Here is a 220,390-nt window from a genome sequence, read left to right as displayed (position 1 = left end):
ATCGAGACTGGCCTTTTTCTTTGAGTAGAATATTGCCCGGCGGGTCATTCCATCATTTTGCGCACCAGACGAGTGAACTGTTCGCGTTCTTCCTCGCTAAGTCTGCCCAGAAACTCATCATCCACGCGATCTCCCTGCGGGGTTGCGCTGACCAATAATGCTTCTCCTTGCGCAGTCAAATAAACAAACCGTCGACGCTTATCCGCGGGGTCGTGTTCCCTTCTGACCAGTCCACGCTTTTCCATCCGGCTCAGCATTTCTGCAAGCGTTGCTTTGGTACAGACCGCCGCCTCGGTCAGGGCGACCTGTTCAATACCGGGCTGTTCGGCAATAGCACGCATTACCGCGTACTGCGGTTTGGTTAGCTCTGGTAACTCATGTTGCCAGCGAGCCGTATGCTGCTGAAAAAGCTGACGTAAAAGGTGAAACGCTTTATTTCGTAACGGCATGAGAGCTCCGGGATTGCTGTCAGTCTCTATCATAACGGGTTACGCCTCCTTTTTTAATCATTGCTGTTTTAGCGATCCGTGCGCGGTGGCCTTGCCCACAATGAATTGTGGGAGTATTTTAATCAAAACGTTCGTACACGAACAAATTGAGGGGTTGAATGAGACTGATCGTAGGAATGACGGGGGCTACCGGCGCGCCGCTCGGTGTGTCGCTACTGCAGGCGCTGCGGGAAATGCCGGGGGTGGAAACCCATCTGGTGCTGTCAAAGTGGGCCAAAACGACCATTGAGCTGGAAACGCCGTACAGCGTCCGCGATGTATCCGCACTGGCAGACTATTGCCACAACCCGGCGGACCAGGCCGCGACCATCTCCTCCGGATCGTTTCGTACTGACGGCATGATCATTATCCCCTGCAGCATGAAAACGCTGGCCGGTATTCGCGCAGGTTACGCGGAAGGGCTGGTGGGGCGCGCCGCTGATGTAGTGCTGAAAGAAGGGCGCAAACTGGTGCTGGTTCCGCGTGAAATGCCGCTCAGCACTATTCATCTGGAAAACATGCTCGCGCTTTCTCGCATGGGCGTGACGATGGTCCCGCCAATGCCCGCGTTTTACAACCATCCGCAAACCGTTGATGACATCACGCAGCACATTGTCGCGCGCGTGCTCGACCAGTTTGGGCTTGAACACCCTAACGCCCGTCGTTGGCAGGGATTACGACAGGCGCAGAATTTTGCACAGGAGAACGAATAATGGCATTTGATGATTTGCGCAGCTTTTTGCAGGCGCTGGACGACCAGGGACAATTGCTGAAAATCAGTGAGGAAGTTAACGCCGAGCCGGATCTGGCGGCGGCGGCCAACGCGACCGGGCGTATTGGTGATGGCGCGCCTGCGCTGTGGTTTGACAATATTCGCGGTTTTACTGATGCCCGCGTGGCGATGAACACCATCGGTTCATGGCAGAATCACGCCATCTCTTTAGGTCTGCCGCCAAATACCCCGGTGAAAAAACAGATTGATGAGTTTATCCGTCGCTGGGATAAATTTCCGGTTGCCCCTGAACGCCGTGCGAACCCGGCATGGGCTGAAAATACCGTCGACGGCGAAGACATTAATCTTTTCGACATTCTGCCGCTGTTTCGCCTGAACGATGGCGACGGCGGTTTCTACCTGGATAAAGCCTGCGTGGTGTCGCGCGATCCGCTGGATCGGGACAACTTCGGCAAGCAGAACGTCGGCATCTACCGTATGGAAGTGAAGGGCAAACGCAAGCTTGGCCTGCAACCGGTGCCGATGCATGATATCGCGTTGCACCTGCATAAAGCGGAAGAGCGCGGTGAAGATCTGCCGATTGCCATCACGTTGGGTAATGATCCCATCATCACTTTGATGGGGGCCACGCCGCTGAAATACGATCAGTCTGAATACGAGATGGCGGGGGCGCTGCGTGAAAGTCCGTATCCGATCGCTACCGCGCCGCTGACCGGTTTTGACGTGCCGTGGGGCTCTGAAGTGATCCTCGAAGGGGTCATTGAAAGCCGTAAACGCGAAATCGAAGGTCCGTTCGGCGAGTTCACCGGCCACTATTCCGGTGGACGCAATATGACCGTGGTGCGTATCGATAAAGTCTCTTATCGCAGCAAACCGATTTTTGAATCACTCTATCTCGGTATGCCGTGGACCGAAATCGACTACCTGATGGGCCCGGCGACCTGCGTACCGCTTTATCAACAGCTGAAAGCCGAATTCCCGGAAGTGCAGGCGGTGAATGCCATGTACACCCACGGATTGCTGGCGATTATCTCCACCAAAAAACGCTACGGTGGTTTTGCCCGCGCGGTGGGTCTGCGTGCGATGACCACGCCGCACGGCCTGGGTTACGTGAAGATGGTGATCATGGTTGATGAAGACGTTGACCCGTTCAACCTGCCGCAGGTGATGTGGGCGCTCTCTTCGAAGGTCAATCCGGCGGGCGATCTGGTGCAACTGCCGAATATGTCGGTGCTGGAACTTGATCCGGGTTCCAGTCCGGCGGGGATTACTGACAAGCTCATCATCGATGCCACGACACCGGTTGCACCGGATAATCGAGGTCATTACAGCCAACCGGTATGCGATTTACCGGAAACAAAAGCCTGGGCTGAAAAGCTGACCGCCATGCTGGCCAACCGTAAATAAGGAGTAGCAGATGATTTGTCCACGTTGTGCCGATGAACATATTGAAGTGATGGCGAACTCGCCGGTCAAAGGTGTCTGGACCGTATATCAGTGTCAGCACTGTCTGTACACCTGGCGCAATACCGAGCCGTTGCGCCGTACCAGCCGCGAGCATTACCCGCAAGCGTTTCGCATGACGCAGAAAGATATCGACGACGCGCCAATGGTGCCGAGTATCCCGCCGCTGCTGGCGGAAGATAAGCGCTAATCAAAAATGCCGGGTACGGCTTCGCCTTACCCGGCCTATAATTGCTTAAATTCTTTTTTGCAACATGACAGCAAGGACATCATCAAAAATATGTCATTCTACCGGCGGGTCGTTTTATTATTTTTGCTGGGAATAAGTTCTGGCGCGCAAAGCGCATCACATGAACAAATTATGCAAATCTATAATAGCGAGTCCGTCGGCTCCGTTATTAAATGTCAGGCCCACATGGACGTTAAGAGTGGCGATGGCACAATTCCGATCCAGATTATGTCTGTAATGACGGTAACTGGTCGGAAATTTAATCATCTCTATTATAATAGCGAGATAACCTATTTACTCGTTAATGCAGCAAAACCCTATATGTATGTGTCTGTTTCGGTAGAAGGAAACATTCAAGAAGAGCAGCGAAAAATACGTACTGAGCTCGATCTTTCAACCCTGCGGGTCGATTTTCCTGGAAATCCTGAAATGGCAAATACTGTGCGTGAACTTTTCCGGGAACAACGCGTTACGTACGCTGATTATACAGATATTACCGTCAATGAACCGCCAAGCTATGCGGTAAGGCAATATAGCAAAGATTCTATTTCTGGCGTCATTCTCCAGAGTTGTACGCCGATGGCGCAACGCTGAGGAGGTGAACCTGACAGTATTCAGATATCTTTCCCAGCGGAAGTTTCCGGTGAGATTGTTCAGAATTATTACTTACTGACGAAATAGTATATGTTTCCCCAATAGCATCATGCTATCAGGGGGATATCAATTGTTTTTTTTAGCAAGAATATCGTCGATTTCCTTTTCAGTTATGGCATTTGCATCTTTTGCTTTATTTAACCAGAACATCGCTTTTTCTTTATCAATACCCTTTTCATCGAATCCCCAGGCATAGAACCTACCTAATGAAATCTGGGCTTCCGGAAGATTTTGCTGAGCTGCTTTTTCAAGCCAAATTTTTGCCTGAGGGAGATCTTTTTTGAAGCGATCATCTGATAAGAAAAGCGTACCATAATTATATTGACCTATACGGTAACCTTTCTCAGCGGCAAACTTAAGATGATATGCCGCCAGTTTAAAATTCTTATTATCGGCAGCAATAATTCCCAGGTTAGCATGGGCGATGGGATCGTTTTGTTCTGCTGCTTTTGTTAGCCAGAACGTTGCTTTATCAATATTGCGAAACGCTTCGGGGCCAAACTGATAGATGTTAGCGCAGTTAACCTGAGCCTGAAGTTGGCCTTGATTTGCGGCCTTTTCATACCAACTTATGGCTTTGCCATAATCCGGTGGTGTTTCATTGTCGCCATTATGGTATAACGTGCCCAAATAAAATTGTGCATCACTGTTGTTCTGTTCGGCGGCCAGATTAAACCAATAAAATGCTTTGTCGCGATTAATAATTCCGTTGATACCCTCTTTGTATGCAATACCTAGCATAAGCTGCGATTTGGTATCACCACTTTGTGCTTTTTCGATAATATTTTTTAGGTTTTCCTGTTTGGTTTGGGAATAGCGCTCTTCCGCTTGAATAAGATCATCAAGCGAAGGAGACGATTTTGCATAGCAGGTAATTGAAAGTTGAAAAATTAATGTTATAAATAAAAATATCCTTTTCATAAATACCTTGAATAATTACGGTGGTGGACTGAATTTATTATACTCTCCTGTATTAAATAAAAAATAGGATGCGATATCCCAGCAGGCAAAAATTGCCTACTGGGATATAATTTTTACACCAGACTCTTCAACCGGTAGATCCACTCCAGCGCCTGGCGAGGCGTGAGTGAATCCGGATCGAGGTTTTCCAGCGCTTCAACGGCGGGTGACGTTTCTTCCGCAACCGACAGCAGCGACATCTGCGTTCCATCGACCTGGGTTGCGGCAACATTCGGCGCGATGCTTTCAAGTTCACGCAGTTTTTGCCGCGCGCGTTTGATCACCTCTTTCGGCACACCAGCCAGGGCTGCTACCGCCAGGCCATAGCTTTTGCTCGCCGCACCATCCTGTACGCTGTGCATAAAGGCGATGGTATCGCCATGCTCTAACGCGTCCAGATGTACATTCGCGACGCCTTCCATCTTCTCCGGTAACTGAGTCAGTTCGAAGTAGTGGGTCGCGAACAATGTTAATGCTTTGATTTTATTAGCCAGGTTTTCTGCACACGCCCATGCCAGCGACAGGCCGTCGTAGGTTGAAGTGCCGCGTCCAATCTCATCCATCAGCACCAGGCTGTTCTCGGTAGCATTATGCAGAATATTGGCGGTTTCGGTCATCTCAACCATGAAGGTGGAACGACCGGATGCCAGATCATCCGCCGCACCTACGCGAGTAAAGATACGGTCGATAGGCCCTATCTCGACTTTTTGTGCCGGAACATAGCTGCCGATATAAGCCAGTAGCGCAATCAACGCGGTCTGGCGCATATAGGTACTTTTACCCCCCATGTTCGGCCCGGTAATGATCAGCATCCGGCGCTGTGGGGATAGGTTGAGCGGGTTGGCGATAAACGGCTCTGTCAGTACCTGCTCCACCACCGGATGACGCCCCTCGGTAATACGAATACCAGGTTTATCGGTAAAGGTCGGACAGGTGTAATTCAACGTATAAGCACGTTCTGCCAGGTTGACCAGGACGTCCAGTTCCGCCAGCGCGCTGGCGCTCTGTTGTAAATCAGCCAGATGCGGCAGCAGCATATCGAACAGCTCGTCGTATAGCTGTTTTTCCAGTGCCAGCGCCTTACCTTTGGAAGTCAGAACTTTATCTTCATACTCTTTCAGCTCTGGAATGATGTAGCGTTCTGCGTTTTTCAATGTCTGGCGACGCACGTAATTAATGGGCGCCAGATGGCTCTGTCCACGACTGATCTGAATGTAGTATCCGTGAACGGCGTTGAATCCGACTTTCAGCGTATCGAGACCCGTGCGTTCGCGTTCGCGGATCTCCAGTCTGTCGAGGTAGTCGGTTGCGCCATCAGCCAGCGCTCGCCACTCGTCCAGCTCTTCGTTATAGCCAGGCGCGATGACGCCGCCGTCGCGTACCAGCACCGGTGGAGCTTCCACCACGGCGCGTTCCAGCAGTTCACGCAGCTCCGCAAATTCACCCATTTTCTCACGCAGCATCTGCACCGGGGCGCTGTCTACGTTTTCCAGTTGCGCACGTAGTTCAGGGAGTTGCTGGAAAGCGTGACGCATGCGGGCCAGATCGCGCGGGCGCGCGGTACGCAGCGCGAGACGAGCCAGAATGCGTTCCAGATCGCCCACCTGACGCAGCACAGGTTGCAATTCGCTGGTGGTGTCCTGTAGCGCGCCGATGGTCTGTTGGCGCTCGGTGAGGATTTTGGTGTCGCGGACCGGCATATGCAGCCAGCGCTTGAGCATACGGCTGCCCATCGGTGTTACGGTGCAGTCGAGTACCGAAGCCAATGTGTTTTCAACGCCGCCCGCCAGGTTCTGGGTGATCTCCAGATTGCGGCGCGTGGCGGCATCCATAATGATGCTGTCCTGTTGACGCTCCATAGTGATGGAACGAATATGCGGCAGCGAGGTGCGCTGGGTATCTTTCACATATTGCAGCAGACAGCCGGCAGCGCATAACCCGCGTGGGGCGTTCTCAACGCCAAAGCCAATCAGGTCTCGTGTGCCAAACTGCAGGTTTAATTGCTGACGGGCAGTATCAATTTCAAATTCCCACAGCGGACGACGGCGCAGGCCGCGACGTCCTTCAATCAGTGAGGTTTCTGCGAAATCTTCGGCATACAGCAGTTCAGCCGGGTTAGTACGCTGCAGTTCGGCGGCCATGGTCTCGCGGTCGGCAGGCTCGCTAACGCGAAAACGCCCGGAGCTGATGTCCAGCGTGGCATAACCGTAGCCTTTACTGTCTTGCCAGACGGCAGCCAGCAGGTTGTCCTGGCGCTCCTGTAACAGCGCCTCATCACTGATGGTGCCAGGCGTGACAATACGTACCACTTTACGCTCAACTGGACCTTTGCTGGTGGCTGGATCGCCAATCTGTTCGCAAATAGCGACGGATTCCCCCTGATTGACCAGCTTGGCGAGGTAGTTTTCTACCGCATGGTGGGGAATACCCGCCATTGGAATGGGCTCGCCTGCGGATGCGCCGCGCTTAGTCAGGGAGATATCAAGCAGCTGAGACGCGCGTTTCGCATCGTCATAAAACAGTTCGTAAAAGTCGCCCATGCGGTAAAACAGCAGTATTTCCGGGTGCTGAGCCTTCAGCTTGAGATACTGCTGCATCATGGGGGTGTGGGCGTCGAGATTATCGATTGTACTCATGGAGTTGTGTCCAGTTCCCTGATTTTCAATGGATTGCGATATTCTTGTTTTCGTTGTTATCACATAAGAGACACATGATAACGGAGATATGCTTTTCAGGGAAAGCGGGGAAGGATGACTTCTCGATCCAGGTTCCGCTCCGGGGCGAATCAGACGATGACAATGTATTCTGGGGAGGGGGGAACGATAAATTCATCCACGGACATTCCCCCGTAGGTTTGGCCGCCAGAACGCTTACTTATTATTCATTTTGCGGCAACGCATAATTCTGGCAGTACAGGTAAGGGATCCCTTCTTTGGTAATCAGATACGTCTTGCTATTTAGCGCAAAATAATCGACGTTGGATACGCTGGTATTGGTCAGGAAAAAGTCGGGGAGCAGTTCCTGAATAAGGCTGGCGGGGGCCGTTTCGCGATTGGATATTTGTATTTTCTGTGAAATCCAGACCGGACTTGAGCCGTAGCTGGATTGTGTAAACAGGACCATGCGTTGCACGGTTTGCTCATTATTTCTGGCATCTTTGATGATGCCATCAACATTCACAATGCCTTTACTCCCGCCGATTTTAATATCAATAATCCCACGAAATGAGCTTGTATTACGTACTATTTCGATGGCTGAACGACAGGTCAGATTATGAAGTTCACCTGTGTTTTTATTGAACCGATAGACGGCAGTAACCATGAGCGCAGCAAAACAGATCAGCAGGATAACACCTGTCTGGATGCGGGATGTTCGGGGATATAAATTCATTAGCTATCATACCGGGGGTAATAAACCGACTGACAGGCGTTTTCTTGCCTGGCTTTCATCGGTGAGTGACATACAAGCACTGACAATTTCTTTGACTCAGGGTAGGTCGTAATATAGATGAATTTATTGCTCTGACACAGCCCTGGATTTTTGTCGACAAACGCCGTATGCCGGGAGAAATTACTGGCATCGTTATTAAAATAATACTGACAGTCAGTTGGCGTTTTGCTGGCCTTGATATAGTCGGAAAAATAATCATCGCTGGCCTGCCAGGGGTATAATATCAGCGCGCAAATTATAAGCGTCAGCGTCGCCATGATTATTTCTGCGGTGGTGAACAAAGATTGACGCGGTGTCCCAGGCAGCAGTTCCTCTGTAACGGTATCCGGGGCTACGGACTCTTCACCTGAAGAAGAGATACTCTCTGGCGTCTCAATCGCCTGAATGTCAAACGACTCCTGAATAATCAGCCCCTTACGAGGGATTGTTGTGATCAGTGGTTGTTCCAGATCCAGCTGCTGCAAACTTTTACGTAGGGAGAGAATGCTTTGATAAAAGGCATTGAAACTAACCTGACGATGATTTTTACCCCAGCCGAACTCCAGTAGTTCATTTTGTGAAACCACCTGACCGCGATGCTGAATAAGTAATAAAAGACATAATGAGGCTGAGTGTTTGAGTTTTATCTGCTGATTGGGTTGAGCTACTCGCGCCAGAGATTGTGTGTCTGGCGTAAATATGATTCTATTTTCAATCAGATAACTGACATTGCCAGTCTCAGACATAGTTTCTCTACTCTTAATGGTGCGCCAGGCGGTTGGTAAGTCATGATACCACTTAGCCCATAATAGCTACCAGCATGGACCCGATCCTACAACGAAGATCGCGAAGTGTTTCAAATTAGTATCATAATATACTAACAATGATAACTTTTTAATTGAAATAAAGTGAATATAAATCAATTGGTTGTGTCTTTTTGGCTATGCTGCAAAGAAGAGAAAGATGAAAGAGTGACCGCAAAGATGATTGCCATTAATTCTTTATGGACAGCGCAATATACTGCCTGACGCCACCACGCGAAAACATCATGTCTCTGAACGCGTCACGGCACCAGGGAATGCCGGTGGTAGATGTAGAGAAAGGATAAATGTCAGCCTGCTTGAAGGCTGACATTTATTTTGATGCTAAGTGAATTTTGATAAAACCATAATTTGCGGTAGAGAGTCCCATGTTCCAGAAAGAAATTGAAAATGCTGTAGTACTTGTGGGTGATGAAATGAAGAAGTCAGAGAATGCCTGGCTGTCGTTACGCAAAAAACGCCAGCGTATTGATCTGAAGGTTGATGGAAATATCTTGTTTCTGGAGAAAGGGACCGTCTCTGTTTATCGTGTGGAAAATGACTTAGTCACCGTGAGTATTTCTGCTCCGGCCATACTCGGTTTGCCGCAAATGCGTACTGAAGTCGCCGGGCACTATTTACGTTGCGATACCGATTGCGAAATGTGGGCGATGAGCGTGCAGAATGCAGATCATATGTTTACCGCTAAAAACTTATGGAAGCAGGCGTTTGATATCTTAACGCATCACCTGCAACGCTATTTTCAGCGTGAAGCGTTGCAGTCCCATCGCACCATTCGTGAGCAGATTATTGAACACGTAAAATATATTTGGTCGATGGAACCTGAGGTGCGTGAGAAAACGTCCGTATACACCTTTATTTTGACCCGTAATCATATCTCTCGCAGCGCCATCCACAAGGTTTTACAGGAACTGGTTAATGACGGGAAAATCACATTAAACCGGGGAAAACTTTCCTTCTGTACTCCGTTATAAATTTATGCGCTCCCTGACATGATGAAAGGGAGCGCAGGCGATTAACGTTCTCTGAGCGCCTCCGCGCGAGCGCGAATAATCGGTTTTAACAGATAGCTGAGAATCGTTTTCTTGCCAGTGAGAATATCGACGCTAGCTATCATGCCGGGGATTACCAGCATCGGATGTTCTTTCGTTCCCAGGTAGTTTTTGTCCGTTTGCAGGCGAACAATATAAAAGCTTCGCCCCTGTTTATCGGTGACGGTGTCCGGACTTATCTGCACCACTTCGCCTTGCAGACCGCCATAGATGGTGTAATCGTAGGCCGTAAATTTCACCATTGCATGCTGGCCCGGATGAAGAAAGGCAATATCGCGCGGCTGTATTTTGGCTTCGATTAACAGCTTGTCATCCAGCGGAACGATTTCTACCAGATCGCTGCCAGGCTGTATGACGCCGCCGATAGTATTCACCATCACCTGCTGAACGATACCCCGCACCGGTGAGGTGACCATCGTCCGGTTCACCCGGTCTTCCAGCGCTTTAACGCTGGCCTGTGCCTTGCTCAGGTTCGTGCGCGCCTCGTTGAGTTGCGCCAGCGCATCGCTCTGGAAACGGCCACGGCTTTCACCGATTTTATTCTCAATTTCGTTAATTTCTGATGCGGCCTTGGGCAGCGACAGGCTAATAGAATTGAGCTGCCCGGCGGTTTCCACTTCGGTACGACGCAGACGCAGTAGTTCAACTTTTGAAATGGCGCCCGAGGCGAGCAGCGGCTCGGACATTTTGATTTCCTGACGTATTAGCCCAAGGCTGTGCTTGAACTGATCTTGCTTAGATTCAAAATCGCGCAGCTCCTGTTTTTTCTGCACCAGTTGTTCTTCCAGCCCGGATATTTCGTTATGAAACTGCTCCCGGCGGCTGTTGTACAGTTCGGTTTCTCCCCGTGCGACATCCGGCGCTTTGCTGGCAATCTCTGGCGAAATAACAAAGTCCTGGTTTTCAACCTCCGCCGTCAGACGTTCAACCTTTGCACGCAAGCCGAGTTTATCCGCTTCTGTTTCGCCGACGTTAGAGGCAAAGCGCGTGTCATCCAGGTGCAGTAACGGTGTTCCGGCGTTAACGATTTGCCCTTCATGCACATACAGCTCGGTGACGATCCCCCCTTCCAGGTTCTGGATTTTTTGCAGTTTGGATGAAGGGATCGCTTTACCTTCCCCGCGGGTGACTTCATCGATTTTCGCAAAGCCAGCCCACACGAAAGACAACACCACCAGCGCGAGGATCGTCCACAGCGTCAGTCGAATCACTCTCGGGGAGTCATCAATAATGGCCTGGCTGACTTCATTGATACTGTCAGTTTGATTTTCATCACGGCCATGAAAGTAGTGCTGCATAGCACGGCTGGCACGAGCCAGGAAATCAGCGAGATGCATTAATCTGCCCCTTTTTCAACGCATCCATCACCACCGCTTTCGGGCCATCCGCGATGATGCGTCCTTTATCGACAATAATCAGGCGGTCAACCAGCGATAGCATGGAAGCGCGGTGCGTAACCAGTAATAACGTTTTGCCTGCGATGCAGGGGAGCAGCGCGTGTTTGATCTTCTCCTCGCTGGTGTTGTCCATCGAGCTGGTGGGTTCATCCAGTAACAGAAGAGGCGGATCCAGCAAAAGCGCGCGTGCAAGCGCCACCGCCTGCCGCTGCCCGCCGGAAAGTCGGGAGCCGCGCTCGCCAACCTGCAGGTTGTAGCCGTCTGGATGCAAGCGCGCAAAATCGTTGACGCCCGCCAGTTCTGCCGCCCGCAGCATGGTTTCGTCATCGATATAACGCGCCCCGCACAGCAAATTGTCGCGTAGCGTGCCATTGAACAACTGGATATCCTGCGGCACGTAGCCGATGCTGTGGCGCAGATCGTTCACATCCAACTGACGAGAATCGATACCGTCGATCAGAATATTACCGGCGCTGGGTTGGTACAGATTGACCAGCAGTTTGCTGAGCGAACTTTTACCGGAACCACTGCGTCCGATGATGCCGATTCGTTCCCCTGGCTGAATGGTCAGATTGATTTTTTGCAGCGACAGGTTCTGTTGTTCCGGGTAGCTGAAATCGACATCGCGAAATTCTATGCTGCCCTGTAGCTGCTCACGTTTGAGCGGATTTTCATCCGCGCGACGCTCCTGCGCCAGCGACATCATTTTCTCGGTATTTTTGATGGTGAGCTTCGCCTGTTGATAGCGGGCGATAAGGCCGGTTAACTGACCCAGCGGCATTAATGCCCGGCCGTTGAGCATGTAGCAGGCGATAAGTCCCCCCATACTCAGTTTGCCGCCGATAATCATGTACACCCCGACGATAATCATCACCACCCCGGAGATTTGCTGGAACCAGCCGGTCAGGTTGCTCGCCAGGCTGGACAACGTTTTCACCCGTAACTCCAGGCGACTCAGGCTGCCCAGCGTTTGTTCCCACTGATACTGGCGCTCGCTCTGGGCATTATTCACTTTGATGGCATCCAGACTGCTCAGGGTTTCAATCAGCAATGCCTGGCGTTCGCTGGCGAGACTCATGGTTTTAGTGACTGCCGCGTTGACCGGTTTTTGTAACGCCCAACTGCACAACAAAGCAATCGGCAGCGTCAGGACCGGGATCCAGGCCAGCGCTCCGCCAATAATCCCGATGACGATCAGCAGCAGCAGGGTGAAGGGCAGATCGATAATCGTCGTCAGCGTAAGTGATGAGAGGAAATCGCGCAGTGACTGAAACTCGTGAATATTCTGCGCAAAGCTGCCCACCCGCGCCGGACGTTCTTTCATCTCCATGCCGATAATGCGCTCAAACAGGGTCGAGGAGATGATGAGATCGCTTTTTTTACCCGCAATATCAAGGCAGATACCGCGCAGCATTTTCAATATCAGATCAAAAACAAAAGCCAGGCAGATACCGACCGCCAACACCCACAGCGTGACCGTTGCCTGGTTAGGTACGACCCGGTCATAGACGTTCATGGTGAAGAGCGGCGTGCCGAGAGCAATCAGGTTGATCAGCAGGCTAGCCAGCACCGCATCCATATACAGGAAACGTGACAGCTTCAGCGTGTCTTTAAACCAGGATTTGGTACGTGGCAGAAAAGCTTCCGCCTGCAAATCGAATTCGTGACGAGGGTGGGCGAAAATGACCTTCCCGGCATAATTCTGCTCAAGCGTGACGCTGTCGAGCCGAATTTCCCCACCTTCGCTTTCGCTGGGCATAAAGCGGGCGCTGCCGTCATCGTTCCATGCCAGTAATACTCCGGTTCCGCCAGAACGCAGTAACAGGACCGCAGGCAGAGACATGACCGGAATTTTATCGAGTGCGCGCGTGACAACCCGCGCCTTTAAACCGGCCCTTGCCGCCGCGCGTGGAAATATATTCAGCGTGAGCCGATCGTTTTCTAATGGCAACCCACTGCTTAATGTTGAACGACTCGCCGGTTTACCGTGTAATGCACACAGAATGAGTAAGCTATCTAATAGCGGATCGTCATTATAACTGCGGGGATCGTGATGTTGAGAATTAGGGCAGGCATAATTCCCGGATACTTCATTTAATAATTCAGCTTGTGCACTCATTTTCGCAACCATTTCTGACCGTGCACGTTGAAATAATAGCAAGCTAATTATCAGCGTGCAGGTCAGAGATTTATTTTGGATTAATAATTATTAATGCAGATCCGGTAAGCTATTTTCTTCTTGTGAATCCACCGGTTGTCCTGATGGCGGCGGTGTGATTTTTAGAATATTCATTAATTCACCCGTGCGTTCGCTAATACGGTAGCCGCTGGTCATCGCCAGATAACGCAGTTCAACAAGGCGACGTTTAGAAGAAAAAACTTCATTTTCACTGTCGAGCAAATCCAGCAGCGTACGTTCGCCAAGACTGAATTGATCCTGATAAGCGGTGCGCACTTTGACGCTACGGTCGGCATATTCTTCCGCTGAAGGAAGCTGAGCGCGTGCGTTTTGTAACGCCGTCCAGGCCAGGCTCAGCTCCTGATTTAGCTGGCGTAGCGTGTTATTGCGTACGTCCTGCGCCTGTTTATGCAGATACGCGCGGGAGTTCATATTGGCTTTGTCGCTGCCGCCCTGGTACAGGTTGTAATGCAGTTTTACCATCGCTTCCCACTCTTCAGTATGGGCGCGGGTGGTGTCGGTGTTATTACTAATCCCGCGGGAAAGCTCAACGTCCACGCGCGGATAGAAGGTAGATTTCGAAGCCTCATACTGCTGATGCGCGGCTTCGATATCCGCATTGGCGGATTTCAGTAATGGGCTGTTTTTTTCCATCCGACTTTTGGCGTCTTCCAGCGAGGTGGGTAACTGAGAGTCAATACTCTCGGGCAGGCTTAAACCTTGCGGATCCATGCCTGTCACGCTGACAAAGGTGGTTTTCGCGTCTTCAAGATTCGTCTGCTCGGTCAGCAAGTTATTACGCGCCTGCGCCAGACGCGCTTCGGCTTGCATAAAGTCCCCGGAGCGCCCAACACCCTGATCGGTACGCAGTTTTATCTGGTCGTAAATGCGTTCGTGGTTCGCCAGATCCTCCTCAGCAAGGCGAACAAACTCTTCGCGTTGTAGCACGTCGAAATAGGCCTGAATGACCGCATAAGCGGTGCTTTCGCTGGTGTTCATCACGCTCCAGGCGCGCGAGTCAACGGTCGCTTTTTGCCGTGCAACTTCGCTGGAGGTGGCAAAGCCATTAAACACATTTTGCTCAAGACTCAGCGTCGCTTCGTTAGGTGACTGGGTCAGACCGTTATTACGTCCTGCCGCGCGAGTCGTTGCATCATCAACATTTTTACGCCCAGCTTCAGCATTTAAATTGAGTGAGGGTAAATAGCCACCTTGAGCGGCCCGCAGTTCTTGCTCTGAAGAATAACGGCTATTTATTGCGGCATTAACTTCAGGATGATTAGCTAAAGCGTTTTTAACGGTATTTTGTAAGTCTTCTGCATTTACTGAGGATATTGAAAAGCATGAAAGCAGAAAAACTAAAAACTTCTTCATGACATGAATGCCTTATATGACACGGTTATGACATCCTGCTGTCGTCGCTATCATCCATTTTTACAAACACGTTATATTAATTAACAAAGGTAAATTGTCTTAATTGAAGCTTGTGGTCAGCTATTCTCAGACATGTTTTGTCACATCGTGTTTTATTTTTGGTTATTTTTTATTATATTCATTTGCCAGTCAAGTCTCATGTAATTGCATTCTTTAAAATGTGTTTTTTTCTACATTGAGATATTAATGTTTACATTAAATGAATGTGATATTTGTTCGTTAATATATTAACGATTTTATAAAAATAATGATGGTAATTAAGTGAGGTTACGGTGAGCAAATTACTCGGTGTGATCAAAGCAATCATTGGGCAGGTATACGTTGTTGATGCTAATGGCACACAACGACTTGTTCATGAAGGCGACAGGGTATATAGCGGTGAGGAAATTGTGACCGGCGCCAGCGGCGCGGTGAGTCTCTCTTTACCAGACGGGAAGACGCTGGATATTGGCCGTAACAGCCATTGGGGTGAGCACGGGCTACAGGTCAACCATAATCCGGAGCATGATGCCCAGGATATTGCCGCCGTACAAAAAGCCATTGCCGACGGCGCTGACCCGACGCAGGTGTTGGAAGCCACCGCGGCGGGTAATGACGCGCCGGTACAGCTTGAGGGCGGTGGCGGTGGTCACACCCTGGTTCAGCTTGAATTAACCGGACAGGTGGTTGATCCTACGGCGGGTTTTAATACAAAAGGTCTCGGCAGCCCGAACTGGGATATCAACTTGCCAGTTGGGGGAGCAGGCTCGGCGAGCGTTTTCCCGCCTGAAGTACAAATTACCGAGTTTGCCGGCAATGACGGTTTTATTAACAAAAGTGAATTCCACCAGACACATTTAAGCGGCACCAGTAATCAAAATCACGTCACGCTTACCTTCACCGATAGCCAAAAAAACACATTCACCGTTGAGGTTCCGGTGAATAACGGTCACTGGAATATTAATACCGATCTGGGCGGATTAGTGCCAGGAAATGTCACCGTAGTGGCAATAGCGACCGATGTCACAGGACGAACGGCAGAAAGTGTCGATCATGCGCTGATTGATATTACCGGACCAGACATCAACATTAGCGTTGAAAGCGTCACGCCGGATAACCTCATTAACTACGCCGAGTCCCGCCAGCCGCAGACGATGATCCATGGATCTGTTGGTGGTGATGCCCGACCAGGCGATCTCGTTACCTTATTGGTTGATGGTAAAGAATATACCGGCGTCGTTACTGACCCGGGCAATGGCGCTCTGATTTATACCATTCCGGTACAGACTCAGGGGTTGCTGAACGACCCGAATATTCACGCCACGCTGACCTCTTTCGACGATGCCGGAAATCGCACGACGGTTTCTACCGATCATCATGTTGATACTGATTTATCCGCGCAAAACGCCGTGACTATTGAAGTGGTGGCGAATGATGATGTCGTCAATGCCAATGAGTTTCGTATGCCGACCGTCATTTCTGGCGTCGCCAGCGGCGATGCGCAAGCGGGCGACCCGGTCACGCTGACCCTTCAGGGCAAAGAATATCATGGCACGGTTTTCGAAGATCATGGGCAGCTACGCTATGAGATCGTGGTGCCTTCAGCCACCCTGAAAGAGGGCGCGAATGAGGTGCAGGTGACGCTGGTTAGCCATGACGATGTGGGTAATGAAGCCATTGCCGTGACGCACCGTACCGTGGTACTGGACACCCAGGCGCACAACGCCCTGACGATTGATGACGTCACCGACGATAACACCCTGAACCGCGCTGAACTGTTTGCGCGCAACCAGCTTATCTCCGGAACCGTTAGCGGCGAAGACGCGAAGGTGGGTGACCCGGTACAACTGGAGCTTAACGGTCACCAGTACAGCGGTCAGGTGATCGCTCTTGGCAACAATACGCTGGGCTACCGTATTGCGGTTAACGCTTCCGACTTTGCCAATAACAGCATTCCGGTTGATGGGAACGTGGAAGTGAAGGTCACGGTTACCTCCCACGATGCGGCGGGAAACCTGGCGATCGCCACCGGCACCCACAGCGTGCACATTGATAATCTTGCGACCAATCAGGTCAACATTGACGCGGTGGCAACGGATGATGTGGTCAACGCGATTGAACACCGCATGACCACGCTGATTAGCGGTGTGGCAGGCGGTGATGCCAGAGCGGGCGATGCGGTCACCGTCAGCGTACAGGGGCAAAACTATGCCGGAACGGTGGTCAATGATAACGGTCAGTTGCGCTATGAAGTGGCATTACCGAAAGGAACGCTGCTGGAAGGTAAAAACGATGTGGTGGTCACGCTGGTCAGCCACGATGCGGCGGGTAACGAAGTCACCGCGCTCGCGCACCGTACCGTCACGCTCGACACTCAGGCGCATAACTCGCTGACAATCAATGATGTAGATCGTGATAACACCCTGAATCGTAGCGAGCTTTACACACGTAACCAGGTGATCTCCGGCACCATTGGCAGCAATGACGATGCTAAACCTGGCGATCCGGTACAACTGGAGATCAACGGTCACCAGTACCGCGGGGAGGTTATAGATTTAGGCCACAATGCGCTGGGCTACCGTATCACGGTAAACACCGCAGACTTTGCTGACAACAGCGTGCCGGTCGACGGTAACGTGGACGTGAAGGTCACGGTCACCTCTCATGATGCGGCGGGTAACCTGGCGATCGCCACCGACACACACAGCGTCCACATTGATAACGTTGCCACCAATCAGGTCAGCATCGATGCTGTGGCGACGGACGATGTGGTCAACGCCATTGAAAACCGTATGGTAACGCTAATTAGCGGGGAAGCCGGTGGTGATGCTAAAGCGGGCGATGCGGTCACCGTCAGCGTCCATGGGCAAAACTATGCCGGAACAATCGTTGATGATAACGGGCAGCTGCGCTACGAAATCGCGTTGCCGAAGACGGCCTTGCAGGAAGGTAAAAACGACGTAGTGGTGACGTTGGTCAGTCATGACTCGGTGGGAAATGAAGCCACCGCGCTGGCACATCGCACCATCACGTTAGACACGCAGGCGCATAATACTATCCGCATACATGACCTCACTGCAGACAATGCGCTGAATTACCAGGAACTGCTTGCGGCTAAACAGACGATTACCGGTTTTGTTGGCGGTGAGGATGCGAAGGTCAACGATCCGGTCTTACTGGAGATAAATGGTCATCAGTACAGCGGTAAGGTGGTTGATTTCGGCCGCGGTAAGCTGGGTTATCGCATCGATGTGGACTCTTCTGCATTTGCCGATAACAACGGCCATGTTCTGACGAATGTGAATATTACCGCGATGGTTACCTCTCATGATGCGGCGGGAAACCTGGCCATCGCCACCGATACGCATAAAGTTCATATCGATAACTATGCGGAAAACACGCTCAAAATTGATGCGGTAGCGACGGACAATGTGGTGAATGCCAACGAAAATCGCATGCCCACCATTGTGAGTATCGTGGCGGGGGGCGATGCCAGAGTTGGCGATGGGGTGACCATCAGCGTACGAGGACAGGACTTTAGCGGCAAGGTGATCAACGATAATGGTCAGTTGCGCTACGCAGTGGTTTTGCCGCATGGAACTCTGCATGAAGGTAAGAATGCGGTGGTCGCAACACTGCTCAGCCATGACGCGCTGGGCAACGCAGTGACCAGTGAATCGCACCGTATTATCACCCTCGATACGGATGCGCATAACGCTATCTCATTGGATAACATTGCCACGGACAATGTCATCAATTACCAGGAACTGTCTGCGGCGACACAGCGCATTACGGGCATTGTCGAGGGGGAAGATGCGAAGGTCGGCGACCCGATCCAACTGGTGGTTAATGGTCATCAGTACGAGAGTCAGGTCATTGACCTTGGTCAGGGGAAGCTGGGTTACCGCATTGATGTGGACTCATCAGCGTTTGCAAACAACAGCGTTCATGTGCTGACGGATGTCGACGTGCACGTCACGGTTACCTCGCATGATGCGGCGGGTAACCTTGCCATCGCGACTGACAGTCATAAAGTGCATATCGATAACTTTGCTAAAAACGTGGTGACGACCGCAGTGGTGGCGTCCGATGACGTGGTAAACGCCATTGAAAACCGCATGCCGACGCTGATTAGCGGTATCGCGAAAGGTCTGGATGCCAAAGCGGGTGACGCGGTGACTGTTCACGTGCAGGGGCAAAATCAGGACTTTAGCGGCACGGTGGTTAACGATCACGGCGTTCTGCGCTACGAAGTGTTTGTTCCAACGGGTGTGCTGCAGGAAGGCAGCAACGACGTAATGGTCACGCTGGTCAGCCACGACGCTGCGGGCAATCAGGCGGTTGCGGTGGAGCATAGAACCGTCACGCTGGATACTCAGGCGCACAGCACCGTGGCTATTGATAAGGTTACTGACGACAACAACCTTAACCACCAGGAGCTGGATACGCCGATGCAGCTCATCAGCGGCAAGGTGGGAGGAGACGCGCAGCCTGGCGATGCGGTGATCGTTGAGATCAATCACCAGACGTTTAACGGCAAGGTCATCGACCTTGGCGGCGGACATCTGGGCTATCAAGTCCCCGTTGATTCAACGGCGTTCAGTGATAATAAGGGGCCCCAGGATAAGAATGTGTCCGTTAAGGTCACGGTTACCTCTCACGATGCGGTGGAAAATGAGGTGATTACCACCGCAACCCGTGTGGTGCATATTGATAATCATGCCGGGGCGGGAATCACCGTTGATACGGTAGCGGGCGATGACAAGCTCAACGGCGCGGAAGCAGCAAAACATCTCACTGAGGTGATGGGCACGGTGTCCGGCGATGTACACGCGGGCGCTAAAGTTCAGGTCATCGTCAACGGTCATACCTACGAAACAACCGCGCAGGCACTCCCGGAACATAACAATGCGCTGGGATATAAGCTGGACGTTCTGAGCCGCGATCTGGTCAAAGACCCGCATATCGTGGCCCGCGTAGTCGGCGAAGATAATGTGCATAATTTCCAGCAAGCGGAGATAACGCACGACCTGCTGGTTGATTTACATGCCAAAGCCATGCTGACGATTGATCCCGTCACTGGTGACAATATGATTAATGGCGATGAATCAAAACAACCATTCACGTATGTGACCGGGAAAGTGGCTGGGGATGTTCATGTAAATGACGTCGTTTATCTCACCGTGAATGGCCACGTCCTGACGGGGAAAGTGGGTGATACTGGAGGTGGAGTTCTCGGCTATAGCATTAAAGTCAGTACCGCCGATCTTATCTCCGATCCGCATCTGACCGCGACGGTCAGCACCACCGATGGCGCGGGCAACCCGGCGACGGCCAATGCAGAAACCACAGTGATTATCGATACCCGTGTCGATGCGCAGATAACCATTGATGCCGTGACGCCGGATAATACTCTGAACCTTGCTGAGCAGATGCATGGCTATACGATGGTGAGCGGGACGGTGAGCGGGGAAGTTCACCCCGGCGATCCGCTGGTTATGACCATCAACGGCCATACCTATTCCGGTGTGGTGGAGGATCGCGGTAATCAACAAATGGGATTCCACGTTCCCGTTGCGACGGCCGATCTGGTTGCCGATCCGCATATCAGCGTCATCATGGATATCACGGACGATGCCCTGAACCATGCGCAAATTACAGCGCATCATACGGTTACGCTGGACGCGCAAGCGCTGGCCTCAATCACCATCGATCCGGTAACGGGCGACGATGTATTGAATAAGATCGAATTGGGGCAAACCACGACGATCGTCAGCGGTACGGTGGGCGGTGATGCCAGGGTTAATGATGTGGTGCACCTGAATATCGGCGGCCATATGGTTGATGCGACGGTGACGAACCTGCCAAATCTGGGAATCCTGGGGTATTCCACTGATGTTGATACCCAGTGGCTGCAAAACGATCCGCATATCACCGCAACCATCACTACCACTGATGCGGCAGGAAATAACGCCACGGCAGATGCGCACAGCACCGTGATTATCGACGACCAGATTGACGCGATTGTTCATATCGATCCGATCGTCACTGGCAGTGGTGATGCGGTGATTAACCACGACGAAGCCCTTAAGCCGCAAACGACGGTTACGGGTACGGTGGGAGGCGATGTCAAAATCGGTGATACGGTTGAACTCACCATCAACCATCAGATCTACTATGCGCAGGTGGAAGATCACGGCGGCCAGCGGGCTTTCAGCACTAAGGTGTCGACTCTGGATCTACTAATGGATCCGCATATTCATGCCGAAGTGACGGCCAAAGATGACGCCGGCAATATTGCACACGGGCACGATGACATGCCGGTGCTGGTTGATACCGTTGCCGATGCCGGGATCACGATTGATAAGGCTTCCACTGGTTTACCGCCAGGTCAGACGGTCGCGAATAATCTGCTTCCTGGCTCCAGACCTGACTTTATCTCTGTATCCGGACATGTAGACCCCGATGCTATTTCGGGGGACACGATAACCATTACTGTCGGTCACGGAGTTGTCTATACCACCCATGTTGTGACTCTGGCTGATGGCACACTCGGTTACCAGGCAAACATTGGTACCGGTGATCTTGACGATAATGGCAATATTTTGGTTGCCATCACTACTCATGATAATCATGGCAATACAGCCACGGCGACGGAGCATAAATTTATCGATCTGCCCTGGTTACACCATACGGCAGTAATCGGCAATACCCCGTACGGATTCACTACGCCACCTGCGATCACTGTCCCCACCACGGGGACGGGAACCACGCAACCTCACCAACCGACCGTGCATCTTACCGTTGATAAGGTGGCGGGCGATGACGTTCTCAACCACGATGAAGCGCAGAAAGCAACGACGGCAATCCGTGGTCTGGTCAGCGGCGACGTTCAGTCCGGGGACGAAGTGATTGTCACCATCAATCATGTGCAGTACACCGGGCATGTTATGAGCATTCCGACGATGCCGGGACAGCTGGCATACGAAGTGGATGTGCCAACGAATGAACTGCAGGCGCACCCGATGTTTGATGTCTCTATCACGGCTGGGGCAGCGACAGATACGGTGCAGAAAACCATCACCGTCGATACGGATAACCTGCTGCAGATAACGATGGATAAGATCGCCGGTGATGATGTTATCAATGCTGCTGAGGCGCAAAGCGGGAAAACGACCGTCAGCGGCACGGTCAGCGGCGAAGGGATCCACGATGGCAGCGTGGTGAGTCTGCAGGTCAATGGCAATACGCTAACTGCAGTCGTGCATGATGATAAACATGGTCACCTGGTCTGGTCGACGAAGGTCAGTATCAACGATCTGCACAATAACCCGGATATTATCGCGACGGTCATGGCGACGGATGATAATGGCAATCAGGGGAGCGCCTCTGCCAGCAGCCATGTCGTGGTCGATCTGAGCGCTAATGCTGGCGTGACGATAGATAACATTGCCGGTGACAATGTGCTGAACGCGCGGGAATCGCTGCAACCTAAGATGACAGTAACGGGGTCGGTATCCGGAGATGTGCACCCCGGCGATAAGGTGACGCTGACGGTTAACGGAAACCCTTATGCGGCGACTGTCGATAATAACCATCACTACTGCGTCGATATTTACACCAAAGACCTGCTGGCCGATCGCACGATTGTCGCGACAGTCTCAGGATATGACGATCACGGCAACGTGCAGCCTGCCAGCTTCACGCAGGGCTATGCGATTGATAAGTCGGCAAGCGGCAGCGTGACCATCAACACCGTCGGCGGCGACGATATTATCAATGCTGATGAAGTGAAAGCCGGAAGCGTAGAGGTGAGTGGTACGGTGGATGGCGACGTGCATCTCGGTGATAAAGTCGCCATTCTCGTCGATGGCGTCACAGTACATACGCGTGTCATTGAGCTGCCGCATATGAACGGGCAACTGGGCTATAAAGCGATGGTGAGTACGGTCGGGCTGCAAAATGACCCGAATATTCACGTCAGCGTAGAAGGGCAGGATTCGGCGTTGAACCCAATGCATGCCGTAAACGACAAAACGGTCACTATCGATACGCAGGTTGATGCCAGCATCGTGCTGGATAAGGTGTCAGTCGATGATGTGCTGAATAACGAGGAAACTCAGCATGCGAAAACCACCATCAGCGGTTATGTGACCGGGGATGTGGATGTTGGCGATCGGGTGACCATCACGGTTAACGGTAAAGATCTGGTGGCTGATGTGAAAAACAGCGGCGGACAGAAGGTATTTAGCGTAGATGCCAGTACGGTTGACCTGATTCACGATCAAAAGATAACCGCTCACGTCACCGCCCATGATGATGCAGGTAACCGTGATGAGATCCAGACCGATAAGACCATCACTATCGACAGGACCGCTGCAGGAACGATGGATATTGATAGCGTCACCCAGGATAACGTCCTGAATCATCAGGAACTCCAGGGAACGATGGTGAGAGTAACCGGGCATCTTGGCGGCGATGTGGATGTATGGGATTCGATCAAATTAAAGATTGGTGGTCATGAATATACAGGTTCGGTAGATACGTTGGGGAATGGTGAGCGGGTTTATCATGTCGATGTAGACAGCGATGTGATGAAAGCGAACACCGCGTTCTCGGTTGAGGTCAACGGTCATGATGCGCCAGGTAACCCGTACTCAAAGACAACGTCCCACACCTATGCAGTGGATCAACAGGCAGACGCCACGCTTATCGTGGATAAACTCACCGGTGATAACCACATCTCACGTGCGGAAGCACAGGGGGCTATCACCCATATCACCGGCAGCGTGAGCGGTGATGTGCATGATGGGGAGCATATTAAAGCGCTGGTAAATGGGCATCAGTACGATGCGATTCTTCATCAGGGCAATAATGGGCTGACCTATGACATTGAGGCCGAGACCTCAGCGTTCCGGGCAGGCCATAACCGCGTAAGCGTATTGGTTGAGGCGCATGATGACCACGGCAATATTACGCCGTATACGCAAACGCTGAATGTGACGATGGACGATCCGGCACCACACAAAGGGCATACGGCGGATAAAGGAAATCATGCCGTGATGCAGCATGCGCTGCACAACCTGTTCGACGACAACGCATTATCTCTGTCTTATGCGCCAGCCGCGACCGGACACGGGCAGGCAACTGCCGTGTTGAGCGCTGACGATAAGGCGAAGGCCGTGCTCGATAAAGTCGATCTCAGCGATCTGGCGCGTGAACTGCACGAAGGCGTGGATATTGCGAAGTACATTCAAAGCGGCGGCGATCATCATCAGATCGCCAGTCCGGCGAAGGTCGCGCATGGCATTGATACTGCGCTGTCTACTCATGCAAGCGGCGATCTGCATTCTGCGACCTACTCGTTGGATCACCTGATAGCCAAACCCGATCACAACCCGACTCACTAACCGTTGCTTGCTGCCCTGTGCGAACAGGGCAGCGGCATCAGGGTATACGAAATGAAAGACACTGATATGAATTCTGGACCACACGCGCAGGCAGCAGGCGCTGGTAAAAATGCTGAAAATGACACCCAACAGACGTTAGAGATGCTGCAAAAAAGCGACCTGGAGATGGTCCGCGTGCTCGACGATCTGATTTACCTGCTGATCCGTAAAGGCGTGATTGCCATTACCGATCTTCCGCCGATGGCGCAGGTTAAATTAATGAATCGCGCGAACGCGCGTCAGGAACTCGGTGGACTGGAACAACTGCTTGGTAGTGATGACCGTATTTTTTAGCTGATGCAGGCAGCCGGCTTGTAGGCCGGATAAGCGAAGCGCCGTCCGGCGATATACTGGCTGCCTGCTGTTATCACAACGGCGCGGGTTCACCTAATAATTGACCCATTGCGCCATCAATCCCTAACTCCTGCAGTACCTTAAGCTCGCCTTGTGTTTCAACACGTTCGGCAATCAGCGGCAAATCAATACTGCGCGTGGCGCTGCACAACACTTCAATAAACAAACGTTTATCGTTCTCTTCATCAATATTACGGATATAGCTGCTGTCGATTTTCAGATAAGCAAGCCCCCACTGCGACAGATGACCGATCATGTTGAAGCGACTGCCGAAGTGTTGCAGACCGAGCGCGCAGCGATGCTGGCCTACGGCTTTGACAAATGCCGCCATCTGATGTGGCCCAGGAAGCTGATTTTCATCCAGCTCCAGAATCAACTGATGGGCTAATTTTGGTGAATAGCGCAGCGGATTGAGCAGGTCAGCAATGGCGTTCGCGCTGGCGACAGAACTGCCTGAAATACTCAGCGCTAATTTCCCCGGCGCAGTTTTTAGTTGGTTCAGCGTCAGTTTCAGCATCACTTTATCGAGGCGATGGCTCCAGCCAAAGCGGTGGATCCACGGCAGGAAACGACCGGCGGTAATGGTATTGCCCTGTTCGTCAATAATGCGCGACAGCACTTTGTAATGCAGGATTTTGTCGGGCGAGCGGCAATCCACAACGGGTTGATAAACCAACTGAAATTGCTGATTTTCCAGCGCATGCTCGAGGCGAACAAACCACAAATGCTGATCTTCGGTAGCCGCTGGCACCTCGGTGGTGGGTACCACCTGATGGTCGGTATGTGTTTCTGCTTCCACCAGCAGGCGATCGGCCTGGATCAGCAATGACTGCGCGTTATCTCCGGCGCTGAATGGCACCATGCTGGTATAGGCGACCGGCTGTTGGTCTGACATACCGGTGGCATAAAAGGCCGTCAGTTTCTGACACAGCGAATTGCCCATGTCCAGCATTTCACCGTGCGTAACCCCCGGACATAGCAGGGCGAACTCGCCGCCGCGAATGCGGGCGAGGGTGCTGTCGAGAGAGGCATATTTTTCTTTATGCGCGTCCAGCAGGTTAGCGATGTTGAGCAACAGCTTATCGGTATGCGGTCCGCCAAAACGCTGATTCAGACCGCCTAAATCCTGAACGCGAACCAGCATCAGATACCCTGGCGCCGTATCGGCATCACTTAGCCGCGCCTGAAACTGCATATCGAACGCGCGGCGGTTAGCAATTCCGGTCTGGCTGTCGAGATAAGCTTCATTGTGCAGACGTTCGCTATAGACAGCTTGCTCTTCAAATAACGACTTGAGCTTTGCTGCCATCAAATTCATGGCGTTAACGACACGGCGTAATTCCGGCGTTTTTGGCAGTTCCTGTAGCGTCAGAAACTCGCGGCGGGCAATGGCTTCTGATTGTTTTGCCAGATAATTGAGCGGGCGCAGCAGTTTGCGCAGCAGCAGAATGCCAGCGATTAAACAGGCGAGACTACAGGACAGCATCCACAACAGATTGCCTAAGGTGTTGTCCCACAGACGCTGTACGGCAAAGATCGGATCGCTGGTCACTTCTACGCGAGCGGCCTGCTGCCAGCCGCGCATAATGGTCGCCTCGCCGGTTTGCGGAGTTACATCCACCAGATTAACAAACCAGCCGGGAACATCGGGAATCGACGCCGCCGCGCGGCGCTCAAGCATCGTTTTACCGTTTTGCAGATCGACAATACGGATTTTTTTGTAGTAACCGCTGTCGAAAATGGAGCTCACCATTAGCTCGATCATCGCCGGATCGTTGACGTTGGGCGTCAGCGAAACGCCCAGCGCAGTTGCTGCATCCTGGGCATGTGAAAGGAGTTGGTTATTGGACTGATCGCGAGAGCTTTCTAACGTCACGATAAAATTGCCGCTAAACACAACCATCATAAAGAGAGAGATTGTCAGGAGTAACTGTTTAAAAAGAGACACAGGTGATTCCTATTTATCCATCGGGAAGCCCTCTTCCCGCATTTTGATGAAAACTTGCTGCCAGCGAGAAAGTCTCTTGCTGTCCCCAACGCGCTTATTGTTCTGATTGCCCGGAAGCCAAAGACCAGTGTTGTTAAAGGAGTACACGGGTAATAAATCCATACGCTGCGTAGCTGGTGAAATGGTATTGGTCAGGCTGTCGAGTACCAGAGGAATTGCTTCAGGCGTGAGGTACCAGGCCAGTACCATATGCGCCCGGTTATAACGCAGGGCCTTAACATAAGTGATGCGTAGTTTGTCTTCGGAGATGCCCAACTGGCGGAGAGTGAAATATTTAGCGATCGCGTAGTCTTCGCAATCCGCTTCGCCTTTGCGCAGTGATTCAATGGGGGTTGCCCAGTAATCGACGTCATGCCAGGCGTCAATATCTTCGGTATAACGGAGCTTATCGTTAAAAAATTGGTTTACGGCGTGTAATTGTGTTTGTTCGTCTGCATAACGCAACTGGAGCAACAACTGCTGCCAGGCCTTGATCCGCCGTTGCGCTTGCGGACTCGCGGGACCGTAAAGCGCGTCGGATTTCTGCTGGATGCTGGCAAAATCCCAGGCGGCGCGCAGCGAATGGACCGTCAATAGCAACAGCAGCACCCCAGGGATTTTCCACAGGCGCAGCAAGCGGTGGTGTAACGAGCGGCTGATAGTGTTCAATTATTATGCTGACAGCTGGCTGGCGACAGGATTTTCATCTTTTCGCAGGACCAGGGAGACAGCCACTTTTTGCGTAACTGCGCGTTGATCGGTGAGGCGAAGAAATCTTTCAGCGTGCTGTTTACAAACGTCACGAACTGCGGATCGTTTTTCCTCATCATAATGGCATAGTGCATATCATTGCCGATGCTCTGTGCCGACACGCTGAACAGTTCCGGTTGCTCGCTATCCTTAATTAACGGCCAGGCCAGCACATCATCAAGGAACAAGGCGGCGGCTTCATTATGCGCCATCTTGTCAAACGCACCGTTTATCGTGGTGGTAGTAATTGTCGAAATATTAAGATGCTGCTCTCTGTTGGTTTTATTAAACTCCAGCAAATCTTTTGAGCTTCCTGGCAGGCTCACCGTGCGGCCTTTAAGGTCGTCAATCGAGTGGATATTATTTTTACGTAACGCAATGATGCGCATTTTTGCGATGTAATAGTTGAGAGAAAATGAGACGCTGGACATCCGCTCCGGCGCATTGGTATTTACGCTACAGTCCATATCAATTTTGCGCGTGTTTAATGCGGTAAAGCGTTCCCCAAAGCTCACGGGAATATAATGAATAGTTAAGCTGTTGAGCTTAAGATACTGGCGCAACTTATCGGCAATTATGTTACATACCGCAATGGTATAACCCGTTACCTTGCCATTGTGGTCGGTAAATGAAAACGGCGGCAACTGGCGATAGCCCACGTTTAGCACGCTGCTGTTTTGAATATGGTCGAGCGTCGCGGCGTTTTGCTGCGCCATCAGCGCAGGAGAGATGACGATACCTGCCAGTAGGAGCAGCCATTGCACCTTACGTTTCACCCTTGCCATCTCACGATTAATTATATTTTTCATAATCAAAACTGATCTTCTTTTTAGCAGCTGTTAGTGCTTTCAGGTTATCTGACATGGGAATGTTTAAATTAATGGCTTTTGGCGGAATCGGTGACTGAAACCATTTATTGTACAGCGCAGTAAATTCGTTGCTGGTCATCAGAGAGGAGAGTGCATCATCAACAAACTCTTTAAATTCTTTATCATGTAACGGGAGCAACAGTCCTGCCGGAAGGGGGGCGCTGAGCGCGATATCGGAAAGCGCATAATCTTCAGGGTTTGGCGTTTGTGCAATCATCCCTTTAAGTAATACCGTGCTGGAGATCAGTGCTGAATACTCACCGTTCTTCAGTTCGTTGAAGGCCGTAATATTATTGGTGTCGAGTTGAATATTAATATCCAGATCATTCGCAGCATTCACTTTTTGCAGTTGCTCAACGTAAATCGTACCGCTTTTTACCAGTACGCTATGTCCGGAAAGTTCAGCCAGGTTGTCGTTGCTTTCGGTTTTTCGCATCACAAAGCGGGTGCTCGAAAAGTAAAACGGCAGGGAGAACTCGCTCATGCTGTGCCGGCTTTGTGAATAAAAGGCAGGTATACACATGATGTCTGCCATGTGGTTTTTAATCAGCACAAACTGCGATGCTGAATTGGCTTTTACCCACTCTATTTTTAGGTTTTTTAGCTGAAGCTTTGTCTTGAGCGCGCTGACGATACTGTTGCAGATATCAATGGAGTAGCCCGCAGGGGTATTTCCATTTTGCCAGGAGAAGGGAAACGCATCATCCTGATAGCCAAGGGTAATGGTTTTCTTGCTGGCGATTTGTTCAAGCGTATGCAGTTGCTTATCTGCCATGCATGGCGTGGCCACTGCCAGCAGTACAACCATCATGAGCAGGCGTTTTGTCAGGCGAAAGATGTCAGGCATTGCTCAGACCTTCTTCAATAGCCTCTTCGGCAAACGCGGAAAGCACCTCACGTTCGCGAAGCGGGTAGCTAAAGAAATAGCCCTGAACATTCTGACACTCTATGTCGCGCAGGATGTCGCGCTGTTGCGCGGTCTCTACCCCTTCCGCGGTGACCGACATATTGTACTTATGGGCAAACTGAATCAGCATCACAATCAAATACTGGCTGGCATTATCCTGCTGCAGTTTATCGACCAACGTGCGGGCGATCTTGATGCGGGTGAAAGGATAGATCAGCAGGTAATCCAGCGCCGCATACCCGGTACCCAGATCGTCCATGGCAATTTCGATACCCATAGCGCGGATCTCTTGCAGTACAGGTAAGGCGATTGATCTATCCAGTTTCTCGGATTCGGTAATTTCTATTTCAAGGCGTTCTGCCGCGAGTTGGCTGATGCGTAAGGCGTCTTTGATCACATCAACCAGCCCCGGACTGTGCAACTGGTAGGCCGATATATTGATGGCAATTCTGGTGCGCTCCGGCCATTTAGCCGCCGCTTCACAGGACTGACGAATAATCCATTCACCTAAACGCACAATCAGGCCGGAACTTTCGGCTATGTTGATAAAATAATCTGGATAAATTAGTCCCTTGGTGGGGTGATTCCAGCGGATCAGCGATTCATAGCCATACACGCTTTCATCTGCCAGGTTTATGATTGGCTGGTAGTGAAGTTCGAACTCCTTGTTATCAATACCATCAATGATTTCCTGATTAATAAACAGGCTATGGGTCTGCTTCATCACCATGCCGTCTTCAAAGAAATGGAAGCAGCCGCGGCCATGATGCTTAGAGGCATACATAGCAAGATCGGCATTGATCATCAGTGTCGAGGTATTGTTGCCCTGATATGGCGCGGTGGTGATACCGATGCTACAGCTGATGGAAAAAGTATGCGTGCTCCAGGTGAATGGTGTACTCAGCGCACGAATAATGCGTTTTGCCAGACGATTCGCCTCTCTGATGGCATTGTCGCTGACATGTTGCAGGATGGCGAACTCATCACCGCCCAGACGCGCCGCGATGTCGTTGGGTCCCAGCAATAACTGCAGACGCTGGGCAACGCTGATTAACAACTCATCTCCGGCTTTATGGCCGAAGGTATCGTTGACTGGCTTGAAATTATCGAGGTCAATCAACAGCAGGTTGAACGGTTTTTCATCCAGATGAATTTCACTGACGCGCTTATCTAACGCCTGACCAAATGAAACGCGGTTGGGTAGGCCGGTCAGCGAATCATGATGGGCCATATGCTCCATCTTTTGCGACATTTCATGCATGCGTTGTAGATAACCGCGCTCTTTCATCGCGACGCGCAATTTTTCAATCGCTCCTGCAAGATGCCCAATCTCATCGTCCTGATCAAGATAGGGGGTAATGCAGTCGGTCTCCTCATGGGCAATGCGGGTGAGGGAGTTGATCAGCAGTGGAACCGGACGGAATAAACGACGCATAAACATCGTAACTAATGCCAACGTCACCAGCATAATCAGGATGAAAATGATGCAGCTCTTTTTCAGCATTGCATCGTAGGTGGCGTATAAATCGCTTTTTTTACCGATGCTACTTATCAGGCTCCCGAGGATCTCACCGGAAGGCGTCAAAATTGGCACGGCGCTGATAAAACACTCTTCGCCATTAATCTGGGCGAAACCAACATAGTAATTGACCAGCACATCGCGCGGCAGACGACCAGAGAAGGAAATAATTCCCTCGCCATTTTCAGACTTGTTGTTAATCCCAACATACCCTTTTTCCGGCGTATAGAGAAACAGCCAGGTGGGGCTGTGCGTCTGCACGGATGCCAACGCCAGGACGTCTACCGGGTTATAACCGGTTTGCAGAATGGAGTCGGTGTCGCCAAGTTGTCTGTCGGAGACGATGCGGGAGATCTGCCCGGCATCGCTGGTTTCAACCGAAACGGTAGTGTACACGCTGCGAATGATATAGGTCATAATCTGTGCATTCGCCTCAGCGCGCTGCACCCACTGCTGATAAGAAAAGTTGTCTATCAGGCTCCAGTTGGTAAAGGCGCCTGCGCTAAAAGCAATAACGATACCCACCAGCAAAAATTGCGTTATTTTGCCAGTGATGGAATGTTGCCACCCTTTTATTGCTTTAAGGGAAAACAGAGACTTTGCCACGGATTATGTTAATTCCTGAATTGATTAGGCGATGCTAAATTTATTTCTGTTATTTCTTAATGGGATATTATTGTTGCAAATAAGTAGATGAAAGATGTGAAACGCAATGACGTAACAAATAACTAACATTGAACCAGCGTGAGTAATGGCAACAATAACGGTATGCGAATATAGATAACGCTGTGCTTTTCGTCAACAGGTAAAAATGTTCATAAAAATACATTTTTCATTATGCCTCTTCCAGGATATTAATGTTGACATTAAAACGACAAGGAGTGTTTTTTGTTTGTACTGGTTGGAGGTGTGGTGAAGTTGTCAGTAATGTGTGGTTTTTATATTTATCATCAATGAATTAGCTATGCTACTAAGTGTGTGTATTGTAGTTTCATCCCGCCGGGATGTCCATTTTTGTCTATTAATGAGTATTTATTTCCTGATCTGATATGAATAAGATGCTCGCTTCAATATAGAGCCTAACTTTATTTTCTCAGTGCGCGGTCAATGTTGACAATTTTGCTATGGTTCAGCGACTGACCCAAAAGGATTTGTTTGTGACATTCGAGTCTGGATTAAAGTCCTATTGGTATAGTGCATAGCGGATAAATTGATTTGGACGCGATAATAAATACTAACACAGCAAAAAGCATTCAAAAATGGTGCCTGCCACTTGCTTTGCCTGGCCTGTTATATCCACTGGCACAATATCTTAACGGTTATTGTCTTCTCAATAATAATATTTTAACAGTTTACGATCTCAAACTCGCCGTATTTTCCGCCGCATTGGTTCTGTTTGGTTTTCGGGTATTGCCGGGATTTATTCTGTTTCTCGCGTTGATGTTCGTAGTGGGGCCACAAAGCGAGCGGGTGGATGCGCTGTGCCTGGTTATGGCCTCAACCTTTAGCTACGCCGCATACCGCAACGTTACGGGCAGACGCAGCTGCGCCAGTTTTGGCCGTATAAAAATCAGCCTGAGCCGCCTGATTTGGCTATGCGGCTTCAACATCCTGCTCTATCTGTTATTCAGCAGGATTTTTGCCGTGTTCGTCACCCATGGCCATCGCCCGGATGTGGACAATATTCCAGTTATGAGCCTGGAGATGCTGGTACGTATTCAGGGGATCATCAACGGTTGCCTGACGGGCATCCCCTTTTTCTACAAAATTTATCGCATCATTCGTCGACCGACTTATCTGTTGACCTTTATCAGAGCGATTGTCTTTCAGTGTAAAGGGAATATCACCGCCTTTGGCGTCAGTATCTGGTGTATTTTGCTGATTTCACTGATGTTCTGTTTGACGTCACCACACAGTCCGAACATCTTTTTTTCTTTCTATAGCCTGATCCTGTTATTTCCATTGATGCTGTGGGGGGCGATTAAGATTGGTCACTCGTTCACCATGCTGGTGTGGACAGTCGTACTGATTATTTTAGGCAAACATAACGACAGCTATATCGCCAGCGACATCAATTTCATGCTGCATCAGGCGCTGGTTTCCACCCTTATTTTTGTCTTTTCACTCACCATTGTGATCATGGGAGCGCTGGCAAAATTTACCCGCCAGCGGTTTAACCAGGTCCTGCTGTTGGGTCTGACTGACCCGATGACGGGTATGGCGAACCTGCGTGCTCTGAAGACGGAGTTGTTTACCACTGAGGGGGCGACGGTATGCCTGATACAGATCCCCGAGCTGGAGCTCTTTTCGCGCCGCTATGGTTTTCATTTTCGCGCCCGCTACCAAAAGATCCTTGCTGAGCATCTCAGAAGTCATCTGATCAAAAGCGAGAAGGTCTATTATCACGCGGGTTATGATCTGCTTATCCGCCTGGAGAATGGGTCCTGGGAGCGGTTATGCGACCTGTACCAGGCAGCTAATAGTTTTCGCCTCTTCTACAACAACCGCCGGCTGGGTTTTCGCAGTGGTTTGGGCTATTGCCTGATTAACGAGCATAGCGATGACATCTACCAGCTGGTGGGTAAGCTCGGCATGGTAGCTGGTTTATCTCTGACCAACGGCAGGCCGGAAAATCTCGAAGCGCAGCATAGTCGGGTCCTTGGCAACCACATCGTTGATAAAACAGAAATCCGCACCGCATTGCAAAATGCGCTGGATAATAATGCCTTCGTTCTGATGGCCCAGCCGATAGTCAGTACCCGTGGCGAAGCGCCATATCATGAAATATTGATCCGTATGCTCAACGAACGGGGGGAATTTATTCCACCAAACAGCTTTCTGCCGGTTGCCCATGATGCGGGACTGGCGCCGGATATCGATCTGTGGGTTATCGAAAACACCCTAAAGTTCATGCGCACCCATCCGCAGCGCTGTTTTGCCATTAACCTGGCACCAGTAACGGTGTGTCGTTCAAATATTGTCACCAGAATTACTCAGCTTCTGCACGATTACGCTGTGGAGCCGCAGCGGATTATTTTTGAGATAACCGAAGCGGATACGTTATCAGATAAAGAACAAACCGTGGAAACCCTGAGCTTAATACGTCAGCTGGGATGCCGCGTGGCGATTGATGATTTTGGTACCGGATTTGCCAGTCATGCGCGCTTGATGAATATCGAAGCAGACATCCTGAAAATAGATGGATCTTTTATTCGCCGGATCACCGAAAGCGAGATCAGCTACTACATCGTCGAGTCATTCTGCCGTGTCGCTGAAATGAAAAATATGCAGGTGGTCGCTGAATTTGTCGAAAACGCCAATATTCAGGCATGTCTGGAAAAAATGAATGTTGGGTGGTTACAGGGATATCACATTGGCAAACCTACGCCATTGCTCACGTTGGAATAGCAGGGCGCTAACGCCTTATGGCCAAAAAAAGTAATTTCTTCTCAGGCAGAGAATAAAAATCATGAGTGACATTAGTAAAGTGAAGAATCGAACGGCGGGCGCTGCCGGTATGGGACCGCGCGCCCGACTGCTCTCATGGCTGCACAATATCCATCCCGGTGTGGCCATGAAGCTCGGTATGATTCTGGTTTTTTGTATTGCAACGCTGCTGATTGGTGCCTCTTTTATATTATCTTCTTACCTTTCCCGGGAATTGCAGGCTAATGCCCTGGAGATGATTAAAACCAACACGCGTATTTTCCACAATAGTATTTCTAATGAATTCCAGCGCGTCACCCGCGATGCAGAGCATTACAGTAATGTTTATATTAATAATTACCAAAACGTTGCCGATAAACCGCTGCGTTATATGGACGCAACTGAATTAAAAGCGGTATTGAGCAATCCTAATACGAACGCGCATTTCACCGAATTAACCAGCGTATTTGCCAGCACATTTATTCTGCAAGGCGAGCAGTTTGTGCGCGTTAGCAGTACGTTATTGGCAAGCTCTGGCAATACGGCTACCGCAACGGCATTGGGGCACGATAACCCAGCATTGCCGCTACTGCTGAAAAACAAACCGTTTTCGGGTGTGGTCACGCTGTTTGGAAAGCAGTTTATTAGCCACTATGAGCCGATAGCCGATAAATATGGTCAGGTCGTTGGCGCGGTTGCGGTGGGATTCGATGTTAAACAAAGTCTGCAACCGATCATTCAGCGTTTGCTGAATGTGCATATTGGTAAAGAGGGTTACGCCTACGTGCTGGATGCCGGATTCGAACCGGGTCGTATGTTGGTCCATCCATCGTTGAGCAATCAACAGGCGATTAATATCACCGATGCCAATGGCTATAAGCTGTTTGCCGATATCCTCGAACATAAAAATGGCATTACTTACTACAACTGGGTAAGTCGCTACGGTACACCGCCAAGAACCAAGGTTGCCGTCTATGAATATATCGACGGGATCGACTGGATTATTGCCACCACCAGCTACGTTGATGATGTATCCAGAAGCAGTAACCTGGTACGCAATGGCCTGTTGCTGTTCACGGCTTTTCTGTTACCGGTCATTTTAGTGTTGATTGCCGTTGCCAGTCGTTTTCTGATTTCACGCCGTTTAAACCGCGTACTCGGGATTGCGCAGACCATCGCAAAAGGAGATTTAACGGTTGATGTTGAGATCGATCATCACGATGAAATAGGTGAACTGCTGAGCGCGGTAGAGATGATGCGTCAGCGTCTGCACTCGCTGGTCGGCGATATGGTTTCTCACGCGGATTCGGTACACCAGGCTTCACTGCATATTACCGAAGCGGTAGATGGTCAGGCGTCAACCAGCGTGGAAACGTCATCCTCGGTGGCCGAGATTACCTCCACGATGGAAGAGTTATCGGCTTCATCGACACAGATTGCTGAGCACTCGCGGGCGGTAGTGGATATTGCCAACCAGACGCTTGAGGATTGCAATAAAGGTTCAGAGTCGATGTCACAATTGCTGATGCGGATGACGGATATTGATACCGATAATCAGCAAAACATGCGTGAAATTATGATGCTCGGCAATAAGTCGACGGAAATCAGTCGCGTGATGGTGATCATCAATAGCGTTGCCGATCAAACGAAACTTATCGCCTTTAACGCCGCGCTGGAGGCCGCCAGCGCAGGAGAAGCCGGTAAGCGTTTCTCGGTGGTCGCGGCTGAAATTCGTCGTCTGGCCGACTCCGTGACGGAATCGACGGTTGAGATCGAGAATAAGATCAGCGAGATCCAAAACGCGATCAATCGTCTGGTGCTGAACGCGGAGAAAGGTGGCGAGAGCATTAAAGCGGGAGCCAGAGCTTGTAAAGTCAGCGCTGAACATCTGAACGACATCGTCGTTACCGCCGAGCAAACCTCTACGGCGGCGCTACAAATTTCACTATCGACCCAGCAGCAGAAAACGGCGAGCAATCAGGTGGTCATGGCGCTGCGTGAGATCGTGGTGGCCAGTAACTATACCTCGCAATCGATCAAAGACATTTTGGTTGTCAGTCAGGATATGACGCAACTGTCGAAAGCACTGAAAGAAGCGTCGACGTCATTCACCTTGACGGAAACGGATGCATGAACAGCGGCAATATACGGGTGCTGATCCTTGACCTGGACAGCGCATCGCGTAATGAACTGGTCAGGCAACTGGAAGATCATCCGCACATTAAAGTGGTGGGGCAAGCCGCCCATCGCAGACAAGCGATGAGATTATTACAACAGCTGATGCCCGATCTGCTGATTCTGACGCTGGATACCTCAAGCCCCGATAACGTCGAGGTTGTGGAAACGATCATGGCGACCAGCGCTATTCCCATCCTTGTGATGCGGTTTTGCCCAGAGAAACAATGGGATGATGATTATATTTCCCGTGGGGCGCTGGCGGTGCTGCACCATAGCAGCGATTTCCCGCTCTCGACCGATGCGCTGCATCGCAAAGTGGAATTGTTGGTCGGTGTGAAAGTGATTCGTCATATCAAGGGATTACGCCACCCAACCGAACCGGTCATGCCCGCCGCGCGCCCGACGATGGACACAGTAAAGACACCGCAGGACTGGCCTTTTGTGCTGGCGATTGCCTGCTCGACGGGGGGGCCGCAGGCGCTGAGTAAGCTATTGCAGGAACTCCCCGGTACATTCCCGTGTCCGGTGCTTATCGCCCAGCATATTGCCGATGGCTTCGCAAAAAATATGGTGCACTGGCTGGACAGCGTGACCGAACTGAAGGTGCGGCTGGCGCAGGAAGACGATCGGGTCGAAGCAGGGTACGTCTATATTTTACCGCCGGAGCAGCATCTGATCGTCAAAAGCAATCAACGGCTGGCGGCAATCCCCAGACAGGAAAGCGATGTCTATCATCCCAGTTGCAATCTGTTGCTGGAGTCGGTGGCTGAGGTGTTTCGCGAAAAGGCCGTCGGGCTGATTATGACGGGTATGGGTAGCGATGGTTGTCGCGGCATTGAGCTTATTTTCCGCCGGGGAGGAAGAACGCTGGCGCAGGATGAAGAAAGCTCGGTGGTGTTCGGTATGAATAAGAACGCGATCGACAGGCAACTGATACACCGCACGATCCCTCTGGACGGTCTCGCGAAGGTGCTGCTATCGATGGCCTTTCACGGGCATTTTGAGAGTAAATTGCCATGATCCCCAATCTTCCTGATTACGCCCGCCTGATCAAAGACCGGGTGGGTTTGCACTTTGATAACGCAATGGAAGCGTTGCTGAAATCGGCGCTGAAACGGCGTATGAGCGAACGAAACATCAGTAATTACTATGAATATTATGAACAACTGCGTATTTCGCAGGACGAGTTTGATCGCTTCATTACGCTGATAACCATTAACGAAACCTATTTCTTCCGCGAAAACGAGACGCTGGATTTGATCTGCGATAAGTGGGTCCCGCGTCTGCTGCAACAGCGCAGCGGCCCGGTGCGTATTCTCAGCGCCGGCTGCTCTTCCGGAGAAGAAGCCTATTCGCTGGCGATTAAACTGCATGAGAAATACCAGGGCGAAATGGCTCAGCGGATTGAAATTTACGGTTGTGATATTGACCCGGTAATCCTGGCAAAAGCCAGAAACGCCAGCTATTCAAGCTACTCGTTTCGCGGTGTCGACCCAGGCATTCAGCAGCGCTATTTTACCCGCTCAGGAAACCTCTACCGACTGCATGATGCGATCCGTGAGAAAGTCTCGTTTCACCGCACCAACATTATAAAAGAGCAGCTGTTGCCGGAAGTGGACATCATTTTGCTGCGTAACGTGTCTATCTATTTCGACACACCAACGCGTCGTGAACTGCACGGTAATTTGTCGAAAATGCTCCAGCCTCAGGGGGCCTTATTTTTTGGCAACGCGGAAACGTTGGCCAACAATTTCGACATTCTGAAGCTGGAGCAGGAAGAGGGCATTTTTTATTTTTGCCACCATCGTGAACCGCCAACAATCGTACCGGTACCCAGGGTAGCGGTACGCGCTCCGCAGCCGAGAGCGGTAGTGGAGTATGAACCTTCCATGCCCATGGCTCAGCAAAATGATGACTGGCTAAAAAAGGCTCGTGCCTGTCTCGATGAAAAATGTTTTTCAGAGGCTGAAACGTGCATCGCCCACGTACTACGCGACGATCCCCGTAACCCGGATGCGTTGCTGATTCAGGGCGTCATTGCCCTTGAGCAGCGTGAATTTTCTCAGACAGCCGGAAATGCGCAGAAGATCCTCGCTCAGGATGAGTGGTCGGCAGAGGCCAAAATGCTGCTCGGCCTGGCGATGATGTGGCAGCGTCAGACGCAGCAGGCTATCGCCTGGTTTAAACAGGTGGTTTATCAGGAGCCTGGTTACTGGCCGGCGCACTATTATCTGGCCGAAATGTACCGTCAAAGCGAGTTAAGTCAGCCTGCGCAGCGTACGTATCGCGTGGTGATGCAACTGCTGAACGACGAAATGAACAACCCATCTGCGGTTTGTCGTCTGCGTTTGCCGATGGTGTTTCCTGGCAATACGTTTCGTTTTCTTTGTGAACATCAACTGGCGCAATTTGCCCACCGAAGTGGCTAATAAGAGCGATTATGGCTATCGATCTGAAAAAATTCGTTCTGCGCTTTATTGATGAAGGGAGAGGTCATTTGCAGACGATCAGCGAAGGGGCGTTCCTCCTCTCCGCTGATGAACATACTGAAGCCTGGATAGGTGAGATGTTTCGCGCCGCGCATACCCTGAAAGGGGGCGCGCGGATGCTGAAACTGCAAAGTATCGCTGATGTCACTCATCATCTTGAAGATGTATTAAGTGAGCTACGCGATAACAAACTGACGCCGGACAGGGCGCTGGGTAATCTGATTCATGAGTCCGTGGAATATCTTTCGGGCCAGTTGACCCAGCTTTTTGTCAGCGAGGGCGATAATCAGTTGCCACCGGCAGATGCCGGGCTATGCGAACGCTTGGCATCCGCCAGCCGGGGAGAAACCGTTACTGTGGCGCAGGAGTCGCCAGCGGCTACGGACAAACCTGGTGTTTCGGCTTCTGCCGCAGCCCCCTCCCTGGACTCCGGTATCAAGCAGGCCGATTTCGTACGAGTTAAGCTGAACAAGCTGGACGGCCTGATCGACATCCTCGGGGAAGTGCTCGCCGGACATGATCGCCTTGAACAGCAGATCCAAAACCTGAGTCAGTTGGTCCCCCGATTGCCGGGCCTGAGCGCCGAGCAGCTTCGCCAGCAGATCCATGATTTCAGCGCTCAACTAAAAGAAAGCGTTCAGCTCCAGCATTTGCAGATGTTTGAACTGTACGACGTGGCGGCGCGGATCCGCATGCTTCCGCTATCGACGCTGTTTGAGCCGATCTCCTTACAGGTCAGTGAACTGGCTTCCACGCTGAACAAACAGGTGGTGTGCCGCTTCGTCGGCGGTGAAGTGGAAATCGACCGCCAGCTCATTGACCGGCTATCGGAATCGCTGACGCATTTGCTGCGTAACGCGGTCGATCACGGCATTGGCGAGATCGACGAACGCCTGGCGCTGGGTAAATCGACCCGTGGCACCATTACCATCACCACTCAACAGGACGGCAGCGGAATATTACTGCGCATTGAAGATGACGGTCGCGGTCTCAACTATGAGGCCATCAGCGCGAAGGCGGTCAGCAAAGGCCTGGTTCCCGCATCGATGGCCGGACAACTCTCCGAGCAGGAGTGTAATGAGCTGATTTTTCATCCCGGCTTTTCCACCAGCAAGATAGTCTCTGAGCTGTCGGGGCGCGGTGTGGGTCTTGATGTGGTGCGCAAAACGGTGGTGACCGACCTGCAAGGTGATTTGCAGGTATACAGTCGCCCGGGCGTCGGAACCAGCTTTAGCCTGCGCCTGCCTGTCTCGCTGACGATGATGCGAATTATGCAATTTGAAGAGCAGGGACACCTGTTTGGACTGGCGGCGCAGTATGTGGTTGAGGTGGTGGAGTGTACTGCGCAGGGGATTAGCGAAATCGCCGGGCGACCGGCCATTATTTTGCATAACGAGTTTATTCCCGTGGTTTGCGCAGGCGCTCTGCTGGGCATTCACGATCGCCAGGGCAATCTTTCATCGGCGGGACAACGTTTAATCGTCGTGCAGAACCAGTACAGCAAAATGGCGCTGCGGGTAGATAAGCTGCTCGATGAACGCAAGATGATGATCAAACCGTTACCAAAGCATATGCAGCAGCAGTCGCTGGTCTCCGGGATGGTACAGACGCCGGATAACCAACTGGTCAGCATTCTGCAAGTGCCTGCGCTGATGGCGATGGCGCAACAGTCACGGCGAACCAGCGCCCCGGCGCCAGCGACGAGCGTGGCGCAAGATGCCTGGCACGTGCTGGTGGTTGATGATTCCCTCAATACCCGCGAGATAGAAAAAAATGTGCTGGAGGCGCATGGCTATCAGGTCACGTTGGCTGAAGATGGGCTGTCAGGGCTGCAAAAAGCGAAACTGACCCAATTCGATGCCGTACTGACGGATGTCGAAATGCCGTTTATGGATGGTTTTACCTTCACCAAATCGTTGCGTGCAGAGAAAAATTACCAGCACACGCCAATCATTATCGTGACCTCCCGCGCGAAGGAAGAAGACCGACGACGGGGCATTCAGGTAGGGGCGGACGCCTACATCGCCAAAGGCGATTTCGAGCAGGACAGTTTAATAAAAACATTAAAAATGCTTTTGTGCTGATGGCGCAAAATCGAGAGAGAAGATGCGAATTTTATTAGTGGATGATGATCTTTTTGCGGCTGAGCTGGCCTCTATTTTTTTACAGATGGATGGCTACGACGTGGTGATTGTGGAAGGCGCTATTTCTGCCCTGGCGTGCCTGGATTCGGATAAAAACATCGACCTGGTGATTAGCGATCTGCATATGCCTGAGATCAGTGGTCTGGATTTGTTGGCGCTGTTACGCGCTCAGGCCTGGTCTAAGCCCTTTATATTACTCAGTGCAAACGAAGTGACGGCCAGCGATCTCCTGTATGACCGGTGGGTAAAAAAAGATGAAAACCTGGCGGAAAATCTGGGGGCGGCAGTGAATGCGCTCCTGCTACCGTCCGTGGTCACTGAATAAGCTTGGGCGTTTGATGAAACCAGAAAATAAGCACATAGCCATAGCGGCGGCGCAGGAAAAAATAGCGCGTCTGCGTCAGGGATTTTTACGTCGCATCCCCGATATGCTGGCACAGGCAGAAAGACTGCTCGTTCAATTGGTCGCTGAACCCAGCGAAGCTTGTCGTAAGCAATTGCATATTCTGCTGCACAGTATTCACGGTTCGGCGGGGTCCTTTGGTTTTAGCCCGCTGGCGAATGCCTCAGCAGAAGGTGAGCGTTTACTAACAGAATCGGAATCAGAGCAAAGCATACTGCATTATGATGAGCTGCGGCGAATTATCCGCTGGTTGTATACCCTCACCCAGGAGCAGCTCAATCTTGAACATCGTATTAGCGATACGGAGTTCACCTTGCCTGTCTCCTCCCAGCGCCCGGCAGAGGGATATGTCCGGCGGGCCAGCAAGCCTATCTACCTGTGTGATGATGATGTCGACCAGGTTGAGTTGCTTGCCACCCAGTTGCGCTGTTTCGGCTTTACCTGTCATGTATTCGCCAATACTGAGGATTTTACGCAAGCCGTACTGGCACAACCGCCAGCCGTGGTGATTATGGATGTCAGCTTCCCGGACAACGCCTACGGTGGGCCGTTGACGATGGCGGATCTAAAGCAGAAAGTGGGTAAACCTTTCCCGGTTCTATTTCTCTCCTGCCACAGCGATTTTAACGCCCGTATCAACGCCATTAAATCCGGCTGTGATGGCTACTACGTGAAACCGGCTTCTATCACTGATTTGGTACAGGAACTACACCGCCTGACGCAGCCTTCGCTGAAAAAACCGTATCAGGTGCTGTTGATCGATGATGAGCCCGCGGTGGCGGAATACAACGCTGAAAGGCTGCGCATGGCGGGAATGGAGGTACATGTGCTGGAGAAACCTCACTATTTACTACATGTGCTGAACGCGCAACCTATCGATCTGGTGCTGATGGACTACCATATGCCGGAATTTAGCGGTGAGGAGTTAACGAAACTTATTCGTCAGATACCACAGCATATTGGTTTGCCGATCGCCTATCTCTCCAGCGAGACCAACAAGCATGCGCAGCTTGGGGCAATGAGCATCGGTGCGGAGGATTTTATTCTCAAACAAGCCGACCCCGAGGAGCTCATCCGTGCCGTGACTATCCGTGCCGAAAGAATGCGCGCTCTGCGTGCGCGTATGTCGCAGGACAGTCTGAGTGGATTATATAACCACTCAACGACAACCCATTTTCTGAAAAGCGCGATTGCCGAGTCGAATTACAGCGGTAATCCGTTCTGCATGGTGATGGTGGATCTGGATCATTTCAAAAGCATTAACGACACCTACGGTCACGCGGTTGGCGACCAGGTGATTGTTGGCATTTCGCAGCTGTTTTCCCATCGCTTACGCAGCACCGATATCGTGGGGCGTTACGGGGGCGAAGAGTTTGTCATCATTATGCCCAACACCAGTAGCGAAAAGGCGGCACGGGTGGTCGAACGATTGCGCAGGGACTATGAACAGGTCACCTTCGCCGTCAATGACGCCAGTTTTCACAGTACCTTTAGCGCAGGCATCGCACAGTGGCAGTTTGGCGATCGTGTTGAAACGCTGCGCGAACGCGCCGATCAGGCGCTTTATGCCGCGAAGCAAAATGGCCGTAACACCTTCTGCATTGCTGAGTAAAAAGGAGAAATCATGAGCCAACAGCTGGAGCAAATTCTCGCCCTAAATCACGGTGAAAAGACGGAGTGTGAAAATGTGGATGAGCCGCAGCGAACGCTGGTGCTATTTCAACTGGCGGGTAAAAATTTTGCTTTCTATGGGGCGCAGATAAAAGAGATCCTCGCGGAGCGTCCTATATCCTGGGTTCCCTGCTGTGCGCCGATGCTGGAAGGCGTCATCAACTACCGTGGACGTGTAGAGTCGGTGATGAGGCTGGACAGCCTGATCGATAAACCTGTCGTTAACCCGGCAGGTAAACGCACTATCCTGATTGGCTGCGCCGAGAAAATGCAAAGCGGGATCCTGATCGACAAACTGATTGATGTGTTGGAAGTCGCCGAAAGCCAAATCCACTTGCCGGGAGACTCGCTGCCTCCGGCACTGCAAACTATCGCAGTGGGGGTGGTTAATGTGGTGGAAACCTGGTTCACGCTGCTCGATCTGAATCTGGTTTTTGCGCGTTATCAGGAGACCAGTGGTTATGACGGCTCCCATTAATCTGGCTGCGGTGCGTATTACCCTCGGAACGCTCAATTTTTATATTCCGGCAAACCAGGTCGGGCGCTGTTCGCTGGTGACGCGGGTTGCGCCGGAAATCCCGCGTTTAAGCCAGTGGCTGGGCATTGCCGATGAGCCGCAACAGGGCAGACATTTGCATCTGTTTGTCCCGGATAGCGGCGTTGAAACCGGCTGGTATCTGTGGGGACAACTGGAGAATGTCATCTTACCTGGCGATACCATTTTTGCCGTACCACCGCTTCTGGCGCGCAACTGCCATCTGCCTGCGCTACGTGCGTTGGTGGGCAGCGAAGCCTTCAGCCCGTTGTTAAGCTGGCGATAGGCTAATGGTGTTATAAATCTATTTTACCGCGGCATGAAATAGTTTAGCTGTAAATATTTTTGTTTATCTTTTTTAATGCCGCTCACCTTCCTGTTGTGATATTTACGCTTCATTACATAAGTAATGATTAATTTAAATGTCAGCATGATGACTTTAATTAAATAGCAAGCGCAGGTCCGTCACATTTTTAAATATTTCTATTTGGTTCGCGTCGTGGAAATGATTTAAATCACTTTATTTATTCTTTGTTTATTCAAAATGTTCGGGTGATTCTCCACGATAACAAGGAAATGGATATGAGTTTACCCTCCCAGGATAATAAGGTAGGACCCGGGGCTTATTTTGCTCTGGCATTCGCCGCAGTATTTTTCTCTGGATTACTCGGCGGAAAAGAATGGTACGGTGTATTTGATTTCACCACTCTGAATGGCGCATTTGGCAGGGTTGTCAGTAAAGTGAGTCTTGAAGGCGATACCCTGACGACCGCAACCAGCGCATTTCGTGGTACCGGTGGTCATGGTGCTATGGATGGCTTTCTTTTCGCGCTGGGATTAATCCCCGCAGTAATGTTTGCCTTGGGCATGATTAATGTGCTGGAACACTACGGCGCGCTGCGTGCGGCGCGGCGCCTGTTGACCCCATTATTGCGTCCGCTGATGGGGATCCCTGGAAATACCGGTCTGGCGTTGATTGGCAGCTTGCAGAGTACGGACGTTGGCGCATCGCTTACCCGTAACCTGGCCGATGAAGGTGAAATTACAGAAAACGAAAAGGACATTTTTGCTATGTTCCAGTTTTCTGCCGGGGCCATGATCACTAACTTTTTCTCTTCCGGCGCAATCCTGTTCACCCTGATGGCAGTGGATGGTACCCCGGCGGTACCCGCGTCCATTGGCGCGTGTGTGGCCGTGATGTTCATCATGAAAATTGTTGGCGCCAACATGATGCGCCTGATCCTGACTTTCACCAATAAAAAAGCCCAATCAACTGTTCCGGGAGAAGCATCATGAGTGCGCCAACCTCTAATCCTGTTATTACCGATGTATTTGTCGAAGGTGCGCGTAAAGGCTGGAACATCGCCACCACCAGCACACTGCCAAACGTGGTGATGGCCTTTGTCATCATCAAAGCGCTGGAGATTACCGGGGCGCTGAAAGGGCTTGGCATGATATTCGCTCCGCTGATGGGACTTTTTGGTCTGCCAGGTGAAGCCGCAGCGGTACTGATTGGCGGCTGGATGTCGATGGGCGGAGGTATTGGCGTTGCGATTGGTCTGTTTGATAAAGGCATTCTGACCGGTGAACACCTGGCTATCCTGGCGCCGGCAATTTATTTGATGGGCTCCCAGGTGCAATACCTGGGACGCATTCTGGGGGTTATTGGCACCAGCGCTAAACGTATTCCCCTGATGATTGTTATCTCCGTTTTGAACGCTTTTTTAGCGATGCTGCTGATGCGCATTATTCTCTGATAAGGAAATACCATGGATTTGGAAAAATACATTGATGAACTGCAAACGCTGGTCAACGTAGACTGTGGAACACAAACGGTCGCGGGGGTAGCCCAGGTTGCCGCGGTGGTGCGTGAACTCTGGCAGCAGGAAGAAGGCTGGCAAACGGAGCTGGTAGATTTAGGCAGTGCGGTGGGCCCGGCCTTGCTGGTGACCAATAAGCCCCAGGCGACGCAGTATGATGTACTGCTGGTAGGTCATCTGGATACCGTTTTCCCGGTGGGAACCGTAGCTGAACGTCCAATGAGCCGCGATGAAAACCGTCTTTACGGGCCGGGCGTTTCCGATATGAAAAGCGGTTTACTGAATATCCTCTGGGCGATGCGCACACTGCCGGCGGAGCATCTGCAACGTTTATCTATCGCGGTGGCGATGAATCCGGATGAAGAGACCGGCAGCGTTCACTCCAGTATGTGGATTAGCGAACTGGCGAAGCGGTCGCGTTGCGTGCTGGTCTGTGAAGCTGCCCGGGCTGACGGTTCGCTGGTGAAAGCGCGAAAAGGGGTCGGCGGCTATCAATTGACGTTTGACGGCGTGGCGGCGCATGCCGGGAATGAACCAGGAAAAGGGCGTTCTGCCATTACCGCTTTTGCCAACAGTGTGCTGGCCATTAACGCATTGACCGATATGACCCGCGGAACCACGCTAAACGTCGGTGTGGTGCAGGGGGGAAGCGCGGCGAACGTCGTGGCGGCAAAGCTACACGCGGAACTGGATGTGCGTTTTTGGGAAAATGAAGAGTATGAGCGCGTGCACAAGTCGCTACAGTCGCTGTGTCAGCAAGGTTTTCTTGATGGCGTGACCACCACGCTGACCCGCGTAAGTCATAAACCCGCGATGGCGGCGAGTGAAGAGACACAACGCCTGATGGCGCTGGTTGAACGGGCCGGGAAAGAAGAGGGAATTTCAGTTACCTGGCAGGCCGTGGGTGGCGGTAGCGATGCCAACCTGACGGCGGCGTTAGGTATTCCAACACTGGACGGGCTGGGGCCTGTCGGTGCAGGTTTTCACAGTGCCGATGAGTGGCTTGATATTGCCTCAATTGAACCGCGGATCCGTTTATTAAATCGTATTATCACGATGTTGTAGTTTACGGAGAATATAGCCTCCCGCGGGAGGCTATATTCATGGCTGGGGTGCCTGTCGATGTCATAATATTAGCGAGCATACTATTAAGCGTTATTTATATATCATGCCGCAGCAGCTGTTTCTCTAAACGGCGATCGCGCAGCGTTGAATAAATAAAGGTAATCACAAACAGTAGCGAAAATAATACGACGATGGTGGGAGCCGGCGCGCTGTCGATGAAAAATGACAGATACACGCCCAGAAATGAGGTTATGACCGACATGACCACCGCCAACAATAAGGCATGGGAAAATTTCCGTGTCATTAATATCGCAATGGCGCCTGGTGCAATTAGCAAGGAAATCGACAAAATAATGCCTACCGATTTCAGCGTGGCGACGATCGTCAGGGCAATCATACACAACAGACCATAATGCAGCAGCGTCGTGTTAAGACCGCTGGCCTTTGCCTGATGCGGATCGAAGGCGTGCAGTAGAAGATCTTTCCACTTCAGCCCGATGATAAGCGCAATCCCCAGCGTAATAACCGAGGTTTGCACAATATCGCTAAACGATACGCCCAGCATATCGCCGAACAGAATATGATCGAGATGGACCTCCGACTGGATCGAAACGTATAGCACCAGGCCCGCGCCAAACATACCGGAAAAGACGATCCCCATCAGGGTGTCACGCTTAATTCGGCTATTGTCGTCGAGATAGCCCGTTGCCACCGCACAAAACAGCCCGGCGATAAACGCGCCAATCGCCAGTGGGATACCCGCTATCCACGCCAGCACAATGCCGGGAAAAACCGCGTGGCTCATGGCATCGCCCATCAGCGCCCAGCCTTTAAGCACCAAAAACACCGACAACAGCGCACAGGGGATGGCGACAATGGTGGAGATGACCAGCGCATTGACCATAAAGCTAAACTGAAAGGGTTCCAGCAGTGTTGTGAAGATCATACGGACTCCTTCTTCACCCGGCGGGCGCGGCGGCGATTCGCCAGCAGACCGTGTTTTGGCGCAAAGACAAACGCCAGCAGGAACAGCAGCGTTTGTAGAACCACAATAATTCCGCCGGTTGCGCCATCCAGCCAGTAGCTCAGCCAGGCGCCAAAAAAGCTGGTCAGGCTGCCGATAGCCACGGCGATAATGAGTAGACGCGGAAAACGATCGGTCAGCAGCCAGGCGGTGGCACCGGGTGTGACCACCAGACAAATCACCAGAAATGCGCCGACGGTTTGCAGAGCGGCAACCGTGGAAACGGAGAGCAGCGTAAAAAATAACAGCTTTAACCGGCCAGGATTCAGACCGATGGAGCGCGCATGGTTTTCATCAAAAAAAACCACCATCAGATCTTTCCACTTCAGCAACAGAATAGTCAGCGAGATGACGCCGATGATGGCCAGTTGCAGAATATCTTCCGGTGCAATCGCCAGCACGTTTCCCAGAATAATGGTCTGGATGTTGACCGACATCGGATTGAGCGACACCATAAACAGCCCGATACCGAAAAAAGAGGAAAAAATCAGTCCGATAATCGCATCTTCCTTCAGGCGCGAACGCTGATTGAGAAACAGCATGCTGCCCGCTGCCAGTCCACCGGAAAGAAATGCGCCAAGGGCGAAGGGAAGCCCTAACATATAAGCGCCGGCAACGCCCGGAACGATAGAGTGCGACAGCGCATCGCCAATCAGCGACCAACCTTTGAGCATCAGATAGCAGGAGAGAAACGCACACAGGCCGCCGACCATTGCCGAGACCCACATCGCGTTGAGCATGTACTGGTAACCAAACGGTTCTGTCAGCCAGTTCATGATTATTCCCCCTCGTTGGCCGCGCGTCGCGAAATAAACGGGCGTTCATCATCGGTAATCACATGTTGCTCACCGCCGCTCAGCGCCACATGGCGCAGAACGCCGCTGAATGCCTGCTCAAGATTCTCAGTCGTAAAGGTGGTTTCGGTCGGGCCACTTGCCAGCACCGTACCTTTAATCATTACCGTGTAATCACAAAATTCGGTAACGGATCCCAGATTATGGGTAGAGACCAGCATGGTCCGCCCCTCACCGCGCAGTTCGCGTAGCAGGTCGATGATGCGCGCCTCGGTTTTCACATCCACGCCGGTGAAGGGTTCATCCAGCAAAATCACCTGTCCATCCTGAGCGATGGCTCTTGCCAGAAAAACGCGTTTTTTCTGCCCGCCGGACAGTTCACCTATCTGGCGATGGCGATAGTCCAGCATATCGACCCGTGCCAGCGCTGCATCAACACAGGCGTGGTCGATCTGTTTTGGCCGACGCAGCCAGCCCATATGGCCAAAGCGACCCATCATCACCACATCTTCCACCAGTACCGGAAACGACCAGTCCACCTCTTCCGACTGAGGGACATAGGCAATCAGATTCTGTTTCAGTGCCTGATTAACCGGCTGTTGCAGAATAGATATTTCCCCCTGCGCCAGGCGAACAAACCCCATCAGCGCTTTAAAAAGCGTTGATTTTCCTGAACCGTTTACGCCGACCAGGGCGGCAATCGAACCGCCCGGAACCTGAAAAGTGGCGTCCCGCAATGCGGTGTGACCGTTGCGATACGTCACCGTAACCTGATTTACGGTAATCGCAGAGTGACTCATGGTTGGCTCTCCAGACCTTCGTTGATGCCGTTAACAATGGTTTGTGTGGTGACGCGCAGTAAATCCAGATAGGTCGGTACCGGGCCATCGGCCGCGCTGAGCGAATCGACATACAGTACGCCGCCGTAATGTGCGCCAGACTCACGGGCCACCTGACGCGCAGGTTTATCGGACACGGTGCTTTCGCTAAATACCGTTGGGATATGATGCGCTCTGATCGCATCGATCACTTTGCGTACCTGTTTGGGGGTACCCTGCTGATCGGCATTGATCGGCCACAGATACAACTCTTTCAGGCCGTTATCACGTGCCAGATAAGAAAACGCGCCTTCACTGGTGACCAGCCAGCGTTTATCGGCAGGGAGCTTCGCCAGTTCTGCATGTAATGGCGCCAGCGTCTGCTGGATTTTGGCTTTATAATTCTGCGCATTTTTCTGATAGGTTGCGGCATTCTGCGGATCGTATTTCATCAGCGCATCGCGAATATTATCCACGTAGATCAGCGCGTTTTCTGCCGACATCCAGGCGTGCGGATTGGGTTTGCCATTATACGGCCCTTCGCTGATACCCATTGGCTGCACACCGTTGGAGACCATTACCTCCGGCACGCCGGATAAATGCTGGTAGAAACGGGCAAACCACAGCTCGAGGTTAAGCCCGTTCGAGAGAATAAGCTGTGCGCCTTGCGCCCGCTTGATATCGCCCGGCGTGGGTTGATATTCATGAATTTCTGCCCCAGGTTTGGTGATGGAACTGACGTCCGCGGCGTCACCTGCCACGTTACTTGCCATATCCGCAATCACCGTAAAGGTGGTTATCACTTTGAACTTTTCTTGCGCCCAGGCAGGTGACAACGTCAGCGCCGTTAACGCGCCAGCAAGGAGAAATGACTTCAGATGGGGCAGCTGCGGCATAGTATCCCTCACAACAAAGTGGTTAATTTATCAACGAATATAGCCTTTGCTATGTTATATAGCACACGGCATAAGCAAATGAAAATAATTCTTATTTGCGTAGGGTGCTAAGGAATTGGCGGGGGATAATGTATTTCACGCCGACAGAATTGCCGGCGTGTCGGTGATGAATAACCTGATGATTATGACTTCTGGAACTCAGTGACGGTTTCCCATGCAACCTGTTGTAACGCTTTGGCGGTGGCAGGGGTCATGTCCGTATCGACCGGAAGTGCGCCGCCGACCGGAGACTGGTTATACAAGGTAGCGAAAAATACGCAGGCTGCGAGATACGTTCCAGAAATCGAAGGGTGTACACCATCATGATAATACAGGTTTATTTCCGGATGGGTTTTGCGCGCTTTCTCGAAAGCCAGACCTACCGGAGCGACATACCCCCCTGTTTTTTGCGCAATAGAGATATAAGCATCCGCCAGTTTTTGGCTATCTTCGGGTTTAGCTTTCTTCGCCCAGGTCATGAAATAGACGACTTTTGCACCGGCTTTATGCGCCATTTCGGCCATTTGGGTTGCCGAGTCAACGAAGTTTTGTCGGGTACTTTCTTTCTTTGAGATCGTTTCTGTGGAGTTCCCCTGCAATACCACCACATCCCATTTCTGTAGCGTGTTCTGGTAGCGCATATTCTCAATTTGCCAGCCTAAATGACCGCTGGAAATCGTTATCCCCCGATACTTATAGCCTTTGGCATGGTCCGGCAGTAAAGACTGCGTCAAATCCCGTAATCGGGTGTTGATATTATTGTTATAGAACGTGAATGAGTTACCATAAAGCGCGACGATTTTATTTTCGCCATCCATTTTGGCATGAGCGGAAGGCGCTAATAACGTATCCGCATGAGCGCAGACACTGCTCAGTGCAAGGGCCATTGCAGCGGTAAGCAAAGTTATCTTTTTCATTGGTTATCTCTTAGAAATCATAACGGAGTCCAACGATGAGCGCATCATCATTGGTTTTTTTGTTCTTACTGGCGAATTCTTTATCGTAAGTAAATGATAACCACGTATCCTCAGCCAATGTTAATTGCGCTTCAGCACGCCAGTCTTCTTTTTCAGCGATATCTTTACCATCTTCATTTAAAAAACTGTATCCAGTGAGAACCTTGACGGTACCAAAGTTGTAGGAAATAAGTGAGTCCATTCCTTTATAATTATTATCACTTTTGTTATCGCGGGAAATAGATGTACGTAACGCGGTTATCGCAACTTCATAGGCTTTATAGTTGAGTTGTAACCCTCCCATAATTTGATCGTTTTGATTACGTCCATCGGTGGTCACGACACCATCCTGTCGCTTATAACGACTGGCCGCAATCGCCGGTGTAATTCTAAAATCGCCAAATTTAAAAGACTTACGATAGCTGGCCATCGCGCCATAATCGAGGGCTTCGTTATCGCTGTTGCCATTACCGGAGACCCATGCCAGCTGAATTTCGTTACCAGCAAATTTGGCGTTCCACTGTACGGTGCCGTCCTGGCGGTTGAACTGGTACGAATCATCAATGGTTGTAATGCCATAGCTGTAGATATTGGGCGTAAAGTTTTTGTATTTATCGGTCATTTTCATAACCTGGTACAACGGGTTTTTGGTTCTCCCGGTGATCAATTCACCCCATGTTTTATTCGACAGACCGACATAGGAATAGCGGGCTTCCATATCGCTTTCACCGGTATTGTTATCATTTTTTTCGGTACGCACCTGCCATTCCAGGCGACCCACGATTTTGGTATCTGGCAGCAGATCCAGATCTCGGGTGAGATAAATACCTACACGTCCACCCAAATCGCTTCGGCTTTCACTGCCGGCAAATGAATTCTGACCACTCGCAATTTTACCCTCAACACGTCCATAGATATCCAGAGTATTTCCATCTTTATTATAGACGTTTAAGGCGAACGCCGAGGAACTCATACCCATTAGTAATATTAGTGAATAATTTTTTAGTTTCATGTCATCCCTCAAAACAGCATTAATTTCCTGACCATAAAAAGAAAGTTCACAGCGGGATAATTGTTTGTGAAAAAGGAAGGGCAACGGTATGGGAAACATTTTTTCTCGTAATGAAATGTGATTATTCACGCATAAATATATCTGATTGCGCTATTGCATTAATGGTTCTTATATTTAATGAACGTTTTTATTGAAATATTGCGACTGTTTAAACTGTAATGCAGGAATTACTGTGAAGTACATCCCATTTCTAACGGGAGGAAAAACTGAAAATGGGAATAGTGCATTCTCATAGCCGGTTTTGGGGTGGGAATACTATTTTCCCCTGTAATTTGCAGGTCAGATCCCGCAAAATTGATTAATCACATTTTCGATTATAACGCATTCATTGGCCGGAGAGGCGCTGTATGTTCGGTAAGCAAACAACGGTATTTGATTCTGATCTTTATTCATCATTGTTCACCCACGAGCGGATGCGGGAAATATGGTCTGACGACAATCTGCTGCGTTGTTGGCTGCGATTTGAGGTCACTGTTGCACGCATTCAAAGTGAGTTAGGGATTATCCCCGAGCAGGCGGCAACTGAAATTGCGCAAGCCTGCCAGGAAATACAGATAGACTGGCCTACTCTGGCAAAGGAAACACAAACGGTTGGTATGGCAATAAAACCGCTAATCGATCAGATCTCCGCCTTCGGTACGCCGTTGGTAGGCCAGTTTCTGCATTGGGGATGCACCACCCAGGACCTGCTGGATTCAGGTATGGCGATGAGATTGCAGCAAACGCTGCAATTGCTGCGCGAGCAATTGCTTGATGTAGGTGAAGTTATAGCAGCAATGGCAATACGACACACCCGCACGGTAATGGTTGCGCGCACCAATTCGGTGGATGCCTCTGCGACAACCTGGGGGCTCCATGTGTGCAGTTATCTGACAGAGATTAACCGCCACCTGGCAAGACTCCAGCAGTTGTATCCACGCGCGGTGACCGGACTGTTTGGTGGTGCGGTAGGCAACCTGGCTTCCGTGGGCGAGCAGGGTATGGAAACACGTGAACGACTGATGCTGGCGCTGGGTCTTAACGTGCCCTGCGGTATTAATAATGCCAGTCAGGATGCGGTCGTTGAAGTTGTGCAGTTTTTTGCGCTTGTCCATGGCACGCTGTGTCGACTGGCTAACGATGTCGAAACCATGGGGCGCACGGCGATCGCTGAAGTGTTTGAAGGCGAAGGCGGTGGAGGATCAAGCACAATGCCGCACAAAGTCAATCCGCGCGCCAGTAACATGATACAAACGCTGGCCAGAATGGGCTGGATGTATGCTTCCGGCGCGCCGTCCATGTTGGATCAACAGGATGTGCGAGCCGCTTCTAAGAGGGTTCTGAACTGGACGATCCTTCCGGAGGCATCGAATGCCTTATCGACCAGCCTGACACGTGCAAAAAATCTGCTTTCGCATCTCGTCATTAATGAAGAGAAGATGCGTGCTAATTTTGACTGCTCGAAACACTTTATTATGTCGGAATCGCTGACGATGAAACTTGCCGCCAAAATTGGCAGAGAGTCAGCCTATAACTTATTGAAAAAACTTCTGAAGAATGCAACTGGTGAGCAGAACTTCATGGAGGTTGTGCTGGCCAGCCCGGAAATCCGAGCGTCACTGTCTGTGGCGGAAATTACCGCCGCCTGCGAGCCGCTATCATATATCGGGGCTAATGATGCGCTAATTGCTGAAACGATAGCTGAATTCGAACGCGTAAAAACGGTAGAGATTGCCTGATTTGCCATGCTGCCGGGAGGAGGCACTCTCCTGGCGGCGCTAAGTGTTGTGGGCTGATGCCGAAAAAGTTTCAAAAAAGACGAATAATTCCTCCAGTTGGGCAAAATTCCCCTCGTTATCGCCTTTCTCATAAGCCAGATGCAAAATGAGTTCGATAAAAAAGAAGCCGAGTATACGGCTTTGAAAAATGGACTGTACGTCGCTGGGAAGAACAAACTGCAGATCGCAGAATTTACCGTAAGGGTTCGCTTCTGAGTTGGTAACCAGTACCACGACGGCATTCTTTTTTCTGAACCACTTTGCAATATTGAGGGCAACCCGATTGAATCGATAGTAGGAGAAGACAATCAGGACGTCTTCCTCTTCAATATTAATAAGACATTTAGGAAGTTCGCTGATGTCTGTCGGTAAGAGTGTGATGTTGCTACGAAAGTATTTTAGCAGAGTACAAAAATGTGTCGCCATGGCATGAGAAGATGAAGGGCCGACAACATAAATATGACGTTGATTGTTCAGTACCAGATCGATAAAAGTATTCAGGTTTGTAATATCGATATTATTTTTAAATTGATTAAATAATTCTGATACTTTGCATGTGAAATCAGTAACGATACTTTCTGTGGTAATGCTGGGGCTGTTACGTAGTTTGGTGTTTTTCTCAAAAGGCGCAGAAATTTTATTTTTTGACAACGTAATGTCTAATGCTTTGCGGAAAGCTGCATAACCTGTAAAGCCAATTTTATTTAAGAACCGGCCAATGGTCGCTTTGCTTACCATCGCATTTTGTGAAAGATCCACAATGCCATGATAGGGGAGTTCATTAAAGTGTTTATTAATGTACTCATTAAGTCGGCACTCAGATTCAGTTAGATCACCCATATTAAGAGTGAGTGAGTTATACTCATCCAGACTTAATGTGTTTTTCTTGTGCATGGATAACACCCGATGGCTGTTGTATATCAACGTTGTTATAGGATAATACGCTTTCGACGTCAATCATAGAATGAATATGTTGGACACCCACATCCAGTCTTTTCTTGGGAAGGCGGACGCATTCAGATGAGTTGCGATCTTACTCACAAAAAGGGGTGGGAAAACACCTTTCCCGTATTTTACAACCACACAACCCATTACAATTAAAACTCAATGTTTGAGTATGTAATACGATAATTTTATGTACATATTATAGCTGCTTATATATAGGGGTGATTCTTTACTATCCTACATAAGTTATGATGATGTGACAGGTAACCCTACCCGATTTATATGGCATAGGAATTGTTATTATGACGGCGTTTATTATAGCAATAGTGATAACAGTTATTGCTGCATGGTTAATTGTGAAAAATTATCAGCCGCAAACTGTTTTATTACTCGCTGGACTGGCATTATTGACTATTACCGTACTGTTTTATCCAGAAAACAGTATTCTGTATGATAAAGCAAAATCCACGGGGTCAACCTGGCTGGATATCTTTAGCTTTGCAAAAGAATCGCTTACCACACAAATTGCAGGTATTGGTCTTATCATTATGGCTGCGGGTGGATTTGCCAGCTATATGGATCATATTAAAGCGTCGAATGCGATGGTCAATATGTGTATTCGGCCGCTGCAGGTGATTAAAGCGCCTTACTTAATCCTTGCGTTGGGGTATATCTGTGCGCAGCTTCTGCATGTGGCAATTTCAAGTGCGGCAGGCTTGGCGATGCTGCTGCTGGTGACATTCTTCCCGGTCCTGGTTCGCCTTGGGGTGAGTAAAGCCTCCGCGGCCGCGATGATTGGTTTGTGCGCGTTTATGGACTTAGGACCCGCGGTAGGTACGGCCAATCTGGCGGCGAAGCATGCCGGTATGGAAAGTGCTATCTACTTTGCCCATTATCAGATGCCGGTGGCGGTAGTGGTGATGCTGGCTGTGGCGGTGGTGATTTACTTCACCGCGAAGTATTTCGACAAAAAAGATGGCTTCGTACCCGGCGCGCAAAGCGTGGTTGAGGCTGAAGAAGAAGGGCGTAAAGTTCCTGCTATTTACGCGCTGTTGCCGGTTCTGCCGGTGGTACTGGTGTTGGTCTTTAGCCCGCTGGTGATCAAATCTATCAAAATTGATGTGGTGACTGCGATGATTCTTGGCGCAGTTGTTGCCTTTTTCTTCGAACTGGCGACCACGCGTGATTTCAAAAGCTGCTGTAAAGGGATACAGGTCTTTTTCAAAGGCATGGGCAGTATGTTTACCAGCATCGTTTCTTTGCTGGTATGTGCGGATATTTATGCTCAGGGACTGCAGAAAATTGGTGCTGTAGATTATCTGTTGCAGTCCGTACAAAACGCCGGTCTGGGCTTTACCAGTATGACGCTTGTGATGACCGCCCTGGTCGGGATCACCGCTGTGCTGACCGGATCCGGCGTTGCGGCCTTTTTCTCTTTCTCCGGACTGGCTCCTTCAATTGCGGCAAAATTTGGTGAAAGCGCCGTCAATATGATCCTCCCTATGCAGCTGATGGCGGGTATGGGGCGCTCGATGTCTCCAGTGGCTGGCATCATTATTGCGGTGAGTAAAGCGGGTGAATGTTCACCATTTATGATTGTCAGAAGAACCCTGCTTCCTGCGCTGGCAGGTATCGCAGCGATGCTGATAGCCAACTATGTCCTGATTTGAATACCGAGAGCCTGGTAACACAGGCTCTTATTTTTTATCTGGTTGCAATTTATGGATGACAACGTGACAAACGATGTTTTATACGTCCCGTTTACGGGAAAGTTACTGCTTGAGTCTCCGTTATTAAACAAGGGCAGCAGCTTCACGCAGCAAGAAAGGCATGACTTTAACCTTGGCGGTTTACTGCCATGCGCCATTGAAAATATTGATGAACAAGCCGAGCGAGCTTATCAACAGTATATCGAAGCAGAATCCCATAACGCACGGCATATTTATCTGCGTAATATTCAGGATACCAACGAAACGTTATTTTATTACCTGCTGAAAAAGTATCTGCCAGAGATGCTGCCAATCGTTTATACCCCAGTGGTTGGGGCCGCCTGTGAAAAATTCTCCTGGATATATCGTCGTGCGCGTGGCGTCTTTATTTCCTGGCCCGATCGCGAACGTATTGACGATATATTGCATGATATTCCACGTCACGATATCAAGGTCATCGTCGTCACCGATGGCGAGCGTATTCTGGGATTGGGCGACCAGGGGGTTGGCGGTATGGGAATTCCTATCGGAAAACTTTCGCTCTATACCGTTTGTGGCGGGGTTAATCCGGCCAATACGTTACCCATTCTACTGGATGTCGGCACGAACAATACGCGACTGCTGGACGATCCGCGCTATATCGGCTGGCGTCATCCGCGCGTAACCGGTGAAGATTACTTCGCGTTTATTGGAATGTTTATTGCTGCCGTAAAACGGCGCTGGCCCAATGTTCTACTGCAGTTTGAAGATTTCGCCCAGCATACGGCCGTGCCTTTGCTTGAACGTTATCGCGATGAACTGTGCTGTTTTAATGATGATATCCAGGGCACGGCATCGGTGGCTCTGGCAACCATACTCGCAGCCTGCCGTGGCAGCGGCCGGGACTTTCATCAGCAATCCATCGTGATTGTTGGGGCGGGGGCTGCGGGATGTGGGATCGCCCGGCATATTGTTGCTTGTCGTATGTCAGAAGGCATGGGGCAGGCCGAAGCCCGACGGACCATTTTTATGGTCGACCGCGACGGTCTGGTAATGACCAGCAATAATGCCTTAGCTGATTTCCAGCAACCGTTGGCGCAGTCACCCGAGGAAATTTCTGACTGGCAGTATGAGGGGCTGGCGCCGTCACTTCTGGAAGTGATCCGTAATGCCAAACCCGCGGTAATGTTGGGAGTTTCGGGTCAGGCTGGATTGTTCTCGCAGGAGGTGATCAGTACGATGTACCAATACTGCGATCGTCCTGTCGTGATGCCATTGTCGAATCCCACCTCAAAAATGGAAGCACGGCCAGAAGATATTCTTCACTGGACCGAGGGACAGGCCATTATCGCAACCGGTAGCCCATGCGAGCCGGTAGAGATGTATGGACGTGTCATTCCTGTTTCACAGTGTAATAACGTGTATGTTTTCCCGGCGATCGGTCTGGGGGCTATCGCCAGCGGCGCGACGCGGATAACAGAGGCAATGTTGATGGCGGCAAGCCGTGCGCTGGCGGAAGCTTCTCCGCTGGTGCGTGACGGTGAAGGCGCGCTGTTACCAGAGATTGGAACAATATGCGATGTGACTCGCAACATTGCGTTTGAGGTCGGCAAGGCGGCGCAGCAGTCAGGTGTGGCGGAAAAAATGAGCGACGATGCGCTGTTGCGAAGCATTAAAGATAACTTTTGGCTACCGCACTACCGTCCTTATAAACGCAGGGCAATTTAACTATTCTCTCAGGGAATTGTTCGCAGGTCATGGTTGCCTTCACTATTAAGGTGTATTATTTATGCAACTTAATTGGGGAGGCACCATGTCCGGCAAACGTATTGCACGAGAAAAAATGACGATCCAGAGAATGATCTCGCTGTACGAGAGCCAGTGTCCGCAGGCTGTAGACGAGCCGGGGCATTACGATGCATTGTTTGCCTATGCGCAAAAGCGCCTCGATAAATGCGTATTTGGTGAGGAAAAACCGGCCTGCAAACAGTGCCCGGTACACTGTTATCAACCCGCCAAACGTGAAGAGATGAAGCAGATTATGCGTTGGGCTGGGCCAAGAATGCTCTGGCGTCATCCGATCCTGACCGTACGTCATCTGATTGATGACAAACGTCCCGTCCCGGAATTGCCCGAGAAGTACCAGCGGAAGAAGTAAGTAATAATTCTATGCCGGATGGCGGCTTTGCTTATCCGGCCTACAAATACACCTGTGGGTAGACCCGATAAGCAAAGCGCCATCGGGTGAACCGTTAAACCAGCGCATCCTTATCAATACCCAGGCGCTTCATGCGTGACAGTAACGTCGTGCGCTTCAGCCCCAGTCGTTGCGCCGCGCCTTTGGGACCGGCAACCACGCCGTTAGTCTCTTTCAGCACGCGCATGATCAGCTGGTATTCATCTTCGCCATCTTGTGCGACTTCGGTCGCCACTGGCGGCGTGGAAGGCGTCAAAGCGACAACATCCGGCAGAGACAGTTGCAGTACATTGCCCCTTGTGAGCAGCACCGCGCGTTCTACCACATTTTCCAGTTCACGCACGTTACCCGGCCATTCCATACTGCTCAGCGTACGCAGCGCTTCGGCGGGAATACTGTCGATATTGCGCCCCATTCGGCGGGCAATTTTAAAGGTGAAAGCTTTTACCAATAGCGGAATATCTTCCGGGCGTTCGCGCAGCGGCGGCAGATGGATCGGGAAGACGTTCAGCCGATAGTAAAGATCGTTGCGAAACTCGCGATCGGCGACCATCTTTTTCAGATCGCGGTTGGTGGCGGCGATCAAACGGACATCGGTCTGGATCAGCTTATTGCTGCCCAGACGCTCAAACTCCTGTTCCTGTAAAACGCGCAATAGCTTCGGCTGAAGCTCAAGCGGCATATCGCCCACTTCATCAAGGAACAGCGAGCTTTTGTCCGCCAGTTCGAAACGCCCAATACGTTGCGTGCTGGCCCCGGTAAACGCGCCGCGCTCATGACCAAACAGATCGCTCTCCAGCAATCCGGCAGGCATTGCCGCGCAGTTCATTTTTACCATCCGGCGGGCGTTACGGCCGCTCAGGTTATGAATCGCTCTGGCGATCAGCTCTTTGCCTGTCCCGGTCTCGCCGAGAATCAATACGGTGCTGTCGCTTTGCGCCACCATCTCGACCTGTTTGAGCACACTGTACATTGCTTCGCTGCGGCCAATGATTTCGCCGAACTCGCTGTCAACGTTGTTGAGCTGCTCGGTCAGCGCCAGGTTTTCATCGACCAGACGTTCTTTCAGACGATGAATTTCCTGGTAGGCGAGGGCGTTATCCACGGCAATCGCCACGCGTTCGGCAATCTGGCGCAACAGTTTGAGGTTGGCGGTGGTGAAGACTTTCTCTTCGCACTGCGCCAGCTTTAGTACGCCAAGCATGTTATTACCGGACATTAACGGCAGCAGGCACAGAGTTTGTAGCTGGTTGCCCCAGGTCTCGAACAGCATCCGTTCATAAGGAGCAAGGGCGTCGCGTTCGCTCAGGTTAATCAGCAGCATCTCTTTGCTTTTGAAGACCCGCTCAGAGAGCGTGCCTGCTTCGTCCACTTCGCTCTGTTCATGCGCCGGGTGATGTTCATCCAGATAGTGGGTGGAGTAGATGCTCAGCTTATTTTTGTGACTGCTGCGTAACACGATGCTGATAGCATCGATGTCGAAATAATGGTGGATCTCTTTAGCGACTTCGCTGACCAGTTCGTCTATGTCCAGTCGGGAAAGCACCGCATTGGTGATGGCGACCAGAATGCGAAAGTTGTCACGCTCACGGCACAGCAGATCGTAATCGACGTTATTGCTGACTCTGCTTTGAATTTGTTCAGCCACGACACCGACAATCTGGGTGAAGGTCTGCAGCCGATTGTACTCTTTTTCGCTCCATGGCCGGTCTTCATTGCGAATGAATTCGCAACCGCCAAAGATGCGCCCATCCGCCGCCAGCGGCAGCAGACAGTAGTGACCAAATTCAGAATATAATCCGCCGGATGCCAGCTGCGGCCAGGTTTCCGTGAACTCATGATAGTTGCAGTGCAGCGCGTCGGGGCGCGACAGAATACGGCGTACCGGCCCATGCGCCAGCACCGTTTCGTCTTCATAATCGATAGGTTTACTATTTTCGCGCGTCGCAAAATAACGCGCACGTTGCGTTTGTGCCTGCCATAAGACAATAGCCGCGCAGTCGGCCAGTCCGGAACGCTTGGCCAGCTGTGTAAGCGCCTCGCTGAGAGACTGAAGATCGGGCTGCTGTAATAATGTACGAGTAATATCGAACAGTCCTTGCTGTCCGAGGTCACTCATCGGTGTATACGACATATTGCTTTTCCAGGGAAAGCACCGCAAAACGGTGCGAAAACGGTAAATGAATTATAGGTATAAGTCGTAAATTATTGCCGGATGGCTGACCGCAAACTCGCTGGTCACGCAATCCGTAGGCCTGATAAGCAAAGCGCCATCAGGCGATAATGCAGCGTTAATGCCGGATAGTGACGCAAATGCGTCTTATCCGGCCTACAGTCTGCTGCCAACTGGCTGCTAGCATATACGAGGTAATGGTTCAGCGTGTGGTAAATCGAGGGTTCGTTTCACGCCATACAGTCCGGCAAGACGTACGCCTTTACGTTCAACCACTTCACCAATCATTGCCGCATCGCGTCCTAACGGATGCGCGTGCAGCGCGGCAAGCACGCTTTCAGCAGCCTGACGCTCAACGGCAATCACCAGTTTGCCTTCGTTGGCAAAGTTGAGCGCATCGAGGCCCAGCAGCTCGCAAACGCCACGCACCGCAGGCTTCACAGGCAGGGCCGCTTCAGACAGCTCAATACCAAATCCACATGATGCGGCAAACTCATGCGTCACCGCATTCACGCCGCCACGCGTGGCGTCACGCAGCGCCTTCACGCCGGGTATATCACGTATCGTCTGGATAAGCGGCGTTAACACCGCACAGTCACTGACCAGTTCGCCATCAAGACCCAATTGCTCGCGCAGATTAAGAATGGTTGCACCATGGTCGCCGAGCGTACCGCTAACCAGCAATACATCGCCAGGGCCGAGAGTTTGCGCGCCCCAGTGAATGTTGGCGGGGATCGCCCCCATACCGGCGGTGTTGATGAACAACTTATCCGCGGCGCCACGCTGCACGACTTTGGTATCACCGGTCACGATGGCGATGCCCGCTTCGCGTGCGGTTGCCGCCATACTGTTGACGACGGTTTTCAGCGTCTCCATCGGCAGACCTTCTTCAAGGATAAACCCGCAGGAGAGATAACGCGGAATCGCGCCGCTGACGGCGACATCGTTCGCCGTACCGCAGATAGCCAGCTTGCCGATATTGCCACCGGGGAAGAACAGCGGGTCAATAACGTAGCTGTCGGTAGAGAACGCCAGACGATCGCCCTCTGCAACCAGTTGCGCCAGTTCCAGACGCGCCTGATCTTCCTGTTCCGCCAGCCACGGATTAGCAAAAGCCTCCATAAACAGACTGTTGATCAACTGCTGCATAGCCTGACCGCCGCTACCGTGGGCGAGTTGTACGCTGTTCATGCTTCACACTCCTGCTGACGATACTGATACCAGGCGGCACATGCGCCTTCTGAGGAGACCATCAGTGCGCCAAACGCGGTCTCCGGATTACAGGTTTTGCCAAATAACGGGCACTGATGTGGTTTACATCTGCCGGTCAACACCTCTCCACAACGCGCGCGTGGATCGTCATATACCTGCTGTGGCGCTGGCTGAAAATGCGCTTCGGCATCAAAACGTTGATAGTCCGGCGTCAGGTGAACGCCAGACGATTCGATCACGCCCAGACCACGCCATTCGCTGTCGCCGTTGACGCAAAATACCTCAGCGATGGCCTGTTGCGCTAAGGCGTTACCGGCATCCGGTACTACGCGGCGGTACTGGTTTTCGACCTGGCTATGGGCGGCGATTTTCTGTTCAACCAGCATTACCACGCCTTGCAGCAGGTCGAGCGGCTCAAAGCCGGCGACCACTAACGGACGATGGAAATCTGAGGCAATGAAATTATAGGCGTCGGTGCCAATCACCATGCTGACATGCCCCGGTGCTAAAAAGGCATCGATGCCGTTGTCCGGCTGTTCCAGCAGGCTGCGCAGCGTGGGGATAAGCGTAATGTGCTGACAGAAAAAGTAAAAGTTCTGCACATCGCGTTGTTTGGCCTGCTGCAGGGTAATGGCGGTGGTCGGCATGGTGGTTTCAAAACCCAGACCAAAGAACACAACCTTACGCGTCGGGTTTTCCTGCGCCAGCTTCAGCGCATCCATCGGCGAATAGACGATGCGGATATCCGCGCCGCGCGCTTTGGCCTGTAGTAGTGAGCCTTGTTTTCCCGGCACGCGCATGGCGTCGCCAAAGGTGCAGAAAATCACTTCCGGATGGCTGGCGATTTCAACACAGCTGTCGATCCTGCCCATCGGCAGAACGCAAACCGGGCAGCCAGGGCCGTGAATGAACTCCACGTTTTCGGGCAGCAACTGGTCGAGCCCGAATTTGAAAATAGCGTGGGTATGACCACCACAAACTTCCATGATGCGCAGCGGTCGTTCGGCGGTGTAGGGGAGGAGAGCGGCACGTTCACGCAGGTGCTCTATCAACTGCATCACCTGTTCTGGTGCGCGGTATTCGTCAACAAAACGCATTTATTTTTCCTCGCCGTACAGCAACGCGCCGACATCCGGCTCAACGTCAAACATGTTTTGCAGTGCGTCGAGCGTGTCGCGCGCTTCTGCTTCATTAATGATGCTCATCGCAAAGCCGACGTGGACCAGTACCCACTGACCCAGACGCGGCTGACCATTTTCATCACAGCTACCGACCAGCGTCAGGTCGACGTCGCGCTGAATACCGCAAACGTCGACTTTGGCCTGGTTGCCATCAATGGTGCGGATTTGACCCGGAACACCTATGCACATCGCTGTGTCTCCAGCCAGGAGAGTCATTGGTCCATCCCTTCGCCGCTGGTGGCGGAAATCAGGATGATCTCAATGTCCGGGTTCACTTCCCGGGCGCTGGCGATGCACTTTTCAACATCAAAATTGAGGTACGGCAGCAGATCCACTTTATTGAGCAGCATCAGCGATGCGGCGGCAAACATATGCGGATATTTCAGCGGCTTATCTTCGCCTTCGGTGACGGACAGCACCGCCACTTTATGACGTTCGCCGAGGTCGAAGCTGGCTGGGCAGACCAGGTTACCGACGTTTTCAATAAACAGAATGCCGTTGTCATCAAGCGGCAAACGCGGCGCGGCGTCAGCAATCATTTGCGCGTCAAGGTGGCAACCTTTACCAGTGTTGACCTGGATGGCTGGGGTGCCGGTGGCGCGAATACGGGCGGCATCGTTGACCGTCTGTTGGTCGCCTTCAATCACGGCGCACGGTATGCTGTCTTTCAGCTTCATCAGCGTTTCGGTCAGCAGCGTCGTTTTACCAGAGCCCGGGCTTGATACGAGGTTTAATACCAGATGCTGACGAGCGGCAAAACGGGCGCGGTTACGTTCGGCCAGACGGTTATTTTTGTCCAGCACGTCAATTTCGACTTCCAGCATACGGCGCTGGCTCATGCCTGGCGCATGGGTACCCGCCTCGCCATGACCGTAGTGAAGGTCGCCTTCTGCGGTCTGGCTCGGTGCGAAATTAGAGGTTTTCACACCGGTAATATTCAGCGCCGGGCGAGCCGCCGGGGCAAATGGCGCGCTGCGAAACGCCGAGTGGGGATTATGCTCATCACCCTCTATATAAAGGTTGCCTTCAGCGCAACCACATGTCGTACACATCGCTCACTCCTGATCTCTTTCTTGTTACAGGCTTTTTGCCGGATGGCGACGCAAGCGTCTTCTCCGGCCTGGCAGGTGCCACCGGAATTAGTCTTCGGCGTCGCCTATTTCAATTCGTCGAATCTGTAGACCGTCATCGGCCACAATTCTCAGCGTATCGCTGTTGCATTGCGGACATCTGCGCACGCGTTGCGTCAGTAACGTGACATATTGCTGACAAGATTCGCACCAACATTCCGCTTCTTGTTCTTCGAGGTGGAGTTTACAACCTTCTGCAAGGGTCCCACGGCATACCAGATCAAAACAAAAGGCGAGAGCGCTGGTTTCTACGCAAGAAAATGCGCCAATTTTGAGCCAGACCCCAGTTACTCGCTTTGCTCCGTGTTGCGTGGCCTGTTGTTCAATCAATTCCAGTGCCCGTTGGCAGAGGGTTATTTCGTGCATACCGCCTCCTATGAAGTTGTCGTATTAAAAGCAATAAACATGCCAGGTTGAATTTTTTCATTCGTGACAATGACGACGATGACGAAATGACACATCGTCACCCGCCTTTGATTTCTTATGTTTATGAAAATAAAGAAAATTAATTTTGGCATGAAATGTGCTTAAGGCTGTTCATCTCTGCTAAACGGGTAACCTGACATGACTATTTGGGAAATAAGCGAAAAAGCCGATTACATCGCTGAACGGCATCGTCGCCTACAGGACCAGTGGCGTATTTACTGCAACTCGCTGGTTCAGGGGATCACCCTGTCGAAAGCGCGTTTGCATCATGCGATGAGCTGTGCGCCGGACAAAGATCTGTGCTTTGTCCTTTTTGAACACTTCGTTATCTACGTCACGCTGGCGGATGGCTTTAACAGTCACACCATCGAGTATTACGTCGAAACGAAAGAGGGTGATGATAAACAACTGATTGCACAGGCACAGTTGACCATCGACGGTAAAGTTGATGAGCGTATCAGCAACCGCGATCGCGATCAGGTGCTGGAGCACTATCTCGAAAAAATCGCCAGCGTCTATGACAGCTTGTATACGGCGGTTGAAAACAATATGCCGGTGAATTTAAGCCAGCTGGTTGAGGGACATAGCCCGGCTTAAGCCTCGGGTGCTGCCCACGTTTGTCATGATGCGGCTTTAATACTGCGTCACGACAGTTTAGGGAATGGGCATGTCGAAAAATGTCGAAATGACATTTGCCTGACATGTTTTCGTCAAAAATGACTATCACCTGAGGAATGCCTGGTGAATCGTTTTGTAATTGCTGACTCCACTCTTTGTATCGGCTGCCACACCTGTGAAGCCGCCTGCTCAGAGACACATCGCCAGCATGGCCTGCAGTCAATGCCGCGCCTGAAAGTGATGTTAAATGAAAAAGAATCCGCGCCGCAGCTTTGCCACCAGTGTGAAGATGCGCCATGCGCTACCGTTTGTCCGGTTAATGCGATTAATCGCGTTGATGGCGCCGTACAGCTGAATGAAAGCCTGTGCGTAAGCTGCAAACTGTGCGGGATCGCCTGTCCGTTCGGTGCTATTGAGTTTTCCGGTAGCCGTCCGCTGCATATCCCGGCAAACGCCAATACATCAAAAGCGCCTCCGGCTCCGCCAGCTCCAGCTCGCGTAAGCACGCTGCTGGACTGGGTTCCGGGCGTTCGTGCCATCGCGGTGAAATGCGATCTGTGTAGTTTTGACGAGCAAGGTCCGGCCTGCGTACGCATGTGTCCGACCAAAGCCCTGCATCTGGTGAGCAACATGGATATCGCCCGCGCCAGCAAACGTAAACGTGAGCTGACTTTCAATACCGACTTCGGCGATCTCACCTTGTTTCAGCAGGCTCAAAGTGGAGATGCAAAATGAGCGCAATTTCACTGATTAACAGCGGCGTGGCCTGGTTTACAGCGGCTGCGGTTCTGGCATTTCTGTTTTCATTTCATAAACCGCTGAGCGGCTGGATTGCAGGGGTTGGCGGCGCGGTTGGCAGTTTGTGTACGGCGGCTGCGGGGTTTCTTGTACTGACCCGCGCCGTTGCGATTAGCGGCGTGATGCCGTTTATTGGTCACAGCCTGCAAATTACCCCGTTGAACGCTATCTGGCTGATTACCCTGGGCCTGTGTGGTCTGTTTGTCAGCCTGTACAACATTGACTGGCATCGCCATCCACAGGTGAAAGCCAACGGCCTGCTGGTGAATCTGCTGATGGCCGCAGCGGTATGTGCGGTGGTTGCCAGCAACCTCGGCACGCTGGTGGTGATGGCGGAAATCATGGCGCTGTGCGCGGTGTTCCTGACCGGTTGCAGTAAAGAGGGCAAACTGTGGTTTGCGCTGGGGCGTATCGGCACGTTGCTGCTGGCGATTGCTTGCTACCTGGTGTGGCAACGTTACGGCACGCTGGAGCTGCGCCTGCTTGACCTGCGCACCCAGGAGCTGCCGTTTGGGTCTGACATCTGGCTGCTGGGCGTGGCGGGTTTTGGCCTGCTGGCCGGGATTATCCCCCTGCACGGTTGGGTGCCGCAGGCACACGCCAACGCCAGCGCGCCGGCTGCGGCACTGTTTTCTACCGTGGTCATGAAGGTCGGTCTGCTGGGTATTCTTTCCTTGTCTCTGCTGGGCGGTAACGCGCCGCTGTGGTGGGGCATTACGCTGTTGGTGCTGGGCATGATCACCGCATTTGTCGGCGGTCTGTATGCGTTAATGGAACATAACATCCAGCGTTTGCTGGCGTACCACACGCTGGAAAATATCGGCATTATTCTGCTGGGTCTGGGCGCTGGCGTAACCGGGATTTCCCTGAATCAACCGGCGCTGATTGCGTTGGGTTTGACCGGTGGTCTGTATCATCTGGTCAACCACAGCCTGTTCAAAAGCGTTCTGTTCCTCGGTGCTGGCAGCATCTGGTTCCGTACCGGTCATCGTGATATCGAGAAGTTGGGTGGTATCGGTAAACGTATGCCGGTTATCTCTCTGGCGATGCTGGTTGGCCTGATGGCGATGGCCGCACTGCCGCCGCTGAACGGTTTTGCCGGTGAGTGGGTCATCTATCAGTCCTTCTTTAAACTGGGTAACAGCGGCGCGTTTGTCGGTCGTCTGTTAGGGCCGTTGCTGGCGGTAGGACTGGCGATTACTGGCGCGCTGGCGGTGATGTGTATGGCGAAAGTGTATGGCGTTACGTTCCTTGGCGCGCCGCGCACGAAGGAAGCTGAAAATGCCTGCTGCGCGCCAATCCTGATGGGCGTGAGCGTGGTTGCGCTGGCTATCTGCTGCGTGATTGGCGGCGTTGCAGCGCCGTGGCTGCTGCCGATGATTTCCTCTGCTGTTCCACTGCCGCTGGAAACGGCGAACACCACCGTTTCTCAGCCAATGATCACGCTGCTGCTGATCGCGTGTCCGCTGCTGCCGTTCATCATCATGGCAATTTTCAAAGGCAACCGTCTGCCGTCGCGTTCACGCGGTGCGGCATGGGTGTGTGGTTACGATCACGAGCAGTCAATGGTTATTACCGCACACGGTTTTGCCATGCCGGTGAAAGAAGCCTTTGCCCCGGTACTCAAACTGCGTAAATGGCTGAACCCGGTATCACTGGTTCCGGGCTGGCAGAATGCGGCCGCCCCGGTACTGTTTCGTCGCCTGGCGTTGATTGAGCTGGCGGTGCTGGTGGTGATTGTGGTTTCACGAGGAGCCTGAAAATGAGTGTTTTATATCCGTTAATTCAGGCGCTGGTGCTGTTTGCCGTTGCGCCGCTGCTGTCCGGTGTGACCCGCGTGGCGCGTGCGCGTTTGCACAATCGCCGCGGTCCGGGCGTTTTGCAGGAATACCGCGACATTATCAAACTGCTGGGCCGTCAGAGCATTGCGCCTGCGGATTCCAGCTGGGTTTTCCGCCTGACGCCGTTTGTGATGGTGGGCGTGATGCTGACTATTGCCACCGCGTTACCGGTCGTGACCGTTGGCTCGCCGCTGCCGCAATTGGGCGATCTGATCACCTTAATTTACCTGTTCGCCATCGCCCGTTTCTTTTTCTCTATCGCGGGTCTGGATACCGGTAGTCCGTTTACCGCTATTGGCGCCAGCCGTGAAGCGATGCTCGGCGTGCTGGTTGAACCTATCCTGCTGCTGGGGCTGTGGGTAGCGGCGCAGGTTGCGGGTTCAACGCATATCAGCAATATCGCCGATACCGTTTATCACTGGCCTGCTGCGCGCAGCATCCCGCTGATTCTGGCGCTGTGCGCCTGTGCTTTCGCCACCTTTATCGAAATGGGCAAACTGCCGTTCGATCTGGCGGAAGCAGAGCAGGAGCTGCAGGAAGGTCCATTGACCGAATACAGCGGCAGCGGTTTTGCGGTGCTGAAGTGGGGCATTAGCCTCAAGCAATTGGTCGTTCTGCAAATGTTCGTCGGCGTGTTCCTGCCGTGGGGACAGATGGAAACCTTCACCGCGGGTGGGTTGCTGCTGGCGCTGGTGATTGCCGTCGTCAAGCTGGTCCTCGGCGTGCTGGTCATCGCCTTGTTCGAAAACAGCATGGCGCGTCTGCGTTTTTGCGCCACTTCACGCGTGACCTGGGCCGGTTTTGGGTTTGCGTTTTTAGCGTTCGTCTCCTTGCTGGTGGCGTGATTTAAGAGAGTTTGAGCATGTCTGAAGAAAAATTAGGTCAACACTATCTCGCCGCTCTGCACCAGGCCTTTCCGGGTGTGGTGCTGGATGAAGCCTGGCAGACTAAAGATCAGCTGACTATCACCGTCAAGGTGAACTACCTGCCGGAAGTGGTTGAGTTCCTGTACTACAAACAGGGCGGCTGGTTGTCTGTGCTGTTTGGTAACGACGAACGTCAGCTGTGCGGCCATTACGCCGTTTATTACGTGATGTCGATGGAGCAGGGCACCAAGTGCTGGATCACCGTCCGCGTTGAAGTGGATGCCAATAAGCTGGAATTCCCATCCGTGACGCCACGCGTTCCGGCTGCCGTCTGGGGCGAGCGTGAAGTGCGCGACATGTACGGTTTGATCCCGGTCGGTTTGCCGGATGAACGTCGTCTGGTGCTGCCGGATGATTGGCCGGACGAGCTGTATCCGCTGCGTAAAGACAGTATGGATTATCGTCAGCGCCCGGCGCCGACTACCGATGCTGAAACCTACGAGTTCATCAACGAACTGGGCGACAAGAAAAATAACGTGGTGCCGATTGGCCCGCTGCACGTGACCTCCGATGAGCCTGGTCACTTCCGTCTGTTTGTTGACGGCGAGAACATCATCGACGCCGACTACCGTCTGTTCTATGTCCACCGCGGCATGGAAAAACTGGCGGAAACCCGTATGGGTTACAACGAAGTGACGTTCCTGTCGGACCGCGTGTGCGGCATCTGCGGTTTTGCCCACAGCACCGCCTATACCACCTCCGTAGAGAATGCGATGGGTATCGTAGTGCCGGAACGCGCACAGATGATCCGCGCCATTCTGCTGGAAGTGGAACGCTTGCACTCGCATCTGCTGAATCTCGGCCTGGCCTGTCACTTCACCGGTTTTGACTCCGGCTTTATGCAGTTCTTCCGCGTGCGTGAAACGTCGATGAAGATGGCGGAGATCCTCACCGGGGCGCGTAAAACTTACGGTATGAACCTGATCGGCGGTATCCGTCGTGACCTGCTGAAAGACGATATGATCCAGACCCGTCAACTGGCGCAGCAGATGCGTCGTGAGGTGCAGGAACTGGTCGATATGCTGCTCAGCACGCCGAACATGGAACAGCGTACCGTGGGTATTGGTCGTTTGGATCCAGAAATCGCTCGCGACTTTAGTAACGTCGGTCCGATGGTTCGCGCCAGCGGTCATGCGCGTGATACCCGTGCCGATCACCCGTTTGTGGGCTATGGCTTGCTGCCGATGGAAGTGCACAGCGAGCAGGGTTGCGATGTTATTTCTCGTCTTAAAGTCCGTATCAATGAAGTCTATACCGCACTGAACATGATCGACTTTGGTCTGGACAACCTGCCGGGCGGCCCGCTGGCGGTGGAAGGCTTTACCTATATTCCTCACCGCTTCGCGCTGGGCTTTGCCGAAGCGCCGCGCGGGGATGACATCCACTGGAGCATGACAGGCGATAACCAGAAACTGTATCGCTGGCGCTGCCGTGCGGCAACCTACGCCAACTGGCCAACGCTACGTTACATGCTGCGTGGCAACACTGTTTCCGATGCTCCGCTGATTATCGGTAGCCTCGATCCTTGCTACTCCTGTACCGACCGTATGACCGTGGTCGATGTGCGTAAGAAGAAGAGCAAAGTCGTGCCGTACAAAGAACTTGAGCGCTACAGCATCGAGCGTAAAAACTCGCCGCTGAAATAAGGAATCGCCATGTTTACCTTTATCAAAAAAGTCATCAAAACCGGGGCGCCGACGTCGTCGTATCCGCTGGAGCCGATTGCGGTCGATAAAAACTTCCGCGGCAAACCAGAGCACAATCCGCAGCAGTGCATTGGCTGCGCGGCCTGCGTTAATGCGTGTCCGTCTAACGCGCTGACGGTCGAAACCGATCTGGCTACCAATGAGCTGGCGTGGCAGTTCAACCTCGGTCGCTGCATCTTCTGCGCCCGCTGCGAAGAAGTTTGCCCGACGGCGGCGATCAAGCTGTCGCAGGAATATGAGCTGGCGGTATGGAAGAAAGAAGATTTCCTGCAGCAGTCTCGCTTTTCTCTGTGTAACTGCCGCGTCTGTAACCGCCCGTTCGCGGTACAAAAAGAGATTGATTACGCCATTGCGCTGCTCAAGCACAACGGTGACAGCCGCGCGGAAAACCACCGCGATAGCTTTGAGACCTGCCCGGATTGTAAGCGCCAGAAATGTCTGGTGCCGTCTGACCGTATTGAACTGACTCGCCATATGAAAGAGGCCAGCTGATGAGCAATTTATTAGGCCCACGTGACGCCAACGGTATTCCGGTACCGATGACGGTGGATGAATCCATTGCCAGCATGAAAGCATCGCTGCTGAAAAGCATCAAGCGTTCAGCATATGTTTATCGTGTGGACTGCGGCGGCTGCAACGGCTGCGAAATCGAAATTTTCGCCACGCTCTCTCCGCTGTTTGATGCCGAACGCTTTGGTATCAAAGTGGTACCGTCGCCGCGCCATGCGGATATCCTGCTGTTTACCGGCGCGGTAACTCGCGCGATGCGTTCTCCGGCGCTGCGCGCCTGGCAGTCTGCGCCGGATCCGAAAATTTGTATCTCTTACGGCGCCTGTGGCAACAGCGGCGGTATCTTCCACGACTTATACTGCGTATGGGGCGGCACGGATAAAATCGTACCGGTGGACGTGTATATTCCTGGCTGTCCGCCGACGCCTGCGGCAACGCTGTACGGTTTTGCGATGGCGCTGGGTCTGCTGGAACAGAAAATTCATGCGCGTGCGCCAGGTGAACTGGACGAACAGCCCGCTGAAATTCTGCATCCGGACATGGTTCAACCGCTGCGTGTGAAGGTGGACCGCGAAGCTCGCCGTCTGGCGGGATACCGCTACGGCCGTCAGATTGCTGATGACTATATGACGCAGTTAGGGCAGGGTGAACATCAGGTGGCGCGCTGGCTGGAAGCGGAAAACGATCCGCGTCTGACCGAAATCGTCACGCATCTTAACCATGTAGTCGAAGAGGCGCGTATCCGATGAGTGAAACGGTGGTGTTCAGTCAACTGAGCCGTAAGTTTATTGATGAGAACGATGCGACGCCCGCAGAGGCGCAGCAGGTTGTCTATTACAGCCTGGCGATTGGTCACCACCTTGGGATCATCGATTGCCTGGAAGCGGCGTTAACCTGTCCGTGGGATGAATATCTGGCATGGATTGCCACGCTTGCCGAAGGAAGCGAAGCCCGCCGGAAAATGGAAGGCGTGCCGAAGTATGGCGAGATCGTCATCGATTTCAACCATGTGCAAATGCTGGCTCGCGCGTTTGATGATGCGCGCGCCGTGCAGACTCCTCAGCAGCAGGAGTGGAGCAAGCTGATGCTCAGCATGCTGCATGATATTCACCAGGAAAGCGCCATCTATCTGATGGTGAGGAGACACCGTGACTGACGTTTTACTCTGTGTCGGCAACAGCATGATGGGCGATGATGGCGCGGGTCCGCTACTGGCGGAAATGTGCGCTGCCAATCCTCAGGGCAACTGGGTTGTCATCGACGGCGGCAGCGCGCCGGAAAACGATATCGTCGCGATCCGTGAATTGCGCCCGCAGCGTCTGTTGATTGTGGATGCCACCGACATGGGGTTAAACCCTGGTGAAATCCGCATTATCGACCCGGATGATATTGCCGAAATGTTCATGATGACCACCCACAACATGCCGCTGAACTATCTGGTTGATCAGCTAAAAGAGGATGTTGGCGAGGTGATCTTCCTCGGCATTCAGCCGGATATTGTCGGTTTTTATTACCCGATGACGCAGCCAATCAAAGATGCGGTCGAGACAGTCTATCAACGATTAGCCGGGTGGGAAGGCCACGGTGGATTTTCCGAGTTAGAAGCGCCAGAAGACTAACCTTACCAGCGCCGGATGCATCCGGCCTGTTTTGAGCCTCACACTCTCTGTTCTTCCGTTGCCTGCTCAATAATTAATTTCCCCTGCATCACCGAAACATTTACTGCTGTCCCGGTAGGGAATCCCGCTTGTTCCAGCCAGTCGCCGTTCAGCGTTAGCGAGGCATGCCGACTGATACGGAGCGTGAAACCCGTGTTACGATCTTCATGGCGTTTTCTGACATAACCCACTTTCAAACGACGTACGGGTTTGGTGATAGCCACTGCTGTTGTGCCATTTTCATCAGACATGAACGCTTCCTTGTGGTGAACGGATAAGAGCAAAAACTACTGAATAAAATGCCAGTAAAAATGCGCAAGGGCAAACCGGAAACTGGAAGGAAGATTCCACATTTGGAATGCAATTCATGAAATGAAAATAAGCGATTCCGCCGGAGGATTACAGACTCCTCCGGCTGAGCGGTTACGCCAGATCGGCCCCGTTACTGGCGATCACTTTTTTGTACCACCAGAATGATTTTTTGCGGGTACGCGCCAGCGTGCCGTGGCCCGCATCGTCCCGGTCTACATACACAAAACCGTAACGCTTGCTCATCTCGCCGGTTGAGGCGGAAACCAGATCGATACAGCCCCAGGTGGTGTAACCCATTAGCGGCACACCATCTTCAATGGCGTCAGCCATGGCGCGGATGTGTTCGCGTAAATAGCGAATGCGATAGTCGTCATTGATCTCGCCGTTGGCATCCATTTCATCTTTCGCCCCCAGCCCGTTTTCCACCAGAAACAGCGGCTTCTGATAACGGTCATACATCATATTCATGGTGATGCGCAGGCCAAGCGGATCGATACCCCAGCCCCATTCGCTGGCGGCAATGTACGGATTACGCAGTGATTTCACTACGTTGGCAGCGCTGGTGTTGCCAGTGTTCATGTCAGCGGAGGCGCAGCGTGATGCGTAATAGCTAAACGAGACAAAATCGACGGTGTTCTTCAGGATGTCGTCATCTTCCGCGGCTTTTTCTATCGCCACGCCTTTTTCGCGAAACACCCGGGCGGAGTAGGCGGGATAAGCCCCACGCGCCTGCACATCAATAAAGAACAGGTTTTCGCGGTCTTTTTCCAGCGCGGTCCACACATCTTCTGGTTTACAGGAATAAGGATAAAAATTACCCCCCGCCAGCATGCAGCCGACCCGATTTTGCGGATTTACTTCATGGGCGATTTTCGTCGCCAGGGCACTGGCAATCAGTTCGTGGTGGGCGGACTGATATTTCACCTGATCCTGATTTTCACCTTCTTCAAACACCAGCCCGGCGCCAGAAAAGGGGCTGTGCAGCATAATGTTGATTTCGTTGAAGGTCAGCCAGTACTTCACCAGGCCGTCAAAGGCCTCGAAGCAGGTGCGGGCGTAACGGGTAAAGAACTCCACCATTTTGCGGTTCCGCCAGGAGCCGTACTCGGTAACCAGGTGCATGGGCACATCGAAGTGACATAGCGTGACTAACGGCTCAATACCGTATTTTTTACACTCGGCAAAAACGGCCCGGTAAAAAGCGATACCTTCTTCATTAGGCGCCAGTTCGTCGCCGTTAGGGTAGAGACGACTCCAGGCTATTGAGGTGCGAAAAACCGTAAACCCCATTTCCGCCATCAGCGCAATATCTTCTTTATAGCGATGATAAAAGTCGATCGCCTGATGGCTGGGATAAAATTCGTCATCCTGAAGCGTAAAGCGCTTCTCCTGACCCAGCTTAACGGGCATCCGATGTTCGCCGTGGGGGATCATATCGACGGTGGTCAGCCCTTTGCCGCCTTCCCGGTATGCCCCTTCAGACTGGTTGGCGGCCAGCGCGCCGCCCCATAAAAATCCTTGCGGAAAAACAGACATAGTTAACCTCAGTTCATGCCAGTCAAATGCTGGCGATATTGCCCGGTTGTGCGGCCTGATTTTTTCTGGCCTGCGCGGCAGCATCTTCGACAGGAATATCTTCAAAGCCGAGAATCAGTGTTAATACAAAGGAAAGCACGACCGCCAGCGCCATCACGCCAAACACCCAGACAATGGTCATCGGATTAGCCGGATCGAAAAACTGGACGCTGGTGAACAGGCCTGGGGCCGCCATGGAATGACTCGCCAGTCCAGCCATGCCGGCAACGGCGCCGCAGATAAACCCGCTGATTAGGCTCGCAATCAGTGGGCGTTTCAGACGGATCGCCACGCCGTACAGCGCGGGTTCGGAAATGCCTGCCATGATGGCTGACGCGGCGGCCGCTAACGCCGTCTGACGCAGTTCCGGGTTTTTGGTTTTCCATGCCACCGCCAGCGATGAACCGCCCAGCGACAGATTGGCGCCGATTTCAGACGGCATCACCATGCCTTCTTTACCGGTTTCGGCAATGGTCTGGATAATGGTGGGCGTAAACACGTGGTGCATACCCGTCATCACCAACAGCGGCCACAATGCGCCCATAATGGCGACCGACAGCCAGCCGAGATAGCCGTGAATGGTATAGACCAGCGCTGAAATTGCGCTACCGATCCAGATACCAATCGGACCGATTAAAACGATCGCGAGCGGGGCGGCGATCAGCACGATCAGCATCGGTTTGAGGAAGTTTTTGGTCACTGCCGGAGTGATACGATCCACCCAACGTTCGATGTATGACAGACACCAGGTCATGACCAGTGCCGGGATCACTGTGTAGGTATATTTCACCGCCGTCACCGGGATCAGGGCGAACTCAACGTGCTCACCCTGCGCGGCTTTTGCCATCAGATCGATAAAGCTGGGATGGACCAGCACACCCGCAATAGCAATTGCCAGCGACATGTTGGTTTTGAATTTGATGGCTGCCGAAGCGGCGACCATCAGCGGCAGGAAGAAAAATGCGCCGTCGCCGATAACGGTCAGAATGGTGAGGGTGGACGATCCTTTCACCAGCACGCCGGTCATTTCCAGAACCATTGCCAGCAGCTTGAGCATTGATCCACCGATAATTGCCGGGATCAGCGGTGACATCGTGCCGATCAGCGCATTGAGGATCCCCGCGCCAATCCGTTTCAGCGTCAGCCGGGGTTTGGTTTGCGGCTCAGCAGGCTGCATGTTGGCAGGTAGCAGGCTGACAACCTCACGATACGCCTGCGAAACGGTATTACCGATGATCACCTGACACTGATTATCGTTACGTACTACGCCCAGCACGCCAGGAAGTGTTTTCAGTGTCGCGCTATCGACCTGCGCATCATCTTTGATAACGAAACGCAAACGGGTCATACAGTGGGTCACTGCTGTGATGTTGTCGACGCCTCCCAGAGCCGTCACAACGGAGCGCGCCAGCGCTGCATAATTCTTGGACATCGGATTTAATCCTGTTTTATCAGTAGGGTACGTTATGTTTTTATCCGTTTGCGCAGGTCGCGTTTCTGAGTTGATGAAACTCAGATAGGAAACCGGTTCCACAAAATCATGTTTAATTTATATTCTTTAAACAAGAATTAATTTTTATTGTTTTTATAATTGTGATGATGATCACCAGATGTCAGGCGCCGCGTTTTAGCAGCAAGGACAGCGGCGAAACGGTGCAGTACACTGCGTCACATTAAGAGAAAAGGGATGACTACTATGACCACGATGCTGGAGGTGGCAAAGCGGGCCGGGGTGTCGAAAGCGACGGTTTCCCGGGTGCTTTCCGGGAACGGTTACGTCAGCCAGGAAACCAAAGACCGTGTGTTTCAGGCCATTGAAGAGAGTGGTTACCGCCCTAATTTACTGGCGCGCAGCCTGGCGGCGAAGACCACGCAGACGCTGGGTCTGGTGGTGACCAATACTCTTTATCATGGCGTCTATTTCAGCGAGCTGCTATTTCACACCGCGCGGATGGCGGAGGATAAGGGGCGCCAGTTGTTGCTGGCTGATGGTAAGCATAGCGCAGAGGAAGAGCGTCAGGCGATCCAGTACTTACTCGACCTGCGCTGTGACGCGATTATGATTTATCCGCGTTTTCTCAGCGTGGATGAAATAGACGAGATCATTGACGCGCACGCCCAGCCGATTATGGTGCTTAACCGACGGCTGCGTAAAAACAGTAGCCACAGCGTCTGGTGCGATCAAAAACAAACCAGCTTTAACGCCGTTGCGCAGTTGATTGCCGCCGGGCACCAGGAGATTGGTTTTATTACCGGCTCGATGGATTCACCTACCGGCGTGGAACGACTCTCAGGCTATAAAGATGCGCTGGCTGCGCATGGCATTCCGCTAAATAATGATTTGATTGTCAAAGGAAAATGGACGCCAGCCTGCGGTGCGGCGGGTGTTGATACCTTGCTTGCACGCAAGGTCAATTTTACCGCGCTGGTGGCCAGCAATGATGATATGGCGATAGGCGCGATGAAGCAGCTGCATGAGCAGGGTATCCGCGTGCCTGCCCAAGTGTCGGTGATTGGTTTCGATGATATCGCTATCGCGCCATACACTATTCCGGCGCTTTCCAGCGTCAAAATTCCGGTGACGGAAATGATCCAGGAAACGATCGGCCGCCTGATATTTATGCTGGGCGATGGAGTATTTACACCGCCAAAAATCTTCATCGGGGAACTCATTCAGCGCGACTCTGTTGCGCCGTATGTTTCGCGCTGACGGCTGTCATTTGTCATCGTCACTAGTGACGATGACACACCATTCTCACATCCATCAAAATAAAAATCCTTTAATAACAGTGTATTAAAATTTGGCACGATTCGTGAATGCTTCGGCAGATAATCTGTCATTGCTGGAGAAATTGATGAACCGTTTCATCATTGCAGACGCCAATAAATGCATTGGTTGCCGTACCTGTGAAGTGGCCTGCGTGGTATCCCATCAGGATAACCAGGACTGCGCATCGCTGACCCCTGAAACCTTTTTACCCCGCATTCACGTCATCAAAGGCGTTAACGTCTCCACGGCAACGCTGTGTCGCCAGTGTGAAGACGCGCCGTGCGCTAACGTCTGTCCGAACGGAGCAATCAGCCGTGATAAAGGCTTTGTCCACGTGATGCAGGAACGCTGCATTGGCTGTAAAACCTGCGTGGTGGCGTGTCCTTATGGTGCAATGGAAGTTGTCGTGCGTCCGGTTGTGCGTAACAGCGGCGCGGGTCTGAACGTTCGTGCAGAAAAAGCCGAAGCCAACAAGTGCGACCTGTGCCACCACCGTGAAGCGGGTCCTGCCTGTATGGAAGTCTGCCCGACTCACGCGCTGATTTATGTGGATCGCAATAAGCTTGAGCAACTGAGCGCTGAAAAACGCCGTCGCGCGGCGCTGGACTCCACCGCATCTTTGCTGTTCTGATCGCTAAAAATCCGCGTAAAATACGTGCCTGATGGCGCGCAGCTTTAAGGCCTACACGGGAGTCATGTAGGCCGGATAAGGCGCAGCCGCCATCCGGCAAACCGGGATAGATGACTGCGGGAAGGACATAATGACAATCAACAACCATTCCGGCGTACAACTGCGTATTCGCGGCAAGGTACAGGGCGTCGGCTTTCGCCCCTTCGTCTGGCAACTGGCGCAGCGCCTGCAACTGCATGGCGACGTGTGCAACGACGGTGACGGTGTGGTGGTGCGCTTACAGGAAGATCCGGCGGAGTTTATTGCGCAATTGCATCAACATTGTCCGCCGCTGGCGCGCATTGATAGCATTGAGAGCGAATCATTCGCCTGGACGCAGCAGCCTGCCGATTTCTCGATTCGCCAAAGTGCAGGCGGTACGATGAATACGCAAATTGTCCCGGACGCCGCGACTTGTCCCGAATGCCTTGTTGAAATGAACACCCCCGGCGAACGTCGTTATCGCTACCCCTTCATCAACTGTACTCATTGTGGTCCACGTTTTACGATTATCCGCGCCATGCCGTACGACCGTCCGTTTACCGTGATGGCGTCCTTCCCTCTCTGTGCGCAATGCGATACAGAGTATCGCGATCCCTACGACCGTCGCTTTCACGCCCAACCTGTTGCCTGCCCGCAATGTGGCCCACATCTTGAGTGGTTAAGCGCGGGTGAGCGAGCGGAAAAAGAAGAGGCGCTGCAGGCGGCGGTGGCGTTGCTAAAAGCGGGCGGCATTGTCGCTGTGAAAGGCATTGGTGGATTTCATCTGGTCTGCGATGCGCGAAATGATAACGCCGTAGCGCTACTCAGGCTGCGCAAACACCGTCCGGCAAAACCTCTGGCAGTGATGCTGCCTGGCGATGACGGACTACCTGAAGCCGCACGTCGTCTGTTAACCACTCCTGCCGCGCCGATCGTGCTGGTGCAGAAACGCTGTGTAGCGGCACTGAGCGAGGGAATTGCGCCAGGGTTAACGGAAGTTGGCGTCATGTTGCCAGCGAATCCGTTGCAGCATCTCCTGTTACAAGAGATGAATTGCCCGCTGGTAATGACCTCCGGCAACCTCAGCGGCAGGCCGCCAGCCATTACCAACGCGCAGGCGCTGGCAGATTTACGCGAGATTGCCGACGGTTTCCTGCTGCATAACCGCGAAATTGTGCAGCGTATGGATGACTCCGTGGTGCGTGAAAGCGGGGAAATGCTGCGCCGTTCGCGGGGTTACGTGCCGGATGCGGTCGCACTGCCGCCGGGTTTTCGTGACGTGCCGCCGATGCTGTGTCTAGGCGCGGATCTAAAAAATACCTTCTGTCTGGTGCGTGGCGAACAGGCGGTTATCAGTCAGCATTTGGGCGATCTCAGTGATGACGGCATTCAGCAGCAGTGGCGTGATGCGCTGCGCCTGATCCAGAGTATTTATGACTTTACGCCGCAGCGTATCGTGCATGATGCTCACCCCGGCTATGTTTCCAGCCAGTGGGCCAGTGAGATGAATCTGCCGACCGAAACGGTGCTGCATCACCATGCGCATGCCGCTGCGTGTATGGCCGAGCACGGTTGGCCGCTGTACGGTGGCGACGTTATCGCTCTGACGTTAGACGGTATCGGCATGGGTGAAAACGGCGCGCTGTGGGGCGGAGAGTGTTTGCGGGTCAACTATCGTGAATGCGAACACCTGGGTGGCTTACCCGCGGTCGCGCTGGCGGGCGGCGATCTGGCGGCAAAGCAGCCGTGGCGTAACCTGCTCGCGCAGTGTCTGCGTTTTGTCCCTGACTGGCAGCGTTACCCGGAAACATCGGCGCTGCAACAGCAAAACTGGAACGTGCTGGCACGCGCCATTGAGCGGGGGATCAATGCGCCGCTGGCGTCATCGTGCGGACGGCTGTTTGATGCCGTTGCCGCCGCGCTCCAGTGCGCTCCGACTTCATTGAGTTATGAAGGCGAGGCCGCCTGCGCGCTGGAGGCGTTGGCCTCGCAATGTGATGGTGTTGAGCATCCGGTAACCATCCCGTTGCAAGGTAATGAACTTGACCTGGCTGTGTTTTGGCAGCAATGGCTGAACTGGCAAGGGGCGCCTGCAGCAAGGTCGTGGGCGTTTCATGATGCGCTGGCGTGTGGGTTTGCCACGCTGATGCGTGAGCAGGCCGAAGCGCGTGGCGTGAAGACGTTAGTATTCAGCGGTGGCGTGATGCATAACCGTTTGTTGTCATCGCGGCTGGCATTTTATCTGGCTGATTTCACCTTACTGTTTCCGCAGCGTTTACCGGCGGGGGATGGGGGATTATCGCTGGGGCAGGGCGTGATTACCGCGGCGCGCTGGTTGGCGCAAAAATAAAAAAAGCCCCGGGACTGGCGGGGCAAGAAAAACATGTCGGGGCATACCGACAAGTGGCAACGCACGTCCATGTGCGTGAGGTTAATAAATCAGTAGCGGCATTGCCGGATAAGGCGCGGCAGCCATCCGGCATCACAAACTTACACGGGCAACGTTTTCAGCAGCGTAAAGGCCTCTTTCATTCGGTCTTCACTGACCACAAACGCACATAGCTGGCCTTCTTCGTTCATTCCTCTGGCCACCATACCTTGCGCTTCAGCGGCAATATGCCAGTTCAGATCACGACGCTGGGTTTCCCCTGCCAGATGTAATGGCAGTTCCGGCGTTTTAACTTTTACCAGCATGGCAGGCAGCTTCAATGGCGCATTGCCGCCGAGCAGGTTTTTCGCCAGATACATGGCGCTCAGTTGAATCGGCTGCAGGAACGGCAGCACCTGACCGTTAATTTCCGCACAGTCGCCGAGCGCATAAATATCCGGGTGGCTGGTTTGCAGATAGCTGTCGACGCAGATGCCACGATTGATGTTCAATCCGGCGCGACGGGCCAGCGCCGTTTCCGGGCGCAGACCGGTGGCGGCGATCACTGCATCGACTTCTACGCTGCGGCTACGATCGAGCGTGGCGCGAATACCCGATTCATTTTTTTCCAGACCCTGAAGCTGTGATTTCAGCAGCAGATGCACACCCATATCGGTCAGACGATGCTGTAAGCGACTGCTGACTTCCGGTGGCATCAGCGAGGCCAGAATGCTGGCGGCGTTGTCGATAAGCGTTACCGCTTTACCGGCACGACAAAAATCCATTGCCAGTTCACTGCCAATCAAGCCACCGCCGACAATGAGTACCCGTTGGGCATCACGCAGTTGCGTTTCACAGGCGCGGTATTCTTGCTGGCTGTTCAGTGTGAGCATTAACTCACGTCCGGTAACTGGAGGCACAAAGGCTGAAGCCCCCGTAGCCAGAACCAGCTTGTCATACTGCCACTGTTGGTCCTGACTTTTCACTATGCGGGCATCGGCGTCGATGTCGGTCACCCAGGTGTATGGGAACAGGCGCAAGTTAAACTGTTCGGCAAACTCCCCCGCCGACTGGCGGGTGAGGTCGTCTGCACGCTGTGCCTGACTGATAACGTGGCTCAGATCGGGCTTGTTGTACTCATCCATGCTGTCAGCGGCAATCAGGGTCAACGGAACAGTTGCATCCTGTTTACGGATATTTTTGACTAACTGGCGGGCGGCGAAGCCCGAACCAATAATGACAATTTCGCGGCTCATTTTGCCTCCATTGCCAGTACGTCGAAGACGTCTTTACCTAATGAACACTCCGGGCACAGGAAGTTATCCGGCACGTCGCTCCATGGGGTACCTGGCGCGACATCCTGCAACGGTTCACCTTTTGCTGGATCGTAAATCCACTGACACACGCTGCACTGCATGCTTGGGCCAAGGTCAGCGGCAGCCGCAGCGGCACAGGCGCACTCTTCTTCTTTGGTTGCCGCTTTCACCGCCGTTTCCGGCAGCGGAGCAAGCGCCCACTGACGTGCAATTTCACGACCGTGCTGACGACACAGTTCCAGCGCATCCAGATCCGGACGCCATTTCGCCTTCAGGCTCAGCGACATCTCAAAACCTGCATCTTGTAAACGGGTGGACAGGCGGTCAACTGCGCCGCTGCTCCAGCCGTGAGAACCAAAGGCGCTGGCGCGTTTGTTACGAAAACGCAGGCCGGTCATCTCTTCCACCAGTCCGGCGATTTTCGGCATCATCACGTTGTTCATGGTGGAAGTACCGACCAGCACGCCTTTAGAGCGGAAGACGTTGGTCAGGACTTCGTTTTTGTCGCTACGGGCGACGTTAAAGATTTTCACCGCCACGTTCGGATCAACTTCGTTGATGCCCTGAGCAATGGCGTCCGCCATCATGCGGGTGTTGTTGGACATGGTGTCGTAGAAGATGGTGATGCGGTCTTCCTGATAATCCGCCGCCCATTTCAGGTACAGCTCAACGATCTGCGTTGGGTTTTCGCGCCATACCACACCGTGAGAAGTCGCAATCATATCCACCGGCAGGTTGAAGCCGAGGATTTCAGTGATTTTCGGTGTCACCAGACGGCTGAACGGGGTCAGGATGTTGGCGTAGTAGCGTTGGCATTGTTCGAACAGTTCGGTCTGGTCAACTTCATCATTGAACAGACGTTCGTCGCAGTAATGCTGGCCGAAGGCGTCGTTACTGAACAGTACCGCATCGCCGGTCATGTAGGTCATCATGCTGTCAGGCCAGTGCAGCATCGGCGTTTCAACAAAGATCAGTTGTTTGCCGTTGCCGATGTCCAGAGAATCACCGGTTTTCACCACGTTGAAGTTCCACTCCGGATGATGGTGGTGGCCGGTGATGGAATCAATCGCGTTAGCGGTGCAGTAAATTGGCGTGTCCGGGATGCAGGACATCAGTTCGGTCAGCGCACCGGCGTGATCTTCTTCCGCGTGGTTAATAATGATGTAGTCGATATCCGCGAGGTCAATTTCACTGCGCAGGTTCTGCACGAATTCACGGCTAAACTTGTGGTCTACTGTATCGATCAGCACGTTTTTTTCTTCACGGATGAGATAGCTGTTGTAGCTGCTACCGCGCAGCGTTTTGTATTCAGTGCCGTGGAAATCTCGCACTTCCCAGTCACGTTGGCCAACCCAATGAATGTTATTTTTAACCAGAATAGACATAGCAACCTCAATTAATTCAGCGTTTTTCTAAAAAGATATTTTGTTAATTGCAGGTTGCGTGCCAACTTTTTAATTGTTTGATTTTTAATGATTTATTATTTATTGTCTATAAAGTGATAGTCAAAATGACTGTTTATTTCATTGTCGATATGACAATATGAATTGTCAAAATGACAATGAGGTTGCCATGAGCTTTTCAGTAGATGTGCTGGCGGGTATCGCCATTGAATTACAAAGCGGTATCGGACATCAGGACCGTTTTCAGCGCCTGATCACGACCTTGCGCCAGGTGCTGGAGTGCGACGCATCGGCACTGCTGCGCTACGAGTCGCGACAGTTTATCCCGCTGGCTATCGATGGCCTGGCGCAGGATGTCCTCGGCCGCCGCTTCACGCTGGAAGGACATCCGCGGCTGGAGGCGATTGCCCGCGCCGGGGACGTGGTACGTTTTCCTGCCGACAGCGATCTGCCCGATCCTTATGACGGGTTAATCCCGGGTCAGGAGAGCCTGAAAGTCCATGCCTGCATTGGGTTGCCGCTGTTTGCCGGACAAAATCTGATTGGCGCGTTAACGCTGGATGGCATGGAGCCCGATCAGTTCGATGTCTTCAGCGATGAAGAGCTTAGGCTAATTGCCGCTCTGGCGGCGGGGGCGCTGAGTAATGCGTTGCTGATTGAACAACTGGAAAGCCAGAATATGCTGCCGGGTTCGTCGACGGCTTTCGAGCAGGTGACGGAAACCCAGATGATTGGCCTGTCGCCCAATATGATGCAGTTGAAAAAAGAGATTGAGATTGTGGCAGGGTCCGATCTCAACGTACTGATAAGCGGCGAAACCGGGACCGGGAAGGAGCTGGTAGCCAAAGCTATCCATGAAGGTTCGCCGCGTGCGGTGAATCCGCTGGTGTATCTCAACTGCGCGGCGTTGCCCGAAAGCGTGGCGGAAAGTGAACTTTTTGGTCACGTAAAAGGGGCTTTTACCGGGGCTATCAGTAATCGTAGCGGTAAGTTTGAAATGGCGGATAACGGCACGCTGTTTCTCGACGAGATTGGCGAACTCTCGCTGGCGTTGCAGGCCAAGCTGCTGCGCGTATTACAGTATGGCGATATTCAGCGTGTGGGGGACGATCGCAGCCTGCGCGTTGACGTGCGCGTACTGGCGGCGACCAATCGTGATTTACGCGAAGAGGTGCTGGCGGGGAATTTTCGCGCAGATCTGTTTCATCGCCTGAGCGTTTTTCCCCTTTCCGTGCCGCCACTGCGTGAGCGCGGCGAAGATGTAGTGCTGCTGGCGGGCTATTTTTGCGAGCAATGTCGGCTGCGGCTGGGACTTTCCCGCGTGGTGTTAAGCCTTGGCGCGCGTAATCATCTGCTGAGTTACGGCTGGCCCGGAAACGTGCGCGAGCTGGAACATGCCATTCATCGGGCGGTTGTGCTGGCAAGGGCTACCCGGGCAGGGGATGAGGTGGTGCTGGAGGCACAGCATTTTGCCTTGCAGGATGAAAGCCCTGTACCGCAGCCGGACGTCGTGGCAGAGATCCCGCAGCATCACAATTTGCGTGAGGCAACGGAGTCATTTCAGCGGGAGATGATCCGCCGGGCCTTGGCGCAAAATAATCACAATTGGGCGGCAAGCGCGCGGGCGCTGGAAACAGACGTCGCCAACCTGCACCGGCTGGCGAAACGCCTGGGGCTGAAGGATTAGATAATACCGGCCTGATAGAAATCCTGCAGGTTGATAGCACCGGTGAGTTTTCCGTTTTCATCTACCACCGGTGCGGCAGTGATTTTGCGTTTCATCAGGATCTCTTTGGCGTCAATCGCGCGGCTCTGCGCTTGCAGCGTAATGCCATTATGGGTCATTGCTTCGCTAACCTGCGTGGTGAGCGCGCCGCCGCCAACCAGCCAGCGGCGCAGGTCGCCGTCGGTAAAGACGCCTTTCACCAGCGACGCATCGTCACAAACAGCCACCAGACCAAGGCCTGTGCGGCTCAGCTCCAGCATCGCGTCCATGACGCTGGTAGTCAGAGTCACCTGCGGAATGGCATCGTCACGGCGCATCAGATGATGCACTTTATTTAACAGACGAGCGCCCAGCGCGCCAGCCGGATGCGAGCGGGCAAAATCTTCTTCGTTAAAGCCGCGCGCCTGCATCACGGCGATTGCGAGCGCGTCGCCCATCATCAGCGTGTTCACGGTGCTGGAGGTCGGCGCCAGGCGCATCGGGCAGGCTTCACGTTCAACAGAAATATCCAGCACGGCTTTGGCCGCCAGGCCCAGCGGCGAAGTTGGTTTTCCGGTCATTGCCAGCAGGGCGACGGATTTGTCTTCCAGGCGCGGAATGATGAGATCCAGCTCTTTTGCGCCGCCGGAGTAAGAGATAAACAGCATCACGTCGCGGCTTTCAATCATCCCTAAGTCGCCGTGCAGGGCTTCAGCGGGATGCACAAAAAAGGCTGGGGTGCCGGTACTGGCGAGGGTCGCAGCAATTTTTTTGCCAATATGGCCTGATTTGCCAATCCCGGAGACAATGACTTTGCCTTCACAGTGGATGATCGTATTGGCGGCGCGGACAAAATCATCGCCCAGTCGCTCTGGCAGTCGGCTGGCTTCCTGTAGTTCCAGCATTAACGTCTGACGGCCCGCGTTCAGTAGTGCATCACTCATTGGTTTCTCCGGTTATGATTACTTCAATCCCTTTTGCTTCCAGCGCCTGACGAAATGCAGGGTCGATACCCGCATCGGTAATCAGCTTGTCGACGCTTTCCAGACTGCACACAACATTAGGGCTTTTACGCCCAAATTTTGAGGAGTCGGCCATCAGAATCACTTCGCGAGCGGCATTGCACATCGCTTTACTGACGCTAAACACCTCATTAAAGGTGGTCACGCCGGCATTGAGATCAATGCCGTCGGTACCCATGAAGAGTTTATCAAAGCTGAATTGCTCAAAGGCGTTTTCTGCCAGCTGACCGTGAAATGACGCAGATTTTTTGCGAAAGGTCCCGCCGGGCATCAGGATGGTTTGCTCGTTGTCCAACTCCGAAAGGGCGTTAACAATGTGCAGACTGTTGGTCATGACGGTGATGTTGCTAAAGCGGGTAAGCATCGGCACCATCTGCAATACGGTGCTGCCCGCATCCAGAATGATGGAATCGCCATCATGGATATAACGGACGGCGGCTTCGGCAATCTGCTCTTTTTTATGCGTGTTGATTAGCGTTTTGTGATCGATAGGCGGATCGGATTCGTCTTTATTTAACACCACGCCGCCATAGGTACGAATGACGGTTCCGGCATTTTCCAGAATGACCAGGTCTTTGCGAATGGTTGTGCCGGTCGTGTCAAAGTAGTGGGCCAGTTCTTCAACCGAGCATTTTCCCTGCTTTTGCAGGTGCTCCAGTATGGCAGCCTGACGCTGACGAGGTTTCATAGGCGTGATTACCCTGACTTATATTTACCCGTCATACTTCAAGCTGCATGTGCGTTGGCTTTACTCGCTCACCCCAGTCACGTACTTATGTACGCTCCCGGGGATTCGCTGCGTCGCCGCCTTCCTGCAACTCGAATTATTTAGGGTATAGGTTGCAAAATGATAATTTCGCAAGCTATTAGCATTCACAACGAAATTACCCATGTTTCAGTTTAAGCGCCAATGATAGTGCATTCTGCGCTAACGGATCATGGGGAAAGATCACATCAGGCTGTAAATCATCAAGATGTTTGCCCATTATCGTGGCAATTTTTCCGGGTCTGGCGAATACCGTCAGACCTTTCATAAATAACGTATCGGTAACCCGCTGCTGCTCATCAAGCGCAATGGCGACGACCACGCGCGGTTTAAACCGTCCGCCGGAGCGACCCACGCCAACCCGACCCCGCTGACAAAGTTTATCGAACGCGCGATTAAAGCGGGATATTTGCCAGCCACCGAGCGCTAGTTGCAGGCACCAGGCGATGGCGGCGACGGTAATCAGTGCGGAAACCATAATGCGCTCCTTTGATTTTGCCGGATGACGGCTGCGCCTAATCCGGCTGCATAATATTCGTAGGCCCGGTAAGCACAGCTCCACCGGGCAATCATACCTCTTAGAACATCACCTGACCGCCGGTGACGTTAATCGATTGTCCGGTGCAGTAAGAGGCTTTCGAACTGGCATAAAACAGCAGCATGTTCAGCACGTCCTGATAATCGCAGCCGCGTTTGAGCGGAACCTTATCAATGTAATACTGCTCGACTTCATCCGGCTTAAGGCCCAATTTGGTTGCATATTGCGGCAATAATGACTGAAACATAGGTGATTTCAACAGGTTGCCGAGCATCAGCGAATGGACGGTAATACCGTATTCCGCCAGATCCAGCGCCAGCGATTGGGTTAAACCCACGCCGCCGAATTTTGCCGCGCTGTAGCCCGAATTGTGTTTACTGCCTACTTTCCCTGATTTGGAGTTGATCTGGATAATGCGTCCCTGAACGCCATCGCGGATCATCAGGCGTGAGAATTCACGGGCGCAGAGGAAGTAACCGACCAAATTCACCTGCAGCGAGCGGTCGAAATCCCCAAGCTGAAAATCGCTGATAAACGCGGCTTTAGCGATACCCGCGCTGTAAACCAGCAGGTCGACGCGACCGAATATTTCATCCACTCCGCGTGACAGTGCCAGCACGCTCTGTTCGCTGGTGGCATCAGCGCCAAAACCGTACGCTGTGCCTTCGCCAAACTCGGCGTTAATCTCCTGCGCGACGTTGGCGGCTTTATCACTTTGAATATCCACCACCGCGACGCGGTATCCTTCTGTCGCAAGCCCACGGCAAAGGAATGCCCCCAGGGTCTGGCCTCCACCAATGACAACGGCAACCTGATTCATCTTTTTCTCCTTCAATCTTAAGCAACAAACTTCAAAATACAGCCCGGCGCGATATCGTCCGGTACAGGGCCCGCCACATGTACGGTGCCTGGGAATTCCGCTTCGCTGAGTCCGTCAAAACGTAGAGTGATATGCCCCAGTTCACGTAAGTTCTGTTCCGCTACGCTGCCAACGGCGGTGACCGGGTAGTGATGCTGGCCTAGTTCAAACTGGAGTCCAGCTTGCAAAGCGCCATTCAGCTCCCCGTGGCAATGGATGAAGCAAAACTCTTCGATATCCGCTGGAGCACCTTCACGAAAGGTAATCAACATCTGGTCGCAAAGTGCGTCCGGGGCGCTCTGTCCGATACGGGTGATGGTGGTTTGATAAATCACGGTCATTTTTGAGTGCCTCTTATTGGTAAATAAAGCCGGATACAAACCAGGCGATGAGAACGGTAGGCGCGCCGGTCAGGAAGCGGCTTACCAGGACGGATGGCACACCGACGCGGACCGTGTCCTGACGCGCTTCGGCCAGCGATAACCCCACGGGAATAAAGTCGCATGCCGCTTGCGCATTAATGGCAAACAAGGCCGGTAGCGCCAGATGGGGAGGGATGTTCCCCAGGCCAATCTGTACGCCGATCAGCACCCCGATAACCTGGGCGATGACCGCACCAGGGCCGAGGAAAGGCGACAACAGCGGGAAAGAGCAAATCAGCGCCAGCGTCACCAGTCCCAGCGGGTGGCTGGCGAGCGGTGCGAGTCCATGGGCTATCCAGTCTCCCAGACCAGAAGCCATGATGATGCCGATCAGCGCTGAGACGAACGCCATAAACGGCAGAATGGTTTTCAGAACGGTATCAATAGTGTCGCGACCGGCCTGGAACAGGACAGCAACGGCCGATCCCATGCCCATCCCAACTTTTGCCAACAGACCATCGCTTTGTTCAGTAATCTTTTTACTGGTGTCGTAATCGCGACCGATAGTGCTGCTTGCAGGCTGCGGCGCAGCGGATGCTTCCCCGACAACGGTAATGTTTTCTTCTTTCACGCCAGAGACATAGATATCTTCAACAATGTACTGGGCCAGCGGACCGGATTTCCCCGTGGCGTGAATATTTATCGTGGGTATGCGACGTTTGGGATAGATCCCACAGCGTAGCGTGCCGCCGCAATCGATGATCGCCACAGCAATTTCATTCTCCGGCGGTTCGCCCTCTTTGAAACCATCAACGGCCTGCCAACCGGTCAGGTTCGCCAGCTTGTCGACAATCGCAGGGCGAGTCCCGGCAGTGATATAGACAATCTTTTTGCCTGGTACGGCATCCAGTTCAAGCGGGCCGCCCCAGCCGCCGGTGCCTTTTTCAATACGAATACGCGTCATGATGTTGCTCCCGCCAGATGAACTTTCTGCTCAAGTTGAATGCCCATTTTTTTCTCAAAAATGGCGGTGGTGAAATCGGTCACCCAGCCGCGGAAGAAGTTGGTCACCAGTCCGACCAGCAAATAGCTCACCGCCAGCGGGCCAAGCGGAAGGCCCAGCGTCGTCAGGCCGCTGGCGATACCCAGATAGACAAACAGCTCGCCGGGGTTGATGTGCGGGAATAAGCCATTCATGGAATGGCAGCTATAAGAGGCCGCTGCGTAATAGCTGGGCTTGTACTTTTCTGGCATAAAGCGGCCCAGGCTCAACGTCATCGGATTACAAAACACAAATGTGCCGATGCACGGCAGCAGCAGATAGCGGGACAGTGGATTTCCGGCGCAGCGCTGGGCAAAACGTTCAATACGCTGCTGGCCGATAAAGTTAATCAGCGCATTCATGATGACCAGCAGGCTAATCAGTAGGGGAAGAATACCGGTCACCATGCCGGTAAACACCTCTCCGCCTTTCTGGAACAGCCCGATAAACCACTCAGCACCGAGTGTGATGGTGTCGATCATTATTCTCTCCTGTAGGGGTTTTTAGTTATCTTGCCAAACGGAAATTAATTTTAATCAGATCGAAAGATTTAAAAGTGTTATTTTGATCTCAAAATGAAAGATAAATATTTTAATGTGAAAGTTATTGCGTAAGCGCTCGCAAATATGACGGTCGGAAGTGCAAGAGGGGGGAAATTCTGTGAAGCAGAGCGACTACTGCTTCCTTGTATGGCGGAGGATGCTTTACCATACTTCTCCCAGGCTGAATTTGTTTAATGGATGTCTCATGTTCAAGCGTCGTTATGTAGCGTTACTTCCCCTTTTCGTATTGCTTGCTGCCTGTAGCAGCAAACCTAAACCTTCAGAGACTCAAACGACTACGGGTACGCCATCCGGCGGTTTCCTGCTTGAGCCACAGCATAATGTCATGCTAACGGGCGGCGATTTTGCCAATAACCCGAACGCGCAACAGTTCATCGAGAAGATGGTGAACAAGCATGGCTTTGACCGTCAGCAGTTGCAGGAGATCCTGTCGCAGGCCAAGCGCCTGGATTCGGTATTACGTTTAATGGACCGTCAGGCGCCGACGACGCAACCGCCAGCCGGACCTAACGGCGCATGGTTGCGTTATCGCAAACAATTCATCACCCCGGACAACGTACAAAACGGCGTAGCCTTCTGGAATCAATATGAAGATGCCCTGAACCGCGCGTGGCAGGTCTACGGCGTTCCTCCGGAAATTATCGTCGGCATTATTGGCGTGGAGACGCGCTGGGGCCGCGTGATGGGCAAAACGCGAATTCTGGATGCGCTGGCGACGCTGTCCTTTAATTATCCTCGTCGTGCGGAATACTTCTCTGGCGAACTGGAAACTTTCCTGTTGATGGCGCGAGATGAAAGTGATGATCCGCTCGATTTGAAAGGTTCCTTCGCCGGTGCGATGGGCTACGGCCAGTTTATGCCGTCTTCCTATAAAGAATATGCGGTCGATTTCAATGGCGATGGACACATTAACTTGTGGGATCCGGTAGATGCCATCGGTAGCGTGGCGAACTATTTTAAAGGCCATGGCTGGGTAAAAGGCGATACGGTCGCGGTGCCGGCGAATGGTCAGGCGCCTGGGCTGGCGAACGGCTTTAAAACCCAGTACAGCATTTCACAGCTTGCCGCCGCGGGACTGACGCCGCAGCAGTCGTTGGGGAATCATCAGCAGGCCAGCCTGCTGCGCCTGGACATTGGCACCGGTTATCAGTACTGGTACGGACTGCCGAACTTCTACACTATCACCCGCTATAACCACAGTACCCACTACGCGATGGCCGTGTGGCAACTGGGTCAGGCGGTAGCGCTGGCGCGCGTACAGTAATCGCTCCCCGGCCTACAGTAAGATATTGCTTGTAGGCCGGATAAGATGCTCTGACATCGCCATCCGGCAGGTCTTATTTTGCAACGGATCAATTTTTGGAATCCCCCTCGTAAAACGTTCTCCTCATCCCCACATTGGTTGTGAAAGTGCTATCTTGTCCGGCATATTTTTTTAACTGACAGAGGCTGAAATGATCGACAGTGAACTGATGCAGTTAAGCGAGCAGGTTGGCCTGGCGCTGAAAGCGCGCGGGGCGACCGTTACGACGGCGGAATCCTGCACCGGCGGTTGGGTGGCCAAAGCCATTACGGATATTGCCGGCAGTTCCGCCTGGTTTGAACGCGGGTTCGTGACCTACAGCAACGAAGCCAAAGCGCAGATGATTGGCGTGCGCGAAGAGACGCTGGCCCAGCATGGCGCGGTGAGTGAGCCGGTGGTCGTGGAAATGGCGATTGGCGCGCTAAAGGCGGCACGCGCGGACTTTGCTGTATCGATCAGCGGTATTGCGGGGCCGGATGGCGGAAGTGAAGACAAGCCCGTGGGTACGGTGTGGTTTGCCTTCGCCAGCGCAAGCGGCGAGGGGATTACCCGTCGGGAATGCTTCAGCGGTGACCGCGACGCGGTGCGTCGGCAGGCAACTGCCTATGCGTTGCAAACCCTGTGGCAACAATTTCTACAAAATACTTGATACTGTATGAGCATACAGTATAATTGCCTCAACAGAACATTATCTTTCACGTTTTGCGGTTTAAACCGAAAGCGGCATGACAGGAGTAATTAATGGCTATCGACGAAAACAAACAGAAAGCGTTGGCGGCAGCGCTGGGTCAGATCGAAAAGCAATTCGGTAAAGGCTCCATCATGCGCCTGGGTGAAGACCGTTCCATGGATGTGGAAACTATCTCCACCGGTTCGCTTTCTCTGGATATCGCACTGGGCGCGGGCGGTTTGCCAATGGGCCGTATCGTCGAAATCTACGGGCCTGAATCCTCCGGTAAAACGACGCTGACTCTGCAGGTTATTGCCGCCGCACAGCGCGAAGGTAAAACCTGTGCGTTCATCGATGCGGAACACGCGTTGGATCCCGTCTATGCCCGTAAGCTTGGCGTTGATATCGACAACCTGCTGTGTTCCCAGCCGGATACCGGTGAACAAGCCCTGGAAATCTGTGATGCGCTGGCGCGTTCCGGCGCGGTTGACGTTATCGTTGTCGACTCCGTGGCGGCGCTGACGCCGAAAGCGGAAATCGAAGGCGAGATTGGCGACTCTCACATGGGTCTTGCGGCGCGTATGATGAGCCAGGCGATGCGTAAGCTGGCCGGTAACCTGAAGCAGTCCAACACGTTGCTGATTTTCATCAACCAGATCCGTATGAAAATTGGCGTGATGTTCGGTAACCCGGAAACCACTACCGGTGGTAACGCGCTGAAATTCTATGCCTCCGTTCGCCTGGACATTCGTCGTATCGGCGCAGTGAAAGAGGGCGACAACGTGGTCGGTAGCGAAACCCGCGTTAAGGTCGTGAAGAATAAAATCGCCGCGCCGTTTAAACAGGCTGAATTCCAGATTCTGTACGGTGAAGGTATCAACTTCTATGGCGAACTGGTTGACCTGGGCGTGAAAGAGAAGCTGATTGAAAAAGCCGGTGCATGGTACAGCTATAACGGTGAGAAAATCGGTCAGGGTAAAGCGAATGCGACCAACTGGCTGAAAGAAAACCCGGCAACCGCAAAAGAGATTGAGAAGAAATTGCGCGAGTTACTGCTCAATAACCAGGATTCAACGCCAGATTTCTCCGTTGATGACGGTGGTGCAGACGTAGCAGAAACGAACGAAGATTTCTGATAATCTGTTTTACATCGCATAATAGTAAAGGGCTGCATATCATGCAGCCCTTTTGCATTTCTGAAGGTTTACTATGACAGATGCAACTTCCCGCCGATCCGCTTATTCCCGACTGCTTGACCGCGCTGTGCGTATTCTGGCAATGCGCGATCACAGCGAGCAGGAACTGCGGCGTAAGCTGGCCGCGCCGGTGATGGGTAATCATGGACCGGAAGACATTGATGCTTCTGCGGAAGATTACGACAAGGTCATTGCCTGGTGCATTGAAAGTCGTTATCTGGATGATGACCGCTTCGTTCAGCAGTTTATCGCCAGCCGTAGCCGTAAAGGCTATGGGCCTGCGCGAGTGCGGCAGGAACTCAGTCAGAAAGGGATCTCGCGTGAGGCTATCGAGCGCGCCATGCGCGAGTGTGAAATTGACTGGGCAGTACTTGCGCGCGAGCAGGCAATCCGGAAATACGGTGAACCTTTACCAGTGGATTTTTCAGATAAGGTAAAGGTCCAGCGTTTTTTGCTCTATCGTGGCTATCTGATGGAAGATATTCAGGCAATATGGCGAAATTTTGACGATTGAACGCATACGGGATTTTACTTCCCAGTAAAGAAAACTTATCTTATTCCCACTTTTCGATTGCCAGAGGCGCAGTTTGCTGCCGATGCTGGTAATGACATTTCGTTAGCTTGATTTCTTCAGGATAATTATGAGCAAGAGCACCGCTGAGATCCGTCAGGCGTTTCTCGATTTTTTCCATAGTAAAGGACATCAGGTAGTTGCCAGCAGCTCCCTGGTACCGAACAATGACCCTACTTTGTTGTTTACCAACGCCGGGATGAACCAGTTCAAGGATGTTTTCCTTGGCCTCGACAAGCGTAATTATTCCCGCGCAACCACCTCGCAGCGTTGCGTGCGTGCGGGTGGTAAGCACAACGACCTGGAAAACGTCGGTTACACTGCACGTCACCACACCTTCTTCGAAATGCTGGGCAACTTCAGCTTCGGCGATTATTTCAAACACGACGCCATTCAATTCGCATGGGAACTGCTGACCGGTGAAAACTGGTTTGCCCTGCCAAAAGAGCGTCTGTGGGTCACCGTCTATGAAACTGACGATGAAGCCTATGAAATCTGGGAAAAAGAAGTTGGTATTCCGCGCGAGCGTATCATCCGCATTGGTGATAACAAAGGCGCGGCCTATGCATCCGATAACTTCTGGCAGATGGGGGACACCGGTCCTTGCGGTCCGTGTACCGAAATTTTCTACGATCACGGCGACCACATTTGGGGCGGCCCTCCGGGAAGCGCAGAAGAAGATGGCGATCGCTACATTGAGATCTGGAACATCGTCTTCATGCAGTTCAACCGTCAGGCTGACGGCACCATGGAACCGCTGCCGAAACCGTCCGTGGATACCGGTATGGGTCTGGAGCGTATTGCGGCCGTGCTGCAACACGTTAACTCCAACTATGAAATTGACCTGTTCCGCTCACTGATTGAATCCGTCGCGAAAGTTACTGGTGCGACCGATCTGAGCAACAAGTCGCTGCGCGTTATCGCCGACCATATCCGTTCCTGTGCATTCCTGATTGCCGATGGCGTTGTCCCATCGAATGAAAACCGTGGCTATGTGCTGCGCCGTATCATTCGCCGCGCGGTACGTCATGGCAACATGCTGGGCGCGAAGGATACCTTCTTCTACAAGCTGGTTGGTCCGCTGGTGGAAGTCATGGGGTCAGCAGGTGAAGAACTGCAGCGTCAACAGGCTATGGTTGAGCAGGTTCTGAAAACCGAAGAAGAACAGTTCGCGCGTACGCTGGAGCGTGGTCTGGCACTGTTGGACGAAGAACTGGCAAAACTGACCGGTGATACGCTGGATGGCGAAACCGCCTTCCGTCTGTATGACACCTACGGCTTCCCGGTTGACCTGACGGCAGACGTTTGCCGCGAGCGCAACATCAAGGTTGACGAAGCGGGCTTTGAAGCCGCAATGGAAGAACAGCGCCGTCGTGCGCGTGAAGCCAGCGGCTTTGGCGCAGACTACAATGCGATGATTCGTGTTGATGGCGCTTCAGAATTTAAAGGGTATGAGCATCTTGAGCTGAACGGCAAAGTGACTGCGCTGTTTGTCGATGGTAAAGCGGTAGACGCCATTAACGCCGGTCAGGACGCTGTTGTTGTACTGGATCAGACGCCGTTCTATGCGGAATCTGGTGGTCAGGTTGGCGACAAGGGCGAACTGAAAGGTGCGGGCTTTGCGTTTGCCGTGAGCGACACGCAAAAATATGGCCAGGCGATTGGTCATATCGGCAAACTGTCTGCGGGTTCTCTGAAAATTGGCGATGCAGTGCAGGCTGATGTGGATGAAGCTCGTCGTGCGCGTATCCGTTTGAATCACTCCGCAACGCACCTGATGCACGCGGCGCTGCGCCAGGTATTGGGCACCCATGTGGCACAGAAAGGCTCGCTGGTTAACGATAAAGTGCTGCGTTTCGACTTCTCTCATACCGAAGCCATGAAGCCTGCGGAAATCCGTGCCGTTGAAGATCTGGTGAATGCGCAAATTCGTCGCAACCTGCCGATTGAAACGAACATCATGGATCTGGAAGCGGCGAAAGCCAAAGGCGCAATGGCGCTGTTTGGCGAGAAATATGATGACCACGTGCGCGTTCTGAGTATGGGCGATTTCTCCACCGAACTGTGTGGCGGTACTCACGCCAGCCGTACGGGGGATATCGGTCTGTTCCGCATTGTGTCTGAGTCAGGCACGGCGGCGGGCGTTCGTCGTATCGAAGCCGTAACCGGTGAAGGCGCTATCCAAACCGTGCATGCTGAGAGCGACCGCTTAAGCGATATTGCGCAGCTGCTGAAAGGCGATAGCCAGAATATCGGTGATAAAGTGCGTTCTGTACTGGAACGTACGCGTCAACTCGAAAAAGAATTGCAGCAATTGAAGGAACAGGCTGCGGCGCAGGAGAGTGCAAATCTTTCCAGCAAAGCGGTTGATATCAACGGCGTGAAGCTGCTGGTCAGTGAACTCGCGGACGTTGAGCCGAAAATGTTGCGTACCATGGTTGATGATCTGAAAAATCAACTGGGGTCTACCGTTATCGTTCTGGCAACGGTAGTTGAAGGTAAGGTTTCTCTGATTGCTGGTGTGTCTAAGGATGTGACAGACCGTGTGAAAGCAGGGGAGCTGGTTGGTATGGTCGCTCAGCAGGTAGGCGGTAAGGGTGGCGGTCGTCCGGACATGGCGCAAGCCGGTGGTACGGATGCAGCGGCTCTGCCTGCAGCGTTAGCCAGTGTGAAAGGCTGGGTCAGCGCAAAACTGTAATAACTATAAGCGTAAGTCGACGCTGCGGGCTTCAATCCGCAGCGTTTGCATCAACGCTATCGACAACGATAAAGTCAGGTTGAAGTTGTGTATATCGGCTAAACTTAGGTTTAACAGAATGTGATGCCGTGACTGCTTACACTTAGGTGTTTGTCATCGCTTACTTTTTGGCGTTATATGATGGATAATGCCGGGATACAGAGAGACCCGACTCTTTTAATCTTTCAAGGAGCAAAGAATGCTGATTCTGACTCGTCGAGTTGGTGAGACCCTCATGATAGGCGATGAGGTCACCGTGACAGTTTTAGGGGTGAAGGGCAACCAGGTACGCATTGGCGTAAACGCCCCGAAAGAAGTTTCTGTCCATCGTGAAGAGATCTACCAGCGTATCCAGGCTGAAAAATCCCAGCAGTCCAGTTACTAAGGTTTTCGCGTCTCACCTTTCTGGTGAGGCGCAACCTGATTGAGTTGTCTTCTTTCTTCGCTTTTCTGCTTCATTCCCTCGTTTTCTCGTTTCCCATACGCATATTGTCATTCCCGGCGATTTTTCTGTTTCTTCATTGCCGGCAGGAAACTGCCAATTTATCTGTTGATAAAACACTCTTTTTGCCGTTTTTGCAGACTAATTGCGCGTGAAATGTGCAAACGATAAAAGCTCTGGAAAAATTGTTTGACTTATAAGTCCCAGAAAGTAATATGTGCGCCACGCAGCGACGATGAGCAGAAACAAGTTCTTCGAAGCACTCGCAAGAGGCGTGTTGGTGAGGTGGCCGAGAGGCTGAAGGCGCTCCCCTGCTAAGGGAGTATGCGGTCAAAAGCTGCATCCGGGGTTCGAATCCCCGCCTCACCGCCATTTGCATCCGTAGCTCAGCTGGATAGAGTACTCGGCTACGAACCGAGCGGTCGGAGGTTCGAATCCTCCCGGATGCACCATCTTCTCTGCAATAGTGCATTAGCGTTGTTACAGAAAATCGATATCGCTTTAGCAGTGGTATCAAATCTGCAGTAAAGTAAGTTTCCCGATGCATCCGTAGCTCAGCTGGATAGAGTACTCGGCTACGAACCGAGCGGTCGGAGGTTCGAATCCTCCCGGATGCACCATCTTCTCTGCAATAGTGCATTAGCGTTGTTACAGAAAATCGATATCGCTTTAGCAGTGGTATCAAATCTGCAGTAAAGTAAGTTTCCCGATGCATCCGTAGCTCAGCTGGATAGAGTACTCGGCTACGAACCGAGCGGTCGGAGGTTCGAATCCTCCCGGATGCACCATCTTCTCTGCAATAGTGCATTAGCGTTGTTACAGAAAATCGATATCGCTTTAGCAGTGGTATCAAATCTGCAGTAAAGTAAGTTTCCCGATGCATCCGTAGCTCAGCTGGATAGAGTACTCGGCTACGAACCGAGCGGTCGGAGGTTCGAATCCTCCCGGATGCACCATCTTCTCTGCAATAGTGCATTAGCGTTGTTACAGAAAATCGATATCGCTTTAGCAGTGGTATCAAATCTGCAGTAAAGTAAGTTTCCCGATGCATCCGTAGCTCAGCTGGATAGAGTACTCGGCTACGAACCGAGCGGTCGGAGGTTCGAATCCTCCCGGATGCACCATCTTCTCCTAAATAATAGCGAAACTGTTATTTCACGGTCTGCGAGATAATCGCCAGCACCAGGGAGGATAACGTTGCTTCAGCAACGGCCCGTAGGGCGAACACTAGTGAGTAATCCTCCCGGATGCACCATCTCCCACTTGAATTATTTCCACATACTCTCTGAACATCCCTCAATTCGCTGTCAGCGACAAAATCAATCAATTACGATAAAATAACGTCTGGTCATTCGGCTTGTGAGAAGACGATGTACGAACGTTATGCGGGTTTGATTTTTGATATGGATGGCACCATCCTGGATACCGAACCTACGCACCGTAAGGCGTGGCATGAGGTATTGGGCCATTATGGGCTAAGGTTTGATGAACAAGCCATGGTCGCCCTCAATGGTTCCCCAACGTGGCGTATTGCCCAGTCGGTTATTGAATTGAATCATGCCGATCTTGACCCTCATGTTTTGGCACGAGAAAAAACGGACAAGGTAAAAAGCATGCTGCTGGATAGCGTCCAGCCTTTACCGTTGGTTGAAGTGGTGAAAGACTGGTATGGTCGCCGTCCTATGTCGGTAGGGACGGGGAGTGAAAGCGCAATTGCAGAGGCTCTGCTCGCTCACCTTGGTCTGCGTCGCTATTTTGATGCTGTGGTTGCTGCCGATCACGTACAACGCCATAAGCCTGCTCCTGATACGTTCTTGCTCTGTGCTGAGCGAATGGGGGTTGTTCCGGCGCGCTGCGTCGTGTTTGAAGATGCCGATTTTGGACTGCAGGCGGCGAACGCAGCGGGGATGGACGCCGTGGATGTTCGGTTATTGTGAGTGATGGACTATCGCTCCTGTCACTGTTTGCCAGCAGTTTTCTCAGCGCCACGCTATTACCCGGCAATTCTGAAGTTGTTCTGGTTGCCTTGCTGGTTTCTGGGGCCAGTCATCCCTGGGTCTTAGTCTTAACAGCAACAATGGGTAATAGCCTTGGAGGGTTAACTAACGTTATCCTTGGGCGTTTCTTTCCATTGCGTAAAACATCGCGCTGGCAAGAGAAAGCCACTGGTTGGCTGCGGCGCTATGGCGCTGTCACACTATTATTAAGCTGGATGCCGGTTGTGGGTGATTTACTGTGCCTGTTAGCTGGATGGATGCGCATCTCGTGGGGCCCAGTTCTCTTTTTCTTATGCCTTGGCAAGGCGTTGCGCTATGTTGTTGTCGCAGCGGTTACGACGCAAGGCATTATGTGGTGGCACTAATTGTGTTGTGAGATAGCCTTCAGGGTAACCAATACCATTATGCTAATTAAAACGATTTTGACAGGCGGGAGGTCAATTTGATCCCGAACGTATCACAGGCGCTGGCCTGGCTGGAAAACCATCCTCAGGCGTTAAAGGGGATTCAACGTGGGCTGGAGCGTGAAACGCTGCGCGTTAATGCTGATGGGTCATTGGCAACGACAGGCCATCCTGAGGTGTTAGGCTCAGCGCTAACACATAAGTGGATAACCACGGACTTTGCCGAAGCGCTGCTGGAGTTTATTACTCCACCTGGCGACGATATTCATAAAATGCTGACGTTCATGCGCGACCTGCATCGTTATACCGCCAGAAACCTGGGTGACGAGCGTATGTGGCCGTTGAGCATGCCTTGCTATATTGCCGAAGGTCAGGATATTGAGTTGGCTCAGTACGGTACGTCGAATACCGGTCGTTTGAAAACTCTTTATCGTGAAGGCCTCAAAAACCGTTACGGCGCGTTGATGCAGACCATCTCCGGCGTACACTACAACTTCTCGCTGCCGATGGCTTTCTGGCAGGCGAAATGCGGCGTAACGGACGGCGAAGATGCTAAAGAGAAGATCTCTGCGGGTTACTTCCGCCTGATCCGCAACTATTACCGTTTTGGTTGGGTGATCCCGTATCTGTTTGGCGCCTCTCCGGCTATTTGTTCTTCCTTCCTGCAAGGAAAACCGACCACCCTGCCGTTTGAAAAAACCGACTGTGGGATGTATTACCTGCCGTACGCGACGTCGCTGCGTTTGAGCGATTTGGGCTATACCAATAAGTCGCAAAGTAATCTCGGAATTACGTTTAACGATTTGCATGAGTATGTGGCAGGATTAAAGCGCGCGATCAAAACCCCTTCCGAGGAGTACGCGGCGATCGGTCTGGAGAAGGACGGTAAGCGTCTGCAAATTAACAGCAACGTTTTGCAGATTGAAAATGAACTGTATGCGCCTATTCGTCCAAAACGCGTTACTCGTCGTGGTGAAACACCTTCTGACGCGCTTCTGCGTGGCGGTATTGAGTACATCGAAGTACGTTCACTGGATATTAACCCGTTCTCACCAATCGGCGTAGACGAGCAACAGGTGCGCTTCCTCGATCTGTTTATGGTCTGGTGCGCATTGGCCGATGCGCCGGAAATGAGTAGCGATGAGCTGTTATGTACGCGTACTAACTGGAATCGCGTTATTCTGGAAGGGCGTAAGCCTGGCCTGACCTTAGGCATTGGCTGTGAGGCAGCGCAGTTCCCGCTGCCGAAGGTAGGTAAAGATCTGTTCCGCGATCTGAAACGCGTGGCACAAACGCTGGACAGCATCGATGGGGGAGAGGAGTATCAGAAGGTCTGTGATGAACTGGTTGCCTGTTTTGACAATCCTGAACTGACTTTCTCTGCCCGGATCCTACGGTCTATGATTGATGAAGGCATTGGCGGTACGGGGAAAGCGTTGGGTGAGGCTTACCGCAATCTGCTGCGCGAAGAGCCGTTGCAGATCGTGCAGGAAGAAGAGTTTATTGCTGAAACCGAAGCTTCAAAGCGTCGTCAGCAGGAGATCGAAGCGGCTGATACCGAGCCGTTTAGCGTGTGGCTGGAAAAGCACGCTTGATACAAAAGAAAAAGGCCACTCGGGAGTGGCCAAAATTTCATCTCTGAAAACAGGGATGATGATAACAAATGCGCGTCTTTCATATACTCAGACTCGCCCCGGAACAAAGAGTTCAGATTATTTTTAAAAAATTTATCGGAGGTGGCTAAATGCCGTTGTTAGATAGTTTTACTGTCGATCACACCCGGATGGAAGCTCCCGCGGTCCGGGTTGCAAAAACGATGAACACCCCGCATGGCGACGCAATCACCGTGTTTGATCTGCGTTTCTGCATTCCGAACAAAGAAGTGATGCCTGAGAAAGGTATCCACACGCTGGAACACCTGTTTGCAGGTTTTATGCGTAACCACCTCAACGGTAACGGCGTTGAGATTATTGATATCTCTCCGATGGGATGCCGCACTGGCTTCTACATGAGTCTGATTGGTACCCCGGACGAGCAGCGTGTTGCCGACGCGTGGAAAGCGGCGATGGCTGACGTACTGAAAGTGCAGGATCAAAACCAGATCCCTGAGCTGAACATTTACCAGTGCGGCACGTATCAGATGCACTCGCTCAGTGAAGCGCAGGACATTGCCCGTCATATCCTTGAGCACGATGTGCGCGTGAACAGCAATGAAGAGCTGGCGCTGCCGAAAGAGAAGTTGCAGGAGCTGCATATTTAGTTGTCATGCAGGAACGCATCTAATCTGGCTGACAAATAATAGGCGCCAGCCGGTATAAAAAAGCCAGTTCATTTGAACTGGCTTTTTTGATCAATGCGCGCCGCCGCCACCGCCGCCTGCACCAAACGGTGGTTTAGCGAACCAGACAAGACCAAGCAGCACCAGGAAGATCCCCGCCGACATCCAGAAGATTTCGTTTGCGGAAATGATCAGCCCTTGATTGGTTATCTGTTGGGCCAGCCAGCCAGAGGCTTGCTCCTTGCTCATCCCTAATCCCTGCAGCTGGTTATACATAGCCTGTGCATTTGGGTTGTAGGGGTTAACAGACTCCGTTAACTGCGCATGGTGTAGCGACTCACGGTTAGTCCACATTGTCGTGGTAATGGAAGTCCCGATAGAACCTGCCAGCGTTCGCGTAAAGTTAGACAAGCTGGACGCCGCCGCCAGACGTTCAGGCGGTAAACCGGACAGCGTAATGGTTGTCAGCGGCATAAAGAAGCAGGCTACCGCGAAGCCCTGAATAAACTGCGGCCAGGCCGATGCGCCAAAGTCCATACCCGGCTCGAACGTCCACGCACGCCAGTAGAAACAGACGGCGTACATAATAAAACTGAACGTGACCAGCCGACGCATATCCAGCTTATGCGCGAAGCGACCGATTATCGGCGACAGGATCACCGGGATCACCCCAACCGGCGCGGAGGCCAGACCGGCCCAGGTTGCCGTATATCCGTAAACCTCCTGCAATAGCTGCGGCAGCAGGACGATTGCGCCGAAGTAGAGCATATAGGCCAGACTGATACACAAGCAGCCGATGGTAAAGTTTCGCGACTTAAACAGCGAGAGGTCGACAATCGGATGCTCGTCGGTAAGCTCCCAGACGATCAGGAAGCTGATAGCGACAACGGCGACCACCGTCAGGATGATAATCTCCTGTGAGGCAAACCAGTCCAGCTCTTTGCCGCGGTCGAGCATAATCTGCAAGCTACCGATACCAATGACCAGCAATGCCAGACCAATGGCGTCAATGCGTCGCTGCTCGGTTTTGGTTTCTCGTCCGCGTAGAGTTTGCAGGGTCATCAATACCACCGCCGCGCCGATTGGCACGTTGATGAAGAATATCCAACCCCAGTGATAGTTGTCGCTAATATAGCCCCCAAGAATCGGGCCGCATATTGGGGCGACAATCACCGTCATCGACCATAGCGCGAGGGCGATGGAACGCTTGGCGGGAGGATAATTATTCAGCAACAGGCTTTGCGAAAGCGGAATTAATGGACCGGCGACAATCCCTTGTACCACGCGGAAGAAAATCAGCATGTTCAGGCTGTTGGACATACCGCACGCCCACGACGCAATGGCGAAAGCGATAGTCGACCACATAAATAGCTTCACTTCGCCAACGCGCTTTGCCAGCCAGCCGGTGATCGGAATAGAGATAGCGTTCGCCACCCCAAAAGAGGTGATCACCCAGGTCCCCTGGCTCAGCGAAGAGCCCAGGTTCCCGGCGATAGTGGGGATCGCCACGTTAGCAATGGTGGAGTCCAGCACCTGCATGAATGTCGCCATAGACAGCGCGATCGTCATAATGACGAGCTGCGCGCCTTCCAGCGGTTTTTGCTGTTGCATCACACGCACCTTTGAATTAGCCCGCGTTGGCCCGCACGATCTCTTCGATCATCTTATTGACCGGATCAAGGTTGATTTCACGTGCATTACTTTCTGATACCGGTGTGGTACGGACCTGGCTTGCCAGAATTTGTCCGTCGCGATTTGAGGTATCTACCGTAACCAGCGTGGACAAACCGATCCGCAGCGGATGCTGCGCCAGTTGCTGCGCATCCAGTTCGATACGTACCGGCAGACGCTGGACGACTTTGATCCAGTTACCGGTTGCGTTTTGCGCAGGCAGGAGAGAAAAGGCGCTGCCCGTACCCATATCCAGGCCAACAATTTTACCGGTGTATTTCACGTCATCGCCGTAAATATCACTGATAACCGTCGCAGGCTGGCCGATACGCATGTGCGCAAGCTGCGTTTCTTTAAAGTTGGCATCGACCCACAGGTTGGTGGCCGGAACAACCGCCATCAGCGGCGTGGTTGGGCTGATTTGCGCGCCAGGCTGGACGGAACGACGGGAAACATAGCCGGTCATTGGACTGACGATTCTGGTACGTTCCAGGGCCAGCCAGGCGTTGCGCACTTCGGTAGCGGCCTGTTGTACAGCAGGCTGATCTTCCAGCTTGCTGCCGAGAATCATCGCCTGGTTAGCATTATATTGTTGGATTGCGACATCAAGCTGCGCCTGAGCGCTGGCAACGGCATCACGCGCATGTTGCAGTTCTTCGCGGCCAATCAGGTTCGCATTGCCCAGCGGTACGCGACGATTAAAATCGCTTTGCGCCTGTGCCAGAGCGGTTTTCTGCACTTCAATGCTTGCCTGTAACTGCTTGCTGTTGATCATCAGCTGGTGCGTCTGACGCACGCTGGAAGCCAATGCCGTTTTGGCTTTTTCAAATGCCTGCTTAGCATCCGTCTGATCGAGGGTAACCAGCACATCGCCTTGTTTAACAAAGTCAGTGTTATCAGCCCAGACTTTCGTCACGCTGCCTGATACCTGCGCCATGATTTGAACCTGGTTCCCTGCCACGTACGCATCGTCCGTCTCTTCGACATGACGCAGTACTAAAAACCAATAAATCCCATATGCCACGGCAATGATAATAAAGAGCAAGGTCAGAAGGAGCAGCGCATTTTTACGTTTGCCATTCTTCTTAACCGGTTGCTGCGGGGTTTGAGTCTCCGCATTTGCGCTCATGTTGTTCTCCACGATCTTATTTTTTTCACATCGGCTGAGCCGACCTGTTCATCAGAAAGGCCAGCAGTATGCGTGCTGGCCTGTCGGTTTTCATTTATAAATCTGGATTTCTGAGCGAGTCGGCGCGTTAGCGCAGCGCTTCTAATACCGTGCCATCCTGCTCCATCTGATCAAGACGGGTCAGAAGTTTACGGGTGATTTGCTCAAGCTGATCTTTTTCGGTGGTGCTGAGAGATGACCAGAGTTGATGCAGGCAGTTGTGCTGAGGTGGTAAAACCTCTTGCAAAAAAGCATGGCCTTTTTCGGTCAATTGCAGATGCAGACAGCGGCGATCGTTATCGCTTTCGCGACGTTCAATCCAGCCACGTTTTTCTAACTCATCCGCAATGCGGGTAGCGTTAGTCCGTGACGAGCCAAGCGCGCAACTCAGTTCAGAAGGCTGAATACTGTGGTTTTCCTGAGACTCCAGCGTAATCAACGCCATAAACAATGTCTCGTTAATCCCTTGAGCTTTCAGCATCTTATTGCGATTTTCCAGCAGCTTGCCTTGCATGTGCATGCAAAGACGAGTCAGAAGCACTTCCTGATAAGGGAACTCTTCGTAGCGGCTGGCGCGAAATTTTAGCATTTGTTCAATGGGCGTAAACGAACTATCCATTTGGGTATAACCTCATTAATTTCAGCCGATATAGTAACGACAGTGACAAATAAAGTAAATGTATTATTTATTTAAAATGATTGTTTTTATCTATAAGCCAACCAGCATTTTCCAGGCTAATCCGTAGCCCAGAGCACTCAGTAAGGTCGGAATGATGATGCTGCGGGTCTTATAGAAGCTTGCGCCCAGTATGACAAACCCCACCAGCGTAGGCACGAACCGGCGAGCATCGTGCATCACTTCTGGCGCGGTAGACACCACCAACAGGGCGCAAATTGATGCAATGCCAATGGTGTCGAGTAATATGCCCGTCGCGCCGCGTCTTGTCGGGCGAACATTCCCCACCCCAAGACGGAGCGGTAAATAGCGAAAGCAGTAATTCACGCAGCCGACCAGCAGGCCGAGCAGTAAAACTTCATAGCTCATCCGGTCCTCCCTGCCAAAATGACTGGAGCAACGCGGTCAGGCATCCGCAGACGATGCCCAAAAGGATGGCGGCAGGGATAGAAAAGAGTATTACCCCCGCCAGCGCGCCAGCCAGTGCGGCAGTCACGCAGAGCGCCTGTTGACGCTGGAAAGAGGCGAGCAGGAAACTCATAAATAGCGCCGGAAGCATGAAGCCCAGTGCCGCTTCAACCGCGGGATAATCTTTGAGTAAACCACTACCGGAAAACGCGCCGACCACCGTGCCGAATACCCAGGAAGCCCAGGAACATAGCGCAATGCCAATCATCCAGTTTTCACTCCAGCGCCGATTATCCCGTACCAGTTTAGCCGTTGCGGCGGCAAAGACTTCATCGGTGAGGCCAAAGGCCCACAGCGCGCTTTTGGGTTTGTTCAGTCGCTGTGTGATACGGCTGCGCAGGGAGGGACCGTATAAAACATGGCGGACATCCATAGCCATAACGGTCAGTGCGGCGACCCACAGAGAACTGCCTGCGGCAAGCATGGTGGTAATGACAAACTGGCTGGCCCCCGCATAAATAATGCAGGAGAAAAAGACGCTTTCGACCGGCGTAAAGCCAAGGCGAGTAGCATTGAGACCAAATGCAAAAGCGACCGGAATATAGCTGATAACTATCGGTAGACTGTCTTTGCATCCTTCCGTTAACGTCGCCGAACGGGATCCGGACTGGGGTATAGGGCTTTCCATAGGGTTATAGGTTTCATTACCGAAATTAATATAACTTGGTTCAATGAGTTATAACCTTAGCAGACTGATGGGCTCCTTAACACCCTGTGGAGCCCAATCAGCGGTAAACAAGCGCTATACGCTTAATTTACGGCTTCCTGACGGTGAAAACCTCGCCACCAGACCAACAGGTTGAGTACGGCAACGGTCGTACCCGCCAGACAAACGCCAGCCCAACCGGCATGCTGCCAGGCGGAAGCGGAAATCAACGAACCAGCGGCACCGCCAATAAAATAGCTGGTCATGTAGCCGGCGGTCAGACGGTTACGTGCATCCGGATGAATACGATAGATAACCGTCTGGTTCGTGATATGCACCCCCTGAACGGTGAGATCCAGAATCAGGATGCCGATAATCAGCATCGGCACCGAAGTATGCCCGAGCCAGATAGCCAGCCACGAGAGCAACAGTAACAACAGGCCAACGGTAGTGGTGAGATGTGATTTTCCTTTATCGGCAAAGCCACCCGCCGGGCGCGCGCCTAACGCACCAGCCGCCCCCGCCAGACCGAACAGACCGATCATCCCCTCTGAATAGTTAAACGGCGGCGCGGCGAGCAAAAATGCCATTGAGGTCCACAGAATGCTGAAGTTGGCAAAGGTCAGACAGCCCAGCATCGCGCGGGTACGCAGCAGTTTATCGTGGATAAACAGGCTGAATACGGAGCCTAACAGTTGCGGATAGTTAAGATGGGTATCTGATTTCATCTTCGGCAGACCGCGCCACAGCGCAATTGCCATCAACGCCATCAGTATCGATGCCACCCAAAATACGGTGCGCCAACCGCCAAGGTTCGCCAGTAATCCCGCTACGGTACGCGCCAGCAGAATCCCCAGCAACAGACCGCTCATAATCGTCCCGACGACTTTCCCGCGCTTGTCCGGGGTGGCAAGCGTTGCCGCCAGTGGAACCAGGATCTGCGCCACTACCGAGAACAGTCCGGTCAGGGCGGTGCCGAGGATCAGCATGCCCAACGACTGGCTACTGGCGGTAATCAGCATGCCGCCAGCCGCCAGCAGCGTCATGGAAACAATCAACATCCGGCGTTCAAACATGTCGCCAAGCGGTACCAGGAATAGCAGACCTGCGGCATAGCCGAGCTGGGCCGCGGTGACGATAAATCCCGCTGTACTGGCTGACAGTGAGAAGTTGCGGGCGATGGTGTCGAGCAGTGGTTGCGCGTAATAGTTACTGGCGACGGCAAGGCCGGTGGCGATAGACATTAACAGGATCAGCGAAGGGCTAAGTCCCTGAGTGGTTTTCGTCATGGTTTTCAACTGAATAATGGGTTGCAGAAAACAATCATAACGGAAGTGATTAACTGTTGCTGATTTGTTGGGTGATGGATTGTGCGGTTTAGGGGGATAGAGGGAAACTGGCCGGATAAGCGTTAGCGTATCCGGCATTCAGTCGATGTTATTTCTGCGCAGCCAGCGCTTCGTTTACCCAGCCGTCGAACTGCTGCTGGTGGGCTTTGATCCAGCCGTCTACGTGACCCTGAACATCGGCTTCAGACGCTTTACCGTCATGCATCATCGCGTTCTGTGCGTTGATATCCGCCAACGGTAATTTCATGATAGCGAACAGTTTCGCTGCCGCTGGGTTTTTCTCCGCCCAGGCTTTGTTGGCGACGATGTGCATGGTGTTCACCGGGAAACCGTAGTTTGCACCGTTTGGCAGTTTGGTATCGATATCTTTCTGCTCACCCGGCAGGGAAGAGAATGGTACCTGCAACCAGACCACATCTTTGCCCGGCTTCATCACGTCGCTGACCCAGTACGGAGTCCAGGTGTAGTAGAGGATCGGTTTGCCTTCTTTAAAGCGGGTGATGGTGTCTGCCATCATCGCCGCATAGTTACCGTGGCTGACCTCGACCGTTTTTTCCAGATCGAAGGCTTTGTTCTGGTGGTTGATCACCGCTTCACAACCCCAGCCAGGAGAACAGCCCATCATATCGGCTTTTCCGTCACCGTTGGTGTCAAAAATTTTGGCAATCTTGGGATCTTTTAACTGGGCGATGTTGGTGATTTTGTACTGCTCAGCGGTTTTTTTGTCGATCAGATAACCCTGTGCAGCACCCGTAACGAATACCCCCTCGCGATAAAACTTTTTGTCTCCGCCTGCCGCGGCGTACATATCATCATGCAGCGGCTGCCAGTTCACGGCGGTAAAAGTTGCATCGCCAGAGGCAATGGAGGTATAGCCGACGTTGTAGTCAACTTCGCTGGTTTTGTTAACGGTGTAACCCAGTTTCTCCAGCGCGCGGGCGACCAGTTGCGTCTGGAAGGATTCTTCAGAGATAGTGCTCTGGATTGGCTGTACGGTGATGCCTTTGCCCGGCAGGTCGGCAGCGAAAGCGCTGGTGGAGACAAGGGTAGCAAACGCTGTGGCAAAAAGTACGATATGTCGCATCGTTGTTCCTTATTACACTTCATCCTGAATGATTTTGTGCAAGTTAATGAATTGTAGGCCCGGTAAGCAATGCGCTACCGGGCAACGGGTGTATTACTTCGTGAAAGGGCGAGTGATAAGCCCAACGGGACCGGTGGTGTACCAGCGACGGTTACCCCGGCTACGCGAATCGCGACCAACGGCCTGCGTCAGGCGATCCAGGATGATGGCGAGGATCACAATCCCAACGCCACCAACCGTGGCTAATCCCATATCCAGACGACCAATTCCTCGCAGAACCATCTGACCCAATCCGCCAACGGCAATCATCGAGGCGATGACCACCATCGAGAGCGCCAGCATCAGCGTTTGGTTAACCCCGGCCATAATGGTGGGCATCGCCAGCGGGAGCTGCACTTTAAACAGCATTTGACGTGGGCTGGCGCCAAACGAGCGCGAGGCTTCAATCAGGTCGGCCGGCACCTGGTTAATCCCCAGAATGGTCAGACGGACGATTGGCGGCAGGGCGAAGATAATCGTCACCACTACGCCAGGGACGTTACCAATACCGAACAGCATGACAATCGGCACCAAATACACGAAGGCGGGGGTGGTTTGCATCGCATCCAGCAGCGGACGAACAATCTTTGCCGCCCGAGGGCTGCGCGCCAACCAGATGCCCATCGGCAGACCGATTACCACACAGAACAGTAATGCGGTCAGCACCAGCGCCAGCGTGATCATCGCTTGCGACCACGCGCCAATGGCGCCGATAGCAATCAACGAAATCAGCGTCGCGACCCCCATTCCAACGCCGGAAATCTGCCAGGCGATCAGGGCGAACAGAATAATCGCCACGGGGGCAGGCATACCCAACAGCATTTGCTGGAAGCCGTTGAGAATGTAATCCACCGGTACACGGATGCCCTGGAAGACCGGACGAAAATGGGTAACCACCCAGTCGATCCCCTCGGTGACCCAACTGTCCAATGGGATCAGCGTCTTATGGAACGGATCCATAATGTTGAAATGCTCTGGTGCCGGCGTGGGCGCGCTGGTCAGCCAGTCTGCGCTACCGCCGTCAGTAGGCGCGGCGGATGGTGTGCTCCACGCATCGGCGGTTTGGGCGGCGCTATCGGCCGCTGGTGTGGTATCCCACGGATTAGTTTGATCAGCCATTGTTTGCCCCCTCACGATCTAAAGCCTGTAACAGCATGCGTTTTGAAATGACGCCCACATACTGCTGTTCCTCGTCAACAACCGGTACCGCACACGGTGCCTGGCCGACATGAGAAAGCAACTCGCTGAGAGGAGTTTGTGCATCGACAGCCAGCGGTTCATTGATCAACGCCGCTTCAATACCTTGCGCCTGACTAAGCGCGGTTTTTAGTGAGTCGATCGAGACGACGCCGACGAATTTATTGCCACGTTCGATCACGTAGCCATATTCGCGATCTTTGTCCTGCAATAATTGCAGCGCCGAACGAGGGCCTACGCCTGGTGTTTTACGAATTAAACCTTCGGGGCTACGGCGGGAAATATCTTTTGCGCTGAACACCTGGCTAATATCAACGCCGCGGAAGAAGGTGCGTACATAATCATTCGCCGGATTATTTAGGATTTCATCCGGTGTACCGACCTGTACCACTTCACCGTTTTGCATAATGGCAATTCTGTCGCCAATACGCATAGCTTCGTCGAGATCATGGGAAATAAAGACCACCGTACGTTGATGCTTCGCCTGGAGTTTTACCAGTTCATCCTGCATCTCGGTGCGAATTAATGGATCGAGGGCTGAGAAGGCCTCATCCATTAATAAGATGTCAGGGTTAATGGCTAATGCGCGGGCGAGACCTACACGCTGACGCATCCCCCCGGAAAGTTCATCCGGGTAAGCGTGAGCGTAATTCTCCAGACCAACCTGACGTAGAGCATCCAGCGCCTTTTCGCGACGTTCATCCGCGGCGACGCCGGCTAATTCCATGCCGAATGCCGTATTGTCCAGCACAGTCATATGCGGCATCAGGGCAAAGGACTGAAAGACCATCGCAATCTTTTTTCTGCGCACCTCGCGGAGTTCGGCATCGGAGATCCGGGCGATATCTACGCCGTCGATCAGTACCTGTCCGCGGGTGGGTTCAATCAGGCGATTGAGAAGGCGTACCATTGTGGATTTACCCGAGCCGGATAATCCCATGATGACAAATATCTCGCCTTCTTCAATGGCCAGACTGGCGTCTTTAACGCCAAGCGATAGCCCTGTTTTATCCAGAATTTGCTCTTTGGTAAGTCCTTTTTCAATATATTTGAACGCTCTCTGAGGATGCTCGCCAAATATCTTATAGAGGTTCTTCACTTCTAATTTAATTGCCATGCAATAGAATGATTCCTGTTATTTGTTTATATCGATATATTACCTGATGGAAATAGTGACCTTTTTCTACCCTAACATACTGAGAATCTGAGACAACCCTGAATTTAGTTGTGGCATGAATATTGCCGAAGCTGAGGTGGCGGGACTTCCCGTGATATAAGGGCTGAGCGCGAATACGAGTAGACTGATATTTTTTGTAAATGCCAATGAAAAGGCGCCTGAATTGATGGAATGCAGGCGAATAATGCGGCTGATATTGAGTGTAGATCACACAATTATATTTGCACGATAAAAGTGTGATCCTGTTAAAATATTTCCGCGAAAAATGTACGGTATTTCCCGTGAAAATGAGAGTTAAAAATTCCAGTCGTCGTCTTCAGTTTCGACCGCTTTGCCCATTACATAAGATGAGCCAGAACCTGAGAAGAAATCGTGGTTTTCGTCTGCGTTGGGCGACAGCGCGGCAAGGATTGCCGGGTTAACCTCCGCCATCTCTGGCGGGAATAACGCCTCATAACCCAAATTCATTAATGCCTTATTGGCGTTGTAACAGAGGAAGGCTTTGACGTCATCCACCCAACCGGTTTCTGCATACAATTCTTCCGTATAACGCGCTTCGTTATCATACAGTTCCATGAGCAGGTCGAGGGCAAAATTCTTTAACTCCTCGCGTGCGGATTCAGAAATATACTCCAGGCCTTTTTGAAATTTATAACCAATGTAATACCCGTGGACCGCTTCATCACGAATGATCAGACGAATGAGATCGGCGGTATTCGTCAGTTTGCCGCGGCTGGAGAAATACATCGGCAACCAGAAGCCGGAATAGAACAGGAAGGATTCCAGAAACACGCTGGCAATTTTCTTCCGCAACGGATTATCGCTGGCGTAATGGGCCAGAATAATCTGCGCCTTACGTTGGAGCGGATTATTTTCCTCACTCCAGGCGTAAGCTGCATCCACATCTTTGGTCTGGCAAAGCGTGGAGAAAATAGAGCTGTATGAGCGGGCGTGAACGGCTTCCATAAAGCTGATATTCGACAGCACCGCTTCTTCGTGTGGTGTTAATGAATCCGCCATTAGCGCTGGCGCACCGGCAACATTCTGAATGGTGTCGAGTAGCGTTAGCCCGGTAAAAACGCGGATAGTTAACTGCTGCTCGGCAGCGTTCAACGTTTGCCAGGACGGGACGTCGTTAGAGAGCGGGACTTTTTCCGGTAGCCAGAAGTTACTGGTCAGGCGATTCCATACTTCAAGGTCTTTATCATCTTCAATCTTGTTCCAGTTGATGGCGCTCACGCGGGATAATGTCATGATCTCCTCCTTACAGCGCGCATGACACGCAACCTTCGATTTCGGTCCCTTCCAGCGCCAACTGACGCAGTCGGATGTAGTACAGCGATTTGATGCCCTTACGCCAGGCGTAGATCTGCGCTTTGTTGATATCGCGGGTAGTGGCGGTATCGGGGAAAAAGAGCGTCAGCGACAGTCCCTGATCGACATGGCGCGTCGCTTCTGCATAGGTATCAATGATCTTTTGTGGGCCAATCTCGTAGGCATCCTGATACAAGGCCAGATTGTCATTGGTCATAAAAGGAGCAGGGTAGTAAACGCGCCCGGTTTTGCCCTCTTTGCGAATTTCCACTTTTGACACGATTGGGTGAATACTGGACGTCGCATGGTTGATGTAGGAAATAGAGCCGGTTGGCGGAACTGCCTGTAAATTCTGGTTATAAATGCCGTAGCGCATCACATCTTCACGCAGTTGCGACCACATCTCACGCGTCGGCAGCGTAATGCCGTTGGCGGCATACAGCGCGCGAACTTTGTCGGTTTTTGGCTGCCAGTCACCCTGCAGATACTGGCTAAAATACTCGCCGCTGGCATAGCGAGACTGCCTGAATCCGGCAAAGGCTTTACCACGCTCGCGGGCGAGCTTCATTGACGTATTCAGCGCATGCCAGGTGATGGTGTAAAAGTAGATATTGGTGAAATCCAGCCCTTCCGGCGAGCCGTAGGCGATGCCTTCCCGCGCCAGATATCCGTGCAGGTTCATCTGACCAAGACCAATCGCGTGCGATGCGCTGTTTCCGGCTGCAATCGAGGGTACGCTGCGAATATGACTCATGTCCGAAACGGCGGTTAAGCCGCGAACCGCCGTTTCCACGGTACGACCAAAATCCGGGGAATCCATGGTATGGGCGATATTCAGCGAGCCGAGGTTGCAGGAGATATCGTGTCCGGTCTGCGCGTAGTTGAGATTTTCATCGTAGGTGGAGGCGCTGTTAACCTGCAAAATTTCGGAGCACAGATTGCTCATGTTAATACGACCGGCAATCGGATTGGCGCGATTCACCGTATCTTCAAACATGATGTAAGGGTAGCCGGACTCAAACTGGATCTCAGCCAGCCGCTGGAAGAAATCGCGGGCGTTAATGTATTTTTTACGCACACGTTCATCGGCAAGCAGTTCGTCATAGCGTTCACTGACGGCGATATCGCCGAACGCTTTGCCGTAAATGCGTTCCACGTCATAGGGTGAGAACAGCGCCATGTCGGCATTCTCTTTGGCCAGTTTAAAGGTGATATCCGGGATCACCACGCCAAGCGACAGGGTTTTGATACGGATTTTCTCGTCGGCGTTTTCACGTTTGGTATCCAGAAAACGTAAAATATCCGGATGGTGTGCGTGCAGGTACACTGCGCCCGCACCCTGACGCGCGCCGAGTTGATTGGCATAAGAAAACGCATCTTCCAGCATTTTCATTACCGGGATTACGCCGGAGGACTGATTCTCAATGCGTTTAATCGGCGCACCTGCTTCGCGCAGGTTAGAGAGCAAAAACGCCACGCCGCCACCGCGCTTGGAAAGTTGCAGCGCAGAGTTAACCGCCCGGCCAATGGACTCCATGTTGTCTTCAATGCGTAACAGGAAGCAGGAAACCAGCTCCCCGCGCTGCTGTTTGCCGCAGTTTAAGAAGGTTGGCGTGGCGGGCTGAAAGCGCCCGGAGAGCATTTCATCGGTAAGCTGCATGGCGAGCGTTTCATCTCCCTGCGCCAGCGTGAGCGCCACCATCGTTACCCGATCCTCAAAATCTTCGAGATAACGCTTACCATCAAATGTTTTCAGCGTATAGCTGGTATAGAACTTCCACGCACCGAGGAACGTCTGGAACCGGAATCCGCTGGCGTGAGCGTGGGCAAAGAGCTTTATCACAAACGCGCGATCGTAACGAGCTAACACGCTGGCATCGTAATAGCCTTCATCTATCAATGTTTCCAGGCGCTTCTGCGGGCTGGCAAACGCTACCGAGTTGGGGCGGACATGCGTGGCCAAAAAAACCTCTACCGCCTGGTGGTCTTTGTCGAACTGAATACGCCCGGCCTGATCGTACAGATTCAGCATGGCGTTCAGGGCGTGATAATCCAGCGTGGGCTGGGTTATGCGTTCTGCGGTTGTCGTTGCCAAAATTCACTCACTCCTTGTCGAACGTTGTCGATATCGCTTTGGGTGCCCATCAGCTCGAAGCGGTAGAGCCACGGCACGCCGCATTTTTGTGAGATGACCTCACCCGCGCGACCATAGGCGTCACCGAAATTGCGATTGCCGGAGGCAATCACCCCACGGATTAACGCGCGGTTGTGCGGATCGTTTAAAAAGCGGATCACCTGTCTCGGAACCGCACCCGCCGTTCCGCCGCCACCGTAGGACGGCACGATTAAAATGTAAGGTTCGTCTACCCGCATCCGCTCGCGTTCGTTAAGCGGAATGCGGATGGCAGGCAGCCCCAGACGCTGGATAAAGCGGTGTGTATTTTCGGAGCTGCTGGAGAAGTAGACGAGCTGGCTCATGCGCTGACCATATGGGGTTGTGGACGCAGACGGTTGATCATGTCCGGGCGAAACCCGGACCAACTGGTTTCCCCGGCGACGACGACCGGTAACTGACGAAAGCCTTGATCGCGCAGGCTGTCAGCCATATCGGGCTGCAAATCAATATTTACCATCTCAAAGTCAAACCCACGGCTTTCCATTGCCCGCTTAGTGGCGTGGCACTGAACACAGTTATTACGAGTGTAAATAACAATACGCATGATTCGTATTTCCATTTATGGGTAAAAGATCGACGCGATTGATAGCGTCGGATTGTAGGTGTCTTGATAGAAATGATACTAGATGTAGTTTTAAAAAGATTCAACCATACAAGATATGGGAATTTTAGATTGATGAAGGGGAAAGTGATGAGCGTGACGGGGGAAGGGATATGTAGCATGACGGGGTGTCGGAGGACGACGCGTCGCGTCTTATCCGGCCTACAGGGGAACACATCGTAGGTCGGATAAGGCATTTATACTGCCATCCGGCAGGGCAGAATTACATGCGCATCCCAACCGCCAGGCGGTTGAAGCAATTCATTAGGCTGATGGCAAACGTCAGATCGCTGATTTCTTTGGCGCTAAAATGGTCAAGCAACGGCAGATAAACATCATCTTCCGCGTGGGTGCTGGCGATATGAGTGACTGATTCGGCCCACGCCAGCGCCGCACGTTCCTGCTCACTGAAATGGTGGCTCACTCGCCAACCTGCCAGCGCGTCAAGTTTGGCCTGCGCAACGCCTGCTTTGCGCAGCGCCTTACTGTGCATTTCCAGGCAAAATGCGCAGCCGTTGATTTGCGAGACCCGCAGGTACAGCAGTTCCGTCAGCGTAGGTTCCAGCGCGCAATTTTCCAGCGCTTTGCTGGCCTGAACCAGAGCGTTATAAATTTCAGGACTGAGTTCATAATAGGGCTGGCGTAACATTGTCATGGTATCTCTCCTCGTTTGGATAACCCGCAATGTAGCACTATAATGGACTGCTACAGAGAGCCATATTGTTGCAAAAAAAGCAGACCATAAATGCCGCGCTATCAACAAATCGCCCGCCAGTTAAAAAATGCCATTGAGACCGGTGAACTCAAACCAGGCACAAGATTGCCCTCAAGCCGGACGTGGTCCCAGGAACTTGGGGTTTCGCGTTCGACGGTGGAACATGCCTATTCCGAGCTGGTGGCGCAGGGCTGGCTGGCTCGACGTGGGCAGGCGGGAACTTTTGTCAGCGAGCAATTGCGACCAGAGACCGCGCCTACGGCTCCCACTATCTTCGCAGGAGAAAATCCCAGACCACAACCTTTTCAGATGGGGTTACCCGCACTCGATCTCTTCCCGCGTGAAGTCTGGGCGCGGGTGATGGGCCGACGTTTGCGCACCCAAACGCGTTTTGATCTGGCTGTGGGGGATGTTTGCGGCGAAAGGGGGCTGCGTCAGGCGATTGTTGATTACCTGCGCGTTTCGCGCAGCATTGAGTGCCAGCCGGAGCAGGTTTTTATCACTTCTGGCTATGCGGCATCGATGACGCTAATCCTGCGCGCGCTGTCTCAACCCGGTGAAGGGATGTGGGTCGAAGATCCCGGCTTTCCGTTGATCAGACCGGTGGTGGCTCAGGAGCGAATTGCGCTGATGCCGGTTCCTGTTGATGCCAATGGTTTGGATGTTTGCGCTGGGATCCGAGATTACCCGCAGGCGCGCTTTGTTTTGCTTACACCCGCGCATCAAAGCCCGCTGGGAGTGGCCCTTTCATTGGAGCGTCGTCATCAGTTGCTGGAGTGGGCGGCCCGCACGCAGGCATGGATTATCGAAGATGACTATGACAGTGAATTTCGCTACCACGGTAAACCGTTGCCGCCGTTAAAAAGTCTGGATGCGCCGCAGCGGGTGATTTATGCCGGAACGTTCAGTAAATCAATGTTTCCTGCTCTGCGCACGGCATGGCTGGTGGTGCCCATGACTCAGGTCGAACATTTTCGCCAGCAGGTGGCGCTAGCGGCCTGTAGCGTTCCGGTTTTATGGCAACAAACGTTGGCGGATTTTATGCGTGAGGGGCACTTCTGGCGGCACTTAAAACGCATGCGTCAACATTATGCCCAGCGACGTCAGTGGATGGAAAGTGCCCTGACCGAACACGGTTTTAGCGTGCTCCCGCAAGAGGGTGGGATTCAACTGGTGATGAGTGTAGACGCAGACGATGTTGCGTTAGTCCGTAAAGCGAATCGGGCAGGTCTGGCTGTACAAGCCTTGAGCCAGTGGCGTATAACGCCGAACGGACAAGGGGGAATATTATTGTCATTTACCAATATTAGCTCAGCGGAAATGGCGCTGCAGGCGGCATATCAATTGCGGCAGGCGCTGACGTAAATCTGCACGGTTCTTAAGATATTCGTCCCACCGTCTTCACTCGTTTATGGACTTTTCTGAAAGCGTTGCTAATGCTGAATCAGGTAAGGTAAGCCCGCAGTAAAAGATAACGAGGAAAATAATATGTATTTACGACCTGATGAGGTGGCGCGCGTACTTGAAAAAGTGGGCTTTACCGTTGATGTAGTGACGCCGAAAACGTACGGCTATCGACGTGGTGAAAATTATGTGTACGTTAACCGGGAAGCACGTATGGGACGTACCGCCTTAGTCATCCATCCCACGCTTAAAGAGCGCAGCTCTTCACTGGCGGAACCTGCGACAGACATTAAAACCTGCGATCACTACCAGCAATTCCCGTTGTATTTAGCCGGAGAGAACCATGAGCATTATGGTATTCCTCACGGCTTTAGTTCACGTATTGCACTTGAGCGTTATCTGAGTGGGTTATTTGGCGACGTTAACGCTAACTAATAACGGAGAGGCGTGTCAGGCTTTAGCCTGGTGATAGCTGCTGACCTTAAACAGGCGGCGGCAATAATCAAGGAAGTAGCCGTATACTGCGCCCATCAGCATCGATACCACGATGTTCGAACTTACCGCAGCCGTAATCTGGTGCCAGTCCGCGCCAACCGTCAACAGAATAATCACGTAAACCGGCGACTGGAAGGTGACATAAGCCAGCACGTCCGCCAGGTTTTTTGCCCATCCAGCCTGCGTGGCTTTACGTGCCGCGCGCATAAACAAATCACGGTACATGCCGTATGGCCAGGCGATCAGAATATTGACAGGGATGGCCACCAGTCTGGAGTACAGTGACTGTTCAAAGCTCATTCCAGAAAGGAATATCTCGATCAACATGTTCACGACAGAACAATAAACAACCATCGCGAACGTGTCTGCTACAGCATGACGCAAGCGTGACTGCGGAGAGAACATGTTAATGCTCCTTGTAAAAAGGGGAAAAAAGGTTTTGAATACCTTTGATGATAGTGATTTGTCTTGCTGCTTTCGCGTTTCAATAGGATATCTGCCTGGATAATAACTAGCAACTAGCTTAAAATTTTTATTTATTGTCTTTTTGTCGATAAAATGCTCTGTATTGGTTTGATTTTTGTTCGTTTTGGTGTTTTCGTTGTTTAGCTAATTAAAAGTATTTTATATCAATAAGTTATGGAGACTTGTTTTTCTGAATTTTTTGCGCTCCTTTTCTGAAAGTTGACTGATGTTCAGAATGTGCGCGTGCCGGTCCCGGACAATAAAGTGATGTGTTTATCAGACGATGTGCTGAGACGTTATGCGAGTATATTTACAGTGACTATCCAGGGAATATAAAATATTTGATGTCAGGTTTCAGGATAGCCATTTAAATAACGGGAATGGCTATTTGTTTAATAATCTGTGAAAAAATTAGACTGGAAAAATAATAATCAGTTGCATACAATATTTGGCGTGATACCATTTTTACGTTAAAGAGGTTTTGTTAATATGAGTTCAATGTTAAAAAACTTAAATAATATCCGCTCGCTGCGTGTAATGGCGCGTGAATTTTCCGTTGATGTACTCGAAGATATGCTCGAAAAATTCAGAGTAGTAACCAAAGAACGCCGCGATGAAGAAGAACAGATTCAGCGCCAACGTGCAGAACAGCAGGAAAAAATTAATAATTTGCTGGCCCTGATGCAGGCAGATGGGATCAATCCGGAAGAGTTGCTGAGTATGACGCCAGCGACGTCGCGGGCAGCCAAAAAACGTCAACCACGCCCGGCGAAATATCGTTTTATCGATTTCAACGGTGAAACAAAAACATGGACCGGCCAAGGCCGTACACCAAAGCCAATTGCCCAAGCGCTGGCTGCCGGTAAATCTCTTGATGACTTTTTAATCTAATTATAAATGCGGTGAGGGTGTCCTCACCGCCTGTTTTCAGCAGACGCCGAAATCACCGTCTTCGGTATATCGCGTCACGTCAGCTGCTTTCAGTGTGAATTTTTCACCGCTTTCATTACTGGCTTGTACCGCCACAATTTGATCTTCGTTGACTTCGACAACTTTCAGTTTAGGCCCGCCCATGCGTGGTTGAACCAGATCGCCAGGTTTAAACATATTGCGCTCCTTTATTTATTGCACAACTCACCATAGATCACGTCAATCGACGGGTACAGCGCTGTTTCAGGTATTACCGCTTAATGAGTACGACGATTCCAGGGCATTTTGTCCAGCAACCGCGCCATGCCGCAAAAGCCGGTCACGCCAGCGAGTATCAGCCCGGCACCCACAAAACCGCTCAGCAGGAAGAAGGCGCTGCTGACGGCGTAACCCAGAATGACGCCAAGTAAGGCAAGACTACCTGCGGCTATTTGCACCTGACGCATCAGCGGCAACGGTTGGGAACTGTCTTTTGCCACCGGTAAACCTGCGGCTTTCCAGCCATCAATTCCACCTTCAAGCAACCAGACTTGTGCTGGCGCGGCAATGGCGCTGAGCCTGTTCGCTGCATTTTGTGTGCGTTTGCCTGACTGGCAGTGAAAAATCACCTGCTCGGCGCGTAAATTCGCAGGCAACGATCCCTGCTCAAGTGTGGGTAACGGTGCCAGATGCGCCTCAGGAATATGCTCGTGCAGGTACTCGTCGGCATCGCGGATATCAATCAGTTTTGCGCCTTGCGCGACCAGCGTCTGCGCCTCGCGCGGGGAAATCGTCCCAATGGTCATGATGGTTCCTTATGGGCAATACAGTGTTTTTAATGTGGCGATCAGCGAATTCACAGCCGCATTTTTAATGGAATAAAGGATGCGCTGGGCATCGCGCTGGCTGTCTATCAGACCTTCTTCGCGCATACGCGCCAGATGCTGTGAAGTAGCGGAAGGACTCAGGCCGGTAGCGCGTGCTAACTCGCCTGCGCTGGTACCGGGCGAACCGCAGAGCATGCACAAAATCAGCAACCGCTTCGGGTTACTCATCGCTTTGAGCAGAGCGGCCGCCTGTTCAGCGCTGGCCTGGAGTTGTTCAAGTTCTGTCATATGTATTTAAGTATATTCTAAATTAAGTAAATTCTAAAATAAAAAACCAACGTACGCCAGCGTAAAGAGCGTAAAAGAGGGTAAAACAACAGGGGAAGGCTGGCAGATTTGAGTAGAATGACTACTCTTAGAGATAAAATCTCTTTTTAAACAATGATTAACTTTTTTGCTTGTAGGGAGTTTGTATGGGTTTCTGGAGAATCGTTTTCACTATTATTCTGCCCCCGCTTGGCGTACTGCTGGGAAAAGGATTCGGCTGGGCGTTTATCCTTAATATCGTTCTGACGCTGCTGGGCTACATTCCAGGTTTGATCCACGCCTTCTGGGTACAAACGCGTAATTAAGATTTCCTTTCATAAACGGCGCATTTGCGCCGTTTTCTTTGCCGGCCTCTCTCCTCTGCTACACTTCCTGGTGTTGCTTGTTAATAACCGAGGTGGATATGGGACTCTTCAATTTTGTGAAAGATGCAGGTGAAAAACTTTGGGATGCGGTCACCGGAAATCATGACACGGCCGATCTGGCGAAGAAGGTGCAGGAACACCTGAATAAAACCGGCATCCCCGATGCAGATAAGGTGAACGTCCAAATTAACGAAGGCAAGGCCACCGTTTCTGGTGATGGATTAAGCCAGGAGGCGAAAGAGAAAATCCTGATTGCGATTGGTAATATCTCCGGTATCGCCAGCGTAGACGATCAGGTCAAAACCTCTGCACCCGCGAGCGAAAGTCAGTTTTATACCGTGAAAGCGGGCGATACCCTGAGCGCTATTGCCAAACAGGTTTACGGTAACGCTAACCTGTACAATAAAATCTTCGAAGCGAATAAACCGATGCTGAAAAGCCCGGATAAAATTTATCCCGGGCAGGTGTTACGTATTCCGGAAGAATGATGAAGTGCAGGCTTATTCCGTCAGCAGCTTGCCGGACATCGCCTGTTGAATAATTGGAATCGGCGTCAGCAGGTGCTGGCGCATTAATTCGCTAGCGCGCACGGCATCGCGTGCAAGAATCGCTTCGGTCAGCGTTTGATGCTGATCGTGTTTATCTTCCAGCATCTCAACTGACAGCACCGTTTTACGTAGCCAGATAAACCGGTAACGCGCCGCTAAATCAAACAATCGTTCACGCATTTGCAGCAGATATTGGGAACCGCAGCCGGCGACAATCGCCGAGTGAAACGCCTGATGGCGCAGATCCCATTCATCAAGCATCTGTTCACTGGCGTCCACGGCTTCAAGCTTACTGAGCATATGCGCCCGGGCTAAAATCTCCGCTTCCCAGGCGTCGTCGCCGCGTTCGATGGCCAGCGCGACCAGCATGGCCTCCATATTGGCGCGGGCATCGAAAATATCGAGCAATTCCTGCTCGGACATCGGGGCGACACGATACCCCTTCTGATTGACTACCGTGACCAGTCGCTCCGCCACCAGCTGTGAAAGCGCTTCGCGCAGCGGTCCTACGCCAAGCTCGTAGCGCGAGGTCAGCAGGCTCATACGCAGTTTCTCATCAGGCTGATAAATACCGCGGATGATGTCGTTCTTTAGCCAGCGGTATCCATCAATGGCCGTCGGTTGGGGAATGGCGGTCATGGTCTTACTCCTGAATAAATGTCCCGGCGTGCGCCGGGAACAGATTTAATGCGTATTTTGCAAGGGTGCTTTTTGCCACGATAGCAGTTTTTTCCAGCGTGCCATAATGGGCACCGTGCAAATAATTCCTATGGCTAATAACCCGGTAGAGATGACTTCCAGCTGTTGCGTCGGGCGAAAGAGCATGACCACCAGCACAAAGATAATAAAGGCGATGACCAGCCAGGTAAGCCACGGATAAAGCCACATTTTCAGTTTAATTTCACCACCTCGCGCTAGCAGAATTTTGCGCATCCGCAGTTGGGAAATAGCGATTACCAGATAAACCAACAGAGCGATAGCGCCAGAGCTGTCGATCAGGAATTTAAACACTTTGGCCGGGGCGTAATAGTTGACCACCACGGTGAGGAACGCCGCCCCCGTAGACAGTAACACCGCCACGTAAGGCGTTTTACTGCGGTTAGTTTTCCCCATAAAGGCGGGGGCATCGCCACGACGGCTCAGGGAATAGAGCATACGGGATGAGGTATACAGCGCGGAGTTCAGACAGCTGGTCACCGACAACAAAATGACGCAGTCCATGATCAACTTCGCGTGTGGGATATGCAATAACTCCAGGACCGAGCGGTAAGAACCCACTTCTTTTAGCCCCGGCATGTTCCATGGGATCAGCGCCACCACCACGAAAATGGAGCACAGATAGAAGATGGATATACGCCAGATAACCGAGTTGGTAGCGCGGACGATGTGTTTATCCGGGGTGTCGGACTCGGCGGCGGCGATGGTGACAATCTCTGCGCCCATGAAGGAGAACATGGTGATCAGCATCGCGCTGAGTACGGCGCCAAAACCGTTCGGCATAAAGCCGCCCTGATCCCACAGGCGTGAAACGCCGCTAACCTCGGCATAAGGATAGAAACCGCTAATCGCCACCGCGCCGAGGACAATAAACGCCAGAATGGCAATCACTTTGCACAGCGCCAGCCAGAATTCGAATTCACCGTAATTTTTGACGCTCAGCAAATTACTGCCAGTTAATGCCAGCGTGATAACCAGAGAAAATAACCAGACAGGTATGCCAGGGATCCAGGAATGCAGAATGATGGCGGCAATATTGGCCTCCAATGGGATAACCAACACCCAGAACCACCAGTACAACCAGCCGATGGTATAACCTGCCCATGGGCCGATGGCTTTATCGGCGTAGGTGGAAAAGGAGCCGGTATCCGGGGTGGCGACGGCCATTTCGGCCAGCATGCGCATAATCATCACCACCAAAAGTCCGGCAAACAGATAAGCTAATAATACGGCGGGACCGGCTTCTGCAATCGCCACGCTTGAACCTACGAATAAACTCGCGCCGATAACCCCGGCAATAGACAGCATGGTGACGTGGCGTGATTTCAGCCCGCCCCCTAAATCATGTGATTGTGACACTTGCCCCATCTTTTAAACCTCTCGAAAGTATTTCACTTGGGAGAGCACCCCGGCATTCCCGCGCCGGGGCACGCGTATTATTGTTATTGACCCTATGTGCCGGATGGCGGCTCCGCCTTATCCGGCCTATGGATTGCGTTTTTTATAGGGTTAGCCCTGCTTCGCCTCAGCAAAACACTGGGCGATGATGTCCAGCCCCTGGCGGATTTGCGCATCTTCAATGGTCAGCGGGACAAGGATGCGCAGTACGTTGTAGTAAGGTCCGCAGGAGAGCAGGATCAGCCCTTTATCACGCGCGCGGGCCACCACTTCCGCGGTCAGTTTGGCGTCTGGCTTCGTATGGTCGCCGTCTTCGAACAGTTCGATGGCGATCATCGCCCCCAGCCCACGCACGTCGCCAATTTCGCGATGCGTTTCGGCGATAGCAAGCAGGCCTTCGCGCAAGGTTTGCCCCAGTTCGTTGGCCTTTTGCAGCAGATTTTCCTGTTCAAAAATGTTCAGCACCGCCAGCGCGGCGGCACAGGCAATCGGGTTACCGGCATAGGTACCGCCCAGGCCACCCGGCGGGATGGCGTCCATGACTTCGGCGCGACCGGTTACCCCTGCCAGCGGGAAGCCGCCAGCGATAGATTTGGCGAAAGTGGTAAGATCGGGCGCAACGCCCATCTGCTCCATGGCGAACAGCGTACCGGTGCGGCCTGCGCCGCTCTGCACTTCATCGGCAATCAGCATGATCCCGTGTTCGTCACAAATGGCGCGCAGACGCTGCATAAATGCCGGGGTGGCCGCGTAAAAACCGCCTTCGCCCTGGACGGGTTCAATTACGATGGCGGCAACGTCTTCCGGCGCGGCATCATTTTTGAAAATACGGTGAATGCTGGCGATAGCATCGTCTTCGCTGATGCCATGCAGCGGGCAAGGATACAGCGCGCGATAGACGTGACCCGGCATCAGTCCCATTCCGGCAGAGTACGGATTTACTTTTCCGGTCAGAGACAGGGTGTAGTGGGTACGACCATGATAAGCGCCGCTGAAGGCGATCGTACCTGTACGTTTGGTGGCGGCGCGGGCAATTTTCACCGCGTTTTCCACGGCTTCAGAACCGGTGGTCACCAGCAGAGTTTTCTTGGCGAAATCGCCCGGCACTTTCTTGTTCATGATTTCGCACAGCTCCAGGTATGGCTCATAGGCCAGCACCTGGAAGCAGGTATGCGACAGTTTTTTCAACTGCGCTTCTACCGCAGAAACAATCTGCGGGTGCAGGTGACCGGTATTCAGCACCGCAATACCGCCAGCAAAATCGAGGAATTCGCGGCCTTCAACGTCCCAGACCCGGCAATTTTCTGCCCGCTCGGCAAAAATAGGGTGGATCTGTCCTACGCCACGGGGAACGGCGTTGCTGCGACGTTGCATAAGTTCTTTGTTGGTGCTCATCAGGTGTTCTCCAGTATTTGTTTTATTAAAGGCCGATGCACATATATTTGATTTCTAAGTAGTCTTCGATGCCGTATTTCGATCCTTCACGGCCAAGACCGGAGGCTTTTATCCCCCCAAATGGGGCGACTTCGTTGGAGATGATGCCGGTGTTAATCCCGACGATGCCGTACTCCAGCGCTTCGCCAACGCGGAAGACGCGGCTTAAATCAAGGGCGTAGAAATAGGCTGCCAGGCCAAACTCGGTGTCATTGGCCTGTGCGATGACGTCAGCTTCGTCTTTAAAGCGAAACAGCGGCGCCAGCGGGCCAAATGTCTCTTCTTTGGCGACCTTCGCGTTGTCCGGCACATCGACCAGAATGGTGGGCTGGAAGAAGTTCCCGCCCAGCGCATGAGGTTTACCGCCAGCGATAATGCGTGCGCCTTTATCCAGGGCATCGGCGATGTGCTCCTGCACTTTGGCGACCGCTTTTTCGTCGATCAGCGGCCCGGTAGTGACATCTGGTTGCAGACCATCACCGAGGCGCAGCTTGCTCACCGCCTGTTCGAGTTTTTCGGCAAACTGGTCATACACACCGGCCTGAACGTACAGACGGTTGGCGCAGACGCAGGTTTGCCCGGCGTTACGGAACTTCGACGCCAGCGCGCCTTCCACGGCTTTGTCGAGATCGGCATCGTCAAAGACGATAAACGGCGCATTGCCGCCCAGCTCCAGTGACACCTTCTTGATGTCTTTGGCACACTGTTCCATCAGCTGACGGCCAATTTCGGTGGAGCCGGTAAATGACAGTTTGCGCACTAGCGGGTTGCCGGTCAGTTCGTTGCCGACCGCGCTTGCTGAACCGGTCACCACGCTGAATACGCCAGCCGGGATCCCCGCGCGATTAGCCAGCTCTGCCAGCGCGAGTGCGGAGTAGGGGGTTTGGCTGGCCGGTTTAAGCACCATGGTGCAACCCGCCGCCAGTGCCGGACCGGCTTTGCGGGTGATCATCGCCGCCGGGAAGTTCCACGGCGTAATCGCGGCGGTCACGCCGATTGGTTGCTTGATGACGATCAGACGCTTATCTGCCTGATGGCCGGGGATCGTATCGCCATAAATGCGTTTGCCCTCTTCGGCAAACCACTCAATAAATGAGGCGGCATAGGTGATTTCGCCTTTGGCTTCCGCCAGCGGCTTACCCTGTTCCAGGGTCATCAGACGAGCAAGATCGTCCTGATGTTCAATCATCAGGTTGAACCAGCGACGCAGAATATTGGCCCGCTCTTTGGCGGTGAGTGCACGCCAGGCGGGTAGAGCGCGGTTCGCGGCGTTAATGGCTTCACGGGTTTCATCCGCCCCCATTTTCGGTACGCTACCCAATTGCTGACCGTTGGCGGGATTCGTTACTGCGATGGTCTCGCCGTTGTTGGCGTCACGCCAGTTGCCGTCAATCAACGCCTGTTGGCGAAATAAGGTTGGATCGTTCAGTTGCATAATTGCTTCCTGTCTTAATCATGTTAACGGGTGAATGCGGCGTGTAATGTCTCCACGCTACGTGCCGCACGCAGCGTGCGTCCGGGATTACTCTGGCTCTCCAGCAGTGCATGAACTTTGCCGACAATATGCGCGCCGATAGGGATCGCTGACGTCGCCGCCGGAGAAGGGGCGTTGCAGGTATGAATGGAGCGTGGCGTAGTGACAAACAAGAAATCGTCGATCAGCTTGCCGTCCGGAGACACAGCCTGCGCCCGCACGCCTGCAGGCCACAGTTGCAGATCTTTCTGCGTCAGACTCGGACAATACTTTTGCACCAGCCGCAGGTAGCCGCTTTTGCACAGTGAATTCTTCATTTCGCCAAGCCCGGAGCGCAGGTTGTTTTGCAGTACGCGGCGGATGCCGGAAGAGCCGAAGATCTCCAGCGTATCGCTGAGTGAGAAATCGCGTTTGCGGTAGCCTTCGCGTTTAAATGCCAGTACCGCGTTGGGTCCCACCGTGACGCTGCCATCAATCATGCGGGTGAGATGTACACCGAGAAACGGCATCGCCGGGTCGGGGATCGGGTAGATCAGATGATTGACTATCTGATTATGTTCTGACGCCAGACGGAAGTATTCGCCACGGAACGGACAGATGATAAAGCCGGGTTCAACGCCGAGCATTTTCACCAGTCGGTCCGCCATCAGGCCAGAACAGCTAATCAGCGTTGACCCTTCATACTCCTGACCCTGACGCGTATGGACGATCACGCCCGCGGCATGCTCTTTCAGCGCGCTGACCTCGGCGTTATAAACAATCTCACCGCCCTTGGCCTGGAAAATCTTTGCCATCGCGGCGGTTACTTCGCGGTAGCTGACGATCCCGCTCGACGGGACGAAAATGCCGCCCAGCCCGGTGATATTGGGTTCACGCTCGCGTAGCTCCTGCGCATTCAGCCATTCGCGTTCCAGGCCGTTAGCGGCGGTGCGATCCCATAGCGCGCGCATGCGTTCCATTTCCAGAGCGGAAGTGGCAACCAGCATTTTCCCGCAGACGTCGTAGCGGATGCCGTTTTGATCACAAAAGGCTTTGGTGGCGCGATTTCCGGCCAGGCAAAACTGCGCCTTCAGGCTGCCAGGCGTGTAATAAACCCCGGCATGAATCACGCCGCTGTTATGGCCCGTCTGGTGACAGGCCGGGCCGGACTCTTTTTCCAGCAGCGCGATTCTGGCGTCCGGATAGACATCAATCAGTTGCATGGCGGTCGACATGCCGATAATACCGCCGCCAATAATCACAAAATCATACATCCGCTTTTTTCCTTCGCGCTTACTGATGGGTCTGGTAGTGGTTGGTCGCGTAAGCGAAATAACCACGCTGGCGCATCAGTTCGCGGCGCAGGTCAGGGTGCGAGGTGAAGCGGTCGCGACCGTGCAGCCAGAACAGGTTGTTAATCAGCAGGAATTTACCCACGGGAACCGGAACGGAAATAATGTTCTTGCTGGTTTCCAGCGCATCGGACAAGTCGCTCAGCCAGACGCCTTCTTCATAGTCTTTTGGCTGGACGAACTGGTCGATGTAGCGCATTACCGGGCGGCCCAACAGGTCAACGTCAAACACCGGATGGAACACATCCTTGCTGACGTTTTTGCTTGGCGGGGCGGCAAAGCGCATCGCACGACGCGCCAACGGATGGGTAAAGTACTGATCCAGATGCTCCCAGTCGTCGAGGTGCAGCAGCAGCGAGTTACCGCCGGTCATGTTCTGCTCGTCGATCTTCATCATCAGTACGTAATCGGTGATTTCTTCGAGGTAGGTTCCGTCGTTATGCAGCTCCATAACACGGTGCGGCTGGCGCAGATAGCTGTCTGAGTTATCGACGTTTTTCACCACAAAACGGGCATAGTATTGACCGCTCATCGCATCAAAATTGGAGCGTCCGATCAGATGCGCGACCGCCGTTGCCAGCTTGACCATCTCTTCAGCCTGCGCCACGTCATCCACGCCGACGGCGTTGATCAGCAGCGCCCCTTCGGCACGATCGAGCAGCGTTTTCAGCAGCAGGGGCTGTAACTGGTTGCCGCACAAATCATCGAGGATCTTGCCCACTTTGAAACGCAAGAAAGATTTGTATTCCAGGGCCTGCACCGGCCACTGCGCGACGGCCTGTAGAAATTGCTCAGTGGTCTCGGCAGAAAAAGTCAGCTCCAGCAGACGTGGAGACTGGACTGATGGTTTCAGTGTGAAACCGCTGTAGTGCTGGGCTGGATCTTCAGCGTTCGGTTGTACGGCAGTCAGTGCGTTCATCAAATCGATCCTCTCAGTAGATTGTCAGGGAGATATGGCGCAGCTCGTTTCGTAGCCATAAATTAAAAATATCTACATTTTTGAAAAACGCGCACAGAATGAACTTGTTTGTTTCTTATTTGTGATCAAAAGCAACAATTATTTAACATTATAAAAGGTGAGGATATCTGCGAGCAGAGGGAAGATTGGCAAGAAAATGTATTTTAAAACATAGGGTTAATTATTCTGTCGCTGGCGATAAACCAGCGACAGCGGCAAGTCAGTAACCGACTTGATAAATGCGACCCGTTTGGATGCCTTCCACACTGCGGCGATAGGCGTTGGCTACGGTGGCGGCCGGGACGCTTTCGAAGCCCGGGAAGAAATCGTCATAGGCTGCGGCGGATTCACTGAGTACGGTTGGGCTAATCAGGTTGATGCGCAGTCCACGACCCAATTCACAGGCTGCTGCGCGAACAAACCCTTCCAGACCGGCATTGATTGTTGCCGCATTTGTGCCTTGCGCGATGGGTTCATGAGCGATAATACCGCTAATGAGCGTAATCGAGCCGCCATCATTGAGGTAATGCTGCCCGGTTAAGGCCAGTCGTATTTGCCCTAACAGCTTATCCTGTAAACCCTGATTAAAATCCCGATCGGTCATGGTGGATAACGGCCCAAAGAACAAATTGCCGGTGGCGGAAACGATCGCGTCTACCCGACCGACTTTTTCAAACAATGCCTCGACACTCTTCTGGGAGGTGATATCGACCTGGTAATCACCCTGGCTGCGACCCACACGGATCACTTCATGTTTACGGCTTAATGTTTCTGTAACCGCACGACCCACCGTACCGCTGGCACCAACAATAACAATTTTCATAACCACCTCCGCAATAGTGTGAGCCGCTATTCTTTAATGAAAATGAAATCGGATAAACTGGCTAAAAGTTAGATGATTACTAACCAGAGGTTTGCAATATGGATAAGCTGCGCGGCATGGAAACGTTTATCGCGGTGGTGGAGAGCGGGAGCTTTACCACCGCGGCAACGCGACTGGGGATGTCTGCGGTGATGGTGGGGAAATATATCACCCACCTTGAAGCGCAACTCGGTACGCGCCTGCTGGAGCGCAACACTCGCCGCCAGAGCCTGACCGATGCCGGACGAGTCTATTTTGAAGAGGGCCGGCGTGTGCTGGAACAGGTGACGATAGCCGAACGTTCAGTGGAGCGTCTGCGGCTGGCGCCTGCGGGGACGCTGCGCATCAGCGCGCCAACCTCCTTTGGCGCCTGCGTGATCTCGCCGTTGGCCGCCTCGTTTTTACAGGCCTGGCCGGAAGTGCGAATTGAACTGGATCTGACCAATCGGATGGTCGATCTGGTGAATGAAGGGGTTGACCTGGCGATCCGCATTGGCGATATCCATCAGACTGATGTGGTGGCGAAATATCTGTGTCCGTACCGTATGGCGATTTGCGCTTCGCCGGATTATCTCGCTCGTCATGGCACCCCCTTCACGCCCGCGGATCTGGTGGATCATTTGTGCCTGTCCCACACCGTCTGGACGGCCCGCAACGAATGGATGCTACCGGGCGCAGGGGGCGAAGTCAGATGGAAACGCGATGCGATCCTGCGCTGTAACGATGGTCATGGCCTGCGTATGGCGGCAGTGGCGGGGGCGGGGCTGCTGTTACAACCGGAGGTGCTGCTGGCGGAAGAGTTAGCTACTGGCAGACTGGTGCGGGTGCTGGAGGCGTTTACGCCGCAGCCGCGACCCATTCATTTGCTGTGGCGGCAAGATTTGCGTGCGTTGCCGAAACTGACGCGGTTTGTCGAGCACGTTCTTAGTGCAGTTCAGGAATTAAGATGAAAATGCCGGATGGCGATGCCCATCCGGCATATTACTAGCCGATATCCACCTGCGGTTTGCTGTTACGCTTACGGATCAGGCGCAGCACCGGCGGGATCACGATAACCAGTACCGCCATCACCAGCAGCACTTTTGCTACGCCGCTGGCCCACAGAATATCCATGCTGCCGTTACTGATAGACAGCGCCCGACGCAGGTTTTGCTCCAGCATTTCGCCCAGCACGAAGCCTAAAATCAATGGCGACATCGGGAAGTGCATCTTACGCAGAATGTAGCCCAGTACGCCAAGGGCGACCATCAACACCAGATCAAAGGTAGTGCTGTGAACGGCGTACACGCCTACCGCTGAGACTGCTGCGATAGCGGGCACCAAAAACCACAGTGGGATGGTCAGCATACGGGTAAACAGACCGATCAGCGGGATGTTCATCACCAGCAGCATCACGTTGGCAATCAGCAGCGCCGCAATCAGTCCCCAAACGATATCCGGTTGTTCGGTGAACATCGCCGGGCCAGGAGTGATGTTGTACAGGGTCAGCGCGCCCATCATCACTGCCGTGGTGCCGGAGCCTGGAACGCCGAGCGTCAGCATCGGAATAAAAGAGCCACAGGCCGAGGCATTGTTCGCGGCCTCAGGTGCCGCCACACCGCGAATATCCCCCTTGCCGAAGCTGTCGCTGTTGCCGCTGAGCTTTTTCTCGGTCATGTAAGTGATAGCGCTGGCAATGGTTGCCCCTGCGCCAGGCAGGACGCCGACGAAAAAGCCGATCACCGATGAACGCAGGGTGGCGCCCACGCACTGCGCGCCTTCTTTGGCATTGAACAACATGCGGCCCGTTTTACGCACCAGCGTCTGGCCACTGCTGGTATGTTCCAGCATTAACAGTATTTCTGAGACAGAGAACAACCCAATCACTACCACGATAAACTGCACGCCGTCGGAGAGATGAACACTGTCAAAGGTAAAGCGATAAACCCCGGTGTTGGCGTCCACGCCGACGGTCGCAAGGCCGAGACCGATAAGCGCTGCCAGAAATGATTTCAGTGGATTTTGCGCCATCATGCTGCCGAGACAGGCAATGGCGAAAACCATTAAGGCAAAGTATTCCGCCGGACCGAAGGCCAGCGACCATTGGGCTAACGCTGGGGCAAACAGAATGATGCCGCCGATAGCGATAAGCGAACCAAAGAATGAGCTGACCGCCGAGATAGAGAGCGCGACGCCGCCGCGCCCTTGCTGCGCCATCGGGTAGCCATCCAGCGCAGTCATAATCGCTGCCGCATCGCCGGGCACGTTCAGCAGGATGGAGGAGATACGCCCGCCGTATTCACAACCAATGTAGACCGTCGCCAGCAGGATCAGCGCAGATTCAGCCGGCAGGTGCAAAGCGAAAGCCAGCGGCAGCAGGATCGCCACGCCGTTGATAGGCCCGAGGCCGGGCAGCAGCCCGACGATGGTGCCGACAAAGCAGCCAATCAAGGCGATAACCAGGTTTTCCGGCGTCATCGCCACCGCGAAACCCTGAGAAAGATAAATCCAGGTATCCATCGTTTCTCCGTTAACCCAGCCAGGCGCCGAGTGGTAAGGTGACGTCAAGCAGCCGGTCGAAGGCATACCACAACAGAATACCGAGGACCGCGCCGGAAATACCCGCAGCCGGAATGGTTGCGCCGAACAGCATGCCAATCACCACGGTAAGAATGGCGGTGGCGATGGGAAAACCGAGCCATTCAAAACCCCAGGCGTACATCAACAGAACAATCACCATCGTCAGCAGCTTTTGCAGCACATGACGGCGAGGCCAACTGATGGTGTCCGGGTGGCGCAACAGCAGCGCCACGGCGCATAACAGCATCAGGCTGATAATGCCCAGCGGAAAGGGACGCGGGCCAACCGGCTCATAGCTGTATTCGCTGCTGATTTGCCAGGCCACGAACAGCCCGGCTATACAGAGCAACAGCCAGATACCTGCAAAAATACGATCGCTCATCATCTTTGCCTCTGCGTTTATTTCGCCAGACCGAAGGCTTTCGCCTGCTCACGATAATCCGTGACCTGCTTCTTCACGTACTCGTCGAGCTGCTTACCGCTCATGTTGAACTCGAACAGGCCGCGGAGATCGCGCTGCTTTTTAAATTCCTCGGTTTGCTGGAGTTTGTTAAAGGCATCGACCCACCACTGGTATTCGGCATCACTGACTTTTGGTCCAACGTAGAAGCCACGAATGATCGGCCACACCAGGTCGTAACCCTGCTCTTTGGCGGTTGGCACATTGGCTAACTGACCCGGCAGGCGTTCTTCCGAGAACACCGCGAGCACGCGGATTTTGTCGCCGCTGAGATAAGGCACCATCTCGCTGAGATCGCCGGAAACTACCTGTACGTGATTGCCCATCAACGCGGTAACCGGTTCGCCGCCGCCTTCAAAGGCTACATAGCGCATCTTGTGCGGATCGACGTTGGCTTTTTGCGCCAGCAGAGCCGACTTCATCCAGTCCTGACTACCGATTGAGGCACCCGCGCCAATAACTACGCTGTTAGGATCTTTTTCCATTGCCGTCAGCAGATCTTTCAGCGTCTTCCATGGTGAGTCCTGGCGTACGGCGATCATGCCGTAATCCGTGCCCACGCTTGCCAACCAGCGCACGTCATCCACGCCATAGCGACCAAATTTACCTTGTGACAGGTTCAACAGGGAGCCGCCGGAGAAAGCCATCACGGTACCTGCTTCAGCCGGGCGTTGAGCGACGATTGCGTTATAGGCCACAGCGCCAACGCCGCCGGGCATGTAGGTTACGCGCATCGGTTTTTCGATAGCGCCGGTTTCCATCATGCTCACCTGAATCAGCTTGCAGGTGAGATCGAAGCCACCGCCGGGTTTCGCCGGGGCGATACATTCGGTGCGCGATGGCGCTTGTTCTGCCAGAACAGAGGTACTCATCAGTAAAATGCTTGCAGTAAGGGTACGAAGTAATTGTTTTTTCATTGTTTATCCTCACACCGGAAAACCGGATTTTCAGGTACGAAAGAAGATTTTTGTGATTATGTGAGCCGATGTGTAGCAGTTCGGTTGCGTGATTGTTAAAACATTAACCTTTCAATTCCCTTTCAATGCGGCAGAAACTTTACAGGATGTGATATGCGTCTCTTATTAGCGGAAGATAACCGTGAGTTAGCTCACTGGCTGGAGAAAGCGCTGGTGCAAAACGGTTTTGCCGTTGACTGCGTTTTTGATGGTCAGGCGGCCGATCATCTTTTACATAGCGAAACGTACGCGCTGGCGGTGCTGGACATCAATATGCCGGGGCTGGACGGTCTTGAAGTCGTCCAGCGGCTGCGCAAGCGTGGCCAGACGCTCCCCGTTCTGCTGTTGACGGCGCGCAGCGCGGTGGCCGACAGGGTGAAAGGGTTAAACGTCGGGGCTGATGATTATCTGGCAAAGCCGTTTGAAATTGAGGAACTGGATGCCCGGCTGCGGGCTTTGCTTCGTCGCAGCGCGGGGCAGGTACAAGGCATACAGCAACTGGGCGAACTGGCGTTTCATGATGAAGGCTACTTTCTGTTGCAGGGGCAACCGTTGGCGCTTACGCCGCGTGAGCAGGCCCTGCTGACGGTGCTGATGTACCGTCGGTTGCGCCCGGTTTCGCGCCAGCAGTTGTTTGAGCAGGTCTTTAGTTTGAGCGATGAGGTCAGCCCAGAAAGTATCGAACTGTACATCCATCGTCTGCGTAAAAAACTTCAGGGAAGCGATGTACGTATCGCCACGCTACGTGGTCTGGGTTATGTGCTGGAGCGTAGCGATGAGGTGGGTTAAGCCTCAGTCATTGTATCTGCAACTGCTGATGTTTCTGGGATTACCGCTGCTGTTGCTGTGGGGACTGTCGGCGTTTAACAGCTATGTCAGCGCGTTACAGGCGGCGACGCAGGCGTATGATCGGACGCTGCTCTCGTCCGCCAGAACCGTCTCTGAGCGGTTAGTGGTGCGTAATAAACGGCTGGAAGTGAATGTGCCGTGGGTGGTGTTGGACAGCTTTGAACTGAATATGAACGACAGGCTGTATTACAAAGTGGTCGACCCGGCGGGGAAGGTGATATCAGGTTATGACGATTTACCTGCGATGCCGCCTGCCACCTCGCGCACACGACTTTATCCGGCGCTGGCGTGGTTTTATCACACTGAATATCGCGGCGAAGCAATCCGTGTGGCGCGTTTGCTACAGCCCGTCAACGAGGGCGGTATTATCGGCATGGCAGAGATTTATGTCGCTGAAACGCTGCAATCACGGCGTTATCTGGCGCGACAGTTGCTATTCTCCTCGTGGGTTTCGCAAGGACTGCTGGTAATGCTCACGCTGGTGCTGGTTGGCTGGCTGCTGCGCCGGGTGCTACGTCCGATGCGCCAGTTGTCATCGCTGATGGTACGTCGCGAACCTGGGCTGCTGACGCCGTTGCCGGAGCTGTTGCCGTGGTCGGAAACCCGTCTGCTGATTGTGGCGTTTAACCGCTATCTGGACCGACTGCGCGGCCTTATCTCTCGTCAGGAACGCTTCAGCGCTGACGCGTCCCATCAGCTTAAAACGCCATTAGCGGTACTGAAAACTCAGGCGGCGGTAGCCCTCGCCAGCCCGCAGCCTCAGCAGTGGTACGAGAGTTTACAGGCCATGAGCGTGACTCTGGATAACACGATTCAACTGACGGAAAGGCTGCTTCAGCTGTCGGCTGTGAAGCGCAAAGAGCAGGGAGAAAAGCACTTCTCACCGGTTAATTTGTATGAGGTGGTGCAAAGCAGCTGTTTTACCCGGCTGGCGCAGGCACGCAGTAAAGCTATCGATCTGGGTTATGAGGGGGAACAGGGCGCGGTGTGGATTGAGGGCGATGAAGTCCTGCTCGGCGAACTGTGTGGGAATCTACTTGATAACGCCCTGAAATATACGCCGCCGCATGGTGTGGTGACAGCCCGACTGCAGCGTGAAGGCGAAGCCGTGGTGCTGATGATCGAGGATAGCGGGCCAGGTATAGATGATCAGATGGTTCATCAGGCGATGCTACCGTTTCATCGACTCGATAACGTTGGCAATGTCCCAGGCGCAGGAATTGGTCTGGCGCTGGTTAACGACATTGCGCGTTTACATCGTACACATCCGCAGCTGACACGTAGCGAAATCTTAGGTGGGTTAAGCGTGCGGGTGCGCTTTTTAAGCGTTGCTGGCTGAGATATTTTTATTGTGGTGTTTAGCCGCAATGGAAGGGTGATTCAAAATAAATCAAATAACACCATTGTGAAATTTGTCATACCTAAAATGTTTTCGCGTAGACCATAAATTGTTAACTGTCAATGATGGTTTTGTTGTAAGAAAATTGTCTTTTTTGATTTTGCGGTCAATGCTTTGATTGTATTAATTCCTTTTAAAATCATATTGATAAAATCACTCAATGGCGAATTTTCACACATGCAAACATTGTTTTTTACATTTACTGACAATGGAGCATTGCGTTTTTTAGACTTGTGATATAATTAGCATCATGAAATGAGAAAAAATAATTAAATATCAATAGATAATGGGCTGAGATATGCTTAAAAAATCGCTAAAGATTAGCAGTCAAGGATATCCAGTCTTTTTAAAACTGGTTGATTTTATCGTTATTAATGTGACGTTAATTTTTAGTGCTCATCTGCTGGGGTTGATGCCATTTAACACCATTGCTATTCTGAGTATTCTGTTCTCCGTCTTTTTTTATTGTTTGCTGAATATATCAAAATTTATCAGCAAAAGATTAAAACGATTGGTTTGCGTAATCAAAAGCGGTTACTTTTTTGTACGCTGTTGGCTATATTTTTTAACGAGCTGGTGAGTATGACGGTGGCAGAGCCGGAGTCCCTCGGTTACTTAGACAGGCTACCTTCGCCTTTTTATTCTGCCATTATTTACTGGTACTTTATTCCATTACCTTTTCTTTATTACATTCGCTTTTTTATTTTTAAATATTCAACGAAAAAGAGTATGCGCGTGGCGATTATTGGTTTGACCGACAATGGTCTGGCCGCGGAAAGCGCATTACTGAATGAGTACGCCGATATCAAATTGGATTTGGCTTTTTATGATGAGCGTGCGTTATCGCGCTGTGGCGACATCGTGGATAAGGTCAAAAGCCCATTTCGTGGCCCGGTGATTAATCTGGTTGAGGAAGCCCGACTGGGAAATATAGACGAAATCTATATCGCTTTACCGATGGTGGCGCTGCATCGCATCCGCCATTTCTTGACCATGATGTCAGACACCACCGTAGATACCTATATTGTTCCTGACTTTTATACCTACAGCAACAATATGTCCAAGCTACGTTCTATCCACAACCTGCAAACCATCGGTATCTTTAGCTCGCCGTTTGAAGGGGCGGGTTCGTTTATTAAGCGGGCAGAGGATTTGGTGCTTGGCAGTATCATTATGCTGATGATTTCGTCGCTGATGTTGGTTATTGGTATTGGTATCAAACTCACTTCTCGTGGGCCGGTTTTTTTCAAACAAGACAGGTATGGCCTGAGTGGGCAAAAAATTAAGGTCTGGAAATTTCGCACTATGCGCGTTATGGAGAATTCCGATACGGTAATTCAGGCCACGAAAAACGATCCGCGGGTGACGAAATTCGGTAGCTTCTTACGCCGTACGTCGCTGGATGAACTTCCGCAATTTATTAACGTATTGCAGGGAAGTATGTCGATTGTGGGTCCCAGACCCCATGCGGTTACGCATAATGAGCAGTACCGCAAACAGGTCGAAAATTACATGATCCGCCATAAGGTAAAGCCTGGCATCACCGGACTTGCGCAGATTAATGGTTTTCGTGGGGAAATCGATGCGCTTTATAAGATGGAAAAACGGGTTCAGTACGATATTGAGTACATTCAAAACTGGTCACTATGGCTGGATATAAAAATTATCATTAAAACTATTTTCAAAGGATTTGTCGGTAAGAATGCATACTAAATTAATCGTTATTACCGGAATCGTGATATCGCAGCCCGCATGGGCTGATTTAACACCGAAATCACACATCGGCTTGGCGGGGATCGACTTCCAGGGCAAGGTCGCTGTGGATTATGGTTATAATGATAACGTGACTTATCAGCCACATAACAGCGATGCTGTCGGTTCCTCGTTTCAGAGCGCAGCGCCAGTGCTGAGTATGATCGGCGAGCGCGGTCAGGATAAGTATTTACTGATGTACTCTGGGGATTACCGTAACTACTCAAGCGATTCTGCTGATAACTACACCGATCATTTTTTCCGTTTTAATGGGGCCTGGCGTTATGGACTCATGCATGGCTTAACCCTCAATCTGGAGGATTCACTTGGACATGAATCCCGTGGCCGCGGAATTACTGAGGGTTTTTTACCCAGTCAGTTTCAGCAATATGGGATTACCTCACCGCTGACGACAAATTTCATCAACAGTGAACTGCGCTACAGCTATGGCGCGCCTGATGGGCGTGGCAAAGCGGAACTGGCGTTGTTATACAAAAAACTGACTTTCGGTAATACTTCTGATGTACAGGATACCAGTGAGGATTTTTACCATTACATTCAGGAACAGAAATGGCATGAAAATAGCCTGGTCGCGGAAATTTTTGACCAATACACATCCAGAACACGCTTTCGCTATAGCTTTATTACTAACCAGCGTCGCTATGACAACAACTCAGAAAAAGATACTAATGAATACTATTTGCTGTACGGCATGAAATCGCAGTTGACTGGAAAAACCAACGTCGACATGAATATTTCATGGTTGTACAAAACATTTGAAAACAGCGCAAACTCGCATGATTTTAATGGTCTGAACTGGGACATAAAAGCAGAGTGGAAGCCGCTACAACAGTCGGTTTTCACGGCCCACTCGGCGCAAAGCATTAAAGACCCGTCGGAAGTTGGGGGATATATTTTAGTGACCCAGTATGGCATTTCTTACCAGCATTTCTGGTTAGGTAATCGTTTTTCGACTTTGCTGGATTATTCATACACTGCGGAAGACTATAAAAAACAGAACAAGGACCGGCATGATAAAGATGGGGTGTTTAGCGTCACAATGAGCTACGACTATACGCCATCGGTTAATTTTGAGATTAAATATCAATTAGATACATTGAATTCGAATAAGGATACTGACTCGTTTTATATCGGTCCCAACGACAACCAGGAAGTTATTAGAACGTTGGGTTATGATAATTCTATGATTATGCTTAAAGCTAAGGTTCAGATCTAAAATGAAAATAATAGAACTGTGCGCGTTTTTGCTATTCAGTATCCTGGTGGTCGGGTGCTCAGCGTCCGGCCCAAGATTAATGGACGATCCTGCTACAGTTCAGCAGGATTACCGGCTTGGGGCGGGGGATACTGTCAATATCGCTGTTCACGGTCAACCCGATATGACGATGCGGTTTATTTTGGATAAGAGCGGGGAGATTAATTTTCCGTTTGTGGGCGCTCTTAAATTAAAAGATAAAACTGTCGATCAAGTGACCAACGAATTAACTCAACGGTTGACGGGAGATTACTTTACCACGCCGATGGTGACGGTGAGCATTGCCGAGTTCCGTAAATACTATGTTTCAGGTGAGGTGAAAAGTCCGAACGGATTTGCCTGGGAGCCAGGTCTTACCGTCGAGAAATCTATTGCGCAGGCGGGGGGATTTACAGATCGTGCTGACCGACAAGATATCAACATTCGCCTGTCTGGCAGCAATCAGCTGCTTGAGAATGTCGATTTAACGCACTCTGTTCATCCTGGGGATGTCGTGATTATTGGCATGGGGTTCTTCTGACGATGAAACTATCTATAGTGGAAAACGGCAAAAAACGAGAAAACACGGTCGAATTCTCCCGCTTTGCCAAAGAGCTGAAAAAGAACGCCTGGAAAATCGTGCTGGCCGGTATCGTTGCCGGGGTAGTGGCATATCCAATAATCAGCATGATGTCCTCAAAGTATGTCTCAACGGCGACGGTACTGATTAAAGCCCAGGCCGATAACGTTTCTCCGTTCCCACAGGTTGATGGTTTCGATTCAACGCGCAGTGGTTACTACGAAACGCAATATGCGTTGATGCATTCACGTATTGTGCTTGAGCAAGCCGTTCGCGATATGAAGCTGGATGAAAACCCGGAATTTATTGGGGAAAAAACCGGTGGACAGGGGGCGGAAAGCAGTGAAAACCGACAGTTGAGGATGGAGCAAGCGCTGAAAACGTTGTCGAAAAACCTGAATGTTATCGGTATTCGTACAACGAACCTGGCATCTATCACCTATGAATCCCCCTCACCGCTGGTGGCTGCTGACGTTGCGAATGGCGTCGCGCAGGCTTTCATCAACTATACGGTGGAGCAAAAGCGCCTGAAAGTAGAGAAAGCCCGCGAACTGAATTTTGAAAAAATGGAAGAGATTCAGAAGTCGATAGCGAAACAAAAAGAGGAGATGGACAGCTATCTGAAAAACGCCGGGCTGCTGACCTTTCGCGGTATCGATGGTTTTGAAACCGAGCAGTTAAGTATCGTCACCAATCGCCTGGCTGATGCGACCCAGCGTCGCGTTGCCGCTGAATCTGTCTATAACGAGGTGAACAGCGGAGGGCGGTCGGCGGAGAGCGTTATCTCTCAACCTTCGATCTCTAACCACGCCCAGATTCAGGATTTACGTATCGCGTTAATTCAGGCGCAGCGCACGTTGTCTGAACTGCGCAAAGTATACGGGCCAAAAAATCCCGCAATTTTAAAAGCAGAAGCTGATGTCAAGTCGATCCAAAGTCAAACCGGACGGGTACTGGGTGAGCTGAAAGAGGGGTTACGTCAGCAATATCTGGCGGCACTGGCGGATGAAAAGAACTATCAGCAGCAGGTGGCGCAGCAGAAAGAGATCTTCCAGAAAATGGCCTCAAAACGCGATGCCTGGAACAGCCAAAAGCTGTCGTTAGATAAAATGGAAGATCTGTATAAATCGCTGTATCAACGTACTCAGGAACTGTCGCTGTCCGGCGTGAATGCTGACGCGGTGTTATATGATCCTGCCGTACCCGCGCTAAAACCCGCGAAACCGAATAAATCCCTCTTGTTGGTGATGGTGGTTCTGCTGGTGGTGGTGTTCAGTATCATGTATTTCATTGTCAAAGCGGCGATGGACAACTCAATCCGTACGTTGAGTCGTATGAAAAAACGCCTGAACGTTACTCCGCTGGGCGAAATCCGTCGTTTTAGCGGAACCTCAGGGCGCGCACAGGTTCGCGACATGATCCTCAAGAATCCACTGAATGCCGATATTGTGCACGGTATCCGTACCCGGATTATATTGGATAATCGACCATTGCAGACGCTCGCCGTGGCGTCGACGGAGCACCGTGAAGGGCGCTCATTGCTGGCGAGTCTGTTAGCAAACTCCTTTAGTTTCGACCAGAAAACGCTGCTTATCGATGCGGATTTCTTTAATACTGACGGACTCTCATCCGAGCTGGCATCGGCAACGTCCGCAGGCGTAGCGGAACTGCTGCGTGGGGAGACCCAGCTTGAACAGGCGCGGATCAAGCTCAGTGATAATCTCGATTTTATCCCGCACGGGAAGACCACCCTTTCTTCTCTACTTATGTTGTCGTCCGGGCATCTTGAGCCCTTAATGCACGAGCTGAAATCCCACTATCAACGCATCATTATTGATGTGGCTGCCGTGAATCAGAGTCAGGATGTGCAATTGATTAAACGTGCCGTTGATGGCGTTATTTTCATCGTGAAAGCCGGCTCGGGTTCGGCGGGGCATATAGCCAACGCGCTGGATAAGATCGAGGAAAATAACGGCGTTGTGATTGGCGCTGTGCTGAATGCGGTTGAAGAAAAGGACCTTGAAACGCAAGAGGGTCTGCGCTCACTGAACTTCAGTACCGATCAACTGATGACGACGCCAGGCCGCGTATGAGTCTACTGAAGAGCGCCTCCACGATAGCCGGTTCATCAGTCATCTCACAGTTGATTGGTGCGCTGTCTATCTGGTTGATCTCACATAAGTACGATATGGCTGAAGTGGGGCTTTATGCGCTCAACTACAGTATTGCCGTGGTGGGCGCTCAGGTCTGTACCTTTGCATCACAGCTTTTAATTCCTAAACAGCAGGATGATGAACTGGTACAGAATGTCGTGTTTTGTCTGATACAAAGCACGATTATTGCCTTACCCTACGCCGTATTGACCGCGTGGTTGTTCCACCAGAGCATATTGTTCCTCTATTTACTGACGCTTGCTACGGCGTGGGTTCTCATCTCGGAAAACCTGTCGCTGCGCACAGCTAACTTTCGTTTTCTGATCTTCCAGCGCATTTCTGTTTCTGTGGTGGTATTACTTTCGATACTGGTTACGCATCATGTGCAGCTGTTTTATTGGTCGTGGGCCTGTGCGACGATGGTACTGACGGTAAGCTGTATATTGCATTCGTTTGATATTCGTTCGGTGGCGGTCCAGCATTTACGACCCGCCAGCAACTGGCATTTTTTTAAACAGAATATTCATCACATTACTAAAGTCGGCAGCGCTGAGGTGTTGGCAATGGCCAGCAGCAATTTGCCGATTATGCTGATTAACTTCTGGTTTTCGGCGCTGACAGCCGGTTATTTTTCCGTGGTCAGCCGCTTCTGCCTGGCGCCGGTGGTGATCATCGGGAACGCGGTACGTAATACTATTTTTTCCAAGTGGTCTATCGATTTTAGAAATAACACCTTTAATTATCAGGAATATACCCGGGTACGGATGCTGCTGCTGGTGCTGGGAGTTATCTGTACTCTTGGCGTGTTTATTTTCTATCCGATTGTGATGCGTCTCGGTTTTAGCGAAGACTGGATTAACTCCATTGAAACGTCTCGCTACATGCTACCCTACCTGTTCCCGGCGCTGGCGATAAGCCCCCTGACGGTAATAGAGCTTATTTTTGGTTCCCACCGCTATTTTCTGCGCATCCAGTTGGAGCAACTGGCGATTGTGCTATTCGCTTTTGTCGTGACGCCCTATTTTTATAAAGACTATGCAACGTCGGTGATTTTGTTTTCTTCACTGACATTTATTCGCTACGCCTTTATTTATTTGAAAATGAACAAGCGGGCTAATCTGCTGAAAGACAGGCCGGTGATACTATGACGCTGAATACCGGATATTATTTACAAGGTTATACCTTCGTTACGCTGATCCTGTGTGGCCTGGTGCAATACTTTACCGGCATACAGTCGGTGCTATGGATCCCCTTTTTTCTGACCCTGTTGATGGTGGGATTATTGGCGATGCAGACGCGGGATGGCTCGCTGCGTCTGGATGCGCAGGAGACGATAGTGCTGGCGCTGTATTTCTCGTTCCTGATACTGGCCGGGGCCTCAACTCTGATTCAGGGCGGGATCACCGTCGCGATTGTGGCCTTTAAAAATGAAATTGCGCTGTCGCTGGTGATGATCTGCTTGCTGCTGGGATTTTGCCGGGAGTCGCAGATTTATCGCGTGACTCGCTATTTATACTGGGTGTTTTACGCGCAGATCCCGGTCATGATTTATCAGGTTTTACTGGTTGTTCCCCAGCGTGTCGCGGTGCGTGGTGAAGATGAAAAATGGGATTCCGTGGTGGGTACCTTTGGCGGCGACCCGATGGGGGGAGGTAACACTGCCGCGATGGGCCTGTTTTGCCTGCTGATTATGCTGTTAAAGGTCTCTGAGTATAAGCACGGACTGACCACGTTTAAATCCATGGCGTTGCACATTGTGCTCGGGATCGGGCTGTGCATTATTGGTGAAGTAAAGTTCGTTATCCTGCTATCGCCTCTATTCCTGGCGTGGGTGTGGATCTCACCGAGCTACGTTAAAGATGTTAGTAAGGTTAATCTGAAGACGTTGTTGGTTATTGTGGCGGGGATGTTGCTGCTGATTAGCCTGTCGATAGTTATCCTTGCATATTATTATTCTACTGCGTTTGGCGGCGATCCGTCGAAAAGCGCGTTGAGTATTTTTATCGACTCTTTGAGCTATATTTTTGACCCGAACTACATTATGTCTACCGGGGAGTTAGGGCGCTTTACGACTTTCCTGTTCTGGCTAAAAAATAATGATCTGTGGGGACTGTCAGGAACGTTATTTGGCTATGGACTCAACGCCACTAACAGCGGGAGTACGGTATCGCCGGGCTTTCTGAATATTATTTATAACTTAATCCTCGACTCGACTTCTCTGAGTATGCTGCTGTGGGAAGTGGGTGTGATTGGCACGTTAATCTTCATTAGCTTATTTATTTATATCCTGAAAATATGTCAGCCCAAGCCTTTACTGATGCTTGAACAACTGGACCCGCAGGATCTTCAGTTGTTGAGCTTTGCTCCGGCATTTAATGCTTTTGCGATTGCTTGCTTAATTAGCTTACCTTACAGCCAGATACTGATGATTACACCGATGTTACAATTCCTGTTCTATTTATCACTAGGATCAAGTTTAGTGATTCGTCGAACCGTCCTTCGCTGCGTAGGGTAATTGTATGGACAATAAACCGTTTATTTCAGTGAGTATCAAAACGCTCAATGAATCTGAATGTATTGAGAAAACAATTGATAGTATCCGTAAACAGCTTGTTGATTATCCACATAAAATTATTGTGGCAGATAGTCTGTCAACGGATAACACCCAGCAGTTGGCGATCGATAAAGGGGTGACTGTGGTGTCATTAACCGATCCAGGCGATCGTTGCTGTGGTGTCGGACATCAGTTGGGTTACCTTTATAGTGAAGGGGAATATCTGTTGCTGATGGACGGCGACATGGAGCTGGAAGAAGGATTTGTGGATCAGGCTGTCGCGTTTTTGCAGGCGGAACCGGAATACGCTGGCGTAGCGGGAACCGTCGAAATGGACGATGCCGTTAACTATGAATTTAAATCGCGTAAGCAACGCATTAATAAAATCTATCCCGTAGGGGACAGCGACCATTTAGGCGGCGGGGGGCTATATCGCCGCTCCGCCATTGAGAAAATTGGTTATCTCACCAACCGTAATCTGCATGCTTATGAAGAAGCTGAACTCGGCCTGCGTTTACTTGACGCGGGTTATAAATTACGTCGTCTGAATATTCCGTATTTTATTCATACTTCGCATACCATGCCGACCTTTCAGATGCTGAAGCATCGCTGGAAAAGCGGATACTATCAGGCTCCGGGCGAATTTTTACGTTGCGCCTGGGGAAAGCCTTATTTCATTAAAGCGTTAAAAATGGTTAAAAACGAGGCGATTTTTGCTGTTTACCTGGTTGCCTTGTTCATTGCGGCGGTGACCTTTAATCTCGAAATTTTCGATATCGCATTTCTGCCATTGCTTGCCTTTGTGATACTGAAAACCGTACAGAATCGGTCGTTACTGAATGGCCTGCAAAGCGTGATGAACTTAGCTGTGCTTTCCGCGGGACTTGTTAAAGGGTTAACACATCCGCTACGCGATCCGTTGACTCCGCCTGACAGTAAAATCATTCATGAATAACTAAGGCAGACGCCATGAAAGTTTTATTAGTAAATAAGTTTTTTTTCATCAAAGGCGGCGCGGAAACGGTTTATTTTCAAGAGCGCGATATGCTGAAACAGGCCGGAGTGCAGGTGATTGATTTCTCGATGCAGCATGAGAAAAATTTCCCTTCGGACTATGCGGATTATTTTGTCAGCAATGTGGACTACCACCAGGAAAGTAATTTGTTGGGTGGGCTCAAAACGGCGGTTAACTTTATTCATAATTCGCAGGCCTGCAAAAAGATGCTGGCGTTATTGCAAAAAGAGCGCCCGGATATCGTTCATTTTCATAATATCTATCACCAATTAACGCCGGCGCTGATAAAAGTTGCGCGCAATTTTGGCTGCAAAACGGTACTGACTGCGCATGACTATAAGATTGTCTGCCCTACGTATTCCATGTTGCGCGACGGCAAAGTGTGTGACTCCTGTATCACCGGCACGGTTTTTAATGCTTTCAGGTATCGTTGCCAGGAAGGTTCCGCCTCAAAAAGCTTATTGCTCTCTCTGGAGGCAACCTGGCAATACATTGCGCAAAATTACCAGGCGCTGGATGTGATCGTTTCGCCGAGCGTTTTTTTACGCGGGGTGCTGCTGCGTACGCTGCCGAAGTCGCGCATTGATGTGATCGTCAATGGCGTAGATGACAGTCGTCCTCTGGATGAGGCAAGCGATGAAGGCTATATGCTGTTCTTTGGTCGCCTGAGCCGTGAAAAAGGGGTGGCAACGCTGTTGGCGGCACATGAGAAAATGCAGAACAAAGCGCCGTTGAAAATTGTGGGCCACGGCCCGCTACATGACGAGTTAGTCGCCAAATACCCGGATGTTGAATTTTTAGGTTATGTGCAGCAAGGGGAAGCCCTTGATAAGCTTATTAAGCATGCACGGGCGGTAATCCTTCCTTCTGAATGTTATGAAAACTGTTCCATGGCGATATTAGAGGCGATGTCCCTGGGCAAGCCGGTGATTGGATCGCGCATTGGCGGGATCCCGGAACAAATTCGTGACGGTAGCGAAGGGATTTTATTCGAGCCGGGCAACGTGCAAGCGTTGGCGAATGCGATGGATACGCTGGCCGACTCGCCAGAGAAAGCACGGGTTATGGGGTTACATGGTCGGGCGCGATTAAGTGAAAAATATGCGCTAAGCAAACATATGGACACCTTGCTGGCGCTGTATAAAGAACTGCTGAGCAGGCCCTAGTATGAAAAAAATAACGGTTTTTGGCACACGAGGTATTCCGGATGTGTTGGGCGGCGTGGAGACTCACTGCCAGAATCTTTATCCTGCTATTAAGCAGCAGCTCGATGTTGATATTTGTGTTATCGCTCGCTCACCGTATGTGAATTACAAACGGTCAACGTATAAGAAAGTCGAAACCTATGCGCTGTGGGCGCCCAAAAAACGCTCGCTGGAAGCGATTGTGCATTCCGTTTTAGCGGCATTGAGGACAGTTTTCGACCATTCGGATATTGTGCATGTGCATGCTATCGGACCGGGCCTTGTGATTCCATTATTACGCGTCCTGGGCAAAAAGGTCGTTTTTACCCACCATGGGCCTGACTACGATCGTCAGAAATGGGGATTCATTGCCAAAAAAATACTGTTGCTGGGTGAGCGCTGGGCGGTGAGATACGCCCACGAGGTGATTGTGATTTCTGAGGTGATTAATCAACTGATCCAGAAAAAACATGGTCGCTATGACGCGCATTTAATTCACAACGGCGTGAACGAGCCGCGGTTGTTATCTGAGCTGACTATCGAAAATACGCTCTCCCGCTTTGGGCTACAGCCGAAAAATTATCTTGTGGTGGTTGGACGATTTGTAGAAGAAAAAGGGATGCATGACGCCATCGCCGCTTATCAACATAGCGGTTTGACCCTGCCGCTGGTGTTAATTGGCGATGCAGATCATCCGACCGAATACAGCATTCGCCTCAAAAAGCTGGCCGCCGACACGCCTGGTGTGGTGATGACCGGATTTTTACGCGGTGATGAACTGCAGGCGGTATTTTCACAGGCGAAACTGTTTGTGATGCCTTCATATCACGAAGGTCTGCCTATTGCGTTGCTGGAAGCGATGTCCTTCTCTCTTCCCGCTGTGGTCAGTGATATTCCGGCTAACCTTGAAGTTCAGCTACCTGTCGCAGCCTATTTTAAGGTCGGGGACGTGAACAGTCTGGCCGGGAAATTAACCCAGTGGGTGACAGCCAATCGCATGGACTATCGTGTATATTTGCAAAACTATAATTGGCATGAAATCGCCAAAAAGACAGTCAACGTCTACCACTCAATTGATAAAGATATAGGTTAATTTTGACCAGTCCTCAAAATCGTCCCCCCGTCATCGAACGGTTCTATGCTCACCTTGATGAGCAAATAGCGGAGGAGTTGACCCCGGAACAAAAAGCAGGGGTGGAAAACGCGATCCTGGCCTCGACATTGGCTGCACGGCATCAGATTGATATTCGCCGGAGTTTTCCTTTTTTCAGTAAACGTTTTTATCTGGTTTTTTTGTTTGGCAGAGATTTACGTCGCCAGCATCGCCAGGAATCGACCTTGTCGCGGATCTTGCTCACTTTTTTGCTGTTGATCGCCGTGCTGTTCGTCACCTGCTGCATATTGCTGACGCTGTATATGATCAAATCAGCGCTAGGTATTGATGTATTCCAAAATTTTCACGTCGGTATTTGGGACTGGTGGTTAAACCTGAAAAAACACTAGTGTTATTAAACCTGCGAGGGCGTTACTGCGATGAAGTGTCAATGGGTTTCTGCGCTGTTGGGTATGTTCCTCCCGCTGTCGGTGATGGCCGCATTAACGACCGTAACCCCCAAAGCATTGACGGGGCCGTTGACCAACCCGGGGATTGGCGTTGCCAGTTTTCATCAGGGATACGGTGAAACGCTGAGCCTGGCGGATTATCCCAATACCGGGTTCGAGTATGAGCGATTTTATTGGCGAGATCTGGAACCTGTTGAAGGGCAGTACAATTTTGCGCTGGTGGATGATGCCTTTAGATACGCTGCGGCGCACCGTCCCGCGATGAATGTCGGGCTACGATTTATGGCGCTTGCCGACCCGGCGGATGGCACTAAAATTCCCGACTGGCTGATTAAAAAAGGCGTAAAAGGAACCTGGACGTCTGATAATAAGACGTTTGTACCGGATTTAGATGACCCACTGTTTATCGAATACAGCCAGCGTCTGCTCAACACATTGGGTCAGCGCTACGATGGTAATGAGAATCTCGCTTTTGTTGATATCGGCATGGTGGGTTCGTGGGGCGAGTGGCATAACAGCAACTTCCCCGATCTGAAGCCACTCCTGGAGCGATACACCACCGGACAGTTGGATCGCTACGTTGCGATGCACTTTTCTGCCTTTCCCAAAACGCCCAAAATTATGCTGATAAGCGGTGGGCAAAGCCTGGCAAATGCGGTGGCGCGTGGGGCCGGGTGGCGAGCGGACTGTTGGGGTGACCTGCGCGTGTTTTCAGACGCCTGGAATCATATGCAAGATGATTACCCGCAGCGATTACTGGCAGCGCAGCAAAGTTATGCAGGGTTTAACGATGCCTGGAAACGCGCGCCAGTGAGTCTGGAAATCTGTTCGTATATGCAGGACTGGAAGAATTCTTTTCATTATACGCGCGCCGAAGTGCAGGGGATTTTTGACTGGGCGTTCAAACAGCATGCCAGTACTATCAACCTGAAATCGAGAGCGATACCCAGCGATTATCGACCGATTGTCGATGATGCGCTGACCAAACTGGGCTATCGATTTCGCTTAGCATCTCTGAGCCATGAGGCCGTGTGGAGCGGTGGACAAACGCTGACGTTGAACAGTACCTGGTATAACGATGGAGTGGCACCGATCTACCTGCCCTATACGCTGGCATTTCGTGTGGTGGATAATGCTAATAAAGTGGTGGCGCAGGGTAATGCGGCGGATGATATACGACGTTGGCTCCCGGGAATTCATCAGGTCAGTTATGCGCTGCCTATGCCAGGTCGACTGGCGAAAGGGCAATATGCGATTGAGGTTGCGATGCTGGATAAATCCGGTGCGGCGAGAATTAACTTTGCCAATGAAGGGAAGCAGAGCAGCGGCTGGTATCGTGTATCAACCATAACGTCACGCTAGCCCGGTAAAGCAACGAGCCTGGTGACCAGGCTCGTTGCTGAGAACATCACAGGTTATAACCATTCGGGTTATTTTTTTGCCAGTTCCACGTGTCGCGCATCATGTCATCAAGGCTATAGATAGCCTGCCAGCCTAACTCTTTTCGCGCCAGAGAAGGGTCTGACCAACACTCGGCAATGTCCCCAGGCCTTCTGGCGACAAACTGATAATTAATTTTTGTTTGCGCTGCTTTTTCAAACGCCTCAATAAGGTTAAGCACGGAATACCCGACTCCGGTACCGAGATTAATCACTTTGTATGCAGCGCCTTTGTTCTGGCAATCCAACGCGGCTAAGTGGCCGGTCGCCAGGTCCATAACGTGTATGTAATCACGAACGCCGGTACCGTCGGAGGTTGGATAGTCATTGCCGTATACCGACACGGTTTCAAGTTTACCAATTGCGACCTGGGAGATATACGGGACCAGATTATTAGGAACACCGTTAGGATCTTCGCCAATTCGACCCGATGGATGGGCACCGGCCGGGTTAAAATAGCGCAGGCAGGTGATGCGAAAATCGGGCTGTGCGCGTGAAAAATCGGCCAGAATCTGTTCGACCATTAATTTAGACGTGCCGTACGGATTGGTCGTACCGCCCGTGCGTGATTGCTCGCTTAGCGGCACGCTTTCCGGATTACCGTATACTGTGGCCGATGAGCTAAAAATAAAACGATTAACGCCTGCGGCCTGCATCTCATCCAGTAATACTAGCGTACCAGTGACGTTGTTTTCATAGTAGGCGAGGGGTTCTTTTATCGACTCTGAAACCGATTTTAGTCCCGCAAAATGAATGACGTCAGTGATATTATGGCGGGTGAAAATGTTCTTTAAGGCCTGCCGATTCCGAACGTCGGCGATATAGACAGTCGGTTCCCTGCCGGCAAGTTCCGCGACTCTGTCCAGCGAGACTCGAGAAGAGTTCGACAGATTATCAACGACAACGACATCATCGCCTCTTTCCAGTAGTGTTAAAACAGTATGTGAACCAATATAACCTGCGCCACCAGTGACAAAAATTGCCATACAGACTCCAGATTTATGCTATCAAAACGGGCATTGATTCACGCCACTACCATAGAAAACTTGCTATTGGTGAAGTCTGGTAAGGTTGTAGTTACGATATCTCACCATACATTTGTAAGATATTTTTTTAAGTATAGATAAAAAACTGAACTTGTTTATTTTAGTGTCATAAACAATATAATTATTTGAGAAGTTTAGTGTATGGACACCATCACTGTGGTTGATCGAGGAATTGATTTTCTCGATCAGGCTTTCATCAAATACAGTATTGCTTAGCGTGACTAATTCTTTGATGTAGATGGATTTTCCGTAGGTTTCAGGTGTGCATTCTTGGGTGAGGAAGTACATTTTGTTATCGACAAGGTAGGGCGCACCCGCTCCCCGATGGTGATGGTTGCTCACCTTCAATGAGGGGGCAATCCGCTGCCACTGCCCATAGATATTCTCAGCAGAGTGAATAATAATTTCATTATCCATTGTGGTGGATAAAAGATAACAGGTTTCATTAATTGTGAGAAACACATTATCTGTTACTTCAGTATCCGATATTAAGACTTTGATTTTCTTCCAGCGTACCGGAAACTCTACCGACTGAAACAGTATGACTTCTTTTCTTTCTGAAGACTCGGGGATCATGAATAGCTGATCGTTGATATGAATCAGGAAAGGGAATGACAAATGACACTTTAAGTCGTCAAAGCCCTCAAGTTTAACATCATCGATTTCAGTCAGTTCACGATCCAGAATACGGCATCTTAGCGTACCTTTCGAGTTTCGAAAGCTAAAAGCTTCATAAAAAACATACAGTTTATCGGCCTTTTCAATAATAAAAGGGTCGGCCTGAAACGTATATTTCTTTTTTAACTGCTGGGCAGCAGTTTTACTCAGTATTTCCAGAGTATTATCGGGGAATAAGTGTGAGCCATGATCTTTCAGAATCATGATGTCCCATGACTCATGATAGAATAACATTTTTATCATTCGTTTTATTTTCGCTAGCATTTGCGCATACTCCTTGTTATCGCCTGCAACTTGAAAAAATGCCTATAGGGACAGCCGTTTTGCAGGTCACTACATGTCATTTGCCGCAATGTTGAATGAATGCGCGATGACTGATGTAGAAATATCTACGCCTATCTTAAAAACTAGTTGCAGATGTTTTTTTGTCGGTAGCACAAAAGTAGGAAAAATGTCCAGAGCATCCTTGCTCCAGTGGAGGGGTTACTCGAAATGCACCTGCGGGTTGTCAGCAAGGGAAACGTAGGTTTTGCTGTTTTTATCCAGGGTACGAATTTCACCACTTTCGATGTCATACACCCAGCCATGCAGACGCAGCGCATTATTTCGCAGTCCAACAGCTACTGAAGGATGCGTTTTAATATTGTTCAACTGCGCAATAACGTTCTCTTCCACCATGGCGTTAACTTTATCGATGGGGTTATCCCAGGTTTTTTTCTCAACCACGGCTTTAGCGGCATCGGCATAGTGCAGCCAGTGAGCCACTGCGGGCATCGGATCCAGAGGCTGGCTATCAGCAATGGCTTTCATCGCGCCACAGTTGGAATGACCACAGATGACGATATCCGTCACGCCAAGTGCAACTACCGCATATTCGATAGTGGCGGAGACACCACCAGGTTCGGGACCGAAAGACGGTACGATATTGCCGGCGTTGCGAATAACGAAAAGCTGTCCCGGCTCTTGCTGGGTCACCAGTTCCGGCACCAGACGGCTATCGGAACAGGAAATGAAAAGCGCTTTTGGATTCTGGCTGGATGCCAGGCTGCGAAAGAGTTCCTTACGTTGAGGGAAAATCTCTTTTTGGAAGTTGAGGAAGCCCTCAATGATATGTTGCATAGCAGTGTCTCTTTTTTCTGTTTGAACAGGTTATGATGAAGATCACACTTTCCAGTTTAACACCAGCCGACAGAAGGGAAAGACTTTATAGCAGTTTTGCAACATTTCTGGCTAATTTTGCCCCACCATGGCAGGGCAAGTATCGTGATGTACGCTACGCGTTTTGCCGTTTCTGGTAGGCCGCTTTTAGGCGGCTCATGGCTTCTACCAGGACAGAACGCGGACAGCCCACGTTGAGTCTCATGTGACCCTCTCCGCCAGGACCATATTGTGCGCCTGGCGACAGACCAAGCTTCGCTTCATGCACAAAAAAATCGCTTAGTTGTGCATCGTTGAGACCCATTTTTTCCGCATTCAGAAACAGAAGATAAGATGCGCCGCCATATACGACAGATATCAAGGGACAGTGCTTTTCAATGTCGCGTTTAACAAACGCGACATTGTCAGCCAGATAGGCCAGTAGTTTCTGGTGCCAATCGCCACAATGAGTAAACGCGCTGTAAATGGCCGCTTGCTGTAATGAATGCGTCTCGGCAAGGTAGCAGTTATCAAGAAAGTGATAGAACTGATGGCGTAACTCATCGTTTTTAATAATGGCTATTCCGCCCTGGAGTGCTGCCGTATTGAAGGTTTTACTGATTGAGGTCAGTACAATTGACTTGCAGCCTGACGTTTCATTGAGCGTAAAAAATGGCAAATGGCGCTTACCTGGCAGGGTTAAATCGCTATGCACTTCATCAGACAGAATGATGACGCCAGCCTGCTGGCAATAATGGCTAACTTGTTCCAGCGTTTCCCGCGACCACACCATTCCCCCCGGATTATGCGGTGACGGGAAAAGAAACATTTTGCACTGCTTGAGCTTCTCGCTGAAATCATGCCAGTCAAATTCATAATACCCGTCTTTTTCAATAAGGCGCGTTTGGATTAAATTCCTGCCGCTGGTTTTCACCAGGTTAGGGTAGGGATCATATATTGGCGTACAGGTCAATATATTATCGCCCGGTCGGGTAAGCGCCATTAAAGAAAGTACGATGGTTTTTATAACCCCAGGAATAAAATGCAACCAGTGCGGCCTGACGTCGGCATCATACTGTTGTGCATACCAATGGATCACGGATTCTTTCCATTGCGGATAATCCAGGTTATATCCTTGTACAGGCTGCGCGACTACTGAACGCAGCGTGTTCATTACAGGTTCCGGCGTCACAAAATCCATATCTGCAATCCATAATGGCAATACATCGGTGGTGCCGTACATTTGTTGTAATTGACCGTATTTGCGGCAATTAGCATCCCTTATGACAATTTCATCAAACAAAGACATTGCTGACTCCTGGAAAGCCTCTGAAAAATAGGTTTAGCAACGCAAACAGCGAAGAATATCTATTTTATTGATATATTAAATTTACCCTGGTGATAGCTGTTATTAGCCTATGATTTTTGCTCAACCATATTTTCAGCAGCTTCATTTGGCTCATATTTCGCAATGCCAATACCCGTTGCCGCCCACAGCAAGGCAAAGATGACGCCGCTATAACACAGAATTGCCCATGGTAAATAATCAAGCGTTGCCACGCCCAGCATCGTGGCGCAATAAACGCCTGAAGCAGACCAGGGAATAATCGGCTCAACCACGGTTCCGGCATCTTCGGTGGTTCGCGAAAGATTTTTTGCTGCCAACCCCCGTTTTTTATACTCATCTTTAAAGGCGTCGCCACACAGCAGCAGTGGCAGAGTCCCGTTTGCCGTACAGGCACAGATGGTGAAGGTCGTAACAATCGTGGTGGCCACCAGGCGGAATGTGGATTGAACCCCTTTGGTCAGCGCGTTAATTACGGTGTGTAAAGAGCCTGTCGCGCTCATTGCACCGGCAAAACTGAAGGCGCTGAAGACGGTGACAAAACTGCTGAACATAGATATTGCGCCACCTCTTTCCAGCAAGCGGGAGACATCGGAGGACAGTGCGGGCAGGTTATCCCCGGTAAGCATCGCGAGTTTAAAACCGCTGACTACGGATTCGCCAACGGACGAAGCGGTGAATTGCTGGAAGACTAATGCCAGAATCATCGACACTATCGTAGACAAAAAGAGCATCGGAATTGGTGGTCTTTTTGACAGTGAGCCATATAAAACGATGATCGGCGGTAACAACAACAGAATGTTAAAATCATAAATCTGGCCGATAGAGTTCATTAAGCTGGTGATATTTTCAGGAGCACTGGATGAGGCATCAATACCCATACCCATATAGCTATAAATAATGCAGCAAATTATAAACCCCGGGCCGGTGGTCCACAGCAGATGACCGATATGCGAGTACAGATTTACACCGGCAGCCAGCGCCGCCATGTTGGTTGAATCAGAAACCGGTGAGAGCTTATCACCAAACCAGCAGCCTGAGACAATGGCGCCTGCGGCAATAGGCAGCGAAACATTAAGACCAATTGCCACGCCAATCATGGCTATCCCCACGGTCCCGATAGAGCCCCAGGAAGTACCGGTACAAACTGAGATCAGCGCACCCAGCATAAATGCTGAAATATAGAAATACTGCGGGTTAATCCATTTTAAACCATAATAAATCATCATCGGGATAGTGCCTGACACCATCCATGCGCCAATTAAGAAACCGATACTGGCGACAATTAATATGACTGGCAGCGCTTCAGATATTTTATTGCAAATAGCTTGTAGAATATCATCCCACGTGTAGCCATGAGCGACGGCGATAAATGAGGCGGTTGCTGTGCCCATCAGGATCATGGGTTCGGCACGAATATTGAATATAAAATATCCGATGCTAATCCCGCCCAGCATGACTATCATAGGTAAAACTGACCAACAGAAAGACAATTTCTTTCTGTTGTTGGAGGTGCAGCTATTTAATTGCATAATTCCATCCCAATCATTAATGGTTGAACACGTCAAATAACTACCCGCTACAGGTTACTCAGCATTGAGCAACATAGTTGCCAGAGCTCTGCTGAACTCTATTTTATTAACTGTGTCAGGTTATCTATTTTGACCTGCAGTTCTGGTATTTCTTTTTTGTAGTAGGATAAGAGAATATTTGGCGAATGAATTACCCCTCGGCATAAGGTGAGTGATTTCGTCGTTGTTGGCTCAGTTTGCGATACTGTTGCGGTGGCATGCCGACATATTTATGGAACGAGCTATAAAAGCGGCTACTGGAGCGAAAACCAGCAATCGTGGCGATATCCAAAATTGTTTTATCCGTATCGCTGAGTAACGCTCGCACATGGTTGATACGCATCGCCGTAATGTACTGTTTCATCGTCAGTTGCATCACCCGGTGAAAAATACCCATCGCATAATTTGGATTGAGCTTAACGTGCTCGGCAATGGCATCGACCGTGAGCTGTTTGTCGCAGTTAGCGGCGATAAACTCCAACATTTGGCTGACGTAAAACTGTGAATGCCGTGAAATACTGTTTTTCTGCGTCCGTGGTGTTTTATTACCCAGCACTGGCCGCCAACCTGAGAGGCTAAAACGCTTGAGCATCAAGGCGATTTCATCGATAGCTAACTGGCGAATCTGCTCGTTGTCGCTGCTAAGTTCACTTTGCCAGCGCTGTACTTCAAAAGCGCTCAGTTGCTGCGAGGCAAGCGAAGTAACCACCATCCCGTGCGTCACGTGGTTGATCAAATCCCTGTCCAGCGGCCAGGATAAAAACAAATGCATCGGCAAATTGAAGATAGCCATTTGTTTACAATGCCCGGCATCGATGAGCTGATGGGGAGTACAGGCCCAGAACAAGGTGATAAAACCCTGTTTGCTTTTCACCACTTCGTCGTTAAAAAGGTACTCCACATCACCATCGAACGGTACATTCACCTCAACCTGACCATGCCAGTGGCTGTAGGTCATGGCCAGCGGCGCCCGCAGTTCGACGTCCATACGCTGATACTCTGAATAGAGCGCCAACGGACTTCTCGTCTTTTTTTCATAGCTGCGGCACATATGTGGGTCGAGTGGCAGCTGCGGGGTACTTTTTGCCATTATGGAGGGTTCCTGGATAGTGAATCTGACCATGGTGTAGCGTCAAAGCATGAACATAGCTTAACCGAAAAAAAGCGCCGTTTTCTCTCCATTTTCGCCAAATTATTCCCAAAAACTCAGATCCTGTGCCTCTCGCTTGCCAATCTGAGTTATCGGGAGTGGTGAGCTTTAATCACAAAAATACGTATTCGGAGGTGTTCGCTTTGCAAAATGTCATCGCTTTTTTTGCCAATAAATCGGAGTTATAGCGATAGCCAGTCATCATGGAATACCTTACATTTTTATATGTATCCACACCTCAAGGAATCATCATGTCCAGACTCCGTACTTTAGCAACGGCTTTAGTCGCCGTTGCCGCGATGACGATGTGCGCCACCCCTGTATTCGCTAACCCCGGTAACGGTAACGGCAATGGTAATAGTGGCAACCATGGTAATAGCGGAAACAAGGGTAATAGTGGTAACAGCCAGAAAGGAAACGCTGGCCAAAAAAATAATTCACATACAGAACAGCGTAAAAATTATGGCAAGCCGGATCATGTGGATAGTGACATCAGCTATAACGTGGCCAGGCAGTATGCTGTCAGATACGGTTTGACGGGGTATAAATCACTGCCGCCAGGCATTGCCAAAAATCTGGCGCGAGGAAAACCGCTTCCTCCGGGGATCGCTAAAAAAAGTGTCCCACCCTCTATGTTGAATCAACTGCCGTATTACCCTGGCTATGAATGGCAGGTCGTTGGCGACAATTTGGTGTTGATTGCACTGAGCACGGCGATTGTCACTGCTGTTATTAATGGTGTGTTTGATTAAGTCGCCACGGAATTAATTGGCTCTGTTGTTCCTGCCGAAAGCCCGCGTTACGCGGGCTTTTACGTTAAGTAAGATGGGGTTCATAACCCGTATAGCTTTATTTTTCGATAAAGCGTGGCAATGCTGATCCCCAGTTCAGTCGCTGCCTGTTTTTTTCCCTCCACGCTTGCGCCAAATCGCTGGATGACATTTTCAATGGTCTCCCTTTCCGCTTGCTTTCCCTTATTAGCAAGCTGCTGAGGCTGGGCTGTCATCGACGTTTTTCTGCCGTCAGCTGCGGTGAGCAGGTAAGGAGGCAGATGGCTGGCGTTGATCCCAGCGGCTTCCCCGCGCATCACGAAAATATATTCGATGACGTTACGTAATTCACGAATGTTGCCAGGCCAGTGCCAGGCATAGAGGCGGTTGATGACGTCATCGGGGAGTTTTTGCGACGGTCGCTGATAACTGACCGAAAACTCATCGGCAAAATATTGCGCGAGAACGGCAATATCTGCTCGTCGTTCGCGTAGAGAGGGAAGAACCAACGGGACCACGTTCAGGCGATAGAAAAGATCTTCGCGAAACTGATTATTCTCCACCATGGCGTTAATATTTTTGTTGGTCGCGGCAATAATTCGTACATCAATATTGATGGTGTTGTTAGACCCGACGCGAGTGATCGCCTTTTCCTGCAGAACCCTGAGCAGTTTAGCCTGCAGATGAAGCGGCATATCGCCGATCTCATCCAGAAACAGACTGCCGCCGTTGGCCAGCTCAAATTTTCCCACTCGACCTTTGGGATCGGCCCCGCTGAATGCGCCGCGCACATAGCCAAACAGTTCGCTTTCCAACAACTGTTCGGGAATGGCTGCACAGTTGATTGTTACGAAGGGGGCGGCTTTACGGGGGCTGCTCTGGTGAATGGCAAATGCCACGACCTCTTTTCCTGAGCCACTTTCGCCGGTAATAAGCACACTGGCATAGCTGTTGGCGATTTTACCGATGGTGCTTCTGAGCTGTTCCATCAAGGGGGAGTGACCAATCAACCGCACCTGGGTGTCGGCCTCATAAGGCGATGGAAGTAGGGTACTCAGGTAGTCGTGCGCGTCACGAAAGATAATCATGGTCAAGCGATCGTTATCCAAAGACGAGAGCGAAATTTGCTTGCACAGCACATGGTATTTCTGACCTTCGAGCGTCAGCCAGGCTTCCTCATCGCCATACAAACTGTCCCCGGTTGTTTCAATGGTCAACGGTAATCCCTGAACCTCGCGATTGAGAATGCGATCGGCTGAATGGTTGGCATGCCAGACAAGACCATGACCATCGATTGCCACGACGCCGCGGTCCATGGCGTCGATCAGACGGCGAAAAGCGCCCAGCGTTTCCTGCGCGCGTAAACGTTCCAGACATTCAAAAACCTTACTGGAAATCATCACGGCTATTTGCTCAATGAAAGTAACAAATTTCTCAATCTGGCTCAGGAGGGTGTCTCGCTGCGCCTGGGTTGAGCAAATAATCCCGATCACCCCAATGACGCGATTGTTGAGAAAAATTGGTGCGTTCAAATCCAGCATTTCAGAACAATAGTGGTGTTTTTCACATAACTGACACAGCGGATGTTCGCCAGGATTTTTGATCAGTACCGTTTCCCGCACCTGCAAAACGTGGCGGTAGATGTAGCCATTTTTTGCCACGTTTTCATTGAGCATATGCCGGTATTTACCGGTGCCAGCGATGCGCATTAAGGATTCATCAATGATCTCAACATCCGTTCCGGTGATGCCAGAAATAGCGTCGGCATAATTGCATATATCATCCTGAATATTGCTGAGTACTGAAATCATGCTACTTCTCCGGGGCGTGTCGCATTTATCATGAAAAGTGATAAATAGGCGAACTAATCCCAAAATGATTTGCGAAAAATCAATCTACTTCTCTGTTTTAGTATGTTTTTTTTATTTTATCTTCCGCGATCACACTATTTATCAATTGTGAGAATTTATCAAAATGAAACGATAAACTAACACGATGATATTTTTGGCTGCAAATCTTGTTTTCTGTCTATTTAATTGAAATTTAAGCATTTATTAAATTATTTATAAGATTTTACTCAATTAATAAAAAGCTGGTAAGCATTTTGCTCTATTGGCATTACCGATAGCGGAAATATCTCTGTATGACATCAATTGCAGGGAATGGATTACCAGCACAATGAGGTTTTATGATGCAGGAAAACTTATCATTTTTTATCAACCAGACACCGTTTACCGAACATCCGAACGCGCCGTTGGCTCCGTTTAGCCGCCAGGAGTTGGTCAAAGCGTTGAATTTTCATCGGTCTGTTCCGGGATATTCCCCAACGCCGTTGTATACGCTGCCGGCACTTTCACAAAAACTGGGCGTAAAAAATATCTACCTCAAAGATGAGTCGCAGCGTTTTGGCCTGAAAGCCTTTAAAGCGCTGGGCGGTTCCTATGCGATGGCGTGCCATATCGCAGAATTAGTCGGTAAAGATATCAGCGAATTACCGTTTGATGTAATGACCAGCGAAGAGGTGCGCCGCGATCTGCAAACCGTCACGTTTGCTACCACCACCGATGGCAATCACGGTCGCGGCGTTGCCTGGATGGCGCGACAGCTGAAGCAAAATGCCGTGGTTTACATGCCAAAAGGCTCTTCGCTGCAACGTCTGACGTCTATCCGTAACGAAGGCGCTACCGCTGAAATCGTCGATATGAACTATGACGATGCGGTTCGCATGACTGCAGAACAGGCGGAAAAGCATGGCTGGATTGTGGTGCAGGATACCGCCTGGGAAGGGTATGAAAAAATCCCGCAGTGGATTATGCAGGGCTACGGCACGCTGATGCTGGAGGCGATCGACCAGCTGCATCAGGTTGCGCCGACGCATATTTTTGTTCAGGCAGGTGTTGGCTCGTTTGCCGGCATGGTTCAGGGAATGGTGACAGCGGCATGGGGAGAAAATCGCCCGAAAGTGATCGTCGCCGAGGCGTTAATTGCCGATTGTCTCTACCGCTCAGCCCGCTCGAAAGAGGGTGATGCCATAGCGGTGGGCGGAGATTTGCAAACCGTGATGGCTGGTCTCGCCTGCGGTGAGGCAAATAGCATCGGCTGGAAGCTGTTGCGTGATTATGCCACCGCATTTGCCTCCTGCCCGGATGAGGTTGCGGCGCTTGGCATGCGCATGTTGGGTAATCCGCTGGCAGGCGATCCGCAGATCGTTTCCGGTGAGTCCGGGGCGGTGACGACCGGCCTGCTGTCACTGTTGATGACCTCGCCTGAACTGGCGCAAACGCGTGCGCAACTGGGACTGGATGAGCATTCCCGCGTGTTGTTGATAAGTACTGAGGGTGACACTGACCCACAACAGTATCTGGATATTGTCTGGGGCGGTCAGTACCCTGGCATCAACAAATAATTTCCTGATTGAGAATAAGAACGGAGAAACCCATGTTATCTGCAAACCGTATTGAAGAAGTGATTAAAAACTGTCAGGCGTTAATCCAACAAAAAAGTTATTCCGGTCAGGAAGGGGACGTGGTTAATGCCATAAAAACAATGATGCAGCATTACCAGTTCGATGACATCCACGTTGATAAGTACGGCAACATTGTTGGCGGTATCGTGGGTAATCAGCCTGGGAAAACGCTGGTCCTTGATGGACATATTGACACCGTGCCGGTGAACGAAGAGAAGTGGACCCGCAACCCGTACGGCGGTGATATCGAAGATGGCAAAATTTATGGTCGCGGTACGACCGACATGAAAGGCGCCGTGGCGGCAATGATCTCCGCCGTGGGTTTTTTCGGTCAGGACAATCAGCGCAATTTTGCCGGGAAAATCTACGTTGCCTGCATCGTGCATGAAGAGTGCTTTGAAGGTATTGCCGCTCGCCTGGTCAGCGAGCGCTATAAGCCAGACTACGTAATCATCGGTGAAGCTTCCGAGCTAAACCTGAAAATTGGCCAGCGTGGCCGTGCTGAAATTGTGGTTGAAACGTTTGGTAAACCTGCGCACTCCGCCAACCCGCAGGCAGGGATTAACGCGGTGTATAAAATGGCGCAATTGATCGACAAAATTCGCACCATTACCCCGCCAACGCACCCGGTACTCGGGCCAGGCATTCTCGAACTGACCGACATTAAATCTTCGCCGTACCCGGGTGCCTCGGTCGTGCCGGATTACTGCCGCGCAACCTACGATCGCCGTTTGCTGGTGGGCGAAACCAAAGAAAGCGTGATTGCCCCGCTGGAAAATGCCCTTGCAGAATTCATCGCGCAGGATCCGCAATTTAAGGCCCGTGTCTCCTACGCGGTGGGTCAGGAGTCTTGTTATACAGGTGCCACTATTGAGGGAGAGCGCTTCTTCCCGGGCTGGGTGTATGACGAGTCGGACGAATTCGTGCAGGCCGCTCTGGCTGGCGTTCGTGAGGCCGGGTTTAATCCGAGCATCACGCAATACTCATTTTGCACCAACGGTAGCCACTATGCGGGCGAAGCGGGAATTAAAACTATCGGCTTCGGACCTTCGCGTGAAAATCTTGCGCACACTATTGATGAGTATATCGAGATCGATCAGTTAACCGGTTCGGCCAGCGGCTATTACAGCATCATCCAGACACTCTATCGCCAATAAAAAGAACGATAAAAATCCTCTTACCTTACAGGCGGTGCCGCGCAGCGCCGCCGCAATGGAGAATAACGATGAAAACCATTTTCAAAAACGGAAATGTGATCGATGGGACGGGCAGTGAAGGCAGAATTGCCGATGTGGTCGTTGATGAAGGACGTATTGTCGCAATCGGTCAAATAGACGTTGGCGTCAATGAACAGGTCATTGATGCGACGGGAAAAATTATTTGTCCTGGCTTTATTGATACCCATACACACTCTGACTTGTCGGCGATTATTAACCCCGCGCTGTCGGCGAAAATTCGTCAGGGAATTACCACTGAATTGCTGGGGCAGGATGGCGTCGCGTTAGCGCCGTTGCCGGAAGAATATATTCCAGCGTGGCGTAAAAATATCGCCGGCCTTGACGGCGATACCGACAAAATAGACTGGAAATATAAGAATACGGACGGTTATCTCAATCTGCTGGCATCACGACATCCGGCGACAAACCTTGCCTATTTAGTTCCGCATGGCAACGTGCGCATGGAGGCTATGGGGCTGGATGGACGGCCTTCCACCCGTGAAGATGTGGCGAAGATGTGCGAAGTCCTTGAGCGGGAATTAAGAGCGGGAGCGTTTGGTCTTTCCACCGGGCTTATCTATATGCCTTGCGCCTTTGGCGATACTGCCGAAATGATTGAACTGTGCAAGGTCACGGCGAAATATAACGGGATCTTTGTGGTACATCAGCGCAGTGAAGCTGACGATATTATCAACTCAACGCAGGAACTGATTGATATCGCCAAAGCCACTGGCGTCTGGCTACATATTTCACATATGAAGGTTTGCGGAAAGAAAAACTGGGGGCTGATCGACCAGATGCTGGGGATGCTGGAGCAGGCGCAGGAAGAGGGGATCCGTATCTCTTTCGACCAGTATCCATATGTGGCGGGTAGCACGATGCTTGGGGTGATCCTGCCGCCATGGGTCCACTCAGGTGGAACAGACAAATTGCTGGAACGCCTGGCCTCGCCTGAACTGCGCGCCAAAATGATCGAGGATATTCAGCAGGGTATTCCCGGCTGGGATAACTTTATCGATTTTGCCGGTCTGGACCAGATTTTTGTTACCAGCGTGAAAACGGCCAAAAATCAGGATGCCGTTGGTCTGAACCTCGTCCAGTTGGGGGAATTGCGCGGGAAAGACCCCTACAACGCCACCTTCGACCTGCTTTTTGAAGAAGAAAACGCCGTTGGAATGGTCGACTTCTACGGCACTGAAGAGCATGTGATTAAGTTTCTCTGTCGACCTGAGCAAAACGTTTGTACCGACGGTTTAATGGGGGCCGGAAAACCGCACCCTCGCGTGTTCGGCGCATTCCCACGTGTGCTCGGTAAATACGTACGTGAAGAGGAATGTCTGAGCTGGGAAGCGGCAATTCGCAAAATGACGGGTAAACCTGCTGAGGTGCTGGGCCTGCAGGATCGTGGGCTGCTGAAGGTGGGTTACGCGGCGGATATCGTGATGTTCGATCCGAACACTATCGCTGATAGGGGCACGTTTGTTGAACCTAATCAGTATCCGCAAGGGATTGAAATTGTCATGGTTAATGGGCGCATTGCCTTAATTAATGGCACGGAAAGTTATGCCTGTAGCGGTACGGTTATAAGAAAAGAATATTAATAAATAACGCTAAACACGCATTGATCTATCGCGACTATTTATAGCCGCGGTAGATCACTACACCCTAAGGACATCACAATGAACTTACAAACATCTTTACCTTCAGGTAAACCGAAAACCTGGAAAGCAAGATATACCGTCCTGACATTGATCTGGCTGGCGTGGCTCCTCTCTTTTCTCGACAGAATGGTCATGAGCGTTTCGCTCCCTTATATCGGCAAAGATTTAAATCTGGATACGACCCAACAAGGTTTAATTATTAGCGCCTTTTTTATTGGTTATGCGGCGTTTCAAATTCCTGGTGGTTTACTGGCGGATAAGTTTGGCTCACGCAAAATTATGGCCATTGGTATTGCCTGGTGGTCTGTTTTCACCAGCTTAACCGGGGCTGTGCTGACGCTACCGCTGATGCTGGCCGTACGCTTCTTCTTTGGTATCGGCGAAGGGTGCTTCCCGTCGGCCTCCTGGAAAATGATTTCGACCTATTTCCCGTCGAAAGAACGCGGACGTGCGACGGCGATTCAATCAACGGTGAATACCTTAGGCCCGGCACTGGCGGTCGTGGTCGCAGCCAGCATTATCGGGGCATTTGGCTGGCATATGGTTTTTATCGTGCTGGGTATTCCCGGCTTGTTTATCGCCGCAGGGATCTACTTATTTACGCGTGACAACCCGAAAGATCACCCCGCCATTACGCAGCAGGATCTGGCGGAACTGGCCGTTGACGATCAGGGTGGTCTGCAAAACACCAGCGCTATCGCGTTTAAAGACGTACTCAAAATGCCGGTGCTGTGGCAAATGGCAAGTATCTGGTTTTTGTTTGATATCACCTTCTGGGGTTTTTCAACCTGGTTACCCAGTTACCTGATCACTGTACGTGAGTTTTCTCTGGCCAAGACCGGCGTAATGGCGGCAATTCCGTTCCTGTTTGGTGCAGGAGGGACTTTGTTAGGCGGATACTGTTCAGATAAATTCAAACCGATGCGTAAAACGTTGTACGTCGTAACCTCTGTCATTGCCGCAGGCTTCCTGTACCTGACCTTCAGCGTGAGCAGCGCAGATATGGCGGTGGTTTATCAGTGTATTTCAGCCCTGTTCATGTTCTTCGCTATGGCGACGTTCTGGGGAATTTTGATGGATACCATCCCCAGCAACATTATGGGACGGGCGTCGGGGATCGTTAACTTTGGCGGTCAGATGGCGGGCGTTGTTTCCGCACCTATCATCGGCTGGCTGATCCAAAGCAGCGCAGGAAGCTATAACAGCGCCTTTATCTTTATGATTGCCGCACTGTTATGTTCTGCCGTCGTTACGCTGACCGTGAAAAACTCGCGCGCGGTTGGAGCATTACCCAGTCAGGCTTGATTAATGTCTGTCTCCTGTGGCTCTGCTGTTTCAGGGCCACAGGGATTGACGGGTATTAGCGTTTAAGTACTCGCAATAACTGAATTTCCCGCCAGATGTACAGTTACCACGGCAATTCTATTTCTCTCCTTTTATTAAGAATTAAGCATAATAAATGAAAGACCAGTCCTACATGTGTAGGAATATTCTCTCTATTATGTGTTAATGATTTGATCTACAGAAAGGCTCAAGGTTTAATTCTTGTAAATCTAAATGTTATTTTTATGGTTTATTCATCTTGGTTATGAAAAAATCATAAAATATACACGTGACTATGTTAGAATTTGCGTCCTGGGTCTGGCGCTTATAAATTAATAATATCGAAGACTCACCTGCACTATAGCCATCGCCTCTCTTTATTTATCGGGATTCTTATACGCAATGAACGCGATAATCGTTGATGATCACCCTTTGGCCCGCATTGCCATTCGCAACTTACTCGATACTAATGGTATCACTGTGACCACTGAGCTCGACAGTGGCGAGCAAGTCGTGCAGGTGGTTGAAAAAAACAAACCTGAGCTGCTAATTATCGATGTGGACATTCCTGGCATCAGTGGCATCGAGGTGCTGGAACAATTACGCAAGCGGCACTATGCTGGCGTGATCATTATCATTTCAGCAAAAAATGAATATTTTTATGGTAAACGCAGTGCTGAATACGGTGCCAACGGATTTGTGAGTAAAAAAGAAGGCATGAATAATATTCTTGCCGCTATCGAAGCCGCCAAAAATGGTTATAGTTATTTCCCCTTCTCCCTTGAGCACTTTACTGGCTCATCGGTCAGCGAGCAGGATAAACTTGATACATTATCGACACAGGAAATGAGAGTGTTGCGTTATATCCTTAATGGCATGGATTACAGCACTATTGCCAGTAAAATGAATATCAGTAATAAAACGGTGAGTACCTATAAAAGTCGTTTAATGGAAAAGTTAGATTGTTCTTCATTAATGGAAATTTATGATTACGCGCAAAGAAATAAAATAGGGTAGAGTAATGCTGGAACGCTTATTTATTTTTTTGATGGTCATATTTACCATCGGATTGTCTACGGGTGTGAGTTCAGCGCGTCAGGTTGAGCTAAAAAGTAACTATAATACTGCGGTGCAAAATATCAGTTTAAACAAGGAAGAAACAAACTGGCTGGCGCATAAAAAAACATTAGTGGTTGGCACCTGGTTACCGGAAGTCTCCCCTATTGTCTATCAAAACAGCGGGGAAAATTATCGGGGCGTTAACGCGGACTATCTTGCGCTAATGCAAAAAAGTCTCAAAGTAAAAATTGTTATAAAGCAATATGATAACGAGCAGCAGGCGCTTGCCGCACTTGCCAGTAATAATGTTGATACGTTGATAACCCAGCTTTCCCGGCGGCAGGATGTCGGCGGGGATTTACTGCGCACTTCAGCATTACTCACAACGTGGCCGACGCTTGTGACGTCATTAAAAAACACCATGCTACCGCTGACGACGAACCATAAGGTCAGCGTCGCATGTGTGCGAGATTGCCCTTTTCTTAACGTTATCCAGGACGCTTTTCCTGATGCTAAAGTCTCATTTTATGACGACGAGTATCAGGCAATGGCGTCGGTAGTGAACGATGATAACCAATATTATATTGGTAACAATATTACCAGCAGTCATTGTATTTCGCGGTATTTTTCGCAATCCCTGGTTATTACGCATTATTTTGACAAGCAAGAACAATATAATTATTTTGTGGTTAATGAAAATCAACCGCTATTAAGAAATATCCTTGATGGTTTTATTACGTCAATAAGTAATGAAATCCATATGCAGGTGATGCAGAACTGGTTAAATCGCGGTAATCTTGCTTATCTTAATGCGCCCATTCCTTTCAGTCGTCAGGAAAAAGAATGGCTGAAGAATAAGCATACCATCCGCATTTTGATCAACCCGGATTATCCGCCCTATACGCTGGTAGATAGCAGCGGCGAGTTACGCGGTATTCTTGGCGATTTGCTGAATATTATTCATCTGCAAACGGGTCTTGATTTTGAACCTGTTTTAGCCACGTCCAGAAGTGAACAGACCAAACTCATCAGTGGTGGGCAGTGGGATATGTATCCGACGATCGCCCCGACTAACCAAAACCAGGACGATTCGGCATTTAGCGATCCGCTGATGAATGTTGCATTCGTGGTTATCACATCGCGCCAGGAAACAGCCGACTCGCTGCTGGAAAAACCGATACGCGTTGCTCTGCCTGCCGGACATATTCTGGAGCGTGGCCTCAAACAACGTTATCCGCAGGTGACATGGGTGAATGCGGATACCGGTAGCGCTGCCATGGCTATGGTCAAGGAGGGCGACGTTGATGCGGCAATTGCGACTGAATTGTCGGCAAAGTTCATTACCGATCATTACTACCAGAATAATATGCACTTCTTCCGGCTTCCTGATATGCCAGGTGCATCGGTGAGTTTTGCTATTTCTTCTCATGAGCCCATGCTGAAGTCTGTCATTGATAAGGCCCTGCAAGCCATACCTCCGCGTGAAATTTTACAGATGACGGAGAAGTGGTCGAAGATTTCCAATACCCAGGTTGATATCTGGAGCCGATATAGCAAACAGTTCTATCAACTGGTGGTGTTTGCGCTGGTACTTATTGCTATTAGTCTGATCTGGGGGATATCACTCTCCCGTGAAGTCCGTAAAAGAAAGCAATCGCAGCGGTTACTGGAAGAACAGTTGCATCTCAAAGAGGTCTTATCTCAAGAGCTGGAGAGCGAAAAGAATAAAGCGATTGCCGCTACAAAAGCCAAAAGCCGTTTTCTTGCGAGCATGAGTCATGAGTTACGTACCCCGGTAAGCTCGATTGTTGGTTTTGTGGAATTACTCTCAAGCTCAGAGCTCAGTCCGGCACAACGCAAAGAGGCCATTGCTTTGACCGGGGCGACGGCCCAATCATTGCTGGGTCTGATTGGTAAGATTCTGGACGTTGATAAGATTGAATCCGGAAAATATGAGGTTGTTCCCCAGTGGACCGATCTCTCGCAGCTTATTGAATTGCAGTGTCACTCTTTCGATGCTCTGGCCAGGCAGAAAGGTATATCGCTTGCCTGCGTCAGCCAGTTGCCAGTAAACGAGCGGGTATTTGTCGATCAGCAGGCTTTGCGGCAAATTCTCACCAATCTGGTGGGCAATGCGCTGAAATTTACGGTGCAAGGTAGTATTCATGTTACGGCCCGTCTGGCTCCGGACACAGATAATCACGGCACCCTGACAATCGTCATCAGTGATACCGGTTGCGGCATTAGCGAAGAAGAGCAGGCTGGACTGTTCCATCGTTATGCTCAGGGGCGTTGCGGGCGTCAACAAACGGGGTCAGGCCTGGGGTTATTTATCTGCAAAGAACTGGTAACGCTAATGGGCGGTACGCTGGAGCTGAGGAGTATTCTGTCGCAGGGAACCACGTTCACAATTACGCTTCCGGTTGAAACTGCCCGACAATCGATAGTACCGGATGGAGATACCCCTGGCGCTGTGTTGCCGTTACCGTGTCTGTCGATTCTGATTGCAGACGATAATCCTACTAACCGGCTGCTGCTTAAACGCCAGTTGAATACCATTGGCTATAGCGTGGATGAGGCCTGTGATGGCGAGGAAGCCGAAGCTAAACTGGCCAAAAAATCATACGACCTGTTGATAACCGATGTGAATATGCCGAAGAAAGACGGGTTTGATCTCGCGGCTTCGCTACGTCGTCAACAACCTCACTTGCAAATATGGGGGCTGACGGCCAGTGCGCTCCCGCAGTCACGCGATCGATGTCTGCAAAACGGTATGAATTTGTGTCTGTTTAAGCCGGTCTCAATCCAGACGCTGACGCATGAATTGAGCAAAATCGACACGGGCTATGCGTCTCCTTGTGCAATCCGGCATTTAAAATTCAATGTACTGACTGAAAATACCGGTGGCGATCGCGCATTAATGAACGAGATACTCGAAACATTCCGTGAGGCAACGCTGAATGATTTACAAGCGGCTGAGAAAGCCGTTGCGCAAGATGAGCCGCAGATGTTTTTACGGGCGCTTCATCGGTTGCATGGTTCGGCGCAAATTCTGGGTATCACCGCGCTTCAGACGCTGTGCGAACCTTTTGAGTCTATGCGACATGACGATCTTCCGCTGGCTGTACGGCAACAGGCATTACAGAAAATTGTTGCTGTCATGCGGGAAATTGAAATTGAGATCGACAGTCTGATGAGCCATTAATCCCCCCTGATCGGGTAGCCGTAGCTGCCCGATCAGGAGAGAAATGTCTTGATTCATCACTCGTTAGTACAGAGTATTACTGGCCTGCACCCACCATTTCGCTATCAATAACAATGCCTTCTTCAGCACCTTTTAACACAAGGTTAGCCTCATAAAATTTACCCGTGGACAGCAGTTTTTGGGCGCTGGCAACGGCTTTACGCGTCTGATTCAAAGGCATCAGGTATTGGGTCTGAAGCACGCTGATCCCTGCCAGTTGCAAGGTATCCACTGCACCTTTCCAGTCACCTTTGGCCATTTTGCCGTTCGCGGTTTTGATAGCAGATTCTTTTTCCGGCGTAGCAATATAGTCTTCTGATAATGCGATTGTAGCGTTAATAATTACGTACTGATCGTCAATCATCTTCGCCTTAGGCGCTGCTTTGACAAATTTTGCCCAGTCGCTGCTGTCGCCTGCCAGCAGGGAAGCGGCGTCATTGGTTAATTTTTTTGCGCTGTCAGGTTGTCCGTGAAACAGAGCCAGGCGAGCAAGTTGAATATCACGCATCGCATTGGCGCCTTTTACTGCGACCTGCATAATATCGGCTGCTTCTTTTTGTACATTTGCTGTGGCTGTTTGTGCCGCAGTGGTGGTAGTGGCAGAAGCCATTACTGGGGCTGAACCCATCATAGTTGCAAGCAGACCTGCAAGAATAATCTTTTTCATTACGTTCTCCTGAATAAAGTTGGTATTGTTCACCAAACGCAATAATCATATTAAATAAGTTTAAAGAGCGGAATCAGAGCCAGGATATAATAATGAGCGTTTAATCCTACAGGTGTCAGACGTCTGACATGTGTAGGATTAAACGTATAGCGACATTCCTTTATTCTTATATACGTATCCTTATCTGAAGCTTTATTATTTCATTGTAAGTGATATGTATTTTGTGAGTGTTAACTCTTTTATTAGTAGGTTACATTACGTTTACATGTAACGGAGGATGTATGTTCATTTTTAATCAGCAAGCTCTGAGAACGTTTAATGAAAAAACACTTTCTCATTATAAAAGACACGCAACAATTATGGCGGTGCTGTTGTTGATATGTGGTATTTGCTGCTTAATCTATCCTATCGCTGCTGGCGTTTATTTAAGCTATGCGACAGGTTTTATGTTCCTGGTATGCGGTTTTTATTCTATCTATAGCCTGTTTAGCGCTGGGAAGAAGCAGTTGAAAGCCAAATTTACCTATGCATTTTTTGCTATCGCATGGTTACTGCTGGGGTACTGTTTCCTTGTTAACCCTGTGATCGGCATGAATTCGTTAGCTATGGTTTTTTGCTGCTTGTTTATTCTTGGTGGTATTTTTCGTGTGGCTTCCGGAGTTCAAATGTTCCGCAGTCCGGGCTATGTCTGGAACATTTTTATCGGCATTTTAGATCTGCTTATTGCTGGCGTATGGCTGAATATGGATCCCGATAAGTCTTACGTGTTTACTTCGATTTTTATTGGAGTCGAGATGATCTTCAGTTCTTTGGCTTTTATCAGCCTGCGTAGAAATACGAAGTTGGCATCAACAGATAAACTAGCCAATAACAACTAATCCTGTCTCTGGAGTGTATCGTGAATATTAAAATGATGGTTTCAGCTGTTGTGATTATGACCTCTGTTTTGGCACCGATGAGCTGTGCGTTTGCTACTCAGGCAACCGAAGCTGCGCCACAAGATATGACCTGTAAAGAATTTGCTGATATGAGTCGGCAATACATGACGGCAATTGCCTTTGTGATTGTTAATAAAAATTCTGACTTTAAAGGCGATGATTATGTTCCGCTGCATGAGGTGGAAACTGTCGCTGTTCCGAAAATGATTAACATGTGTCATCAGCACCCGAATACGAAATTGGGCGAATTGGCCGTAAATCTGCACACGATTGATTAACCGTTTTGATAGCCTGGCTTTAGTTAGAATTGACAACCTCTGTCCCTACACCCGCATTTCCCCTCACAATAAAATAACTCACCCTGCTATCCACGAGGAAACTCGCTGGATAGCTGTGTCCGCTAACAACCGTAGGTCTGATAAGCGAAGCGCCATTCCTGGGATCTTATTACCCGATCCCAGGGATAAGCATCTACAAGGGCAGGGAATTAATGCCGGGTTTTAAATCGCGCCAGCATGTTTTCGACAAGAACAAAGAAGACCGGAACAAAGTAGATCGCCAGCACGGTCGCGGCCAGCATCCCACCGATAACGCCCGTACCGACGGCGTTTTGCGCGCCAGAGCCTGCGCCTTCACTTATTGCCAGTGGGATAACCCCCAGAATGAAGGCCAATGACGTCATCAAAATAGGACGTAAACGCATTTGCGCAGCTTCCACCGCAGCTTCAAGCGGCGTTTTTCCTTCTTTTTGCATAATCTCGACGGCAAACTCGACGATCAGAATAGCGTTTTTAGCTGAGAGTCCCATGGTGGTGAGCAGGCCAACCTGGAAGTAAACATCATTGCTCAGGCCACGCAGATCGGTCGCCAGCAAAGCCCCGACCACACCGATTGGTACAACCAGCATCACAGAAAACGGTATTGACCAGCTTTCATAGAGTGCTGCCAGCGCCAGAAATACGACGATAAGAGAAATGCCGTACAGCATTGGCGCCTGGTGGGTAGACAGCGCCTCCTGATACGACAGCCCCGTCCAGGCATAACCGACGCCCGCGGGCAGTTTATTAATCAGTGATGCCATAAATTTCATCGCATCGCCGCTGCTTTTCCCTGTGACCGGTTGGCCGAGAATTTCCATTGCAGGCTGTCCGTTGTAGCGTTCAAGACGGGGAGAGCCGTAGGTCCATTCGGTTGATGAGCAGGCCGAAAGCGGCGTCATCGCGCCGGAGGCGTTACGTACGTACCAGTGATTGATATTGTCCGGCAGCATACGGAACGGCGTATCGGCCTGCACATACACTTTTTTAACGCGTCCCTGGTTAAGGAAATCATTGACGTAGCGGCTACCAAACGCCGTAGAGATGGTCTGATTGATATCCGACAATGCCACACCCATCGCCTCTGCTTTTGTCGCGTTGACGTGGATACGAAACATCGGCGTATCTTCCAGCCCATTTGGGCGCACTCCGTTAACTTCATCGGGTGACTGGCTGGCCAAAGCCAGGAGCTGGTTGCGGGCCTGCATCATTTTTTCATGCCCAAGGTTGCCGTTATCCAGCAACTCCATATCAAAACCTGAAGCGGTGCCCAATTCCGCGACTGCGGGTAAATTGAACGGATAAACGACGGCATTATTAATGGTGCTTAAAGCCATCATTGCCCGGCGAATGATGGCAGTAACCGAGTTTTCTTCGCCAACACGTTCTGACCACGGTTTCAGGCTGATAAACGCCAGACCGTTATTTTGCCCCTGTCCGCTGAAGCCAAATCCGCCAACGGTAAAAACAGACGCGACATTTTTCTGTTCTTTTGTCAGATAGTAATCCGTTATTTCCCCAAGCACTTTGCTGGTATTTACCATCGTTGAACCGGAAGGTAATTGCGCCGTGGTCATGAATACGCCCTGATCTTCTTCAGGCAAAAAGGAGGTAGGAGTACGGAGAAACAGTACCATCATGCCAGCACCAATCACTAAATAGACCACCATATAACGGCCGGTGCAACGTAACAGCCTACGGGTGCTGTCCGTGTAGTGATGGGTGCATTTCTCCATGAAGTGATTGAAACGGGTAAACAGAAAATGGGTGTTTTCTTTTTCTCCCTCGTGGGATTTTAACAGCATGGCGCAGAGTGCGGGCGTCAGGCTCATCGCCACGAACACCGACAGCAGCATGGAGGAAATTAAGGTAATGGAAAACTGACGGAAAATCTCACCCGTTGCCCCGCTCATAAATGCCATTGGCATAAACACGGCGGATAAGACGACGGCAATACCGACCAGTGCTCTCTGGAGCTGACCCATCGCTTTATGCGTCGCCGCTTTTGGTGACAAGTGCTCTTCGGCAATAATACGTTCTACGTTCTCAACCACCACGATGGCATCATCAACTAACAATCCTATTGCCAGCACCATGCCAAACATCGTGAGCGTATTGATCGAAAAACCGGCGACGTCGAGTATCGCAAAGGTTCCGAGAATAACAACCGGAACCGCGATAGTGGGGATAAGCGTCGCGCGGAAACTTTGCAAAAACAGGTACATGACGAGGAATACCAGGATGATTGCCTCGATCAATGTATGAAAAACACCCTGAATTGAAATCTCGATAAAGGGGGTAGTGTCATAGGGATAAACGGTTTTCATGCTGGCCGGAAACCAGGCTGATAACCTGTTCAGCTCTTGTTTAACGGCCTGGGATGTTTCAAGGGCATTGGCGCCAGCGGCAAGTTTAATTGCAATCCCTGCGGCGGGTTTTCCGTTGTAACGTGCCACCGTGGCATAATTTTCCGCACCCAGTTCAATGCGTGCGACATCGCGCAGCAGAACCTGGGAGCCGTCCTGCTGAACTTTAAGAAAGATCTTGCCGAATTCATCGGTAGTTTGCAGGCGTGTCTGAACAATGATCGACGCATTTAACTGCTGGTCGGCTGATTGCGGCATTCCTCCCAGCTGTCCGCCCGATATCTGGTTATTCTGTACTTTGAGTTGGGTAATAACGTCCTGCGGCGTAAGGTTATATTTGTCGAGCTTTTGCGGATCCAGCCAGATACGCATGGCGTATTGCGAACCGAATAACTGTACGCTCCCGACCCCGGGGGTGCGGCTTAGTGGATCTTTAATATTTGACGCCACATAGTCAGCAATATCATATTGGCTCAAACTGTTATTATCAGAGATAAAACCGGCGACCATTAAGATATTGCTGCTGGATTTATCAACGCTGATCCCTTGCTGCTGGACTTCCTGTGGCAAGGAAGGCATCGCCAACTGCAGTTTATTCTGTACCTGAACCTGCGCTATATCAGGTGAAGTCCCCGTTTTAAAGGTCAGGATAATCGACGCATTACCGGCCGCATCGCTGGTGGATGACATATACATCAGGCCATCAAGCCCGTTCATATTCTGTTCAATCACCTGAGTCACCGAGTCTTCAACGGTCTTAGCGTCTGCACCGGGGTAGGCTGCGCTGATGGTAATAGTGGGGGGAGCAATTTGCGGATATTGCGCGATAGGCAAGTTCATTATCGCGATACCGCCGGTAAACATCATGATAATAGCGAGCACCCAGGCGAAAACCGGGCGCTCAATAAAAAAGTTAGCCATGAAGAAGGTGTCCTTAATACCTGAAATATTACTGTTCAGTTACCGTGTCAGGTGTGTTTGGTTTTGCTGCGAGGATTTTGGCTTTAATTCCCGGACGGATTCTTTGTAATCCGGATACAATGACCCGATCGCCAGGATGTAATCCCGTAGTCACCAACCATTGATTGCCTACAGCCTTCACCGCATTTATTTCGCGTAGTTGCACCACGTTTTCTTGATCGAGGATTAACGCAGTGGCCTTTCCCTGGTCGTTATGCGTAATCCCTTGCTGTGGGACCATTAAAACATTCTGTTGGCTGCCCTCATCCAGCAATGCTGTGACGTACATACCGGGTAAAATTTCACCCTCAGGATTGGGGAACACGGCGCGCAAGGTCACGGAGCCGGTAGTCTCATCGACGGCAGGATCGGAAAACTCAAGCGTGCCGGTATAGCGATAGGGCTTGCCATTTTCCAGCATCAGCTCAACCGGAATTTTGCCCTTTTGCTGGGCAATTTTCCCACTGGCTTTTTCTTCTTTCAGGCGTAAGAAGTCTTGTACTGACTGCGTTAAATCAACATAAATTGGATCCAGTCTTTGCACGGTAACCAGCGCGTTTCCCTGATTCGCGGTGACCAGAGCACCCACGGTTACGGAGGATTTACCGCTAATGCCCTCAATCGGCGAGGTGACATTGGCGTAACGCAGGTTGATGGTGGCCTGCTCAAGATCCGCTTTGGCGACGGCGACATTGGCTTCTGCTTCATTAAGCTGCGAGCGCGTCGTGTCGTAGTCCTGGCGGCTGACGTAATTGGACTTTATTAATGCTGACTGCCGATTTAATGTCAGTCGCACATTATTGGCCGTCGCCTGTGCCTTTGCCAGTGCGCCTCTGGCTGCATCCAGCCTGGCCTGCAACGGGGCGGGATCAATTTGATACAGTGACTCTCCTTTGCTGACTTTGTCACCTTCAATAAAATTACGTTTGATGATGATCCCCCCAACCTGAGGGCGGATTTCGGCGATCTCAAATGAAACCGCGCGGCCAGGAAGCTCGCTTTTAATATTCACTGAGGAAGGCGCTAAGGTAACAACGCCGACCTCGGGCTCCATGGCGGTTTTTACTGCAGGTTTATTATCGCAGGCGGTAATAATGACGCTGCTAAAAAATAATGGTATCAACAGTAAGCATTTTCTGTTCATAGTAATCCCTGAAGAATTCGTAAGCACAAATGTTTTTTATGGCATGCAGGGTGGGGGAGTTATCGGTAAATAACAGAAGATGGTCAGGCATGAGAAAAGTAACGCCCATTTTTGCGCTAAAAGTTAGCGGTTAAATTATATGCAGCAGAAATAATGAATATTTAGCGAAGGATCACATGGAGCACGATGACGCAATAAGCGAAACGCGGAGTGATTAAAATGCGTGTTGGCAAACACTCGACTCCGGAGTCTATTCGCATCATCGTACTACAGGGATTATTTCACTAGCTCTGGCGTAACCTCGGTTACGGTACTTGCGGAGTAGGGCATTCCCCACATCGGTCCGGGCCAGAACGCGCCATAACCGTAATCCCACATATTATAGGTCGTGTTTACGGACTCAGTTAAATGCCAAACCTGAATGCCTTGTAAATCAACTTTAACAAAGTTGTACGGGATTTTGTTGATGAATCCTTGTTCATCTCCTTGAATTGTCCCTAAAATAGTCACGAAGTGGTTTCTGTAGTTTACCGGGTCGAGAAAACCTTTCTGTTGGGCAATAATACGTCCCTGATAGCTGGCGTCTATTTGTGGTTTAGCGTCGTTGTTCAGCGGCAGAACGGCGATTTCCAGTAACGTATCCGTTTTGGTGTTAATTACATTGATGACTTTACCCCCAAATCGGGCCTGCTGGCCTGTATATAACCCCGGTTGGTTATGCACGGAGATAAAGTTCTTTTGTATATCTGGTTGATTATTACCTTTGATATTTTCAGGAATTGAAGCACATGATGCCAGAGTGAAAGCAAGGGCAATAATCAGCAACCCTTTTTGTTTTTTCATTTTACTTTCCTGCTAAAAAAGACATGCCTATAGTAAACCTTTACTCATTAATGTCAGCAGGCGCGAGGCTGATTATCTAAAATTAATATAATTGTAGCTTATGGTAATAACAGACAGTATTTTAGCGGGGCGCCAGGTGAGTGGATGACGGTCAACAACTGTGAGGTGCTGATGATACCACAAGGTTATTACTCGGTGGCGACCGAGCAGGTAATCACGTTGGGTGCGTTTGAACTCATTCATCATCACATTCTGCGGATTTAAGTCAGGAACGTGTCAACGCTGTGCAGGACGGATCATGCTAATAATAAAAAGCCGCTTTCGCGGCTTTTTATTATTGAATGGCTGGAGGATTATTCGCTGATTTTTTTCTCAACGGAGGCTGCACCTTCTTTGGTCTTATTCCAGCCTTTCTCTGCACCTTCTTTTGTTGCATTCCAGCCTTTTTCAGCGCCTTCCTTGGTTGTATTCCAGGCTTTTTGTGAGCCCTCACTCACCTTGCTGCTCAGGTCATCTTGCTTACCTTCAGCAGCATGTTTTGCTTTTAATTTTTGCTCTTCACCCTGATTCTGCGCCTGATGCAGTTTCTCTTTTGCAGTATTCGCGTTTTCGTGCGCGGCAGCGACATCATTATCGGTTGCGTGTGTTGTTGCGGCAATAACAGGAGAAGCCAGCAGAATTGCAGATAATGCGATAATTGTCTTTTTCATAATATCCTCGCTTAGCGTTATAAGTTATTAGCGTGATGAAGCATGACATACAAACGAAGCGCTGACTTTAGGAAAAAACTGTAAGTGCTGCTAACGTTATTTATCCATTTTGTGCAGCTTTGAGCAATTAATACGGTTATTTTTATGGCGGGTATTGTTTTTTTGCGCGAAAGGGAAGGTGTAAAAATTGTAGTGATAATGTTGATATGAAAAGTTTTATCTGTTTGATTTTTATGTGATTGATTGGGGCGTTATAGGCTGGTCGTTCGTTTCCGAAGGTGAGCGTTTCTATCAAATAATTCACTCTCTTGATTTTTCCGGCCTGTAGACCATGCTTATTTCATACGGGCATAAACAATAACGTCGTTTATCGCAAAAGTGATACCGATAGAGGGCTTTTGGTATGTCCAATGATGTGCCTTTAACAATAAGAGAGCACCATGCTTGAACTCCGTCCTAATTGCGAATGCTGTGATAAAGATCTGCCACCTGAATCAAAAGGGGCCTACATCTGTTCATTCGAATGCACATTTTGTGTAGATTGCGTGACCCAACGACTTAATGGCCAGTGCCCGAACTGCGGAGGGGAGCTGGTGCGACGTCCAATACGCCCCGAAGCATCCCTCCTGCGACACCCTGCATCCACTCAGCGTCACTATCAACAATAGAGATGCAAACGATGTTCGCTCGTTGCTTGTAACGGTCTCCGTGATCCTGCTGCTCGTCAGTTTAGTGCCAGGAACGGAAGTTGCTATCATCAGCTTGTGTTGATTTACGAGGAACATGTCACCCGCATTGCAGTTATTCATTTCTGTTGCTAAGCCTTTCCCTTCAGATCAAGGGGCAAACGCGTTAATTTAATAGACTCTTTAGATTTCAGCCAAGCAGAGGACAGTATGAGTCGTGCGAGAAGAAACCGCATTCAGCCATCCGATATCATTGCAATTTTTGCAATAATTATTTCACTCGTTGGCACCTTTTTTTCTTACACGGCAAATAAACGTGCTGAAAAGCTGGATAACGATGCCGCGGCAGTTGCCATTCAGTCAATTGGAGGTAGCATCAGGGCGCTTGCAATACACTCCAGAATGTCTTACTTGCTCCTGAATGGACTGAATGAATACATTAAAGGCAATCCGGAAGACAACCGTGAGGCCCGGTGGGTAAGGCTCACTACTTTGATGGATGATGACACACCAAAGCTGTCAGTCTCTCAGGATTCTATAATGTTAATATCAAGAAGCGATGTCGATGCTGCGAATAAAATCGAAAAATGCTGGAGGCTTTACTTGTCCCTCAAGTCTGATCTGGAAGGATATGCAAATGCGTCAGTGGAAACGTTATCCACTGAACAGAGTATTGCCATAAATATTATCCCTTATCGTTTCTTTAAATTAAGCGAAGCGTGTGACGATGCGGATAAAAGCTTAGTAAAATATCTTATTGATGGTGAACCAGTAAAAGGCACAATTGGGGAAATGGAAGCTGCACAAATACTTGAGTATGAGAGAAAAAATGATAAAAATGCCGAAAAAGTTGCATTCAGCTTTGGTGCAAAAGCATCGCAGCCATAGCATAAATTCCTTAATAACAAGGCATCACCATTGTTCCCCTTTCCGCGGGAGTAGATAAGCACCGGCGGGCTGGGGTAAGGTGTGTGCCGTACAGATCGGTCGGAAAAGGGCCTATGAGAACGTCCGTTTCTCGCTCCCAGCAGACTTTAAACTCTCCCAGTACGCCCGCTCTGTGTCAAAAGCGGACATTACTGATATTACAATGTGTTAATCAATGGGGTTCAGGTCAGTCTTCCTGTAGATTATGTTTCAGCTCTTAGGGAAGATTTTTACTCTTTGTCTGGAGTTGCAAAAAGGCTTCCAGCATGTCGCCAAGATTCAGACTACTTTGCATGGTGTTTAACATAATTCTGTTGATTTTTAATAATCCTATGGAAATTAGCTTTGAATCCTAAAAATACATCTACGACATTATGGTTGTGTATAACTACATCGTTATTTTTGAATGTATTATTCTTCTTATAAAAAGAAAGTATATTTGGCGAAAGGGGATAAGATGAATACGACTCGTAATGCAGTGAGGAATGTTTTATTGAGTTGGAAAGATTATTTATAATAACTAAGTATTCACTATCATCTTTAATATAGACATCGTTATCACCAAAAAATACATTATAACATTCTCTATTTTTATTTTGATCACGAATTAGCGAGCCAATGCTGTCGATTAAATTGTCGCTCACTTCGTTAATCAATAGATATGTCAGTTGGACCATTTCGTCAAAAAATGATCTTATCATCGCAACAAAAAATTCAGATTCTACCTTGTAATCGAAAATTCTCTCTTGGAGTGTGAATGGATTATGTGTTGATGTTGCTAAGTTAAATAATTCAATAATATGCAAATATTTTTTCTGAATGCGAACATAATTGAATGATAGATGCAGTGTTTTTAAATTTGATGATATATAATCTACAACATCATTGTATTGTGGAAAATACGTAAATGGGAAATCTATCCTTTCGATTACCGTCTCTAATGGTCTTTCCCCTGTGTACGTATAGTTAACTTCCTCAATGTTAGGACGTGGAAATGTGTCCTGTACCAAATCCCATGTATTATCATTAAATATATACACCATACCATTGGGAGCATTTTCATCTGGTGGGGGGGCTTCCGTTGAATTTGCAGGCAATCCGGTACCTTTCATTTGTCGATAGATACTACTGGATATATAGTATTTGCTTACCTGGTGGTATTCATGAATTACTACGTCCCTATCAAAATCAAAATAAACGGTCATTTACTTATCCTAATAATCCATATCGATTTTAATAATCCCCTCTCTAAAGAAAGTGGAGTGTTTTTTGCGGGGCATGCCCTCCATTTTGATGGAACTCACCCTGTAAGCATTATACTGTATTATGTCCGTTTTATCAGTTGACAGCGGAGGTTCATCACAAATGGATTCATCGTATTACCACGATTTGGCATCCTCCTCGTCCTAAATGAACTGCACCCAAAAGCTGGCCACGATGCAGATTGCAATCGATGACATCTTGTATAATTTTTAGGTTTGTCCACTTCGTGCCAGAAGTGGACATCTAAGCCGTTTCAGAGAGTTAAGTGCAGGGGAAGCCTTCAAGTATGTTAATTATCAAATCGAGTGGGAAGATGATTTCTTTAGTTTGTTTGAGCTCTTCTAAGCTCCACCAGTAGTGCTCGCGAATGACTTCTTTTTCGTTGTTACTCCAACCTGATCGGTCAATATCTGGTTTTTCTGCAGTAATAATAAAGAAATGTTCTTCAGCGAGAACGTTCTCACCACTTGGCAACATCATAGGAAAGGTTCTGGAGGCTATTTGTGGTCCCGCCGTTTTTCTTATCAGGCCCGTTTCTTCAAATAATTCACGTAGCGCCGCCTGCTCAAAAGACTCGTTGTGCTCAAGTCCTCCCCCTGGCGTTGCCCAGTAAGTTTTTCCATCCAGAGCATCATCTTTATGGCAGAACCTAAAGGGCAGAACGTGATTTTCAGGTGAAAGAACTATCAATCGAGAGGATGGACGAGTACGCATTTATTCCCTCTTAAATAAAATTTAAACCCTCATTGCGGATTTTCATATAAACATAAATTGCAGTCTGCAAGCGCGCATAGAGAATGTATTTTCTTGCCACGATGGCCGATTCAGGCAGAGTGATTCACCATTACGCGTAGTTGCTGTTTTATCAGCGTACTATCCTGGAAAGGATAAAATCCACACGCTCCTCAACCGAAACGCATGGCAATTCAATCAACTGATAATCATACATACGGTATGTTTGCACCATTGCGTGATATGTCGCGACGGCGACATCGAAAGATTGCTTGCGCTCGGTATCCTGTACATATATGTCACGCCAGGGGGGGGCAATAAATACTGTTCGGTTATAGCGAAATCTCTCGATGGCGTTTTCCAGATGCTTCGGTATGGTAAGCTCTGAAAGACGTAAATAACCTACAACATCAGGAACACCACGGTCGAAGAAGCAGGGTCTTGTTTGCCCTTCTGCTTCGTGCCATGAACGCATTTCCCAGGATAGCATGAGCTCTGCGAACGCAGTTTGATTGGCCCATGGCAATGCATCACCGCCGATGTTAACCTGGTCTTGTATAACATCTCGTCCAGCTTCTTTAGAACACCAAAAACCTCTTTTTATAATGGTATCAATTATCGTGCTTTTGCCTGACCCTGGGCCACCTGTGAGAATGAAACGATGTTGAAAAGATGAAGACATTGAACCCTCCTGAACATTTATAGACGCGATGAAGTAGCAATTCTTATGGCGTATTTTCCCGTGTCGGCAGATTACTTGTTGATGGTGTGACTAACTACATTTTATCCTGGCTTGCATATCCGCTACTCGTTCTGACAGGATGTTCTAAAACTGTGCTAGCAATACGACTGATAGGTGGGCAGGATTTCACCATTCGATGGAATCTGAGGACGCTGCCAATGCGGATGATCAAACGTTCCCCCAACTAAACGCCGCACTTCGCTCTCTGGTCTTACCCACCAATAGTGGGCATGCGGCTAAGTGAGCGTCTTCGAAGGACATGACTGTTCCTGCAAAAATATCTGGCCTGAATATAAACTACTCGATATTCTGAAATGCTTTGTATTTTTTGTGAACAGGAAAAAGTATGCTTAGTACATTACCCGATTTACACAGAAGTTTTGCAGAGCAACTCAAGCTTAAATTCCAGTCTGATTCGCGAATTCATTCCCTTCTTGCTGGCGGCTCGATTATCCATGGCGGATTTGATAAATACTCCGATCTGGATTTTGTCGTTGTTGTAGACCCTCTCCACTATGACGAAATTATGGCTCAGCGTATTGTGTTCGCCGGAACACTGGGTCACCTGCTCCATGCTTTCACCGGGGAACATGTGGGAGAGCCTCGTCTGCTTATCTGCCTGTATGGCCCAGAACTCCTTCATGTCGATCTGAAATTCGTCACCCTGGAAATGCTCACTAAACGCGTTGAGGAGCCAGCAGTGTTATTTACCCGTGATAGCACTGCTCTGGAGCGCCAACTGGCAAAATTTAGTGCTCAGTGGCCCAACATGACGCCGGAGTGGTTTGAGTCCCGAGCCTGGATCTGGCTTCATTATGCAGTGGTTAAGCTGGGAAGAGGCGAACTCTTTGAAGCGATAGGCATGCTGGCATTCTTCCGCGAGCAAGTGCTGGGACCTATGCTGTACCGTCGTGCCAATCTACCGCAACGTGGGGTTCGTCGCATCGAATTCCTCAGCATTGATCCTGATGACTTGCTGACTTCCACGCTGGCAACACACGATCGTGACTCCGTCAGCATGGCCATCAGAATGGCTGTTGATGCTTATATCACGCTGCGGGCTGATGCGCTGCCGGAAAATATCGCAGACGATGCGGCACGTTGGGCTGTTCTTGCCATGCTCGAAGCCAGAACCTGACCTTAAAAGGTTTGGTCTGTTCCGCATCCATGTTCAGACGATGTTTGCTAAAAAAATGGTCGTCTGAATTTCGGTTGTGAGGTTCTTCCTGAGTGCTTAGATTCATTTTCAATCTATCGAGAGGATATGAATATGAACTTTGCAGAACGCCACTATCAGCATGAGCCTCTTCTTATCGCCAACGTCTGGGATGCCGCCAGTGCTGTCGCAGCGCAAAAAGCAGGCTACCAGGTTCTGGGAACGTCCAGTGCAGCTATAGCGTCCACATTGGGATATGACGATGGGCAGGGAATTCCGTTTGATGAGTTATTTTATATGGTCACCCGGATCCGGGCTGTCAGTAACCTGCCATTGAGCGTTGACATGGAAGCAGGGTATGGTGATTCAGCCGAACAGATAGCAGCCAATCTCAGGCGCCTTGCTCAGACAGGCGTCGCAGGCGTTAACCTCGAAGACAGCCGAGTCATAAACGGGGTTCGTCAGCTTGACGATGTCTCTGATTTTTCCCGTAACCTGAGAACAGTGTGCGATACGCTGAGAAGCGAAAATTACAGCCTGTTTATGAATATCCGGACTGATACTTACCTGCTCGGGCATGAAGACGCGTTGCAGGAGACGATATCACGGGGTCAACGCTATAAAGCTGCAGGTGCCGACGGCCTTTTTGTTCCCTGCCTGACGTCAGAGAAAGACATCAGCCTCATTGCAGAGGCAATGGGATTGCCTCTGAATGTCATGTGTATGCCCGATCTTCCCTCATTCGACAGGCTGAAACGGGCCGGGGTAAGCCGCATTTCAATGGGCAATTTTGTTCATTCAACGATGCAGTCAACGCTGACTGATGTCATGCATGCGATCCGAGCGCGTCAGACGTTTGAAGGACTTTTTGGTGATGAAAATAACCGATAAGAATTTGTGTGATATCTGGTATCAGGCATTACTTGAACGAGCTCCAGAATATACTGGCGTGTTTTTTGTTGGCGTCAAAACCACTGGCGTATTCTGTATTTCTGTATGCCGGGCACGAAAGCCCAAACGCGAAAATGTCGAATTTTATAAAGATGCTAAATCGGCCCTGGCGGCCGGGTTTCGTCCCTGTAAAGTCTGCAGACCCGCAGAAAATGCGCACAGCGCGCCATTATTTGTTGAACAGGCGCTTGCGCTTGTCAGGCGCGATATAAAATCCCGTGTAGCTGACGCGCAGCTTCGCCAGCATGGCATCAGCCCGGAGCGGGTAAGACGCTGGTTCCTGCAACACCATGGCATCACTTTTCAGGCTTTCCAGCGAATGCAGCGGGTGAATATTGCCCTGCAGGAGCTGAAAAGCGGACGAGCGGCGACTGACGTTGCGCTGGACAATGGCTATGAATCCTTGAGCGGCTTTGGTTATACCTACAAGCGTCTTACTGGCGCAGCGCCGACTCAGGCAATCCAGGTGATTGTCATTCACCGGTTTACCACTATGCTTGGACCGATGTTTGTCTGTGCTACAGAGAGGGGGGTCTGTCTGCTGGAGTTTACCGATCGCCGGATGTTAGAAACAGAATTTCGCGATATCCAGCGTTTATTTAACGCCAGAATTGTCACCGGAGAAAACAGCCATACCCGGCAGACAGTAAAAGAAATCAGCGAGTATTTTGCCGGAACTCGCCGACAGTTTGAGCTCTCTGTCGATACTCCGGGCAGTGATTTTCAACAATCTGTCTGGCATGAGCTGCGTGCAGTTCCATATGGCCAGACCTCACACTATCAGGCGATTTCAATTCGGCTTAATAAGCCCAATGCTGTGCGCGCCGTCGCTGCAGCTAATGGCGCAAACCGAATTGCGATAGTGATCCCTTGTCACCGGATAATTGGAAAAGATGGCAAAATGACTGGTTATGGTGGTGGTATTTCGCGCAAAGAATGGCTCATTGAGCATGAGAGAAACAACGCTTAATGGCTTGATGTTCTATGCAGCCGGAAAATTTCAGCTCTGTATAAGTGCCTTGAGTTTGTAATCTATGAAGTTTTTCGCAAGTAAAGGTTAGTATATCGTTCAAAACTGACCATGCCTTCTTTTTCTTGGGGCTTAGCTTTAAGGATCTCGTTGTTAGTGAGGGGGCGTGTGATACGCGCCATGTCTGGAATCTTTCCATAGTTAGTACACGTTTAATGGACCACAATATAGCGTGTACCTAAACGTGTACCAATTTTCTCTGGATTTAGCCGGATGCCCTCGGGCAACAACAGACACAAAAAAGCCCGCAGGGCTTGCGCCGTGCGGGCTCTTAGGACTTCATCGGATGACTCTGGTAATCACCGATGGAGAATTTTGGTGGAGCTGGCGGGAGTTGAACCCGCGTCCGAAATTCCTACATCCTCGGTACTACATGCTTAGTTCGTCTTTACATTCGCCTGGCACCTGCGGACGGACACGCCACTACCAGACTAGCCTGATTAGTTTTAACGCTTCAACCCCAGGCAGGGCATCCACGCGATCTCTTTTGGGTTTGACCTCTCTTTGATCCCCGTCTTAAGAGCGGAAGCTAGGGAGAGAGGGCTCAGAGCAGGTTATTAAGCTGCTAAAGCGTAGTTTTCGTCGTTTGCGACTATTTTTTTGCGGCTTTTTACGAGGCCAACCGCCCCTCGGCATGCACCTTGGGTTTCGCGAATCCCGTCGAATCCAGAATCAGCCCCAATGTGTTAGAGCAAGTATAACAGACTTGTGACACGCGTGACCAGCCCCCGCAACCCCTTATCCTCAAGGATTTACCGCTCGCGCAGCGCTTCTTTAGCCCGATTAAATGGTTTGATTAAATAGTCGGCGATGGTTTTTTCACCTGTTTTTATATCCACTGTGGCAATCATGCCCGGTACGATGGAGAAATGGCGTCCCAGTTTGTTCTCCAGGTAGTCCTGATGGGTACGGATAAACACGCGGTAGTAGAAGATTTCCGGTTTCGCTTTATCCTGGATGGTGTCCGGAGAGATGGTTTCAACTACGCCTTCCAGACCGCCATAAATGGCGTAGTCATAAGCGGTTATCTTGACCAGCGCTCGCTGGCCTGGGTGAATAAATGCGATATCACGTGGCGACAGACGGGTTTCAATCAGTAGATGATCGTCTATTGGCACTATTTCCATCATTTCGCCATTGGGGGGGATAACCCCACCGATGGTGGTGACCTGGATATTTTTCACAATACCGCGCATGGGCGCGCGCACGGTCAGCCGGGTGACGGAATCCTCACGTCCTTTCAAAATAGCTGCCAGCATATCCACTTCGGCGTTGGCTTTAGACAGCGCTTCACGCGCCTGCACGAAGTATTGGGAACGCAGGTCGGTAATTTTTAATCCCAGATCGCTTTTTTGTCGTTGCAGGCGCAGCACTTCCACATGGCTGGCGGCGCCGCTTTTCTCCAGGCGCTGGGTAATGGCCAGCTCTTTGTTAACTGAGACCAGCGCGTCCTGCAGTTCCGCCATAGAATCAGCAAGCTGCGCGCGGCGGCTTTTATACAGACGCGTTTCGGAGGCGATGAGATCCGGCCAGGCGCGCAGTGAATCGGGAAAGGTCAGCGGCAGATCGTTAACTTCAGCATTAAGCCGCGCGCTGGAAGCCAGCGAGGCGCGATAGCGGGCGGCGCTTTCCCCAACGTTGGACTCAGACCGGGTAGGATCGAGGCGCGCCACGATTTGATTGGCCTGCACCTTATCGCCCTCGCGTACCGTCAGCTCGGCGAGGATCCCGCCATCCAGCGACTGCAATACCTGCTCACGTGAGCTGGGGATCACTTTCCCGCTGCCGGTTGAGACTTCATCCAGTTTACCGAAATATGCCCAGATACCCAGCACAGCAAACAACAGCGTGCTGAGCAGAATAATGCGGCTGGCCCCGGAAAAACGGTGTTCGCGGCGGATATCGAGATCGTCCATGGCGGCGTCATGCGGATTGGTTTTCATTTTTCCACTCCCGACCGTGAGTAGGTACAGGTGCCCGACTCGCATTCAACGCCTGCGCTTTCGGGGCATCCATCACCAGTTGACCTTCTTTCAACACCACCACGCGCTCAACCAGCTCCAGAACCGGCACTCGATGGGTGGCGACAATCAATGTGCGGTTGCCCAGCCACAGGTTCAGCCGCTGAATAAACTCCCGCTCGGTATGTTCATCCAGTGAAGCACTGGGTTCGTCGAGTAGTACGATATTGGGCGAGCGCAGCAGCATTCTTGCCAGCAAAATCGACTGCCTCTGTCCCCCGGACAGACCGTTGCCGCCCTCCATAATCGGATGCGCCAGCCCTTTGGCGAGTTGTTTAACAAAAGCCGCTGCGCCGCTAACCTCCAGCGCTTCGAATATCTGCGCGTCGCTGGCATGCGGCGCGCCGAGAGTCAGGTTCTCACGCAGGGTGCCGAAAAACAGGCGCGCATTCTGGCTGAGAAAACCGATGTTGCGGCGTAAATCGGCCATATCGATTTGCGCCAGGCTCAGGTTATCGAGTCGGACCTCGCCCTGAATAATCTCCACGCCGCCCGCCATGGCCTGCAGCAGCGTTGATTTCCCCGCGCCGTTACGACCGAGGATCGCTATTCGTTCCCCGGGCATGATCTCCAGACGGGAGATACGCAGCGGAACGCGCTGATCGTCGCTGTGGTAGCGAAAGTGCGCGTTTTCAAAGAGATAATGACCGTGAAGAATCTCCTGATGTACCCGATCTTCATCGTACTGCGTTTCGGTAGGGAGCTGCATGATGCTATCCAACCCCATCTTTGCTGCTTTGACCTGCTGCCAGCGGGCCAGCACGCCGCACAGGTTAGCCATTGGGGCAATCATTCTGGAACCGAGCATGGAGGCGGCCACCACGGCCCCGGTGGTCATCGTGCCTTCAATGACCATCGGCGCGCCGAACATAATAATGGCGGCGTAGACCAGACTCTGTACCGACATGCCCCAGCCAATCAGCCCCTGAGTCAGCTTGCGCGTGCGCAGCCCGGACTCTCCGGTAATGCGGATGTAGCTGTTCCACTGCTGTAAAAAGCGGTTTTCCGCCTGCATCAGCTTGATGTCCTCCAGCCCCTGAACGCTTTCAACCAGTACCGCATTACGCAGGGTGGATTCATGTGCGGCCTGGTTGGCGAGCACCGCCAGCTTCTTCTGTAACAGTAAACCTGGCAGGATCATCAGCAGGGCGGCGACGGGCGCTATCCATGCCAGCGGCGGGGCAATGCAGGCCAGCACCACGATAAACAGAAAGAAAAAAGGCAGATCGACAATAGTCGACATGGTCGAGGAGGTGATCATCTCGCGAACCTGCTCCAGCTCGCGGAGTTGAGAAATAAAGCTCCCTGTCGAGCGAGGTACGGCGCTATTACGCAGCCGCAGGGCATGGCTGAATACCCGATCGGAAATGCGCATATCGGCGCGTTTACCCAGCAGATCCATTATGTGGGTACGTGCTTCGCGCAGCAAAAAGCCAAACAGCACCGCGACCAGAACGCCGGTGGAGAGAACATACAGCGTTGGATAAGACTGGGCAGGGATCACCCGGTCATAGACCTGCATGGAGAAGATAATCCCGGCGAGCGACAGAACGTTAATCAGAAAAGCGGCAACCATTACTGGCAGGTAAGGGCGGATATCCTGTAAAACCAGTTCGCGCATCCAGTCGGGTTTAAAGCGAGAAATATAGCGGTCTACCCGACTGTCTTTTAGCGCCGAAAGCGGGCGCAGCGCGGTAATGCTTACGATCTCTGGCACAAGCTCTGCGACCGTCACCCGGTTACGTTGCCCCTCTTCGGCGATGATAAAAACATCCAGTGCATCGTCACCGTTGAAATGCTCTATCACCATGATTTGGCCGTCGCGCAGTTCCGCCACTACCGGTAAACGCCACTGGCTGAACGCCTGCTTTGTGGTGTTCAGCGCGTGAAATGACAGGCCCGCCTGGCGCGCCAGTTGTGTCAGCGCGAGGGTGCGGTTTTTCCCTGCAAACCACGGGGCGTTGGCCTGGATTGCGCCGGGGGAGCAGGCAACGCGATAGTGGCTGGCAATATACGTCATCGCCTGCGCCCATTGGCTTAGGGGCTGTTCGCCAATGGCCTCTTCCGCATGTGAATCGACGTCGCTCATAGCTGTATCTCCACCGATTGAATGCTGCGGTTATTTAAGGCGAACGCCTGGCGTAGCGATCCGGTATTGTAGAGGCAGTTAAGCTGTAACTGGCGCAGCTGGTTTTGGGTCTGGAGTTCAGCAAAGCGCGCCTGATACACCTCCTGCTCGGCGTTAAGCACATCGAGCAACGGGCGTGAACCAAGATCCAGATACTGCTGTTGATACAGCTCGCGCGTTTGTTCACTCAGTCGCTGCTGGCGTCGCAGAATTTGCAGGGCGGTGGCGAGACTCATCGCCTGGCTGCGGGATTCCAGTAATTTCTGCCGTACCTCAAGCCGGGTTCGTTGAATAGAATACTGGGCTGACTCAACCGCATGACTGGCGGCGTTGCGTCTGGCGGTAAGTCCACCCCCCTGATACAGCGGCATTTCAACTTTTACCCATGCGGAGTACTGGGTTTTGTCGAGTACCTCATGGCTGGGGTATTTGTCGTTGAGATAGTGCTGAACCGACGGCTCCAGAGAAATAGTTGGCGTCATTTGCGCGTTGGCGTAGTCGAGGTTGGCTTGCGCCACATTTGCCTGCGCCCACGCCGCCAGCACGGCAGGAACCAGCTTATCGTCGGGTTTAACGACATCACAACTGCTGTCCAGTTTGCCGGGGAATTCATTGCTGATGCCGTTGAGCGAGTTCCAGCCGAGATAGCTCATCAGAGTTGCCTTGCTGCTGTCGAGATTGGCCTGGTACTGCGCCAGTTGCGAACGAGCGGACTCTATACGCGCATCGGTTTGCACCACGTCTGATAGCGAGGTTGCGCCTTCATCATTGCGTTGCCGGGTCAGTCGGCCAATGCCGTTCAGAGCGGCGAGTTGCTCCTCGGCGGCATCCACCATTTGCTGCCACGTCTGCACCTGGACTATCGCGTTGGCGGTCGCGTGCGCGATGGTATCAATACTGAGTAACACATTAGCCTGCTGCTGCGCGGAACCTGCGGTTTCAGCGCGGACCTGGCTGGCCACTTTGCCGAAGTCATACAGCATTTGTGACACCGAAATAACCAGGGCTGGGCTAAGGCCGTGGTCGGTGTAAGTATTGCTGTAGCCGTTGTTCATTCCGGCAGTTACCTGCGGGTAATATTTCGATTTCGCCACGTCTATCTGCTCATTCTGTGTGAGTAATTTGCCGATAGATTCACGAATGGATGGGTGCCAGCTCACGGCACGACTCACGGCATCGTTCAGCGTCAGAGTACCGGGGGCGGCGGAGCTTAGCGGCAGATCGGCAACGGAGCCGTCAAGGTTTGGAAGCATCTGGCTGTTTGCCAACCCTTCCGGCGTAATAATTTGCGGTTCATCCTCGGCATTCACCTGCATGGAACACAGCGTTAATGCCAGCAGTAATGCCACGGGCATGACTTTTCCCATATCTCATCCCTTTCAAATACAACCGTTACGGCAGTTGCTCCGGGCGTCGTGGCGCCCGGAGCTTTATGTATTAACCACCCGTGATGAGATGGTTGTTCTGTAGCAGTTCATTCAGCGTGGTGTTGACGTTCTCCAGGGTGATGAGGTTGGTGGATTGATAAGTTCCACCCGTACCATCGCGGTCGATGGCGATCACGGTGTTGGATCCGTTGGTGGTGACCTGCACGTAGTTCCCAAGCGTTGAGGCCTGATGGTTCCATCCGCTCAGCAGTTCGTGGATATCGATCTTGTCGCCCTGGGCCATAGAGAAATTGGTCCAGTTGTCGCTGTTGTTCCCTCCGGTTGCGTTGTTGGCATTAAGCAGATGATAGATAAGCGTATCGCCGTAGACCGACCCGGTGATCACATCATGTTGTGAGGAGCTTGCCAGCTGCGGATTCATATTGATGGTGAGCGTGGCGGTGTCCGTATGTCCGTTTTGGTCATTAAGCGTATAGGTGAAGGTCTCTTTGGTGGTCATCGATGCCACGGTCGTACCCGGCTTCAGCGTGTAGGTGTAGGAGCCATCCAGATTCATGGTCAGTGAACCATAATGGCCCTGAACGGTGGCGCTACTGGTACTGCTGGTCGGATTGAGCGTGGCGGTACTGCCGTTATAGCCATTGACGGTAAGCAGGGTATGGACGGTTGACAGCTGATCGTGGGCGCCTGCCGCATCACTACCATCAAAAATATTGCCATTTACCGTGGTGGTGTTGACGTCAAAGGTATTAAGGTGCCAGGTGGTGCCGGTGATGTTCGGCGTAATGCTGACGTCGCCCACGGCCAGCCCTCCCATCGTTCCTGTGAAGCTGACGCTGTAATGACCTGCGGTCAGTTCGGCATTCCCCAGCGAGACCGCGATTGAACTGCCTAACAGACTGATGGCGCTGGCAGGTACCGTACCTGAAAGTGTGTATCCGCCAGGGCCGGTTATCGTCCAGCTCACACCGAGCGTACCGACGGTGATTAGCGTGTTGATATCGAAGTTAAGCGTAGCGTTTTTCAGGACGTCATTTGTCGCGATGTCAAACGAACCTGTCGCGGTTGCCTTGCTCCCCAGTGTCGGAATTGTCGCTGTTCCCAGCACGCCGCTGCCATATGCAGCCGAGTCCTGAACGGTATTTACCGCCATGATGCTGCTGACGTCATCGACGGCATTCAACGCCTGCGGGGTTGGCGTGATATTCAGTGAGGCGGTATCCGTATCACCATTCTGCGCGCGAACGGTATAGACGAAGCTGTCCGGGGATTTGATGCTGTCCGCACCAACGCCGTTTTTCAGGGTATAGGTGTAATTTCCTTTTGCATCAATGGATAACGTACCGTAGAGTCCGTTTATGGTGGTGCTTCCCGATGCCGGGACAGCCACGCCGTTGACTTCAGTGATCACCGCATCTGGCGGCACAATATCGTTAGTTAACACATTGCCGGTGGTATTGGCGGTAGTGCTATCTACGGCATAGGTATGATCCTGCGAGATATTGAGCGTGTAACCGGTGAGGGCGCTGATCCCGCTGGCGGTATTCAGTACAAACAGGTATTCACCGCCTGGCAGCGTTACCGTCAACGGCTGTGAATTGCCATTCAGCAGCAGGGTGTTGATCCAGCCTTTTTGCACCCGGTATTGTTCAAACTGCTGGATCGCATCATTGAAGCGGTAGATATAAAGATCGAACGTTGAGGCCAGCGTTACGCCGCCAACGGTCCCTTGAATGGTCATCGTACGGGTTGAGCCATCCTCTACATCAAAGATAATCGGATTGCTCATGTCATCAAGCAGGTTGGCGTTAAGTACGGTACCAACTCCGACGCTTAATACCGTCAGACCGCTTTGTACTGATGGCCCATTGTTGACATAGCTGACGCTGGTATCAAAGACCATGGCAGCATTGTTGTCGGCCGCAATAACGGTGGTGGCCGCCGGGGCTGGCCCCAGGTTGATCACCAGATGTGCCGAGCTGCTGTTGCTACCCTGTGTGATGGTATAGGTGAAGCTCTCTTTTTGACCGTAAACCGCGGCGCTGGTGTTAGTTAATGTGTAGGTATAGCTGCCGTCCTGGTTGATGTGCAGGGTGCCGTACTGACCTGTGATATCGACCCCACCCGCGCCAACGACGGTGGTTTTCCCGCTGGCATCAGTGACTGATGTTAGTGTTGTCCCGGTTGGCGTAACGTCGTCTGCCATCACGTTGCCAGTATTGACGGTCGGCCCGCTGACAACGCCTGCGCTGGTCTGATGTACGTCTACGTCCAGGCTGGTATATGAACCTGTCGCCAGCAGGCTGGTGTTATACGTCAGCACGCGATACTGCCCGCCGGCCAGGCCGGTCAGATTCAGGGTGACGCCGCTACCAGTTAACGTCAGTAGGTTTGCGAAGTCGCCATTTGCAGTGTTGATGAAGGTGCTCCAGGTGCCGAGAGTGGCATCAAAGCGCTGCACCACAATCTCCTGGGTACTGAGCAATGACAGAACAATGCCTGTCGCTGCCGCATCGATCGTAACATTGCCGGAGCCACCGGCGGCAATGGTGAACTGTACCTGTGCGGTGTCATTACCCAGAACGGAGGCGACATTCCCCAAAGCACCTACCAACAGCAGACCGTAGTCAGAGTAGCTTTGTGAGCTGGTGGTTGCGGTGGTCGTCAGCGCGAGACTGGTGACGTTATCGTTAGCCGAGAGTGGGAGGATTGGGGCGGTAATGGAGAGCGACCCCGACGTATTGCCCGCCGCATCGGTTGCGGTTATGCCCAGCTTCTGCCCTTCAATTTGTTTGGTCGGCAAGGTCAATGACCAGGCGCCGTTGCTTCCTGCCGTCGTGGTGTAGGTACCCGCGCCAGGGATTGTCACCGTCACCGTGCTGTTTGCTTCTGCCTGACCTGTTAGCGAACCGCCATCCGTACTCAGTATGCCGGTTGGCGTATTGGGAGCCAGTGTATCGACCACCACTGTGGCGGGACCTGATGCGGCTCCTGTGCCATTAGCGTTGGTTGCCGTTGCGGTAAAGGCGTGCGAGCCCTCGGTCAAATTGCTGCCAGGCGTGAAGGACCAGACGCCGCTGGCGTTTGCCGTTGTGAAGCCAAGCAGCGCCCCGTTGTTGTAAATATTGATGACGGCATTGGCCTGTGCCGTTCCGTTTAGCGTAGGTAAGGCATCGTTGGTTACCTGGCCATTGGCGATAATCCCGGTATAAATGCCGAAATCATCCACAACACTGACGATGGTTGGGGCATCGGGTACGCGGGTATCTGGGGCAGTGAACCCGGCAGAAACACCGATATTGCCCGCTTTATCCTGAGCAAATGCCAGCAGCGCCTGGCCGCTGGTTTGCGCCGGGGAAAGCGTCACCACAAAGCTGCCTGCACCATCCGCAGTGGCGGTTCCCAGTACGGTTCCTGTACTGGACGTAATGGTCACGGTGCTCCCTGCTTCAGCTGTACCGGTGACGCGGTTTCCGGTGGCATTGATAGTAAGGCCCGTTGGCGCGCCGGGCGCGAGGGTATCCACTACAATCGACGAGCCAGGGGAGGTGGGGCTCACGTTACCCGCCGTATCAGTGGCATTCACCGTATAAGCATGCGTGCCCTGGCCCAACGCTGAGGTGGGAGTCCAGGTCCAGTTTCCGCTGGCGTTCGCCGTTACGGAGGCCACCAGCGCGCCGTTGTCAAAGATATTGACCGTGCTGTTGGCTTCCGCCGTGCCGTTGAGCGTGGGGAGGGTATCATTGGTGGACTGACCATTACCCACTGCACCAGTGATGTTAGGCACATCATCAATAATGCTGACAATAACTGGCACGCCTGGCGCGGTGGTATCAACGACTATCACAAAACTGTTGGTCGCCGGGCTGTTATTACCCGCCGCATCGGTGGCGGTGACGGTTAGCGTGTGCGAGCCTTCGCTGAGCGGGGTTCCCGGCGTGAAGCTCCAGGCGCCACCTGCTCCAGCCGTGGTTGTTCCCAACAATGTGTTGCCGTCATAAACACTTACCGTACTTCCCACCTCAGCAGTCCCGTTTAGTGTTGGCCGGCTGTCATTACTGATCTGACCGTTATTCAGGTTGCCGAATACACCGCCAGCAACGTCATCCACGACGGTAGTCAGGGTTGGCGTAGCGGGGGCCGATGTGTCGACAGTCAGCGTAAAACCGCCTGTTGGTTGGCTGGCGTTGCCTGCTGCATCTGTAGCGACAGCGGTAATGGTATGTGTACCGCTTCCCAACGTGGAGGTGGTGACGCTCCAGGTACCGTTGGCTAACACGGTGGTGGTTCCCAGGACGGTATTATTCTCATACAGGGTGATTGTGGCTCCGGCCTCCGCTGTTCCGCTAAACGTCGGCGTTGGATCGTTGGTACTTTGTCCGTTAGTAATCGCCCCGGTGCCAGGGGGCATATCATCGGTCACCAGGGTAATAACCGGTAGTAATGGCGCGGTGGTATCCACCACGAATGTGAAGCTGTCCGATGCAGGACTCACATTACCCGCCGCATCGATGGCCGTTACGGTGATGACATGGTTTCCCGTGGCCATTGCAGGCGCTGTTGGTTGCGTAGGCGTATAGCTCCAGTTACCGCTGCTGTTAGCGGTTATCTCCGTTAACAAAGAGCCGTTGTCAAAGATACGGATTATGGCGTTGGGTTCGCTGGTACCGCTGAATGTCGGGCGGGCATCATCAGTAATTTGTCCATTGCTGAGATTGCCGGTGAGTGGCCCTTGATCGTCAAAGACGGTGGTTATGACAGGTGCAACGGGGGCGGTAGTATCAATAGTGAATGAGCGAACATCCGATGCCGGCCCAGTATTACCCGCGGTGTCAGTTGCCTTCGCGGTAAGATTCCATGTGCCTGCAGCAAGCGCATTTGTTGGTGTAAAGCTCCAGTTGCCGTTGGCCTGGACAAGGGCTGTGCCCACGAGAGAAGCGCCGTTATAAATAGAGATTGTCGAGCCTGCTTCACCGGTTCCGGTAATTGTCGGCCTTGTCTCGTTGGTGCTTCCACCATTCGGTACGACGCCTATCACGGGGGCCGTATTATCCGCGATGCTGGTAATGACTGGCGCTATAGGTGGAGTGGCGTCAACATTCAGCGTAAATCCACCGGACAGGGCGCTGGTGTTGCCGGCTGGGTCAGTCGCGCTGAGGGTAAAGGTATGGTTACCATTAGTGAGTGGCGTTCCAGGCGTGAAGCTCCACGACCCGGTTCCATCAACAATGGCTGTGCCAATCGGTGTTGTTCCGCCATCCAGCCAGATATTAATTGTAGCTCCGATTTCTCCGCGACCGTTGAGCGTCGGAGTCGCGTCGTTGGTGAGTTGACCGCTGACCAGATTGCCGGTTAAACCGGGCTGATCGTCTACCACGGAAGTGAGCGTTGGTACGGCGGGGGGCGTCACATCCACGACGATATTCCACCCAGAGGAGGCTGCGCTGGTGTTACCTGCCGGGTCGGTGGCGCTGACGGTCAGGGTGTGGCTGCCTTCCGTTAGCGCGCTGTCAACCGTCCAGGACCAGGCTCCTCCTGCACCTACTACGGTCGTACCAAGGAGTACGCCGTTATCAAAGATATTAATTGTCGCACCGGTTTCGCCCGTACCGTTCAGCACGGGCTGGCGATCGTCAGTTACCTGGCCTGGTAAGACGGAAACGTTCGGTAGGTTGTTATCGTCAATCACCGATGTAATTGTCGGGACGGTGGGCGCTTGTGCGTCAATGGTCAGGGTGAAATCGCCCGAAATAGCCCCGGTATTACCTGCACTATCCGTTGCGCGGGCGGTGAACACATGCTGGCTGTTACTGAGATTACTTCCCGGCGTGAAGCTCCAGCTACCGTTTTGAGCGACGGTGGTAGTGCCGATCGCATTGCCATTATCAAAGATGGTTATAGTGGCACCTGCTTCGCCGGTACCGTTGAGCGTGGGGCGCGCATCGTTTGTTAGCGCGGCGTTAGCCAGTGAGCCGGTGTAGCCGGGAACGTCATCCGTCGCGTTAACAATCACCGGCTGGAGCGGTGCGGTTAAATCTACCGTTACTGCAACGGGGGCGGACAGACCGCCCTTGCCGTTACCGTTGGTGGCCTGAACGGTAAAATTGTAGTTCCCTTCGCCCGGCAGGGTGGGAACCGCAAATGTCCAATTGCCGCTGGTATCAACGATGGCCTGGCCAGCGCTGGTGCCGTTAATAAAGACTTCGACCGTCGACCCCACTTCCGTTGTGCCACGAAGCGTGGGGGTGGTGTCGTCTGTTCTACCGCCAGCAGTGAGAATATTTCCCTGTACGCTACCGACATCGTCGTCAATCGCGATAATGAACGGCACATCAGGCAGGCCGCTGTCAGAGGCGGGAAAGGTCGCGTTGGGGCTTTCGTTACCCGCGCGATCAATTGCTTTCGCCGTGAGTTCACCGCCGTTGGTCTGCGCCGGGCTTAAGGTTACGGCGAATTCGCCGGTATTATTTGCGGTTGCGGTACCGATTAGCGTGCCGGAAGCATCGCGAATTTCAACCGTGGCGAAAGGATCTGCCAGACCAGCAACCCGGGTGCCATCCGGTGAGACAGTCTGGATCGTCGGGGCTGGCGGCGGTGTAATATCTACGGTGATATTAATGGCCGGCGTTTGAACCGTCGTGTTTCCGGCTCCGTCATCTGCACTGAAGGTCAGCGCGTGAGGATCTTCTGAAAGTGCAGGCGTGGTGAATGTCCATTTTCCATCAATGACGTTTGCGGTCCCTATAGCTGTGCCATTGTCATAAATCGTTATTGTGCTGCCCGTCTCTCCGGTGCCGTTGATGGTTAACGTCTGGTCGTTAGTGAAGGAGCCATCGCTCAGAGTGCCAGTGACCGGGTTGACGTTATCAAGGATTTCCGTCACTACCGGTGCCTGCAGAGGAATGGTATCAACGGTAAAGGTAAAGCTGTTCGATGTCCCGCTGGGATTACCGGCGGCGTCTTTTGCGCTGGCGGTCAGGGTATAGGTTCCATCGAGCAGGGCGCTGGTAATGGGGAATTCCCAGTTGCCAAAACTGTCGACAGTGGCCACGCCCAGAACGGTAGTGCCATTGAATACAGTAATAATGCTGCCAGCTTCACCCGTACCATGAATAACCGGCGTATTGTCATCGGTGGTGGCGTTGTTGTTAAAGTTTGAGTCAGGTACGCCGTCATCATCCGTCGCAAATTCAATAGTGGGAGTGGTTGGGACCGTTGTGTCAATGGTTAGGGGGACGGGATCCGACGGATCGCTGGTATTGCCCGCAATGTCGGTTTCAGTTGTGGTGATGACGTAAGTCGTGTCTGGGTCTAATGGGCTAGGGGTAAAGGTCCATCTCCCGTTATCACCTACAGTTGTTTGACCAATTTCGCTGCCGTTATTGTAGATAGTGATAGTGCTACCCGGCTCTCCCTTCCCGCTGAAGGTGGGCGTGGTGTCATTGGTTGTGCCACCACTGGCAACGTTTCCGACAACGGGTAGAGCGTTATCGGTGATTAGCGGTACGTCAGGTTTCGCAGGTGGAATGGTATCAATTGTGATCGAGTAGACGCCGGATACCGGGCTGACGTTGCCTGCCGCATCGGTAGCCGTCGCGGTAATGACGTTTAACCCTTCAGATAAATTGGCGGTTGGCTGGTAGGTCCATTTCCCTTGTGCATTGACCTTTACCGTGTCCACCTCAGTGCCATTATTATAGAGCGTAATCGTGGCGCCTGGCTCGCCGGTACCGCTCAGAAGCGGAGTTTCCTGGTTCGTTGTGCTGCCATTAGCCAGAACGACATTTTCGGTACCCACAACAATGGTTGCTGACAGGATTTGTGGTGCATTTGGCGCATTTGTATCGACCTGTAGCGTGAAGCTGGTGGATTTCGGGCCTTCATTGCCTGCCGGATCGCTGGCGGTTGCCGTCAGAACATATGTGCCGTCACCCAGAACCACTGGCGGCGTGAATTGCCAGCTTCCATCCGTGCCAACCTTTGTTTCGCCAATCGGCTTGCCATTGTCATAAATGGTGATGGTGTCGCCAGCGGTGCCACTACCGGTTAACTGTGGCTGAGAAGAGTTGGTCGGTTGACTGGTATCGATAGGATTTTTATCAGGATCAAGGATCGCAGAAAATCCCGGGGCGAGAGGTGCCGTGCTGTCAATGGTAATGGTGAACCCTGCGGAGAGAGGTGTCGTGTTTCCATTGTTGTCGCTGGCTGTCACCGTAAATTCATATTTATTATCGGGCAACGTTTGCGGCGGGGTGTAGCTCCATATTCCGCTAGTATCGACGGTAATATCTGCAATCAGTTGCCCGTCACGCATCAGATGAACTATTGAGCCGGGTTCGCCGGTTCCGTTGATGGTTGGCGTGTTATCGTTGGTCAGACCGTTATTGGCGATGGAACCGACAATGCCCGGCTTGTCATCCGTTACATGGCTAATGGCAGGCATTTGCGGTGACTGCGTATCAACAATCAGTTCAAACGCGGTCGCTGGGCTGGCGTTGCCTTTGGTATCTGTAGCGACAGCCGTAAGCTGGTGTTTCCCTTCACCGAGGTCGGTCTGAGGGGTGAAGCTCCAGCTACCGTCAGGCTGCATTACGGCCACACCTAGAGATGTCCCGTTATCAAATATCTCTACCGTTGAGCCAGCTTCTGCTGTGCCGCTCAGCGTCGGACGGTTATCGTTGGTTGTTTGTCCACTGGTGAGTGGCCCGGTATCGCCTGCGACGTCATCAAATACCTGCAAAATAATGGGCTTATCTGGGGCGGTAGTATCCGGCGCAACTGCGGTTTTCGCCGGGCTTTCATTTTTAGCACTGTCAGTGGCGGTGACGCTGACGGTTTCGCCATTCGTCTGCGCAGGTGAAAGCGGTACGCTAAAGTTGCCATCGCTTCCCGTTTTTCCAGTACCGATGGTGCTGCCGTCCGGTGCGGTAATGGTTATTGTACTGCCTGGTTCAGCCGTCCCCGTTACGCTGGTGCCTTCCGGGCTCACCTTCACATCTTCTGGTGCGCGTGGTGCGGTCGTATCCGGTGCGAGCACGGTAGACGGTAGACTCTCATTTTGTGCAGCGTCTTTGGCTGTTGCCGTTAACGCTTCGCCATTGGTTTGTGGTGAATTTAGCGGGGCGATGAATTGCCCGCTGCCGTTGGCGATCCCGGTACCCAGTACGTTACCCGCGACGTCTCTGATGATAACCGTAGAACCGGGTTCCGCCTGACCACTAACGGATTCACCGTCGGCAGCGACAGTTAGTCCGGAAGGGGAGGCTGGCGGCGAAATATCCGGTACTTTCAGGCTCTCTACAGGACCCGTATTTGAGGCTCTATCAGTGACCGAAATGGTCAGCGTTTCACCATTGGTTTTGGCGGGATTAATGCCTATTGAGAATGAGCCATCATTACCTGCCTTACCGCTTCCCAAAACATTTCCCTGACTGTCTTTAATCACCACCGTGCTGCCTGCTTCGGTGGAGCCTGTCAGCGTGGTTCCCTGATTAATGACTTCCAAATCTTCCAGCACCGGAGGTTGGGTGTCGATATCAACCGCAAAGCTGATGGACTGTCCGCTGGTGCCGAAGTTATTTGTCGCCGTTGCGGTAAAAAGATGATCGCCATCAGGAAGTGGTTGAGAGGGCGTAAAGCTCCACTTCCCATCGTTGTCAGCAATCACCGGCGGGATTGTTGGCATTGGCACGCCATTGTCATTAATTGTGATAACACTTCCCGGTTCAGCTGTACCGCTGATGGTCGGGCGATTGTCATCTGTAGCATCGCCGTTTTTCAGAGCACCGGTCATGCTCCCAATGTCATCTGACACGGTGATGATGATCGGTTGAGAAGGATATTGAGAGTTTGATGCAGTAAATTGGCCTGCCGGTCCGTTATTACCTACCTCGTCCCGGATACGTGTTTCCAGCGTTTCGCCATGCGTTTTCGCTGGATTCAGCGTAATACTGAATAAGCCATCCTGGCCTACTACAGCTGAACCGAGGAGATTGTTATCGGCATCATAGATGGAGACGGTACTGCCGATTTCAGCATGACCTGTTACGGTGGTGCCATCCACGGAGACTGAGTCAACCACCGCAGCAGGTGGGGGAGTCGTATCAACAATAATCGTTGGGGTTGTCGTTATTTCGCTGACGTTTCCTGCTTTATCCGTCTGTTGGATCGTGAACGTATGTGCGCCGTCGCTTAACGCTGTTGTCGGGGTGAAGCTCCACTGGCCGCTGGCATCAACGACAGTCGTCCCCAGAATGATGTTCCCTTCACGGATGGTAATGGTATTTCCTGCTTCACCTTTACCGGATAGGGTTGGTTTTGCTTCATCAGTGTGTGCGTTATTGATGAGTAGACCAGTAATGTAACCTGTTTTATCCGTTAGGGCTTCAAGTACAGGGGCTTCTGGGGTGTGAGTATCAATGTTGAGTGTGAATTGGGTAGATTCTCCGCTGCTGCCTTTAAGGTTGGTAGCAATGGCTGTAAAGCTGTGTTCACCATCTGCCAGCGGTGTGGCAATAGCAAAGCTCCATTTTCCATTCGATCCCACCACGGCGGTACCTGTCTCTTTGCCATCAACATAAATATGGATAGTTGAGCCGGGGGTGCCGGTTCCCTGTAGCGTCGGGGTATTGTCATTGGTAAATTGCTTGTTAGCGACAGTCCCGGTTTCCGGAGCCTGATCGTCTATAGCAGCAGAAAATACCGGTGTGGAAGGCAGAGGAATATCGGGCGCGTTAACGCTCGCGGCGGGGCTGGTATTACCTGCCGCATCGGTTGCGGTAACGGTCAGGTGTTCTCCGCTGAGTTTAGGGGGATTAAGATCGATCGCAAATTTGCCGTCACTGTCTGCTTTACCCTGACCAACAATGTTGCCCTGCGCATCTTTAATGATGACTGTACTGCCCGGTTCTGCCTGCCCGGTCAACGACTTGCCATCAGGGGAGACCACCAGTGCAGTTGGAGATGTTGGTGGAGTAGTATCTCCGCTATTATTACCGCCTGGATTGGTGCCACCATCTGGATTTGTTCCAACGCCAGGACCCGTACTACCACCGGGATTACCATTTCCTGAGCCGTTGTCGTTATTGTGATGTCCGCCACCGCCGCCAGAAGAGGCTATAGCTGCAATCCCACCTGCGGCAACGACCCCGCCGAGAACCCAGGGCCAGACTGCGCCACCGTCATGACTGCCTTCGGCCGTCATCAGCGGCGTGAGATCGTCCAGGTGCTGAAAATGGAAAGCGCCATCCGTATCCTGAACCCACCACAGCGCGCCATTGCTGTCTTCCAGAACCAGCTGGTTTTGCGCATCACCTTTTCCGACGTAAAAATTTTTAATGGTGATGGTTTCACCTGAACGGAGTGTGACAACCAGATCCTGATTAACGCGAGTCAACTGGCTGACCTCCTCACGCGAAACGGACAGTTTCACAATAGAAGGTGAGTTGAGCGTAATTTCAGAGGCTTCAACATTGGTAGAAACACCAGTCAACTTCGATACAACGGCGAGTAGACGCATATGTTCACTCCTGATGGCAGGTCGGGAGTATTAATCCGCAACGGCGTGCCGGGAAAATGAGCAGACAGGTGCCTCGTTCATCATAATGATGAACTTGCACATGTAATTTCATGGATGAGATTTACAGATATCAGTTTCTGAACAAATAAAGTCGTAGTCTGAGCACCAAAAATAGTTCTTTCGTATTAGATGATATAGTCAGAAAGAAACTTTTCTGCAATGTCCAGATATTAAAAATATATGATGACATTTTTCATCGAAATGAGTTAAACGTTTCGATAAATAGGTTTTATTTATAACTTGCTGTAATCATTGATTTTATTATTTATTGTTAATAATAAACAACAGTAATAATAATGCTATTTCGTAGAGTGGAAAATATAGGGCGGGAGTACTTGAAGTTTTATTCTATTAGGCTACTCCTTGACTGCGGATTGGAGGTTGTATTTTTAGCTGAACGATTCAGCAATGGAATCTATAATTACTATGAATGTATAATGCGACTTTCAATAACTAAAAAATAAAGGCCAGTCATCATGGTGATAGACTGGCCACAAAGAAAAGAAGGTTATCGCCCGGCATTTTTCATAATACGTGCTTTATCCACCTGCCATTCACGTTCTTTCACATCGGAGCGCTTGTCGTGTTGTTTCTTACCTTTTGCGACGCCGATTTTCACTTTACACCAGGCGTTCTTCCAGTACAGCGAAAGTGCTACCACGGTATAACCATCCCGATTAATGCGACCATACAAAGAGTCGAGTTCGCGCTGGTTTAACAGTAGTTTACGGGTACGGGTGGGATCGCATACCACGTGTGTTGAAGCAACGGCCATCGGTGTGAAGTTGGCGCCAAACAGGAACGCTTCGCCGTCTTTGAGTATAACGTAGCTATCGCCGATGTTGGCTTTACCTGCGCGCAAGGATTTGACTTCCCAGCCCTGCAGAGCGAGTCCTGCTTCGAACTCTTCTTCGATAAAGTATTCGTGTCGTGCGCGTTTGTTAAGCGCGATTGTGGCTGAGCCAGGTTTGTGTGCTTTTTTCTTCGTCATAATGCCGCTCAGTATAGGTAATCTGGAATCGAAAAACACCCCATTTCATCCAGCGGGGCGCAAGGCGCTATCTTAGCACGAGTTGGGCTATAGCGTTTTTTTTAGCGAGTGATAAATGGTATTATTTGTGTGATTGATATTGATGGAAATTGTTATGCCTCAGATTAGCCGGACCGCTTTAGTACCTTACAGTGCGGAGCAGATGTATCAGTTAGTGAATGATGTTAAATCCTATCCCCAGTTTTTACCGGGGTGCACCGGTAGCCGCGTACTGGAGTCGACTCCGGGACAAATGACGGCCGCTGTGGACGTCTCTAAAGCAGGGATTAGCAAAACGTTCACCACGCGTAACCAACTGACCAGTAATCAGAGCATCCTGATGCATCTGGTCGATGGACCGTTTAAAAAACTGATTGGCGGCTGGAAATTTACGCCGTTAAGCCAGGACGCGTGCCGCATTGAGTTTCATCTCGATTTTGAGTTCACGAATAAACTCATCGAGCTGGCGTTTGGCCGCATCTTTAAAGAGCTGGCTTCGAATATGGTGCAGGCTTTCACCGTTCGCGCGAAAGAGGTTTACAGTGTCAGCGTCGGCTAAAATTGTCGTTGAAGTGGCATACGCGCTGCCTGAAAAACAGTATTTACAGCGCGTAACGCTGCAGCAGGGCGCTACGGTGGAAGAGGCTATCCGCGCTTCCGGGTTGCTGGAATTACGTAATGATATCGATCTCAGCAAAAATAAAGTGGGCATCTACAGCCGTCCGGTAAAGCTTGCTGATGTTCTGCATGACGGCGATCGGGTGGAAATTTATCGGCCGTTGATTGCCGATCCCAAAGAGCTGCGCAGGCAGCGAGCAGAGAAATCCGCTAAAAAATAACAGACAATAAAAAAGGTGCTCATTGAGCACCTTTTTTTGATCTCTCAAACCTACTTGTTGTCGGTCAGGGCAGGTTTGTTATCAATGTTGGTCAATACGCCGCTGCTGTTAAAGGTCAGCGTCAGCGTTTGCTGAGTTACGCCTTCGTGTCCAGGTTGCTGACGGAACACATAGAACCAGGTGTTAGTGCCAAAAGGATCGGACATCATCGGGGTACCCAGAGCATAAGCAACCTGCTGTTGCGTCATGCCTGTACGCACTTTGGCGACATCGGTCGGTGTCAGATAATTTCCCTGGTTGATGTCAGGGCGGTAAACCACTCGCTCCAGAGTGGAACAGCCTGCAGTCAACATCAGTAGTACTGCTGCAGCAGCAGTCAGCGTTTTACAGCGCATAGTGATTTGATTCCTTTTCGGGCCCGAGCAGTACGCGGCTCATATGTAATATGCCGATGATAATAGACCTTTCACCACTTTAAAACCTTTTGCTGTCGGGTCGGTCGGCGATTTTATGTTGAACTCAGACCTTCACAAGGGAAAAAAGTTTATGCTGCTAGCAGTTCTTTTGCGTTTGCGAGGGTATTGCGTGTGACTTCGCTTCCGCCAAGTAAGCGGGCTAACTCCTGCAGACGTGCGCGTTTATCAAGCGGCTGCATGTGTGTTTCCGTCATTGCGCCGTCAGTTTCTTTGCTGACATAGAAATGTTGATGACCACAACCAGCAACCTGCGGCAGGTGCGTTACGCACATTACCTGGGTTGATTCTCCCAACTGCCGCAGCATTTTGCCCACGACCGCTGCCGTCGGGCCGCTGATGCCGACATCAACCTCATCGAAAATCAGCGCCGGGGTTTCCATTTTACGTGCGGTAATAACCTGAATAGCCAGAGCGATGCGCGACAGCTCGCCGCCGGAAGCAACTTTCGCGATCGGTTGTAACGGCTGACCCGGGTTAGTGGTAACTTTAAACTCCACGCGGTCAGCACCGTCTGCGCTCAGATGATGCTCCTCAAATTTTACATCAATGCAAAAGAGACCATGCGGCATCGAAAGGGTATGCATACTCTCGGTAATGAGTTGCCCCAGTTCCTGGGCGTAATGCTGGCGCTGTTGGTGCAACCTTTTTGCTGTTTCCAGCGCCTGCTGGTGGTGATTGTTCACCGCCAGGGTTAAGGTTTCGAGCGAGTCGGCCTGATCGTCAAGTTGCTGCTGTTCATCTAACAAAGACTGATAGAACTGCGGCAGCGCTTCCGGAGAGACGTGATGCTTACGTGCCAACGAGATTTGCTTTGAAATACGCTGCTCAAGTTCGAACAAACGGTTAGGGTCTAAATCCAGACGATCGCAATAGTGGCGCAGTTCATCGCTGGCTTCGCTGAGCTGAATGGTTGCCTCTTCCAGCATATCGAGGATACCGGAAAGTTTGCCGTCCATGCCTGCCAGTTCGGTGACCAGGTGCTTTGCGGTGTACAGCTGGCTCTGCAGATTGATGTCTTCGCCATCCGCGAGGATAGCCAGAGCCTGCTGACTGGTGGTGAGCAATTGCCCGCTGTTAGCCAGACGCTTGTACTCTTCATCAATTTGCTCAAACTCGCCCGGCTGTGGGTTGAATTCGTTCAATTCTTTTAGCTGATATTGCAACAGTTCCGCCCGTGCTGCGCGCTCCTGGCTTTGTTGCTGATGATGCGCCAGATCGCGGCAGCTTTGGTGCCATAGCTGATAGCGCGCGGTCATTTCCTGGGTCAGGGACGCTTCATTGGCGTAACCATCAAGCAGGAATTTTTGGTGTTCGGATTTTGTCAGAAGCTGGTGTGCGTGCTGGCCGTGGATTTGAATCAGCAACTGGCCCAGCTCACGAAGCTGTGATAGCGGAACGGCGGTACCGTTAATAAAGCCACGGGAGCGGCCGTCGCTGCTGATAACGCGACGCAGCAAGCACTCACGGCCATCTTCAAGCTGGTTCTCTTCCAGCCAGCGCAGGGCTGCTGGGGTGTCTTTTAAGGCGAAACGGGCACAGAGGTCGGCTCGCGCAGCGCCTGCGCGCACCATGTCGGCTTCTGCGCGCCCGCCCAGGCACAAACCGAGAGCATCAATGGCAATGGACTTACCCGCACCTGTCTCACCGGTGATGACGGTCATGCCGTTCTGGAAATCGATCTCAAGTTCACGAACGATAGCAAAATTGCTGATGATCAGTTGTGCCAACATAGCTGTTTTCCTGTATGAAAAACCATAACTGTAATTACATACAGTATAAACTGGTTTTTTATACAGTAAAGAGGTTGGCGTTAAATTAGAATAATTTTTTTGACCAGCCCAGCTTGGTACTTAATGTATTGAAATAGCTGTAATCTTTTGGATGTATCAGGTTCAGATGATAATCACAGCGGCGGATCAATACGTCTTCACCTTCCTGTATCGGCAGGGCGATTTGGCTGTCGCAGCTGATCTCCAGATCGCTACGGCGATGAGAAAAGCGCAGGCGAATTGTGCTGCTACTGTTGATCACCAGCGGGCGCGCAGAAAGCGTATGCGGGAACATCGGCACCAGCGTAATGGCATCCAGGGAAGGTGTCAGAATTGGGCCTCCGGCAGAGAGCGAGTAGGCGGTAGAGCCGGTAGGCGTAGAGATAATTAGCCCGTCGGAACGCTGAGAGAAGGCAAAGATTTCATCGATATACACTTCGAACTCAATCATATGCGCCACTTTGCCTGGATGCAGCACCACTTCGTTGATCGCGGTGCTGATGCGCTTTTGGCAATCCTGTTGGCATACCTGGGCTTCGAGTAAAAAGCGTTTTTCGCTGATGTAGTGGCCTTCCAGTACGTCAGCTAACTGTTGGTGGGCATTGTCTGGATCAAGGTCGGTGAGGAAACCGAGGTTACCGCGGTTAATTCCGATAACCTTGATGTCATAACGTGCCAGGGTGCGCGCAGCGCCCAGCATATTGCCGTCGCCGCCGACGACTACGGCGAGGTCTGCCTGCTGGCCAATCTCCGCGAGCGTACCGGTTTTCACATTTTTCAGCTGTAGCTCGTGCGCGATTTGTTGCTCCACGATAACCTCATAACCTTTGGCGCACAGCCAGCGGTAGAGCATTTCATGTGTTGTCAGTGCAGTGGGGTGACGTGGATGCCCCACAATGCCAATACACTTGAAATGATTGTTCATTTTCTCGAGGTCCTTGTAACGAAGATTAGTGACAATGTGAGTACTTCCCTTGAAACCCTGAATCTTATCCCCATAATAATCCAGGTTAGCGAGATGAATGCGAAAAAAACGCGGAGAAATTCATGAGTAGTAAAGAACAGAAAACGCCTGAGGGGCAAGCCCCGGAAGAAATTATCATGGATCAGCACGAAGAAGTTGAGGCGGTTGAACCAGACGCTTCTGCTGAGCAGGTGGATCCGCGCGATGAAAAAATTGCGAATCTGGAAGCTCAGCTTGCTGAAGCCGAAACTCGCGAGCGCGACAGCGTGTTGCGTATCAAAGCGGAAATGGAAAACCTGCGTCGTCGTACCGAACTGGATGTAGAAAAAGCGCATAAATTTGCGCTGGAAAAATTCGTCAACGAGCTGCTGCCGGTGCTGGACAGTCTGGATCGTGCGCTGGAAGTGGCGGACAAAGACAATGATGCGATGGCACCAATGATTGAAGGTATTGAGCTGACGCGTAAGTCAATGCTGGATGTGGTGGCGAAGTTTGGTGTGCAGGTGGTTGCGGATATAGATGTGCCGATGGACCCTAACGTGCATCAGGCCATTGCAATGGTAGAGTCTGACGACGTTGCCGCCGGTAATGTGCTGATGGTAATGCAGAAAGGCTATACCCTGAACGGACGTACCATCCGTGCGGCGATGGTCTCCGTGGCGAAAGCCAAAGGCTAATCAGCCCTGGGCCGGGTAATGCTGATGCGCTACCCGGCCCGGACTATGCTCACTGGTCCGCTACACTCTCGCGCAGTGGTGTAACCGGCAACACCTGTACCTGTTTAATCATATTGTCCTGCACGTCGAGAATATCGATATCGTACTGCCCAATACGCACTCGTGTGCCAGCTACCGGGATCTCTTCCAGCGCTTCAAGAATAATACCGTTCACGGTACGTGCGTCATCCTCCGGCAGGTGCCAGTTAAACGCCTTATTGATTTCACGAACGTTGGCGCTGCCGTCAATGATCACTGAGCCATCATTCTGCGGCGTCACCTCTTCAGCAAGCGTCGGTGACATTGATGTGGTGAAATCGCCGACAATCTCTTCCAGAATATCTTCGACCGTGACCAGCCCCTGAATATCGCCATATTCATTGACCACCAGACCCACTTTCTTCTTATTGCGCTGAAATTTAATGAGCTGGGTGCTGAGGGGCGTACCTTCCGGGACGTAATAAATTTCGTCGGCCGCGCGTAACATGGTCTCTTTGGTGAACTCTTTTTTCTCCGCCATTAATCGCCAGGCTTCGCGTACGCGCAGCATACTGATGGCATCGTCGAGTGAGTCGCGGTACAGCACAATGCGACCGTGAGGGGAGTGCGAAAGCTGGCGCACGATTGATTTCCAGTCGTCGTTAATATCAATGCCGATGATTTCACTGCGCGGCACCATGATGTCATCGACGCTGACTTTTTCCAGATCCAGCACGGACAGCAGCATATCCTGATTACGACGCGAGATTTGGGAGCGCGATTCATTGACCAGCGTTCGCAGTTCATCTTTACTCAGCGAACCGCTCACCACGATATCTGTTTTGATACCCATCATGCGCATCAGCAGGCGGGTAATGGTATTAAGCAACCACACCAGCGGCATCATGATGATTTGTAGGGGAGCCAGCAAAAAACTGCTCGGGTAGGCGACTTTTTCTGGATACAGCGCGGCAATGGTCTTTGGCAGTACTTCGGCAAAAACCAGCACCACAAACGTTAGCACCCCGGTGGCGATGGCGACGCCGGCATCGCCATACAGGCGCATACCGACAATAGTGCCAAGCGCGGAGGCCAGAATATTCACCAGGTTATTACCGATCAGTACCAGACTTATCAGGCGATCCGGTTTGCGAAGTAACTTTTCAACGCGTTTTGCCTGACGATTACCCTGCTTGGCCCGATGCCGCAGACGATAGCGATTCAGGGTCATCATTCCGGTTTCAGAACCGGAAAAATAGGCGGAAATGACCACCATGATGAGAAGCGTGACAATGAGCGTGGTGGTGGAGATGTGTTCCACGTAGGGTTCCTTAAAGATTTAACTCACGAACTGCTGCAGTATACGGCTGCCGAAATAGGCCAGCGTCAGAATGACTGCGCCTGCGACGTTAAACCATACGACGCGACGTCCGCGCCAGCCTTCATGGTAATGCCCCCACAACAGAACGATATAGACAAACCATGCCACGATAGAAAGAACGGCTTTATCAATATTCTCAGTACTGAACAGGTTATGCATGTAAAACAGGCCAGTACACAGAGTGAGCGTCAGCAGAACCACACCGATCTGGGTGATATGAAACATTTTCCGCTCAATGCTCATCAGTGGCGGCATTTCATTACTGAACGCCAGTTTTTTGTTTTTCAGCTGATAGTCGATCCACGCCAGTTGTAACGCATAGAGCGCGGCAATAATCAGCGTGGCATAAGCAAACAGCGATAACCCGATGTGAATCATCATGCCCGGTGTCGCTTCGAGATGGGTGATGAACTCGTTAGGCATAAACGTCGCGAACGCGAGGTTGATCAGGGCAAAGGCGTAGACAATGGGCAGTAATAGCCAGCCACGATTGCGGGAAGCGACGATAGTCATTACCGTGCAGATCATCAGGCTAACCAGTGAGCCTACGTTCAACAGGCTCAGGTTTTGTCCGCTTTCACCGCCGGGCAGGATACGCGCTTCCAGGGCAATAGCATGGCTTACCAGCGCGACGACCGCAGAAAGAATAGCCATACGCCGCCAGCCGCTGTTTTTTTGCAGCAGGGCGGGAATAATCAGCGCAAGGCTGACTGAGTAGGCGACAAGGGCGAGCAGAGCAAAAACGGGCATATTAGGTGTCGACAGTTGGCCAGTGATAAAGAAAAGCAGTATAGCGTTACGTGACCGCTGCTCCAACCGTTGCATAACAACAAAGGCGGCTTCATGTTATACTGCGACAAATTTCTGTTGATGTGTCGCTGTCGCGACCGACCGTTTCCACCCCAGGCGAGAGACAATGTTTGATAATTTAACCGATCGTTTGTCGCGCACGCTGCGCAATATCAGTGGCCGTGGACGCCTTACTGAAGACAACGTTAAAGAGACGCTGCGCGAAGTGCGCATGGCGCTGCTGGAGGCTGATGTAGCGCTGCCGGTAGTGCGTGAGTTTATCAATCGCGTAAAAGAGAAAGCGGTTGGTCATGAAGTTAACAAAAGCCTGACGCCGGGTCAGGAGTTCGTCAAGATTGTCCGTAACGAGCTGGTTGCGGCAATGGGCGAAGAAAACCAGACCCTGAATCTGGCTGCTCAGCCGCCTGCCGTCGTACTGATGGCGGGCTTGCAGGGTGCGGGTAAAACGACCAGCGTTGGTAAGCTGGGGAAATTCCTGCGTGAGAAGCACAAGAAGAAAGTGCTGGTGGTCTCCGCGGACGTTTATCGCCCGGCGGCGATTAAACAGCTGGAAACGCTGGCCGAGCAGGTCGGTGTGGACTTCTTCCCGTCGGATGTCGGTCAAAAACCGGTCGATATCGTCAACGCCGCGCTGAAAGAAGCCAAACTCAAATTCTACGACGTGCTGCTGGTGGATACCGCCGGTCGTCTGCACGTTGACGAAGCGATGATGGACGAAATCAAACAGGTCCACGCTTCTATCAAGCCGGTAGAAACGCTGTTTGTCGTCGATGCGATGACCGGCCAGGATGCTGCGAATACCGCAAAAGCCTTTAACGAAGCGTTGCCGTTAACCGGCGTGGTGCTGACCAAAGTTGATGGTGATGCTCGTGGCGGTGCGGCGCTCTCTATTCGTCATATCACCGGCAAGCCGATTAAATTCCTCGGTGTCGGCGAGAAAACCGAAGCGCTGGAGCCTTTCCACCCGGATCGTATTGCTTCACGTATTCTCGGCATGGGCGACGTGCTGTCGCTGATCGAAGATATCGAAAGCAAAGTTGACCGCGCGCAGGCAGAGAAATTAGCCAGCAAGCTGAAAAAAGGCGACGGCTTCGATCTCAACGATTTCCTTGAGCAGCTCAAGCAGATGAAAAACATGGGCGGTATGGCAAGCCTGATGGGCAAACTGCCGGGCATGGGTCAGATCCCTGACAATGTGAAATCGCAGATGGACGATAAAGTACTGGTGCGTATGGAAGCCATCATCAACTCGATGACGATGAAAGAACGCGCTAAGCCGGAAATCATCAAAGGTTCCCGTAAACGCCGCATTGCCACCGGTTGCGGCATGCAGGTACAGGACGTTAACCGCCTTCTGAAACAGTTCGACGACATGCAGCGCATGATGAAGAAAATGAAGAAAGGCGGGATGGCGAAGATGATGCGGAGTATGAAGGGGATGATGCCGCCAGGCTTCCCGGGTCGCTAATTTCCCGGCCTGGCTTACTTGCTACTTCGGCACCGGGGTGTGCTCGCCATCCTCACGTACTGTGTGTACGCTGCGGTGGCTGCGCGCACGCCGGCACCGAACTCGCTGCGCCGCCGACGGCCTTCTACAGCAGAGTTATTAACTGTTGATTGCTTTTTTCCCAGAAATCAGTAAAATTTTCGGGCTTTTAATATGACACCGGGTCCCTTCCCTCGATGGGGCCCGGTGTTTTATTCACACAAGAGGATGTTATGGTTACTATTCGTTTAGCTCGTCACGGCGCTAAAAAGCGTCCGTTCTACCAGGTTGTTGTTACCGACAGCCGTAATGCACGCAACGGTCGCTTCATCGAGCGCGTTGGCTTCTTTAACCCAATCGCTAGCGAAAAAGAAGAAGGCACTCGCCTGGATCTGGATCGCATCGCTCACTGGGTTGGCCAGGGCGCGACTATTTCTGATCGCGTAGCTACGCTGATCAAAGCAGCAAACAAAGCAGCTTAATCTGTCACGGTGGTCATGATGAGCAAGCAACTCGCCGCGCAGGCTCCTGTGGAACCCATCGTTTTGGGGAAAATGGGGTCTTCTTACGGTATTCGTGGTTGGCTCAGAGTGTTTTCTTCCACTGAAGACGCCGAAAGCATTTTTGACTATCAGCCCTGGTTTATCCAGAAGGCGGGTCAGTGGCAGCAAGTACAGCTGGAAAGCTGGAAGCACCACAATCAGGATCTGATCATCAAGCTGAAAGGCGTTGACGATCGTGATTCGGCGAATCTACTGACCAATTGCGAAATTGTCGTGGATTCCTCGCAGTTGCCAGCGCTGGAAGATGGTTCCTACTACTGGAAAGACCTTATGGGCTGCCAGGTAGTGACCACCGAAGGCTACGATCTCGGTAAAGTCGTCGATATGATGGAAACCGGTTCGAATGACGTCATCGTCATCAAGGCAAACCTGAAAGATGCGTTTGGTATCAAGGAACGTCTTGTACCGTTCCTCGATGGGCAGGTTATCAAGAAAGTCGATCTCGCTACTCGTACTATCGAAGTAGATTGGGATCCTGGTTTTTAAACCACCGGATAAACGGTAAAAGTCGGCGTTATGGGGATTGGCTTGTGTTTATAGGTATCGTTAGCCTGTTTCCTGAAATGTTCCGCGCAATTACCGATTACGGGGTAACTGGCCGGGCAGTAAAAAATGGCCTGCTGAACATCCAGAGCTGGAGTCCTCGAGACTTTACTCATGACCGGCACCGTACCGTGGACGATCGTCCTTACGGCGGCGGACCGGGGATGTTAATGATGGTGCAACCCTTACGGGACGCCATTCATGCAGCAAAAGCTGCGGCTGGTGAAGGCGCAAAGGTGATTTATCTGTCACCTCAGGGACGCAAGCTTGATCAAGCGGGCGTCAGCGAACTGGCCACGAATCAAAAGCTGATTCTGGTGTGTGGTCGCTATGAAGGTATCGATGAGCGCGTGATTCAAACCGAAATTGATGAAGAATGGTCAATCGGCGATTACGTCCTCAGCGGTGGTGAGTTACCGGCAATGACGCTGATCGACTCCGTTTCCCGGTTTATTCCGGGGGTTCTGGGTCATGAAGCATCAGCAATCGAAGATTCGTTTGCTGACGGGTTGCTGGACTGTCCACACTATACCCGACCTGAAGTGTTAGAGCAGATGGAAGTACCGGCAGTATTACTGTCGGGGAACCACGCTGAGATACGTCGCTGGCGTTTGAAACAGTCGCTGGGCCGGACCTGGCTTAGAAGACCTGAACTTCTGGAAAACCTGGCTCTGACTGAAGAGCAAGCAAGGTTGCTGGCGGAGTTCAAAAAGGAACACGCACAACAGCAACATAAACATGATGGGCAGGCGTAAGCCCCCAATATCAGTTTACCCAGGATAAGAGATTAAATTATGAGCAACATTATTAAGCAACTTGAACAAGAACAGATGAAGCAGGACGTACCTTCCTTCCGTCCGGGTGATACCGTGGAAGTGAAAGTATGGGTTGTTGAAGGTTCCAAAAAACGTCTGCAGGCATTTGAGGGCGTGGTTATCGCTATTCGTAGCCGCGGTCTGCACTCTGCATTCACTGTTCGTAAAATTTCCAACGGCGAAGGCGTTGAGCGTGTCTTCCAGACTCACTCTCCGGTAGTTGACAGCATTGCTGTTAAACGTCGTGGTGCTGTTCGTAAAGCTAAACTGTACTACCTGCGTGAGCGCACTGGTAAGTCTGCTCGTATCAAAGAGCGTCTTAACTAAGATTCGCGCAAGCGACATCCTGTTAGAAAAGGGCTGGCCGAAAGGCTGGCCCTTTTTTTATCGCGATATTTACTGATGGGAACAGACTGACTGCCGGGGGACTTTACATACTCTCTGGATACAGTCAGCCGGGGATGATTACGGTGTGGCGATCACTACCGCGACACGGCGGTTTTCAGCGCGACCTTTAGAGGTCTGGTTACTGGCGATAGGGTATTTCTTCCCGAGTCCCTGGGTGGTCAGATTGGTACGGGGAATATTAGCGCCTTGTGCCCAGGCATCGGCCACGACATTTGCGCGTTTGAGCGACAGAGCTTCGTTGTAGCTGTCTTCGCCGTAGTTATCCGTATGACCGTCCAGACGTGCATGGTTTAGCCCGGTAGCAGCCAGTTTGGATGCCATTTCCTGAATCTGCTTTTCACTTTCCGGACGGAGCTTATAGTCGTTTTTATCAAACAGGATATTGTCAGACAGGCCAAGAGACCAGTCTCCTGAAACTTCGCTAAATCCGTACGATTTCATAGCTGCAATTTGCTCTGGGGTAAATTTTCCCTGAGGTGCCTGACAGCCTGCCACGATCAGTAAAAGCAGAAAAAACGGTGAAAATAGACGTTTTAACATGTGTGTAATTCCTTATTTAATAATGCGTTCAGAACGCAAATGTTTGGCCTGATACATATTTTGATCGGCAAGTTCTTGTAATTTCTCGGCAGAGGCATGTTCCCACGTCAGCGCAAAGCCAATGCTGAGTGTCATGCTTGCCAGATGACCATTGTGCAGGTCAAAAGGTCGGTTAAACGCTTGCGACAGTGCGGCACAGATACGCTGAACTTCGTATTCTGAGTGAACGCTATACAGCACCATGGCAAACTCATCGCCGCCAAGCCTGTAGGGGTGATGTCGATCACCTCCAAACTCGGCCAGCCTTTTTGCAACTTCAATCAGGACACGGTCGCCCGCTGCGTGGCCCCAGGTATCGTTAATAAATTTAAAATTATCACCATCAAGGAATAGCAATGCAGAACTGCTGCGGGCAGCATCGTCGTTCATCAGGGCGTTAATGCTGCTGCGAAATGCGGCGCGATTTGCCAGTCCTGTCAGAGGATCATGTAACGCGGTACGCAAAAGCTGAGCGTTCTTTGCCTGCAACCGAAGTTGCCATTCCTCCATTTCGTCCAGTAGGCTATTGAAATCCTGGGCAAAAAGATGAAATTCTTCGATACGTTCTTCTGAAACACGTCGTGAAAAGTTACGGTTGGTACGGACATCATGTACCACCTCGGTTATATTTTGCAGGGCTTCTACTACGCCATTGTGCAAATAGCGAGTGAGCATTAATGCAATGCCTGATGCCAGCAGAATGCATCCGGTAAGAACGGCCAGCGACAGATAAATGAAATGGCTGATCACGCTATCGCGTGCCGTCAGGCGCACTTCACCAATCACGCTGCCATTGTGCAAAATGGGCTGTGTGACCGGTTGCGGAAACAGCCAGTGGCTGATCAGACCGCTGATCTTTTCAGTGGTGTCCTGCGCGTCATAGCGCCAGGTGGCAATCACGTTCTGATTTTTATTACGCACTTCCGCTACGGAAAACTGCCCTTGTTGCCCTAGCGCCGCCAGTGTTTCTGTGGCCGCAACACTGTCAGAAAAGACTAATGCAGCTTCAAGTGTCCGAGTCATAGTGGCTGCGGTCAGGTCCAGGTTCTTTTGCGCATACTGTCTTAATGCCAGCACGGAGGAAATGCTAAGCAGTAGCCAGATCAACGTCATGGTGACCAGGACGCTGATTATGCTGATACGCCGTAATGTCCGCTTAAACGTCGGGCGTGTTATGGGAGAATGGCCCTTATCCATGCTTTTTATTCCGTGCAAGCATCAATACGTCTGGACTGACCCTTACGCCACTGCGTGAAAGGGAATCCATATTTACGGAAAATCTCACATCTTCATCTTTAATTATGAGGCAAAAGGCACTGCCAATAACGCATTCGGGATTCTGTTCAGCGATTAATAACAGTGCCTTTGTCGGATATTTATTCTTTAATTCCACCTGATAACCAGGGGATTCTTTTCCAAAATAAAAACCATCACACTGCGCAACTAATATTTCTTGTTCCGTACGAATGATGACGGGAAGATAGGGTAAAGCACCAGTACTGGTATCTACCAGTACACTGGAAAAACGCGATGAAGAGAAAATACACAGTTTTGGTGGCCCGGAAAGTGAAGGCCAGTGTGTATAACTGACGATGCCGGAAACCATCGCGCGTACAGATTTTGCTTCTTCCGTAACGCTCTGGGCGTACAGCGGTAATCCGGTCAGGAGCAGTGCCAGTAGAAGTATGAGTCGGTAAGAATAGCTCATGAATAGTTACCTACCAGCGGTTGCCGTAAAGCGTCGAAATACACTCAAGATTGTTTGAGACAAAATAACATTATTTTCCTAAGTCGTCATTATTCCGGGTATAAAGCTATTGATAATTTAAGTTAAATCTTATGTGCTTATAAAATATAAGCTATTGTTTAATTTAATCTTATAGAGGCATTAGCTTCGTTTTCCCCTTTTTGCCAGGCGTTGTGTAACTGGTCAACATTTTCGACCGTATCGCAACTTGGGGGAAAGGTTTTCCCGGCCAGACCCCTGGCGTAAACAAAATCCTGCTGGCAGGTTTTACGTTGTCCCTCGGCGTAACCCTTAAGATATTCCGTACGATCGACTTCTGGATCATTGTAATTGTCGGCAAGAATTTCATTATCTTTAACCGCATAGCCTGAAATGGCATCGCGTATCCCGGCATCGTACCAGTCGGTTCCTGTCCAGGTAGGAGCGTGAGTGTAGGGATCTATCTGACAGCCGCTCAGAAGTAGTATCAATAAGGTGCTGATGAGTTGCTTCATTGCCTGTTCTCCCGCGTTTTTTTAAGCATAGTGGATCTGATATTGGGCGGGTGTAAATTTAAATATACATACAGATGGGCTTTATTTAGTACTTAATAGCATGATGTAAAGTAAAATTTACGGATTATGGATTGAAATCTTTACCTGTTGTGATATCGTTATTTCCTCCTCGCTGAGGATCAACTATCGCAAACGAGCTAAACAGGATCACCATCATGCAAAAAGACGCGCTGAACAACGTACATATTACCGACGAACAGGTTCTGATGACTCCGGAGCAGCTGAAAGCTGAATTTCCGCTGAGCCAGGCGCAAGAGGCGCAAATCGCCCAGTCGCGTAAAACCATTTCAGATATTATCTCCGGTCGCGATCCGCGCCTGCTGGTGGTATGTGGTCCGTGCTCCATTCACGATCCTGAAATGGCAATTGAGTACGCTCGTCGATTTAAAGCCCTTGCCGCAGAGGTCAGCGATAACCTCTACCTGGTGATGCGCGTCTATTTTGAAAAACCCCGTACTACCGTTGGTTGGAAAGGGTTAATTAACGATCCTCATATGGATGGCTCTTTTGATGTTGAAGCAGGACTGAAAATTGCGCGTCAGCTGCTGCTTGAACTGGTAAATATGGGACTTCCGCTGGCAACTGAAGCTCTGGATCCTAATAGCCCGCAGTACCTGGGCGATCTGTTTAGCTGGTCAGCAATCGGTGCGCGTACCACGGAATCACAGACTCACCGTGAAATGGCTTCTGGTCTTTCGATGCCGGTTGGCTTTAAGAACGGCACTGACGGCAGCCTGGCCACCGCTATCAATGCCATGCGTGCCGCGGCGCAGTCACACCGTTTTGTCGGTATTAACCAGGCAGGGCAGGTAGCGCTGCTGCAAACTCAGGGCAATCCGGACGGTCATGTGATCCTGCGTGGCGGCAAAGCGCCGAACTACAGCCCGGCAGATGTTGCCCAATGCGAAAAAGAGATGGAGCAGGCGGGACTAAGACCTTCCCTGATGGTAGATTGCAGTCATGGTAACTCCAATAAAGATTACCGCCGTCAGCCTGCCGTGGCTGAATCCGTGATTGCGCAAATCAAAGATGGCAATCGCTCGATCATTGGTTTGATGATTGAAAGTAATATTCATGAAGGCAACCAGTCTTCCGAACAGCCGCGCAGCGCAATGAAATACGGTGTGTCCGTAACCGATGCGTGCATTAGCTGGGAAATGACGGATGCGCTGCTGCGTGAAATTAGCCAGGATTTAAACGGCCAGCTGTCGGCGCGTGTAGCATAAGAGGTTGGTTATGGTTGCTGAATTGACCGCATTACGCGATCAAATTGATGAAGTCGACAAGGCGCTGCTGGATTTGCTGGCACGCCGCCTGGAGCTGGTTGCTGAAGTCGGTGAAGTAAAAAGCCGCTTTGGGCTGCCGATTTACGTGCCGGAGCGGGAGGCCTCTATGTTGGCTTCACGCCGCGCGGAAGCGGAAGCCCTTGGCGTACCGCCGGATCTGATTGAAGATGTGCTGCGCCGGGTTATGCGCGAGTCCTACTCCAGTGAAAATGACAAAGGATTTAAAACGCTTTGTCCTTCTCTGCGACCGGTGGTGATCGTCGGCGGCGGTGGTCAGATGGGGCGTCTTTTCGAAAAAATGCTCACTCTGTCAGGTTATCAGGTGCGGATCCTGGAACAGCAGGACTGGGATCGCGCGCCGGAGATCGTCTCTGATGCAGGCATGGTGATCGTCAGCGTGCCGATCCACGTCACCGAGCAGGTGATCGCCAAATTACCGCGTCTGCCGTCTGACTGTATTCTGGTCGATTTGGCATCGGTGAAAAATGGTCCTTTACAGGCGATGCTGGCAGCGCACGATGGTCCGGTGGTGGGGTTACATCCCATGTTTGGTCCGGACAGCGGCAGTCTGGCAAAACAGGTGGTTGTCTGGTGTGATGGACGTCAGCCGGAAGCCTATCAGTGGTTTCTGGAACAGATTCAGGTCTGGGGCGCGCGGCTGCATCGGATCAGCGCCGTTGAACACGACCAGAATATGGCGTTTATTCAGGCCTTGCGGCACTTTGCGACCTTTGCCTATGGTCTGCATCTGGCGGAAGAAAACGTGCAACTGGAACAATTGCTGGCGCTCTCTTCGCCGATTTACCGCCTTGAGCTGGCGATGGTTGGACGCCTGTTTGCCCAGGATCCGCAGCTTTATGCCGATATCATTATGTCGTCTGAGAGCAACCTTGCGCTGATCAAACGCTACTATCAACGTTTTGGTGAGGCGATTGGTTTACTGGAGCAGGGCGATAAGCAAGCGTTTATCGACAGCTTCCGTAAGGTGGAACACTGGTTTGGCGATTATGCGAAACGCTTCCAGAGCGAAAGCCGTACGCTGTTGCGTCAGGCGAATGACAGCCGTCCTTAAGTAAGATGCCGGATAAGCCTGGCGCCATCCGGCATTGTCACGTTAACTCGGATCGACCGGCACCACGTTCTCACTCGGGTAACATCCCAGCACCTTCATCGAACGCGTAATCTCCCCCAATTCCTTTAACGCCTTTTGCATTTGGGGGGATTCCAGATTGGCCTGGATATCAAGATAAAACATCTCTTCCCATGGATTGCCGTGAATCGGGCGTGACTCCAGTTTAGTCATAATCAGATTATGGTTGCGCAGTACCAGCAGCGCTTCAACCAGCGCACCGGCCTGTTGGCCTGTTGCCATCAGCAGTGTGGTTTTCGCCGGAACCTGGTCGGAAACATTGATAGCCTTGCGTGCCAGTACAACAAAGCGGGTGATGTTTTGTGTCTGGTTAGCTTCGATATGCTCGAGAACCTGCAAACCATACAGTACGCCTCCGGCTTCGCTCCCCAGTGCGGCTACGCGCGGTGAGTTAGCTTGTGCAACTTTTTCCATCGCCGCTGAGGTGCTTTCGGTGTACTCAATCTTCCAGTGTGGGTAACGGCTCAGGAACTTGCTGCACTGTTGGAACGGCTGCGGGTGGCTGTATACCGTATCAATAGTCTCGAGATCGGTTGTGCCGGATACCAGTACGCAGTGGTCAATCGTAATAGTCATCTCGCCAACGATAGACAGACTGGTGTGCTGCAGCAGGTCGTAGACGTCGTTAATCCCACCGGAGCTGGTGTTTTCAATCGGGACGACTGCATAGTCAGCTTGTCCGGTTTCGACCTGATTAAAGATATCGGCAAATTTCGCGCAACCGCTTTCAATGAATTGTTCAAAATGACGGGCAGCATACTGACGTGCGGCGAGGTGTGAGTATGAGCCTTTTGGTCCAAGGAAGGCGACGCGCGCGGAATGCGGGTTAATTTTGTTCAGGTGTTGCTGGAGCAGTGCCTGCTGAGTCAGGACGGAGTCTTCGATAATCAGTTGGAACAGGCGGGTGATATAGTGCGCGTCGAGATGATGCGCTTTGCCAAGCTGAATCAGTCGGTCTAACAGATCGCGTTCGCGGTCGATATCACGTACCGGACGATGTGAAAGCAGTTTAGCTTTACCGACTTCTACGGCCAGCCCACGCCGTTCAGCCAGCAGGGCCAGTAATTTTTCATCCAGCGAACTGATTTTATCGCGCAGCGCCAGCAATGGGTTTTCCGATGTCATAGTGTTGCCTTTCTTGTTATCAATAAAAAAGGCCCCCCGTTGTGGGAGGCCTTATTGTTCGTCTTCGCATTCTTTATCACACGACGAAACGCCTCCCATTCAGGGGAAGGTAAAAAAGAATGCGAAGAAGAACGGGACAAGTTTCATGTAATTTTCCTTTGGCTACGTCAGTAAAGTACCCGTACTGTTTTCACCCTGTCAACAAAAAACGCGCCCGAAGGCGCGTTGGCGATACACTCAATGTAAGGGACTACTCTTCTTCTGCTTCGACGAAGTTGGCGTCTTTGACTGAAGTTGTTGCACGACGGGCTTCGCCTTTGTGCTGCACTTTATTGAGCTGCCGTTCCAGCTTGTTGATCAAATCGTTAATTGCGGTGTACATATCCTCGTGTTTTGCGCTGGCGACCAGATGTCCGTTCGGTGTATTGATGGTGGCATCAGCAATGAAACCCTGTGGCTCCTTAGACAGAATGATATGTGGATTAATCAGATGAGTTTGCCATTTTTCAAGTTTGGCGAGACGGTCTGCGACATGCTGGCGAATTGCCGGAGTAATTTCCATTTGTTTACTGGTAATGTTCATTGTCATAAATTTTACCTCTTGTCTTTCCCGTCTTGGTGATTCCAGCATACCGTTCTTAATGTCAAAATGCGTGATTTAAATCACATTATTTTGTCGCTTTTTGTCAAGAAAACCTTTTTGTGAGGCACCGCAGGAACAAGCGATTTTTTACTTGAGGAATAGCAGAAAGCAGGCCATATTTGATGAGATGCGTCGGAGCTAAACCGCTTCAGTTATGGCGTAAACGGATAAAAAAACGGCAGCCCTTGGGGCTGCCGTT

186 protein-coding genes, 6 tRNA genes, 1 other RNA gene, 1 pseudogene and 1 other annotated feature are annotated in these 220,390 nt (G+C 51.4%); of the genes and pseudogenes, 95 read left to right on the top strand and 99 right to left on the bottom strand.

Annotation, left to right across the window (positions count from 1 at the left end; all coding sequences use genetic code 11):
* Nucleotides 1–44: 44 nt before the first annotated feature.
* Entirely contained in the window at nucleotides 45–449 is a 405-nt protein-coding gene (locus FDW92_RS14350) for a MarR family transcriptional regulator (protein WP_137400651.1), read from the bottom strand.
* A gap of 158 nt (nucleotides 450–607) precedes the next feature.
* On the opposite strand from FDW92_RS14350, the gene FDW92_RS14345 reads away from it, so the two are divergent.
* From FDW92_RS14345 to FDW92_RS14330, 4 genes are read left to right on the top strand one after another with little or no spacing between them, the layout of a single operon-like run.
* Nucleotides 608–1,201, top strand: a complete 594-nt coding sequence (locus FDW92_RS14345; protein WP_042310669.1) for a non-oxidative hydroxyarylic acid decarboxylases subunit B — start codon at nucleotides 608–610, stop codon at nucleotides 1,199–1,201.
* Nucleotides 1,201–2,628, top strand: coding sequence for a non-oxidative hydroxyarylic acid decarboxylases subunit C (locus tag FDW92_RS14340; protein ID WP_038633134.1), 1,428 nt, complete (start codon nucleotides 1,201–1,203; stop codon nucleotides 2,626–2,628). The genes FDW92_RS14345 and FDW92_RS14340 overlap by 1 nt, the downstream gene beginning before the upstream one ends.
* 10 nt (nucleotides 2,629–2,638) lie before the next feature.
* Nucleotides 2,639–2,875 (top strand): non-oxidative hydroxyarylic acid decarboxylases subunit D, encoded by a 237-nt coding sequence (locus FDW92_RS14335; RefSeq protein WP_038633131.1) that lies wholly within the window; start codon nucleotides 2,639–2,641, stop codon nucleotides 2,873–2,875.
* A gap of 6 nt (nucleotides 2,876–2,881) precedes the next feature.
* Entirely contained in the window at nucleotides 2,882–3,508 is a 627-nt protein-coding gene (locus FDW92_RS14330) for a hypothetical protein (protein WP_042310668.1), read from the top strand.
* A 126-nt stretch (nucleotides 3,509–3,634) separates the two neighbouring features.
* Here FDW92_RS14330 and FDW92_RS14325 read toward each other — a convergent pair whose 3' ends face one another.
* The 4 genes from FDW92_RS14325 to FDW92_RS14310 form a co-directional block, all read right to left on the bottom strand.
* Nucleotides 3,635–4,489 carry a tetratricopeptide repeat protein gene (locus tag FDW92_RS14325; RefSeq protein ID WP_042310665.1) on the bottom strand — a complete coding sequence of 285 codons (855 nt, stop codon included), beginning with the start codon at nucleotides 4,487–4,489 and terminating at the stop codon, nucleotides 3,635–3,637.
* 113 nt (nucleotides 4,490–4,602) lie between these two features.
* On the bottom strand, nucleotides 4,603–7,164 hold the full coding sequence (gene mutS / locus FDW92_RS14320; RefSeq protein WP_042310663.1) for a DNA mismatch repair protein MutS: 2,562 nt from the start codon (nucleotides 7,162–7,164) through the stop codon (nucleotides 4,603–4,605).
* A gap of 241 nt (nucleotides 7,165–7,405) precedes the next feature.
* Nucleotides 7,406–7,918: a hypothetical protein gene (locus tag FDW92_RS14315; protein WP_042310661.1), complete on the bottom strand. Its 513-nt coding sequence runs from the start codon at nucleotides 7,916–7,918 to the stop codon at nucleotides 7,406–7,408.
* Nucleotides 7,918–8,703, bottom strand: coding sequence for a winged helix-turn-helix domain-containing protein (locus FDW92_RS14310; protein WP_042310660.1), 786 nt, complete (start codon nucleotides 8,701–8,703; stop codon nucleotides 7,918–7,920). The genes FDW92_RS14315 and FDW92_RS14310 overlap by 1 nt, the downstream gene beginning before the upstream one ends.
* A 443-nt stretch (nucleotides 8,704–9,146) precedes the next feature.
* Between FDW92_RS14310 and FDW92_RS14305 the strand changes: the two genes are divergently transcribed.
* Nucleotides 9,147–9,752 (top strand): helix-turn-helix domain-containing protein, encoded by a 606-nt coding sequence (locus FDW92_RS14305; RefSeq protein ID WP_042310657.1) that lies wholly within the window; start codon nucleotides 9,147–9,149, stop codon nucleotides 9,750–9,752.
* A 41-nt stretch (nucleotides 9,753–9,793) separates the two neighbouring features.
* Here FDW92_RS14305 and FDW92_RS14300 read toward each other — a convergent pair whose 3' ends face one another.
* The 3 genes from FDW92_RS14300 to FDW92_RS14290 form a co-directional block, all read right to left on the bottom strand.
* Nucleotides 9,794–11,128, bottom strand: a complete 1,335-nt coding sequence (locus tag FDW92_RS14300; protein ID WP_042311154.1) for an HlyD family type I secretion periplasmic adaptor subunit — start codon at nucleotides 11,126–11,128, stop codon at nucleotides 9,794–9,796.
* Between the two features lie 25 nt (nucleotides 11,129–11,153).
* Nucleotides 11,154–13,346 (bottom strand): type I secretion system permease/ATPase, encoded by a 2,193-nt coding sequence (locus FDW92_RS14295; RefSeq protein WP_042310656.1) that lies wholly within the window; start codon nucleotides 13,344–13,346, stop codon nucleotides 11,154–11,156.
* Between the two features lie 90 nt (nucleotides 13,347–13,436).
* On the bottom strand, nucleotides 13,437–14,780 hold the full coding sequence (locus tag FDW92_RS14290) for a TolC family outer membrane protein (RefSeq protein ID WP_042310654.1): 1,344 nt from the start codon (nucleotides 14,778–14,780) through the stop codon (nucleotides 13,437–13,439).
* A gap of 332 nt (nucleotides 14,781–15,112) precedes the next feature.
* On the opposite strand from FDW92_RS14290, the gene FDW92_RS14285 reads away from it, so the two are divergent.
* Both FDW92_RS14285 and FDW92_RS14280 read left to right on the top strand, forming a co-directional pair.
* Complete coding sequence (locus tag FDW92_RS14285; RefSeq protein ID WP_042310652.1) at nucleotides 15,113–24,229, top strand: retention module-containing protein; 9,117 nt, start codon at nucleotides 15,113–15,115, stop codon at nucleotides 24,227–24,229.
* Nucleotides 24,230–24,280: 51 nt separating this feature from the next.
* The gene (locus FDW92_RS14280; RefSeq protein WP_087856250.1) at nucleotides 24,281–24,562 is read left to right on the top strand and encodes a hypothetical protein; all 282 of its coding nucleotides are present in this window, start codon (nucleotides 24,281–24,283) and stop codon (nucleotides 24,560–24,562) included.
* 73 nt (nucleotides 24,563–24,635) lie between these two features.
* Here FDW92_RS14280 and FDW92_RS14275 read toward each other — a convergent pair whose 3' ends face one another.
* Genes FDW92_RS14275 through FDW92_RS14255 form a run of 5 tightly spaced genes read right to left on the bottom strand, consistent with a single transcriptional unit; the run spans nucleotide 24,636 to nucleotide 31,260 of the window.
* Complete coding sequence (locus tag FDW92_RS14275) at nucleotides 24,636–26,570, bottom strand: EAL domain-containing protein (protein WP_042310650.1); 1,935 nt, start codon at nucleotides 26,568–26,570, stop codon at nucleotides 24,636–24,638.
* A gap of 9 nt (nucleotides 26,571–26,579) precedes the next feature.
* On the bottom strand, nucleotides 26,580–27,278 hold the full coding sequence (gene lapG / locus FDW92_RS14270) for a cysteine protease LapG (RefSeq protein ID WP_081953342.1): 699 nt from the start codon (nucleotides 27,276–27,278) through the stop codon (nucleotides 26,580–26,582).
* A complete protein-coding gene (locus FDW92_RS14265; protein ID WP_042310648.1) occupies nucleotides 27,275–28,168 on the bottom strand; it encodes a transporter substrate-binding domain-containing protein in 894 nt (297 codons plus the stop codon). Before FDW92_RS14265 ends, lapG begins: the two co-directional genes overlap by 4 nt.
* The gene (locus tag FDW92_RS14260; protein ID WP_042310646.1) at nucleotides 28,152–29,075 is read right to left on the bottom strand and encodes an amino acid ABC transporter substrate-binding protein; all 924 of its coding nucleotides are present in this window, start codon (nucleotides 29,073–29,075) and stop codon (nucleotides 28,152–28,154) included. Before FDW92_RS14260 ends, FDW92_RS14265 begins: the two co-directional genes overlap by 17 nt.
* Nucleotides 29,068–31,260 carry an EAL domain-containing protein gene (locus tag FDW92_RS14255; protein WP_042310643.1) on the bottom strand — a complete coding sequence of 731 codons (2,193 nt, stop codon included), beginning with the start codon at nucleotides 31,258–31,260 and terminating at the stop codon, nucleotides 29,068–29,070. The genes FDW92_RS14260 and FDW92_RS14255 overlap by 8 nt, the downstream gene beginning before the upstream one ends.
* Before the next feature lie 672 nt (nucleotides 31,261–31,932).
* Between FDW92_RS14255 and FDW92_RS14250 the strand changes: the two genes are divergently transcribed.
* From FDW92_RS14250 to FDW92_RS14195, 12 genes are all read left to right on the top strand, one after another.
* A complete protein-coding gene (locus tag FDW92_RS14250) occupies nucleotides 31,933–34,062 on the top strand; it encodes an EAL domain-containing protein (protein WP_227255161.1) in 2,130 nt (709 codons plus the stop codon).
* A 61-nt stretch (nucleotides 34,063–34,123) separates the two neighbouring features.
* Nucleotides 34,124–36,214, top strand: a complete 2,091-nt coding sequence (locus FDW92_RS14245; protein WP_042310640.1) for a Cache 3/Cache 2 fusion domain-containing protein — start codon at nucleotides 34,124–34,126, stop codon at nucleotides 36,212–36,214.
* Nucleotides 36,211–37,278 (top strand): chemotaxis protein CheB, encoded by a 1,068-nt coding sequence (locus tag FDW92_RS14240; RefSeq protein ID WP_042310638.1) that lies wholly within the window; start codon nucleotides 36,211–36,213, stop codon nucleotides 37,276–37,278. The genes FDW92_RS14245 and FDW92_RS14240 overlap by 4 nt, the downstream gene beginning before the upstream one ends.
* Entirely contained in the window at nucleotides 37,275–38,687 is a 1,413-nt protein-coding gene (locus FDW92_RS14235) for a protein-glutamate O-methyltransferase CheR (RefSeq protein WP_042310635.1), read from the top strand. The genes FDW92_RS14240 and FDW92_RS14235 overlap by 4 nt, the downstream gene beginning before the upstream one ends.
* 11 nt (nucleotides 38,688–38,698) lie before the next feature.
* Nucleotides 38,699–40,831: a response regulator gene (locus FDW92_RS14230; RefSeq protein ID WP_042310634.1), complete on the top strand. Its 2,133-nt coding sequence runs from the start codon at nucleotides 38,699–38,701 to the stop codon at nucleotides 40,829–40,831.
* 22 nt (nucleotides 40,832–40,853) lie between these two features.
* Nucleotides 40,854–41,216 carry a response regulator gene (locus FDW92_RS14225; RefSeq protein WP_042310631.1) on the top strand — a complete coding sequence of 121 codons (363 nt, stop codon included), beginning with the start codon at nucleotides 40,854–40,856 and terminating at the stop codon, nucleotides 41,214–41,216.
* Complete coding sequence (locus tag FDW92_RS14220; protein WP_227255162.1) at nucleotides 41,182–42,906, top strand: diguanylate cyclase; 1,725 nt, start codon at nucleotides 41,182–41,184, stop codon at nucleotides 42,904–42,906. The genes FDW92_RS14225 and FDW92_RS14220 overlap by 35 nt, the downstream gene beginning before the upstream one ends.
* A gap of 12 nt (nucleotides 42,907–42,918) precedes the next feature.
* Complete coding sequence (locus FDW92_RS14215; RefSeq protein WP_042310629.1) at nucleotides 42,919–43,443, top strand: chemotaxis protein CheW; 525 nt, start codon at nucleotides 42,919–42,921, stop codon at nucleotides 43,441–43,443.
* Nucleotides 43,427–43,786: a hypothetical protein gene (locus tag FDW92_RS14210; protein ID WP_042310626.1), complete on the top strand. Its 360-nt coding sequence runs from the start codon at nucleotides 43,427–43,429 to the stop codon at nucleotides 43,784–43,786. Before FDW92_RS14215 ends, FDW92_RS14210 begins: the two co-directional genes overlap by 17 nt.
* A 290-nt stretch (nucleotides 43,787–44,076) precedes the next feature.
* Nucleotides 44,077–44,796, top strand: a complete 720-nt coding sequence (locus FDW92_RS14205) for a nucleoside recognition domain-containing protein (RefSeq protein ID WP_042310623.1) — start codon at nucleotides 44,077–44,079, stop codon at nucleotides 44,794–44,796.
* A complete protein-coding gene (locus FDW92_RS14200) occupies nucleotides 44,793–45,257 on the top strand; it encodes a YjiG family protein (RefSeq protein WP_042310622.1) in 465 nt (154 codons plus the stop codon). Before FDW92_RS14205 ends, FDW92_RS14200 begins: the two co-directional genes overlap by 4 nt.
* 12 nt (nucleotides 45,258–45,269) lie before the next feature.
* Nucleotides 45,270–46,385 carry a M20 family metallopeptidase gene (locus FDW92_RS14195; protein ID WP_137400650.1) on the top strand — a complete coding sequence of 372 codons (1,116 nt, stop codon included), beginning with the start codon at nucleotides 45,270–45,272 and terminating at the stop codon, nucleotides 46,383–46,385.
* Nucleotides 46,386–46,479: 94 nt separating this feature from the next.
* Here FDW92_RS14195 and sitD read toward each other — a convergent pair whose 3' ends face one another.
* The 6 genes from sitD to FDW92_RS14165 form a co-directional block, all read right to left on the bottom strand.
* Nucleotides 46,480–47,331 carry an iron/manganese ABC transporter permease subunit SitD gene (sitD, locus tag FDW92_RS14190; protein ID WP_042310618.1) on the bottom strand — a complete coding sequence of 284 codons (852 nt, stop codon included), beginning with the start codon at nucleotides 47,329–47,331 and terminating at the stop codon, nucleotides 46,480–46,482.
* The gene (gene sitC, locus FDW92_RS14185) at nucleotides 47,328–48,185 is read right to left on the bottom strand and encodes an iron/manganese ABC transporter permease subunit SitC (protein WP_042310617.1); all 858 of its coding nucleotides are present in this window, start codon (nucleotides 48,183–48,185) and stop codon (nucleotides 47,328–47,330) included. Before sitC ends, sitD begins: the two co-directional genes overlap by 4 nt.
* Before the next feature lie 2 nt (nucleotides 48,186–48,187).
* On the bottom strand, nucleotides 48,188–49,003 hold the full coding sequence (gene sitB, locus FDW92_RS14180) for an iron/manganese ABC transporter ATP-binding protein SitB (protein ID WP_042310615.1): 816 nt from the start codon (nucleotides 49,001–49,003) through the stop codon (nucleotides 48,188–48,190).
* A complete protein-coding gene (locus tag FDW92_RS14175; RefSeq protein ID WP_042310613.1) occupies nucleotides 49,000–49,917 on the bottom strand; it encodes a metal ABC transporter substrate-binding protein in 918 nt (305 codons plus the stop codon). The genes sitB and FDW92_RS14175 overlap by 4 nt, the downstream gene beginning before the upstream one ends.
* Nucleotides 49,918–50,099: 182 nt before the next feature.
* Nucleotides 50,100–50,873 (bottom strand): DUF4886 domain-containing protein, encoded by a 774-nt coding sequence (locus FDW92_RS14170; protein ID WP_042310610.1) that lies wholly within the window; start codon nucleotides 50,871–50,873, stop codon nucleotides 50,100–50,102.
* Nucleotides 50,874–50,883: 10 nt separating this feature from the next.
* Nucleotides 50,884–51,924 (bottom strand): porin, encoded by a 1,041-nt coding sequence (locus FDW92_RS14165; RefSeq protein ID WP_042310608.1) that lies wholly within the window; start codon nucleotides 51,922–51,924, stop codon nucleotides 50,884–50,886.
* A gap of 407 nt (nucleotides 51,925–52,331) precedes the next feature.
* Between FDW92_RS14165 and FDW92_RS14160 the strand changes: the two genes are divergently transcribed.
* Nucleotides 52,332–53,702 carry an adenylosuccinate lyase family protein gene (locus FDW92_RS14160; protein ID WP_137400649.1) on the top strand — a complete coding sequence of 457 codons (1,371 nt, stop codon included), beginning with the start codon at nucleotides 52,332–52,334 and terminating at the stop codon, nucleotides 53,700–53,702.
* Between the two features lie 39 nt (nucleotides 53,703–53,741).
* On the opposite strand, the gene FDW92_RS14155 is transcribed toward FDW92_RS14160, so the two are convergent.
* Nucleotides 53,742–54,635: a MurR/RpiR family transcriptional regulator gene (locus FDW92_RS14155; RefSeq protein WP_042310604.1), complete on the bottom strand. Its 894-nt coding sequence runs from the start codon at nucleotides 54,633–54,635 to the stop codon at nucleotides 53,742–53,744.
* 353 nt (nucleotides 54,636–54,988) lie between these two features.
* Between FDW92_RS14155 and dcuC the strand changes: the two genes are divergently transcribed.
* From dcuC to FDW92_RS14140, 3 genes are all read left to right on the top strand, one after another.
* Entirely contained in the window at nucleotides 54,989–56,356 is a 1,368-nt protein-coding gene (gene dcuC / locus FDW92_RS14150) for a C4-dicarboxylate transporter DcuC (RefSeq protein WP_042310602.1), read from the top strand.
* A 51-nt stretch (nucleotides 56,357–56,407) separates the two neighbouring features.
* Nucleotides 56,408–58,102 (top strand): NAD-dependent malic enzyme, encoded by a 1,695-nt coding sequence (locus FDW92_RS14145; protein ID WP_042310600.1) that lies wholly within the window; start codon nucleotides 56,408–56,410, stop codon nucleotides 58,100–58,102.
* 85 nt (nucleotides 58,103–58,187) lie between these two features.
* Nucleotides 58,188–58,532, top strand: coding sequence for a nitrous oxide-stimulated promoter family protein (locus FDW92_RS14140; protein WP_042311148.1), 345 nt, complete (start codon nucleotides 58,188–58,190; stop codon nucleotides 58,530–58,532).
* A gap of 94 nt (nucleotides 58,533–58,626) precedes the next feature.
* Here the strand turns inward: FDW92_RS14140 and flhA are convergent, their stop codons facing one another.
* From flhA to hypA, 6 genes are all read right to left on the bottom strand, one after another.
* Nucleotides 58,627–60,705, bottom strand: coding sequence for a formate hydrogenlyase transcriptional activator FlhA (gene flhA, locus FDW92_RS14135; protein WP_137400648.1), 2,079 nt, complete (start codon nucleotides 60,703–60,705; stop codon nucleotides 58,627–58,629).
* 219 nt (nucleotides 60,706–60,924) lie between these two features.
* Entirely contained in the window at nucleotides 60,925–61,935 is a 1,011-nt protein-coding gene (gene hypE, locus FDW92_RS14130; RefSeq protein ID WP_042310596.1) for a hydrogenase maturation carbamoyl dehydratase HypE, read from the bottom strand.
* Nucleotides 61,932–63,053: a hydrogenase formation protein HypD gene (gene hypD / locus FDW92_RS14125; protein ID WP_042310593.1), complete on the bottom strand. Its 1,122-nt coding sequence runs from the start codon at nucleotides 63,051–63,053 to the stop codon at nucleotides 61,932–61,934. Before hypD ends, hypE begins: the two co-directional genes overlap by 4 nt.
* On the bottom strand, nucleotides 63,054–63,326 hold the full coding sequence (gene hypC, locus FDW92_RS14120) for a hydrogenase 3 maturation protein HypC (RefSeq protein ID WP_038633103.1): 273 nt from the start codon (nucleotides 63,324–63,326) through the stop codon (nucleotides 63,054–63,056).
* Nucleotides 63,327–63,349: 23 nt separating this feature from the next.
* A complete protein-coding gene (gene hypB, locus FDW92_RS14115) occupies nucleotides 63,350–64,189 on the bottom strand; it encodes a hydrogenase nickel incorporation protein HypB (protein ID WP_137400647.1) in 840 nt (279 codons plus the stop codon).
* A gap of 87 nt (nucleotides 64,190–64,276) precedes the next feature.
* Nucleotides 64,277–64,633: a hydrogenase maturation nickel metallochaperone HypA gene (gene hypA, locus FDW92_RS14110; protein WP_042310587.1), complete on the bottom strand. Its 357-nt coding sequence runs from the start codon at nucleotides 64,631–64,633 to the stop codon at nucleotides 64,277–64,279.
* Nucleotides 64,634–64,831: 198 nt separating this feature from the next.
* Between hypA and hycA the strand changes: the two genes are divergently transcribed.
* From hycA to hycI, 9 genes are all read left to right on the top strand, one after another.
* Nucleotides 64,832–65,290 (top strand): formate hydrogenlyase regulator HycA, encoded by a 459-nt coding sequence (gene hycA, locus FDW92_RS14105; RefSeq protein WP_042310585.1) that lies wholly within the window; start codon nucleotides 64,832–64,834, stop codon nucleotides 65,288–65,290.
* A 144-nt stretch (nucleotides 65,291–65,434) separates the two neighbouring features.
* The gene (gene hycB / locus FDW92_RS14100; protein WP_032940517.1) at nucleotides 65,435–66,046 is read left to right on the top strand and encodes a formate hydrogenlyase subunit HycB; all 612 of its coding nucleotides are present in this window, start codon (nucleotides 65,435–65,437) and stop codon (nucleotides 66,044–66,046) included.
* Nucleotides 66,043–67,869, top strand: a complete 1,827-nt coding sequence (gene hycC / locus FDW92_RS14095) for a formate hydrogenlyase subunit 3 (RefSeq protein WP_042310582.1) — start codon at nucleotides 66,043–66,045, stop codon at nucleotides 67,867–67,869. Before hycB ends, hycC begins: the two co-directional genes overlap by 4 nt.
* Before the next feature lie 2 nt (nucleotides 67,870–67,871).
* Complete coding sequence (locus tag FDW92_RS14090; protein ID WP_042310580.1) at nucleotides 67,872–68,795, top strand: respiratory chain complex I subunit 1 family protein; 924 nt, start codon at nucleotides 67,872–67,874, stop codon at nucleotides 68,793–68,795.
* A gap of 17 nt (nucleotides 68,796–68,812) precedes the next feature.
* On the top strand, nucleotides 68,813–70,522 hold the full coding sequence (gene hycE, locus FDW92_RS14085; protein ID WP_006687169.1) for a formate hydrogenlyase subunit HycE: 1,710 nt from the start codon (nucleotides 68,813–68,815) through the stop codon (nucleotides 70,520–70,522).
* 9 nt (nucleotides 70,523–70,531) lie between these two features.
* On the top strand, nucleotides 70,532–71,074 hold the full coding sequence (hycF, locus tag FDW92_RS14080; RefSeq protein WP_042310578.1) for a formate hydrogenlyase subunit HycF: 543 nt from the start codon (nucleotides 70,532–70,534) through the stop codon (nucleotides 71,072–71,074).
* The gene (hycG, locus tag FDW92_RS14075; protein ID WP_003037388.1) at nucleotides 71,074–71,841 is read left to right on the top strand and encodes a formate hydrogenlyase subunit HycG; all 768 of its coding nucleotides are present in this window, start codon (nucleotides 71,074–71,076) and stop codon (nucleotides 71,839–71,841) included. Before hycF ends, hycG begins: the two co-directional genes overlap by 1 nt.
* Nucleotides 71,838–72,248 (top strand): formate hydrogenlyase maturation HycH family protein, encoded by a 411-nt coding sequence (locus FDW92_RS14070; RefSeq protein ID WP_003037385.1) that lies wholly within the window; start codon nucleotides 71,838–71,840, stop codon nucleotides 72,246–72,248. Before hycG ends, FDW92_RS14070 begins: the two co-directional genes overlap by 4 nt.
* Complete coding sequence (hycI, locus tag FDW92_RS14065) at nucleotides 72,241–72,711, top strand: hydrogenase maturation peptidase HycI (RefSeq protein ID WP_042310576.1); 471 nt, start codon at nucleotides 72,241–72,243, stop codon at nucleotides 72,709–72,711. Before FDW92_RS14070 ends, hycI begins: the two co-directional genes overlap by 8 nt.
* Nucleotides 72,712–72,749: 38 nt before the next feature.
* Here the strand turns inward: hycI and FDW92_RS14060 are convergent, their stop codons facing one another.
* The 3 genes from FDW92_RS14060 to ascF all read right to left on the bottom strand — a co-directional run bounded on the left by FDW92_RS14060 (nucleotide 72,750) and on the right by ascF (nucleotide 76,069).
* Nucleotides 72,750–73,001 carry a SymE family type I addiction module toxin gene (locus tag FDW92_RS14060; protein ID WP_042310574.1) on the bottom strand — a complete coding sequence of 84 codons (252 nt, stop codon included), beginning with the start codon at nucleotides 72,999–73,001 and terminating at the stop codon, nucleotides 72,750–72,752.
* 172 nt (nucleotides 73,002–73,173) lie between these two features.
* A complete protein-coding gene (locus FDW92_RS14055) occupies nucleotides 73,174–74,598 on the bottom strand; it encodes a 6-phospho-beta-glucosidase (RefSeq protein ID WP_042310572.1) in 1,425 nt (474 codons plus the stop codon).
* 22 nt (nucleotides 74,599–74,620) lie between these two features.
* Entirely contained in the window at nucleotides 74,621–76,069 is a 1,449-nt protein-coding gene (gene ascF / locus FDW92_RS14050; protein WP_137400646.1) for a PTS cellobiose/arbutin/salicin transporter subunit IIBC, read from the bottom strand.
* 264 nt (nucleotides 76,070–76,333) lie between these two features.
* On the opposite strand from ascF, the gene FDW92_RS14045 reads away from it, so the two are divergent.
* The 3 genes from FDW92_RS14045 to hypF all read left to right on the top strand — a co-directional run bounded on the left by FDW92_RS14045 (nucleotide 76,334) and on the right by hypF (nucleotide 80,409).
* Nucleotides 76,334–77,347, top strand: a complete 1,014-nt coding sequence (locus FDW92_RS14045) for a LacI family DNA-binding transcriptional regulator (protein ID WP_042310567.1) — start codon at nucleotides 76,334–76,336, stop codon at nucleotides 77,345–77,347.
* Nucleotides 77,348–77,492: 145 nt separating this feature from the next.
* Nucleotides 77,493–78,038, top strand: coding sequence for an electron transport protein HydN (gene hydN / locus FDW92_RS14040; RefSeq protein ID WP_003037366.1), 546 nt, complete (start codon nucleotides 77,493–77,495; stop codon nucleotides 78,036–78,038).
* A gap of 130 nt (nucleotides 78,039–78,168) precedes the next feature.
* A complete protein-coding gene (hypF, locus tag FDW92_RS14035; RefSeq protein WP_042310564.1) occupies nucleotides 78,169–80,409 on the top strand; it encodes a carbamoyltransferase HypF in 2,241 nt (746 codons plus the stop codon).
* Nucleotides 80,410–80,549: 140 nt separating this feature from the next.
* On the opposite strand, the gene norW is transcribed toward hypF, so the two are convergent.
* Together norW and norV are read right to left on the bottom strand one after the other, a co-directional pair.
* Nucleotides 80,550–81,683, bottom strand: coding sequence for an NADH:flavorubredoxin reductase NorW (gene norW, locus FDW92_RS14030; RefSeq protein WP_042310562.1), 1,134 nt, complete (start codon nucleotides 81,681–81,683; stop codon nucleotides 80,550–80,552).
* The gene (norV, locus tag FDW92_RS14025) at nucleotides 81,680–83,128 is read right to left on the bottom strand and encodes an anaerobic nitric oxide reductase flavorubredoxin (RefSeq protein ID WP_137400645.1); all 1,449 of its coding nucleotides are present in this window, start codon (nucleotides 83,126–83,128) and stop codon (nucleotides 81,680–81,682) included. The genes norW and norV overlap by 4 nt, the downstream gene beginning before the upstream one ends.
* A 187-nt stretch (nucleotides 83,129–83,315) precedes the next feature.
* Between norV and norR the strand changes: the two genes are divergently transcribed.
* Nucleotides 83,316–84,833 (top strand): nitric oxide reductase transcriptional regulator NorR, encoded by a 1,518-nt coding sequence (gene norR / locus FDW92_RS14020; RefSeq protein ID WP_042310560.1) that lies wholly within the window; start codon nucleotides 83,316–83,318, stop codon nucleotides 84,831–84,833.
* On the opposite strand, the gene gutQ is transcribed toward norR, so the two are convergent.
* The 7 genes from gutQ to srlA all read right to left on the bottom strand — a co-directional run bounded on the left by gutQ (nucleotide 84,830) and on the right by srlA (nucleotide 89,922).
* Nucleotides 84,830–85,795 (bottom strand): arabinose-5-phosphate isomerase GutQ, encoded by a 966-nt coding sequence (gene gutQ / locus FDW92_RS14015; RefSeq protein ID WP_038633059.1) that lies wholly within the window; start codon nucleotides 85,793–85,795, stop codon nucleotides 84,830–84,832. The genes norR and gutQ overlap by 4 nt on opposite strands.
* Nucleotides 85,788–86,561 carry a DNA-binding transcriptional repressor gene (locus tag FDW92_RS14010; protein WP_006687181.1) on the bottom strand — a complete coding sequence of 258 codons (774 nt, stop codon included), beginning with the start codon at nucleotides 86,559–86,561 and terminating at the stop codon, nucleotides 85,788–85,790. The genes gutQ and FDW92_RS14010 overlap by 8 nt, the downstream gene beginning before the upstream one ends.
* 196 nt (nucleotides 86,562–86,757) lie before the next feature.
* A complete protein-coding gene (gene gutM / locus FDW92_RS14005) occupies nucleotides 86,758–87,117 on the bottom strand; it encodes a transcriptional regulator GutM (protein ID WP_038633053.1) in 360 nt (119 codons plus the stop codon).
* A 100-nt stretch (nucleotides 87,118–87,217) separates the two neighbouring features.
* Nucleotides 87,218–87,997 (bottom strand): sorbitol-6-phosphate dehydrogenase, encoded by a 780-nt coding sequence (gene srlD, locus FDW92_RS14000; protein ID WP_042310559.1) that lies wholly within the window; start codon nucleotides 87,995–87,997, stop codon nucleotides 87,218–87,220.
* 17 nt (nucleotides 87,998–88,014) lie between these two features.
* Complete coding sequence (gene srlB / locus FDW92_RS13995) at nucleotides 88,015–88,377, bottom strand: PTS glucitol/sorbitol transporter subunit IIA (protein WP_042310558.1); 363 nt, start codon at nucleotides 88,375–88,377, stop codon at nucleotides 88,015–88,017.
* A gap of 13 nt (nucleotides 88,378–88,390) precedes the next feature.
* Nucleotides 88,391–89,362 (bottom strand): PTS glucitol/sorbitol transporter subunit IIB, encoded by a 972-nt coding sequence (locus FDW92_RS13990; protein ID WP_042310556.1) that lies wholly within the window; start codon nucleotides 89,360–89,362, stop codon nucleotides 88,391–88,393.
* A complete protein-coding gene (srlA, locus tag FDW92_RS13985) occupies nucleotides 89,359–89,922 on the bottom strand; it encodes a PTS glucitol/sorbitol transporter subunit IIC (protein ID WP_003825953.1) in 564 nt (187 codons plus the stop codon). Before srlA ends, FDW92_RS13990 begins: the two co-directional genes overlap by 4 nt.
* A gap of 265 nt (nucleotides 89,923–90,187) precedes the next feature.
* Here srlA and mltB point away from each other — a divergent pair, with 265 nt between their 5' ends.
* The 16 genes from mltB to luxS all read left to right on the top strand — a co-directional run bounded on the left by mltB (nucleotide 90,188) and on the right by luxS (nucleotide 101,583).
* Nucleotides 90,188–91,267 (top strand): lytic murein transglycosylase B, encoded by a 1,080-nt coding sequence (mltB, locus tag FDW92_RS13980; RefSeq protein WP_038633043.1) that lies wholly within the window; start codon nucleotides 90,188–90,190, stop codon nucleotides 91,265–91,267.
* Nucleotides 91,268–91,457: 190 nt separating this feature from the next.
* Entirely contained in the window at nucleotides 91,458–91,955 is a 498-nt protein-coding gene (gene pncC / locus FDW92_RS13975; protein ID WP_042310552.1) for a nicotinamide-nucleotide amidase, read from the top strand.
* A gap of 92 nt (nucleotides 91,956–92,047) precedes the next feature.
* Entirely contained in the window at nucleotides 92,048–93,112 is a 1,065-nt protein-coding gene (gene recA, locus FDW92_RS13970) for a recombinase RecA (protein ID WP_042310549.1), read from the top strand.
* Between the two features lie 73 nt (nucleotides 93,113–93,185).
* Nucleotides 93,186–93,686, top strand: a complete 501-nt coding sequence (recX, locus tag FDW92_RS13965) for a recombination regulator RecX (protein WP_042310547.1) — start codon at nucleotides 93,186–93,188, stop codon at nucleotides 93,684–93,686.
* 127 nt (nucleotides 93,687–93,813) lie between these two features.
* On the top strand, nucleotides 93,814–96,441 hold the full coding sequence (alaS, locus tag FDW92_RS13960) for an alanine--tRNA ligase (protein WP_042310544.1): 2,628 nt from the start codon (nucleotides 93,814–93,816) through the stop codon (nucleotides 96,439–96,441).
* Between the two features lie 238 nt (nucleotides 96,442–96,679).
* Nucleotides 96,680–96,865 (top strand): carbon storage regulator CsrA, encoded by a 186-nt coding sequence (gene csrA, locus FDW92_RS13955; protein ID WP_000906486.1) that lies wholly within the window; start codon nucleotides 96,680–96,682, stop codon nucleotides 96,863–96,865.
* Nucleotides 96,866–97,201: 336 nt separating this feature from the next.
* Nucleotides 97,202–97,294: transfer RNA gene (locus tag FDW92_RS13950), tRNA-Ser, on the top strand.
* Between the two features lie 3 nt (nucleotides 97,295–97,297).
* Nucleotides 97,298–97,374: transfer RNA gene (locus FDW92_RS13945), tRNA-Arg, on the top strand.
* Nucleotides 97,375–97,465: 91 nt separating this feature from the next.
* A tRNA-Arg gene (locus FDW92_RS13940) sits at nucleotides 97,466–97,542 on the top strand.
* A 91-nt stretch (nucleotides 97,543–97,633) separates the two neighbouring features.
* Nucleotides 97,634–97,710: transfer RNA gene (locus FDW92_RS13935), tRNA-Arg, on the top strand.
* Between the two features lie 91 nt (nucleotides 97,711–97,801).
* Nucleotides 97,802–97,878, top strand: a tRNA-Arg gene (locus FDW92_RS13930).
* Nucleotides 97,879–97,969: 91 nt separating this feature from the next.
* Nucleotides 97,970–98,046: transfer RNA gene (locus FDW92_RS13925), tRNA-Arg, on the top strand.
* Nucleotides 98,047–98,292: 246 nt separating this feature from the next.
* Entirely contained in the window at nucleotides 98,293–98,859 is a 567-nt protein-coding gene (yqaB, locus tag FDW92_RS13920) for a fructose-1-phosphate/6-phosphogluconate phosphatase (protein ID WP_042313099.1), read from the top strand.
* Nucleotides 98,856–99,284, top strand: a complete 429-nt coding sequence (locus FDW92_RS13915) for a YqaA family protein (protein WP_042313100.1) — start codon at nucleotides 98,856–98,858, stop codon at nucleotides 99,282–99,284. The genes yqaB and FDW92_RS13915 overlap by 4 nt, the downstream gene beginning before the upstream one ends.
* A 77-nt stretch (nucleotides 99,285–99,361) precedes the next feature.
* Complete coding sequence (gene gshA, locus FDW92_RS13910) at nucleotides 99,362–100,918, top strand: glutamate--cysteine ligase (protein WP_042313103.1); 1,557 nt, start codon at nucleotides 99,362–99,364, stop codon at nucleotides 100,916–100,918.
* A 149-nt stretch (nucleotides 100,919–101,067) separates the two neighbouring features.
* The gene (gene luxS / locus FDW92_RS13905; protein WP_006687194.1) at nucleotides 101,068–101,583 is read left to right on the top strand and encodes an S-ribosylhomocysteine lyase; all 516 of its coding nucleotides are present in this window, start codon (nucleotides 101,068–101,070) and stop codon (nucleotides 101,581–101,583) included.
* 90 nt (nucleotides 101,584–101,673) lie between these two features.
* Here luxS and emrB read toward each other — a convergent pair whose 3' ends face one another.
* From emrB to FDW92_RS13835, 14 genes are all read right to left on the bottom strand, one after another.
* Nucleotides 101,674–103,212, bottom strand: coding sequence for a multidrug efflux MFS transporter permease subunit EmrB (gene emrB / locus FDW92_RS13900; RefSeq protein ID WP_042313106.1), 1,539 nt, complete (start codon nucleotides 103,210–103,212; stop codon nucleotides 101,674–101,676).
* A 16-nt stretch (nucleotides 103,213–103,228) separates the two neighbouring features.
* Nucleotides 103,229–104,401: a multidrug efflux MFS transporter periplasmic adaptor subunit EmrA gene (gene emrA, locus FDW92_RS13895; protein WP_042313108.1), complete on the bottom strand. Its 1,173-nt coding sequence runs from the start codon at nucleotides 104,399–104,401 to the stop codon at nucleotides 103,229–103,231.
* A 127-nt stretch (nucleotides 104,402–104,528) separates the two neighbouring features.
* Nucleotides 104,529–105,059, bottom strand: a complete 531-nt coding sequence (gene emrR, locus FDW92_RS13890; protein ID WP_042313109.1) for a multidrug efflux transporter EmrAB transcriptional repressor EmrR — start codon at nucleotides 105,057–105,059, stop codon at nucleotides 104,529–104,531.
* A 90-nt stretch (nucleotides 105,060–105,149) separates the two neighbouring features.
* On the bottom strand, nucleotides 105,150–105,485 hold the full coding sequence (ygaH, locus tag FDW92_RS13885) for an L-valine transporter subunit YgaH (RefSeq protein ID WP_042313111.1): 336 nt from the start codon (nucleotides 105,483–105,485) through the stop codon (nucleotides 105,150–105,152).
* The gene (locus FDW92_RS13880) at nucleotides 105,475–106,212 is read right to left on the bottom strand and encodes an AzlC family ABC transporter permease (RefSeq protein ID WP_042313113.1); all 738 of its coding nucleotides are present in this window, start codon (nucleotides 106,210–106,212) and stop codon (nucleotides 105,475–105,477) included. Before FDW92_RS13880 ends, ygaH begins: the two co-directional genes overlap by 11 nt.
* A 122-nt stretch (nucleotides 106,213–106,334) precedes the next feature.
* A complete protein-coding gene (locus FDW92_RS13875) occupies nucleotides 106,335–107,519 on the bottom strand; it encodes an MFS transporter (RefSeq protein WP_042313311.1) in 1,185 nt (394 codons plus the stop codon).
* Between the two features lie 148 nt (nucleotides 107,520–107,667).
* Nucleotides 107,668–108,663, bottom strand: coding sequence for a glycine betaine/L-proline ABC transporter substrate-binding protein ProX (gene proX, locus FDW92_RS13870; RefSeq protein WP_042313114.1), 996 nt, complete (start codon nucleotides 108,661–108,663; stop codon nucleotides 107,668–107,670).
* Between the two features lie 93 nt (nucleotides 108,664–108,756).
* A complete protein-coding gene (proW, locus tag FDW92_RS13865; RefSeq protein WP_042313117.1) occupies nucleotides 108,757–109,821 on the bottom strand; it encodes a glycine betaine/L-proline ABC transporter permease ProW in 1,065 nt (354 codons plus the stop codon).
* On the bottom strand, nucleotides 109,814–111,016 hold the full coding sequence (gene proV / locus FDW92_RS13860) for a glycine betaine/L-proline ABC transporter ATP-binding protein ProV (RefSeq protein ID WP_042313120.1): 1,203 nt from the start codon (nucleotides 111,014–111,016) through the stop codon (nucleotides 109,814–109,816). The genes proW and proV overlap by 8 nt, the downstream gene beginning before the upstream one ends.
* Before the next feature lie 354 nt (nucleotides 111,017–111,370).
* The gene (gene nrdF, locus FDW92_RS13855) at nucleotides 111,371–112,330 is read right to left on the bottom strand and encodes a class 1b ribonucleoside-diphosphate reductase subunit beta (protein ID WP_042313123.1); all 960 of its coding nucleotides are present in this window, start codon (nucleotides 112,328–112,330) and stop codon (nucleotides 111,371–111,373) included.
* A 10-nt stretch (nucleotides 112,331–112,340) separates the two neighbouring features.
* Nucleotides 112,341–114,485, bottom strand: coding sequence for a class 1b ribonucleoside-diphosphate reductase subunit alpha (gene nrdE, locus FDW92_RS13850; RefSeq protein ID WP_137400644.1), 2,145 nt, complete (start codon nucleotides 114,483–114,485; stop codon nucleotides 112,341–112,343).
* The gene (gene nrdI / locus FDW92_RS13845; RefSeq protein ID WP_042313128.1) at nucleotides 114,458–114,868 is read right to left on the bottom strand and encodes a class Ib ribonucleoside-diphosphate reductase assembly flavoprotein NrdI; all 411 of its coding nucleotides are present in this window, start codon (nucleotides 114,866–114,868) and stop codon (nucleotides 114,458–114,460) included. Before nrdI ends, nrdE begins: the two co-directional genes overlap by 28 nt.
* On the bottom strand, nucleotides 114,865–115,110 hold the full coding sequence (gene nrdH / locus FDW92_RS13840; protein WP_042313131.1) for a glutaredoxin-like protein NrdH: 246 nt from the start codon (nucleotides 115,108–115,110) through the stop codon (nucleotides 114,865–114,867). Before nrdH ends, nrdI begins: the two co-directional genes overlap by 4 nt.
* Before the next feature lie 280 nt (nucleotides 115,111–115,390).
* A complete protein-coding gene (locus tag FDW92_RS13835) occupies nucleotides 115,391–115,822 on the bottom strand; it encodes a carboxymuconolactone decarboxylase family protein (protein ID WP_042313134.1) in 432 nt (143 codons plus the stop codon).
* 90 nt (nucleotides 115,823–115,912) lie between these two features.
* On the opposite strand from FDW92_RS13835, the gene FDW92_RS13830 reads away from it, so the two are divergent.
* Together FDW92_RS13830 and FDW92_RS13825 are read left to right on the top strand one after the other, a co-directional pair.
* Nucleotides 115,913–117,247, top strand: a complete 1,335-nt coding sequence (locus tag FDW92_RS13830) for a PLP-dependent aminotransferase family protein (protein WP_042313137.1) — start codon at nucleotides 115,913–115,915, stop codon at nucleotides 117,245–117,247.
* Between the two features lie 123 nt (nucleotides 117,248–117,370).
* Nucleotides 117,371–117,721 (top strand): DUF2002 family protein, encoded by a 351-nt coding sequence (locus tag FDW92_RS13825; protein ID WP_042313139.1) that lies wholly within the window; start codon nucleotides 117,371–117,373, stop codon nucleotides 117,719–117,721.
* A gap of 15 nt (nucleotides 117,722–117,736) precedes the next feature.
* Here the strand turns inward: FDW92_RS13825 and alaE are convergent, their stop codons facing one another.
* Nucleotides 117,737–118,186 carry an L-alanine exporter AlaE gene (gene alaE / locus FDW92_RS13820; RefSeq protein WP_003037259.1) on the bottom strand — a complete coding sequence of 150 codons (450 nt, stop codon included), beginning with the start codon at nucleotides 118,184–118,186 and terminating at the stop codon, nucleotides 117,737–117,739.
* Between the two features lie 549 nt (nucleotides 118,187–118,735).
* Here alaE and stpA point away from each other — a divergent pair.
* A complete protein-coding gene (stpA, locus tag FDW92_RS13815) occupies nucleotides 118,736–119,137 on the top strand; it encodes a DNA-binding protein StpA (RefSeq protein WP_042313142.1) in 402 nt (133 codons plus the stop codon).
* Nucleotides 119,138–119,173: 36 nt separating this feature from the next.
* Here the strand turns inward: stpA and FDW92_RS13810 are convergent, their stop codons facing one another.
* The 3 genes from FDW92_RS13810 to FDW92_RS13800 all read right to left on the bottom strand — a co-directional run bounded on the left by FDW92_RS13810 (nucleotide 119,174) and on the right by FDW92_RS13800 (nucleotide 120,270).
* Nucleotides 119,174–119,353 (bottom strand): hypothetical protein, encoded by a 180-nt coding sequence (locus tag FDW92_RS13810; RefSeq protein ID WP_038632960.1) that lies wholly within the window; start codon nucleotides 119,351–119,353, stop codon nucleotides 119,174–119,176.
* Between the two features lie 80 nt (nucleotides 119,354–119,433).
* The gene (locus FDW92_RS13805; RefSeq protein WP_042313146.1) at nucleotides 119,434–119,961 is read right to left on the bottom strand and encodes a rhodanese family protein; all 528 of its coding nucleotides are present in this window, start codon (nucleotides 119,959–119,961) and stop codon (nucleotides 119,434–119,436) included.
* Nucleotides 119,962–119,970: 9 nt separating this feature from the next.
* Nucleotides 119,971–120,270, bottom strand: coding sequence for a metalloregulator ArsR/SmtB family transcription factor (locus FDW92_RS13800; RefSeq protein ID WP_006687216.1), 300 nt, complete (start codon nucleotides 120,268–120,270; stop codon nucleotides 119,971–119,973).
* Nucleotides 120,271–120,455: 185 nt separating this feature from the next.
* On the opposite strand from FDW92_RS13800, the gene FDW92_RS13795 reads away from it, so the two are divergent.
* A complete protein-coding gene (locus tag FDW92_RS13795; protein WP_038632951.1) occupies nucleotides 120,456–120,614 on the top strand; it encodes a YqaE/Pmp3 family membrane protein in 159 nt (52 codons plus the stop codon).
* Nucleotides 120,615–120,712: 98 nt separating this feature from the next.
* Nucleotides 120,713–121,162: a peptidoglycan-binding protein LysM gene (lysM, locus tag FDW92_RS13790; RefSeq protein WP_038632949.1), complete on the top strand. Its 450-nt coding sequence runs from the start codon at nucleotides 120,713–120,715 to the stop codon at nucleotides 121,160–121,162.
* Nucleotides 121,163–121,174: 12 nt separating this feature from the next.
* On the opposite strand, the gene csiR is transcribed toward lysM, so the two are convergent.
* The 7 genes from csiR to FDW92_RS13755 form a co-directional block, all read right to left on the bottom strand.
* Entirely contained in the window at nucleotides 121,175–121,861 is a 687-nt protein-coding gene (csiR, locus tag FDW92_RS13785) for a DNA-binding transcriptional regulator CsiR (RefSeq protein WP_042313148.1), read from the bottom strand.
* A 45-nt stretch (nucleotides 121,862–121,906) separates the two neighbouring features.
* Nucleotides 121,907–123,307, bottom strand: a complete 1,401-nt coding sequence (gene gabP / locus FDW92_RS13780) for a GABA permease (RefSeq protein ID WP_042313149.1) — start codon at nucleotides 123,305–123,307, stop codon at nucleotides 121,907–121,909.
* Nucleotides 123,308–123,448: 141 nt separating this feature from the next.
* Complete coding sequence (gene gabT / locus FDW92_RS13775; protein WP_042313152.1) at nucleotides 123,449–124,732, bottom strand: 4-aminobutyrate--2-oxoglutarate transaminase; 1,284 nt, start codon at nucleotides 124,730–124,732, stop codon at nucleotides 123,449–123,451.
* Nucleotides 124,733–124,757: 25 nt separating this feature from the next.
* A complete protein-coding gene (gabD, locus tag FDW92_RS13770; protein ID WP_042313155.1) occupies nucleotides 124,758–126,206 on the bottom strand; it encodes an NADP-dependent succinate-semialdehyde dehydrogenase in 1,449 nt (482 codons plus the stop codon).
* Between the two features lie 23 nt (nucleotides 126,207–126,229).
* Nucleotides 126,230–127,498 (bottom strand): L-2-hydroxyglutarate oxidase, encoded by a 1,269-nt coding sequence (lhgO, locus tag FDW92_RS13765; RefSeq protein WP_042313158.1) that lies wholly within the window; start codon nucleotides 127,496–127,498, stop codon nucleotides 126,230–126,232.
* 19 nt (nucleotides 127,499–127,517) lie between these two features.
* Nucleotides 127,518–128,495 (bottom strand): glutarate dioxygenase GlaH, encoded by a 978-nt coding sequence (glaH, locus tag FDW92_RS13760; protein ID WP_042313161.1) that lies wholly within the window; start codon nucleotides 128,493–128,495, stop codon nucleotides 127,518–127,520.
* Between the two features lie 259 nt (nucleotides 128,496–128,754).
* A complete protein-coding gene (locus tag FDW92_RS13755; protein ID WP_042313164.1) occupies nucleotides 128,755–129,357 on the bottom strand; it encodes a short chain dehydrogenase in 603 nt (200 codons plus the stop codon).
* A 98-nt stretch (nucleotides 129,358–129,455) separates the two neighbouring features.
* Between FDW92_RS13755 and FDW92_RS13750 the strand changes: the two genes are divergently transcribed.
* Nucleotides 129,456–130,346 (top strand): LysR family transcriptional regulator, encoded by an 891-nt coding sequence (locus FDW92_RS13750; protein ID WP_042313167.1) that lies wholly within the window; start codon nucleotides 129,456–129,458, stop codon nucleotides 130,344–130,346.
* A 34-nt stretch (nucleotides 130,347–130,380) separates the two neighbouring features.
* Here FDW92_RS13750 and FDW92_RS13745 read toward each other — a convergent pair whose 3' ends face one another.
* The 3 genes from FDW92_RS13745 to FDW92_RS13735 are packed head-to-tail and all read right to left on the bottom strand — an operon-like array spanning nucleotide 130,381 to nucleotide 133,332.
* Complete coding sequence (locus FDW92_RS13745) at nucleotides 130,381–131,895, bottom strand: tripartite tricarboxylate transporter permease (RefSeq protein ID WP_042313169.1); 1,515 nt, start codon at nucleotides 131,893–131,895, stop codon at nucleotides 130,381–130,383.
* 10 nt (nucleotides 131,896–131,905) lie between these two features.
* On the bottom strand, nucleotides 131,906–132,340 hold the full coding sequence (locus FDW92_RS13740) for a tripartite tricarboxylate transporter TctB family protein (RefSeq protein ID WP_094301039.1): 435 nt from the start codon (nucleotides 132,338–132,340) through the stop codon (nucleotides 131,906–131,908).
* A gap of 14 nt (nucleotides 132,341–132,354) precedes the next feature.
* Nucleotides 132,355–133,332 carry a tripartite tricarboxylate transporter substrate binding protein gene (locus tag FDW92_RS13735; RefSeq protein WP_137400643.1) on the bottom strand — a complete coding sequence of 326 codons (978 nt, stop codon included), beginning with the start codon at nucleotides 133,330–133,332 and terminating at the stop codon, nucleotides 132,355–132,357.
* A 153-nt stretch (nucleotides 133,333–133,485) separates the two neighbouring features.
* Between FDW92_RS13735 and tctD the strand changes: the two genes are divergently transcribed.
* The 13 genes and pseudogenes from tctD to FDW92_RS13670 all read left to right on the top strand — a co-directional run bounded on the left by tctD (nucleotide 133,486) and on the right by FDW92_RS13670 (nucleotide 149,037).
* Nucleotides 133,486–134,160 carry a transcriptional regulator TctD gene (gene tctD / locus FDW92_RS13730; RefSeq protein ID WP_042313173.1) on the top strand — a complete coding sequence of 225 codons (675 nt, stop codon included), beginning with the start codon at nucleotides 133,486–133,488 and terminating at the stop codon, nucleotides 134,158–134,160.
* Entirely contained in the window at nucleotides 134,147–135,559 is a 1,413-nt protein-coding gene (locus FDW92_RS13725; protein WP_042313175.1) for a sensor histidine kinase, read from the top strand. The genes tctD and FDW92_RS13725 overlap by 14 nt, the downstream gene beginning before the upstream one ends.
* A gap of 358 nt (nucleotides 135,560–135,917) precedes the next feature.
* Nucleotides 135,918–137,332: pseudogene (locus FDW92_RS13720) on the top strand (undecaprenyl-phosphate glucose phosphotransferase).
* Entirely contained in the window at nucleotides 137,322–138,608 is a 1,287-nt protein-coding gene (locus tag FDW92_RS13715) for an outer membrane beta-barrel protein (RefSeq protein ID WP_042313181.1), read from the top strand. Before FDW92_RS13720 ends, FDW92_RS13715 begins: the two are co-directional and overlap by 11 nt.
* 1 nt (nucleotide 138,609) lies before the next feature.
* Nucleotides 138,610–139,167 carry a polysaccharide biosynthesis/export family protein gene (locus FDW92_RS13710; protein ID WP_042313183.1) on the top strand — a complete coding sequence of 186 codons (558 nt, stop codon included), beginning with the start codon at nucleotides 138,610–138,612 and terminating at the stop codon, nucleotides 139,165–139,167.
* 2 nt (nucleotides 139,168–139,169) lie between these two features.
* The gene (locus FDW92_RS13705; protein WP_042313186.1) at nucleotides 139,170–141,299 is read left to right on the top strand and encodes a tyrosine-protein kinase domain-containing protein; all 2,130 of its coding nucleotides are present in this window, start codon (nucleotides 139,170–139,172) and stop codon (nucleotides 141,297–141,299) included.
* Nucleotides 141,296–142,507 (top strand): capsular biosynthesis protein, encoded by a 1,212-nt coding sequence (locus FDW92_RS13700; protein ID WP_042313188.1) that lies wholly within the window; start codon nucleotides 141,296–141,298, stop codon nucleotides 142,505–142,507. The genes FDW92_RS13705 and FDW92_RS13700 overlap by 4 nt, the downstream gene beginning before the upstream one ends.
* On the top strand, nucleotides 142,504–143,874 hold the full coding sequence (locus FDW92_RS13695; protein WP_042313190.1) for a hypothetical protein: 1,371 nt from the start codon (nucleotides 142,504–142,506) through the stop codon (nucleotides 143,872–143,874). Before FDW92_RS13700 ends, FDW92_RS13695 begins: the two co-directional genes overlap by 4 nt.
* Nucleotides 143,875–143,878: 4 nt before the next feature.
* Complete coding sequence (locus FDW92_RS13690; protein ID WP_042313193.1) at nucleotides 143,879–144,868, top strand: glycosyltransferase; 990 nt, start codon at nucleotides 143,879–143,881, stop codon at nucleotides 144,866–144,868.
* A gap of 14 nt (nucleotides 144,869–144,882) precedes the next feature.
* On the top strand, nucleotides 144,883–146,094 hold the full coding sequence (locus tag FDW92_RS13685) for a glycosyltransferase family 4 protein (RefSeq protein WP_042313195.1): 1,212 nt from the start codon (nucleotides 144,883–144,885) through the stop codon (nucleotides 146,092–146,094).
* A 1-nt stretch (nucleotide 146,095) separates the two neighbouring features.
* Nucleotides 146,096–147,205 (top strand): glycosyltransferase family 4 protein, encoded by a 1,110-nt coding sequence (locus tag FDW92_RS13680; RefSeq protein ID WP_042313197.1) that lies wholly within the window; start codon nucleotides 146,096–146,098, stop codon nucleotides 147,203–147,205.
* Between the two features lie 2 nt (nucleotides 147,206–147,207).
* Nucleotides 147,208–147,615, top strand: coding sequence for a membrane protein (locus FDW92_RS13675; protein WP_042313200.1), 408 nt, complete (start codon nucleotides 147,208–147,210; stop codon nucleotides 147,613–147,615).
* Nucleotides 147,616–147,645: 30 nt separating this feature from the next.
* Entirely contained in the window at nucleotides 147,646–149,037 is a 1,392-nt protein-coding gene (locus tag FDW92_RS13670) for a DUF4832 domain-containing protein (protein WP_042313203.1), read from the top strand.
* Between the two features lie 46 nt (nucleotides 149,038–149,083).
* Here the strand turns inward: FDW92_RS13670 and galE are convergent, their stop codons facing one another.
* The 6 genes from galE to melR all read right to left on the bottom strand — a co-directional run bounded on the left by galE (nucleotide 149,084) and on the right by melR (nucleotide 155,981).
* Nucleotides 149,084–150,100: a UDP-glucose 4-epimerase GalE gene (gene galE, locus FDW92_RS13665; protein ID WP_042313206.1), complete on the bottom strand. Its 1,017-nt coding sequence runs from the start codon at nucleotides 150,098–150,100 to the stop codon at nucleotides 149,084–149,086.
* Between the two features lie 63 nt (nucleotides 150,101–150,163).
* Nucleotides 150,164–151,102, bottom strand: a complete 939-nt coding sequence (locus tag FDW92_RS13660; RefSeq protein ID WP_042313209.1) for a hypothetical protein — start codon at nucleotides 151,100–151,102, stop codon at nucleotides 150,164–150,166.
* A 219-nt stretch (nucleotides 151,103–151,321) separates the two neighbouring features.
* Nucleotides 151,322–151,957, bottom strand: a complete 636-nt coding sequence (locus FDW92_RS13655; RefSeq protein ID WP_038632863.1) for a carbonic anhydrase — start codon at nucleotides 151,955–151,957, stop codon at nucleotides 151,322–151,324.
* Between the two features lie 154 nt (nucleotides 151,958–152,111).
* Nucleotides 152,112–153,284, bottom strand: a complete 1,173-nt coding sequence (locus FDW92_RS13650) for a PatB family C-S lyase (protein ID WP_042313213.1) — start codon at nucleotides 153,282–153,284, stop codon at nucleotides 152,112–152,114.
* Between the two features lie 107 nt (nucleotides 153,285–153,391).
* Entirely contained in the window at nucleotides 153,392–154,852 is a 1,461-nt protein-coding gene (gene nhaC / locus FDW92_RS13645; protein WP_042313216.1) for a Na+/H+ antiporter NhaC, read from the bottom strand.
* Nucleotides 154,853–155,042: 190 nt separating this feature from the next.
* Complete coding sequence (gene melR, locus FDW92_RS13640; RefSeq protein ID WP_042313217.1) at nucleotides 155,043–155,981, bottom strand: transcriptional regulator MelR; 939 nt, start codon at nucleotides 155,979–155,981, stop codon at nucleotides 155,043–155,045.
* Nucleotides 155,982–156,292: 311 nt separating this feature from the next.
* Between melR and FDW92_RS13635 the strand changes: the two genes are divergently transcribed.
* Nucleotides 156,293–156,793, top strand: a complete 501-nt coding sequence (locus tag FDW92_RS13635; RefSeq protein WP_042313219.1) for an anti-virulence regulator CigR family protein — start codon at nucleotides 156,293–156,295, stop codon at nucleotides 156,791–156,793.
* 80 nt (nucleotides 156,794–156,873) lie between these two features.
* Here FDW92_RS13635 and FDW92_RS13630 read toward each other — a convergent pair whose 3' ends face one another.
* Nucleotides 156,874–158,622, bottom strand: coding sequence for a sigma 54-interacting transcriptional regulator (locus FDW92_RS13630; protein ID WP_137400642.1), 1,749 nt, complete (start codon nucleotides 158,620–158,622; stop codon nucleotides 156,874–156,876).
* 380 nt (nucleotides 158,623–159,002) lie between these two features.
* Between FDW92_RS13630 and dpaL the strand changes: the two genes are divergently transcribed.
* The 6 genes from dpaL to FDW92_RS13600 all read left to right on the top strand — a co-directional run bounded on the left by dpaL (nucleotide 159,003) and on the right by FDW92_RS13600 (nucleotide 168,742).
* On the top strand, nucleotides 159,003–160,217 hold the full coding sequence (dpaL, locus tag FDW92_RS13625; protein ID WP_042313316.1) for a diaminopropionate ammonia-lyase: 1,215 nt from the start codon (nucleotides 159,003–159,005) through the stop codon (nucleotides 160,215–160,217).
* A gap of 32 nt (nucleotides 160,218–160,249) precedes the next feature.
* Nucleotides 160,250–161,434 carry a YgeY family selenium metabolism-linked hydrolase gene (locus FDW92_RS13620; protein WP_042313225.1) on the top strand — a complete coding sequence of 395 codons (1,185 nt, stop codon included), beginning with the start codon at nucleotides 160,250–160,252 and terminating at the stop codon, nucleotides 161,432–161,434.
* Nucleotides 161,435–161,502: 68 nt separating this feature from the next.
* On the top strand, nucleotides 161,503–163,095 hold the full coding sequence (locus tag FDW92_RS13615) for a D-aminoacylase (RefSeq protein ID WP_042313228.1): 1,593 nt from the start codon (nucleotides 161,503–161,505) through the stop codon (nucleotides 163,093–163,095).
* A 78-nt stretch (nucleotides 163,096–163,173) separates the two neighbouring features.
* Entirely contained in the window at nucleotides 163,174–164,460 is a 1,287-nt protein-coding gene (locus FDW92_RS13610) for an MFS transporter (protein WP_042313230.1), read from the top strand.
* A 420-nt stretch (nucleotides 164,461–164,880) separates the two neighbouring features.
* A complete protein-coding gene (evgA, locus tag FDW92_RS13605) occupies nucleotides 164,881–165,495 on the top strand; it encodes an acid-sensing system DNA-binding response regulator EvgA (RefSeq protein ID WP_042313232.1) in 615 nt (204 codons plus the stop codon).
* A 4-nt stretch (nucleotides 165,496–165,499) separates the two neighbouring features.
* Nucleotides 165,500–168,742 (top strand): transporter substrate-binding domain-containing protein, encoded by a 3,243-nt coding sequence (locus FDW92_RS13600; protein WP_042313235.1) that lies wholly within the window; start codon nucleotides 165,500–165,502, stop codon nucleotides 168,740–168,742.
* 76 nt (nucleotides 168,743–168,818) lie between these two features.
* Here the strand turns inward: FDW92_RS13600 and FDW92_RS13595 are convergent, their stop codons facing one another.
* A complete protein-coding gene (locus FDW92_RS13595; RefSeq protein WP_042313237.1) occupies nucleotides 168,819–169,448 on the bottom strand; it encodes a YfdX family protein in 630 nt (209 codons plus the stop codon).
* A 281-nt stretch (nucleotides 169,449–169,729) separates the two neighbouring features.
* Between FDW92_RS13595 and FDW92_RS13590 the strand changes: the two genes are divergently transcribed.
* Together FDW92_RS13590 and FDW92_RS13585 are read left to right on the top strand one after the other, a co-directional pair.
* Nucleotides 169,730–170,326 (top strand): DUF308 domain-containing protein, encoded by a 597-nt coding sequence (locus tag FDW92_RS13590; protein ID WP_042313240.1) that lies wholly within the window; start codon nucleotides 169,730–169,732, stop codon nucleotides 170,324–170,326.
* A 32-nt stretch (nucleotides 170,327–170,358) separates the two neighbouring features.
* On the top strand, nucleotides 170,359–170,664 hold the full coding sequence (locus FDW92_RS13585; RefSeq protein WP_042313319.1) for an HdeA/HdeB family chaperone: 306 nt from the start codon (nucleotides 170,359–170,361) through the stop codon (nucleotides 170,662–170,664).
* A 209-nt stretch (nucleotides 170,665–170,873) separates the two neighbouring features.
* Here FDW92_RS13585 and FDW92_RS13580 read toward each other — a convergent pair whose 3' ends face one another.
* The 4 genes from FDW92_RS13580 to FDW92_RS13565 all read right to left on the bottom strand — a co-directional run bounded on the left by FDW92_RS13580 (nucleotide 170,874) and on the right by FDW92_RS13565 (nucleotide 176,726).
* The gene (locus tag FDW92_RS13580; RefSeq protein ID WP_042313243.1) at nucleotides 170,874–173,990 is read right to left on the bottom strand and encodes an efflux RND transporter permease subunit; all 3,117 of its coding nucleotides are present in this window, start codon (nucleotides 173,988–173,990) and stop codon (nucleotides 170,874–170,876) included.
* Between the two features lie 28 nt (nucleotides 173,991–174,018).
* On the bottom strand, nucleotides 174,019–175,173 hold the full coding sequence (locus tag FDW92_RS13575) for an efflux RND transporter periplasmic adaptor subunit (RefSeq protein ID WP_042313245.1): 1,155 nt from the start codon (nucleotides 175,171–175,173) through the stop codon (nucleotides 174,019–174,021).
* Nucleotides 175,174–175,449: 276 nt separating this feature from the next.
* Nucleotides 175,450–176,016 carry a Slp family lipoprotein gene (locus tag FDW92_RS13570; RefSeq protein ID WP_042313246.1) on the bottom strand — a complete coding sequence of 189 codons (567 nt, stop codon included), beginning with the start codon at nucleotides 176,014–176,016 and terminating at the stop codon, nucleotides 175,450–175,452.
* A 353-nt stretch (nucleotides 176,017–176,369) separates the two neighbouring features.
* Nucleotides 176,370–176,726: a hypothetical protein gene (locus tag FDW92_RS13565; protein ID WP_042313249.1), complete on the bottom strand. Its 357-nt coding sequence runs from the start codon at nucleotides 176,724–176,726 to the stop codon at nucleotides 176,370–176,372.
* Between the two features lie 440 nt (nucleotides 176,727–177,166).
* Between FDW92_RS13565 and FDW92_RS13560 the strand changes: the two genes are divergently transcribed.
* Together FDW92_RS13560 and FDW92_RS13555 are read left to right on the top strand one after the other, a co-directional pair.
* A complete protein-coding gene (locus FDW92_RS13560; protein ID WP_072014810.1) occupies nucleotides 177,167–177,394 on the top strand; it encodes a DUF1272 domain-containing protein in 228 nt (75 codons plus the stop codon).
* A gap of 228 nt (nucleotides 177,395–177,622) precedes the next feature.
* Entirely contained in the window at nucleotides 177,623–178,300 is a 678-nt protein-coding gene (locus tag FDW92_RS13555; protein ID WP_042313252.1) for a hypothetical protein, read from the top strand.
* A gap of 323 nt (nucleotides 178,301–178,623) precedes the next feature.
* On the opposite strand, the gene FDW92_RS13550 is transcribed toward FDW92_RS13555, so the two are convergent.
* The 3 genes from FDW92_RS13550 to FDW92_RS13540 form a co-directional block, all read right to left on the bottom strand.
* Nucleotides 178,624–179,544, bottom strand: coding sequence for a hypothetical protein (locus FDW92_RS13550; protein WP_042313254.1), 921 nt, complete (start codon nucleotides 179,542–179,544; stop codon nucleotides 178,624–178,626).
* A 319-nt stretch (nucleotides 179,545–179,863) separates the two neighbouring features.
* Complete coding sequence (locus FDW92_RS13545; RefSeq protein ID WP_042313257.1) at nucleotides 179,864–180,316, bottom strand: NUDIX domain-containing protein; 453 nt, start codon at nucleotides 180,314–180,316, stop codon at nucleotides 179,864–179,866.
* 151 nt (nucleotides 180,317–180,467) lie between these two features.
* The gene (locus FDW92_RS13540; RefSeq protein WP_042313260.1) at nucleotides 180,468–181,016 is read right to left on the bottom strand and encodes an AAA family ATPase; all 549 of its coding nucleotides are present in this window, start codon (nucleotides 181,014–181,016) and stop codon (nucleotides 180,468–180,470) included.
* 406 nt (nucleotides 181,017–181,422) lie between these two features.
* Between FDW92_RS13540 and FDW92_RS13535 the strand changes: the two genes are divergently transcribed.
* The 3 genes from FDW92_RS13535 to FDW92_RS13525 all read left to right on the top strand — a co-directional run bounded on the left by FDW92_RS13535 (nucleotide 181,423) and on the right by FDW92_RS13525 (nucleotide 184,153).
* Nucleotides 181,423–182,214, top strand: coding sequence for a hypothetical protein (locus FDW92_RS13535; RefSeq protein WP_042313262.1), 792 nt, complete (start codon nucleotides 181,423–181,425; stop codon nucleotides 182,212–182,214).
* 132 nt (nucleotides 182,215–182,346) lie between these two features.
* Nucleotides 182,347–183,123, top strand: coding sequence for an isocitrate lyase/phosphoenolpyruvate mutase family protein (locus FDW92_RS13530; protein ID WP_042313264.1), 777 nt, complete (start codon nucleotides 182,347–182,349; stop codon nucleotides 183,121–183,123).
* A complete protein-coding gene (locus FDW92_RS13525) occupies nucleotides 183,107–184,153 on the top strand; it encodes a methylated-DNA--[protein]-cysteine S-methyltransferase (protein ID WP_042313267.1) in 1,047 nt (348 codons plus the stop codon). The genes FDW92_RS13530 and FDW92_RS13525 overlap by 17 nt, the downstream gene beginning before the upstream one ends.
* Nucleotides 184,154–184,529: 376 nt before the next feature.
* Here the strand turns inward: FDW92_RS13525 and ssrA are convergent.
* The 6 genes from ssrA to smpB form a co-directional block, all read right to left on the bottom strand.
* Nucleotides 184,530–184,893, bottom strand: a transfer-messenger RNA (tmRNA) gene (gene ssrA / locus FDW92_RS13520).
* Between the two features lie 72 nt (nucleotides 184,894–184,965).
* Nucleotides 184,966–186,129: an HlyD family efflux transporter periplasmic adaptor subunit gene (locus tag FDW92_RS13515; RefSeq protein ID WP_137349546.1), complete on the bottom strand. Its 1,164-nt coding sequence runs from the start codon at nucleotides 186,127–186,129 to the stop codon at nucleotides 184,966–184,968.
* Between the two features lie 7 nt (nucleotides 186,130–186,136).
* Nucleotides 186,137–188,323, bottom strand: coding sequence for a type I secretion system permease/ATPase (locus FDW92_RS13510; RefSeq protein WP_042313272.1), 2,187 nt, complete (start codon nucleotides 188,321–188,323; stop codon nucleotides 186,137–186,139).
* Nucleotides 188,320–189,729, bottom strand: a complete 1,410-nt coding sequence (locus FDW92_RS13505; RefSeq protein WP_042313275.1) for a TolC family outer membrane protein — start codon at nucleotides 189,727–189,729, stop codon at nucleotides 188,320–188,322. Before FDW92_RS13505 ends, FDW92_RS13510 begins: the two co-directional genes overlap by 4 nt.
* A 70-nt stretch (nucleotides 189,730–189,799) precedes the next feature.
* Nucleotides 189,800–201,268, bottom strand: coding sequence for a BapA/Bap/LapF family large adhesin (locus FDW92_RS13500; protein WP_042313279.1), 11,469 nt, complete (start codon nucleotides 201,266–201,268; stop codon nucleotides 189,800–189,802).
* Between the two features lie 568 nt (nucleotides 201,269–201,836).
* A complete protein-coding gene (gene smpB, locus FDW92_RS13495; protein WP_042313322.1) occupies nucleotides 201,837–202,319 on the bottom strand; it encodes an SsrA-binding protein SmpB in 483 nt (160 codons plus the stop codon).
* Nucleotides 202,320–202,473: 154 nt separating this feature from the next.
* On the opposite strand from smpB, the gene ratA reads away from it, so the two are divergent.
* Nucleotides 202,474–202,917, top strand: a complete 444-nt coding sequence (ratA, locus tag FDW92_RS13490; RefSeq protein WP_038642770.1) for a type II toxin-antitoxin system toxin RatA — start codon at nucleotides 202,474–202,476, stop codon at nucleotides 202,915–202,917.
* Nucleotides 202,901–203,197, top strand: coding sequence for an RnfH family protein (locus FDW92_RS13485; protein WP_038642768.1), 297 nt, complete (start codon nucleotides 202,901–202,903; stop codon nucleotides 203,195–203,197). The genes ratA and FDW92_RS13485 overlap by 17 nt, the downstream gene beginning before the upstream one ends.
* A 50-nt stretch (nucleotides 203,198–203,247) precedes the next feature.
* Here the strand turns inward: FDW92_RS13485 and bamE are convergent, their stop codons facing one another.
* The 3 genes from bamE to nadK all read right to left on the bottom strand — a co-directional run bounded on the left by bamE (nucleotide 203,248) and on the right by nadK (nucleotide 206,367).
* Nucleotides 203,248–203,592, bottom strand: a complete 345-nt coding sequence (gene bamE, locus FDW92_RS13480) for an outer membrane protein assembly factor BamE (RefSeq protein WP_003826401.1) — start codon at nucleotides 203,590–203,592, stop codon at nucleotides 203,248–203,250.
* A 149-nt stretch (nucleotides 203,593–203,741) separates the two neighbouring features.
* Nucleotides 203,742–205,403: a DNA repair protein RecN gene (gene recN / locus FDW92_RS13475; protein ID WP_042313282.1), complete on the bottom strand. Its 1,662-nt coding sequence runs from the start codon at nucleotides 205,401–205,403 to the stop codon at nucleotides 203,742–203,744.
* 85 nt (nucleotides 205,404–205,488) lie between these two features.
* Entirely contained in the window at nucleotides 205,489–206,367 is an 879-nt protein-coding gene (gene nadK, locus FDW92_RS13470) for an NAD(+) kinase (RefSeq protein ID WP_042313284.1), read from the bottom strand.
* 122 nt (nucleotides 206,368–206,489) lie between these two features.
* Between nadK and grpE the strand changes: the two genes are divergently transcribed.
* A complete protein-coding gene (gene grpE / locus FDW92_RS13465) occupies nucleotides 206,490–207,083 on the top strand; it encodes a nucleotide exchange factor GrpE (RefSeq protein WP_038642760.1) in 594 nt (197 codons plus the stop codon).
* Nucleotides 207,084–207,132: 49 nt separating this feature from the next.
* Here the strand turns inward: grpE and FDW92_RS13460 are convergent, their stop codons facing one another.
* Nucleotides 207,133–208,422, bottom strand: a complete 1,290-nt coding sequence (locus tag FDW92_RS13460; protein ID WP_137349537.1) for an HlyC/CorC family transporter — start codon at nucleotides 208,420–208,422, stop codon at nucleotides 207,133–207,135.
* Between the two features lie 18 nt (nucleotides 208,423–208,440).
* On the bottom strand, nucleotides 208,441–209,232 hold the full coding sequence (locus FDW92_RS13455; RefSeq protein WP_042313291.1) for an inner membrane protein YpjD: 792 nt from the start codon (nucleotides 209,230–209,232) through the stop codon (nucleotides 208,441–208,443).
* Nucleotides 209,233–209,398: 166 nt separating this feature from the next.
* On the opposite strand from FDW92_RS13455, the gene ffh reads away from it, so the two are divergent.
* From ffh to rplS, 5 genes are all read left to right on the top strand, one after another.
* Entirely contained in the window at nucleotides 209,399–210,760 is a 1,362-nt protein-coding gene (gene ffh, locus FDW92_RS13450; RefSeq protein ID WP_006687321.1) for a signal recognition particle protein, read from the top strand.
* Nucleotides 210,761–211,011: 251 nt separating this feature from the next.
* Complete coding sequence (gene rpsP, locus FDW92_RS13445; RefSeq protein WP_003031228.1) at nucleotides 211,012–211,260, top strand: 30S ribosomal protein S16; 249 nt, start codon at nucleotides 211,012–211,014, stop codon at nucleotides 211,258–211,260.
* A gap of 18 nt (nucleotides 211,261–211,278) precedes the next feature.
* Entirely contained in the window at nucleotides 211,279–211,827 is a 549-nt protein-coding gene (gene rimM, locus FDW92_RS13440; RefSeq protein ID WP_003031230.1) for a ribosome maturation factor RimM, read from the top strand.
* Between the two features lie 44 nt (nucleotides 211,828–211,871).
* Nucleotides 211,872–212,639: a tRNA (guanosine(37)-N1)-methyltransferase TrmD gene (gene trmD / locus FDW92_RS13435; RefSeq protein ID WP_003031232.1), complete on the top strand. Its 768-nt coding sequence runs from the start codon at nucleotides 211,872–211,874 to the stop codon at nucleotides 212,637–212,639.
* A gap of 39 nt (nucleotides 212,640–212,678) precedes the next feature.
* Nucleotides 212,679–213,026: a 50S ribosomal protein L19 gene (gene rplS / locus FDW92_RS13430; protein ID WP_006687325.1), complete on the top strand. Its 348-nt coding sequence runs from the start codon at nucleotides 212,679–212,681 to the stop codon at nucleotides 213,024–213,026.
* Between the two features lie 138 nt (nucleotides 213,027–213,164).
* Here the strand turns inward: rplS and FDW92_RS13425 are convergent, their stop codons facing one another.
* The 4 genes from FDW92_RS13425 to FDW92_RS13410 form a co-directional block, all read right to left on the bottom strand.
* Complete coding sequence (locus FDW92_RS13425; protein ID WP_038642755.1) at nucleotides 213,165–213,647, bottom strand: OmpA family protein; 483 nt, start codon at nucleotides 213,645–213,647, stop codon at nucleotides 213,165–213,167.
* Between the two features lie 12 nt (nucleotides 213,648–213,659).
* Nucleotides 213,660–214,883 (bottom strand): diguanylate cyclase DgcN, encoded by a 1,224-nt coding sequence (gene dgcN, locus FDW92_RS13420; RefSeq protein WP_042313293.1) that lies wholly within the window; start codon nucleotides 214,881–214,883, stop codon nucleotides 213,660–213,662.
* A complete protein-coding gene (locus tag FDW92_RS13415) occupies nucleotides 214,876–215,394 on the bottom strand; it encodes a YfiR family protein (RefSeq protein WP_042313295.1) in 519 nt (172 codons plus the stop codon). Before FDW92_RS13415 ends, dgcN begins: the two co-directional genes overlap by 8 nt.
* Nucleotides 215,395–215,552: 158 nt before the next feature.
* Nucleotides 215,553–215,927 (bottom strand): DUF2799 domain-containing protein, encoded by a 375-nt coding sequence (locus tag FDW92_RS13410; protein WP_042313298.1) that lies wholly within the window; start codon nucleotides 215,925–215,927, stop codon nucleotides 215,553–215,555.
* A 215-nt stretch (nucleotides 215,928–216,142) separates the two neighbouring features.
* On the opposite strand from FDW92_RS13410, the gene aroF reads away from it, so the two are divergent.
* Nucleotides 216,143–217,213 (top strand): 3-deoxy-7-phosphoheptulonate synthase AroF, encoded by a 1,071-nt coding sequence (gene aroF, locus FDW92_RS13405; protein ID WP_042313300.1) that lies wholly within the window; start codon nucleotides 216,143–216,145, stop codon nucleotides 217,211–217,213.
* A 10-nt stretch (nucleotides 217,214–217,223) separates the two neighbouring features.
* Nucleotides 217,224–218,345, top strand: a complete 1,122-nt coding sequence (gene tyrA / locus FDW92_RS13400) for a bifunctional chorismate mutase/prephenate dehydrogenase (protein WP_003826456.1) — start codon at nucleotides 217,224–217,226, stop codon at nucleotides 218,343–218,345.
* 42 nt (nucleotides 218,346–218,387) lie between these two features.
* Here the strand turns inward: tyrA and pheA are convergent, their stop codons facing one another.
* From pheA to raiA, 3 genes are all read right to left on the bottom strand, one after another.
* Nucleotides 218,388–219,548 carry a bifunctional chorismate mutase/prephenate dehydratase gene (gene pheA / locus FDW92_RS13395; RefSeq protein ID WP_038642743.1) on the bottom strand — a complete coding sequence of 387 codons (1,161 nt, stop codon included), beginning with the start codon at nucleotides 219,546–219,548 and terminating at the stop codon, nucleotides 218,388–218,390.
* Between the two features lie 22 nt (nucleotides 219,549–219,570).
* Nucleotides 219,571–219,696 (bottom strand) — a sequence feature (Phe leader region).
* The gene (gene pheL / locus FDW92_RS13390; RefSeq protein ID WP_100250063.1) at nucleotides 219,648–219,695 is read right to left on the bottom strand and encodes a pheA operon leader peptide PheL; all 48 of its coding nucleotides are present in this window, start codon (nucleotides 219,693–219,695) and stop codon (nucleotides 219,648–219,650) included. It overlaps the preceding feature by 48 nt.
* 102 nt (nucleotides 219,697–219,798) lie before the next feature.
* Nucleotides 219,799–220,137 (bottom strand): ribosome-associated translation inhibitor RaiA, encoded by a 339-nt coding sequence (gene raiA, locus FDW92_RS13385; protein ID WP_003031244.1) that lies wholly within the window; start codon nucleotides 220,135–220,137, stop codon nucleotides 219,799–219,801.
* Between the last annotated feature and the right edge of the window lie 253 nt (nucleotides 220,138–220,390).

Origin of the sequence: Citrobacter sp. wls706 (genome assembly GCF_005281305.1) — a bacterium.
In the GTDB taxonomy this organism is placed as follows: domain Bacteria; phylum Pseudomonadota; class Gammaproteobacteria; order Enterobacterales; family Enterobacteriaceae; genus Citrobacter; species Citrobacter werkmanii.
The sequence above is the reverse complement of the archived record's forward strand: the minus strand, read 5'-3'. Positions and strand labels throughout refer to the sequence as shown.

What these genes read in the sequence shown, in the direction of transcription:
- alaS (WP_042310544.1), top strand. Translation starts at nt 93,814, where the DNA reads ATGAGCAAGAGCACCGCTGAGATCCGTCAGGCGTTTCTCGATTTTTTC.
- evgA (WP_042313232.1), top strand. Translation starts at nt 164,881, where the DNA reads ATGAACGCGATAATCGTTGATGATCACCCTTTGGCCCGCATTGCCATT.
- hypE (WP_042310596.1), bottom strand. Translation starts at nt 61,935, where the DNA reads ATGAACAGCGTACAACTCGCCCACGGTAGCGGCGGTCAGGCTATGCAG.
- FDW92_RS13655 (WP_038632863.1), bottom strand. Translation starts at nt 151,957, where the DNA reads ATGCAACATATCATTGAGGGCTTCCTCAACTTCCAAAAAGAGATTTTC.
- FDW92_RS13705 (WP_042313186.1), top strand. Translation starts at nt 139,170, where the DNA reads ATGAAACTATCTATAGTGGAAAACGGCAAAAAACGAGAAAACACGGTC.
- gabD (WP_042313155.1), bottom strand. Translation starts at nt 126,206, where the DNA reads ATGCAACTGAACGATCCAACCTTATTTCGCCAACAGGCGTTGATTGAC.
- FDW92_RS13825 (WP_042313139.1), top strand. Translation starts at nt 117,371, where the DNA reads ATGTATTTACGACCTGATGAGGTGGCGCGCGTACTTGAAAAAGTGGGC.
- FDW92_RS13715 (WP_042313181.1), top strand. Translation starts at nt 137,322, where the DNA reads ATGCATACTAAATTAATCGTTATTACCGGAATCGTGATATCGCAGCCC.
- FDW92_RS13505 (WP_042313275.1), bottom strand. Translation starts at nt 189,729, where the DNA reads ATGGGAAAAGTCATGCCCGTGGCATTACTGCTGGCATTAACGCTGTGT.
- FDW92_RS13425 (WP_038642755.1), bottom strand. Translation starts at nt 213,647, where the DNA reads ATGTTAAAACGTCTATTTTCACCGTTTTTTCTGCTTTTACTGATCGTG.
- FDW92_RS14165 (WP_042310608.1), bottom strand. Translation starts at nt 51,924, where the DNA reads ATGAAACTAAAAAATTATTCACTAATATTACTAATGGGTATGAGTTCC.
- gabT (WP_042313152.1), bottom strand. Translation starts at nt 124,732, where the DNA reads ATGAGCACCAACAAAGAACTTATGCAACGTCGCAGCAACGCCGTTCCC.
- FDW92_RS13565 (WP_042313249.1), bottom strand. Translation starts at nt 176,726, where the DNA reads ATGAAAAAGACAATTATCGCATTATCTGCAATTCTGCTGGCTTCTCCT.
- FDW92_RS13685 (WP_042313195.1), top strand. Translation starts at nt 144,883, where the DNA reads ATGAAAGTTTTATTAGTAAATAAGTTTTTTTTCATCAAAGGCGGCGCG.
- FDW92_RS13725 (WP_042313175.1), top strand. Translation starts at nt 134,147, where the DNA reads ATGAGGTGGGTTAAGCCTCAGTCATTGTATCTGCAACTGCTGATGTTT.
- rplS (WP_006687325.1), top strand. Translation starts at nt 212,679, where the DNA reads ATGAGCAACATTATTAAGCAACTTGAACAAGAACAGATGAAGCAGGAC.
- ascF (WP_137400646.1), bottom strand. Translation starts at nt 76,069, where the DNA reads ATGTCCAAGAATTATGCAGCGCTGGCGCGCTCCGTTGTGACGGCTCTG.
- hycF (WP_042310578.1), top strand. Translation starts at nt 70,532, where the DNA reads ATGTTTACCTTTATCAAAAAAGTCATCAAAACCGGGGCGCCGACGTCG.
- sitC (WP_042310617.1), bottom strand. Translation starts at nt 48,185, where the DNA reads ATGAACTGGCTGACAGAACCGTTTGGTTACCAGTACATGCTCAACGCG.
- FDW92_RS13630 (WP_137400642.1), bottom strand. Translation starts at nt 158,622, where the DNA reads ATGATTTCAGTACTCAGCAATATTCAGGATGATATATGCAATTATGCC.
- FDW92_RS14060 (WP_042310574.1), bottom strand. Translation starts at nt 73,001, where the DNA reads ATGTCTGATGAAAATGGCACAACAGCAGTGGCTATCACCAAACCCGTA.
- nrdI (WP_042313128.1), bottom strand. Translation starts at nt 114,868, where the DNA reads ATGAGCCAGCTCGTCTACTTCTCCAGCAGCTCCGAAAATACACACCGC.
- FDW92_RS13740 (WP_094301039.1), bottom strand. Translation starts at nt 132,340, where the DNA reads ATGATGAGCGATCGTATTTTTGCAGGTATCTGGCTGTTGCTCTGTATA.
- FDW92_RS13545 (WP_042313257.1), bottom strand. Translation starts at nt 180,316, where the DNA reads ATGCGTACTCGTCCATCCTCTCGATTGATAGTTCTTTCACCTGAAAAT.
- FDW92_RS14315 (WP_042310661.1), bottom strand. Translation starts at nt 7,918, where the DNA reads ATGAATTTATATCCCCGAACATCCCGCATCCAGACAGGTGTTATCCTG.
- sitD (WP_042310618.1), bottom strand. Translation starts at nt 47,331, where the DNA reads ATGATCTTCACAACACTGCTGGAACCCTTTCAGTTTAGCTTTATGGTC.
- hypC (WP_038633103.1), bottom strand. Translation starts at nt 63,326, where the DNA reads ATGTGCATAGGTGTTCCGGGTCAAATCCGCACCATTGATGGCAACCAG.
- hycC (WP_042310582.1), top strand. Translation starts at nt 66,043, where the DNA reads ATGAGCGCAATTTCACTGATTAACAGCGGCGTGGCCTGGTTTACAGCG.
- FDW92_RS14220 (WP_227255162.1), top strand. Translation starts at nt 41,182, where the DNA reads ATGCGCTCCTGCTACCGTCCGTGGTCACTGAATAAGCTTGGGCGTTTG.
- hypD (WP_042310593.1), bottom strand. Translation starts at nt 63,053, where the DNA reads ATGCGTTTTGTTGACGAATACCGCGCACCAGAACAGGTGATGCAGTTG.
- raiA (WP_003031244.1), bottom strand. Translation starts at nt 220,137, where the DNA reads ATGACAATGAACATTACCAGTAAACAAATGGAAATTACTCCGGCAATT.
- nrdF (WP_042313123.1), bottom strand. Translation starts at nt 112,330, where the DNA reads ATGACATTATCCCGCGTGAGCGCCATCAACTGGAACAAGATTGAAGAT.
- ygaH (WP_042313111.1), bottom strand. Translation starts at nt 105,485, where the DNA reads ATGAGCTATGAAGTTTTACTGCTCGGCCTGCTGGTCGGCTGCGTGAAT.
- pheA (WP_038642743.1), bottom strand. Translation starts at nt 219,548, where the DNA reads ATGACATCGGAAAACCCATTGCTGGCGCTGCGCGATAAAATCAGTTCG.
- FDW92_RS14045 (WP_042310567.1), top strand. Translation starts at nt 76,334, where the DNA reads ATGACCACGATGCTGGAGGTGGCAAAGCGGGCCGGGGTGTCGAAAGCG.
- mltB (WP_038633043.1), top strand. Translation starts at nt 90,188, where the DNA reads ATGTTCAAGCGTCGTTATGTAGCGTTACTTCCCCTTTTCGTATTGCTT.
- FDW92_RS13415 (WP_042313295.1), bottom strand. Translation starts at nt 215,394, where the DNA reads ATGAGCTATTCTTACCGACTCATACTTCTACTGGCACTGCTCCTGACC.
- FDW92_RS14345 (WP_042310669.1), top strand. Translation starts at nt 608, where the DNA reads ATGAGACTGATCGTAGGAATGACGGGGGCTACCGGCGCGCCGCTCGGT.
- csrA (WP_000906486.1), top strand. Translation starts at nt 96,680, where the DNA reads ATGCTGATTCTGACTCGTCGAGTTGGTGAGACCCTCATGATAGGCGAT.
- tyrA (WP_003826456.1), top strand. Translation starts at nt 217,224, where the DNA reads ATGGTTGCTGAATTGACCGCATTACGCGATCAAATTGATGAAGTCGAC.
- FDW92_RS13695 (WP_042313190.1), top strand. Translation starts at nt 142,504, where the DNA reads ATGACGCTGAATACCGGATATTATTTACAAGGTTATACCTTCGTTACG.
- lysM (WP_038632949.1), top strand. Translation starts at nt 120,713, where the DNA reads ATGGGACTCTTCAATTTTGTGAAAGATGCAGGTGAAAAACTTTGGGAT.
- dcuC (WP_042310602.1), top strand. Translation starts at nt 54,989, where the DNA reads ATGACGGCGTTTATTATAGCAATAGTGATAACAGTTATTGCTGCATGG.
- FDW92_RS13560 (WP_072014810.1), top strand. Translation starts at nt 177,167, where the DNA reads ATGCTTGAACTCCGTCCTAATTGCGAATGCTGTGATAAAGATCTGCCA.
- FDW92_RS13530 (WP_042313264.1), top strand. Translation starts at nt 182,347, where the DNA reads ATGAACTTTGCAGAACGCCACTATCAGCATGAGCCTCTTCTTATCGCC.
- emrR (WP_042313109.1), bottom strand. Translation starts at nt 105,059, where the DNA reads ATGGATAGTTCGTTTACGCCCATTGAACAAATGCTAAAATTTCGCGCC.
- FDW92_RS14175 (WP_042310613.1), bottom strand. Translation starts at nt 49,917, where the DNA reads ATGCCGCAGCTGCCCCATCTGAAGTCATTTCTCCTTGCTGGCGCGTTA.
- FDW92_RS13745 (WP_042313169.1), bottom strand. Translation starts at nt 131,895, where the DNA reads ATGGATACCTGGATTTATCTTTCTCAGGGTTTCGCGGTGGCGATGACG.
- grpE (WP_038642760.1), top strand. Translation starts at nt 206,490, where the DNA reads ATGAGTAGTAAAGAACAGAAAACGCCTGAGGGGCAAGCCCCGGAAGAA.
- FDW92_RS13880 (WP_042313113.1), bottom strand. Translation starts at nt 106,212, where the DNA reads ATGGAAAGCCCTATACCCCAGTCCGGATCCCGTTCGGCGACGTTAACG.
- hycE (WP_006687169.1), top strand. Translation starts at nt 68,813, where the DNA reads ATGTCTGAAGAAAAATTAGGTCAACACTATCTCGCCGCTCTGCACCAG.
- yqaB (WP_042313099.1), top strand. Translation starts at nt 98,293, where the DNA reads ATGTACGAACGTTATGCGGGTTTGATTTTTGATATGGATGGCACCATC.
- norV (WP_137400645.1), bottom strand. Translation starts at nt 83,128, where the DNA reads ATGTCTATTCTGGTTAAAAATAACATTCATTGGGTTGGCCAACGTGAC.
- recA (WP_042310549.1), top strand. Translation starts at nt 92,048, where the DNA reads ATGGCTATCGACGAAAACAAACAGAAAGCGTTGGCGGCAGCGCTGGGT.
- FDW92_RS13580 (WP_042313243.1), bottom strand. Translation starts at nt 173,990, where the DNA reads ATGGCTAACTTTTTTATTGAGCGCCCGGTTTTCGCCTGGGTGCTCGCT.
- bamE (WP_003826401.1), bottom strand. Translation starts at nt 203,592, where the DNA reads ATGCGCTGTAAAACGCTGACTGCTGCTGCAGCAGTACTACTGATGTTG.
- FDW92_RS13600 (WP_042313235.1), top strand. Translation starts at nt 165,500, where the DNA reads ATGCTGGAACGCTTATTTATTTTTTTGATGGTCATATTTACCATCGGA.
- smpB (WP_042313322.1), bottom strand. Translation starts at nt 202,319, where the DNA reads ATGACGAAGAAAAAAGCACACAAACCTGGCTCAGCCACAATCGCGCTT.
- FDW92_RS13670 (WP_042313203.1), top strand. Translation starts at nt 147,646, where the DNA reads ATGAAGTGTCAATGGGTTTCTGCGCTGTTGGGTATGTTCCTCCCGCTG.
- srlA (WP_003825953.1), bottom strand. Translation starts at nt 89,922, where the DNA reads ATGATCGACACCATCACACTCGGTGCTGAGTGGTTTATCGGGCTGTTC.
- FDW92_RS14055 (WP_042310572.1), bottom strand. Translation starts at nt 74,598, where the DNA reads ATGTCTGTTTTTCCGCAAGGATTTTTATGGGGCGGCGCGCTGGCCGCC.
- FDW92_RS13555 (WP_042313252.1), top strand. Translation starts at nt 177,623, where the DNA reads ATGAGTCGTGCGAGAAGAAACCGCATTCAGCCATCCGATATCATTGCA.
- lhgO (WP_042313158.1), bottom strand. Translation starts at nt 127,498, where the DNA reads ATGTATGATTTTGTGATTATTGGCGGCGGTATTATCGGCATGTCGACC.
- hypF (WP_042310564.1), top strand. Translation starts at nt 78,169, where the DNA reads ATGACAATCAACAACCATTCCGGCGTACAACTGCGTATTCGCGGCAAG.
- hydN (WP_003037366.1), top strand. Translation starts at nt 77,493, where the DNA reads ATGAACCGTTTCATCATTGCAGACGCCAATAAATGCATTGGTTGCCGT.
- FDW92_RS14145 (WP_042310600.1), top strand. Translation starts at nt 56,408, where the DNA reads ATGGATGACAACGTGACAAACGATGTTTTATACGTCCCGTTTACGGGA.
- FDW92_RS13535 (WP_042313262.1), top strand. Translation starts at nt 181,423, where the DNA reads ATGCTTAGTACATTACCCGATTTACACAGAAGTTTTGCAGAGCAACTC.
- FDW92_RS14155 (WP_042310604.1), bottom strand. Translation starts at nt 54,635, where the DNA reads ATGCACAAGAAAAACACATTAAGTCTGGATGAGTATAACTCACTCACT.
- FDW92_RS14330 (WP_042310668.1), top strand. Translation starts at nt 2,882, where the DNA reads ATGCCGGGTACGGCTTCGCCTTACCCGGCCTATAATTGCTTAAATTCT.
- FDW92_RS14200 (WP_042310622.1), top strand. Translation starts at nt 44,793, where the DNA reads ATGAGTGCGCCAACCTCTAATCCTGTTATTACCGATGTATTTGTCGAA.
- ffh (WP_006687321.1), top strand. Translation starts at nt 209,399, where the DNA reads ATGTTTGATAATTTAACCGATCGTTTGTCGCGCACGCTGCGCAATATC.
- FDW92_RS14325 (WP_042310665.1), bottom strand. Translation starts at nt 4,489, where the DNA reads ATGAAAAGGATATTTTTATTTATAACATTAATTTTTCAACTTTCAATT.
- hypB (WP_137400647.1), bottom strand. Translation starts at nt 64,189, where the DNA reads ATGTGTACGACATGTGGTTGCGCTGAAGGCAACCTTTATATAGAGGGT.
- hypA (WP_042310587.1), bottom strand. Translation starts at nt 64,633, where the DNA reads ATGCACGAAATAACCCTCTGCCAACGGGCACTGGAATTGATTGAACAA.
- emrA (WP_042313108.1), bottom strand. Translation starts at nt 104,401, where the DNA reads ATGAGCGCAAATGCGGAGACTCAAACCCCGCAGCAACCGGTTAAGAAG.
- proV (WP_042313120.1), bottom strand. Translation starts at nt 111,016, where the DNA reads ATGGCAATTAAATTAGAAGTGAAGAACCTCTATAAGATATTTGGCGAG.
- proW (WP_042313117.1), bottom strand. Translation starts at nt 109,821, where the DNA reads ATGGCTGATCAAACTAATCCGTGGGATACCACACCAGCGGCCGATAGC.
- tctD (WP_042313173.1), top strand. Translation starts at nt 133,486, where the DNA reads ATGCGTCTCTTATTAGCGGAAGATAACCGTGAGTTAGCTCACTGGCTG.
- FDW92_RS13710 (WP_042313183.1), top strand. Translation starts at nt 138,610, where the DNA reads ATGAAAATAATAGAACTGTGCGCGTTTTTGCTATTCAGTATCCTGGTG.
- FDW92_RS14170 (WP_042310610.1), bottom strand. Translation starts at nt 50,873, where the DNA reads ATGAAAAAGATAACTTTGCTTACCGCTGCAATGGCCCTTGCACTGAGC.
- emrB (WP_042313106.1), bottom strand. Translation starts at nt 103,212, where the DNA reads ATGCAACAGCAAAAACCGCTGGAAGGCGCGCAGCTCGTCATTATGACG.
- FDW92_RS13410 (WP_042313298.1), bottom strand. Translation starts at nt 215,927, where the DNA reads ATGAAGCAACTCATCAGCACCTTATTGATACTACTTCTGAGCGGCTGT.
- FDW92_RS14265 (WP_042310648.1), bottom strand. Translation starts at nt 28,168, where the DNA reads ATGAAAAATATAATTAATCGTGAGATGGCAAGGGTGAAACGTAAGGTG.
- FDW92_RS14350 (WP_137400651.1), bottom strand. Translation starts at nt 449, where the DNA reads ATGCCGTTACGAAATAAAGCGTTTCACCTTTTACGTCAGCTTTTTCAG.
- ratA (WP_038642770.1), top strand. Translation starts at nt 202,474, where the DNA reads ATGCCTCAGATTAGCCGGACCGCTTTAGTACCTTACAGTGCGGAGCAG.
- pncC (WP_042310552.1), top strand. Translation starts at nt 91,458, where the DNA reads ATGATCGACAGTGAACTGATGCAGTTAAGCGAGCAGGTTGGCCTGGCG.
- dgcN (WP_042313293.1), bottom strand. Translation starts at nt 214,883, where the DNA reads ATGGATAAGGGCCATTCTCCCATAACACGCCCGACGTTTAAGCGGACA.
- FDW92_RS13750 (WP_042313167.1), top strand. Translation starts at nt 129,456, where the DNA reads ATGGATAAGCTGCGCGGCATGGAAACGTTTATCGCGGTGGTGGAGAGC.
- FDW92_RS14205 (WP_042310623.1), top strand. Translation starts at nt 44,077, where the DNA reads ATGGATATGAGTTTACCCTCCCAGGATAATAAGGTAGGACCCGGGGCT.
- mutS (WP_042310663.1), bottom strand. Translation starts at nt 7,164, where the DNA reads ATGAGTACAATCGATAATCTCGACGCCCACACCCCCATGATGCAGCAG.
- FDW92_RS13795 (WP_038632951.1), top strand. Translation starts at nt 120,456, where the DNA reads ATGGGTTTCTGGAGAATCGTTTTCACTATTATTCTGCCCCCGCTTGGC.
- FDW92_RS14195 (WP_137400650.1), top strand. Translation starts at nt 45,270, where the DNA reads ATGGATTTGGAAAAATACATTGATGAACTGCAAACGCTGGTCAACGTA.
- recN (WP_042313282.1), bottom strand. Translation starts at nt 205,403, where the DNA reads ATGTTGGCACAACTGATCATCAGCAATTTTGCTATCGTTCGTGAACTT.
- FDW92_RS13595 (WP_042313237.1), bottom strand. Translation starts at nt 169,448, where the DNA reads ATGAAAAAGATTATTCTTGCAGGTCTGCTTGCAACTATGATGGGTTCA.
- FDW92_RS13620 (WP_042313225.1), top strand. Translation starts at nt 160,250, where the DNA reads ATGTTATCTGCAAACCGTATTGAAGAAGTGATTAAAAACTGTCAGGCG.
- FDW92_RS13515 (WP_137349546.1), bottom strand. Translation starts at nt 186,129, where the DNA reads ATGGACGATCTCGATATCCGCCGCGAACACCGTTTTTCCGGGGCCAGC.
- FDW92_RS13735 (WP_137400643.1), bottom strand. Translation starts at nt 133,332, where the DNA reads ATGAAAAAACAATTACTTCGTACCCTTACTGCAAGCATTTTACTGATG.
- FDW92_RS14310 (WP_042310660.1), bottom strand. Translation starts at nt 8,703, where the DNA reads ATGTCTGAGACTGGCAATGTCAGTTATCTGATTGAAAATAGAATCATA.
- stpA (WP_042313142.1), top strand. Translation starts at nt 118,736, where the DNA reads ATGAGTTCAATGTTAAAAAACTTAAATAATATCCGCTCGCTGCGTGTA.
- dpaL (WP_042313316.1), top strand. Translation starts at nt 159,003, where the DNA reads ATGCAGGAAAACTTATCATTTTTTATCAACCAGACACCGTTTACCGAA.
- alaE (WP_003037259.1), bottom strand. Translation starts at nt 118,186, where the DNA reads ATGTTCTCTCCGCAGTCACGCTTGCGTCATGCTGTAGCAGACACGTTC.
- FDW92_RS14225 (WP_042310631.1), top strand. Translation starts at nt 40,854, where the DNA reads ATGCGAATTTTATTAGTGGATGATGATCTTTTTGCGGCTGAGCTGGCC.
- hycA (WP_042310585.1), top strand. Translation starts at nt 64,832, where the DNA reads ATGACTATTTGGGAAATAAGCGAAAAAGCCGATTACATCGCTGAACGG.
- nhaC (WP_042313216.1), bottom strand. Translation starts at nt 154,852, where the DNA reads ATGCAATTAAATAGCTGCACCTCCAACAACAGAAAGAAATTGTCTTTC.
- FDW92_RS14260 (WP_042310646.1), bottom strand. Translation starts at nt 29,075, where the DNA reads ATGCCTGACATCTTTCGCCTGACAAAACGCCTGCTCATGATGGTTGTA.
- sitB (WP_042310615.1), bottom strand. Translation starts at nt 49,003, where the DNA reads ATGAGTCACTCTGCGATTACCGTAAATCAGGTTACGGTGACGTATCGC.
- FDW92_RS14305 (WP_042310657.1), top strand. Translation starts at nt 9,147, where the DNA reads ATGTTCCAGAAAGAAATTGAAAATGCTGTAGTACTTGTGGGTGATGAA.
- FDW92_RS13810 (WP_038632960.1), bottom strand. Translation starts at nt 119,353, where the DNA reads ATGTTTAAACCTGGCGATCTGGTTCAACCACGCATGGGCGGGCCTAAA.
- csiR (WP_042313148.1), bottom strand. Translation starts at nt 121,861, where the DNA reads ATGACCGCCATTCCCCAACCGACGGCCATTGATGGATACCGCTGGCTA.
- proX (WP_042313114.1), bottom strand. Translation starts at nt 108,663, where the DNA reads ATGCGACATATCGTACTTTTTGCCACAGCGTTTGCTACCCTTGTCTCC.
- srlB (WP_042310558.1), bottom strand. Translation starts at nt 88,377, where the DNA reads ATGACCGTGATTTATCAAACCACCATCACCCGTATCGGACAGAGCGCC.
- FDW92_RS13650 (WP_042313213.1), bottom strand. Translation starts at nt 153,284, where the DNA reads ATGTCTTTGTTTGATGAAATTGTCATAAGGGATGCTAATTGCCGCAAA.
- flhA (WP_137400648.1), bottom strand. Translation starts at nt 60,705, where the DNA reads ATGTCGTATACACCGATGAGTGACCTCGGACAGCAAGGACTGTTCGAT.
- hycG (WP_003037388.1), top strand. Translation starts at nt 71,074, where the DNA reads ATGAGCAATTTATTAGGCCCACGTGACGCCAACGGTATTCCGGTACCG.
- FDW92_RS13700 (WP_042313188.1), top strand. Translation starts at nt 141,296, where the DNA reads ATGAGTCTACTGAAGAGCGCCTCCACGATAGCCGGTTCATCAGTCATC.
- galE (WP_042313206.1), bottom strand. Translation starts at nt 150,100, where the DNA reads ATGGCAATTTTTGTCACTGGTGGCGCAGGTTATATTGGTTCACATACT.
- FDW92_RS14335 (WP_038633131.1), top strand. Translation starts at nt 2,639, where the DNA reads ATGATTTGTCCACGTTGTGCCGATGAACATATTGAAGTGATGGCGAAC.
- FDW92_RS13590 (WP_042313240.1), top strand. Translation starts at nt 169,730, where the DNA reads ATGTTCATTTTTAATCAGCAAGCTCTGAGAACGTTTAATGAAAAAACA.
- FDW92_RS14290 (WP_042310654.1), bottom strand. Translation starts at nt 14,780, where the DNA reads ATGAAGAAGTTTTTAGTTTTTCTGCTTTCATGCTTTTCAATATCCTCA.
- FDW92_RS13585 (WP_042313319.1), top strand. Translation starts at nt 170,359, where the DNA reads ATGATGGTTTCAGCTGTTGTGATTATGACCTCTGTTTTGGCACCGATG.
- FDW92_RS13635 (WP_042313219.1), top strand. Translation starts at nt 156,293, where the DNA reads ATGTCCAGACTCCGTACTTTAGCAACGGCTTTAGTCGCCGTTGCCGCG.
- FDW92_RS13805 (WP_042313146.1), bottom strand. Translation starts at nt 119,961, where the DNA reads ATGACCATTGGGACGATTTCCCCGCGCGAGGCGCAGACGCTGGTCGCG.
- luxS (WP_006687194.1), top strand. Translation starts at nt 101,068, where the DNA reads ATGCCGTTGTTAGATAGTTTTACTGTCGATCACACCCGGATGGAAGCT.
- FDW92_RS14280 (WP_087856250.1), top strand. Translation starts at nt 24,281, where the DNA reads ATGAAAGACACTGATATGAATTCTGGACCACACGCGCAGGCAGCAGGC.
- nadK (WP_042313284.1), bottom strand. Translation starts at nt 206,367, where the DNA reads ATGAACAATCATTTCAAGTGTATTGGCATTGTGGGGCATCCACGTCAC.
- nrdH (WP_042313131.1), bottom strand. Translation starts at nt 115,110, where the DNA reads ATGCGTATTGTTATTTACACTCGTAATAACTGTGTTCAGTGCCACGCC.
- srlD (WP_042310559.1), bottom strand. Translation starts at nt 87,997, where the DNA reads ATGAATCAGGTTGCCGTTGTCATTGGTGGAGGCCAGACCCTGGGGGCA.
- FDW92_RS13680 (WP_042313197.1), top strand. Translation starts at nt 146,096, where the DNA reads ATGAAAAAAATAACGGTTTTTGGCACACGAGGTATTCCGGATGTGTTG.
- melR (WP_042313217.1), bottom strand. Translation starts at nt 155,981, where the DNA reads ATGGCAAAAAGTACCCCGCAGCTGCCACTCGACCCACATATGTGCCGC.
- FDW92_RS14140 (WP_042311148.1), top strand. Translation starts at nt 58,188, where the DNA reads ATGTCCGGCAAACGTATTGCACGAGAAAAAATGACGATCCAGAGAATG.
- FDW92_RS14245 (WP_042310640.1), top strand. Translation starts at nt 34,124, where the DNA reads ATGAGTGACATTAGTAAAGTGAAGAATCGAACGGCGGGCGCTGCCGGT.
- FDW92_RS14300 (WP_042311154.1), bottom strand. Translation starts at nt 11,128, where the DNA reads ATGCAGCACTACTTTCATGGCCGTGATGAAAATCAAACTGACAGTATC.
- FDW92_RS13755 (WP_042313164.1), bottom strand. Translation starts at nt 129,357, where the DNA reads ATGAAAATTGTTATTGTTGGTGCCAGCGGTACGGTGGGTCGTGCGGTT.
- gutM (WP_038633053.1), bottom strand. Translation starts at nt 87,117, where the DNA reads ATGGTTTCCGCACTGATTACCGTCGCCGCCATCGCCTGGTGCCTGCAA.
- norR (WP_042310560.1), top strand. Translation starts at nt 83,316, where the DNA reads ATGAGCTTTTCAGTAGATGTGCTGGCGGGTATCGCCATTGAATTACAA.
- FDW92_RS13835 (WP_042313134.1), bottom strand. Translation starts at nt 115,822, where the DNA reads ATGACAATGTTACGCCAGCCCTATTATGAACTCAGTCCTGAAATTTAT.
- FDW92_RS13660 (WP_042313209.1), bottom strand. Translation starts at nt 151,102, where the DNA reads ATGCTAGCGAAAATAAAACGAATGATAAAAATGTTATTCTATCATGAG.
- FDW92_RS13540 (WP_042313260.1), bottom strand. Translation starts at nt 181,016, where the DNA reads ATGTCTTCATCTTTTCAACATCGTTTCATTCTCACAGGTGGCCCAGGG.
- FDW92_RS13455 (WP_042313291.1), bottom strand. Translation starts at nt 209,232, where the DNA reads ATGCCCGTTTTTGCTCTGCTCGCCCTTGTCGCCTACTCAGTCAGCCTT.
- rimM (WP_003031230.1), top strand. Translation starts at nt 211,279, where the DNA reads ATGAGCAAGCAACTCGCCGCGCAGGCTCCTGTGGAACCCATCGTTTTG.
- FDW92_RS14230 (WP_042310634.1), top strand. Translation starts at nt 38,699, where the DNA reads ATGGCTATCGATCTGAAAAAATTCGTTCTGCGCTTTATTGATGAAGGG.
- FDW92_RS14160 (WP_137400649.1), top strand. Translation starts at nt 52,332, where the DNA reads ATGTTCGGTAAGCAAACAACGGTATTTGATTCTGATCTTTATTCATCA.
- FDW92_RS13575 (WP_042313245.1), bottom strand. Translation starts at nt 175,173, where the DNA reads ATGAACAGAAAATGCTTACTGTTGATACCATTATTTTTTAGCAGCGTC.
- norW (WP_042310562.1), bottom strand. Translation starts at nt 81,683, where the DNA reads ATGAGCCGCGAAATTGTCATTATTGGTTCGGGCTTCGCCGCCCGCCAG.
- FDW92_RS14340 (WP_038633134.1), top strand. Translation starts at nt 1,201, where the DNA reads ATGGCATTTGATGATTTGCGCAGCTTTTTGCAGGCGCTGGACGACCAG.
- FDW92_RS13610 (WP_042313230.1), top strand. Translation starts at nt 163,174, where the DNA reads ATGAACTTACAAACATCTTTACCTTCAGGTAAACCGAAAACCTGGAAA.
- FDW92_RS13990 (WP_042310556.1), bottom strand. Translation starts at nt 89,362, where the DNA reads ATGACGCGTATTCGTATTGAAAAAGGCACCGGCGGCTGGGGCGGCCCG.
- glaH (WP_042313161.1), bottom strand. Translation starts at nt 128,495, where the DNA reads ATGAACGCACTGACTGCCGTACAACCGAACGCTGAAGATCCAGCCCAG.
- FDW92_RS13690 (WP_042313193.1), top strand. Translation starts at nt 143,879, where the DNA reads ATGGACAATAAACCGTTTATTTCAGTGAGTATCAAAACGCTCAATGAA.
- FDW92_RS13830 (WP_042313137.1), top strand. Translation starts at nt 115,913, where the DNA reads ATGCCGCGCTATCAACAAATCGCCCGCCAGTTAAAAAATGCCATTGAG.
- FDW92_RS13875 (WP_042313311.1), bottom strand. Translation starts at nt 107,519, where the DNA reads ATGACGAAAACCACTCAGGGACTTAGCCCTTCGCTGATCCTGTTAATG.
- aroF (WP_042313300.1), top strand. Translation starts at nt 216,143, where the DNA reads ATGCAAAAAGACGCGCTGAACAACGTACATATTACCGACGAACAGGTT.
- FDW92_RS13800 (WP_006687216.1), bottom strand. Translation starts at nt 120,270, where the DNA reads ATGACAGAACTTGAACAACTCCAGGCCAGCGCTGAACAGGCGGCCGCT.
- FDW92_RS13570 (WP_042313246.1), bottom strand. Translation starts at nt 176,016, where the DNA reads ATGAAAAAACAAAAAGGGTTGCTGATTATTGCCCTTGCTTTCACTCTG.
- FDW92_RS14070 (WP_003037385.1), top strand. Translation starts at nt 71,838, where the DNA reads ATGAGTGAAACGGTGGTGTTCAGTCAACTGAGCCGTAAGTTTATTGAT.
- FDW92_RS13510 (WP_042313272.1), bottom strand. Translation starts at nt 188,323, where the DNA reads ATGAGCGACGTCGATTCACATGCGGAAGAGGCCATTGGCGAACAGCCC.
- FDW92_RS13550 (WP_042313254.1), bottom strand. Translation starts at nt 179,544, where the DNA reads ATGACCGTTTATTTTGATTTTGATAGGGACGTAGTAATTCATGAATAC.
- rpsP (WP_003031228.1), top strand. Translation starts at nt 211,012, where the DNA reads ATGGTTACTATTCGTTTAGCTCGTCACGGCGCTAAAAAGCGTCCGTTC.
- FDW92_RS14010 (WP_006687181.1), bottom strand. Translation starts at nt 86,561, where the DNA reads ATGAAACCTCGTCAGCGTCAGGCTGCCATACTGGAGCACCTGCAAAAG.
- recX (WP_042310547.1), top strand. Translation starts at nt 93,186, where the DNA reads ATGACAGATGCAACTTCCCGCCGATCCGCTTATTCCCGACTGCTTGAC.
- FDW92_RS13525 (WP_042313267.1), top strand. Translation starts at nt 183,107, where the DNA reads ATGAAAATAACCGATAAGAATTTGTGTGATATCTGGTATCAGGCATTA.
- FDW92_RS14210 (WP_042310626.1), top strand. Translation starts at nt 43,427, where the DNA reads ATGACGGCTCCCATTAATCTGGCTGCGGTGCGTATTACCCTCGGAACG.
- FDW92_RS14215 (WP_042310629.1), top strand. Translation starts at nt 42,919, where the DNA reads ATGAGCCAACAGCTGGAGCAAATTCTCGCCCTAAATCACGGTGAAAAG.
- FDW92_RS13615 (WP_042313228.1), top strand. Translation starts at nt 161,503, where the DNA reads ATGAAAACCATTTTCAAAAACGGAAATGTGATCGATGGGACGGGCAGT.
- FDW92_RS14295 (WP_042310656.1), bottom strand. Translation starts at nt 13,346, where the DNA reads ATGAGTGCACAAGCTGAATTATTAAATGAAGTATCCGGGAATTATGCC.
- FDW92_RS14240 (WP_042310638.1), top strand. Translation starts at nt 36,211, where the DNA reads ATGAACAGCGGCAATATACGGGTGCTGATCCTTGACCTGGACAGCGCA.
- FDW92_RS14090 (WP_042310580.1), top strand. Translation starts at nt 67,872, where the DNA reads ATGAGTGTTTTATATCCGTTAATTCAGGCGCTGGTGCTGTTTGCCGTT.
- gabP (WP_042313149.1), bottom strand. Translation starts at nt 123,307, where the DNA reads ATGGGGCAAGTGTCACAATCACATGATTTAGGGGGCGGGCTGAAATCA.
- FDW92_RS14235 (WP_042310635.1), top strand. Translation starts at nt 37,275, where the DNA reads ATGATCCCCAATCTTCCTGATTACGCCCGCCTGATCAAAGACCGGGTG.
- FDW92_RS13500 (WP_042313279.1), bottom strand. Translation starts at nt 201,268, where the DNA reads ATGCGTCTACTCGCCGTTGTATCGAAGTTGACTGGTGTTTCTACCAAT.
- gutQ (WP_038633059.1), bottom strand. Translation starts at nt 85,795, where the DNA reads ATGAGTGATGCACTACTGAACGCGGGCCGTCAGACGTTAATGCTGGAA.